The organism is Klebsiella sp. A52 (assembly GCF_018388785.1).
GTDB classification, from domain to species: Bacteria; Pseudomonadota; Gammaproteobacteria; order Enterobacterales; family Enterobacteriaceae; genus Klebsiella; species Klebsiella aerogenes.
This window is the reverse complement of record NZ_CP074437.1, coordinates 285,319-516,004: the sequence shown is the minus strand read 5'-3', so window position 1 is coordinate 516,004 and position 230,686 is coordinate 285,319. Positions and strand designations below refer to the sequence as shown.

Sequence of the window (230,686 nt, the reverse complement as noted above, 5' to 3'; positions counted from 1 at the left end):
CGCTATTTGACCCGGCCGGTGCTGCGCTTTGTTGCCCGTTCCGGCCTGCGCGAAGTGTTCAGCGCCGTGGCCTTGTTCCTGGTCTTCGGCTTCGGATTGCTGCTGGAGGAAGTCGGGCTGTCGATGGCGATGGGCGCGTTTCTTGCCGGGGTGCTTCTGGCTAGTTCTGAATACCGCCATGCGCTGGAGAGCGATATCGAACCGTTTAAAGGGTTGCTGTTGGGGCTGTTCTTTATCGGCGTCGGTATGTCTATCGACTTTGGGACCCTGGTCACCCATCCGCTACGTATCCTGATCCTGCTGGTGGGTTTCCTGGCGATTAAGGCCTTGATGCTATGGTTGATTGCTAAACCACTGGGTGTACCGCGCGCGCAGCGCCGCTGGTTTGCCGTATTATTGGGGCAGGGGAGTGAGTTCGCTTTCGTGGTCTTCGGCGCCGCGCAAATGGCCGATGTGCTGGATAGCGAGTGGGCGAAAGCGCTGACGCTGGCGGTGGCGCTATCGATGGCGGCAACGCCTATCCTGCTGGTGCTGCTGACGCGAATGGAGAAATCCGCCAGTAACCAGGAGCGCGAAGCGGACGAGATTGATGAAGAGCAGCCGCGGGTAATTATCGCCGGTTTTGGCCGCTATGGGCAGATAGCCGGCCGTGTGCTGCTTTCCAGCGGGGTGAAAATGGTTATCCTCGATCACGATCCAGACCACGTTGATACCCTTCGCAAGTTCGATATGAAGGTGTTTTACGGCGATGCCACGCGGGTGGATCTGCTGGAATCGGCGGGGGCGGCTAAGGCGGAAGTGCTGATTAACGCCATCGACGATCCGCAGGCCAGCCTGCAACTGGTGGAGCTGGCGAAAGAACATTTCCCGCATCTGCAGATCATTTCGCGCGCCCGCGATGTCGATCACTACATTCAGCTGCGCCAGGCCGGGGTAGAAGCGCCGGAGCGCGAGACCTTCGAATCGGCGCTGAAAAGCGGCCGCATGACGCTGGAAGCCTTAGGTCTGGGCGCTTATGAGGCCCGCGAGCGCGCCGATCTGTTCCGCCGCTTTAACCAGCAGATGGTGGAAGAGATGGTGGCGATGGCGGAAAATGACGCTGCCTCGCGGGTGGCAGTGTTCAAGCGTACCAGCGATATGCTTACCGGCATCATTAATGAGGACCGTAATCATCTGTCGCTAGTACAGCGTCACGGCTGGCAAGGTACTGAAGAAGGACGGCACACCGGAGACGTCCGCGATGAGCCGGAGAATAAGCCTTCAACCTGAGGTGGTAAGCAAATGTTGCGTTAACTTTACAGCTAACATTTTGTTTTCAATTTAGTTCCTGATCTGGCGGCTCATGAGGCTTACGTGGGCTCGCCAGCAAATCTAAAAATTTTCTTATTCTTTACTCTTCGTTCAGTCGACGAAGTATTACGCTTTCCGTATAGTGGCGGCAATTTTTTGCATTCGGGATATTTTCAATGATTAGTCTGATTGCGGCGTTAGCTGTAGATCGCGTAATTGGCATGGAGAACGCTATGCCATGGGACTTGCCTGCCGATCTCGCCTGGTTTAAACGTAACACCTTAAACAAGCCGGTGGTAATGGGGCGTTTGACCTGGGAATCCATCGGTCGCCCGTTGCCAGGACGTAAAAATATCGTTATCAGCAGCAAGCCAGGCAGCGACGATCGCGTGCAGTGGGTGAAGTCTGTTGATGAAGCGATTGCCGCCTGCGGCGACGCGGAAGAGATTATGGTGATCGGCGGTGGCCGCGTTTACGAGCAGTTCCTGCCAAAAGCGCACAAACTCTACCTGACCCATATTGATGCGGAAGTGGAAGGAGATACCCATTTCCCGGATTACGATCCGGACGAGTGGGAATCGGTGTTCAGTGAGTTCCACGATGCCGACGCGCAAAACTCCCACAGCTACTGCTTCGAGATCCTCGAGCGTCGTTAAGCTAACATAGCGTGGATTGAAAAACCCCGGTCGCGTCAGGCGTGACCGGGGTTTTATTTTATCAGGAATCTCCCGTACCGGAGGTAGCCCGGATAAGGCGCAGCGCGCCGCCATCCGGGATCGACTCAGGAGGCGACCGCTTCGCCTTCGTCGAGGCTTTTCTGGCGGTTGGAACGCTGGGTGAAATACGTTTTATCTTCCCAGCGCAGGCAGGTCAGGTCGCCGCCCCAGCAGCAGCCGGTATCCAGCGCATAGATACCTTCCGGCGTACCGCGGCCTTCCAGCGACGCCCAGTGGCCAAAGGCGATACTGTACTCGCGGGCGACCGGGCCCGGAATGGCAAACCATGGCTTAAGCGGGGCTGGCGCGTCTTCCGGCGCCTCTTTGCTGTACATATCCAACTGGCCGTTCGGGAAGCAATAGCGCATGCGGGTGAAGGCGTTGGTGATAAAGCGCAGGCGCGCCAGGCCGCTGAGCTCATTGCTCCAGTGGTTCGGCATATCGCCATACATCGCGTCGAGGAAGAACGGATAAGAGTCGCTCGCCAGCACGGCTTCGACATCGCGCGCGCACTGTTTGGCGGTTTCCAGATCCCACTGCGGCGTGATGCCGGCATGAGCCATCACCAGCTTTTTCTCTTCATCGACCTGCATCAGCGGCTGGCGACGCAGCCAGTTGAGCAGTTCGTCAGCGTCGGGCGCTTCCAGCAGCGGCGTCAGACGGTCTTTGGGCTTGTTGCGGCTAATGCCGGCAAATACCGCCAGCAGATGCAGGTCATGGTTGCCCAGCACGATGCGCACGCTATCGCCGAGCGTTTTCACGAACCGCAGCACTTCCAGAGAGCCGGGGCCGCGCGCGACCAGGTCGCCGGTGAGCCACAGGGTATCCGTATCAGGATTAAACTCCACCTGCTCCAGCAATGCGATCAGTTCATCGTAGCAACCATGAATGTCGCCAATAAGGTATGTAGCCATTGTTTTTAATGTATAAGCGTTGGAACTGCGAGACGGAAGACAGGGATCTCGATAGTGAACGGTGCGCCGTTGCTATCAATCATCTCATAATGACCCTGCATGGTGCCCAGCGGCGTTTCGATAACCGCGCCGCTGGTGTATTGATACTCTTCGCCGGCAGGGATGTGCGGCTGTTCGCCGACCACCCCTTCACCCTGGACTTCCGTCTCGCGACCGTGTCCATTGGTGATGAGCCAGTAGCGGCCGAGAAGCTGAACCTGACTCCGCCCCAGGTTGCGAATAGTGACGGTGTAAGCGAAGACGTAGCGCTCTTCTTCCGGAGAAGATTGCGATTCGATATAGACGCTTTGCACCTGGACGCAAACACGAGGCGAATTAATCATGGTTAGCTCTCCTTCGAAGGCAGATTGTTGGATAACCAGTTGGCCATCTTACAGTACTGCTCTACAGAAATATTTTCCGCACGTACCGCCGGGTCGACGCCCAGCTCCGTCAGCACCTCAACGCTAAACAGATTGCCGAGACTATTACGGATGGTCTTACGGCGCTGGTTGAAGGCTTCAGTGGTGATACGGCTCAGCACGCGGACATCCTTCACCGGGTACGGCATGGTGCGGTGCGGCACCAGGCGCACGACGGCGGAATCCACTTTTGGCGGCGGCGTAAAGGCGGTCGGCGGGACTTCAAGTACCGGGATCACCTGGCAGTAGTACTGCGCCATTACGCTTAATCGACCATACGCTTTACTATTCGGCCCGGCAACCAGACGATTAACCACTTCCTTCTGCAGCATAAAGTGCATATCGGCAATGGCATCAGTATAGCTGAAGAGGTGGAACATCAACGGCGTTGAGATGTTGTACGGCAGGTTGCCGAAGACGCGCAGCGGCTGGCCCATTTTCTCCGACAGTTCGCCGAAGTTCATGGTCATCGCATCCTGCTGGTAAATGGTCAGCTTAGGGCCGAGGAACGGATGCGTCTGCAGGCGGGCCGCCAGATCGCGGTCCAGCTCGATAACGGTTAACTGGTCGAGGCGTTCGCCGACCGGTTCGGTCAGCGCGGCGAGACCCGGGCCGATTTCGACCATCGCCTGGCCTTTCTGAGGATTGATGGCCGAAACAATGCTGTCGATCACGAACTGATCGTTGAGAAAGTTTTGCCCGAAGCGTTTACGGGCTAAATGGCCCTGATGGACTCGATTATTCATTGGGTATTAACAATCATTTTGATGGCGAGATTAAGCGCCGTGATAAAACTGCCGACGTCCGCTTTCCCCTGACCGGCTAATTCCAGCGCGGTCCCGTGGTCAACGGAGGTACGAATAAAAGGTAAACCGAGCGTAATATTCACGCCGCGGCCAAAGCCCTGGTATTTTAGCACGGGCAGGCCCTGATCGTGGTACATCGCGAGTACTGCATCGGCATTATCGAGATATTTTGGCTGAAAAAGGGTATCCGCAGGCAGCGGACCGCTTAAATTCATGCCCTTTGCCCGCATCTCTTCCAGCACGGGAATAATGGTATCGATCTCTTCCGTTCCCATGTGGCCGCCTTCGCCGGCGTGGGGATTCAGGCCGCAAACCAGCACGTGCGGCTGAGCGATACCGAATTTATGCCGCAGATCGGCATCGAGGATGGTAATTACTTCGCGCAGCAGCTCTGGCGTAATTGCCTCGCTTATTGCTTTTAGCGGCAGATGGGTGGTGGCCAGCGCGACCCGCAGCTCTTCGGTCGCCAGCATCATCACCACTTTGCTGGCGTGAGCGCGTTCTTCAAAGAACTCGGTATGGCCGGTGAAGGAGATACCGGCGTCATTGATGTTGCCTTTGTGCACCGGCCCGGTAATCAGCGCCGCGAATTCTCCCTTAAGGCAGCCATCGCAGGCGCGCGCCAGGGTTTCCACCACATAGTTGCCGTTAGCGACATTAAGCACGCCCGGCTGTACCGGCGCGTTGAGGGCAACGGGAAGTAGCGTGAGCGTGCCCGCCCGCTGCGGCTGTGGAGGAAGGGTTGGATCGTAAGGGAGGAGCGATAAAGGAAGACCGAGCTGGCGGGCTCGGTCAGTTAACAGTGCGCCATCGGCGCAGATAACCAGTTCAACCGGCCAGTCGCGCTGTGCAAGCTCGGCGACAAGATCGGGACCAATCCCCGCGGGCTCGCCGGGAGTGATAACAACACGTTGCATAGAAACGTTCCTTCGGGCCAGGGGGGCCCGGCTGCGCAGTCGACCCCAGCCGTTGCTGGGGCGACCGGTCTACCCTCCCGCTACGCTTTTAAGGCGTGGAGAGGGGAGAACTTTAGTTGCTCAGAATTTTGACGTAAGCGCTGGCGCGCTGTTCCTGCATCCAGGTTGCCGCTTCTTCAGAGAATTTGCGGTTCATCAGCATGCGGTAAGCACGATCTTTCTGCGCGGCGTCGGTTCTGTCGACGTTGCGGGTATCCATCAGTTGGATCAGGTGCCAGCCGAAGGAGGAGTGAACCGGGCCGCTGGTCTGGCCTTTGTTCAGACGCATCAGCGCATCGCGGAACGCGGGATCGAAGATATCCGGCGTCGCCCAGCCTAAGTCGCCGCCCTGATTGGCGGAACCCGGATCCTGGGAAAACTCTTTCGCCGCTTTATCGAAAGTGGTCTTACCGCTCTTAATGTCAGCGGCGATCTGTTCCAGCTTCGCCTGCGCCTGCGCGTCGTTCATGATCGGCGACGGCTTCAGCAGGATGTGGCGGGCATGGACTTCGGTGACGGAGATGTTCTGGCTGCCGCCGCGCATATCGTTAACTTTCAGGATATGGAAGCCGACGCCGGAACGAATCGGACCGACAACATCGCCTTTCTTCGCGGTACTCAGCGCCTGAGCGAAGATACCCGGCAGCTCCTGAATACGCCCCCAGCCCATCTGGCCGCCTTTCAGCGCCTGCTGGTCAGCAGAGTAGGTGATAGCCAGTTTGCCGAAGTTAGCGCCGTTACGGGCCTGTTCAACGACGGACTTCGCCTGCTCTTCCGCAGCCGCAACCTGATCGGAGGTCGGGTTCTCCGGCAGCGCGATGAGGATGTGGCTCAGGTTCAGCTCGGTGCTGGCATCGTTCTGATCGCCAATCTGCTTGGCCAGCGCTTCAACTTCCTGCGGCAGCACGGTGATACGGCGGCGCACTTCGTTGTTACGTACTTCCGAAATCAGCATCTCTTTACGGATCTGGTTACGGTAGGTGTTGTAGTTGATGCCTTCATAGGCCAGACGGCTACGCATCTGATCCATCGACATGTTGTTCTGTTTGGCGATGTTGGCGATGGCCTGGTCAAGCTGATCGTCGCTGACTTTCACGCCCATTTTCTGACCCATTTGCAGAACGATCTGGTCCATGATCAATCTTTCGAGGATCTGATGACGCAGGGTCGCGTCATCCGGCAGCTGCTGTCCCGCCTGACCAGCGTTGAGCTTCACCGACTGCATCAGACCATCGACGTCGCTTTCCAGAACAACGCCATTATTGACGACAGCCGCTACTTTATCGACCACCTGCGGGGCGGCGAAACTGGTATTCGCGATCATGGCGATACCGAGAAGCAGCGTTTTCCAGTTCTTCATACTTTTTCCATTTCAATTAACCGCAAATGCGGATTACGTTTTAAACCAGGCGCCTTACAGCGAGCTCTGGTACGGCAAAATGTTCGAGCGCAGCATCTGCTGGGTGCCAAGACCGTAGTTGGAGCTCAGACCACGCAGTTCGATGTTGATACCGAAGGTGTTGTCGTATTTGCTCTCACCGCCGTTGTTGTTATCCCAGCCGTTGATCTTACGTTCGTAGCCAAGGCGGATAGCGTAGCAGCAAGAGTTATACTGTACCCCTAACATCTGGTTAGCCGCTTTTTTGGTATTGGTATCGAAGTAGTACGCGCCGACCACTGACCAACGATCGACAATCGGCCAGCTGGCGGTCATACCCACCTGAGAAATACCTTCTTTGTACTGCTGAGCGGTGGAATACGAAGGCAGCGTCGCCTGAATATATTCCGGACTCGCGTAACGGTAGTTCAGTTGCACTAAGCGGTTTTCGTCGCGGCGGTATTCAATGGTTCCGTTGCCGGTTGCGACGTTATCCAGACGCGTATCGTACTGGATCCCCCCGCGTAAACCCCAGTTATCGGTGATACGCCAGTAAGTATCGCCGGCCCAGACCAGTGAACCCGTGGTGTCGTTATTCTCCCAGTTGATGTTGTCCGCACCGGTGCGAGACTCGGTGAAATAGTAGATTTGACCAACGGAAATATTAAAACGTTCAACGGCCGCGTCATCATATACGCGAGATGTGACGCCGGTGGTGACCTGGTTGGCTGACGCGATACGGTCAAGGCCGCTGTAGGAGCGGTCGCGGAACAGGCCGCTATAGTCGGACTGCAGCAGGGTCGAGTCGTAGACGCCAATGTGGCTCTGGTCGCGATACGGGATGTACAGGTACTGCATGCGCGGTTCCAGGGTCTGGGTATACCCTTCCTGCATATCGCGTTCGAAGACCATTTTGCCGTCGATTTTGAATTGCGGCATCACGCGGTTAACCGAATCTTTGTAATCGGTACCGTTAGCGGTGTTGTACTGATCGAGATTACTCTGCTGATAGTGGGTCGCCAGCAGCTTCGCCTCGGTATTGATGCTTCCCCAGCCGTTAGACAGCGGCAGGTTGATCGTCGGCTCCATGTGCAGGCGCGTTGCTTCTGGCATATCGCCGTTGGTGTTGACGAAGTGCACCGCCTGCGCATACAGATGAGTATCGAACGGACCGACGTCATTCTGGTAGGCGTTAATATCGAGCTGAGGCTCAGCAGCGTAGGAGTTGCTTGAGCTACGGTCGAAGACCTGGAACTGCTTGGTCGACACGGTGGCGTCAAAGTTCTGGTTAACGTAACCGGCGCTGAATTTCTGCGTCGCGTAGCCGTCGGTACTGGAACCGTACTTAGAGCTAAAGTCGTTAAAGTAATCCGGGTCGCTGACTTTGGTGTAGTCGGCGTTCAGACGCCACACCTGATCGATAACCGCGTTGTGGTTCCAGTAGAACATCCAGCGGCGGCTATTGCTGTCGTTGGAGTGATCGTCTTCGTACACTTTATCGGAAGGCAGGTAATCGAATTCGAATAAACCTGCGCCCGCCTGGGTCAGATAACGGAATTCGTTTTCCCACATTACGCCGCCGCGTTTATTCATATAGTGCGGCGTAATGGTGGCGTCGAAGTTCGGCGCGATATTCCAGTAATAGGGCAGCGAGAACTCAACGCCATTTTTAGTGCTGTATTTGGCGTTGGGGATCAGGAAGCCGGAACGGCGCTTATCGCCGACCGGCAGCTGCAGATACGGGCTATAAAAAATAGGGACGGAACCCAGCTTAAAGCGCGCGTTCCAGATTTCGGCAACCTGCTCTTCGCGGTCATGGATAACTTCGCTGCCGACGACGCTCCAGGTATCAGAACCCGGCAGACAGGAGGTAAAGCTGCCGTTTTCCAGAATGGTATAGCGGTTTTCGCCGCGCTGCTTCATCAGGTCGGCGGTACCGCGCCCCTGACGGCCAACCATCTGATAGTCGCCTTTCCAGACGTTAGTATCTTTGGTGTTCAGGTTTGACCACGCCTTCGGCCCCTTCAGAATGACCTGGTTGTCGTCATAGTGAACGTTGCCAAGCGCATCAACGGTACGCACCGGCTGCGGTTGGCCCGCCGGCTGCTGCTGATGCAACTGCACCTCGTCGGCCTGCAGGCGACTATTCCCCTGATTAATATCAACGTTGCCGGTAAACACGGCATTATCGGGGTAGTTGCCTTTCGCATGATCGGCGTCAATCGTTACCGGTTGATCGTTAGGCTTCCCTTCAACGAGAGGACGATTATAGCTTGGCACGCCAAGCATACATTGCGTGGCGAGATCGGCGGCCATGCCCTGTTGGCTATACAAGGCGCTGGCGATCATGGTGGCCAGGAGGCTGGGGATACGTTTTTTCATACGTTTTATTTGTTGTTCCGTCATCTTGTGGCAGCGGCTTGCAAACGGTCAGAGCCTAACGTACTCATCTTAATCGCGCTAGTCTTAATCCGCTCGTTTCGTTTCTGAGCGTTAGGCACCGTGTAGAATGGCGAGTATGATAAAGCAAATTATAGGCGATGTCCCACATGACCGTGGCGTCAACGCTTGGTAACGTGCGGTCAGATATAGCTTAACTGGTAGCAGAAAGATTGGGGAGTCTATGCAGTATTTGGGTAAAGTGATTGGTGTCGCGGTTGCATTATTGATGGGCGGCGGCTTCTGGGGCGTGGTGCTTGGCTTTTTAGTCGGACATATGTTTGACCGGGCCCGTAGCCGTCGGCTGAATTTATTTGCCAACCAGCAGGAGCGGCAGTCGCTGTTCTTTTCCACCACTTTTGAAGTGATGGGGCATCTGACTAAATCTAAAGGGCGCGTGACGGAAGCCGATATTCATGTGGCGAATGTGCTGATGGATCGTATGAATCTGCACGGCGAGTCGCGTACCGCGGCGCAGCAGGCTTTTCGCGCCGGCAAGGCCGATAATTACCCGCTGCGCGAAAAAATGCGTCAACTGCGCAGCGTCTGTTTTGGTCGCTTCGATTTAATTAGGATGTTTCTGGAAATTCAGCTGCAGGCGGCCTTCGCCGACGGCGAATTACATCCCAATGAACGCGAAGTGTTGTTTGTTATCGCCGACGAGCTTGGTATCTCGCGTGCGCAGTTTGAGCAGTTCTTGCGCATGATGCAGGGCGGCGCGCAGTTCGGCGGCGGCTCGCAGCAGCAATCCTATGGTCAGCGCGGCGGCAATGGCGGCTGGCAGCAGGCACAGCGCGGCCCGACGCTTGAAGACGCTTGTAACGTTCTCGGCGTCAAGCCGACCGATGATGCTACAACCGTCAAGCGCGCTTACCGTAAACTAATGAGCGAACATCACCCGGACAAGCTGGTGGCCAAAGGGCTGCCGCCGGAGATGATGGAAATGGCGAAACAGAAAGCGCAGGAAATCCAGAAAGCCTGGGAGCTCATCAAAGAGCAGCGCGGCTTCTGAATCCCGTAGGGCTTCTCCTTCATGGAGAAGCCTTAGTTCGCGCCCTGCGCGCGGCGATACATCCGCCGCGGGTGGCCAATCTTTCCGTACAGCATTTCCACTTCCAGAAAACTCACTTCTACGCAATGCTCGAGATAACGACGGGCGGTGGTCTTGCTCAGCCCGGTTTCGCTGACCACTTCGTCAACCGAAAAACAGTGCGTTTCGCGGCCATGAAATAAATTTTGTACCAGCGCCAGGGTCTTTTCTTCGATGCCCTTGCTGCCGTTATCGGCGCGAAAATTTTTAGCCTGCAGCTGATACAGGGAATCAACGTTTTGCTGATCGACGATTTTCCATTCCCGCTGCTGATCGTAAAACTGAATAAAGCGCTCCAGCGACTGGCTCAGCCGTTTCCACGAAACCGGCTTGAGAATGTAGTCGAAGGCGCCGTTGCGTATCGCCTGGCTGCAGGTTTCCATATCGCTGGCGGCGGTGATGAAAATGACCGAGCAATTGGCATTGGCCAGAATCGGGTCGGTCATCAGCGTAACGCCTTTGCCGTCCGGCAGATAATTATCCAGCAGGACCAGCTGCGGCGGCCTGGCGTTGAGCATCTGCCGCGCCTGGGAAAGCGAGGCGGCCATTCCCGCCAGCCGCATGCGCGGGTGTTTCTGTATCAGCTCGGCGTGCAGGCGGGCCAGCTCGTTTTCATCTTCGATGATCAGCACATCGACCAGATCATGATGCATCGTTGGCCTCCGGTTGCGGATGGGCTGGCGGGTCGGCGGGAATAAACAGGGTAAATATCGTTCCGCGCGGCGCGTTATCGGCGACTTCAATCGTGCCGCCAGCCTGAGTCACATAATGTTCAATAAGATACAGACCAATACCGTGATCGCCACGGGTTTTTGTCGTCACCCCGCGCTCAAAAATACGTTCGCGGATATCCGGGCGAATTCCGACGCCGCGATCGGCCACCTCAATCATCAGCTCGCGGGCGTTGAGTTGAATCAGTACCTCGACCGGCTCGTGAGGGAGTTCAGCGCGCTGCGTCGCTTCAATGGCGTTATCCAGCAGGTTGCCGATGATCGAGATAAGTTCCGACTCCATCAGCGACGACAGCGGGCGATCGATACGACAGGCCGGATCAAAGCTCAGTTCAACGCCTTTTTCATAAGCGCGGGTGGCTTTACCCAGCAGCAGGCCGCACAGCGTCGGCGAGCGGAAACGCGAGGAGATGAAGTCCAGCAGCTCCTGAGCATGTTCCGATTGCGCCTGTATATAGCGAATAGCTTCGTCGTAGTGGCCCATATGCAGCAGGCCGGAGAGCGTGGTCATGCGGTTGAGCTGCTCGTGGCGCATTATGCGCAGGTTATCGACATAGCGTTTCACCTGGCTGAGCTGGGCGGTGAGGGCGTTAATTTCATCGCGGTCGCGGAAGGTGATCACCCAGCCCTGCAGCGAGTTTTCCAGCATGATGCGCACCCGGCTGGCGAGTACCGTCAGCTGGTTGAAGCGACACAGTTCATCGTGCGTATCGTTCGCCAGCATCGCGCCGCTGGCGAAGAACGGCTGCGGGGCGATCACGCTATCAATCGATTTGCCGCGCAGCAGATGCGCGGGCTGCTTAAGCCCCAGCAGGCTGCGGGCGGCGTGGTTAATCACCTCAATTCGTCGCTGGCTGTCGATAACGATAACCCCTTCGAAAATCGATTCCATCATCGCTTTTTGCTGACGAACCAGCAGGCCAATTTCGCGCGGCTCCAGCGAAAAAATCTGCTTTTTAATACTGCGGGTAAAATACCAGGAGAAGATAAACAGGGCGATCAGCAACAGGATGGCGGCGACAAAAATATTCACTACCTTTTGCACGGTGATGCTGTCGAGATAGCTGGTCAGATAGCCGACGGAGACGATGCCGATCACCCGCCCGTTGTCATCGACAATGGGCGTTTTACTGCGTAGCGAGATGCCCAAACCGCCTTTACGGATGGTAGTGATAGTTTTGCCTTCCAGCACCGCCTGGTTATCGCCGCCCACTAAGCGGGTGCCGACCCATTCCGGGTGCACGGAATGAAACAGATGTACGCCTTTATCATCGCCGATGACGATAAAGCTGGCATCGCTGTGGGCGGCGATTTGCCTCATGAAGGCGCCGATAGCCTGCGGGTCGTGCAGACTGACCTGCTGGCGTAGATTGGGCATCAGCGCAATCTCTTCGGCCTGAATTTTCGCCCTGGAGCTCATTTCCTGATACAGCTGGCGGCTGGCGTCGAGATAATAATAAACGCCAAGCAGAGCGAATAAGATGGAGAAAAAGGCCACCAGGGAGATGAACAGCTTAAATTGAAATGAAACTTTCATAGTTATGCGCACAGTATTTGAGATGCGGCAACGATATCGTCAGCGGCCAGAAGAACAATTTATCTACTGGCGCCTATTTATAAAGGGTAATTATCCGGTTAATAAAAAAACCATAAAAACCACGTTTAGAAATCAGATATGTATCACGCTGATTAATATACCCGTCATACTTCAAGTTGCATGGGCGTTGGCAATAACTCGGCCCATCCCTGGGCCTCGCCCTTACGGGCGCAGTGAACTGCGTTCAAATTCGTTCCTGACGAATTTGTCCTCACTCACCCCAGTCACTTACTGGAGTAAGCTCCCGGGGATTCCCTGCGTCGCCGCCTTCCTGCAACTCGAATTATTTAGGGTATAGAAACCATAAAAACCATAATGACCATTAAAACTTCTTTTTTAATCTGCCTTTTCTCACATTAACGCCGTGCCAGCCCCTCTACCCTGAACAGGAATAATAACTACAGGGCTGAATTTATGAGCACCACAGACAACGCATTCTCTGCAACCCTTGAACCTATTAACAAACCGAAAGCCTCGTTGAAGCAGCGCTGGTGGCACGTGATGGATAGCTGGAAAGTGGGGATTATCCCGCTGCCGCTATTTTTGCTGGCCGGTGGTCTTATCGCGCTGGACTGCCTTGGCGGCAAGCTGCCGAGCGATATCGTGGTGATGGTGGCGACGCTGGCCTTCTTCGGTTTTGCCTGCGGCGAGTTCGGCAAGCGTCTGCCGGTACTCGGTAAGCTTGGCGCGGCGGCGATTTGCGCCACCTTTATTCCTTCAGCGCTGGTCCATTACGGCCTGCTGCCGGATGTGGTGGTTGAATCCACCACCAAATTCTATAAATCGACCAATATTCTTTATCTCTACATCTGCTGCATTATCGTTGGCAGCATTATGAGCATGAACCGCACCACGCTGATTCAGGGGTTCCTTAAGATCTTCCTGCCGATGCTGTGCGGCGAAGTTGTCGGCATGCTGGTAGGCGTCGGCGTGGGTAGCCTGTTGGGAATGGATCCGTTCCAGGTCTTCTTCTTTATCGTGTTGCCGATTATGGCCGGCGGCGTGGGCGAAGGGGCGATCCCGCTGTCGATTGGCTATGCGGCGCTGATGCATATGGATCAGGGAGTTGCGCTGGGACGCGTGCTGCCGATGGTGATGCTGGGCAGCCTGACGGCGATCGTCATTGCCGGCTGTCTGAACCAGCTTGGCAAACGCTTCCCGCATCTGACCGGCGAAGGCCAGCTAATGCCGAACCGCAGTAATGAAACCCGCAGCCTGAGCGAAAGCGAAGGATTTGGCGGTAAAACTGATGTGGCGACGCTGGCCTCTGGCGCGCTGCTGGCGGTGCTGCTGTATATGATGGGCATGCTCGGACATAAATTGATTGGCCTGCCGGCGCCGGTTGGCATGCTGTTCCTCGCGGTGCTGCTGAAGCTGGCGAATGTGGTTTCGCCGCGCCTGCAGGAGGGCTCGCAGGTGGTGTATAAATTCTTCCGCACCGCGGTGACTTATCCGATTCTGTTTGCCGTCGGCGTGGCGATTACCCCGTGGCAGGAGCTGGTAAATGCCTTCACGCTCACCAACCTGCTGGTTATTGTCTGCACCGTCTCGGCGCTGGTGGCCACCGGGTTCTTCGTCGGTAAAAAAATGGGGATGCATCCGGTCGACGTGGCGATTGTCTCCTGTTGCCAGAGCGGGCAGGGCGGTACCGGCGACGTCGCCATCCTGACTTCCGGCAACCGTATGAACCTGATGCCGTTTGCTCAGATAGCTACCCGTATCGGCGGCGCGATTAATGTGTCGTTAGGGCTGCTGTTCTTAAGTCATTTCTTATCGTGATTTAGTTCTGCGCTAACAGCAAAAACTGCCATTTCCCTCCGCAGGACGAAGAAAATTTCTTTGTCCTGCGTCCTAAATTCTGTGCAATTAGCGATACAATAGGCGGCGTTATCCGCGATAGCGACGGCAGCCCCGAGCTGCCTTTTTGATCATTAAAGGAGAGGAAAGAATGTCAGTGCATACTCCCGCCCGGGCGGGCGTCAGCATGGAAAATCTGCTGGCGGCGAAAGAGCAGCGCGCAGCCCGTCAACAAGACTGGCTCAACCATTATCAACAACCGGTTATTTCTCTCACTCTGGTAACGCCAGGGGCGGTAAAAGACAGTATTCGCTATCGCAATATGATGGGTGTTGCGCTGCAGGCCTGTGACCAACTTCTGTGGCAGCAGCGTTGGAAAACGCTCGACCGCCAGGTGTTGTGGCTGCCTACCGGCCCGGAAGCGATGTGGTGCGTTGAGCACTCCGCGGAAGAGATCAAAGCGCTATGCAGCGAGCTGGAACAGAATCATCCGCTGGGACGTCTGTGGGATATCGACGTCATTTGTCCGCAAGCGGGGCTGATTAGCCGCCAGGCGCAGGGCGAAGCGATGCGCCGCTGCCTGCTGTGCGATGAGCCGGCCCACGCCTGCGCGCGCAGCCGTCGTCACGACACCGGGCTGGTGGTCGCTCGCGTTGAGCAGATGATCGATGCGTGGTTCGCCCGCGATTAATCGCGTCTGCGTTAGAGATTTCCCCGGCGGCGTAGCGCGACCGGGGCGTCCGGATAACGACTTAAAAGTCGATCGGCGCGCGGAAGGTCATCGCGTTGCCGTAGGCGGGATGGGTGATAGTTAACGTTTCGGCATGCAGCAGCAGGCGCGGGGCCATCGCCAGCGCCTCCGGCGTGGCGTAAAAGCGGTCGCCGAGGATCGGATGCCCTAACGCCAGCATATGCACGCGAAGCTGATGTGAGCGCCCGGTAATCGGCTTCAGGCGCACGCGGGCGGTGTTGTCCTCCGCGTACTCCAGCACCTCATACTCGGTTTGCGCCGCTTTGCCGGTTTCATAACACACCTTCTGCTTTGGCCGGTTCGGCCAGTCGCAAATCAGCGGTAAATCCACCAGACCTTCCGCAGGCTGCGGATGGCCCCAGACGCGGGCGATGTACTGCTTCTTCGGCTCGCGCTCGCGGAACTGACGCTTCAGTTCACGCTCGGCGGCCTTATTCAGCGCCACCACAATCACGCCGCTGGTGGCCATATCCAGGCGATGCACCGATTCGGCCTGCGGGAAATCGCGCTGGATACGCGTCATCACGCTATCCTTATGCTCTTCCAGCCTGCCGGGCACGGACAACAAGCCGCTCGGCTTGTTGACCACCATAATGTGCTCATCCTGATACAGAATCACCAGCCAGGGATCCTGCGGCGGATTGTAGTTTTCCATCGCCATTTTCGCGTTCCGTTACTGGTGAGTGACGACGATCAGACGCAGCGCGTCCAGACGCCATCCGGCCTGCGCCAGCGCATCCATCACCTGCTGGCGGTTGCTTTCGATCGCCGCCAGTTCGTCGTCACGGATATTCGGGTTCACCGCCTTCAGCGCTTCGAGACGCGACAGTTCCGCCGTCAGTTTATCATCGGCTTCGTTACGCGCCGCGTCGATCAGCGCCTGCGCCGCTTTGGCGATCTGCGCTTCGCCCTGCTGCAGAATCGCGTGAACGTCCTGCTGCACCGCATTGACCAGCTTGCTACCAGTGTGGCGGTTGACCGCGCTCAGCTGGCGGTTGAAGCTTTCGAACTCCACCTGCGCGGCGAGGTTGTTGCCGTTTTTATCCAGCAGCATGCGAACCGGGGTCGCCGGCAGGAAGCGGTTAAGCTGTAATTGCTTCGGCGCCTGCGCTTCGACGACGTAGATAAGCTCCAGCAGCAGCGTGCCGACCGGCAGCGCCTTGTTCTTCAGCAGCGAAATCGTGCTGCTGCCGGTATCGCCGGAGAGGATCAGATCCAGACCGTTGCGAATCAGCGGGTGTTCCCAGGTGATGAACTGCGCGTCTTCACGCGACAGCGCCACGTCACGCTCGAAGGTGATGGTGCAGCCATCTTCCGGCAGGCCCGGGAAATCCGGCACCAGCATATGATCGGACGGGGTCAGGACGATCAGGTTTTCGCCGCGGTCATCCTGGTTGATGCCGACGATATCGAACAGGTTCATCGAGAAGGCGATCAGGCTGGTATCGTCATCCTGCTCTTCGATGCTCTCAGCCAGAGCCTGCGCTTTTTCGCCGCCGTTGGAGTGGATCTCCAGCAGACGGTCGCGGCCCTGTTCCAGCTGCGCTTTCAGCGCTTCATGCTGCTGGCGGCAGGATTTGATCAGATCGTCGAAGCCATCGGTGGATTCCGGCGCGGCAAGGTAGTTAATCAGGTCGTCGTGAACGCTATCGTAGACGGTACGGCCGGTCGGGCAGGTATGTTCGAAGGCGTCGAGGCCTTCGTGATACCAGCGCACCAGCACCGACTGCGCGGTTTTCTCCAGATACGGCACGTGGATCTGGATATCGTGCGCCTGGCCGATACGGTCGAGACGGCCAATACGCTGCTCCAGCAGATCCGGGTTAAACGGCAGGTCGAACATCACCAGGTTGCTGGCGAACTGGAAGTTACGCCCTTCGGAGCCGATTTCGGAACACAGCAGCACCTGCGCGCCGGTGTCTTCTTCGGCAAACCACGCTGCGGCGCGGTCGCGTTCGATAATCGACATGCCTTCATGGAATACCGCGGCGCGAATACCTTCGCGCTCGCGCAGCACCTGCTCCAGCTGCAGCGCGGTGGCGGCTTTGGCGCAAATCACCAGTACCTTCTGCGAGCGATGGCTGGTCAGGTAGCCCATCAGCCATTCGACGCGCGGGTCGAAGTTCCACCAGGTGCCGGTATCGCCTTCAAACTCCTGATAGATCTGCTCCGGATAGAGCATGTCGCGCGCGCGCTCTTCCGCGGTTTTGCGCGCGCCCATAATACCGGAGACCTTGATAGCCGTCTGGTACTGGGTCGGCAGCGGCAGACGAATAGTGTGCAGCTCGCGTTTCGGGAAACCTTTCACGCCGTTACGGGTGTTACGGAACAGCACCCGGCTGGTGCCGTGGCGGTCCATCAGCATTGAAACCAGCTCCTGGCGCGCGGCCTGAGCATCTTCACGATCGCTGTTAGCGGCCTGCAGCAGCGGCTCGATGTCCTGTTCGCCGATCAGATCGCCAAGGGTATTGAGTTCATTATCGTTGAGCTTGTTGCCTGCCAGCAGCAGGGCGACGGCGTCGGCGACCGGGCGATAGTTTTGCTGTTCTTCAACAAACTGTTCAAAATCGTGGAAGCGGTTTGGATCCAGCAGACGCAGGCGCGCAAAGTGGCTCTCCATGCCCAGCTGTTCCGGCGTCGCGGTCAGCAACAGTATCCCCGGCACGCGTTCGGCGAGCTGTTCAATGGCCTGATATTCACGGCTCGGCGCCTCTTCGCTCCACACCAGGTGGTGCGCTTCATCGACCACCATCAGGTCCCATTCGGCGTCGCACAGGTGCTCCAGGCGCTGCTTGCTGCGGCGCACGAAGTCTAAGGAGCAGATAACCAGCTGTTCGGTTTCGAACGGGTTGTAGGCGTCGTGCTGCGCTTCGGCGTAGCGTTCGTCGTCGAACAGCGAGAAACGCAGGTTGAAGCGGCGCAGCATTTCCACCAGCCACTGGTGCTGGAGGGTTTCCGGGACCACGATCAGCACGCGCTCGGCGGCGCCGGAGAGCAGCTGCTGATGGAGGATCATCCCGGCTTCGATGGTTTTACCTAAGCCCACTTCATCGGCCAGCAGAACGCGCGGCGCGTGACGACGGCCCACGTCGTGGGCGATGTTCAACTGATGCGGGATCAGGCTGGTGCGCTGGCCGCGCAGGCCGCTCCACGGCATGCGGTACTGTTCGCTCTGGAACTTACGCGCGCGGTAGCGCAGGGCAAAGCGGTCCATCCGGTCGATTTGCCCGGCGAACAGGCGGTCCTGCGGCTTGCTGAAGGCCAGCTTGCTGTCGAGCAGGACTTCGCGCAGGGTAACATGTTCTTCTTGCGTATCCAGGCGGGTGCCGGTGTAGGACAGCAGCCCATTCTCTTCATTTACTTCGTCAACGTGGAGCTGCCAGCCTTCGTGGCTGGTAATGGTATCGCCCGGGTTAAACATCACGCGGGTGATCGGGGAATCGTTGCGAGAGTACAGACGGTTTTCGCCGATGGCGGGGAAAAGGAGAGTGACCATGCGCGCATCCAGCGCTACCACTGTCCCTAGTCCTAGTTCGCTCTCTGTATCGCTAATCCAGCGTTGACCAAGTGTAAAAGGCATATGTGTTCGGCTCTTTGTTCTTTAATTGCAGGCAATAGTGCATCCTCAGCATAGTTACGCTGAGGAATCAAAATTGGGTCCAGGAATGGAAAGGGCGCTATGGTACTGGATGCCGCGGTGTTAGTCACCTGTCAAAATAGCCCCAGTTGCCCTGTCACTATTGTAGCAAAGTCGTCGTTGACGAAGGGAAGGATTCCTTCCGCCACCGGCTGCAATTGCTTTGACAGATAGTGATCGTAATCGAGCGGCGACTGCTGGTAATCCACCGGCTCCGGGCCGCCGGTAGTCCAGACGTATTTAATGGTGCCGCGCTGCTGATACTGCTGCGCCCGCCCAAGCTTCGCGTTGTGTTCATCGGCAAGCCTCGCGGCGCGCACGTGCGGCGGCACGTTACGCTGGTACTCCGCCAGCGGTCGGCGCAGGCGCTTGCGATAAACCAGCTGCTCGTCGAGCTCGCCGTTCATTAGTCTTGCGATAGTCTCCCGTACATAATCCTGATACGGCTGATGGCGGAAGATGCGCAGATACAGCTCCTGTTGAAACTGCTGGGCCAGCGGCGTCCAGTCGGTGCGTACCGTCTCCAGCCCCTTGAACACCATGCGCTGGGCATCGCCCTCCTGAATCATTCCGGCATAACGCTTTTTACTGCCGGTATCGGCGCCGCGGATCGTCGGCATTAAAAAGCGGCAAAAGTGGGTTTCATATTCCAGCTCCAGCGCGCTGGTCAGCTGGCTTTTGCCCAGTTCCTGCGCCCACCAGTCGTTAACATAGGCAACAAGTTTGCGGCCGATTTCCGCCGCCTGCGCTTCGCTATGCGGGCGTTTGAGCCAGACGAAGGTGGAGTCGGTATCGCCGTAGATAACGTCATAGCCCTGGGCTTCAATCAGCGCTTTGGTCTGGCGCATGATCGCGTGGCCGCGCATGGTGATCGACGACGCCAGCCGTGGATCGAAAAAGCGGCAGGCGCTGGTCCCCAGCACGCCGTAAAAGGCGTTCATGATGATCTTCAGCGCCTGCGACAGCGGCTTATTATGCTGACGCTTAGCTTCATCGCGGCCGTGCCAGATCTGCCCGACGATGCCTGGCAGGCAGTGCTTTTCGCGCGAGAAGCGGGCGCCGAGAAACCCTTCGGTGCTGTGGCGGTCATCGGGCTGTGCCAGCCCTTCAACCAGGCCGACCGGATCGATTAAAAAGGTGCGGATGATCGACGGATACAGGCTTTTGTAGTCCAGCACCAGCACTGAGTCATACAGGCCGGGGCGGGAGTCCATGACGTAGCCGCCGGGACTGGCCTGCGGGGGAACTTCGCCGAGATTCGGCGCCACGTAGCCCAGCCGGTGCATGCGCGGGAAATAGAGATGGCTGAAGGCGGCGACCGATCCGCCGTGGCGATCGGCGGGCAGGCCGTTGACCGTCGCCCGTTCGAGCAGAAACGGCATGATCTCTGTCTTATGAAAGATCCGCGTCACCAGCTCGCAATCCTGTAGGTTATAGGTTGCCAGCGCCGGTTTATCTTCATGGAAACGGCGATCGATTTCGTCCATCCGGTCCCACGGGTTGTCGATAGCTTTACCTTCGCCGAGCAGTTCGCGGGCGACGGCCTCGAGTGAAAATGAGGAGAAGTTCCAGAACGCCGATTTTAGCGCTTCGATGCCGTCGATAATCAGCCGGCCGTTGGCCTGGGCGAAAAAGACGCCGTTCTTAAAACCGTGCTCGCGCCACTCCAGCTCGCTATTGCCGCGGCCGAGCAGCAGCGGGATGCGGTAGCGCTCGGCGTGTTTTTGCAGGACCCGCAGATCGAACTGCACCACGTTCCAGCCGATCAGCACGTCGGGATCGTGTTCGGCAAACCAGGCGTTGAGCTTTTCCAGCAACAGCGGGCGGCTGGCGACATAGACCAGGCTGAAGCCCACATCCGGCGGCGTAGCGGGCTCGGGGCCTAACATGTAGACCACCCGCTGGCCGCAGCCTTCCAGGCCGATGCAGTAGAGCTCGCCGTGGCGGCTGGTTTCGATATCCAACGAGACCCATTTCAGCGGCGGGCGGTAATCCGGATTAGGTTTCATGCGCGCGTTAACCAACTGCGAACCGCGCCTTTCTCCTTCCACCCAGACCGGGGCGGTGATAAAGCGCTCCATCAGGTAGCGCTCCGGCGGGCGGATATCGCCTTCGTAAACGGTGACGCCGTTTTCACGCAGCTTTTTTTCCAGCCGCATCAGCTGGCGATGGGCGCGGCAGTACAGGCCGAAAACCGGCTGGCGGTGGAAATCTTTTAACGCAAGCGGGGCCAGGCGATAGCCGTTTTCACCTTGCAATAGGCTTTCAGCCTGCTGCCGCTGCACTTCGGGGATAAACGCGACGGATTCCTGCGGCGGCAGCGTGACCTGCAGCGGGCCGTTATCGGTCGCCAGCCAGAAGGCCAGTTCCGTTCCCTGCGGGGTATCCCGCCAGTGACGGGTGAGTAAAAATCCTGCTTGCGGCTGCGTCACGCGTGCTCTCAACGATAAAAAACCAGGCCTGATTATAGCCTGGTTTCACGATAGGTGCTGGGGTTTTATACAGGCATTCAGCGCCGCGGTTGCCCCGGATTTCTGCTTGCGCCTCATCCGGGCTACGGTTCGTGCCATTGTGAGCTTAAGGTCTCTACCTTGTACCTGTGGCTACTGAAACTGCCGGTGTTGGTGGCCTCAAAATCGCTGAGACGTTCCCGGAAGGCCGGGGCAGCCCGCATGGATGCGGGCTGAGGGCCGTGATTTGCAAGGACGCTGCCTCGGCCCGACCCGAAGCCTGCAGGGATAAGTCGAAGGCACCACGAAGTGACGATTTTGGTGGCCAGAGCCGGGGAGTACAGAGGGCGGCGGCGACTGGCCGCCCTCTGTGCGCTCCCTGCGCCATGAGAGACATAACGCAGAAAAATTAATCGGGAGCGCAATATGCTCGGAATTAACACAAAACACACGTTTTTCCCGGACCAAAACAGTTGTAAACCGACAACAGTTTCTACAACTTGGCCCAACCAGCGGCCGTTACTGGCCGTAGTAGGCTTTGGCCCCGTGTTTACGCAGATAGTGTTTATCGAGCAGCGTCTGCTGCATATCCGGCAGTTGCGGCGCCAGCTGGCGGCAGAAAATTCCCATATAGGCGATCTCCTCCAGCACGATGGCATTATGCACCGCGTCTTCGGCATTTTTTCCCCAGGCGAACGGGCCGTGGGAATGCACCAGCACGCCGGGCATTTGCGCCGGGTCGATGCCCTGCTGACGGAAGGTTTCGACAATCACGTTGCCGGTTTCCCACTCATATTCGCCGTTGATCTCCGCATCGGTCATCAACCGGGTGCAGGGGACCGGGCCATAAAAATAGTCAGCGTGGGTGGTGCCGGTCGCCGGGATAGATTGCCCGGCCTGCGCCCAGATGGTGGCGTGGCGCGAATGGGTATGCACAATCCCGCCAAGCGTCGGGAATGCCTGATACAGCAGGCGATGGGTCGGCGTATCGGAAGAGGGCTTCTTGTTGCCTTCCACCACTTCACCGGTCTCCAGACTGACGACGACCATGTCGTTAGCGGTCATCACTGCGTAATCCACGCCGGAGGGTTTAATAACCAATACCCCTTTGTCACGATCGACGGCGCTGACGTTGCCCCAGGTTAAGGTCACCAGATTATGCTGCGGTAGCGCTAAGTTGGCCTCCAGCACCTGGCGTTTGAGATCTTCTAACATAGTGTGCTCCGAATAGCAGGTGAGTTGGGTTCCCCTCACCCCGACCCTCTCCCAAAGGGAGAGGGAGTAAGATGACACCGCGCCGGTCGGTTCCTTCTCCCCACTCCTCTCCCAAAGGGAGAGGGAGAAAGATGACACCGCGCCGGTCGGTTCCCTCACCCCGACCCTCTCCCAAAGGGAGAGGGAGAAAGTTGACACCGCGCCGGTCGGTTCCCTCACCCCGACCCTCTCCCAAAGGGAGAGGGAGAAAGATGACACCGCGCCGGTCGGTTCCCTTACCCCGACCCTCTCCCAAAGGGAGAGGGAGAAAGATGACACCGCGCCGGTCGGTTCCCTTACCCCGACCCTCTCCCAAAGGGAGAGGGAGTAAGATGACACCGCGCCGGTCGGTTCCTTCTCCCCACTCCTCTCCCAAAGAGAGAGGGAAAAAGTTGACACCGCGCCGGTCGGTTCCCTCACCCCGACCCTCTCCCAAAGGGAGAGGGAGAAAGTTGACACCGCGAGGGTCGGTTCCCTCGCCCCGACCCTCTCCCAAAGGGAGTGGGATAAAGGCGACACCGCGCTCGGTCGGTTCCCTCTCCCCGCTGGGGAGAGGGTTAGGGTGAGGGGCGGCCTCTTAGCGTTTTGAACCGTAATAGACTTCATTCCAGCGCAGCGCGTCTTTGAACGACGGCAGGCGGGTATCGTTGTCGATGACGGTCAGCTCAATATCCTGCAGCTCGGCAAACTGGCGCATATCGTCGAGGGTTAGCGCATGGCTGAAGACGGTATGGTGCGCGCCGCCGGCGATGATCCAGGCTTCCGACGCGGTACGCAGATCCGGCTGTGCCTGCCACAGCGCGTTGGCCACCGGTAGCTTCGGCAGATCGTGCGGCGTCGCGACGGTTTCGATGGTGTTGACCAGCAGGCGGAAGCGATCGCCTAAATCAATCAGGCTGGCGACGATCGCCGGGCCGGTTTGGGTGTTGAAGATCAGACGCGCCGGATCGGCCTTACCGCCAATTCCCAGCGGCTGGACGTCGAGGATCGGCTTCTCGGCGGTAGCGATAGTCGGGCACACTTCCAGCATGTGCGAGCCCAGCACCAGATCGTTGCCGTTGTCGAAGTGATAGGTGTAATCCTCCATAAAAGAGGTGCCGCCCTGCAGACCGGTCGACATCACTTTCATGATGCGTAGCAGAGCGGCGGTTTTCCAGTCGCCTTCGCCGGCAAAGCCATAACCCTGCTGCATCAGGCGCTGTACGGCGAGACCCGGCAGCTGCTTCAGGCCGTGAAGATCTTCAAAGGTGGTGGTAAAGGCGTGGAAACCGCCTTGCTCAAGGAAGCGCCTCATCCCCAGTTCGATGCGCGCGGCGTCCAGTACGTTCTGGCGTTTATCGCCGTGCACCTGCGCCGCTGGCGTCAGGCGGTAGCTGCTTTCATACTCATCGACCAGCGCGTTGATATCGCCGTCGCTGATGCTATTCACCACCTGCACCAGATCGCCGACCGCCCAGGTGTTGACCGAGAAGCCGAACTTAATCTGCGCCGCCACTTTATCACCATCGGTTACCGCCACTTCGCGCATGTTATCGCCGAAGCGGCACACTTTCAGATGACGGGTATCCTGCTTCGAAACCGCCTGACGCATCCACGCGCCGATGCGCTGGTGCGCTTCTTTATCCTGCCAGTGGCCGGTGACGACGCTGTGCTGCTGGCGCATGCGCGCGCCGATAAAGCCAAATTCGCGGCCGCCGTGCGCGGTCTGGTTGAGGTTCATAAAGTCCATATCAATGCTGTCCCACGGCAGAGAGGCGTTGAACTGGGTATGGAATTGCAGCAGCGGCTTGTTGAGGAGCGTCAGGCCGTTAATCCACATTTTCGCCGGTGAGAAGGTATGCAGCCAGACCACTAATCCGGCGCATTTATCATCGTAGTTGGCGTCGCGGCAAATATGCGTGATTTCATCCGGCGTGGTGCCGAGCGGTTTCAGCACCAGCTTGCACGGCAGTTTTGCTTCCGCATTCAGGCTATTCACCACATGTTCGGCATGTTTCGTCACCTGGCGTAGGGTCTCCTGGCCATACAGGTGCTGGCTGCCAATTACGAACCACACTTCATAGTTATCAAAAATCGTCATTTTCGTATCCTTAATGGGTGAGCGCTGCCGGAGATTGCGGGGCGTTTTCCGCCTTTGCAGCCGAAGGGAGATAGTGTTGTTCCGAGCTAGCCGACCACTGCTGGTAGCGCTGATACAGTTGTTCGAAACGTTGCGCCTGCTGCGCGCGCGGCTGCAGGGTGTTTTCCACCTCGCTTGCCATGTTGCGCTGCGCGGCGGGGATATCCGGATAGACGCCCGCGGCGACGGCGGCGAAGATGGCGGCGCCTAACGCGCAGCACTGATCGGAGGCGACAATCTGCAGCGGGCGGTTCAGGACGTCGCAGCAGGCCTGCATGATGACCTGGTTCTTACGCGCAATGCCGCCGAGCGCCATCACGTTATTGACCGGAATGCCCTGATCGGTGAAGCACTCCATAATGGCGCGGGCGCCGAAGGCGGTGGCGGCAATGAGCCCGCCAAACAGCGCCGGGGCGTCGGTGGCCAGATTTAAATCGGTAATAACGCCTTTCAGCCGCTGGTTGGCGTTCGGCGTGCGGCGGCCGTTGAACCAGTCCAGCACCACCGGCAGGTGATCGAGGGACGGATTATTGGCCCAGGCTTCGGTGAGCGCAGGCAGCAGCTGTTTTTGACTGGCTTTGATTGGCTCGCGCAATTCAGGGTGCTGTTGGGCCAGCTGTTCCAGCGGCCAGCCGAGGATACGGCCAAACCAGGCATAGATATCGCCGAAGGCGGACTGACCGGCCTCCATACCGATGAAATCCGGCACCACGCTGCCGTCCACCTGGCCGCAGATACCTTTCACCGTGCGGTTGCCCACGCTCTGTTTATCGGCGATCAGGATGTCGCAGGTGGAGGTGCCGATAACTTTAACCAATGCGTTAGGCTGTGCGCCGGCGCCGACCGCGCCCATATGGCAATCGAAGGCGCCGCCGGAAATCACCACTGTCTCCGGCAGGCCGAGGCGCTGCGCCCATTCGGCGGTCAGGTTGCCGACGGGGAGATCCGCAGTCCAGGTGTCGCGGAATAGCGGCCAGGCAAGGTGGCGGTTGATAATCGGGTCGAGTTCGTCGAAGAAGCTGGCGGGCGGCAGTCCGCCCCAGCTCTCGTGCCACAACGATTTGTGCCCGGCGCTGCAGCGACCACGGCGGATATCCTGCGGGCGGGTGGTGCCGGAGAGCAGGGCGGGCACCCAGTCACAAAGCTCAATCCACGATGCCGCGGCCTGCGCGACGGCGCTATCTTCGCGAGTGACGTGGAGGATCTTGGCCCAGAACCATTCGCTGGAGTAGATGCCGCCGATATAGCGCGAGTAATCTTCTTTACCCGGCGTGTGGCACAGGCGGGTGATGGCTTCCGCCTCTTCCACCGCGGTATGGTCTTTCCACAGTACGAACATGGCGTTCGGGTTGTCGGCGAACTCTTCGCGCAGCGCCAGCACGTTACCGTCAGCATCAATCGGCGCCGGGGTTGAACCGGTGCTGTCGACGCCGATACCGACCACCATCGCTCGTTGTTCTGCGCTTAATGCCGCCAGGACGCTTTTTAGCGCCGATTCCATCGATTCAATATAATCGCGCGGGTGATGGCGGAAGCGGTTATTCGGCCCATCGCAGAACAGCCCTTCCTGCCAGCGTGGATACCACTCTACGCTCGCGGCCAGCTCCGCGCCGGTAGCGCATTCCACCGCCAGCGCGCGTACTGAGTCACTACCAAAATCGAGGCCAATCGCAATTGCCATCTTGTTACTCCATGCTGAAATCATTCATGCAGCAACAGTAGATATCCCCGGCCAAATCCGTCAGGCCGTATTCGCTAATCTTATGGACTATATTGCTGTCACCTCGCAAAGTGTGACGCCGTGCAAATATTCGATGTGGACTTTCCTGCCGTATTTATAGACACTTTTGTTATGCGCTGGATCAACGCGAAATGCGTGCTGGTAGCGCTTTTTTCGCTCACTGTGCGGGTTTTTGTCTAAATTCCCACCGGTATCGCAGTCGCAACGGCGCGGATGGCGATAAAATGATGAATATGGACAATTGGTGTCAAAAATACCTCGTGGAGAACGACGCTTATGGCCGAAACGCAAAACGATCCGCTGCTTCCGGGCTATTCCTTTAACGCTCATCTGGTCACCGGCCTGACGCCGATTGAGGCGCAGGGTTATCTCGATTTCTTTATCGACCGCCCGCTGGGCATGAAAGGCTATATTCTCAACCTGACGATCCGCGGCGAGGGGGTGATTAACAACCACGGCGAACAGTTCGTTTGTCGCCCCGGCGATATGCTGCTGTTTCCGCCGGGGGAGATTCATCACTATGGCCGCCATCCCGACGCCAGCGAGTGGTATCACCAGTGGGTCTATTTCCGTCCGCGCGCCTACTGGCACGAATGGCTTAACTGGCCGACGATCTTCGCTCAGACCGGTTTCTTCCGCCCGGATGAACAGTGGCAGGCGCGGTTTGGCGAGCTCTTCGGGCAGATTGTCGATGCCGGTCAGGGGGCGGGACGTTATTCCGAACTGCTGGCGATTAACCTGCTGGAACAGTTGCTACTGCGGCGCATGGAGGCGATTAACGAATCGCTGCATCCGCCGCTGGATAACCGGGTGCGCGATGCCTGCCAGTACATCAGCGACCATCTGGCGGACAGCCATTTTGATATCGCCAGCGTCGCTCAACATGTCTGCCTGTCGCCTTCGCGTCTGTCGCACCTGTTTCGCCAGCAGTTGGGGATAAGCGTACTTGGCTGGCGGGAAGATCAGCGAATTAGCCAGGCCAAACTGCTGTTGAGTACCACCCGGATGCCAATTGCCAGCGTCGGCCGCAACGTTGGCTTCGAAGATCAGCTCTATTTTTCGCGGGTCTTTAAAAAATGTACCGGGGCCAGCCCCAGTGAATTTCGCGCAGGATGTGAATAAAAAGTAAAGAAAGTGAAATGATGACCCGCTTAAATGTCACAGCCAGTAAACTATTAAGACAATTGGTGGCTTGACGACGACGTGACGGCTCCGGAGAATCCGGGCTTCGTTTTTTAACCGGGTACATTATGCAGGCATTGCTGGAACACTTTATCACCCAATCCACGGTCTACTCGTTGATAGCCGTGATGCTGGTGGCATTTCTTGAGTCGCTGGCGCTGGTGGGGCTTATTTTACCCGGCACGGTCATGATGGCTGGCCTGGGGGCGCTCATCGGCAGCGGCGAAGTTAACTTCTGGCAGGCGTGGCTGGCGGGGATTGTCGGCTGCCTGTTGGGAGACTGGATCTCATTCTGGCTCGGCTGGCGCTTTAAAAAGCCGTTACACCGCTGGTCGTTTATGAAAAAAAATCGCGCGCTGCTGGAGAAAACCGAACACGCGCTGCACCAGCACAGCATGGTGACGATACTGATCGGCCGCTTTGTCGGGCCGACGCGGCCGCTGGTGCCAATGGTCGCCGGGATGCTCGACCTGCCGGTGGCGAAGTTTGTGCTGCCGAATATTATTGGCTGCCTGCTCTGGCCGCCGCTCTATTTCCTCCCCGGTATTCTGGCGGGGGCGGCGATTGATATTCCTGCCGATGAAAACAGCGCCAGCTTCAAATGGCTGCTGCTGGGCGCGGCGCTGCTGGCGTGGCTGGCGGGCTGGCTGTGCTGGCGACTGTGGCGGAGCGCGAAAACCTCCGGCGATCGTCTGACCCGTTGGCTACCGCGCGGACGCCTGCTGTGGCTGGCGCCGTTGATGGCGGCGCTGGCGGTAGCGGCGCTAACGTTTGTTTTCCGCCATCCCCTGATGCCGGTCTACCTTGAGATCCTGCATAAGGTCATTTCGCGTTAATTCCCAACAGCGCCGAGGCGCTGCTGTTGCCGCTCAACAGATCGTCAGTGGCGCCGTCCCAGGCAATGCGCCCTTCGGCCACTACGATGGAACGAGGCGCAATGCGCGCCGCATCCTCCACGCTGTGCGACACCATCAACAGCGTCAACTGTTGCCGCTGACAGACATCGGCGACCAGCGTCAGCATCTCCTGACGCAGCGCCGGATCGAGCGCCGAGAAGGGTTCATCAAGCAGCAGCACCGGCTGTTGGCGTATCAGACAGCGGGCCAGCGCCGCTCGCTGCCGCTGACCGCCGGAAAGCTCGCCAGGCAAGCGATCCAGCAGCGTATCCATTCCCATCTGCCCGGCTATCGCCGTGACCTGCGCGTGCTGCTCGCGGTTCAGCTTCAGGCCGGGGTGGATGCCTAGGCCAATATTCTGCCGGACGGTGAGATGGTTAAACAGGTTGTTCTCCTGAAACAGCATGGAAACCGGACGCTGCGCCGGCGGCGTGGCGTTATGCTTCTCGCCGTCGATCAGCAGGCTGCCGCTGGCCGGCGGCAGAAAACCGGCGATCAGATTCAGCAGCGTGCTTTTGCCGGCGCCGCTGGGACCGAGCACGGCGATGCGTTCTCCGCGCTCGACGCTGAGCGTAAAGCGCATCGGCAAATGCTGATACAGCCAGGTGACATCATTGAGTTTTAGCATCGCGTCCCGGTAGTTTCTCGATCAAGGTAAAAAGGATAAAGCACAGCAACAGTAGCAGGAGCGCGGTGACCGCGCCGTCCTGGCTGCGGTAGGAGCCTATTTGTTGATACAAATAGAAAGGCAGCGTGCGGAAGGATTCATTGCCGAACAGCGCCACCACGCCGAAGTCGCCGATAGACAGCACGCAGGCGAAAGCCAAAGCCTGCGCCAGCGGCCGTTTCAGCGCCCGTAGCTCCACTACCCGCAGCCGGTTAAAACCTTGTAGCCCCAACGACTGACACAAAGCGCCGTAGCGGGCGGCAATATCGCGCATCGGGTTTTCCAGCACCTTCAGGGCATAGGGGATTGCCATCAGCGCGTTGGTAAAGATGACGATGCCGTCGGCGGATTCCGGCAGGCCGACGCTGTTATTGAGCAGCAGGAAAAATCCGGTTGCCAGCACAATCCCCGGCATGGCGAGGATGAGCATGCCGCTGAGCTCCAGCGTCTGCCCGGCCAGCGGCAGATTGCGGGCCCGCAGTTCGCGGCTGCTCCATAGCAGCATCATGGTCAGGATAACGCTAAGCAGACCGGCGGCGAGGGCGATACGCAGCGAGGTCCACAGCGCCTGCCATAGCGCGGCTTGGCCGAGCACCTTCGGCAGATTGACGTTGAGGCCATCGACGATTACCGCTAACAGCGGCGGCAGCAACAACAATAGAGCAAGCGCGATCAGCGCGCAATCGCACAGGCGGCTATGCAGACGGTCATCGGGGTCGCGCCAGCCCTGCAGTTGGTTGGCGCCGATCGCCACGGCTTTGCTCAGGCGCTGGCTCAGCAGCACCAGCCCAAGACAGCAGACCATTTGAATAATCGCTAATAGCGCCGCCCGCGCCGGGTCGTAATCAAAGCTTAGCGCCTGATAGATAGCCAGCTCAATGGTGGTGGCCCGCGGCCCGCCGCCAAGTGACAGCACGGTGGCGAAGCTTGCGAAGCACAACATAAAAATCAGCGTAGCCACCGGCAGGATCTGCCGACGCAGCCACGGCCATTCCACAAGGCGGAAGAAGACGAAACCGCGCATGCCGAGCTGTGCGGCGATCTGCCGCTGTTCGCCGGGAATGTTTTCCAGCGCCTGCAGCAGCAGGCGGGTCGCCATCGGCATATTAAAAAACACATGGGCCAACAGGATGCCCTGTAAGCCGTATGGTGAGAAATCCCATTGCCAGCCGAGGGCGTGGAACAGCGCGGCGAGCCACCCCTGGCGGCCATAGACGCTGAGGATGCCGAACACCGCCACCAGAACCGGCAGGATCAACGTCATCGCGCACAGGCGCAGCAGCAGCGTGCGCCCCGGAAAGCGGCGGCGATACAGGGCGCGGGCAAGGAATATCGCCGGCACCACCGAAAATAGCGCCGACAAAAAAGCCTGCCAGAAAGAGAAACGAACGACGTGCCAGAGATAGCTATCGCTGAGGATCGTCTGCCAGGGGGCCTGCGGCGCTTCCAGCCACAGCGCCAGAAACGCCGCCAGCGCCACGATGACCAGTAAGCAGGCCGCCGCGGCGCCGGGGATCAGCCAGCCGAAACTTAGCGGCTGACGGCGCGTTGCCATGAACCGATCCAGTTTTGACGTTCAGCGGCGACCTGCTGCGGGGTGAACTGCAGCGTGGTTTGCGGTTTGGTTAGCTTATTGAAGTCGGCCGGCAGCGCGACCTGAGTTACCGGGTACATCCAGTTGCCGGTGGGGATCGCGTTCTGGAAGCCAGGCGAGACCATAAATTTCAGGAACTTCTCCGCCAGTTCCGGCTGCTTGCTGGCGGCGGTACGCGCGGCGACTTCAACCTGCAGATAGTGGCCTTCGGTAAAGTCCGCCGCCGCATAATTATCTTTTTTCTCTTCGATGAGGTGATAAGCCGGCGAGGTGGTATAGCTCAACACCAGGTCGCTTTCGCCTTTCAGGAACAGGCCGTAGGCTTCGCTCCAGCCCTTGGTGACGGTGACGGTTTTGGCCGCCAGCTTCTGCCAGGCTTCCGGCGCCTTATCGCCATACACCTTTTGCATCCACAGCAGCAGGCCGAGCCCCGGCGTACTGGTGCGCGGGTCTTCATAAATCACGCGCCATTTCTGCGGGCTCTCGACCAGCTCTTTCAGGCTTTTCGGCGGGTTTTTCAGCTTGTTTTTGTCATACACGAAGGCGAAGTAGCCGTAGTCGTAAGGCACGAAAGTATCGTTATCCCAGCCGCCGGGTACGGTGACTGCGCTGGCCGGCACGCCGCTTTTGGCAAACAGTTTGCTCTGCGCCGCCGCTGCCAGCAAATTGTTATCAAGGCCAAGCACGACATCGGCTTTGCTGTTTTTGCCTTCCATTCGCAGCCGGTTAAGCAGCGAGACGCCATCTTCGAGGGCGACATATTTCAGTTCGCAGCCGCAATCGGCCTCAAATGCCTTTTTAACCGCCGGGCCAGGACCCCAGTCGGCAGAGAATGAATCGTAGGTGTATACGGTCAGGACCGGTTTAGCAAAGACCGGGGCGGCGACCAGCGCCAGCAGGGGAAGCAGTTTTTTCAACACTTTGCACCTCAGTATATGGGGAGGCAAAGGATTTTGAGTAGGCCTCAAATCCCTTCGCCGGCGTTATCCGGATCAGGTTCGACGGGTATTTTCTCAGCCCATACGCTTCATCCTTCAAGCCGCATCTGCGTTAGCTCCGCGCGTTCACCCCAGTCACATAGTTATCTATGCTCCAGGGGATTCACCCGCTTGCTGCCTTGATGCAACTTGAATGATATTGCGTATGTTTATTAGCACCCCGTTGAGAACGGCGATAGTGTAATGATTTTGTTAGTTGACGCAAAGCATTCAGGGCTCCGGCGGGGCGAACCACGCCGATTTAAAGTCAAACCAGCCGAGAGTGTTCATGCGCACGCCGCGCATGCTGCGCTGGCCCTGAAGCATTAGCCAGTGGTGGATCAGCGGGACAATATGCTGTTTCTCCAGCAGTTGCTGGCTCCAGGTCGCCGGGTTGAACTCGCCTGCGCGCCAGCGGTTGGCGTCTGCCTCCCAGTCGATGGGAATACAGTGATGTATGAGCGGCACTTCATATAAATAGGCGAACAGGGAGAAATCTATTGGCAGCGTAAAGTTGACGCTGTTTAGCCAGATATCGCTCACCGTTTCGCCGCGATGCCAGTCATCGTACTCCAGCTCCTGAATGTTCAGCTTTACCTGATGTTCCGCCAGCAGCGCCCGCATGATCCCGCCAATGACCCGATGTTCCACGTGATCGCGATAGTAGGTGAGGGTAACTGACTCGAGGCCGACTGGTTTTTCACAGGCATGGCTGCGGGCGTGGTGCCAGCGCGGCAGCAGACCGTAGGCCGGAAACCAGTTGCCTTGATAGTGTTCGCCGGCGTGATACAGCAGGTTGGCGGGCTGGAACAGATAACTTAACCAGCGGCGCACGTCATCATTGCCGCCCAGCGGGCTGCGGCTATCAAAGAGCAGGTAATAGCACCCCTCTTCCAGGCGGCTCTCTACGGCTTTTTCGCTTTCGGTATTGCCCTGCAGGGTTAAACCGCCGTTGGGTTCTTCGCTAATTTCCGGCAGCACCCAGACGTTAACCTCATCGATTAGCGCCCGGTAGCCGAAATATTCTTCGAAGGCATGGATTTTCAACTGATTTTGATTATTGCGCGCGACCGCGTAAGGGCCGGTACCGACGGGGAGACTGGAAAAATTATCCATCGTGCGCCATTCCTGCGGCAGCACCATTGCCGGGACCTGCCCTAACAGCCAGGGCAGCCAGCGGTCCGGCTGGCTGAGGTGAATATCCAGCGTCCAGGCGGTCGGCGAGACGATGCGCTCAATATGGGAAAATAGCGGCAGTTCGCTGCTGCGCTGTAGCGAAGAGATAACGTCGGCCATCTCCAGCTCGCGGCCATGATGGAAATGAATGCCGGGACGCAGGAAAAAGCGCCAGTGATTAGGCGAAATTTGTTGCCAGTGGTGGGCAATATCGGCCTCCAGTTCCCCATTTTCCTCATTTACCCGCGTCAAAGCGCTAAAAATTTGCCGCGCGATGTGGGTCTCCGAACGGCGCAACGCGCTGCCGGGCAGCAGATTCTTCATCGGCCGATAGTAGAGCACGCGCAGGATGTGGCGCCCCTGGCGGAAGCTGCGTCCCAGATGGGAGATCAACATTTGCCTGACCGCCGTTTTATCACCTACCAGTTGTACCAGCTGATCGATGCGATCCTGCTCCAGCAGATCTTCGGCGCGCTGCTGCTGTAGCGCCAGACCGGTATAAAGGAAGGTCAACCTGGAGCGCTTGCCACGCCCGGCTTCGGATTCCCAGGCAAGCCAGCCGCGCGCTTCCATCAGATTGAGCAAGGTGCGCATATGGCGGCGCGAACAACTGAGCATTTCCGCCAGTTCGTTGAGGGTGGTCTGTTGCGACCTGCCATCGCAGCATTGCCACAGGCGGATGAACTGTTGTTGCAGACGGCTGGAAGGCATAAAAGAGGAACTCCTGACGAAAACTCAGCAATTTATGAGTTCCTATATTAAGCCAATAATGAACCTCGATGAAGTAAGGAGATGAATATGACGAGGTCAACCACTAAGCAGTTCTATCAACGGTACTTTTCTGCGACGCAGGGCGCGTCCTGGCTGGCCCGCCAGTTAGCAGGAAGGCAGCAGAAAATGCTGGAGGAATTGATGCAGTGGGGAGTTACGTCGCCGACCTCCGATCGTTGACTTGCCGACATCATGTGTGACTGAGTATTGGTGTTATACTCGCCGTCTTTCAGGCTGCAAGCGCATTGGCTGCAACTCGAAATCCACAGAGTATAGAATCACCCGCCAGCAGATTGCTTCTGCTGGCTTTTTTCGTTTACTTCGCGTGTGTTAAGGATATTTCATGCTGTGGTTGATGACGATGGGGCGACGGTTAAACGGCGTCTACGCCGCCTTTATGCTGGTGGCTTTTATGATGGGCGTGGCCGGGGCGCTGCAGGCGCCGACGCTCAGTCTATTTCTTAGTCGTGAAGTCGGCGCGCAGCCGTTCTGGGTCGGCCTGTTTTATACGGTGAATGCGATTGCCGGTATCCTGGTGAGCCTGGCGCTGGCCAAACGATCCGATAGCCGCGGCGATCGTCGGCGGTTAATTATGTTCTGCTGCCTGATGGCGGTGGGTAACGCGCTGCTGTTCGCTTTCAACCGCCATTATCTGACGCTTATCACCTGTGGCGTGATGCTGGCGTCGGTCGCCAATGCGGCAATGCCGCAGCTGTTTGCTCTTGCCCGCGAATACGCTGATAGCTCTGCTCGCGAAGTGGTGATGTTCAGCTCGGTGATGCGCGCCCAGCTGTCGCTGGCGTGGGTCATTGGCCCGCCGCTGGCTTTTATGCTGGCGTTGAATTATGGCTTTACGACCATGTTTTCCATCGCCGCCGGGATTTTTGTCATCAGCCTGGCGCTGATTGCCTTTAAGCTGCCTTCGGTGGCGCGAGTGACGCAACTGCAGGAAGGCAGCAGCCTGCCGGAACTGGAAGGCGGCTGGCGCGATAAAAACGTCCGCATGCTATTTATCGCCTCAACGCTGATGTGGACCTGCAACACCATGTATATCATCGATATGCCGTTGTGGATCAGTAGCGATCTTGGCCTGCCGGATAGCCTGGCGGGGATACTGATGGGCACGGCCGCCGGTCTTGAAATTCCGGCGATGATCCTGGCCGGCTACTACGTTAAGCGTTGGGGTAAACGCAAAATGATGGTGGCGGCAGTCGCCGCCGGCGTGTTGTTCTATGTGGGGCTGATTATGTTCCATGGCCGCACGGCGCTGCTGGCGCTGCAGCTATTCAACGCCATCTTTATTGGTATCATCGCGGGGATCGGCATGTTGTGGTTCCAGGACCTGATGCCGGGGCGCGCCGGGGCGGCGACCACGCTGTTTACCAACAGTATCTCCACCGGGGTTATTCTGGCCGGGGTGATTCAGGGGGCGCTGTCGCAAAGCTATGGTCACGCCAGCGTCTACTGGACAATCGCGGCGATTTCGCTGCTGACGCTGTTTTTGACCAGCCGGGTGAAAGATATTTAAGTCAATCTTCCGCGCCGGCCATGCTGGCCCGGCGCGGAGAGAGCGTTACTTCAGTACGATTCGCTTGATGTCGCCGATGATAAAGATGTAGGCAATCACCCCGATCAGGGCGGTCACTCCAACGTAAATGAGGGCGTAAAAGAAGTTACCGGTGGCTGATATAATCACGCCAATGATGAGTGGCGCGATAATTGATGCCAGGTTGGCGCAGAAATTAAATATACCGCCGGTCAACCCAGCCATATTATCCGGGGCAATATCAGATATTAACGTCCAGCCCAGACCAACCATTCCCTGACCAAAGAAAGCGATCGACATAATAATAATTACCGTCGAATTCGCGCTCACCCAATTGGCGGCGATAATGCAGCTGGAAAGCAATAATCCAGAAATTATTGGAAGTTTTCGGCTTATATTGGCTGAGCCCGTACGCTTAAGTAGCCTATCGGAAAGCCAGCCGCCGAAGATGATGCCAACCGCGGCGGCCAGGAATGGCCAGGTGGCGAAAAAGCCCACGTGAAACCACGGCAAGTGGCGTTCGTTGGCCAGATAAGTAGGGAACCAGGTAAGGAAAAAGACCAGCGTAGTGTTACCAGCAAACTGCCCCAGACTGGCGCCGATAATTTGTCGGCAGCACAGTAGCCGCCTGGCATCACGCCAGTTAAATGGAATGTTTTCACTCTTATTGGCAACCTGGTCGGCGCCAATATAATCCAGTTCTGCTTTATTTGCCGTTTTCGATTCATGCGGCTCATGATAAAAACGCCACCATACGAAGGTGAATAAAATTCCTAGCCCGCCGGTTAGAAAAAATAAGGTGCGCCAGCCATGATGTTCCAGGATTAAAAATAACAATGGCGAGAAGGCGGCTAACCCAATGTATTCGCCTACTGTATAGGTAGCGGTGGCTCTGGCCCGTTCATGCTGGGGGAACCATTTGCTGACGATGCGGCTATTGGCCGGGAAGCAGGGTGCCTCGCTGACGCCTAGCCCCAGACGCAGAAGGAGCAATGATTTCAGCCCCAGCGAGAAGCTTTGCAGCAGGGTAAACAGCGACCAAAAGAAGATGGACAGGGCGTAGGTCAATTTATTACCGAAACGGTCTAAAAACATGCCGCCAGGAATTTGCGCCAGCGCATAAGTCCAGGCAAAAGCGGAAAAAACAATGCCCATCATCGCCGGGTCGATATGGATTTCAGTGGTTAATTTTGGAGCAACGATTCCAAGAATGGTACGATCGAGATAATTAATCATCGTACCCAGCGATAAGAGCGATAAAATAAAAATACGCGTTCTGCTTCTTTTTAGCGCGCCGGGCGATGACGCCAGGCTACCCTGAGAGTCAGGTATACACATATAGATTTCCTTTAAAGTTTAAAATATTTTTGCATGTATTAATGCATGCAGAAATACTCTAATGATTCATAGACTGTGTCTATGAATGACAACGCCTTGTTACGCACAAAAGAAAATATCAAATAATATTTGATGGGAATCTGATATTGGCTCGTTGTAGCGTATTATCCACCTGCCGCATGGTATATTAGGCGCAGTGGTTTTATTCTTATATTATACGGACAAAAATAATGAACCTGAAGCAACTTTATTATTTTAAGCGATTGAGCGAGACGGAACATTACACCGAGGCGGCATCCAGCCTGTTCATCACTCAACCCTCGTTAAGCCACGCCATATCTGAGCTGGAGAAGGAGTTGGGTGTGGCGCTGTTCGCCAGAAAAGGCCGCAACGTCAAAATTACGCAAAGCGGTAAACGTTTTTTACCCTATGTGGAAGATGCGCTCGCTTCTTTAGAGAATGGGCGCCTGACGCTGCAAAACAATGATAGTGAAAAGAAAGAGAATATTCGTATCGCCTTTATTTATACGATGGGTGAATTTGTTGTTCCGCAGTTAATTAATAAATACACTAATTCACCATCCAGTCACAAGGTGACTTTTTCCTTCACGCAAGGCACTTCACTTTCGTTATTACAAGCATTAAAGGCAGGAAAAACCGATCTGGCGATTTGCTCATATATTGCCGATGAACCAGACATCGATTTTATTCCCATCATTCAGCAGGAGCTGGTGGTGGTGACGGCGAAAGATCACCCGCTTGCCCGATTGTATGAAAATGAGGTCGATTTGGTTGAGACGATTCACTATCCCTATATCTACTTCTCAGAAAACAGCGGTCTGCGGCCTTTTATTGATAATGTCTTCATGCAGCAAAAACTGGTGCCGGATATCGCCTGCTACGTCGATGAAGATACCGCGATGGCGGGGTTAGTTAGCATCGATTATGGCATTGCGATTATGCCGAGGATCTCCGCGCTGGCAAATTATAACGTGCACATTCTGAAAATAAAAAATGAGATTCCCCCTCGTTATATCTACCTGGCAACGATGAAGGAAAGGGTACTTTCCTCAGCGATTCAATCATTTAAAAACGTCATTATTAATGATAGCCAGAGAATCAACTGAGTAAGCGCCCGGAGACTGGCTCCGGGCGGCATGGTTATCAGGACAGTATGTCCATCAGCTCACGCAGCTTTGCAATGGCAATCTGGCCCGGCGCGGAGGCCTGGCCGACGGTGCCAAAGGTCATCGCTGAACCGAACAAGCGACCGGTTACCCGGCTCACGCCGCCGGATTTGCCCATCGACATGGTGATCAGCGGGCGCGTCGCATATTTCTCTTTCATGGTCAGCGTGGCGGAAAGCAGAGTGAGTACGTCCTGAGGCGACTGCGGCATCACCGCGATCTTCGGCAGATCGGCACCCAGATCCTGCATTCGACGCAGGCGATAGATAATATCTTCCTGTGCCGGCGTTTTATGGAAATCATGGTTGCTCATGATCACTTTTACGCCGGCCTGATGGGCGTCGTTCACCAGCGCGCGAATTTGCGCTTCATCGTTAAACAGCTCGATGTCGATAACATCGGCGAATCCGCTTAGCGCCGCCTGGCGGTTAAGTTCAAAGTACGCTTCGTCACTGATTTCCGTTTCGCCGCCTTCTTTCTTACTGCGGAAGGTGAACAGCAGCGGCAGAGCTTTCAGCGTATGGCGGATTTCCGCCAGCGCGGCCAGCACCTGGGGGATTTCCCGGACGTGGGTAAAATGGTCAACGCGCCATTCGATAATATCAGCGCCGGCGTCAACCAGGCCCTGAGCATTAGTCAGCAGCTCATCCAGCGTTTTTCCGATCAGCGGTACGCAAATTAAGGTTTCGCCTTCCTTGAAGGTGATGTTCTTTACGGTTACTGCAGTTGTCATCTAGGTATCCATTATTGTTGTCGTTGAACCTCAGGCGGTGACGCTGGTGCGGGACACTCTTTGCGCCGCGCGCGCCTGAAGTTGACGATAGCCGATGTACAGGGCGATCACAAAGCCGATGACGGCGATCAGGAAATCAAACCACATAATGCTGGCAATGCTAATCTGCGAAAGCCTGGCGGTGATAAGCGGGATCGTGAAGCTCGCGATGCTGCCAGCGGTGTAGAAGATCCCCGTCGCCTTGCCTTTGCCATTCGGAAAGCTCATCGCCATGATGGTCGCTCCCAACTGCAGTACCCCGCCGGCAGCGGCAAAGCCGATGACGAAGGCGAAGCCGGTCACCATCACCGGTGTCGGGAACAGGCACACTAACAGCAGCGAGACCATCGACAGACAGGTATAGATGATCATGGCCACCGCTGAGCTGAACACCTCTTTGACAAAGGCGGCGGTCACGAAGACGCAGACCAGCGAACCGACGGTGTAGATGCTCAGCAGCTTGATCGCCGAGGCATAAGGCATGCCGACCACGAACTGACCATATTGCGCCAGCCATTGACTGACCAGGTAAAAGGTTGCCATGCCGATATAGCCGTACAGGGTAAAGACAACCATATCCAGTTTGTTGGCTTGCGGCTTAGCGGAAGCTTCTGTCTGCGCCGTTGGAGTCTCTTCCTTTTTGGCCGCCTGGCTGTCGGGGAACGGCATCTTGAGCAGATAAATTGCGCTCAGTACAAACAGTGCCGCCGCGATCACAAACGACCAGCCGAACCACAGATTCGCCCATATCAGCAGGCTGATAATGAACGGCAGCAGGAACTGCCCTGCGGAAACGAAGGCTTTGATGAGTACGTTAGCGCGGCTGGCGGAGTGCGGGAACGACTCCATCAGCGCCGGATAGGTTCCGGAGTCGAGGAAGCTGTTCGCCAGACCGGCCATGATGCCAAACACGTAGGCCAGATAGATATTTTTGGTCAGCAGAATGCCGACGAAAAAGATCAGGTAGCTGAGGATCCCAAGATAGATAAAGGGCTTACGACCAAAGCGATCCGACAAAAAGCCGGTCACGATCGTCGCCAGCTTACCGATACCTAATGAGGAGATAACGATCGATACGCCAGCGGCGTCTGTTCCCCACTGTTCCTGAAGATGGGCCATGTTGAGGGTGATTAAAAGCACCCCCATGCCGTGGATCAGGTAGTTGAGATACAGCCCTGCCGCAGTAGGGATGTATTTGTTTTTCATCTCTTGCCTCTTAGAACAGAATGCTCTTGACGTAGTCAACCGGCATCTCTTTGCCCGTCCAGATTTCGAACGCGCGCGCGCCTTGCCACAGCATCATTCCCAGGCCGTTGAGGGTCCGGCAGCCTTTTTTCTCCGCCACTTCCAGCAGATGGGTTTTACGCGGGTTATAGACGACGTCGGAGACAATCAGGTCCGGGCGCAGGAAGCTGTCGTTTGGCAGCAGCATCTGGCCTTCGAATGGTTTCATACCGACGCCGGTGGCGTTGGTGAGGATCACGCTGCTGTCGATTTCGGCGCGCAGCTTGTCATGATCGTCGAGATCGAAGAGATGGATCTCGCAGTCGGTGTTGTCGCGGATCTTGGCGACGGTCTGCTCGGCATTGGCGAAGAACTTGTCTTTACGGTTGAAGATCGAGATGGCCTTCACGCCGTCGAGCGCGGCCTGTACGCTGATGGCGGTAGCCGCGCCGCCTGCGCCGAGGATGGTCATCTTCTTGCCAATGATATCGATACCGGCTTCTGACAGCGCGCGCATATAGCCGGTGCCGTCGGTAATGTGGCCGGTTAACACGCCATTATCGTTGACGACGGTATTGACCGCGCCGACCAGCTGCGCCGCCGGCGAAAGCTTGTCGAGATACTGGCAAATTTCGGTTTTATTCGGCATCGAGACGTTGTAACCACGCAGTTTTAGCGCGCGGAAACCCTGCACGACATCTTTTAGCTCCTGGTTATCGACCTCGAACGCCAGGTAGGCGTAATCGAGGCCAAGATGGGCAAAGGCTTCGTTGTGCATGGTCGGCGACATGCTGTGACGAATCGGGGTAGCGATTAGGCCAATCAGTTCGGTATGACCGGTAAGACGTTCTGCCATGATAAATATCCTCAATATGTTAAAAATGGAATCTGTTGCGCTTCGCGATTGCCGAGTACGCCCATGTCTTCGAGTATCTCCAGCACGTTGCGGCCTTCGCGCACGCCGTCGATAATTCTCCGGGCCGACAGGCTGTCGCCGATATTCATGATTTTTACGTTGTTGGCGGCGGCCCACTGGGCGATATCGTCGAGACCTGCGCGGTTGGCGCGCATTCCCAGGCATACAAAGCCATAGTCGAAGGGAATGTCGAACGTGCCGTTGACGGTATTAACGGTGAAATGGTCTGGAGCGACGGCGGTTAATCGGGTCTGCATGTGTTGCTCCACCTGGTGTTCTTCCAGCATGGTCAACATCGCGTTTTTGGTAATAATGTCGAGGTCCTGTCCCGGCGCGTCCTGCATTTCAATCAGCACCGTCTCGGCGCCGCGCGCTGAGAAGTATTCAATGACGTCCAGGCCGACGGCGCCGCCGCCAACCACGACGATGCGTTTACCTGCGGCATCGGCAAAGGCGTCAAGGTGTTCAATCATGCCGGTTATTGAAAACAGGCGGCCACCTTCGGCGTCAATGTTCTCGCGCAGGCCTTCGATAGGCGGCAGCAGAGGAACCGAGCCGGTGGCGTTGACGATGAGCTGTGGATGCAGCGCGGCGACTGAAGCGACATCGGCGCGTTTACCGACCTGCAGCATCAGATTACTGAGCCCGGAAAGGCGGTTTTTCATAAACTGCGGGAAATCGGCGATGCGCTTTTTCTCCGGCAGCAGCGCAATGGTGCTGGCCAGTCCGCCGACGTGGCTTTTCTCTTCCAGCAGCCAGGTGTTACAGCCGACTTCCGCGGCGGTGCAGGCGGCTTCCATTCCTGCAGTGCCGGCGCCGATTACCACAACGTTGGTTTCGCGCGAAACACGCTGCTGCTTGTAAGCGTCGCCGTGGATGATGTCCGGGTTGATCGAGCAGCGCAGCGGACGAGAACGGGCGATGCGGTGATCCGCGCAGCCGATATTGCAGGAGATGCATTTACGCATCAGACGCTCATTGCCGCTTTGTACTTTCTGTACCCATTCAGGCTCGGCAATCAAACCACGACCAATGGCGATCAGATCGGCATCGCCGCTGGCGAGGATATCTTCGGCGATTTTTGGCGAACGAATGTTGCCGGCGATGACCGTCGGCTTATGGAATTTATCGCGTACCGCGCGAGAGAGGTAGCGCTTCCAGCCGTCTTCCAGCGACATCTGGTCGATTTGTAAATTCAGGTTATCGTTCTGCGCGGCAGAGACGTTAATAATGTCGACCTTATCCTGGCACAGCTCGAGGATGCGCAGCGAATCTTCCAGCGTGTTGCCGCCCTTTAAGAAATCGTCGGCGCTGATGCGCAGGCTTATCGGGAAACGTGGTCCAACGCAGGCGCGAACCTTATCGATAATCAGGCTTAATATGCGGGTGCGGTTTTCGATACTGCCGCCGAATTCGTCGGTACGTTTATTAAATAGCGGCGACAAAAACTGGCTAATTAAATAGGAATGGCCGCCATGAATTTCTACGCAGTCAAAACCGGCGCGGCGTACGCGCTCAGCGGCGTCGCCAAATTTGTCTACCGCGTGATAAATTTCCTCGTGAGTCATTGGCCGCGGAATATTACCGTGCTTTTTCGACGGCGTGCTGGATGCCGAAAGCGGCGTCTGCCCATTCAGGCGATAAGCATAAGCCGAAGCGCCCGCGTGATTTAGCTGAATCGCTACGCAAGCGCCGTGTTTATGGAGGGTTTCGGTTAATTTAAACAGGCGCGGAATATATTGATCGTTATCGATACGTAACTGCGTCGTGCCATTGGAGGCGAAGGGAAAATCAATGCAGATATTTTCCACGGTAATGAGCCCGGTGCCGCCTTTCGCCCGCAGTTCGTAGTATTCAAGCTGCTCCTGCGAGACTTCGCCATTCAGGGTGGCCATATTGGTACCCATCGGCGGCATGATAATGCGATTTTTTATGGTCATCCCGTTGATGGTTAGCGGGCTGAATAGATGAGGATAGTGGCTCATTTAGGCTCTCCACAAGAACGGCAGGCGGCCCACGATGTGAGGCAGGCGACGTGACGTATCTAAAGTTAATATTTCTCTGTCAGGAAAGATAACGAGCCGGGGAGGGGAAAAATAATGCTTTTTTTTGTGCTGAGCTATAGGGGTTTTCTATGGAGTTAACCGTTAATTCACATATTGGGCGGTTTGTTTTAAATACTTCTGCTGATTATTTACTTGTCATTGTGGATATAAACAAAAATAGCCCGGTTACGCCGTTATAAATGCACGATAAAGGACGGGAAGAATAAATTTATCTATAAATTATACGTAGTCATGTGCGCCAGAGAGGAGCATAAAGAGAAAGCCCGGCTTGCTCGCCGGGCTTAAAGGTTAGTTCATAAAGGCGGGCTGTTGACGCTCGTAGGCAGAAATCGCTTCTTCATGCTGCAGCGTCAGGCCGATGCTATCCAGACCGTTGAGCATGCAGTGGCGGCGGAAGTCGTCGATTTTAAAGCTGTAGGTTTTATCCCCGGCTTTAACCACCTGCGCTTCAAGATCTACTTCAAAGCTAATGCCCGGGCTCGCCTGTACCAGCTTGAACAGCTCGTCCACCTGCTCATCGCTGAGCGTCACCGGCAGCAGTTGGTTATTAAAGCTGTTGCCGTAAAAGATATCGGCAAAGCTTGGCGCAATCACCACTTTGAAACCGTAATCGGTCAACGCCCACGGCGCGTGCTCGCGCGAGGAGCCGCAGCCGAAGTTTTCACGCGCCAGCAGGATAGACGCCCCTTTATATTGCGGGAAGTTCAGCACGAACTCCGGGTTCGGTTGCTGCCCCTGGTCGTCGAGGAAACGCCAGTCGTTAAACAGGTGCGCGCCAAAGCCGGTACGCGTCACTTTCTGCAGGAACTGCTTAGGAATGATCGCATCGGTATCGACGTTTGCGGCATCCAGCGGAACCACCAGGCCAGTATGTTGGGTAAATTTCTCTGCCATGATGGTCTCCTTATTTCAAGTTACGGATATCGGCGAAATGGCCGGTCACCGCTGCCGCCGCGGCCATCGCCGGGCTGACTAAATGGGTGCGTCCGCCGCGGCCTTGACGGCCTTCAAAGTTACGGTTGCTGGTAGAGGCGCAACGTTCGCCGGGATTCAGGCGGTCGTTGTTCATCGCCAGGCACATGGAGCAGCCCGGTAAGCGCCATTCAAAACCGGCGTCGATGAAAATCTTATCCAGACCTTCGGCTTCCGCCTGCGCTTTCACCGGGCCGGAGCCGGGAACCACCAGCGCCTGTACGCCCGGCGCCACTTTACGCCCTTTGGCGATTTCCGCCGCCGCGCGTAAATCTTCGATTCGCGAGTTAGTGCAGGAACCGATAAAGACTTTATCGATCGCGACCTCGGTCAACGGTACGCCGGATTTCAGCCCCATATAGGCCAGCGCTTTCTCGGCGCTGGCGCGTTCGACCGGATCGCTGAACGATGCCGGATCCGGGATAATATCGGTGACCGAGATGACCTGGCCTGGATTGGTGCCCCAGGTAACCTGCGGCGCAATCTCTTCCGCCTGCAGCGTGACTACGGTATCGAAGGTGGCCTCATCGTCGGTTTTCAGCGTTTTCCAGTATTCCACCGCGTCGGCGAAATCCTGGCCCTTCGGCGCGTGCAGGCGGCCCTGCACATAATTGAAGGTCGTCTCGTCCGGCGCGACCAGACCCGCTTTGGCGCCCATTTCGATTGCCATATTGCACAGAGTCATACGGCCTTCCATGCTCAGGTCGCGAATGGCTTCGCCGCAGAATTCGACCACGTGACCGGTACCGCCGGCGCTACCGGTTTTGCCGATGATCGCCAGCACAATGTCTTTGGCGGTAATGCCCGGCGCCGCTTTGCCACGAACTTCGATTTTCATGGTCTTCGCGCGACCCTGTTTCAGGGTCTGGGTCGCCAGCACATGCTCCACTTCGGAGGTGCCGATACCGAACGCCAGCGCGCCAAACGCGCCGTGTGTGGCGGTATGGGAGTCACCGCAAACAATGGTCATCCCCGGCAGGGTGACGCCCTGTTCCGGGCCCATGACGTGTACGATGCCCTGGAACGGGTGATTTAAGTCATACAGCTCAACGCCAAACTCTTTGCAGTTCTTAATCAGCTCCTGCATCTGAATACGGGCCATTTCGCCGGAGGCGTTGATATCTTTGGTCTGCGTTGAGACGTTGTGATCCATGGTGGCGAACGTTTTGCCCGGCTGGCGTACCGGACGACCGTGCGCGCGCAGGCCGTCAAACGCCTGCGGAGAGGTGACTTCGTGCACCAGATGGCGGTCAATATACAGCAACGGGGTTTCGTTCTGCGCTTCGTATACCACATGCGCATCAAACAATTTTTCGTATAACGTCTTCGCCATGATTACACCCCTTCCGCGACATAGCGGGCAATGATATCGCCCATTTCATCTGTACTGACCGCCGCCGTACCGCGCGCTAAGTCGCCGGTACGAATGCCTTCTTCTAACGCGCGGTTGATAGCGCGTTCAATGGCGCTCGCCGCGTCGCCGGCATCCAGGCTATAGCGCAGCAGCAGCGCCAGCGACAGGATTTGCGCAATCGGGTTGGCGATATTTTTGCCCGCGATGTCCGGCGCCGAGCCGCCCGCTGGTTCATACAGGCCAAAACCTTGCTCGTTGAGGCTGGCGGACGGCAACATGCCCATAGAGCCGGTGATCATCGCGCACTCGTCGGACAGGATGTCGCCAAACAGGTTCGAGCACAGCAGGACGTCGAACTGCGACGGATCTTTGATAAGCTGCATGGTGGCATTATCGATATACATATGCGCCAGCTCGACATCCGGATACTCTTTGCCAATCTCGTTGACGATTTCGCGCCACAAGATAGAAGACTGCAGGACGTTGGCTTTATCGATTGACGTCACTTTATGACGACGCTTGCGCGCTGATTCAAAGGCAATACGCGCGATACGCTCGATTTCAAAGCGGTGGTATACCTCAGTATCGAAAGCTTTTTCATGCTGGCCGCTGCCTTCGCGGCCCTTCGGCTGACCGAAGTAGATGCCGCCGGTCAGTTCGCGCACGCACAGAATGTCGAAGCCGTTGGCGGCGATATCGGCGCGCAGCGGGCAGAACGCTTCCAGCCCCTGATACAGTTTAGCCGGGCGCAGGTTGCTGAATAATTTGAAGTGCTTACGCAGCGGCAGCAGCGCGCCGCGTTCCGGCTGTTCGGCCGGCGGCAGATGTTCCCACTTCGGACCGCCGACGGAACCGAACAGAATCGCGTCTGCCTGCTCGCAGCCATCAACGGTGGCTTGCGGCAGCGGCATGCCCTGACGGTCGATGGCGATGCCGCCAACGTCGTACTGGCTGGTGGTGATACGCATTGAAAAACGGTTACGAACGGCTTCCAGTACTTTCATCGCCTGGTTCATCACTTCCGGGCCAATTCCATCACCCGGCAAAACGGCAATATGATAATTCTTCGACATTACACGGTTTCCTTGTTGTTCTCTTTATTCTGAGCTTGGCGTTGCAATTCTTTTTCGACTTCGGCGGCGCGCCAGATGTTGTTCAGCACGTGTACCATCGCTTTTGCTGACGATTCGACGATATCGGTCGCCAGGCCGACGCCGTGGAAGCGGCGACCGTTGTATTCCACGACGATATCAACCTGACCCAGCGCATCTTTGCCGTGACCTTTGGCGCTTAAGCCATACTTCACTAAGTCGATGTTGTAGTCCGTCACGCGGTTAATAGCCTGGTAGATAGCGTCAACCGGGCCGTTGCCGTTGGCGGCTTCGGTTTTGATGTCATCACCGCAGGCCAGCTTGATAGAGGCGGTAGCGATATCGCTCGAGCCAGACTGGACGCTGAAGTAGTCGAGACGGAAATGCTCTGGCTCTTCCTGCTGCTTATTGATGAACGCCAGCGCTTCCAGGTCGTAGTCGAAGACCTGGCCTTTTTTATCCGCCAGCTTCAGGAACGCGTCATACAGATGATCCAGGTTGTAGTCGCTCTCTTTATAGCCCATCTCTTCCATACGGTGTTTCACCGCCGCGCGACCGGAGCGTGAGGTCAGGTTCAGCTGTACCTGGTTCAGACCGATGGATTCCGGGGTCATGATTTCGTAGTTTTCGCGGTTCTTCAGCACGCCATCCTGATGAATACCGGAAGAGTGGGCGAAGGCGCCGGTGCCGACGATGGCTTTGTTAGCCGGGATAGGCATATTGCAGATTTGGCTGACGGTCTGGCTGGTACGCCAGATTTCGTGGTGATTGATGTTGGTGTGCACGTTCATAATGTCTTTGCGCACTTTGATCGCCATGATCACCTCTTCCAGCGCGCAGTTACCGGCGCGTTCGCCGATACCGTTCATCGCGCCTTCTACCTGACGCGCGCCAGCGTGGACGGCGGCGAGGGCGTTACCGACGGCGATGCCTAAATCATCATGAGTGTGGACTGAAATAATCGCTTTATCAATGTTTGGTACGCGTTCATACAGACCGCTGATGATGTTGGCGTATTCGAACGGCATGGTGTAGCCGACGGTATCCGGGATATTAATGGTCGTGGCGCCGGCGCGGATAGCCGCTTCGACGACGCGAGCCAGATCGTCGATCGGCGTACGACCTGCATCTTCACAGGAAAATTCGACGTCATCGGTATAGTTACGTGCGCGTTTCACCATGTAAATAGCGCGCTCAATGACTTCATCCAGCGTACTGCGCAACTTGGTGGCGATATGCATCGGAGACGTTGCGATGAAGGTGTGGATGCGGAACGCTTCGGCCACTTTTAAGGATTCCGCCGCCACGTCGATATCTTTCTCAACGCAGCGAGCCAGCGCGCACACGCGGCTATTTTTGATGGTGCGAGCGATGGTCTGCACCGATTCAAAATCGCCTGGGGAAGAAACCGGGAAACCGACTTCCATCACATCGACGCCCATACGTTCGAGGGCCATGGCTATCTGCAGCTTCTCTTTCACGCTCAGGCTGGCCTGTAACGCTTGTTCCCCATCACGTAAGGTCGTATCGAAAATAATGACTTTCTGGCTCATGGTTTAGATCCTTAATCTGTTGCCTGGCGCCTTGCTTCGAGCATAAAAAAACCCGCGCAATGGCGCGGGTTTAGTGTCTTGCTGGAAGATGACTTAACGCTGAACGTCGCCCAACAGCCTACCGCGCACAATGGATGCGTTTAGTAGTAGTAGGCTGGTGAAACGAGTGGTGCGAATCATGCGTCATACTCCAGTTGAAATCGATATGCTTTTAGAGTTACTGGATAGCGGTTTTGATGTCAACCCCAGGCAAGATAAAAACTGTTTTTCACCAGCCTGGTGAATTAGCTAATTGTGCTGGATTATCCCTTGTTTTACCGACGATCCTATTTGAGACATTCATCTGCCCCTGGAAAAATAAAACAATTAGAAAAATTTTTTATCATAAAGGGGATGAAAAATATGAGAGAGGGTTCCATTGTTATCTTAATGAAAGATAAGAGATTAATGGCATTCTCATTGCTGATTTTGAGGGGGTTAGACAAAAGAAAGGATAACAAAGTGTTAATTAATCGCAGGGATAAACTAGATAGTTAATTAATACTTAAATTGCAATTAACTATTGGTGGTGTTGTTTATTCCTGTGATCTATGGGTACACTTTATATCATCAAGTAAATGATATGTTTTAGGCGGGTTCCGGTGATATCCAGTGAGGTTTTTCGTCGCTACTCATAACCTTGATATATTCCTAAAATTCCATTTTGCCCTTTTGCAGATTTAATATGCATGATAAATGATATTGTCTTAATTAATTACTGCACTTTGGTAAAAGGAATTTAGCGTGACGGTGGAGTTAGATATGTTAATTGAAAATACTGAATATAAATCAGCCCCGGGACAGGAAGTCGTCAAACCACAACTGCGGATGGTGGATCTCAACCTGCTGACCGTCTTTGATGCGGTGATGCAGGAACAAAATATTACCCGTGCGGCCCATACTCTCGGGATGTCCCAACCGGCGGTGAGTAACGCGGTCTCTCGCCTTAAGGTGATGTTTAATGATGAACTGTTTGTTCGCTATGGGCGCGGCATTCAGCCAACGGCGCGGGCCTATCAGCTGTTCGGCTCGGTACGCCAGGCATTGCAACTGGTGCAAAATGAGCTGCCGGGTTCCGGCTTTGAACCACTGAGCAGCGAGCGCGTATTTAACCTCTGCGTTTGTAGCCCATTGGATAATTACTTAACCTCGCTAATATTTAATAAAGTTGGTGAAATCGCGCCAAATATTCATCTGGTCTTTAAATCAGCGCTACATCAAAACACCGAACATCAGCTGCGTTATCAGGAAATTGAATTTGTTATCGGCTATGAAGAGTTCCGTCGTCCGGAATTCGCCTGCATACCTTTATTCAAAGATGAAATGGTTCTGGTTGCCAGCCGTAAACATCCGCGTATTTCCGGGCCGTTAACGGAAGCGGATATTTATCAGGAAGAGCACGCGGTCGTCGCATTGGATCGTTATGCTTCGTTTAGCCAGCCGTGGTATGACTCCGTGGATAAACAATCCTGTATTGCCTATCAGGGTAATGCCATGGTTAGCGTATTAAACGTGGTTTCGCAAACCCACATGGTGGCGATAGCGCCACGCTGGTTAGCCAATGAATTCGCGGATAAATTAGACCTGCAGATATTACCGCTGCCGCTGAAGGTAAATAGCCGCACCTGCTTCCTTTCATGGCACGAAGCGGCCGGTCGTGATAAAGGCCATCAATGGATGGAAGAGTTACTGGCGAATATCTGCCAGCGCTAATTGTCCTCATCCACAAAGGGGAACGGAAGTTCCAGCTTATCTGAGTAAACATTAAAAAAGCAGAATATTATTCTGTTTATCACCGCGGGTTCTCGCAACCCGACGGTGAAAAATGGATGATTTTCTGCCGTAAGCCATTTTCCCCGAGTATTGGCTGTCTCATTTTTCTATTCCTGAAGCAATCCTCCATATATTTCTCCATATGCTTTCTTTTCTGCTTTTGAGACGCGCTCCAGACGCCGCCAGGCGAATTGCCTGCCTGTTGGCGAGCAGTTATGGTAATGCACAGCAAGTTGTTCACTTCAATGCGCTGCCGATGGCGGCGCATCATACGACGCGCGCGGAAAATGACTTCCGCCGTCGTGAAAACAAAAAGCCTGGAGGCAAACCATGGAGATGTTGTCAGGAGCCGAGATGGTCGTCCAATCGCTTGTCGATCAGGGCGTCAAGCAAGTATTCGGCTATCCCGGAGGCGCGGTCCTCGATATCTACGATGCATTACATACCCTCGGTGGCATAGACCATGTGCTGGTGCGCCATGAGCAGGCGGCGGTGCATATGGCTGACGGGCTGGCGCGCGCGACCGGCGAAGTCGGGGTGGTGTTGGTGACCTCCGGCCCGGGAGCGACTAACGCTATTACCGGTATCGCAACGGCTTACATGGATTCTATTCCGCTGGTCATTCTTTCCGGGCAGGTCGCCACCTCGCTGATTGGCTACGATGCCTTCCAGGAGTGCGATATGGTCGGTATCTCGCGCCCGGTGGTCAAACACAGCTTCCTGGTGAAACAGACTGAAGATATTCCCGGCATTTTAAAGAAAGCGTTCTGGCTGGCGGCCAGCGGCCGACCGGGGCCGGTAGTGGTCGATTTGCCGAAGGATATTCTCAATCCGGCGAAAAAGCTGCCTTACGTTTGGCCGGATGCGGTCAGCATGCGTTCTTACAACCCGACAACCAGCGGGCATAAAGGTCAGATCAAACGTGCGTTGCAAACGCTGGTGGCGGCGAAAAAACCGGTCGTATACGTCGGTGGCGGGGCGATCAATTCGCAGTGCGAAGCACAGCTGCGTCCCTTGGTCGAAAAGCTGAAGTTACCGGTTGTCTCTTCATTAATGGGCTTAGGCGCTTTTCCGGCGACTCATCAGCAGGCGCTTGGCATGTTGGGGATGCACGGCACCTATGAAGCCAACATGACCATGCACCATTCCGACGTTATTTTTGCAGTCGGCGTACGCTTTGACGATCGCACCACCAACAATTTGGCTAAGTATTGCCCGAACGCCACGGTGCTGCATATTGATATCGATCCCACGTCGATCTCCAAGACCGTCCCTGCGGATGTGCCGATCGTTGGCGATGCGCGGCAGGTGCTCGACCAGATGTTTGATCTGCTTGAGCAGGAAGAGAGCCAGCAGCCGCTGGATGAGATCCGCGACTGGTGGCAGCAGATCGAACAGTGGCGTTCCCGTCATTGTCTGCAATACGACACGCAAAGCGGCAAGATTAAACCACAGGCGGTAATCGAGGCTATCTGGCGCCTGACCAACGGTGATGCTTACGTGACCTCCGACGTTGGCCAGCATCAAATGTTCGCCGCGCTCTATTATCCATTCGATAAACCAAGACGTTGGATTAATTCCGGCGGCCTCGGCACGATGGGCTTTGGCCTGCCTGCGGCGCTGGGCGTGAAGATGGCGCTACCGCAAGAAACCGTTATCTGCGTGACCGGCGATGGCAGCATCCAGATGAACATTCAGGAGCTTTCCACCGCCCTGCAGTATGAACTGCCGGTGCTGGTGCTGAACCTGAATAACCGCTACCTCGGAATGGTAAAGCAGTGGCAGGATATGCTCTATTCCGGCCGCCATTCGCAGTCCTACATGGAATCGCTGCCGGACTTCGTGCGCGTCGCCGAGGCGTATGGCCACGTCGGTATTCGCATCAGCGAGCCGCAAGAGCTGGAAGCTAAACTGGCGGAAGCGCTGGAGCAGGTACGTAATAACCGTCTGGTGTTCGTTGATGTTACGGTTGATGGTAGCGAGCATGTTTACCCCATGCAGATCCGCGGCGGCGGCATGGACGAAATGTGGTTGAGCAAAACGGAGAGAACCTGATTATGCGCCGGATATTATCTGTATTACTGGAGAACGAATCGGGGGCATTATCCCGGGTGATCGGCCTCTTTTCGCAGCGCGGCTACAATATTGAAAGCCTGACGGTAGCGCCAACCGACGATCCGACGCTGTCCCGCATGACCATCCAGACGGTGGGCGACGAGAAAGCGATTGAGCAGATCGAAAAGCAGTTACATAAGCTGGTGGATGTGCTGCGGGTCAGCGAACTGGGCCAGGGCTCCCACGTCGAGCGTGAAATCATGCTGGTTAAAGTGCAGGCCAGCGGTTATGGCCGTGAAGAGGTGAAACGCAACACCGAGATATTTCGCGGGCAGATTATTGATGTGACGCCTTCTATCTATACCGTGCAGCTGGCAGGAACCAGCGATAAGCTGGATGCCTTCCTGGCCTCCTTGCGCGACGTCGCGCGCATTGTTGAAGTGGCGCGCTCCGGTGTCGTCGGCCTGTCGCGTGGTGATAAAATTATGCGCTAAACGCTGAAAAAATGACGTAAAAATAGCCCGACACAAACTGTCGGGTTATTTTTTTGCGAATTCCGTAGGAACTGTGGACGAAAGCGGTTGCCGCGCTAACTATTCTGCGTTTAGATGTTATAAAAATGGATCTCTATACTCTAATGAGTATATCTATTTAATGGTTGTTTTTTGTACTTCTTACCCAAGGGGCAATTGTGAAACTGGATGAAATCGCCCGGCTGGCCGGTGTTTCAAGAACCACCGCGAGCTATGTGATTAATGGCAAAGCGAAGCAGTATCGCGTCAGCGATAAAACGGTCGAGAAGGTGATGGCGGTGGTGCGCGAGCATAACTACCACCCGAATGCGGTCGCTGCTGGCCTGCGCGCAGGACGCACGCGTTCAATCGGTCTGGTGATCCCGGATCTCGAAAATACCAGTTATACCCGTATTGCGAACTATCTGGAGCGCCAGGCGCGTCAGCGCGGCTACCAGTTGCTGATCGCCTGCTCGGAAGATCAGCCGGATAACGAAATGCGCTGTATTGAGCATCTGCTGCAGCGTCAGGTGGATGCAATTATCGTTTCGACTTCGCTGCCGCCGGAGCACCCGTTCTATCAGCGCTGGGCGAACGATCCTTTCCCGATTGTCGCGCTCGACCGCGCGCTCGATCGTGAACACTTTACCAGCGTCGTCGGCGCCGATCAGGACGACGCCGAGATGCTTGCCGCCGAGCTGCGCAAATTCCCCGGTGACCGAGTGCTCTATCTGGGAGCGCTGCCGGAGCTGTCGGTGAGTTTCCTGCGTGAGCAGGGGTTCCGTTCGGCGTGGAAGGATGACCCGCGGGAAGTGAACTTCCTGTATGCCAACAGCTACGAACGCGAAGCTGCGGCCCATCTTTTCGAGAAATGGCTGGAAACGCATCCGATGCCGCAACTGCTGTTCACCACCTCTTTCCCGCTGCTGCAGGGTGTGATGGACGTCACGCTGCGCCGTGAAGGCAAACTGCCATCCGAACTCGCCATCGCCACCTTCGGCGATAACGAACTGCTCGATTTCCTGCAGTGTCCGGTGCTGGCGGTCGCGCAGCGTCACCGCGACGTTGCCGAGCGTGTTTTAGAGATTGTACTGGCAAGCCTGGATGAACCGCGTAAGCCAAAACCAGGCTTAAGCCGTATTCGTCGTAACCTTTATCATCGCGGAAGTTTGAATCGCCGCTGATCCATTAGCGAAAAAAGGTTAAGATTCTTCGTAGGTTATTCGCCAGATGGATCAGCATCTGGCGATATTCCATACAATTTACGTAGAGATTCGTAAATCTATTCGCTTTCAGACAAATCCCTAAACTTCTTTACGCCTTATTTTGTTTTATTCCTGAGAAAGATTTTTTTGTATCCAAATGGTGCAAGAAAATGCGCAATACCCCTTGTTAGTATTATTTTGTTACATTCATCGGAATAATTGCTGAATTAACAATCGCTTTATCCTACCTTCATCGCATCTGAGAGCGTCAGGCCGCGGCACAAGTGCTTCTCCGTCCACAACAGGCACTGTTAACGGACATCAGAATGGCCTAAAATGCCGCTCGCGTCGCAAACTGACACTTTATATTTTCCCGCTGAAGATATTTTGTCGCTTTTAACTGTTACGAGTTTGTTGGTTATTTTCTTACACGTATTCATAACGTTAATTTGCCTCGTTTGTTGGTGATTTATTCATCAGGGCTAATATCGGCTGTAAATAATGGGTTTTTGCGCTCCGTTGGCATTAGTGCTGGCTTGACAAGCTTTTCCTCCGCTCCGTAAACTCCTTTAGGTGGGAATTTGTGGGGTAAAGTGGCGAAAAGGGGTGAGGCTGGCATGTTCCGTGGAGCAACGTTAGTCAATCTCGACAGTAAAGGCCGTTTGGCCGTACCGACGCGCTACCGCGACGGGCTGATCGAGGATGCTTCTGGTCAAATGGTGTGCACCATTGACATTCATCACCCGTGCCTGCTGCTTTATCCCTTGCCTGAATGGGAAATCATCGAGCAAAAATTGTCGCGTTTGTCGAGCATGAATCCCGTTGAGCGGCGCGTACAGCGCCTGCTTTTGGGGCATGCCAGCGAATGTCAGATGGATAGCGCCGGACGATTGCTAATCGCGCCGGTGCTGCGGCAACATGCCGGGCTGACAAAAGAAGTGATGCTGGTCGGACAGTTTAATAAATTTGAACTGTGGGATGAAACGACCTGGTATCAACGGGTCAAGGAAGATATCGACGCTGAGCAGTCCGCTACCGGTGAACTGTCGGAGCGCCTGCAGGATTTGTCTTTATAAAATGATGGAAAATTTTAAACACACTACGGTACTTCTGGATGAAGCCGTTAACGGCCTGAATATTCGTCCAAATGGTATCTACATTGATGGAACCTTTGGCCGCGGTGGTCACTCGCGTCTGATCCTCTCCCAACTGGGGGCGGAAGGGCGCCTGCTGGCAATCGATCGCGACCCGACGGCTATTGCCGTTGCGCAAACCATCGATGACCCACGCTTTTCCATCGTACATGGTCCTTTCTCGCAGCTGGCTGACTACGTCGCCGAGCGCAATCTTACCGGCAAGATCGACGGTATTCTTCTCGATCTTGGCGTTTCTTCACCGCAGCTGGACGACGCGGAACGCGGGTTCTCCTTTATGCGCGATGGTCCGCTGGACATGCGCATGGATCCGACTCGCGGTCAGTCCGCCGCCGAATGGTTACAGACCGCCGAAGAAGCCGACATCGCCTGGGTCATCAAAACCTTTGGCGAGGAGCGTTTCGGTAAACGTATCGCGCGCGCGATCGTTGAGCGTAACCGCATTGAGCCGATGACCCGTACCAAAGAGCTGGCGGAAGTTATCGCGGCGGCGACGCCGGTGAAAGATAAGCACAAACATCCCGCGACCCGTACCTTCCAGGCGGTGCGCATTTGGGTGAACAGTGAACTGGAGGAGATAGAGCAGGCGCTAAAAAGCTCGCTCGGCGTGCTGGCCCCCGGTGGTCGGCTGTCGATTATCAGTTTCCATTCGCTGGAAGACCGTATTGTGAAGCGCTTTATGCGTGAGCAAAGCCGCGGTCCGCAGGTTCCAGCAGGGATCCCGATGACTGAAGAGCAGCTCAGGAAACTGGGCGGCCGTCAGTTGCGAGCACTAGGCAAGTTGATGCCGGGCGAAGAAGAGGTGGCAGAGAATCCACGCGCCCGTAGTTCAGTGCTGCGTATCGCAGAGAGGACGAACGCATGATCGGCAGAGTGACAGTAGCCTTAAGCAAAGTTAAAGGATCGTTAGGAAGCAACGAGCGCCATGCCTTGCCTGGCGTCATCGGGGACGATCTTCTGCGGTTTGGGAAGCTGCCACTCTGCCTGTTCATTTGCATCATCATAACGGCAGTGACCGTGGTGACGACGGCGCACCATACCCGTCTGTTAACCGCGCAGCGTGAACAATTAGTTCTGGAGCGTGACGCTCTGGATATTGAATGGCGCAACCTGATCCTCGAAGAGAACGCCCTTGGCGATCACAGTCGGGTTGAACGGATCGCGACAGAGAAGTTGCAGATGCAACACGTTGATCCATCACAAGAAAATATAGTGGTACAGAAATAAGGATTATTGCGACGCATGAAAGCAGCGCCGAAAACGCCAAAAGCAAAACGTCAGGAAGAACAGGCCAACTTTATCAGTTGGCGTTTTGCGTTGCTGTGCGGATGTATTTTAATCGCTCTCGCCTTCCTGCTTGGCCGCGTCGCGTGGCTGCAGGTTGTCAGCCCGGACATGCTGGTGCGTCAGGGGGATATGCGTTCCCTGCGCGTACAGGAAGTCTCCACCGCGCGCGGCATGATTACCGACCGCTCCGGCCGCCCGCTGGCGGTCAGCGTTCCGGTAAAAGCGATTTGGGCCGACCCGAAAGAGCTGCATGATGCGGGCGGTGTGACGCTCGATAACCGCTGGAAAGCGCTAGCCGATGCGCTGAATATGCCGCTGGATCAGCTGGCATCGCGCATCAACAGCAACCCGCGGATGCGTTTTATCTATCTGGCGCGTCAGGTGAACCCTGACATGGCCGACTACATCAGAAAACTGAAGCTGCCGGGGATCCATCTGCGCGAGGAGTCTCGCCGTTATTATCCGTCAGGCGAAGTAACCGCTCACCTCATTGGCTTCACCAACGTCGATAGCCAGGGGATTGAAGGGGTTGAGAAAAGCTTTGATAAATGGCTGACCGGTCAGCCGGGCGAACGTATCGTGCGTAAAGACCGCTATGGCCGCGTGATTGAAGACATTTCTTCCACCGACAGCCAGGCGGCGCATAACCTCGCGTTGAGCATCGACGAGCGCCTGCAGGCGCTGGTATATCGCGAACTGAATAATGCGGTGGCGTTCAACAAAGCGGAATCAGGCACCGCCGTTTTGGTTGACGTCAACACCGGTGAAGTGCTGGCGATGGCGAATAGCCCGTCGTACAACCCAAATAATTTCGCGGGTACCTCCAAAGATACCATGCGTAACCGCGCCATCACCGACGTATTTGAACCGGGTTCAACGGTGAAGCCGATGGTGGTGATGACGGCGCTGCAGCGCGGCATCGTCAATGAAAATACCGTGCTGAATACCATTCCATATCGAATTAACGGCCACGAAATCAAAGACGTGGCGCGCTACAGCGAATTGACCCTGACCGGGGTGCTACAGAAGTCGAGTAACGTCGGCGTTTCTAAGCTGGCGTTAGCGATGCCGTCCTCAGCGTTAGTAGATACTTACTCACGTTTTGGGCTTGGAAAGGCGACCAATTTGGGGTTGGTCGGAGAACGCAGTGGCTTATATCCTCAAAAACAACGGTGGTCTGACATAGAGAGGGCCACCTTTTCTTTCGGCTACGGGCTAATGGTAACTCCGTTACAGTTAGCGCGAGTCTACGCAACGATTGGCAGCTATGGCATCTATCGCCCGCTGTCGATTACCAAAGTTGATCCACCGGTTCCGGGCGAGCGCGTGTTCCCGGACTCGCTCGTTCGTACCGTCGTTCACATGATGGAAAGCGTAGCGCTTCCCGGCGGCGGCGGCGTGAAAGCGGCGATTAAAGGCTATCGCATCGCCATTAAAACCGGTACGGCGAAAAAAGTGGGGCCGGATGGCCGCTACATCAACAAATATATTGCTTACACCGCAGGCGTTGCGCCCGCCAGCCACCCGCGTTTCGCGCTGGTGGTGGTGATCAACGACCCGCAGGCAGGTAAATACTACGGTGGCGCCGTTTCCGCGCCGGTATTCGGTGCCATCATGGGCGGCGTACTGCGCACCATGAACATCGAACCGGATGCGCTGGCAACGGGCGAAAAAAGTGAATTTGTGATTAATCAAGGCGAGGGAACAGGTGGCAGATCGTAATTTGCGCGACCTTCTCGCTCCGTGGGTGCCAAATGCGCCGGAGCGAATTCTGCGAGAGATGACGCTGGACAGCCGCGTGGCGGCGTCCGGCGACCTCTTTGTCGCGGTACAGGGTCATCAGGCGGACGGGCGTCGTTATATCCCGCAGGCGATAGCGCAAGGTGTTGCTGCCATTATTGCTGAGGCGCAGGGCGAGGCCGCAGACGGCGAAGTTCGCGAGATGCACGGCGTGCCGGTCATCTACCTTAGCCAACTGAACGAGCGGTTATCCGCGCTGGCCGGGCGTTTTTATCATCAACCTTCGCAGCAGATGCGCCTGGTGGGCGTTACCGGTACTAACGGTAAAACCACCACGACTCAACTGCTTGCGCAGTGGGCGAAACTGCTCGGCGAAACCAGCGCGGTGATGGGTACCGTCGGTAACGGCCTGCTGGATAAAGTGGTGCCAACCGAAAACACCACCGGCTCTGCGGTTGATGTTCAGCACGTGCTTTCCGGTCTGGTAGGGCAGGGGGCGACTTTCGGCGCGATGGAAGTCTCTTCTCACGGGCTGGTTCAGCACCGCGTGGCGGCGCTGCAGTTTGCCGCCTCGGTGTTTACCAACCTGAGCCGTGACCACCTCGACTACCATGGCGACATGGAACATTACGAAGCGGCGAAATGGCTGCTCTATTCCACCCACCATTGCGGCCAGGCCATCGTCAACGCTGACGATGAAGTGGGGCGTCGCTGGCTGGCGAAACTGCCGGATGCGGTGGCGGTGTCGATGGAAGATCATATCAATCCGAACTGCCACGGCCGCTGGCTGAAGGCGACCGCGGTCAACTATCACGACAGCGGCGCGACCATTCAGTTTGACTCGAGCTGGGGCAAGGGCGAAATCGAAAGCCGCCTGATGGGCGCTTTTAACGTCAGCAACCTGCTGCTGGCGTTGGCGACGCTGCTGGCGCTGGGCTATCCGCTGGCGGACCTGTTGAAAACCTCTTCGCGTTTACAGCCGGTGTGCGGCCGCATGGAAGTGTTCAGCGCGCCGGGCAAACCGACCGTGGTGGTCGATTACGCCCATACGCCTGACGCGCTGGAAAAGGCGCTGCAGGCCGCGCGTCTGCACTGTAGCGGCAAGCTGTGGTGCGTCTTCGGCTGCGGCGGCGACCGCGACAAGGGCAAACGCCCGCTGATGGGCGCTATCGCGGAAGAGTTTGCCGATATCGTGGTCGTTACCGACGATAACCCGCGTACCGAAGAGCCGCGGGCGATTATTAACGACATTCTGGCCGGCATGCTTGATGCCGGGCAGGTGAAGGTGATGGAAGGCCGCGCGGAAGCGGTGACCAGCGCGGTGATGCAGGCGAAAGCGAACGACGTTGTGCTGGTCGCGGGCAAAGGCCACGAAGACTATCAGATAGTCGGCAACCGCCGTCTGGATTACTCCGACCGCGTTACCGTCGCGCGTCTGCTGGGAGCGGTAGCATGATTCGCTTTACATTAAGCCAGCTCGCCGATATCACCCGCGGCGAACTGCAGGGTAGCGATATCGCTATCGATGACGTGACGTCCGATACCCGCAAAGTCACGGCGGGTTGCCTGTTTGTGGCGCTGAAAGGCGAACGTTTCGACGCGCATGATTTTGCCGAACAAGCGAAAGCGGCGGGCGCTGGCGCGCTGCTGGTTAGCCGCCAACTGGCCTGCGATTTACCGCAGGTCGTAGTGAAAGATACCCGCCTGGCTTTTGGCGAGTTAGCGGCCTGGGTGCGTCAGCAGGTGCCGACCCGCGTGGTGGCGCTCACCGGTTCGTCCGGTAAGACCTCGGTCAAAGAGATGACCGCGGCGATCCTCAGCCAGTGCGGTAATACGCTGTATACCGCCGGTAACCTGAATAACGATATCGGGGTACCGATGACGCTGCTGCGTCTGAACAAAGATCACCAGTATGCGGTGATTGAACTTGGCGCCAACCACCAGGGCGAAATCGCCTGGACCGTCAGCCTGACGCGTCCGGAAGCGGCGCTGGTCAACAACCTCGCCGCCGCGCACCTCGAAGGCTTCGGCTCGCTGGCGGGCGTGGCAAAAGCCAAGGGCGAAATCTTCACCGGCCTGCCGCAAAACGGCATCGCGATTTTGAATGCCGACAATAACGACTGGCTGAACTGGCAGAGCGTGATTGGCGATCGCAAAGTGTGGCGCTTCTCGCCGAACGCGGCGAACAGCGACTTCACGGCGACCAATGTTCATATCACCAGTCATGGCACCGAATTTACGCTGCAGACCCCGTTCGGCAACGTCGACGTACTGCTGCCGCTGCCGGGGCGCCATAACATCGCTAACGCGCTGGCGGCAACTTCTCTGGCGATGGCGGTAGGCGCCGATCTGGCCGCGGTGAAAGCTGGGCTGGCGCAGCTGCAAGCGGTGCCGGGACGTCTGTTCCCGATCCAACTGGCGGAAAACCAGCTGCTGCTGGATGACTCCTACAACGCCAACGTCGGTTCGATGACCGCCGCGGTACAGGTGCTGGCGGAAATGCCGGGCTTCCGGGCGATGGTGGTCGGCGATATGGCTGAACTCGGCGCGGAAAGCGCGGCCTGTCATCGCGAAGTGGGCGAAGCGGCGAAAGCGGCGGGCCTGGATTGCGTGCTCAGCGTCGGTTCACTGAGCGCGGATATCAGCAGCGCCAGCGGCGTGGGCGAACATTTTAACGATAAAGCCGCCGTGGTAGCTCGCCTGCGCGAGCTGCTGGCAGAGCATAAAATCATGACCATTTTAGTGAAGGGTTCACGTAGTGCCGCTATGGAAGAGGTAGTACGCGCATTACAGGAGATTGCGACATGTTAGTATGGCTGGCCGAACATCTGGTCAAATATTATTCCGGCTTTAACGTCTTTTCCTATCTGACGTTTCGCGCCATCGTCAGCCTGCTGACCGCGCTGTTCATCTCGTTGTGGATGGGCCCGCGTATGATCGCCCGTCTGCAAAAACTGTCCTTCGGTCAGGTCGTTCGTAACGACGGCCCGGAGTCCCACTTCAGCAAACGCGGGACCCCGACCATGGGCGGGATTATGATCCTCACCGCGATTACCGTTTCCGTCCTGCTGTGGGCTTATCCGTCAAATCCATACGTCTGGTGCGTGCTGACGGTATTAATCGGCTACGGCATCATCGGGTTTGTCGATGATTACCGTAAAGTCGTGCGTAAAGACACCAAGGGCCTGATTGCCCGCTGGAAGTATTTCTGGATGTCGGTAATCGCGCTGGGCGTGGCGTTCGCGCTGTATCTGGCGGGGAAAGACACCCCGGCGACCGAGCTGGTAGTGCCGTTCTTTAAAGATGTGATGCCGCAGCTGGGACTGTTCTACATCCTGCTGGCTTACTTCGTTATCGTCGGTACCGGCAATGCGGTCAACCTCACCGACGGCCTCGACGGCCTGGCGATTATGCCTACCGTCTTCGTCGCCGCCGGCTTTGCGCTGGTAGCGTGGGCCACCGGTAACATGAACTTCGCCAACTACCTGCATATTCCTTATCTGCGTCACGCCGGCGAGCTGGTTATCGTCTGCACGGCGATTGTCGGCGCGGGCCTGGGCTTCTTGTGGTTCAACACCTACCCGGCGCAGGTCTTTATGGGCGACGTCGGTTCACTGGCGCTCGGCGGCGCGCTGGGCATTATCGCCGTACTGCTGCGTCAGGAGTTCCTGCTGGTGATTATGGGCGGCGTTTTCGTCGTGGAAACCTTGTCGGTGATCCTGCAGGTCGGCTCGTTCAAGCTGCGCGGCCAGCGCATCTTCCGTATGGCGCCGATTCACCACCACTATGAACTGAAAGGCTGGCCGGAACCACGCGTTATCGTGCGCTTCTGGATTATTTCGCTGATGCTGGTGCTGATTGGCCTGGCGACGCTGAAGGTACGTTAATCATGGCAGATTATCAGGGTAAAAAAGTCGTCATTATTGGGCTGGGCATGACCGGCCTGTCATGCGTGGACTTTTTCATGGCGCGCGGCGTAATTCCGCGCGTGATGGATACCCGCGTCGCCCCTGCCGGGCTTGATAAGCTGCCGGAAGCCGTTGAGCGCCACGTGGGCGGCCTTAACGACGACTGGCTGCTGGCGGCGGATCTGATTGTCGCAAGCCCGGGGATTGCTCTGGCGCACCCTTCACTGAGCGCGGCGGCGGATGCCGGCGTGGAAATCGTCGGCGATATCGAGCTGTTTTGCCGCGAGGCGCAGGCGCCGATTATCGCCATTACCGGCTCTAACGGAAAAAGCACTGTTACTACCCTGGTGGGCGAGATGGCGAAGGCGGCGGGCGTGAATGTCGGCGTTGGCGGCAATATCGGCCTGCCGGCGCTGATGCTGCTGGATCCGGCGCGCGAACTGTACGTGCTTGAACTTTCCAGCTTCCAGCTGGAGACCACCTCCAGCCTGAAAGCCGTCGCGGCCACCATCCTCAACGTGACTGAGGATCATATGGACCGCTATCCGCTGGGGCTGCAGCAGTACCGCGCGGCGAAACTGCGGGTCTATGAAAATGCTAAAACCTGCGTGGTGAATGCCGATGATGCGCTGACCATGCCGGTACGCGGCGCTGACGAACGCTGCGTCAGCTTCGGCGTCGATGTCGGCGACTATCACCTTAACCGCCAGCAGGGCGAAACCTGGCTGCGGGTGAAGGGTGAGAAAGTGCTGAACGTGAAAGAAATGACCATCAGCGGCCAGCACAACTACAGCAATGCCCTGGCGGCGCTGGCGCTGGCGGATGCCGTGGGCTTGCCGCGCGCCAGTAGCCTGAAGGCGCTGACTACCTTCACCGGCCTGGCGCACCGCTTCCAGCTGGCGCTGGAGCATAACGGCGTGCGTTGGATCAATGACTCCAAGGCGACCAACGTCGGCAGTACCGAGGCGGCGCTGAACGGCCTGCATCTCGACGGTACGCTGTATCTGCTGTTGGGCGGCGACGGTAAATCCGCCGACTTCACGCCGCTGAAGCGCTATCTTGGCGGCGAGAACGTTCGTCTGTACTGCTTCGGCCGCGACGGCGCTCAACTGGCGGCGCTGCGTCCGGAAATCGCGGTACAAACCGAAACCATGGAACAGGCGATGCGGCAAATCGCTTCGCAGGTTAAAACAGGCGATATGGTCTTACTGTCGCCGGCCTGCGCGAGCCTGGACCAGTTTAAAAACTTTGAACAACGGGGTGATGTCTTTACCCGTCTGGCGAAGGAGTTAGGTTGATGCGTTTCTCTCTCCCACGCCTGAGAATGCCACAGCTGGGCCTGCCCCGGTTGAAGCTGCCGCGACTGCCGGGGATGTTTATTTTCGCCTGGCTGTTCGCCGCGCTGAAAGGTTGGGTGATGGGCTCGCGCCCGAAAGATAACGATAGCCTGGTCATGTATGACCGGATGCTGCTGTGGCTGACCTTCGGCCTGGCGGCTATCGGTTTTATCATGGTGACCTCGGCCTCGATGCCGGTCGGACAGCGCCTGGCGAACGATCCGTTCCTGTTTGCTAAGCGTGATGGTTTGTATATTGTGCTGGCTTTCGCGCTGGCGATGATTACGCTCCGTCTGCCGATGGAGTTCTGGCAGCGCCACAGTACCGCGATGCTGATCGCCTCGATTGTGATGCTGCTGATCGTACTGGTGGTGGGGAGCTCGGTTAACGGCGCCTCGCGTTGGATCGCGCTCGGGCCGCTGCGCATTCAGCCAGCGGAGTTTACCAAGCTATCGCTGTTCTGCTACATCGCCAACTATCTGGTGCGTAAAGCGGATGAGGTGCGTAACAACCTGCGCGGCTTCTTAAAACCGATGGGCGTGATTTTCGTACTGGCGATTCTGCTGCTGGCGCAGCCTGACCTCGGTACGGTAGTCGTACTGTTCGTGACCACGCTGGCGATGTTGTTCCTGGCCGGCGCGAAACTCTGGCAGTTCATCGCCATTATCGGCATGGGGATCTCGGCGGTGGTGCTGCTGATCCTCGCCGAACCGTATCGTATTCGCCGCGTCACCTCCTTCTGGAACCCGTGGGAAGACCCGTTTGGCAGCGGCTATCAGCTGACCCAATCGCTGATGGCCTTTGGCCGCGGCGAGATGTGGGGGCAGGGCCTCGGCAACTCGGTGCAGAAACTGGAGTATTTGCCGGAAGCGCACACCGACTTTATCTTCGCCATTATCGGCGAAGAACTCGGTTATATCGGTGTGGTACTCGCGCTTTTAATGGTATTCTTCGTCGCCTTTCGCGCCATGTCGATTGGCCGCAAAGCGCTGGAGATTGACCACCGCTTCTCCGGCTTTTTGGCCTGTGCTATCGGCGTGTGGTTTAGCTTCCAGGCGTTGGTTAACGTCGGGGCGGCGGCGGGAATGCTGCCGACCAAAGGTCTGACCCTGCCATTGATTAGTTATGGTGGGTCCAGTCTGCTGATTATGTCGACGGCCATTATGTTTTTATTGCGAATAGATTATGAAACGCGCCTCGAGAAAGCGCAGGCGTTTACACGGGGTGTTCGATGAGCGGTCAGGAAAAGCGGTTAATGGTGATGGCGGGCGGCACTGGCGGACATGTGTTCCCGGGGCTGGCGGTCGCGCACCATTTAATGGACCAGGGCTGGCAGGTTCGCTGGCTCGGCACCGCCGATCGTATGGAAGCGGATTTAGTGCCGAAACACGGCATTGATATCGATTTTATTCGCATCTCCGGCCTGCGCGGCAAAGGGATAAAAGCGCAACTGTTAGCGCCGGTGCGGATCTTCAACGCCTGGCGGCAGGCGCGGGCGATCATGAAGCGTTTCCAGCCGGATGTGGTGCTGGGCATGGGCGGTTATGTTTCCGGGCCTGGCGGTCTGGCGGCATGGTCGCTCGGGATCCCTGTGGTGCTGCATGAACAAAACGGGATTGCCGGCCTGACCAATAAATGGCTGGCGAAGATTGCGAAGAAAGTGATGCAGGCGTTTCCCGGCGCCTTCCCGCACGCAGATGTCGTGGGGAATCCGGTGCGTACTGACGTTCTCGCGCTACCGCTGCCGGGACAGCGTCTGGTGGGCCGGCAGGGGCCGATTCGCGTGCTGGTGGTCGGCGGCTCTCAGGGCGCGCGCGTGCTGAACCAGACTATGCCGCAGGTGGCCGCGAAGCTCGGCGATGCGGTGACCATCTGGCATCAGAGCGGGAAAGGCGGCATGGATACCGTGCGCCAGGCGTACGCCGCCGCCGGTCAGCCACAGCATAAAGTGACTGAGTTTATTGATGATATGGCGGCAGCCTATGCGTGGGCCGATGTGGTTGTTTGTCGTTCCGGCGCGCTGACGGTCAGCGAAATCGCTGCCGCAGGTTTACCGGCATTGTTCGTCCCGTTCCAGCACAAAGATCGTCAGCAGTACTGGAATGCGCTGCCGCTGGAAAAAGCCGGCGCGGCGAAAATTCTCGAACAACCCGAGTTCACGGCGGATGCCGTGGCGGCCACTCTGGCCGGTTGGGATCGGGAAACCCTGATGGATATGGCGGAACGAGCGCGTGGCGCTTCGATTCCGGATGCTACCGAGCGGGTAGCGGAAGAGGTCAGCGCCGTAGCTTTGGCGCGCTAATCGCGGTGATTTTCACCGCCCGAATAAAGAAGTTGATGGCGTAAAGAATGAATACACAAGATTTGGCAAAACTGCGTTCCATAGTGCCCGAGATGCGTCGCGTCCGGCACATTCACTTTGTCGGCATCGGCGGTGCCGGTATGGGCGGTATTGCCGAAGTGTTGGCGAATGAAGGCTACCAGATTAGCGGCTCCGATCTTGCGCCGAATCCGGTGACTCAGCAGCTGTCGCAGCTTGGCGCCACCATTTATTTCAACCATCGCCCGGAGAACGTGCGCGATGCCAGCGTTGTCGTGGTGTCCAGCGCGATCTCCGCGGATAACCCGGAAATCGTCGCCGCGCACGAAGCGCGCATTCCGGTGATCCGCCGCGCGGAAATGCTGGCGGAACTCATGCGTTTCCGTCACGGGATTGCGATTGCCGGTACTCACGGCAAAACCACCACCACCGCGATGGTATCCAGCATTTACGCCGAGGCCGGCCTCGATCCGACCTTCGTCAACGGCGGGCTGGTGAAGGCGGCGGGCGTGCATGCCCGTCTTGGCCATAGCCGCTATCTGATTGCGGAAGCGGACGAGAGCGATGCGTCGTTCCTGCATCTGCAGCCGATGGTCGCCATTGTGACCAACATCGAAGCTGACCATATGGATACCTATCATGGCGACTTCGAGAACCTGAAGCAGACCTTTATTAACTTCCTGCACAACCTGCCGTTCTACGGGCGCGCGGTGATGTGCGTGGATGACCCGGTGATTCGTGAACTGCTGCCGCGCGTCGGCCGCCAAATCACCACCTATGGTTTTAGCGATGACGCCGACGTACGCATTGAAGAGTATCGTCAGGTCGGCGCGCAGGGCCATTTCCGCCTGGTACGCCAGGACAAAGAGGTCATGCAGGTGACGCTGAACGCGCCGGGTCGCCACAATGCGCTTAACGCTGCCGCGGCCGTTGCCGTCGCGACGGAAGAGGGCATTGAAGACGAGGCGATTCTGCGAGCCTTAGAAAGTTTCCAGGGCACCGGCCGCCGCTTCGACTTCCTTGGCGAATATCCGCTGGCGGAAGTCAACGGCAAGAGCGGTAGCGCGATGCTGATCGACGATTACGGTCATCACCCGACGGAAGTCGACGCCACTATCAAAGCGGCGCGTGCCGGCTGGCCGGATAAAAATCTGGTGATGGTATTCCAGCCGCACCGTTATACCCGTACTCGCGATCTGTACGATGATTTCGCCAACGTGCTGACCCAGGTCGATGCGCTGCTGATGCTGGATGTGTATCCGGCGGGCGAAGCGCCGATCCCAGGCGCCGATAGCCGCTCGCTGTGCCGTACGATCCGCGGTCGCGGCAAAGTTGACCCGATTCTGGTTTCCGATCCGGCGCAGGCCGCGGAGATGCTGGCGTCGGTATTGACCGGCGACGATCTGGTGCTGGTGCAGGGCGCCGGCAACATAGGAAAAATCGCACGTCACCTGGCTGAAATCAAACTGGTACCGCAAAAAACGGAGGAGGACCGCCATGGCTGATAAAATCGCGGTTCTCTTCGGCGGAACCTCCGCTGAACGTGAAGTCTCGCTGAATTCAGGCGCGGCGGTGTTGGCCGGGCTGCGTGAAGGCGGGGTGGATGCCCACCCGGTCGATCCGCGCGACGTTGATATCACCCAGCTAAAAAACATGGGCTTTCAGAAAGCGTTTATTGCCCTGCACGGGCGCGGCGGCGAAGATGGCACGCTGCAAGGCCTTCTTGAGCTCATTCAACTGCCGTACACCGGTAGTGGCGTAATGGCTTCCGCCATTTCGATGGATAAACTGCGCAGCAAATTACTGTGGCAGGGGGCGGGATTACCGGTCGCGCCGTGGGTTGCATTGACCCGCGCCCAGTTCAACGCAGGACTTTCTGCTGGCGTTAGTGAGCAGATTGCGGCGCTGGGGCTGCCGGTTATCATCAAGCCGAGCCGCGAAGGGTCCAGCGTCGGCATGTCGAAAGTTAGCGAAAGTTGTGCAATGCAGGATGCATTGGCGCTGGCTTTTCAGCATGATGATGAAGTTCTGATTGAGAAATGGCTTAGTGGCCCGGAATTTACCGTCGCTATCGTCGGTGAAGAAATTTTACCGTCAATTCGTATCCAGGCGGCTGGAACCTTCTATGATTATGAGGCGAAGTATCTCTCTGATGAGACGCAATATTTCTGCCCTGGTTTTGAGGAACCTGCCCGCGAGACAGAAATCCAGAGCCTGGTGCTTAAAGCCTGGAATGTTCTGGGTTGCAAAGGATGGGGACGTATTGACGTGATGCTGGACAGCGATGGCCAGTTTTATCTGCTGGAAGCGAACACCTCACCGGGGATGACCAGCCATAGTCTGGTGCCGATGGCGGCCCGCCAGGCGGGGATGAGCTTCTCGCAGCTTGTTGTACGAATTCTGGACCTGGCGGGGTGATATGTCGCAGGCGGCGCTGAATACGCGGAACCAGGAAGAAGAGTCGATTGCTTCTTCGCGTCGGAATAATGGAACCCGGCTGGCAGGTATCGTTTTCCTGCTGGCGGTGTTGTGTACCGTGTTGGTCAGCGGATGGATGGTTCTTGGATGGATGGAAGATGCGCAGCGTCTGCCGTTGTCGAAAATGGTCGTCACCGGCGAACGTCACTACACGCGTAACGATGATATCCGTCAGGCTATTCTGGCGTTGGGCTCGCCGGGCACTTTTATGACTCAGGACGTCAATATCATCCAGAGTCAAATTGAGCGCCTGCCGTGGATTAAACAGGCGAGCGTAAGAAAACAATGGCCCGATGAATTGAAGATTCATCTGGTTGAATATGTGCCGATTGCGCGCTGGAATGATCAACATATGGTAGACGTCGAAGGAAATTCTTTCAGCGTGCCGGCGGATCGTACCAGCAAACAGAACTTACCGATGTTATACGGCCCTGAAGGCAGCGAAAATGAAGTGCTGCAGGGATACCGCGACATGGGGCAGGTGCTGGCAAAGAATAAGTTCACGTTGAAAGTGGCGGCAATGACCGCGCGTCGCTCCTGGCAGTTGACGCTTAATAACGATATTAAGCTCAACCTTGGCCGCGGCGACACCATGAAACGGCTTCAGCGCTTTATGGAACTCTACCCGGTTCTTCAGCAGCAGGCACAGACCGACGGCAAACGGATAAGCTACGTTGATTTGCGCTATGACTCGGGTGCGGCGGTAGGTTGGGTACCTGCTCCCGTAGAGGAAAATAATCAACAACAGAATCAGGCACAGGCAGAACAACGATGATCAAGGCGACGGACAGAAAACTGGTAGTTGGACTGGAGATTGGCACCGCGAAGGTTGCCGCTTTAGTAGGGGAAGTTCTGCCCGACGGTATGATTAATATCATTGGCGTGGGCAGTTGCCCATCGCGCGGCATGGATAAAGGCGGGGTGAATGACCTCGAGTCGGTAGTGAAATGCGTACAGCGCGCTATCGACCAGGCTGAACTGATGGCCGATTGCCAGATCTCATCAGTGTATCTGGCGCTTTCAGGCAAGCATATTAGCTGTCAAAATGAGATTGGCATGGTGCCTATCTCCGAAGAAGAGGTGACGCAGGATGACGTGGAAAACGTCGTTCATACCGCGAAATCGGTACGCGTACGCGACGAGCATCGCGTACTGCACGTCATCCCGCAGGAATACGCCATCGACTACCAGGAAGGTATTAAAAACCCGGTAGGGTTATCCGGCGTGCGTATGCAGGCGAAGGTACATCTGATTACCTGCCATAACGATATGGCGAAAAACATTGTTAAAGCGGTTGAACGTTGTGGTCTGAAAGTTGACCAACTTATTTTCGCCGGTTTAGCGGCCAGTTATTCCGTATTAACGGAAGACGAACGTGAGCTGGGTGTCTGCGTAGTGGACATCGGCGGTGGTACAATGGATATCGCCGTGTATACCGGCGGCGCGCTGCGTCACACCAAAGTGATCCCTTACGCGGGCAACGTGGTGACCAGCGACATCGCCTATGCCTTCGGTACGCCGCCGAGCGACGCCGAAGCCATCAAGGTTCGTCACGGTTGCGCATTAGGTTCAATCGTCGGTAAAGACGAAAACGTGGAAGTACCGAGCGTGGGCGGACGTCCGCCGCGTAGCCTGCAGCGTCAGACGCTGGCAGAGGTGATTGAACCGCGTTATACCGAACTGCTCAATCTGGTTAACGAAGAAATCCTGCAGCTGCAGGAACAGCTCCGTCAGCAAGGGGTCAAACACCATCTGGCGGCGGGGATTGTTTTAACCGGCGGCGCCGCGCAAATCGAAGGCCTGGCGGCCTGCGCGCAGCGCGTGTTCCATACGCAGGTACGCATTGGCGCGCCGCTGAACATTACCGGTTTAACGGATTACGCTCAGGAGCCGTATTATTCGACGGCGGTTGGGCTGCTGCACTACGGAAAAGAGTCACATCTCAGTGGTGAAGCAGAAGTCGAAAAACGCGTGACGGCGTCAGTGGGCTCGTGGATTAAGCGACTCAACAGCTGGCTGCGAAAAGAGTTTTAATTTTTTAAGAGAACGCAGACAATTAGCGTTCTCAGGCGACAGGCACAAGACGGAGAGAAACTATGTTTGAACCTATGGAACTGACCAACGACGCGGTGATTAAAGTCATCGGCGTCGGTGGCGGCGGCGGTAATGCCGTTGAACACATGGTGCGCGAGCGCATTGAGGGTGTTGAATTCTTCGCGGTGAACACCGATGCGCAGGCGCTGCGTAAAACGGCTGTTGGCCAGACTATCCAGATCGGTAGCGGTATTACCAAAGGTCTGGGTGCAGGCGCGAACCCGGAAGTTGGCCGCAATGCGGCTGACGAAGACCGTGAAGCGCTGCGCGCTGCGCTTGATGGCGCGGACATGGTCTTTATCGCGGCGGGTATGGGCGGCGGTACCGGTACCGGTGCGGCGCCAGTGGTCGCGGAAGTGGCGAAGGATCTGGGTATCCTGACCGTTGCGGTCGTCACTAAGCCATTTAATTTCGAAGGCAAGAAGCGCATGGCGTTTGCTGAGCAGGGGATCACCGAGCTGTCCAAGCACGTTGACTCACTGATCACCATCCCGAACGACAAGCTGCTGAAAGTACTGGGTCGCGGTATCTCTCTGCTCGACGCTTTCGGCGCGGCGAACGACGTACTGAAAGGCGCGGTGCAGGGTATTGCCGAACTGATTACCCGTCCGGGTCTGATGAACGTCGACTTCGCGGACGTTCGTACCGTGATGTCGGAAATGGGCTACGCAATGATGGGCTCCGGCGTGGCGAGCGGTGAAGACCGTGCGGAAGAAGCGGCTGAAATGGCTATCTCTTCTCCGCTGCTGGAAGATATCGATCTGTCCGGCGCGCGCGGCGTACTGGTCAACATCACCGCTGGCTTCGACCTGCGTCTGGATGAGTTCGAGACCGTCGGTAACACTATCCGCGCCTTTGCTTCGGATAACGCGACCGTGGTTATCGGTACCTCTCTGGACCCGGATATGAACGATGAACTGCGTGTAACCGTTGTTGCCACCGGTATCGGTATGGACAAGCGTCCGGAAATTACCCTGGTGACCAACAAACAGGTACAGCAGCCGGTAATGGATCGCTACCAGCAGCACGGTATGGCTCCATTAACTCAAGAGCAGAAACCGGTCGCGAAAGTGGTGAACGACAATACGCCGCAAACCGCGAAAGAGCCGGATTATCTGGATATTCCAGCTTTCCTGCGTAAGCAAGCCGATTAAGAATTGGCTGGAAGTTGGGCATCTGCGCTCTTTGTGCTAAACTGCCCTGCCGAATGTATAGTACACTTCGGTTGGATAGGTAACTTGGCGAGATTATACGATGATCAAACAAAGGACTCTTAAACGTATTGTTCAGGCGACTGGTGTCGGTTTGCATACCGGCAAGAAAGTCACGCTGACTTTACGCCCTGCGCCGGCAAATACCGGGGTCATCTATCGTCGCACCGACTTGAATCCACCGGTTGATTTTCCGGCTGATGCCAAATCTGTGCGTGATACCATGCTCTGTACTTGCCTGGTGAACGAGCATGACGTGCGGATTTCTACAGTCGAGCACTTAAATGCTGCACTGGCTGGCCTGGGCATCGACAACATTATTGTTGAAGTCGATGCGCCGGAAATCCCGATTATGGACGGTAGCGCCGCTCCGTTCGTTTATCTGTTGCTGGATGCCGGCATCGATGAACTGAACAGCGCCAAGAAATTTGTGCGTATCAAAGAGACGGTTCGCGTTGAAGATGGCGACAAATGGGCTGAGTTTAAGCCGTACAATGGTTTTTCGTTGGACTTTACCATCGACTTTAACCATCCGGCGATTGACTCCAGCACCCAACGCTATGCGCTGAACTTCTCGGCCGATGCGTTCATGCGTCAGATTAGCCGTGCTCGTACTTTCGGTTTCATGCGTGATATCGAATATCTGCAGTCCCGTGGCCTGTGCCTGGGCGGCAGCTTCGATTGTGCCATCGTTGTTGACGATTATCGCGTACTGAACGAAGACGGTCTGCGCTTTGAAGATGAGTTTGTACGCCACAAAATGCTGGATGCGATCGGTGATCTGTTTATGTGTGGTCACAACATTATCGGCGCATTCACGGCGTTCAAATCCGGTCACGCGTTAAATAACAAACTGCTGCAGGCTGTTCTGGCAAAACAGGAAGCCTGGGAGTATGTGACCTTCGAAGACGACGCAAAACTGCCGCTGGCATTCCGCGCACCGTCAATGGTTCTGGCGTAAGCCTGACCATTCAGTAAATTCGACTGGTAACCTGGTACTCTCTCCGTCCAGGGAACCAGTCGTTTTTCTTTTTAGCCTCCCCAAACCGCTTTTCACTGCGTTTCGCTGGCAATAACCTGTGCGCGTTCGCTGCTTTATTAAGCGTTTTACCGCAGCATTAGCGTTCATTCCTGCTGTCTCGGCGCGGTATTAATGTTAGTATTTGGGCGCAAAATTTTTCTCTGGGTTGCTTTATCCTGTCGATTTCAGGCTGTACTGCGAAGACCGCCAATAAAATGGACCGCCTGAAAGGACGCAGGAATACCAACTAAAGGTAAAGAAAGTGAGTGGATTGCTGACGCGTTGGCGACAGTTTGGCAGACGGTATTTTTGGCCGCATCTCCTGTTGGGGATGGTCGCGGCTAGCCTCGGCCTGCCTGCGCTTAACAACAGCCACGAAACCACTACGCCGGCGAAAGCCACGGCCAGCAACCATAACCCGAATAAAGTTAACTTCTCCCAGCTGGCGCTGCTGGAGGCCAACCGTCGGCCGAACTTTACCGTCGATTACTGGCATCAGCATGCGATTCGCACCGTCATTCGCCATCTGTCGTTCGCGATGGCGCCGCAGGCTTTGCCGGTGGCGGAAGAATCGTCGCCGCTTCAGGCTCAGCATCTGGCCCTGCTCGATACGCTCAGCGCGCTGCTGACCCAGGACAGCAGACCGCCAGTGGTTATCCGCCAGGCAGCTTATATCCCTTCCTCTTATTCTGTCTTCCGCGTCAGCGCCTGGATAAGCCAGGTAGCGGGGATCCGCGCAGGGCCTCAACGTCTCAGCTGAAAATAAACACGGACCATCCTATTTTTTTACTCCGCACCGCGGGGCGTTTGAGATTTTATTATGCTAATTAAAATGTTAACTAAGGTGTTCGGTAGCCGTAACGACCGTACGCTGCGTCGTATGCGCAAAGTCGTCAATATCATCAACGGTATGGAACCGGCGATGGAAAAGCTCTCTGATGATGAGCTGAAAGCCAAAACCGGAGAATTCCGCGCGCGTCTGGAGAAAGGTGAAAGCCTGGAAAGCCTGATCCCGGAAGCTTTTGCCGTGGTGCGCGAAGCGAGTAAACGCGTCTTCGGTATGCGCCACTTCGACGTGCAGCTGCTGGGCGGTATGGTACTGAACGACCGCTGCATCGCGGAAATGCGTACTGGTGAAGGTAAAACCCTGACCGCGACCCTGCCTGCCTACCTTAACGCGCTGACCGGTAAAGGCGTTCACGTCGTTACCGTCAACGACTATCTGGCGCAGCGTGACGCCGAAAACAACCGTCCGCTGTTCGAATTCCTCGGTATGAGCGTGGGCATCAATATGTCCGGCCTGCCTGCGCCGGCGAAGCGTGAAGCCTACGCGGCCGACATCACCTACGGTACCAACAACGAATACGGCTTCGATTATCTGCGCGATAACATGGCGTTCAGTCCGGAAGAGCGCGTACAGCGTAAACTGCACTATGCGCTGGTGGATGAGGTGGACTCCATCCTGATCGACGAAGCGCGTACCCCGCTTATCATTTCCGGCCCGGCTGAAGACAGCTCCGAAATGTATCGCAAGGTGAACAAAATTATTCCGCACCTGATCCGCCAGGAAAAGGAAGACTCCGACACCTTTACCGGTGAAGGCCACTTCTCCGTGGATGAGAAAGCTCGCCAGGTTAACCTGACCGAACGCGGTCTGGTACTGATCGAAGAGCTGCTGGTGCAGGAAGGCATCATGGAGGAAGGCGAATCGCTGTATTCTCCGACCAACATTATGCTGATGCACCATGTTACCGCCGCGCTGCGCGCCCACGCGCTGTTTACCCGCGACGTTGACTACATCGTGAAAGATGGCGAAGTCATCATCGTCGATGAACACACCGGCCGTACGATGCAGGGGCGTCGCTGGTCCGATGGCCTCCACCAGGCGGTAGAAGCCAAAGAAGGGGTGGAGATCCAGAATGAGAACCAGACTCTGGCATCCATCACCTTCCAGAACTACTTCCGCCTGTACGAGAAGCTGGCGGGGATGACCGGTACCGCGGATACCGAAGCCTTTGAATTCAGCTCCATCTATAAACTGGATACCGTTGTCGTCCCGACTAACCGTCCGATGATCCGTAAGGATATGGCGGATCTGGTCTACATGACCGAAGCGGAAAAAATTCAGGCGATTATCGAGGATATTAAAGATCGTACCGCTGCCGGTCAGCCGGTGCTGGTCGGTACTATCTCAATCGAAAAATCTGAAGTGGTTTCCCGTGAACTGACGAAAGCCGGCATCAAGCACAACGTCCTGAACGCCAAGTTCCACGCCAGCGAAGCGGATATCGTCGCCCAGGCGGGTTATCCGGCTGCGGTTACCATCGCCACCAACATGGCGGGTCGTGGTACCGATATTATGCTCGGCGGTAGCTGGCAGGCAGAAGTCGCCGCGCTGGAAAATCCAACGCCGGAGCAGATTGAAAAAATCAAAGCTGACTGGCAGGTGCGCCACGATGCGGTCCTGGCCGCAGGCGGTCTGCACATCATCGGTACCGAGCGTCATGAATCCCGTCGTATCGATAACCAGCTGCGTGGCCGTGCTGGCCGTCAGGGTGATGCCGGTTCTTCCCGCTTCTACCTGTCGATGGAAGATGCTCTGATGCGTATCTTCGCCTCCGATCGCGTATCCGGCATGATGCGTAAACTGGGGATGAAGCCGGGCGAAGCTATCGAGCACCCTTGGGTGACCAAAGCGATTGCCAACGCTCAGCGTAAAGTGGAAAGCCGCAACTTCGATATTCGTAAACAGCTGCTGGAATATGATGACGTCGCCAACGATCAGCGTCGCGCTATCTATACCCAGCGTAACGAGCTGTTGGATATCTCCGACGTGAGCGAAACCATCAACAGCATCCGCGAAGATGTCTTCAAAGCCACTATTGATGCGCATATTCCGCCACAGTCGCTGGAAGAGATGTGGGATATTGAAGGCCTGCAGGAACGTCTGAAAAACGACTTCGACCTTGAGCTGCCAATCAAAGAGTGGCTGGATAAAGAGCCGGAGCTGCACGAAGAGACCCTGCGTGAACGTATTCTGCAGAGCGCGGTAGAAACCTACCAGCGTAAAGAAGAAGTGGTCGGCGCCGAAATGATGCGTCACTTCGAGAAAGGCGTCATGCTGCAAACGCTGGATTCCCTGTGGAAAGAGCACCTGGCGGCGATGGACTACCTGCGCCAGGGTATCCATCTGCGCGGCTACGCGCAGAAAGATCCGAAGCAGGAGTACAAGCGCGAATCCTTCTCGATGTTTGCCGCTATGCTCGAATCGCTGAAGTATGAAGTTATCAGCACGCTGAGCAAGGTACAGGTGCGGATGCCGGAAGAAGTCGAAGAGATGGAACAGCAACGTCGCGAAGAGGCGGAGCGTCTCGCGCAGATGCAGCAGCTGAGCCATCAGGATGACGATACACTGGCTGCCGCCTCGCTGGCTGAACAGACCGGCGACCGTAAAGTCGGGCGTAACGATCCGTGCCCGTGCGGTTCCGGTAAAAAATACAAACAGTGCCACGGCCGTCTGAGCTAAGGGCTGATAAAAAGCAAACCAGGGCGCAGATTTCTGCGCCTTTTTTATGGAGCTGATTCAATGAAAAAACTGCAAATCGCCGTCGGGATAATTCGCAATCCGCAAGGCGAAATTTTTATTACCCAGCGTGCCGCAGACGCGCATATGGCTAATAAACTGGAATTCCCCGGCGGCAAAATAGAATCAGGTGAGACGCCGAAACAGGCGCTGGTACGTGAACTGCAGGAAGAAGTCGGGATTACGGTGACGACGTCCACGTTGTTCGACAAACTGGATTATCAGTTCCCTGACCGCCATATCACGCTATGGTTCTTCCTGGTGGAAAACTGGCAAGGCGAGCCGTGGGGCAAAGAAGGGCAACCGGGGCAGTGGATGGCGCAGCAGGCGCTGGATCCGCAGGCATTTCCGCCGGCGAACGAGCCGATTATCAATAAACTTATTACGCTTGCCTGAGCGCCGTGCAACCCGGCGCTGGCCTGAAATGCTAATCCGGATCGTCCCGGATTAGCGATAGGGAAGGTTACTGCTGCGGCTCGCTCCAGTCATCGCTATCAGACAAGTCGCCGGAACTGGGTATACGTTTCTCTTCCGCCGCCCACTCGCCAAGATCGATAAGCTGGCAACGCTTCGAGCAAAACGGGCGAAACGGGCTTTGTTCGCTCCAGACGACGTTTTTACCGCAGGTTGGGCAGTTAACGATAGTCTCTTCTGACATAGTATCTCCTTAGCAACAAGCCAGTTCAAAATCAAAGCGTTCCGGCACGATGCCATGCTCGCTGTCCAGCGGCAGGAAACGGATAGCGAAGCGGCTTTTATGGCCGGAAATTTGCGGATACAGCTGGCTTGCGAGATCCAGGCGCAGGCGCAGCAGATCGGCATCGTCGCCGTTATCCTGATAAAAGCCATTGAGGCTGGTTTGCTTACGGAAAGGCGCAGAGTTACGAATCAAATCAAGGATCAACTCCAGCGACTGCATCAGCGGCGTCAGGCTCGCTAACCATCTCGCCACCTGCTCATCACGATATTCCTGCGGCATATGCAGCCAGATATGTAGCGTTGGTAAATCAAAGCCGCAACAGCCGCCGGGGATGCTCAGACGCTGGCGCACCAGGCCAATCAATCGATCTTCACGAAGAAACTGGCCAATGCGCGGAGCGGAAATCAAGGTGCTGCCGGACTGTTTAAGCTGCTGACGCAGAGCATCAATACGCTGCTGGTCGACACCGGGCACTTCGGCCCAGGTTTGTAATTTCCGCTGTTGTCGCTCCAGCTCTTTCAGCAGATCGGTACGCACTTCACCGCGTTCCAGCACGTCCAGGAGATCGCCGGTATTGCGGAAAAAATGGAGGGCGTCCGCGTAACTGGCGATGGTGGGGCGAGAAGAGAGCTGCTGAAATAAAAATTCAATGCGCAGCCAGGTGCGCATTTTCTCATTGAGCGGATGTTCGAAGAGAACAGGGGTATGCATTACGATTTTTCCTGTGAGGCGGCCTGCGATGCCAGCATTAAATACTTTTCGTGCAGGCGGGCGACGTGGGATGCGACGGCATCCGCGGAGCCCATGTTTTCAATAACATCATCCGCTGCGGCAAGACGCTGTTCGCGCGTCGCCTGGGCGGCAAGAATATGTTCAGCGTGTTCGCGACTGACCCCATCGCGGCGCATGGTGCGCTCGATTTGCGTCTCTTTCGGCACATCGACAACCAGTACGCGATCGGCTTTATCGGTCAGGCGGTTTTCGACCAGCAAGGGTACGACCCAGAGGAGATAAGGCGAGGTTGAGGCCTGCATCTGACGGCGCGTTTCTTGCTGAATCAGCGGATGCAGCAGCGCGTTAAGCCAGGCCTTGTCCTCGCTATGAGCAAAAATACGCTCGCGCAAGCGGCGGCGATTCAGGCAGCCATCGTCGTTGATCATCTGTGGACCAAATCTTTCGGCGATGGCGAGCAGGGCAGGTGTACCGGGTTCTACAACCTGGCGCGCAATAATATCGGCGTCGATAACGGTTACGCCCAGGTGAGCAAATTCGTCGGCAACGGTACTTTTACCGCTACCGATGCCGCCTGTTAACGCTACCGTATACCCCATACACTTCAATCCCGATGTCACATTATTGTTCAAAACCCTGGCGATTCACCACGCCCGTCAGGCGCCGGGGATAGCTTAATCGAGATTTTGCTAAATCGAAAAAGTATCCATAATGTGAATCGTTACTTTCTTTATATATGAAAATCAATTGGTTAAAAATGATGCACTGGTAAGGAAAGCACACGAGCGTGTTTTTCGCTATTCACCAGGTAAATTTAAACGATTGTAGCGTAAAAAAAGTGAAAATCGCAGTCTTGCGCGGCTATGATTCGTGCGTATGATAGCGTCACTGGAGTTGTGCTCTCACATTAATGCAATTAACCCCAGGAATTCGCACATGCGTATTGAAGAAGATCTGAAGCTAGGTTTTAAAGACGTTCTTATCCGCCCGAAGCGCTCTACCCTCAAAAGCCGTTCTGATGTTCAGCTGGAACGTGAATTCACCTTTAAGCATTCAGGCCAGACCTGGTCCGGCGTACCGATTATCGCCGCTAACATGGATACCGTCGGCACCTTCAGCATGGCGAAAGCCCTGTCCGCTTTTGGAATCCTGACCGCCGTGCACAAGCACTACAGCGTTGAAGAATGGCAGGCGTTTGCGCAGAGCGAATCCGCAGAAGTGCTGCAGCATGTGATGGTTTCCACCGGCACCTCTGACGCGGACTTTGAAAAAACTCAGCAGATCCTGACACAGAACCCTCAACTGAATTTCGTATGCATCGACGTGGCTAACGGCTACTCTGAGCACTTTGTTCAGTTCGTGGCGAAAGCCCGCGCCGCCTGGCCGCAAAAAACCATTATTGCCGGCAACGTAGTGACCGGTGAGATGTGTGAGGAACTGATTCTTTCCGGCGCTGATATCGTTAAAGTCGGCATCGGCCCTGGCTCCGTCTGTACTACCCGCGTGAAAACCGGCGTTGGCTACCCGCAGCTGTCTGCGGTGATTGAATGCGCCGATGCCGCGCACGGTCTCGGCGGCCAGATCATCAGCGATGGCGGCTGCACTATGCCGGGCGATGTCGCGAAAGCTTTTGGCGGCGGCGCCGATTTCGTGATGCTCGGCGGGATGCTGGCGGGCCACGAAGAGAGCGGCGGTACCGTGGTTGAAGAGAACGGCGAAAAATTCATGCTGTTTTACGGTATGAGCTCTGAATCGGCGATGACTCGCCACGTCGGCGGCGTCGCGAAGTACCGCGCGGCGGAAGGCAAAACCGTTAAGCTGCCGCTGCGCGGCCCGGTTGATAATACCGCGCGCGACATCCTCGGCGGCCTGCGTTCAGCATGCACCTATGTCGGCGCTTCCCGCCTGAAAGAGCTGACCAAACGCACAACCTTTATCCGCGTCCAGGAACAAGAGAACCGCGTGTTCAACAGCCTGTAAGGACGATGGCTGGCGCTTTAGCGCCAGCCATTAACTTCCCATCCCGCCGAGCGCGTCTCCCAAATGAAAAATGGGGAGATACATCGCTACCACCAGTACGCCAACGATCGTTCCGGTCACCGCCAGCAGTAATGGCTCCAGCAGCGTCGCCAGATTATCCGCCTGTTGATGAGTTTGCTCGCTATGATGGCGCGCCAGGTTATCGAGCATCGTATCCAGCGATCCCGATGCCTCGCCGGTACGAATGAGCTGCAGACACAGTAAGGTGAATCCGCCGCAATTCGTTAGCGCCTGCCAGATTGGTTGGCCGTGGATGATATCTGCGCGCGCCTGTGCAATCCGCTGCCGCCACAGCGGGCACCCCATGGTTTCCTCCACGCTCTCCAGCCCTTGTACAAAGCTGATGCCCGCGCTTTGGGTCAGTGAAAGAATGGTAAATATCTGGCTCAGCTGTTGGCCGTTGATTAGCCGACCGGCAATCGGAATCGCGTGTAGTAACTTTTGCCTTAACAGCAGCCAGCGTGGCCGATGCCGGGCCAGTCGGTTGAGAAATAGCGGAATAGCAAAAAGCGGCGGCAGCAACGGCCAGTAGCGGGCCAATGCATCGCCGATGTGAATGACCATTTGCGTCAGCAAGGGGAGCGGCGTATTGAAGGTCCGATAGATAGCGGTGAATTCCGGCAGCACGAAAAACAACATTGCCATGACCACCGCCAGCGCCAAAGTCAGAATCACCATTGGGTAGCGCAGCGCCTTCTTTACCTTTTCTGTCAGACGCTGCTGTTCCTGCTGCTGTAGCGCGAGCTGAAAGCAGCAACGTTCCAGCTTACCGGTGAGCTCGCCGGTGCGGATCATCGTCAGATAGAGCGGCGGAAAGACCCGCGGCCATTGCGTCAGGGCGCTGGAGAGAGAAACACCCTGCGCCAGTTCCTGCGCCAGCATTCGCAGCAGCGCCTGCCACTGTTTGTACAGCTGTTGTTGGGCCAGCAGCTCCAGCCCTTCGGCCAACGGTAAGCCAGCCTGCAGCAGCGTGGCAAGCTGGCGGATAATCTCGCAGCTATAGCGCGGACGCCACAGTGAACCCTGTACCGTTTGGCGCCGCAGCGCCAGCAGCAGTATCCGCTGCTGTTCCAGTGATGCCAGCGCCTGTGCGCGCGTCTCTTGCCAGAGTGCCCCTTCGCACGGCATTCCTTGCTTATCCATCCCGCGCCACTGCCAAAGCTGCTTAGTCGCCATGTGGGATCCCCAGAACGCGCACGACTTCTTCCAGGCTGGTCAACCCGCGCTCCACCGCTTCACAGCCGCTTTCAAACAGCGTCATCATGCCAGCTTCGCGGGCCAGCGTTTCGATTTCCGCCGCGCTGAGATCGCGATTAATGGCCTCGCGTAGCGCGCTATCCACCGGCAGCAGTTCGAATAAGGCCAGGCGGCCGTAGTAACCGTGGTAGCACTGCGGACAGCCAACCGCCAGCCAGCCGGGCAATGGGCGTGGCCAAAGACTGTGCGGCACTTCGGTAGGGCGGCCGCCATCGCGCCGGCAGTGGGGACACAGTTTTCGCACCAGCCGCTGGGCGACCACCAGCGAAAGCGCTGAGGAGATCATCCAGCGCGCCACGCCCATTTGTTGCAGGCGAATCAGCGTTTCGCTGGTGGAGTTAGTATGTAATGTAGAGAGCACCAGATGCCCGGTTTGTGCGGCCTTAATGGCGATTTCCGCGGTCTCGGCATCGCGAATTTCTCCAACCATGACGATGTCCGGATCCTGACGCAGTAGCGCCCGCAGGACGCTCTGGAAGGTGAGGCCGGATCGCGGATTGATCTGCGTTTGGTTGAGACCGATTAGCGGGATCTCCAGCGGATCTTCCACGCTGCAGATATTAACCTCTTCGCGATTCCGCGCCTGCAGCGCGCTATACAGGGTGACGGTTTTGCCGCTACCTGTCGGCCCGGTAACCAGTAGCAACCCCTGCGGCTGGTTCAATGCGGCGCGGAAAAAAGCAAGCTGACGAGAGGAGAGCCCCAGAGCTTCCAGATCCAGCGCCTGCTCCACCTGGTGTAATAAACGCAGGACGATTTTCTCCCCGCCGCGGCAGGGGAGGGTTGCAATGCGAAAGGAGACCGTGCGCCCGGCCAGCGTCAGAGTGAACTGTCCATCCTGCGGTAGACGATGCTCGGCAATATCGAGGTTGCCCAGCACCTTAAGCCGTGCGGCCATTGGCGCAGCCAGCGCGGCCTCAAGTAACGGCAGGGCATGCAACACGCCATCGACACGCAGGCGTATCCGCAGCTGTTTTTCCGCCGGCTCAATATGAATATCAGAGGCACGCTGGCGCAGCGCCTGCTCCAGAATTTGATTCAGCAGATCGGTTACGCCCCGGGTGTTACCCGTGGCGGACTCTGATGCTGACTGTTGCGCCTCGTGCTGATGCTTATCCATTCGATCCTGGCTCCAGCATTCAATATCGATACGCTTTTGGGTAGCGAAGCGCAGCGCTTCCATCAGTTCTGGCGCCGGCGTATCCACGACGGCGATAACGATGGTCTGCTCATCGCTTTTCAACAAAATGGCGTGATGGCGCTGACAGAGTGAGAGTAGCTGTTCGCTTTTCATGGCTGTCACCTCAGTTAAAGCGGAAGACATCTTCGCAGGCCTGCTTTAGCGCGCTGTCATCGCCGATGGCGCAGACGCGCTGCCAGCCGGTGATGCCGTTGGCATTATCCCAGGAAGGGGTCAGGGTGACGGCCAGTCCGTTCAGACTCTCCTGCCCGGTCAGGGTGACCACGCCCTGGGCGACGCTCATCGCCGATACATAGCGGGTAGTCGACGGCGAGGGAATACCGTTGCTGCCGCCATCGCAGCTGGTTAGTCCGCCGTGGTCCAACGCGCACAGTTCTATTGCCGTACGGTAGGGCACAAAGGTTTGCAGCATATCGGTGAGGGCGGCTTTGCGTAGGTAGTTCTGGTAGGCAGGGATGCCGATGGCGCTGAGGATGGCGATAATGCCGATAACCACCATTAATTCGATCAGGGTAAAACCACGTTGCTTATCCATAAGTCACTCCTTGTTGGTTGTGGGGTGACTTTGGCGCGATTACGTTGCGGCGGCGAGGAGGAAAAATACGCTTAGGATGCAGGCATCCAGCTTTTCGGTAGTGCTTTCAAAGATGCATGCGAAGCGTGCGAGGCGTCTCGCAAAAATAGCCCCGATACCCGGTGGATATCGGGGAGAGAATTAACGAAAACGCATGGACAGGTCGAGCGCCCGCACGTGCTTAGTGAGTGCGCCGACGGAAATATAGTCAACGCCGGTTTCCGCGAATTCGCGAATGGTATCGAAGGTGACGTTGCCGGAGACTTCCAGCGCCGCCTGGCCGTTGGTACGTTTCACCGCCTCGCGCATCAGGTCGGTGGTGAAATTGTCGAGCATGATGATATCAGCGCCGGCTTTTAACGCTTCGTCCAGCTCATCCAGCGTTTCGACTTCGACTTCCACCGGTACGTCCGGGTGCAGCCAGAAGGCTTTTTCCACCGCCTGGCGTACCGAACCGGAGGCGATGATGTGGTTTTCTTTGATCAGGAAGGCGTCAAAGAGGCCAAGACGGTGGTTCGCGCCGCCGCCGCACAGCACCGCATACTTCAGTGCGGTACGCAGGCCTGGTAACGTTTTACGCGTATCAAGCAGCTGCGTTTTGGTGCCTTTGAGCAGGTCGACGTAGCGGCGCACTTCGCTTGCTACCCCAGAGAGGGTCTGCACGAAATTTAGCGCGGTGCGCTCGCCGGTCAGCAGCACCCGCGACGGGCCGTCCAGTTCGAACAGCGGCTGATCGGCTTTAACCGTATCGCCGTCAGCCACGTGCCAGGTGATGCTGACATCGTCGCCGGCAAGCTGAATGAAAACTTCTTCTACCCAACGCTTACCGCAGAATACCCCATCTTCGCGGGTGATGACGACGGCGTGAGAGCGCGCGTCCGACGGCAATAATTGCGCGCTAATATCGTTGTTAGCGTCAACTTCGCCGCCCAGATCTTCGCGTAGTGATTGCGCGACGGCGTCGGTAATATCGAGATTAATACGTTCCAGCAGCGCGTCACGGCGGCGGTCGGGGCTGTAGCGACGAGGCGTCATGATAAAGCTCCAGATAGATAAGATTCAGAAGTGGGAAACATGCTAACCTGAACCACGTTTCTGTACCACACATACCCAATGGATTTCGCGTCGCCTGTGGGGCCGCCGGGATCCACGTTTGCGAAAGGAGATTCCCCATGCAGTTGAATGGCGGATGGCTGGTGGGCGCGCGTCGGGTGCCTTCGCCGCATCACGATTGCCGTCCGGACGATGAAAACCCTTCTTTACTGGTGGTACACAATATCAGCCTGCCGCCGGGGGAGTTTGGTGGCCCGTGGATTGACGCGCTATTTACCGGTACGTTGGATGCCGACGCGCATCCTTACTTCGCCGGGATTGCTCATCTGCGCGTTTCGGCGCATTGTCTGATTCGCCGCGATGGCGAAATAGTCCAATATGTGCCCTTTGATAAGCGCGCATGGCATGCGGGCGTCTCAAGCTATCACGGCCGCGAGCGCTGCAATGATTTTTCGATAGGCATTGAGCTGGAAGGGACGGATACTCAGGCCTACACCGAGGCGCAGTACCAGCAGCTAGCGGCGATTACCCGGGCGCTTATCCAGCGTTATCCTGGTATTGCTGATAATATTACCGGCCATTGCGATATCGCGCCGGTACGCAAAACGGATCCCGGCCCGGCCTTTGATTGGGCAAAATACCGCGGTATGTTGGCCGCATCGTCACATAAGGAGATACCATGACGTTGTTTACTACGCTGCTGGTTCTCATCGCCGAGCGTCTGTTCAAGCTTGGCGAGCACTGGCAGCTCGATCATCGCCTGGAGGTACTGTTCCGCCGCGTGAAGCATTTCTCGCTGTTCGGCACCGTGCTGATGACCGTCGTCGCGGTGGCGGTGGTATATGTTATTCAACGCCTGCTACAAGGGCAGCTATTTAACGTACCGCTGCTGGTGTTCTGGATTTTGCTTGGCCTGCTGTGTATTGGCGCGGGTAAGGTGCGCCTGCATTATCATGCCTATCTGAAGGCGGCGGCGAACAACGATAGCCACGCCTGCGATTCGATGGCCAGCGAGCTAACGCTTATTCACGGCGTGCCGCCGGGCTGCGATCGCCAGGAGTATCTTCGTGAACTGCAGAACGCGCTGCTATGGATCAACTATCGCTACTATCTCGCGCCGCTGTTCTGGCTGGTGGTCGGCGGCCCGTGGGGGTTATTGACGTTGACGGCCTATAGCGTCCTGCGCGCCTGGCAGACCTGGCTTGCGCGCTATCAGACGCCGCGCCATCGTTTACAGTCCGGCATTGACGGTATTCTGCATATTATCGATTGGGTGCCGGTGCGCCTGGTTGGCGTGGTATACGCGCTGCTGGGTCACGGCGAAAAAGCGCTGCCAGCGTGGTTTGCCTCGTTAGGCGACCGTCACTCTTCACAGTATCAGGTATTAACTCGTCTGGCCCAGTTCTCGCTGGCCCGCGAGCCGCACGTCGATGCGGTTGAGACGCCAAAAGCGGCGGTTTCCATGGCGAAGAAAACTTCGCTGGTGGTGGTGGTGATTATGGCGCTGCTGACCATCTACGGGACTTTGATTTAACAGCCCGAAGCCAGGCGCTGACGGGCTTGGCGCACTCATGTCGCCGGATGGCGCTGCGCTAATCCGGCCTACGGTCCGCGGCCCGGTAAGCCAGAAGCGGTAGCCCTGCTAAGCGCAGCGCAAGCAGGGAAAATCCCAGCGGTGGCGTTGGATCCCGGACGGCTTGCTGTTCATTCTCTACAGCGTATCAGCAGGCGGGATGCCGAAATCGGGCATCCCGTTTTCTTGCCAGCGTACCAGCTTTAGCCGGGTGTGACGGTTAGGATCGTACAGCGGGTCGCCTTCGATTTCGGTGTAGTTGCGCGCGTGGTACACCAGCACATCTTCCCCCTCCGGCGTTTGCGTAAAGCTATTATGGCCGGGACCATACTGGCGGTTTTCATAGCTGGTACGAAATACCGGCTGTGGGGATTTATGCCAGTTTTCAGGCATCCGCGGGTCGGCTTCACGGTCGATCCATAATAATCCCATGCAGTAGTTTTCATCGGTCGCGCTGGCGGAATAGCTGATAAACAGCTTATCGCCGTGTACCAGCACCGCAGGTCCCTCATTGACCATAAATCCCCGGCATTCCCAGGCGAACTCCGGCTTGCTCAGCATGAGCGGCGCGCCTTTTAGCGTCCACGGGTTTTCCAGCTCCGCCAGATAGAGATTGGTATTGCCGGCGATCTGCGGGTCTTTCTGCGCCCATAAATACCAGCGTTTCCCTTGATGGCAGAAAGTAGTGGCATCGAGGGCGAAAGTATCGAACGGGGTGACGATTTGTCCTTTTTCCTGCCAGCGGCCGCTGAGCGGATCGCTGTCGGTACACTCAAGGGCGAACATCCGGTGCTGGAACATCCCCTGGGCGTCGAGGTCATGGGTCGGGGCGGCGGCGAAATAGATATACCACTTGCCGTCGATGGGGTGGAGCTCCGGCGCCCAGATCAGCTGGCTCATCGGCCCGCTTTGCGGCTTGCGCCAGACGGTCACCGGCTCGGCTTCACGCAGGCCTTCCAGCGTAGCGGCGCGGCGGATCTCCAGCCGATCGTATTCCGGTACGGAGGCAATAAAATAGTAGTGGTCTTTATGGCGCAGGATAAAAGGGTCCGCGCGTTGTTCAATAAAGGGGTTAGGCCAGTTGTTCATCAGGCTTTCCTTACGTGTTCACTGGTTTTCAATTCCTGGAGTTCATTCAGTTCGCTGTAGTTACTGCGGCGTTTTTCCAGATCGCTCTGGATTTGGCGCATCAGATTGCGGTCAACTTTCAGCAGGCGTACGACGCCTGCGGTAATCAGGTAGCCAACGCCGGGGATCACAGAGAACAGCAGCACGATACCGTTTAGCGCCGAGGCGCTTTGCTGCTTCGCGCCGGCATCGTAGCCGTACCACGACAGCAGGAAACCCACCATGGCCCCGGCGACCGCCAGCCCCACTTTCAGGAAGAACAGATTGCCGGAGAAGCTGATGCCGGTGATCCGTTTACCGGTTTTCCACTCGCCGTAGTCATCAACGTCGGACATCAGCGACCAGTGCAGCGGCGACGGGATTTGATGCAGGATATTGAGCAGGAAGTAGAGTGCCAGAATCAGCGTCGTGGCATGCGGATTAAAGAAGTAGAACGCGCAGGAGAAGACCGCCAGTACAATGTTGGTCCAGAAAAAGACCTGCAGTTTACACCAGCGGTCGGTCAGCACTTTCGCCAGCATGCTGCCGATCATCATGCCGACCACGCCAAGGCTGATAAACAGGGTGGCGAAGTGGGTAGTTTGCCCCATCACCCAGGTGACGTAGTACATGGTGGCGGCCATGCGGATAAAGCCGGGGCAAACGTTGCACAGGGTTAAGAGCAAAATGCGAACCCACTGGTCGTTTTTCCACACGTCTTTGAGATCTTTTTTCAGCTCGTCGTTGGTTTGGACCGCCGGGCGGATGCGCTCGCGTACGGTGGCGAAGCAGAACAAAAACATACACATGCCGATGAATGCCAATACGGTCATCGCCAGTTGATAACCTTTGGCTTTATCAGCGCCGCCGAACCACTCCGCCATAGGCAGCAGAGTCAGAGAGAGCAGAAGCGTCGCGATACCGACCAGCACAAAGCGGTATGACTGGCAGGCGACACGTTCTTGCGGGTCGGATGTCATCACCGTCCCCAAAGAGCAGTAGGGGATGTTAATCGCGGTATAGGTTATCGACAGCAGGAAGTAGGTGACGAAGGCATAGATAACCTTGCTGTTGTAGGTCCATTCCGGGGTGGTGAACATCAGCACGCTGAACAGGGCGTAGGGGAAGGCCATCCACAGCAGCCATGGGCGAAAGCGGCCATATTTACTGCGTGTGCGGTCGGCCATCGCCCCCATGATCGGGTCGGTGACGGCGTCGATGACGCGCACCGAAAGCAGCAACACCCCAACCAGCGCCGGGGCAAGACCAAAAATATCCGTATAAAAATAGTTAACGAACAACATGATGGCGCCAAAGATAATGTTACATCCGGCATCGCCCATCCCGTAGCCAATCTTTTCTTTCAGCGAAAGTTTATTGCCTGTCATCCTGGAACTCTCCATTGCAGTCTGGAGAGAATTATTGGTCTTAGCGTCGGGAATTACGTTGCAGTAATCCGTCATCGATATGGATAAAACTGTTACAGGAAGGAAAGTGTGAAGCAGATAACAATGCGCCGTGCCCGTCGCTAAAGGACGGACACGGCGTGACGAGATGTATTATTGTGCTTTTACGACGCCGGCGCTTTTCTGTTTAAACAGATAGCCAACGCCGAGAACGGCAATCCATACCGGTATCAGCCACACCGAAATCGCCATCCCCGGGGTCATCAGCATGATGGCCAGTACCGCGACCATAAACAGCAGGCATACCCAGTTACCCAAGGGGTAGAACAGCGCCGGGAAACGTGTTTTCACGCCTTCCTGCTGCTTGGCGCGACGGAATTTGATGTGCGCGAGGCTAATCATCGCCCAGTTAATCACTAGCGCGGAGACAACCAGCGCCATCAGCAGTCCGAACGCCGATTCCGGCGCCAGGTAGTTGATCAGCACGCACAGCGCGGTGACTACGGCGGATACCATAATGGTGTTGACTGGTACGCCGCGTTTATCGAGAGTCAGCAGCGCTTTCGGCGCATTACCCTGCTGCGCCAGGCCGAACAGCATACGGCTGTTACAGTATACGCAGCTGTTGTAAACCGAGAGCGCGGCGGTCAGCACCACGATGTTGAGGGCGTTTGCCACCAGCGTGTCGCCGAGTTCGTGGAAGATCAGGACGAACGGGCTGGTATCGGCGGTGACGCGCGTCCACGGCAGCAGTGAGAGCAGCACGGCCAGGGAGCCTACATAGAAAATAAGGATACGGTAGATAACCTGGTTGGTGGCTTTCGGGATGCTCTTTTCCGGGTTGTCCGCTTCCGCCGCGGTGATACCCACCAGTTCCAGGCCACCGAAGGAGAACATAATGATCGCCATCATCATTACCAGCCCGGTGAAGCCGTGCGGCAGGAAACCGCCCTGATCCCACAGGTTACTGACCGTCGCCTGCGGGCCGCCGTTGCCGCTGAACAGCAGCCAGGCGCCGAACAGAATCATGGCCACTACCGCGACGACTTTAATAATCGCGAACCAGAATTCCATTTCGCCGAACACTTTTACGTTGGTCAGGTTAATGGCGTTAATAGCGATGAAGAAGACTGCTGCCGAAGCCCAGGTAGGGATTTCCGGCCACCAGAACTGGATATATTTGCCGACGGCGGTCAGCTCCGCCATGGCGACAAGCACATACAGCACCCAATAGTTCCAGCCGGAGGCAAAGCCTGCAAAGCCGCCCCAGTACTTATACGCAAAATGGCTGAATGAACCGGCTACCGGTTCTTCGACGACCATTTCGCCGAGTTGACGCATGATCAGGAAGGCGATAAACCCGGCGATAGCATAGCCGAGAATAATACCAGGACCTGCAGATTGAATCACTGACGCACTACCCAGGAATAAGCCCGTACCGATAGCGCCTCCTAGCGCAATGAGCTGTATATGGCGGTTCTTCAAGCCGCGCTTGAGTCGATCGCCATGCTGTTGACCTTCCATCATGAAACCTCGTGTATGGTTATTATGTTTATACGCTTCATCCTTCAGGTTGCTGCTTTGCTGTCCGTCTCTGCCAAATAGCATAGTTAGCTAATTTCAAGGCGTTTGAGGCCAGTTTTTACCCGAGTGACGCAACGCACACATTGTTGTGTTTGTGTAATTATGAAATTCCATTTTTGTATTTATTTCTTTACGGAAAGCAAAGCGGAAATTCCCTCAAAGACCTTTCGCCTGATGAAGAATAATGGTAAGGGCGTGCGAATGCACCTGCTTTATGAAGGGATGATGACGGAACGAACAAAAAGACACCGTTTGTCATTTTTTCTTACCACCGCCGCCGCTACCCTTAATTGGTTATCTATTCACTTTATTGGTTTATAAATGCACTTTTTTGCTTCTTGAATCGGTTCAGAAAGCGTAATTTTTCGTTTATATAAAGTTAATGCTACCCCTTGCTGGGTAAATGTAAGTTTTGTGCAAGGTTACATTTCTGAAACGTTATTTCTGTAAGGTTGTTAAAAAAGGCCAGGTTTACTGATTTCAATCAAAACCTGTATGGACAGGAGGTGAATACTTTGTTACTTTAGCGCTACGAACTTTAAATTGGTAAGACCAATTGACTCCGGGCGAATGGCAGAGACAGGGAATATGGCCTACAGCAAGATCCGCCAACCAAAACTTTCTGATGTGATAGAGCAGCAGCTGGAGTTTCTGATTCTTGAGGGGACGTTGCGCCCCGGTGAAAAACTCCCGCCTGAACGCGAACTGGCAAAACAGTTCGACGTTTCCCGTCCCTCGCTCCGTGAGGCGATTCAACGCCTCGAAGCCAAGGGCCTGTTGCTTCGTCGCCAGGGCGGTGGAACCTTTGTACAAAGCAGCCTGTGGCAGAGCTTTAGCGACCCGTTGGTCGAGCTCCTGTCCGACCACCCTGAATCCCAATTCGATTTGCTGGAAACCCGTCACGCGCTGGAAGGCATCGCGGCTTATTACGCGGCGCTGCGCAGCAATGATGAAGATCGCGACCGTATTCGCGAACTGCATCAAGCCATTGAGCGGGCCCAACAGTCCGGCGACCTCGACGCCGAATCCGGCGCTGTCGTCCAGTACCAAATCGCCGTCACCGAAGCGGCGCACAATGTGGTGTTGCTCCATCTGCTAAGGTGTATGGAGCCGATGCTGGCACAGAACGTTCGTCAGAACTTTGAATTGCTGTATGCCCGCCGGGAAATGCTCCCGTTGGTCAGCAACCATCGTACTCGCATTTTCGAGGCGATAATGGCCGGGGAGCCGGAGCAGGCGCGTGAGGCGTCGCACCGTCACCTGGCGTTCATTGAGGAAATTTTGCTGGATCGTAGCCGTGAACAGAGTCGTAGAGAACGTTCATTGCGTCGTTTACAGCAACGAAAGGACGAGAACTCCGGTTCTTAAGCGCCATTTTTTAGAGCGCGGCAACTAAACGCAGAACCTGTCTTATTGAATTTTTGGTTGTTCATCAGAGTGAAACGCTAAAGAGTTCAATGGGACAGGTTCCAGTTAAATCAACGATTAGATAGATAAGGAATACCCCCATGTCAGAACGTTTCCAGAATGACGTGGATCCGATCGAAACTCGCGACTGGCAACAGGCGATCGAATCGGTCATCCGTGAAGAAGGTGTTGAGCGTGCTCAGTATCTGATCGACCAGCTTCTTTCTGAGGCCCGCAAAGGCGGCGTGAAAGTAGCGGCCGGTGCGGCAGCGCATAATTACGTCAACACTATTGCCGTTGAAGATGAACCGGAATACCCGGGCAATCTGGAGCTGGAACGCCGTATTCGTTCAGCGATCCGTTGGAACGCCATCATGACCGTTCTGCGCGCATCGAAGAAAGATCTGGAACTGGGTGGCCACATGGCATCCTACCAGTCTTCCGCTACCTTCTACGAAGTCTGCTTCAACCACTTCTTCCGTGCGCGCACTGAGAAAGACGGCGGCGACCTGGTTTACTTCCAGGGCCACATCTCTCCGGGCGTATATGCACGTGCCTTCCTGGAAGGTCGTCTGACTGAAGAGCAGATGAACAACTTCCGTCAGGAAGTTCACGGTAATGGTCTGTCCTCTTATCCGCACCCGAAACTGATGCCGGAATTCTGGCAGTTCCCGACCGTATCGATGGGTCTGGGGCCGTTGGGCGCTATCTATCAGGCTAAATTCCTGAAATATCTGGAACACCGTGGTCTGAAAGACACCTCTGCGCAAACTGTTTACGCCTTCCTGGGCGATGGCGAGATGGATGAGCCGGAATCTAAAGGCGCTATCACCATCGCGACCCGTGAAAAACTGGATAACCTGGTCTTCGTCATCAACTGCAACCTGCAGCGTCTGGACGGCCCGGTCACCGGTAACGGTAAAATCATTAACGAACTGGAAGGCATCTTCGGTGGTGCTGGCTGGAACGTTATCAAGGTTATCTGGGGCGGTCGTTGGGATGAGCTGCTGCGTAAAGACACCAGCGGTAAGCTGATTCAGCTGATGAACGAAACCGTTGACGGCGACTACCAGACCTTCAAATCCAAAGACGGCGCCTACGTTCGTGAGCACTTCTTCGGTAAATATCCGGAAACCGCCGCACTGGTTGCCGACTGGACTGACGAGCAGATCTGGGCCCTGAACCGTGGCGGTCACGATCCGAAGAAAGTCTACGCTGCACTGAAAAAAGCGCAGGAAACCAAAGGCCAGCCGACCGTGATTCTGGCGCATACCATTAAAGGTTATGGTATGGGCGACACCGCGGAAGGTAAAAACATCGCGCACCAGGTTAAGAAAATGAACATGGACGGCGTTCGCTACGTCCGCGATCGTTTCAACGTGCCGGTGGCTGATGCCGATATCGAAAAACTGCCGTACGTGACCTTCCCGGAAGGTTCCGAAGAGCACACTTACCTGCACGCTCAACGTGAAAAGCTGAACGGCTACCTGCCGACTCGTCAGCCGAAATTCACTGAGAAACTGGAGCTGCCGACCCTGGCCGACTTCAGCGCGCTGCTGGAAGAGCAAAACAAAGAAATCTCTACCACTATCGCTTTCGTTCGCGCCCTGAACGTGATGCTGAAGAACAAGTCGATCAAAGATCGTCTGGTGCCGATCATCGCCGATGAAGCGCGTACTTTCGGTATGGAAGGTCTGTTCCGTCAGATCGGTATCTACAGCCCGAACGGCCAGCAGTACACCCCACAGGACCGTGAGCAGGTTGCATACTACAAAGAAGACGAGAAAGGCCAGATTCTGCAGGAAGGTATTAACGAGCTGGGCGCAGGCGCATCCTGGCTGGCTGCTGCGACCTCCTACAGCACCAACGACCTGCCGATGATTCCGTTCTACATCTACTACTCGATGTTCGGCTTCCAGCGTATCGGCGATCTGTGCTGGGCGGCTGGCGATCAGCAGGCTCGCGGCTTCCTGATCGGCGGGACTTCCGGTCGTACTACGCTTAACGGCGAAGGTCTGCAGCACGAAGATGGTCACAGCCACATTCAGTCGCTGACTATCCCGAACTGCATCTCCTACGACCCGTCTTACGCGTACGAAGTCGCTGTCATCATGCATGACGGTCTGGTTCGTATGTACGGCGAAGCGCAAGAGAACGTTTACTACTACATCACTACGCTGAACGAAAACTACCACATGCCGGCCATGCCGGAAGGCGCCGAGGAAGGTATCCGTAAAGGTATCTACAAACTCGAAACCCTCGAAGGTAGCAAAGGTAAAGTTCAGCTGCTGGGCTCCGGTTCTATCCTGCGTCACGTTCGTGAAGCAGCGCAGATCCTGGCGAAAGACTACGGCGTGGGTTCTGACGTGTATAGCGTCACTTCCTTCACCGAACTGGCGCGTGATGGCCAGGATTGCGAACGCTGGAACATGCTGCACCCGCTGGAAACTCCGCGCGTACCGTACATCGCTCAGGTGATGAACGACGCTCCGGCTGTGGCATCCACTGACTATATGAAACTGTTCGCCGAGCAGGTTCGTACTTACGTACCGGCTGATGACTACCGCGTACTGGGTACCGATGGCTTCGGTCGTTCCGACAGCCGTGAAAACCTGCGTCACCACTTCGAAGTCGATGCTTCCTACGTGGTCGTTGCGGCGCTGGGCGAACTGGCTAAACGTGGTGAAATCGATAAGAAAGTTGTGGCTGACGCCATTGCTAAATTCGACATCGATGCAGAAAAAGTTAACCCGCGTCTGGCGTAAGAGGTAAGAGAATAATGGCTATCGAAATCAAAGTACCGGACATCGGGGCTGATGAAGTTGAAATCACCGAGATCCTGGTCAAAGTTGGCGACAAAGTGGAAGCTGAACAGTCGCTGATCACCGTAGAAGGCGACAAGGCCTCTATGGAAGTTCCGTCTCCGCAGGCTGGCGTCGTGAAAGAGATTAAAGTCTCCGTCGGCGACAAAACCGAGACTGGCAAACTGATCATGATTTTCGATTCCGCCGAGGGTGCAGCAGCCGCTGCACCTGCGCAGGAAGAGAAAGCAGCTGCTCCGGCACCGGCAGCAGCGCCGGCGGCAAGCGCAGCGAAAGAAGTTCACGTACCGGATATCGGCGGCGATGAAGTTGAAGTCACCGAGATCATGGTTAAAGTGGGCGACACCATCGCCGCTGAGCAATCCCTGATCACCGTCGAAGGCGACAAAGCTTCTATGGAAGTTCCGGCGCCGTTCGCGGGTACCGTTAAAGAGATCAAAATCAACACCGGCGACAAAGTGTCCACCGGCTCCTTGATCATGATCTTCGAAGTGGCGGGCGCTGCGCCTGCAGCCGCTCCGGCACAGGCTGCCGCTCCGGCTGCAGCGGCACCGGCTGCTGCGGCTGGCGTGAAAGATGTTAACGTACCGGATATCGGCGGCGACGAAGTTGAAGTCACCGAAGTGATGGTAAAAGTCGGCGATAAAGTTGCCGCTGAGCAGTCACTGATCACCGTCGAAGGCGACAAAGCTTCTATGGAAGTTCCGGCGCCGTTCGCGGGTACCGTTAAAGAGATCAAAATCAGCACCGGTGACAAAGTGTCTACCGGCTCTCTGATCATGGTCTTCGAAGTGGAAGGCGCAGCGCCTGCTGCTGCTCCGGCTCAGGCTGCGGCACCGGCTGCTGCACCTGCACCGGCTCAGAAAGCTGCCGCGCCGGCTGCGAAAGCAGAAGGTAAAACCGAATTCGCTGAAAACGAAGCTTACGTTCACGCGACTCCGCTGATTCGCCGCCTGGCGCGCGAGTTCGGCGTAAACCTGGCGAAAGTGAAAGGGACCGGCCGTAAAGGTCGTATCCTGCGCGAAGACGTTCAGGCTTACGTGAAAGAAGCGGTTAAACGCGCTGAATCCGCACCGGCTGCTGCCGCAGGCGGCGGTCTGCCGGGCATGCTGCCATGGCCGAAAGTTGACTTCAGCAAGTTTGGCGAAATCGAAGAAGTGGAACTGGGTCGTATCCAGAAAATCTCTGGTGCTAACCTGAGCCGTAACTGGGTGATGATCCCGCACGTTACGCACTTCGACAAAACCGATATCACCGATCTGGAAGCGTTCCGTAAGCAGCAGAATGCCGAAGCTGAGAAGCGCAAACTGGACGTGAAATTCACCCCAGTGGTCTTCATCATGAAAGCCGTTGCCGCTGCGCTTGAGCAGATGCCGCGCTTCAACAGCTCGCTGTCCGAAGACGGTCAGCGCCTGACGCTGAAGAAATACATCAACATCGGTGTGGCGGTAGATACTCCGAACGGTCTGGTGGTTCCGGTCTTTAAAGACGTGAACAAGAAGAGCATCACCGAGCTGTCTCGCGAGCTGACCACCATCTCGAAGAAAGCGCGCGATGGCAAGCTGACTGCTGGCGAAATGCAGGGCGGTTGCTTCACCATCTCCAGCATCGGCGGCCTGGGTACTACCCACTTCGCGCCGATTGTTAACGCGCCGGAAGTGGCCATCCTGGGCGTGTCTAAGTCCGCGATGGAGCCGGTATGGAATGGTAAAGAGTTCGTTCCGCGTCTGATGATGCCGATCTCTCTGTCCTTCGACCACCGCGTCATCGACGGTGCTGATGGTGCCCGCTTCATTACCATCATTAACAACACCTTGAGCGACATTCGCCGCCTGGTGATGTAAGCGAAAAAGCCGGCCTGACGGCCGGCTTTTTTCTGATAACCTCAGGCTGTTGGGGATTATCAGCAACAAAGGACAAAATCGTTTGCCGTTTGTTGTTTAAAAATTGTTAACAATTTTGTAAAATACACGCGGATAGAACGTCCCGGTGGACTTGGGCGTAATAATAAAAGCGTCAGACCCGCCGGATATAAATTACAGAGGTCATGATGAGTACTGAAATCAAAACTCAGGTCGTGGTACTTGGGGCAGGTCCTGCAGGCTACTCTGCAGCCTTCCGTTGCGCTGATTTAGGTCTGGAAACCGTCATCGTAGAACGTTACAGCTCGCTGGGCGGCGTTTGCCTGAACGTGGGTTGTATCCCTTCTAAAGCACTGCTGCACGTTGCAAAAGTTATCGAAGAAGCGAAAGCGCTGGCCGAACACGGCATCGTTTTCGGCGAACCGAAAACCGACATTGACAAGATCCGCACCTGGAAAGAAAAAGTCATCACTCAGCTGACCGGTGGTCTGGCTGGCATGGCCAAAGGTCGTAAAGTGAAGGTGGTTAACGGTCTGGGTAAATTCACCGGCGCTAACACCCTGGAAGTTGAAGGCGAAAACGGCAAAACCGTGATTAACTTCGACAACGCGATCATCGCGGCGGGCTCCCGTCCGATTCAGCTGCCGTTTATCCCGCATGAAGATCCGCGCGTTTGGGATTCCACCGACGCTCTGGAACTGAAATCTGTACCGAAACGCATGCTGGTTATGGGCGGCGGTATCATCGGTCTGGAAATGGGTACCGTATACCATGCGCTGGGTTCAGAGATTGACGTGGTTGAAATGTTCGACCAGGTTATCCCGGCTGCCGACAAAGACGTGGTTAAAGTCTTCACCAAGCGTATCAGCAAGAAATTCAACCTGATGCTGGAAACCAAAGTGACTGCCGTTGAAGCAAAAGAAGACGGTATTTACGTTTCCATGGAAGGCAAAAAAGCCCCGGCGGAAGCGCAGCGTTACGACGCGGTGCTGGTAGCTATCGGCCGCGTGCCGAACGGTAAAAACCTCGACGCAGGCAAAGCCGGCGTGGAAGTTGACGATCGCGGCTTCATTCGCGTTGACAAACAAATGCGCACCAACGTGCCGCACATCTTTGCTATCGGCGATATCGTCGGTCAGCCGATGCTGGCGCACAAAGGTGTACACGAAGGTCACGTTGCCGCAGAAGTTATCTCCGGCCTGAAACACTACTTCGATCCGAAAGTGATCCCGTCTATCGCCTACACCGAGCCAGAAGTGGCATGGGTTGGCCTGACTGAGAAAGAAGCGAAAGAGAAAGGCATCAGCTACGAAACCGCCACCTTCCCGTGGGCTGCTTCCGGCCGTGCTATCGCTTCCGACTGCGCAGACGGTATGACCAAACTGATCTTCGACAAAGAGACCCACCGTGTTATCGGCGGCGCGATTGTCGGCACCAACGGCGGCGAGCTGCTGGGTGAAATCGGTCTGGCTATCGAAATGGGCTGCGACGCGGAAGACATCGCGCTGACTATCCACGCTCACCCGACTCTGCACGAGTCCGTTGGCCTGGCGGCAGAAGTCTTCGAAGGTAGCATTACCGACCTGCCAAACGCGAAAGCGAAGAAAAAGTAACTTTTTCTTTCAGCTAAAAATGCGTAAGCGGCTCTAAGAGCCGCTTTTTTTATCGCTAATGTTTAGAACTATGTCCCTGTTCACAAACCGCTACACCTCATACATACTTTGAAAATAGTCACTAAGTAAACTAATAGTCAGTTAATTATGTATCTGAGGTGTGAGATGAAACGCTTATTGACCACGGCGCTGTTAGCCACGACGTTAGTATCCGGTATGGCCTGCGCGGCTGATGCGACAATTCCATGGGCGGCGAACAGCGGCGGTACCGAAAGTACCCATATTGCGGCGATGGGTCAGGATCTGAATGCGCAGCATCAGTTGGTGACGAAGACGAATGAAGGGGTGTGGGCGGCGAATTCCGGGAGCATCAGCTCGGATGAAGCGGCGCTGACCAGTCAGAAACCTGCTTTTGCCGGTTATCCGGAGCTGATGCCGCACCAGGGCTAAGCACCAGAGAGTGCCCGGTTGCTATTGCGCAACCGGGCATTTTTTATTGATTGACCGGCTGCCATCCCGCCGCTGAATCGGGGGCAAAATGCGTAATTGCCTGCGCTTTCGTCGCGCTCTCTTCGCCCAGGTTCGCCTGCCAGACCTTATCGTTCTGATCGATCATAAAGCTCATCACCCCGGTTTCTCCCCACTCTACCGGCCATGCCAGTAAGGCGACGCCTTGGCTATCGCTATCGGCGATAATGCGGAAACGGTAGCCATGATAACCGGCGCCGGGCTCCGTCGGGCTAAAGGCCGGCCCCAGCGGGCTTGGCGTTTCGCCCGGTGAGGTTGGCCAGTACAGACCATCTTTTTTGCCTTCGCTGCTGATGATTTTTTGCGCCCAGCGATGATTCATTTGATAGTAATCCTGCTGGGCATCAACGTAGGCGTGCATGGCGGCAATTGCCGACAGTTCATTGCGGCCGATGGCGCGTGTGAGAATTTCATCTTCCCCGGCCGCCATATCAAATCGCCAGCCCTGTTCATCTTTGACAATCGGAATTGGCAATCGCCACGCTTCACTGCCGACATCAAGCCAGGCGTTATTACCCTGCTGCACAATGACGTGTTTCACCTGCCAGTCACGCTGAAAGCGGTCGACGGCATTGGGATCAATACCATCGGTGGGTAAAAACTGCTGCCAGTTATCGCCGAGCAGATTATTGAGCGCGGCTTTATCACGATGATTGAGCGCATCGGCCAGCGCGCTTGCGGCTTTCTCCGGCGTGGGAAACTGTTGCTGGGCGAAGGCGGCGAGCGGCGACAGCATTAGCGTTAATAGGGCGATCTGTAATGGTTTTCTCATCTGCTCATCCTCAGCGACGACGCAATTCATGGTGTTCGGAAAGGCGCTCTCTGGCGGCGCCGCGCTGTTCGCTACTCAAGCCGGAAATATTACGGCTTTGCAGCCCGCGCGCCTGCTGCGATTGCCAGGAGGGGGAGCGACTTTCGTTGCCGCTTAAGGCATTGGCGCGTGCCGTGCTCACCGCCTGCTGACGCTGGGCCGGCGTCGCGGAGTGAATCTGCTGACGGCGCTGTTGTTGCTGAGGCGTAGGATTTTGCACGTGGCTCTTCACGGCCTCGCGATGCTGTTGCTGCTGCGGCGTTGGGTGTTGCAACTGCGTTTTCGCCGCTTCGCGACGCTGCTGTTTGGCAGGTGTCGGCGTGCTGTCGTAGCCACGGTAGCTGCTGCGCTGGGTGGCCTGCTTCAATTGTTGAGAAGCCGCCTGACGCTGCGCATCGCGCGAGGCGCTAGTGGCAGCCAGCGTGCCTGCGCTGGCTGCTGGCGCGTTGGGATGCTGAAGCTGCGTCATCGCCGCTTGCCGTTGAGCGCTGCGATCGACCGGCGCATGCTGGGTCGCGCTGAGTCCGCCGGGAACATTGGTCTGATGATAGCGCTGGGCGACATTATTATTCGGATAAGGCACGTTGCCGCGATAGGCGGGGTTGTGCTGCCAGTTAACGCGGTTACCCGGTAGGTTCTGACCGGTAATGTGGTTGAAATTATTCACATTAATATTGATGTTATCGCCATTATGCTGGTAACCGCCGTGATGGTAATCGTCATCATGATGATGGTCATCATCATCCCAGTCGATGCTGCTGAAGAGCGCCCAGGTGGTGGCGACGCCAAGGCTGTAGCCAAAACCTTTGACGAAGCTATCGGTGAACTGCTCTCCGGGAGGCGGCGGCAGATAGACCGGGGGATAGGCGCTATTCGGCCAACTGCCGTAGACGGTCGAAGGGTTATAGCTTGGAACGTATACCACTTGCGGGTTGGTCGGTTCAATTTTGATGATCTGCGAAGGCGCTGGCGAAGCCGTTGAGGTTGTCGAGGTTGATACCGCGCTGCTATTCGATGACCTCGAAGAGGCTGGCGCCGCGGCCGTGACGGTCACTTTCTGTTGCGGCGTGGATTTTAATGTCCCGGTTTGCTGGGCAATGGCGCGCAGGCGCTGTACGGAGTCCATGACGTCGTGCGGCTGGGCTAAAAATGCGTCGCCAAGGTTTTCCACCCACGGCGGGTTTTCGCCCATCATTGCCAGCAGGGCGGGAAAGGCGACGAGGGATTTGACGCTCGGATCCCACGGCTGGCTGGCAACGGCCTGAACGGCCGCGTCGCCTTTCATCGACGGGTTATCCTGCGACCACTGTACCGCCTGCATAACGTTGTCCGGATAGGTGGAGGCCATCAGTACCTGCGAGAGTAAACTGTCCGGATAGAGCGCGATTGGCGCGACCCATTGGTCGATTTGCGCCTGTGTGTAGGTGGCTGTGACCGCTTGTCCCGCCGCCGGCGCAGTCGGGGACGCCGGCGCGGGTACCGTTGTGGGCTGTGCCGTCACCGGCGCTTCCGCGATAGTCTCTGGGGTACGACTTTTAACATAGAGCGTTCCTGCCGCTGCGAGTAAGCCTGCGCTGCAGAGCAGGGCGATAATATGGGGTTTGAACGGTAGTGACATGGAAGCTCCTGACACAGAAATGTTACCCATCTCGCTAAAGTATCGGCGAAAACGGTACGTTAGGGGAGTATATGAAGACGATATTGTTTTTTTTGATTTTTGTTGGGATCCTGACATTAAATCTGTAACAGAAATAAATTTATCTACCAGCATTTGAACAGAAAGCCTGCAATATCCTGCCCTTAACGATTCAGCTAAATTTTAATGTTGCTTTTTTGTAAACAGATTAACACCCTTCAAAAATCCTGCTATGCTGCCCTCGCGGTATCGGGCATTTACCCTACAAACTGCTGTCTCACAGGAGCGTGAAGAAAATCGCCTACCGCATTTTACAATGAGAGCGAGGAGAACCGTCGTGCTAGAAGAATACCGTAAGCACGTAGCTGAGCGTGCCGCCATGGGGATTGTTGCCAAACCCTTAGACGCAACCCAAATGGCCGCGCTGGTAGAACTGCTGAAAAACCCGCCAGCGGGTGAAGATGAATTCCTGTTAGATCTGCTTACCAACCGTGTACCGCCGGGCGTCGATGAAGCCGCCTATGTTAAAGCCGGATTCCTTGCCGCTATCGCCAAAGGCGAAGCGACCTCCCCACTGGTTACCCCTGAAAAAGCCGTTGAACTGCTGGGCACCATGCAGGGCGGTTACAATATTCACCCCCTGATTGAAGCGCTGGACGATGCCAAACTGGCGCCGATTGCCGCGAAAGCGCTGTCCCATACCCTGCTGATGTTCGATAACTTCTATGACGTAGAAGAGAAAGCCAAAGCGGGTAATGAGTACGCTAAACAGGTTATGCAATCCTGGGCTGATGCCGAGTGGTTCCTGAACCGTCCGCAACTGGCGGAAAAAATCACCGTTACCGTCTTCAAAGTTACCGGCGAAACCAATACCGATGACTTGTCTCCGGCACCTGATGCCTGGTCCCGTCCGGATATCCCACTGCACGCTCTGGCGATGCTGAAAAACGCTCGCGAAGGAATTGAGCCGGATCAGCCGGGCGCGGTCGGCCCGATTAAACAAATTGAAGCGCTGCAGCAGAAAGGCTTCCCGCTGGCCTACGTTGGCGACGTTGTTGGTACCGGTTCTTCGCGTAAATCCGCCACCAACTCGGTGCTGTGGTTCATGGGCGACGATATCCCGAACGTACCGAACAAGCGCGGCGGCGGCCTGTGCCTGGGCGGCAAAATCGCGCCTATCTTCTTCAATACCATGGAAGATGCGGGCGCGCTGCCTATCGAAGTGGACGTGAGCAACCTCAACATGGGCGACGTCATTGACGTTTACCCGTTCAAAGGTGAAGTGCGTAACCACGAAACCAACGAGCTGTTGGCAAGCTTTGAACTGAAAACCGATGTACTGATCGACGAAGTGCGCGCCGGCGGCCGTATTCCGCTGATCATCGGTCGCGGCCTGACGACCAAAGCGCGCGAAGCGCTGGGGCTGCCGCACAGCGACGTTTTCCGTCATGCGAAAGATGTGGCGGAAAGCAACCGCGGCTTCTCTCTGGCGCAGAAAATGGTTGGCCGCGCCTGCGGCGTTGCCGGTATCCGTCCGGGCGCTTATTGCGAGCCGAAAATGACCTCCGTCGGTTCTCAGGACACCACCGGTCCAATGACCCGCGATGAGCTGAAAGACCTGGCGTGCCTGGGCTTCTCCGCGGACCTGGTGATGCAGTCCTTCTGCCACACCGCGGCTTATCCGAAGCCGGTTGACGTCACCACGCACCACACTCTGCCGGACTTCATCATGAACCGCGGCGGTGTTTCACTGCGTCCGGGCGATGGCGTTATCCACTCCTGGCTGAACCGTATGCTGCTGCCTGATACCGTCGGTACCGGCGGCGACTCCCATACCCGTTTCCCAATCGGTATCTCCTTCCCGGCGGGTTCTGGTCTGGTGGCCTTCGCCGCCGCGACCGGCGTGATGCCGCTGGATATGCCGGAATCAGTACTGGTGCGCTTCAAAGGTAAAATGCAGCCGGGTATTACCCTGCGCGACCTGGTTCACGCCATCCCGCTGTATGCCATTAAGCAGGGCCTGCTGACCGTTGAGAAGAAAGGTAAGAAAAACATCTTCTCTGGCCGCATCCTTGAAATCGAAGGTCTGCCGGATCTGAAAGTCGAGCAGGCATTTGAACTGACCGATGCTTCCGCTGAGCGTTCTGCTGCTGGTTGTACCATCAAGCTGAACAAAGAGCCGATCGTTGAGTATCTGAACTCCAACATCGTCCTGCTGAAGTGGATGATCGCGGAAGGTTACGGCGATCGCCGTACGCTGGAGCGTCGTATCCAGGGCATGGAAAAATGGCTGGCGGATCCGCAACTGCTGGAAGCCGACGCTGATGCGGAATACGCGGCAGTGATCGACATCGATCTGGCGGATATCAAAGAGCCTATTCTGTGCGCGCCGAACGATCCGGACGATGCGCGTCTGCTGTCGGACGTGCAGGGTGAGAAGATCGACGAAGTGTTTATCGGTTCCTGCATGACCAACATTGGCCACTTCCGTGCTGCAGGTAAACTGCTGGACAGCCACAAAGGCCAACTGCCGACTCGCCTGTGGGTGGCGCCGCCAACCCGTATGGATGCCGCGCAGTTGACTGAAGAAGGCTACTACAGCGTGTTTGGTAAGAGCGGCGCGCGTATCGAAATCCCTGGCTGTTCCCTGTGTATGGGCAACCAGGCGCGCGTGGCTGACGGCGCGACCGTCGTGTCGACCTCTACCCGTAACTTCCCGAACCGTTTAGGTACCGGCGCCAACGTTTATCTGGCCTCTGCCGAACTGGCGGCGGTCGCTTCTCTGCTGGGCAAACTGCCGACGCCGGAAGAGTACCAGACCTTCGTCGCTCAGGTTGATAAGACGGCGGAAGATACCTATCGCTATCTGAACTTTAACCAGCTGGATCAGTACACCGAAAAAGCTGACGGCGTGATCTTCCAGACTGCTGTGTAATCCGTTCGGTCAGCCTGGCTGACCGTTTGGCTACAAACTCTCCAATGCCCGCTGAACATTGCATCAGCGGGCATTTTTATTTTTAAACCTCCCACCCGTTGCGCTTTTTTTCTTCCTGTCTGCTGCGATAATTACTCCATGGGTACAGTGCAGCGGTGACGCATTGCCCTTGCAGAGGAAAAGATTATGGATTACGAATTTCTGCGCGATATTACCGGTGTGGTAAAGGTGCGTATGTCGATGGACCACGAGGCGATTGGTCACTGGTTCAACGAAGAGGTGAAAGATAACCTGGCCCTTCTGGATGAAGTGGAGCAGGCAGCGCGCACCGTGAAAGGCAGTGAACGTTCCTGGCAGCGGGCCGGCCATGAATATACGTTGTGGCTGGATGGCGAAGAAGTGATGATCCGCGCCAACCAACTGGAATTTTCCGGCGATGAAATGGAAGAGGGGATGAACTACTACGACGAAGAGAGCCTCTCTCTTTGCGGCGTGGAGGATTTCCTGCAGGTGGTTGCCGCATACCGTGAATTTATGCAGCAGCGTTAATGATTCGTTTTGTGCCGGGCGGCGCGGAACCGTAGGCCCGGCAGGCAAAAGCGCCGCCGGGCATTTCAGATGTTACACCGCAGGTATATTGCGGGCGTAATAAATTTCCCGCATCTCTTTCCACAACAGGTCGGTAATCACCTTGCGCTCTTGTTCGCTTAACTCTTCCGGTTTGGTATGGAACATGTAGTGCTTCAGATCGAACTCTTTCAGCATCATTTTGGTATGGAACATATTTTCCTGATAGACGTTCACGTCCACCATGTCATAGAGCGACTTCATATCTTCTGACATGAAGTTCTGAATAGAGTTGATCTCATGATCGATAAAATGCTTCATGCCGTTGATATCACGAGTGAACCCACGCACGCGATAATCAATGGTTACGATATCGGATTCCAGTTGGTGAATCAGGTAGTTCAGCGCCTTCAGCGGTGAAATCACGCCACAGGTGGAGACTTCAATATCGGCGCGGAAGGTGCACAGGCCGCCTTCCGGATGGCTTTCCGGATAGGTATGTACGCAGATGTGGCTTTTATCGAGATGTGCGACCACGGTCTCAGGCAACGGGCCCGGATGCTCGCTCTGATCGATAAGCTGCGGGTCGATAGGCTCTTCGCTAACCAAAATGGTGACGCTTGCGCCCTGCGGTTCATAATCCTGGCGTGCGATGTTGAGTATGTTGGCGCCAATGATTGAACAGGTCTCGGAAAGGATTTCCGTCAGGCGATTGGCATTATAGAGTTCATCGATATAGGCGATATAGCCATCGCGCTCTTCGGCGGTTTTAGCGTAGCAGATATCGTAAATACAAAAACTCAGGCTTTTAGTCAGGTTGTTGAAGCCGTGCAGCTTAAGCTTTTTCAATTTGGTTCACCTCCTCGTTTCAGGTTAGCTGGCGGTCAGCGCATCCAGCAGGTACTGCGGTAGCGCGAAAGCCGCGGTATGAATTGCCGGATTGTAATAACGGCATTTCAGCCCGGCGCTATGGAAGCGGGCCTGAATAATTTCCGTCGACAAATGACGCAGTGCTTCATTATCGGTCGCCCAGGCAAAGGTCATGATGCCGCCATAGTAGGTCGGGATCGCCGCCTGGTAGAAACTGACATCGGTGAAATAGTGGCTGAGCTTGCGATGGCTGCCGACCGCTTCATCCTGCTGCAGGAAGCTTACGCCGTTCTGGGCAACGAAAATTCCGCCGGGATTCAGGCAACGTTTACAACCGGCATAAAACGCCGAGGTAAACAGGCTCTCACCGGGGCCGATCGGGTCGGTACAGTCGGAGATAATGACATCAAAGGTTTGTGACGTTTGGTTGACGAAGTTCACGCCGTCATCAATCACCAGCGTAAAGCGCGGGTCGTCATAGGCGCCGGCGTTATGGTTTGGTAGATACTGACGGCAGAACGAGACCACCCCGGCGTCGATTTCCACCATGGTAATGGTTTCGATATGTTGGTGGCGGGAGACTTCACGCAGCATCGCGCCATCGCCGCCGCCGATGATCAGCACGTGCTTTGCGTGACCATGCGCCAGCAGCGGAACGTGGGTCATCATTTCATGATAAATAAACTCATCGCGCTCGGTGGTTTGCACCACGCCATCAAGCGCCATCACGCGGCCAAATGCCGCATTTTCGAAGATGATTAAATCCTGATGATCGGTCTTCTCATGGTACAGCACGTTATCAACGGTAAAATATTGACCAAAATGGTCGTGCAGCGTCTCATGCCAGTGATTACTCTCGGCCATGGCTTACTCCTCCTTTGTTAACTTCTGTCGCGCCCGCAACGCGGGCACCACATCATAGCCAACTATAGATAGAGATTGATATGGCGAATAGTAAACCTTCTATTGTTTAGATGAACTCTCGCTTAGCGTGAGGTTTTCGGCGCAGATGCTCTGGATTGTTGGTCGCTGTTGGGTCTGGCGTCAACAATTCGCACGCTATACACCATCGTCGCGCCAGGCGGAATTTTTCCAGGGATTCCTTTGCTGCCGTAGGCCCGCTCCGGCGGAACAACAATAGTGATGGCGCCATGATTACTAAGACGTTTAAGCGGTTCACGGAAGGTTTCGGGATATTGACTTAGCGCCTGGGTCCAGACCTTATCTTCGGCTTCCATATCGTTTATCACGGTACCGTCGATCAAGCTTTCTTTGATAACGACGGTGACGATATCGTTATCAGCGACCTTACCTTTACCGGGGTAGTCTATACGGCTATAAATACCCTCTTTAAGCACTGCGCCTTTCTGCGCGGCGAATTGCTGCTGATACTTTTTACCTTCACGGAGAGTTTGCTGCTCAAGCTTATCAATGTTTTTGTATAACCGCTGTGAGACGTCGAAAAGCGCCTTATTGCGTGCTTTTTCATCCAGCGCCGGCTGACCGGCAAAAACATCGTTAATCCCCTTAAGAACGGTTTCCTGTTGCAGGTTTAACCCTTTCGCTGCCTGACTGGACAGCGTTTTAAGCGCATCTTGCCCTATCGACACGCCAACCGAATATGCCTGCTGCTGTGGAGCGCTGCTGAGGTTTAGCGTGGGTGATTTGGCTGTCGTGGCGGCGGTGGTTTTTACGCCGGTGAGTTCGGCGCTCAGTTTCTGCTGCTCCGCCATTGCCGCAGCCAGCTTATCGCTCAGGGCCTGCTTGTCTCTCTCCAGCGCGTTGAGCTTTACCGTTTGCGCCTGCAGAGCGGCGGCAGAGCGTTTGAGATTATCCGCGCCGTCGGCTTTTTCCTGCTGAACGGTACCGACTTGCTGCACAAGCCGCTTGTTTTCCGTGTCCAAAGCAACGATCCGGCTCTGGAGTTGTGCGATGGTTTTATTCAACGCTGCATTATCTACCGGCGCTGGCATCGTGGCGGGAGGTGGCGATTTCAGCTGTGCCTGCAGTTGGCGGATGATCTTATCTTTGTCGGCGATGAGACTTTTTTGCGCGGCCAGCTTTTTTTGCAGCGCTGCGGTGTTGTTCTCGCGGGCTCTGGAGGGTTTACTGACCTCCGGCGCCGGAGATATCTCTTTCTTCTCTTTTTTCTCCTGCTGCTGGACATAGTTGAGAAATGCAGGCGCATCGTCATCCGCTTGCGCATAAGCAATAAAAAGGGACGCCAGCAAAATGAAGGCCAGCGTCAATATATTAAGGCGATTTATCATGGCGCCTGTCACTTCACCGCATTATCGCCGCGCATGACCAGGCTATCGATCAGCGACTTTTCAATATCGGCGCAAAGCTTAATAGATTTAAATTGATACATAGAATCTATGCCCTGACGGGTGGGATCGGCGACTTTCGTACGCACTGAGTTATATTGCGACGCCGCGCCTATCAGAGCGGTGAATTCACTACCCAGTCTTGAGGCTTCTTTCGGATTGACTTCTTTTAACGAATCCAACGCCTGGCGACAGGCATTAAGTCGCTCCTGCTCAGCGGCCAGTCGCAGCTTTTCATTCTGTTGCGCGTCGGTGGCAATGGCGATTGGTGGCGTTATGGGTGCGTTAGCCTGACGATGCGCCTGGCAGCCAGCTAACATGAGAACAGCGAACGGAAGTAAGCGAAAAACAGGTGAGATATTCAAAATGTCATTCCATTGCAATAAGAGAGGTTGCAGGCGATTTTAATTAGCCAGCAGGTCTTTGCAATAAACGATGAGTTGAATTATTCTCTCCTGAATATGATTTTTTTTGATAAATTAAGCCGTCGTCTAATTAATGAATATAAAGCATATTAGCTGCATGTGAAATAAAAGTATCGCGCAATGAATTCATAGTAAATGAATCACAGGGGAAAAGAATAATATAGCATTCTGCAACCGCATCGCGGCGGCTGCAGATACGTTTACTTCACATAGGCCAGCAGGCTAAGGGAGTCACGCGCCAGAGCTTTGCACTTTTTGGCGGTTGGGATTTTGATACCGCTGAGATCGCGATAGCTGTCCTCACCTAATGCTTTCATATTAAAGCTATCGTAGTTGCTGAGGTCCCATTGGTTTTGCTGGGCAAAAAAGACCAGCGCGCGGCGAATTTGCGTATTTGGCAAATTTTGATAGCCGCAATCATTTTTCAGGAATACAAATACCGCCGTTAAATCAGCCATATCTTCCGCTTCGGACTCGCTTAATGCATAGCTATTGGCGGAGAGGGCGAGCAGGCTGCCAAACAGCATTGTTCTGAAAAACGTCTTCATTTTTTCTACCATTGAAACACGGACAATCAAAGTTAGCATACTTCTTTACACCACGCAGAGCTTTATTCACAAGCTTCTGCTTGACCTTCCCGTTGCGGGAGGGTTTAAGCTTAAATATTCACCAGCAGAATAAAAGGATGTGAAAATGCAACGTCGTGAGTTTATCAAATTAGGCGCCGCGCTTGGCGCGGTCAGCGCCTTACCGCTCTGGAGCCGTGCGGTATTCGCTGCCGGCCGTCCGGCTTTGCCGGTTCCGGATTTATTGACCGCTGACGCGCGCAATCGCATTACGCTGACGATTCAAGCCGGAAAGACGCAGTTTGGCCCGCATCTTGCGACGACCTGGGGCTATAACGGCAACCTCCTCGGGCCCGCGTTGAAGCTGAAGCAAGGTGAAGCGGTGACGGTAGATATTCACAACCGCCTGGCGGAGGAGACCACGGTCCACTGGCACGGGCTGGAAGTGCCAGGCGAAGTCGATGGCGGTCCGCAGGGCGTCATCGCCGCAGGAGCCTCAAGGACGGTGAGTTTTACGCCGACGCAGCGAGCGGCGACCTGCTGGTTCCATCCTCATCAGCATGGTAAAACCGGCCGTCAGGTTGCCATGGGGCTGGCGGGTTTGGTGCTGATTGAAGATGTCGAAAGCGGGCAATTACTGCTTCCGAAGCAGTGGGGAATCGATGATGTTCCGGTGATCGTGCAGGACAAAAGATTCAATGCCAATGGCGAAATAGATTATCAGCTCGATATCATGAGCGCCGCCGTTGGCTGGTTTGGCGATACCCTGTTGACGAACGGCGCGCTGTATCCCGAACACGCTCCGCCGCGCGGTTGGTTACGCCTGCGTCTGCTTAATGGCTGTAATGCCCGCTCGTTGAATTTCGCTACCAGCGATCGCCGCCCAATGTACGTAATAGCAAGCGACGGCGGCCTGTTGGCGGAACCGGTCAAAGTGAGCGAACTGCCGGTGCTGATGGGCGAGCGCTTTGAGGTTTTAATTGATACCCGCGACGGGAAGGCATTTGATCTCCTGACGATGCCGGTGAGCCAAATGGGGATGGCGATTGCGCCATTTGATAAGCCGCAGCCGGTTCTCCGTATACAGCCGCTATTGATCCCGGCCTCCGGTAAGTTACCCGATACTTTGGCCGCGATACCCGCGCTGCCGTCACTGGAGGGGCTGACGCAGCGCACGCTGCAGCTGTCGATGGATCCTATGCTCGACATGATGGGTATGCAGGCGCTAATGAAGAAATATGGCGACCAGGCGATGTCCGGTATGAATCATGGAATGATGGGGCATGGCGACATGAACAATATGGGAAATATGAATCATGGTGAAATGAAGAATATGAACCACGGCGGCGGCATGGGGCATGGCGCTTCATCAGACAAGGGTTTTGATTTCCATAACGCCAACCGCATCAACGGCAAGGCCTTTGATATGAATGTGCCGATGTTTGCCGCGGCCAGGGGGCAGTACGAGCGCTGGCTGATCTCCGGTAAGGGCGACATGATGCTGCATCCTTTCCATATTCATGGCACGCAATTCCGTATTCTGAGTGAAAATGGCCAGGCGCCGGCGGCGCATCGGCGCGGCTGGAAGGATACGGTAAGAGTGGAGGGCGGGGTGAGCGAAGTGCTGGTGAAGTTCGATCATCAGGCGCCAAAGGAGTTCGCCTATATGGCACACTGTCATCTGCTGGAGCATGAAGATACCGGGATGATGTTGGGGTTCACCGTGTAGGACTGTACAGCCTGCCGCCCACTCCCATGGGGAGAGGGGCAAAAAAAACGGCAACTTTCGTTGCCGTTTTGCGTTTTACTTCGCGTCATCCGGTAACGCGTAGGCAACGATGTAGTCGCCCATTTTCGTACCGAACGAGCCATGACCGCCGGCAGAGATGACAACGTACTGCTTGCCATTCACTTCATAGGTCATCGGCGTCGCCTGGCCACCTGCCGGCAGACGCGCCTGCCACAGTTTTTCGCCATTGCTCATGTTGTAAGCGCGCAGATAGTTATCGGCGGTGGCGGCGATAAACAGCACGTTACCGGCGGTTGAGATCGGACCGCCCAGCATCGGCATACCCATATTGAACGGCAGCGGGACAGGCAGCGGGAACGGCAGACTATCCTGCGGCGTACCGATGCGTTTTTTCCACACCACTTCGTTGGTCTTCAGATCCAGCGCCGAGATATAACCCCATGCCGGTTGTTTACACGGCAGGCCAAACGGCGACAGGAACGGGTTCAGCGTAACGCCGAACGGCACGCCATATTGCGGCTGAACGCCGGACTCGGTACCGGAGCCTTTCGCGTCTTTTGGCGGTTCCATCGGGTTGCCCGGGCCGCGTGGGATCAGTTTAGAGACGAACGGCAGCGCCATCGGGTTGGCGATAGCCACCTGACGGTTAGGATCGACGGAGATGCCGCCCCACTCAAACATCCCCAGGTTACCCGGGAATACCAGCGTGCCCTGTTCGGACGGCGGCGTGAAGATACCTTCATAGCGCATCTGATGGAAGATAACGCGGCACACCAGCTGGTCAAACATGGTGGCGCCCCACATATCCGCGCCGGTCAGGTCTTTCTTCGGACGGAAACTCAGCTCGGAGAACGGCTGGGTTTTAGCAACATAGTCGCCTTTCGCCGCACCCTGCGGAACCGGTTTTTCCGGCGCCGGGACCACCAGTTCGCCATTACGACGATCCAGCACGAAGATGTTGCCGGTTTTGGCCGGAGCGTAAATCACCGGTACGGTTTTACCGTTCACATCAATGTCGGCCAATGTCGGCTGCGACGGCATATCCATATCCCACAGATCGTGGTGTACGGTTTGGTAGCTCCACGCCAGTTTACCGGTGGTTGCGTTCAGCGCCACGATAGAGCTGGCGTAACGTTCCTGTTCCGGTGTGCGGTTGCCGCCCCAGATATCCGGCGTGGTAACGCCCATCGGCAGATAGACTAAATCCAGCTTCGCGTCATAGGCGGCAGGCGCCCAGGAGTTAGGTGAATTGAGTGTGAAGTGATGCTCATCGCTCGGGATCGCATTAGGGTCTTTCGCACCCGGGTCGAAGGCCCACAGCAGTTTACCGGTATTCACATCAAAGCCGCGGATCACGCCTGATGGCTCGCGGGTGGAGAAGTTATCGGTTACCGCGCCGGCAATGACGATAGTCTTGTCGGTGATAATCGGCGGCGACGTCGGTTCATACATGCCCGGCGTGGTCACCGGCATGTTGGTCTGCAGGTTGAGAATGCCTTTATTAGCAAAGGTTTCGCACAGCTTACCGTTGTCGGCGTTCACCGCGAACAGACGGCCATCGTTGACCGGCAGAATAATACGGCGCGGGCAGTCGGCGACGACGTCGGCAGGGGCGTTATCCGCTTTCGCTTCATGATAGGAGACGCCACGGCAGGTCACGTGCTGGAACGACGGATCGGCGTTCAGCTGCGGGTCAAAATGCCACTTCTCTTTACCGGTGGCCGCGTCGAGCGCGAACAGACGCTGGTGCGCGGTACACAGATACAGCGTGTCGCCAACTTTAATCGGCGTCACTTCATTAGTGATTTCACCCGGATCGTTCGGCTGCTTCAGGTCGCCGGTGCGGAATACCCAGGCTTCCTTCAGGTTCTTCACGTTGTCAGCGTTAATCTGTTTCAGCGGCGAATAACGCTGGCCTTCCTGGTTACGGCCATAGGCCGGCCAGTCGCTATCGGCGACGGTAGAAATCGGCGCGGCCGGCGTCGCGTCAGCGCTCAACGTACCGTTCACTTCCTGCGGATCGTTGAAACCGGCCCAGGTCAGGATCCCGCCGCTAATCAACAGGGCGATAACCAGACCGCCCACGGCGCCAGCGGAGGGTACCGGCAGGCGACGCCAGACAAATGGCAGAATCAGCCAAATGCCGAAGAAGACCAGGATGTCGCTGCGCGGCGTCAGCGCCCAGAAGTCGAAGCCGACTTCCCATACCCCCCAAATCATGGTTGCCAGCAACAGGGCGGCATACAGCCACAGCGCTGCGCGCTTGCCGCGGAACAGCATGACGGTGACGGCCAGCATCACCAGGCCTGCGATAGGGTAGTACCAGGAACCGCCGATAGCGGCCAGCCATACCCCACCGATTAACAGATACAGGCCACAGAAGGCGGCAAACAGCGCCGTCAGCGTGACAAGTAACCGTGATTGTTGAGATTTTGTTTCTGCCATAGAAAGACACTCTTCAGTTGTTAATTTTTTAACTGCAATTAATTATAGGATTTAACAACTGTGATCGGAATCACAAATATGGCTTTATTATTCACTGCACCGAAGATTTCGTTTTGCTGGTATACTGTATCGCTTGCCGGTCAACGTCGGTGTGAAAGCAGCGGCTTTGAAGATTTATCCTAAGAATCAAATGGTTAGTTTAATGAAACATACTGTAGAAGTGATGATCCCGGAAGCCGAGATCAAAGCGCGTATCGCCGAACTGGGTCGTCAAATTAATGAACGCTACAAAGACAGCGGCAGCGAAATGGTGCTGGTGGGTCTGTTGCGCGGTTCATTTATGTTTATGGCTGACCTGTGCCGTGAGGTTCAGGTGCCGCATGAGGTCGACTTTATGACCGCCTCCAGCTATGGCAGCGGCATGTCCACCACCCGTGATGTCAAAATCCTTAAAGATCTTGATGAAGACATTCGCGGTAAGGACGTATTGATCGTCGAAGACATCATCGATTCCGGCAACACCCTGTCTAAAGTGCGCGAAATCCTCAGCCTGCGCGAGCCGAAATCGCTGGCTATCTGTACGCTGCTGGATAAACCAAGCCGTCGTGAAGTGAACGTCCCGGTTGAGTTTGTCGGTTTTGCCATTCCGGATGAGTTCGTGGTGGGCTACGGCATCGACTACGCTCAGCGCTATCGCCACCTGCCGTACGTCGGTAAAGTGATCCTGCTGGACGAGTAATTATTGTTGCGGTCCCGGATAGGGTGAGCGCCTTATCCGGGGCGGTGAGCGCGGCGGCTATTTATGGTTGGCGTGCTTGCTCTTGAGATTGGAAATCCCGTGGCGATAGCGCTGCTCGAGGGTTTCCCGGCTGACGGCGGTGACATCAAGATCGCGCAGCAGTCCGTCGTGAATACCATAAGCCCAGCCGTGGATCGTCACCTTTTGGCCACGTTTCCACGCCGACTGCATGATCGTCGAGTGTCCCAGGTTGTATACCTGCTCCATCACGTTCAGTTCGCAAAGCGTATCCAGACGCCGATCTTCCGGCATCTCACCGAGCAGCGAGCTGTGTTTAAACCAGATATCGCGAATGTGCAGCAGCCAGTTATCAATGAGCCCCAGTTCCGGGTTCTCGACCGCCGCCTGTACGCCGCCGCAGCCGTAGTGGCCGCAGATAATAATGTGTTCGACTTCCAGCACGTCGACGGCGTATTGCACCACCGACAGGCAGTTCAGGTCGGTATGGATCACCAGATTGGCGACGTTACGGTGTACGAATAACTCACCGGGTTCCAGGCCGGTTAAGCGCTCCGCGGGGACGCGGCTATCGGAGCAGCCAATCCACAGAAAGCGCGGTTTCTGCGCCTGCGACAATTTCGCAAAGAAGCCGGGGTCCTCTTCCACCAGCATTTTTGACCATAGTGCATTATTGCTGATGAGTGTATCTATATCATTCATGGACGTTTACGGCCTGTAACCAAGTAAGTGCGTTGCGCTAATATAGGGTAAGCTCACCTTTTTGAAAACATTACATCACGTGTGATGACACGAGAAGAGATATTTAATGACCATTGCTCTGGAATTAAAACAGCTCAAGAAAACCTATCCCGGCGGGGTTCAGGCGCTGAAAGGCATTGACCTGCAGGTTGAAGCCGGCGACTTTTATGCGCTGCTGGGCCCTAACGGCGCGGGGAAATCCACGACTATCGGCATCATTAGTTCGCTGGTTAATAAAACCTCCGGCCAGGTTAACGTATTTGGCTACGACCTGGAAAAAGATGTGGTGAACGCCAAGCGCCAGTTAGGGCTGGTGCCGCAGGAGTTCAACTTCAACCCATTCGAAACCGTACAGCAGATCGTGGTTAACCAGGCGGGTTACTATGGCGTTGAGCGTAAAGAAGCAATTTTGCGTAGCGAAAAGTATCTGAAACAGCTCGATCTGTGGGAAAAGCGCAATGAACGCGCGCGTATGCTCTCCGGCGGGATGAAGCGCCGCCTGATGATTGCCCGCGCGCTGATGCATGAGCCGAAGCTGCTCATTCTTGATGAACCCACCGCTGGCGTTGATATTGAACTACGTCGCTCGATGTGGGGTTTCCTCAAAGATCTGAACGATAAAGGCACCACCATTATCCTCACGACCCACTATCTGGAAGAGGCGGAAATGCTGTGTCGTAATATCGGTATTATCCAGAGCGGCGAGCTGGTGGAAAACACCTCAATGAAGGCGCTGTTGGCTAAGCTGAAATCGGAAACCTTTATCCTCGATCTAGCGCCGAAAAGCCCGCTGCCAACCCTCGACGGGTATCAGTACCGGCTGGTTGATACCTCGACGCTGGAAGTTGAAGTGTTGCGCGAGCAGGGGATTAACAGCGTTTTCGCCCAGCTAAGCGCCCAGGGCGTGCAGGTATTAAGTATGCGTAACAAGGCCAACCGTCTGGAAGAGTTGTTTGTCACGCTGGTGCACGACAAAAAAGGAGAATCAGCATGATGCAGCTTTACTGGGTCGCGCTGAAAAGCATCTGGACCAAAGAGATCCACCGGTTTATGCGTATCTGGGTTCAGACGCTGGTGCCGCCGGTGATCACCATGACCCTCTATTTCGTCATCTTTGGCAACCTGATCGGCTCGCGGATCGGCGAGATGCACGGTTTTACCTACATGCAGTTTATCGTGCCGGGGCTGATTATGATGGCGGTGATCACCAACGCCTACGCCAACGTCGCCTCGTCATTCTTTAGCGCCAAGTTCCAGCGCAATATTGAGGAACTGCTGGTGGCGCCGGTGCCAACCCACGTGGTGATCGCCGGTTACGTCGGCGGCGGGGTGGCGCGCGGGCTGTGTGTCGGGATTCTGGTGACGGCAATCTCGCTGTTCTTCGTCCCGTTCCAGGTTCATTCCTGGCTGTTTGTCGCCCTGACGCTGATTTTGACGGCAATTCTGTTCTCGCTGGCGGGCCTGCTCAATGCGGTGTTTGCGAAAACCTTCGACGATATCAGCCTGATCCCGACTTTCGTGCTGACGCCGCTGACCTACCTTGGCGGGGTGTTCTATTCGTTGACGCTGCTGCCGCCGTTCTGGCAAGCGCTGTCGCATCTCAACCCCATCGTCTACATGATTAGCGGCTTCCGTTTTGGTTTCCTCGGCATTCATGACGTCCCGCTGGCGACCACCTTTGGCGTACTGGTGGTGTTCATCGTGGTCTTCTATATTCTGTGCTGGTACCTGATCCAGCGCGGGCGCGGCCTGCGTAGCTAATCCTCTCTGTTAGCGCCCCCGCTAATTTCACTTTGCCGGGGCGCTATGCGGTAATTTTTGATACCCATCACCCTACCTCAACGCTTGCCCTGCTAAATTGTTTGCCTGCTAAGGAGGTAGGCGATGTTAGGTTGGGTAATTACCTGCCATGATGAGCTGGCGCAGGAGATGCTGGATCGTCTGGAGAAAAAGTTTGGCCCGCTGGCGCAATGCCGGGCGGTGAATTACTGGCGTAATCTGAGCGTCAATATGCTGAGCCGCATGATGTGCGACGCGCTGCATGCCACAGACTGCGGCGATGGGGTGATTTTTCTCACCGATAAAACCGGTGCCGCGCCGTATCGCGCCGCCGCGCTGATGAGCCACAAGCATACTCACTGTGAAGTGATTTCCGGCATTCGCTATCCATTGCTGGAAGAAATGTATTTACAGCGCTATACCCTCAGCAGCGACGCCTTCCGTAATGCTATTGTTCGCGCTGGAGGCCCCACGGTGAGCAGCCTGTGGCATCAGCAGCAAAAAAATCCGCCTTTTCGTCTCCTGCATGACACGTTCGGAAATTAGGCATTAGCATTGATGCCGCTTTTGTTACAATGGCGGCATTCAGGTTTACCGGTTCGATGCGCATGTTTGCCCGAGTCATAACACTATTCCTTTTGCTGACGTCAGTCAGCGTTTCCGCCAGCCTGCTCAGCCAACAGGGCGTCCCCGCACGCTATATGCAAATCACGGAAGATGCCGATATCTGGGCGCAGGTCGGCAACCATGTAGTGAGCGTCGGCAACGTTCGCGCCGGGCAAATCCTTGCCGTGGTGCCAACCACGGCAGACTATTACGAATTCAATTTTGGTTTCGGTACCGGCTTTATTGATAAAGGGCACCTGGGGCCGGTGCAGGGCGCAAAGCGGGTTGAGGATAACCTGGGCGATTTACACCAGCCATTGAGCAACCAGAACCTGCTGACCTGGAAAGATACGCCGGTTTACGATGCGCCGTCAGCGGGCAGCCCGCCGTTTGGCACATTAGCCAATAACCTGCGCTATCCCATTATCAGCAAGCTGAAAGACCGTCTTAATCAGACCTGGTATCAAATTCGTATCGGCAACCGGCTGGCGTGGGTAAGCAGCCTGGACGCGCAGGAAGATAACGGCATTCCGGTACTGACTTATCACCATATTCTGCGTGATGAAGAAAATAGCCGTTTCCGCCATACCTCGACCACCACCTCGGTGCGCGCTTTCAGTAACCAGATGACCTGGCTGCGTGACCAGGGCTATACCACGCTGACGATGTATCAACTGGAAGGGTATTTACGTAACAAGGTTAATCTGCCTGCGCGCTCGGTGGTGATTACCTTTGATGACGGCCTCAAGTCGGTGAATCGCTACGCTTATCCGATCCTCAAGCAGTACGGATTCCACGCTACGGCATTTATTATCTCATCGCGGATCAAACGTCATCCGCAAAAGTGGGATCCGAAATCGCTGCAGTTTATGAGTATCTCTGAGCTCAGGCAGATTCAGGACGTGTTTGATGTGCAGTCGCATACCCATTTTCTGCACCGGGTCGATGCCGCCCGTCATCCGATATTACTCAGCCGTAATTACCACAACATTCTCTTTGATTTCGAGCGTTCACGGCGGGCGCTGAGCCAGTTTAATCCACACGTGCTGTATCTTTCGTATCCGTTCGGCGGCTATAACGCCACGGCGGTCAAAGCGGCGAACGATGCCGGTTTTCATCTGGCGGTAACGACGGTGAGAGGGAAGGTGAAACCGGGGGATAATCCGTTCTTGCTGAAGCGGTTGTATATCTTACGCACCGATTCGCTGGAGACGATGTCGCGGCTTATCAGCAACCAGCCGCAAGGATAAACCGGCGCTGCGGCTGAGCGCAGCGCCGTAAGAATCAGGCGACCTGCACTGGGATGGCTTTCGCCAGGCGCTTCATTTCGTTATCGCCTTCGAAATAGGCCACTTTCGGCTGCCAGGTGCGGGCTTCTTCGTCAGACATGGTCACGAAGCTGGCGATAATGAGGATATCGCCGACGCTTGCGCAGTGCGCCGCAGCGCCGTTGACGGAGATAATCTTCGAACCACGCTCGGCGGCGATCGCATAAGTCGAGAAACGGTTTCCGTTGGTCACGTTCCACAGATGAATGGCTTCATTTTCCAGAATACCGGCCGCTTCGAGGAAATCCTGGTCAATAGCGCAGGAACCTTCGTAATGCAGGTCAGCCTGCGTGACTTTAACGCGGTGGAGCTTGCCCTGCAGCATATTACGCATCATAACTTCTACCTTCCAACCTTTAAGTAGCAAAGCGGACACGGCATCCGCTTTGAGAAAATAACCCGATTTTTCGTTCCGGACTACTGGCCCAGCTCGACGATTTTGTTATCAATCAGACGCGCCTGGCCCAGCCATGCCGCCATCAGGATCACCGCGCGTTTGCTGGCATCCGTGAGCTCCAGCAGGGTGTCGGCATCGCGGATCTGGATATCGTCGGCGCGAAAACCTGATTCGTTGAGCTCCTGCTCGGCGATGGCGATGATTTCCTCAAGATGACGTTCGCCCGCGGCAAGTTTTTCCGCCACCGAGCTCAGCACTTTATACAGACCCGGGGCGATTTTACGCTGCTCGGCGGTCAGATAACCATTACGCGAACTCAGCGCCAGGCCGTCTTTCGCGCGGATAATCGGCACGCCGACGATCTCGATGTCATAACCCATATCGGCGACCATTTTGCGGATCAGCGCCAACTGCTGGAAATCTTTCTCGCCGAAGCAGGCGACATCCGGCTGCACCAGGTTGAACAGCTTGCTGACAATGGTCGAGACGCCGCGGAAGTGGCCAGGGCGGCTGGCGCCTTCCAGCATGGTCGACAGGCCCGGGACATCAACGAAGGTTTGCCCTTCGGTACCCTGCGGATAAATTTCCGCCGGCGCCGGAGCAAAGACAAAATCGACCTTGCGCTTGTTCAGCTTTTCGCAATCTTCCTGCAGGGTACGCGGATAGCGCGCCAGATCGTCCGGACGGTCAAATTGCATGGGATTCACGAAGATACTGACCACCACGACATCCGCGCAGGCTTTGGCTTCATCAACCAGCTTCATATGACCATCGTGCAGGTTGCCCATGGTGGGAACCAGCGCAATGCGCTTGCCTTCCTGGCGTAAACGACGGATATGCTGGCGCAGCAGCGGCAGGGTTTCAATTATCAGCACAACAAGACTCCTTAATGGAAACTATGTTCTTCGCCCGGATAGGTCCCGGATTCGACTTCGGCAATATACTGCCGTACCGCGGCGCGGATGTCGCCCGCTTCTGCGAGGAAATTTTTCGCGAATTTAGGAATGTGGCCGCCGGTGATCCCGAAAGCGTCATGCATCACCAGAATTTGCCCGTCGGTCACGTTGCCTGCGCCGATGCCGATAACCGGGATCGTCAGCGCTTCGGTAATGCGTTTTGCCAGCTCTACCGGCACGCACTCCAGCACCAGCAGCTGGGCGCCGGCGGCTTCCAGGGCTAATGCGTCATCAAACAGCGCCTGCGCCGCATCGCCGCGACCTTGTACTTTATAGCCGCCGAACACGTTCACCGATTGCGGCGTCAGACCGAGGTGACCGCAAACCGGTACCGCACGCTCCGCCAGCATCCTGACGGTATCAGCCAGCCAGGCGCCGCCTTCGAGCTTGACCATATTGGCGCCGGCGCGCATCACGACGGCGGCATTTTCGAAGGTTTGTTCCGGCGTGGCGTAGGCCATAAACGGCAGGTCGGCGAGCAGCAGACTGTTCGGCGCGCCGCGGCGCACCGCGCGGGTGTGGTAAGCGATATCGTCAACGGTCACCGGTAGCGTGGAGTCGTGGCCCTGTACCGTCATCCCCAGAGAATCGCCCACCAGCAGAACGTTAATGCCTTCGTCGGCAAAAAGCTTAGCGAAACTGTAGTCGTAGGCGGTGATAGTGGCGAAGCGCTTTTTCTCCTGTTTGCATTTCTGCAGCAGGGCAATGGTGGTCGGTTTCATAACGTTTCCTGATGATGAAAGTCATATTAACCGGCATTCTAACAGCAGCATTCAGGGGGGCAATGATTTTGGGCAACCGATTACCACTATCGCCGGAAATGCTAAAAAAGGGAGTAGGGGTTACCAGAGAGCGGGTTTTTCGGCGCCCAGATTTTCCAGCGCGGCGCGAAGGGCGAGGCCATCGGGGAAGTGAAGCTGTGGGGCGATTTCAAACAGCGGCCAGAGCATAAAACCGCGATTTTTCATATCGTAGTGCGGCACCGTCAGACGCTCGCTGTTAATGACCGCATCGCCAAACAACATAATATCGAGGTCCAGCGTTCGCGGTCCCCAGCGTTCGGCTTTCCGCTCCCGTCCCTGCTGCAGTTCGATGCGCTGAGTGTGATCGAGCAGCGCTTCCGGCGCGAGCGCGGTTTCAAGCGCGACGGCGGCATTGAGATAGTCGGGCTGATCCTGCGGCCCCAGCGGCGGCGTACGGTACAGCGAAGACACGCTCGCCACGCGGCTGTCCGGAATGTCGGCCAGCGCGCGGATAGCCGCATTCACCTGCTCGAGCGGCGAGGCGAGATTACTGCCAATGGCGATATAGACCAGGGTCATGCGTTACCCTGACGCGGCGCGCGTTTACGCGGGCGGCGATGGCGGCGGCGCGGAGCCGGATCGTCGCCGAGGTCGTTGAGCATATCTTTCTGTTCCGGCGGCGCGGCTACCTGGAACTCGCCCCACCATTTGGTCAGGCGCTGCAGTTCGTGATTGTTCTCGGCGCCTGCGCGCAGTTCAAGCAGGTCATAGGCGGCGCGGAACTTAGGATGCTCCATGAGTTTCCACGCGCGTTTGCCCTGACGACGGGACATGCGCAACTGCAGCTGCCAGATATCGCGCACCAGGGTGGTGATGCGTTTAGGGATCGCCAGCGTCCGGCAGGCTTCATCCAGCACGTCATTCATTGCCAGCGCGAAGGCGTCGTAATAGGCCAGCCCGCTCTCCTGCGCGATTTTCTGCGCCATTTCCAGCAGCGGATACCAGAACATGACCGCGAACAGGAACGCCGGGTTAACGCGCATGTCGTTATGCAGGCGGTTATCGGTATTCTTCAGCACCTGGATAATGATACGTTCCATCGGGCTATCGCCGCGCTCGGTGAAGTAGCGGGTGATCGTCGGGAACAGCGGCTGGAACAGGCTGTATTCGCGCAGCAGCTGGTAGGTTTCATAACCATAACCCGCCTGCAGCAGTTTCAGCACTTCTTCAAACAGACGCGCCGGGGGGACGTCGTGAAGAAGGGGGGCCAGACGCGGAATTGGCTCGGCACTTTCGGCGCTGATGCGCATATGGAGTTTGGCGGCGAAACGTACCGCGCGCAGCATGCGCACCGGATCTTCACGGTAACGGGTTTCCGGGTCGCCAATCAGGCGAATCACCCCTTCCTGCAGATCGCGCATTCCACCAACGTAGTCGCGTACGGTGAAGTCCGCCACGCTGTAATAAAGGCTATTGATGGTGAAGTCGCGGCGCTGGGCATCTTCTTCGATAGAACCGAAGATGTTATCGCGCAGCAGCATGCCGTTCTGGCCGCGCTGGGAGGTGACGCGGTCGTTGGTGTGGCCTTCGTGATGGCCGCGGAAGGTGGCGACCTCAATGATTTCCGGCCCGAACATCACGTGCGCCAGGCGGAAGCGACGGCCAACCAGGCGGCAGTTGCGGAACAGTTTACGTACCTGGTCCGGGGTCGCGCTGGTGGTGACGTCAAAATCTTTTGGCTTCTTGCCCAGCAGCAGGTCGCGAACGCCGCCGCCAACCAGGTAAGCTTCGTAGCCCGCCTTGTTCAGTCGATAGAGCACCTTGAGCGCGTTTTCACTGATATCTTTGCGGGAAATTGCATGCTGTTCACGCGGGATCACCGTCATATGCGTTTGTTCGACGGCGGCAGCCTCTGCCTCGCGCTCTTCACGGCTTAGCACCTTGCGGCAAAAATTAGCGACTCGGGTAAAAATGGTGCACCTCGTAGTGTCAGACGAACTTCGGATAAAACATTACTCTATGGGCTTCAGGTTGCATTTAAACGGCAAATTCAGGGGCAACCTGAAGGGCGACGAGCAAAAATAGCGGCTAATCATAGCTCAGCGGGAGCCATTTGAGAATGCTGGATTTTTGCAGGCTGCCAGTTGGCTACCGCTTGTTTGAGTAAATCTTCAATACTCAGCGCTTGCCAATCCTCGACGACATCCTGATTCAAAAATGTTAATGCCCGCACAATTTCCGGGCGCGGATCGCCCTCCGGCAGGGCCGGGGCGTGGTTTTGTTTTGAGAGCTTATTACCTTCGGCATTCAGCGCCAGCGGCAGGTGCACGTAGTCTGGCACAGGCCAGCCAAAGTGCTGATACAATGAAATTTGTCGTACCGTTGGCTCGATGAGATCGGCGCCGCGGACGATTTCGCTGACCCCCTGAAAATGGTCGTCAACCACTACCGCCAGGTTATAGGCGAACAGCCCGTCGCGACGATGGATGATGAAATCTTCCCGCGCCAGCGGTTCGTCGGCGACGATGGTTCCGCGCAACTGGTCATAAAATTCCAGTACCGGACGGGTCTGACGCAGGCGCAGCGCGGCGTTTTCGCCGCCAAGGCGCAAATCGCGACAGTGGCCGTCGTAGATCCCGCCGACGCTATGAATGCGCGCGCGGGTGCAGGTGCAGTAGTAGCAGAGATCCCGATCGCGCAGCCAGGCGAGGCGCTCGCGATAGGCTTCGTGCCGCTGGGATTGCCACAGTACCTCGCCGTCCCAGTGCAGACCGTAGCGATCGAGCTGTCGCAAAATAGTGTCGGCGGCGCCGGGAACTTCCCGCGGCGGGTCGATATCTTCAATGCGTACGCGCCAGATACCGCCTTTCGCCCGCGCCTGTAGATAGCTGCCGAGGGCGGCGATTAATGAGCCGAAGTGGAGTTCGCCGGAAGGTGAGGGAGCAAAGCGCCCGATATAGTCTGAGTCGGTCATGTTAAACACAAGGGGAATCAGGCGGGAGAAACTCCCGCCAGAGAGTGAGGTAGCTGGGACTTAACCCGCCATCTGTTTTTCGCGAATTTCCGCCAGCGTCTTGCAGTCGATGCACAGGTCAGCTGTTGGACGCGCTTCCAGACGGCGAATGCCAATCTCCACGCCACAGGATTCGCAGAAGCCGAAGTCTTCGTCTTCGACTTTTTTCAGTGTTTTCTCAATCTTCTTGATGAGTTTACGTTCGCGGTCGCGGTTACGCAGCTCCAGGCTGAACTCTTCTTCCTGCGCGGCACGGTCGACCGGGTCCGGGAAGTTAGCTGCTTCATCCTGCATATGCGTTACGGTGCGATCCACTTCATCCCTGAGTTGATTACGCCATGCTTCAAGAATGCGCTTGAAGTGCGCCAGCTGGGCTTCGTTCATATACTCTTCGCCCGGCTTCTCTTGGTACGGCTCCACCCCAGCGATGGCGAGAATACTCAGGGACGATGTTTTACGGTTTTGCCCTTCTTGCATGTTGCTTCTCCTTAACACGCACTATCGATCCCCATGTGGGGGAAAAATCAGGCCGCTATAAATAGCAGATGCTTTTCCGGATAGCAATTATCTAAACGTTACACTTGACAACGCTGTGAAGAAAAGCGTATTTGCGCTCGCGAACCGGACACAATTTAGCCTTTTAATTACCGGGGGTTAACGCCACGGCAATCGGCTTATTCAGAGTCATCATTTTGGTAGAAAGTTCCGCTTTCCAGGCGAGAATTTCTACCCCCTTTTCCTGCGCCTCTATCAACAGCTGTGCGTATTTGGCATCAATATGATGCGCGGGTGAGAAACGGTCTATCGCCGAATGCAGCACGGCGAATAAAATCACGGCCCGATGGCCCGCGGCCGCGACGCTCATGAGTTCCCGCAGGTGCTTCTGACCGCGTGCGGTAACGGCATCGGGAAAATAACCGTACTCTTTTTCCGCCAACGTAACCGATTTCACTTCAATATAGCAGTTACGGCGGCCTTCTGCCTGTAACATAAGGTCGATTCGGCTATTTTCTTCGCCATATTTTACTTCGCTTTTCAGAATGTTATACCCGGCAAGCTCAGGGATATTTCCGGCGAGTACCGCCTCTTTCGCGAGGGTATTGGCCCGCAGCGTGTTGACGCAGATGACCGCGCCCTGTTGGGTTTCAGTTAATTCCCAGGTATGCGCATATTTACGTTTAGGATTATCGGAAGTGGAATACCAGACGGTATCGCCCGGCGCGGCGCAGCCGGTCATGGCGCCAGTATTCGGGCAGTGCAGCGTCAGCTCCTGGCCCTCCGGCGTGACGACATGGGCCAGAAACCGTTTGTAACGTTTAATTAAAGTGGCGGACTGCAAAGGCGGAGTGAACAGCATCAGAGTTCCCTGGTAAATGGATAACGTTCCAGCACGTTGTAGCGGGTGCGTCCGCGGAGAAAGCTGGACTCATAAAGCACAAATTCGTTGAGCGGCACCTGCCAGCAAAAACCCGGCGGCGGGATTGGCACCGCGTGGCGGGCGTCGCGCAGGAGGGTGATATGCGGATGAAACGGCTGCGGGCTTTGATAGCAGCCGCTGCGCGCTGCCTGAGCGCGCAGCATATTTGCCAGCTGCAGCATGCCGCGCGGCGGCTGGCGGGTACCGAGCCACACTACGCGCGAACGCAGCCACTGGCCGGCGTCGTCGAGCGTCATGGTAAATGGCGGTTGTTGAATGCGTCCGGCCATTGCCGACAGCGCGCGCTGTTTTTCAGCGCTGACGTCGCCGAGAAACGCCAGCGTCAGATGTAGGTTATCGGCGGCGACCGGCCTTCCGGCATCGTCGGCAAAATGGGCGGCGCGCCAGTGAATAATCTGTTTCTGTATCGCTTTCGGCAGTTCAAGAGCGAAAAACAGCCGTTTCGGCTCGGACATGATAGAGACTCGGTAATGAATTACGGGGATGCTACAATGCTTGCCCTCGAATGTTAACCTCCGGAGCCTTTCGTGTCCTCATTGCCGGTTGCCGCAATTCTTCCCGAACTTCTTTCCGCCCTGCAGCAGGCGCCGCAGGTGCTGCTTAACGCGCCTACCGGCGCGGGTAAATCAACCTGGCTGCCGCTACAGATCCTCGCCGATGGCAACATTGATGGCCGGATTATTCTGCTGGAGCCGCGGCGGCTGGCGGCGCGTAACGTCGCTCAGCGTCTGGCGGAGCTGCTGGGAGAAAAACCGGGAGAAACGGTAGGCTACCGGATGCGCGCCGAAAGCTGCGTTGGGCCAAATACCCGTCTGGAAGTGGTCACCGAAGGGATCTTAACCCGTACTTTGCAGCACGATCCGGAACTTTCCGGCGTGGGACTGGTGATCCTCGATGAATTTCATGAACGTAGCCTGCAGGCCGATCTGGCGCTGGCGTTGTTGTTGGACGTTCAGCAGGGGCTGCGTGACGATCTCAAGTTATTGATCATGTCGGCGACCTTGGATAACGATCGTCTGCAGCGCCTGTTGCCGGAAGCGCCGGTGGTAGTTTCCGAAGGGCGTGCATTCCCGGTTGAACGTCGCTTTACGCCGCTGGCGAGCCATCAGCGTTTTGCCGAAGCGGTAGCGATCGCCGCCGCGGATCTGCTGCGTGAGGAGCAGGGCTCGATGCTGTTATTCCTGCCGGGCGTTGGCGAAATTCAGCGCGTACAGGAACAATTAAGCGAGCGTGTGGCCAGCGATGTGCTGTTATGCCCGCTGTACGGCGCGCTGCCGCTGAGCGAACAGCGCAAAGCGATTCTCCCGGCGCCCGCCGGGATGCGCAAAGTGGTGCTGGCGACCAATATCGCTGAAACCAGTTTGACGATCGAAGGCATTCGCCTGGTGGTCGACAGCGCTCAGGAGCGGGTCGCGCGCTTCGATCCGCGCACCGGCCTGACCCGGCTAATCACCCAGCGGATAAGCCAGGCGTCAATGACCCAGCGCGCCGGTCGTGCCGGGCGTCTGGAGCCGGGGATCTGCCTGCATCTGCTGGCGAAAGAGCAGGCGGAGCGCGCGGCGGCGCAGAGCGATCCGGAAATTCTGCAAAGCGATCTATCGGCTCTGCTGCTGGAGTTGTTGCAGTGGGGCTGCCGCGATCCGGCCGAGCTTCGCTGGCTGGACCTACCGCCGGCGATCAATCTGGCGGCGGCGCGGCGTCTGTTGACGGCGCTATCGGCGCTGGAGGGCGAACGCCTTTCGGCTCACGGGCGCCAAATGGCGGCGCTGGGTAACGACCCGCGTCTGGCGGCCATGCTGACGGCGGCCGATTCCGCGGATGACGCGGCGACGGCGGCGAAACTGGCGGCTATTCTTGAGGAGCCGCCGCGCGGCGGCAATAGTGACTTAGGCGCCGCGTTTGCGCGCCAGCAGGGCAACTGGCAGCAGCGAGCGCAGCAGTTATTGAAGCGGTTGGCCAGCCGCGGCGGTCAGCCTGATGCTGAGCGGATGGCGGCGTTGCTGGCCCCAGCGTTTGCCGACCGGATCGCCCGTCGACGCGGCCAGGAAGGGCGCTATCAGTTGGCTAACGGCATGGGGGCGATGCTGGATGCCGATGACGCGCTCGGCCGTCACGAATGGCTAATTGCGCCGCTGCTACTACAGGGCAGTTCGGCGCCCGATGCGCGAATTTTGCTGGCGCTGCCGCTGGATATTGACCAACTGGTGGCGCAGCGTCCTGAGCTGATACAACGCTCCGATACCGTGGAGTGGGATGAAGCGCAGGGGACGCTAAAAGCCTGGCGGCGTAGCTGCATTGGCCAGCTGGTGATAAAAACTCAGCCGTTGGCGAAACCGTCGGAGGCGGAGCTGCACCAGGCGATGCTCAACGGTATCCGCGATAAGGGGCTCGGGGTATTGAACTGGACGCCGGAGGCTGAACAACTGCGCCTGCGGCTGCACTGCGCCGCGCAGTGGCTGCCGGAAGCGGACTGGCCCGCCGTTGATGACGCATCGCTGTTAGCTTCGCTGGAGGCGTGGCTGTTGCCGCAGATGACCGGGGTGCATTCGCTTCGGGCGCTCAAGGCGGTAGACCTGCGACAGGCGTTGCAAAACTGGCTGTCGTGGACGTTACGCCAGAAGCTGGATAGCGAGCTGCCGACCCATTACACGGTGCCGACCGGCAGCCGTATCGCTATTCGCTATCATGAAGATAACCCGCCGGCGCTGGCGGTACGGATGCAGGAGATGTTTGGCGAGGCGACGACGCCGCGCATTGCCGAAGGGCGGGTTCCCCTGGTGCTGGAATTACTTTCGCCGGCGCAGCGACCGTTACAAATTACCCGCGATTTGAGCGCCTTCTGGCAAGGGGCGTACCGCGAGGTGCAAAAAGAGATGAAAGGACGCTATCCGAAACATGTCTGGCCGGATGACCCGGCGAATACCGCGCCGACCCGGCGGACGAAAAAATACTCCTGAGGCGCCGCGCCCTTGCTGTGGGCGCGGTTCTGAAAATCGGCGGCCTGAGTCACACGGCGCAATATTTATGTTATTAAAAAACATCATATTTTACCGTTTATCGCGTTTTGCGGTTGTAAAATGCTGGTTAAGAATGTCGCGGATTAGTGCTATTCTCTGTGGCCTGGACAATTCGTGCTATGTCCGGAGATATTCTTCAGCTTAAACAGATAATTATATGATTTGTTTAATGAATTATTCTTCGAAGATGATATGAAAGACGTCGGCCGCGGCAGCGCGGCGGGTGTTAAATTGAGAGATATCTTCTTCCTCCTTCAAGAGGAAGTATTGAGAATCAGGCCTTTACGCCTGAAAGTTGCGGAGAAAAAGCATGGCGGGAGATGACCGCGAGCCTATCGGACGTAAAGGGAGACCTTCACGCCCGGCAAAACAAAAAGTCACCCGTCGCCGGGTCCGGGAAGAGGACTACGACGATGATTACGATGACGATTATGAGGATGAACGACCGATGCCGAAGAAAGGAAAGGGCAAAGGCAATAAGCCTCGTCGTAAGCGCAGCTGGCTGTGGCTGCTGGTTAAGCTGGGGATTGTCTTTGCGGTAATTATCGCCGCCTATGGCGTCTACCTCGACCAGAAAATTCGCAGCCGCATTGACGGTAAAGTCTGGGAACTGCCGGCGGCAGTGTATGGCCGGATGGTCAACCTTGAGCCGGATATGCAGATCAGCAAAAACGAGATGGTGCGCCTGCTTAATGCGACCCAGTACCGTCAGGTCAGCGCAATGACGCGTCCTGGCGAATACACCGTACAGGCTAACAGCATCGAGATGATCCGTCGTCCGTTCGATTTCCCGGATAGCAAAGAGGGGCAGGTGCGCGCGCGTCTGACCTTCGATGGCGATCATCTGGATACCATCGAGAATATGGATAACAACCGTCAGTTCGGTTTCTTCCGTCTTGATCCGCGCCTGATCACCATGCTGCAGTCGGCGAACGGCGAGCAGCGCCTGTTCGTTAAGCGTAGCGGTTTCCCGGATCTGCTGGTGGATACGCTGCTGGCGACCGAAGACCGCCACTTCTATGAGCATGACGGTATCAGCCTGTACTCAATGGGCCGTGCGGTGCTGGCGAACCTGACGGCGGGGCGTACGGTGCAGGGGGCAAGTACCCTGACCCAGCAGCTGGTGAAGAACCTGTTCCTGTCCAGCGAGCGTTCCTACTGGCGTAAGGCCAACGAAGCCTATATGGCGCTGATCGTTGACGCCCGTTACAGCAAGGATCGTATCCTTGAGCTGTACATGAACGAAGTGTATCTCGGCCAGAGCGGCGACAACGAAATCCGCGGCTTCCCGCTGGCGAGCCTGTACTACTTTGGCCGCCCGGTAGAAGAGCTGAGCCTCGATCAGCAGGCGCTGCTGGTCGGGATGGTCAAAGGGGCGTCAATCTATAACCCGTGGCGTAACCCGAAACTGGCGCTGGAGCGGCGTAACCTGGTGCTGCGTCTGCTGCAGCAGCAGAACATTATCGACCAGGAGCTGTACGATATGCTGAGCGCCCGTCCGCTGGGCGTGCAGCCGCGCGGCGGGGTGATTTCTCCGCAGCCGGCGTTCATGCAGATGGTGCGCCAGGAGCTGCAGGCGAAACTGGGCGATAAAGTAAAAGATCTCTCCGGCGTGAAGATCTTCACCACCTTTGACCCGGTGGCTCAGGATGCGGCGGAAAAAGCGGCCATCGAAGGTATCCCGGCACTGAAGAAACAGCGTAAGCTGCCGGATCTGGAAACCGCCATGGTGGTGGTCGATCGCTTCACCGGCGAAGTCCGGGCGATGGTCGGCGGCGCGGAGCCGCAGTTTGCCGGCTACAACCGCGCGATGCAGGCGCGTCGTTCGATTGGTTCGTTGGCAAAACCGGCCACTTATCTGACCGCGCTGAGCCAGCCGAATCAGTATCGGTTGAATACGTGGATTGCCGATGCGCCGGTGACGATTCGCTTGTCGAACGGCCAGACCTGGTCGCCGCAGAACGACGATCGTCGCTTTAGCGGTCAGGTGATGCTGGTGGATGCCCTGACCCGTTCGATGAACGTGCCGACGGTTAACCTCGGGATGTCGCTGGGTCTGCCGGCGATCACCGATACCTGGCAGAAGCTGGGCGTGCCGAAAGACCAGTTGAATGCGGTTCCTGCGATGATCCTTGGCGCCCTTAACCTGACGCCAATTGAAGTCGCGCAGGCATTCCAGACCATCGCCAGCGGCGGTAACCGCGCAACGCTGTCGGCGCTGCGTTCCGTTATTGCTGAAGATGGTACGGTGCTGTACCAGAGCTACCCGCAGGCGGAACGCGCCGTTCCGGCGCAGGCAGCCTATATGACCCTGTGGACCATGCAGCAGGTGGTGCAGCGCGGTACCGGCCGTCAGCTTGGCGCCAAGTATCCTGGCCTGCATCTGGCGGGTAAAACCGGGACCACCAACAACAATGTGGATACCTGGTTTGCCGGTATCGATGGCAGCCAGGTGACGATTACCTGGGTTGGCCGCGATAACAACCAGCCGACCAAGCTGTACGGGGCCAGCGGCGCGATGTCGATTTATCAGCGCTACCTGGCTAACCAGACCCCGACGCCGCTGGCGCTGACGCCGCCGGAAGACGTCGTGGATATGGGCGTGGACAGCAACGGTTACTTCCAGTGTAGCGGCGGTATGCGTACGCTGCCGGTGTGGACTACCTCGCCGGATGCGCTGTGCCGCCAGGGCGAAGCCCTGCAGCAACAGCAGCAACAGCAGCAGGAAGCCAATAACCCGTTCAACCAGTCCGGGCAGCAGCAGCCTGCTAACCAACCGCAGCAGCAACAGCAGCAGCCTGCGAAGCAGGAAAAGAGCGATGGCGTGGCCGGCTGGATTAAAGATATGTTTGGCGGCAACTAAAACCGTTTAAGCTGAACGTCTGAACAGCCCCTTAATACGAAGGTATTAGGGGGCTTTTTTATTTAGGGTATCTGCTTAACACGGTGATAACTCCTTAATAACCGTCTGGTTATTTATTAATCCCTTGGCGCTTCCTGTTCGGCATAGCGCTTGCCTTGGATTCCGCGTTTCGCCTATTATGTCACCCGTCATAATAATAATTCTCGTTTACGTTATCATTCACTTTCATCAGAGATATACCAATGGCGCGTCTTAAAACTGCTCAGCCAAATCACTCGCTGCGTAAAATCGCAGTCGTAGTAGCCACGGCGGTTAGCGGCATGTCTGTTTATGCACAGGCTGCGGAACAACCGAAAGAAGAAACCCTCGTCGTTACCGCGGCGCCAGCCAGCCAGGAGAGCGCCTGGGGACCGGCACCGACTATCGCCGCGAAGCGTTCCGCCACGGCCACCAAAACCGATACTCCCATTGAAAAAACGCCGCAGTCTATCTCCGTGGTGACCCGCGAAGAGATGGACATGAAGCAGCCGACAACGGTCAAAGAAGCGCTCTCTTACACGCCGAGCGTTTTCTCCACTCGCGGTAGCTCGACCACCTATGATGTGGTCACCATTCGTGGATTCACCACCTCCAGCACGGTGAACACCAACCAGTATCTGGATGGCATGAAGCTGCAGGGTAACAACTACTCTGAAGTCTCGATGGACCCGTATTTCCTGGAACGCGTGGAAGTGATGCGCGGGCCAACCTCGGTACTGTACGGCAACAGCAACCCGGGCGGTATCGTCAGCATGGTCAGCAAGCGTCCGACCACCGAGCCGCTGAAAGAAGTACAGTTTAAAATGGGCACCGATAACCTGTGGCAAACCGGTTTCGACTTCAGCGACGCCATTGATGATGACGGCGTGTGGTCATACCGTCTGACCGGTTTAGGCCGCAGCCAGGATGCGCAGCAGCAGATGGCGAAATCGACCCGTTACGCCGTCGCTCCGTCCTTCAGCTGGCGTCCGGATGATAAAACCGATTTCACCTTCCTGAGCAACTTCCAGAATGACCCGGATGCGGGTTACTACGGCTGGCTGCCGCGCGAAGGCACCGTGGTGCCGTATTACGATGCCAACGGCAAGGCCCACAAGCTGCCAACCGACTTCAACGAAGGCGAGTCCGATAACAAGATGTCGCGTCGCCAGCAGATGGTTGGCTATAGCTTCTCCCATCAGTTCGATGACACCTTTACCGTGCGTCAGAACCTGCGCTATGCCGATGTGCATACGCTGTATCGTTCGGTCTACGGCAATGGTTACCAGGAGCCGGGGAAAATCAATCGTGCCTACGTGCGTTCCGATGAGCACCTGAATACCTTTACCGTTGATACGCAACTGCAGTCTGATTTTGCTACCGGCGCGGTGAACCACACGCTGCTGACCGGCGTGGACTACTCGCGGATGCGTAACGACGTTGATGCGGACTACGGTACAGCCGATGCCATTAGCATGACCAATCCGCAGTACGGCAACCCGAACGTGAACGTCAACTTCCCGTACGCGGTCCTTAACCGTATGGAGCAGACGGGCCTGTACGCGCAGGATCAGATGGAGTGGGACAAATGGGTGATGACCTTAGGCGGCCGCTACGATTACGCCACCACGTCTACCTTCACCCGTTCCACCAGCAGCATGGCGGAAAATCACGACCAGCAGTTCAGCTGGCGCGGCGGGATCAACTATCTGTTCGATAACGGTATCTCCCCGTACTTCAGCTACAGCGAATCGTTCGAACCGGTATCGGGTTCCAATAGCACCGGCAAGCCGTTCGATCCGTCGCGCGGTAAGCAGTATGAAGCCGGCGTGAAATACGTGCCGAAAGATATGCCGGTGGTGGTGACCGCGGCGGTCTATCAGCTGACTAAAGATAAGAACCTGACGGCAGACCCGAACGATCCGACCGGACTGTTCAGCGTACAAACCGGCGAAATCCGCTCCCGCGGCTTTGAGCTGGAGGCGAAGGCGGCGGTCAATGCCAATATCAACCTGACCGCGGCATACAGCTATACCGATGCCGAATACACTCACGACACCGTCTTCGAAGGCAAGCGTCCGGCGGAAGTGCCGCGTAACATGGCGTCACTGTGGGCGGATTACACCTTCCACGAAACCGCGCTTAGCGGGCTGACCATTGGCGCGGGCGCGCGTTATATCGGTTCGACGGTCAGCTACTACAAAAATGACACCAGTACCGGTAAGAAGAATGACTCCTTCAATGTGGCCGGTTATGCGCTGATGGATGCGACGGTGAAATACGATCTGGCGCGCTTTGGCCTGCCGGGGTCCTCGGTCGGCGTCAACGTCAACAACCTGTTTGACCGCGAATATGTCTCCAGCTGCTATAGCGAGTACGCATGCTACTGGGGGGCGGAACGTCAGGTTGTTGCTACCGCAACCTTCCGCTTCTAACTACTCACGGGCGCGGTTCGCCGCGCCCAATATCAGGTTGTTGCTATGCAGGAACAGACTCCGCACTCTGAGACGACGTTTGCGTTAAATCGCGTGACCTTTCGCGTGCCTGGCCGCACGCTGCTTCATCCCCTCTCGTTGACCTTCCCGGCAGGAAAAGTCACTGGCCTGATTGGCCATAACGGTTCCGGCAAATCCACGTTACTCAAAATGCTTGGCCGCCATCAGCCGCCTTCCGAAGGCGATGTGCTGCTGGACGGCCAGCCGCTGGACAGCTGGAGCAGCAAGGCGTTTGCCCGCAAAGTGGCCTATCTGCCGCAACAACTGCCGGCGGCGGAAGGGATGACGGTGCGCGAACTGGTGGCGATTGGCCGCTATCCGTGGCACGGCGCGCTGGGGCGCTTCGGCGTGGCGGATCGCGAAAAAGTAGAAGAGGCCATTGCGCTGGTGGGGCTGAAACCGCTGGCGCATCGGCTGGTGGACAGCCTTTCCGGCGGCGAACGCCAGCGCGCGTGGATCGCCATGCTGGTGGCGCAGGATAGCCGCTGTCTGCTGCTCGATGAACCGACGTCGGCGCTGGATATCGCCCACCAGGTCGATGTGCTGGCGCTGGTGCATCGTCTCAGCCAGCAGCGTGGCCTGACGGTGATCGCGGTCCTGCACGATATTAATATGGCCGCCCGCTATTGCGATTATCTGGTGGCGCTGCGCGGCGGCGAAATGATCGCCCAGGGGACGCCGGCGGAACTGATGCGCAGCGAAACGCTGGAACAAATCTACGGCATCCCGATGGGGATCCTGCCGCATCCGGCGGGCGCAGCGCCGGTAAGTTTTGTCTATTGATGGAAAATTCGAACTTCTTCTCACGCCGACGCCTGTTGACGGCAATGGCGCTGTCGCCGCTGCTGTGGCAGATGCGCGGCGCGCAGGCGGCGAACGTTGACCCGCAGCGCGTCGTCGCGCTGGAGTGGCTACCGGCCGAGCTGCTGCTGGCGCTCGGCGTTACGCCCTACGGCGTAGCCGATATTCCCAACTACAACCTGTGGGTCAATGAGCCGGCGTTACCCGCTTCGGTGATTGATGTCGGCCTGCGCACTGAACCCAATCTTGAATTACTGACGCAGATGAAACCGTCGTTTATCGTCTGGTCGGCAGGCTATGGCCCGTCGCCGGAAAAGCTGGCGCGCATTGCGCCCGGTCGCGGCTTCACCTTCAGCGACGGCAAACGGCCGCTGGCGATGGCCCAGCGTTCGCTGCTGGAAATGGCCGACCTGCTGGGTAAGCAACAGCAGGCGAAGCGTCATCTGGTGGAGTTCGACGCGTTGATGGAAAGCCTGCGTCCGCGATTTGCCGAGCGTGGCGATCGCCCGCTGCTGATGATTTCGCTACTTGATGCTCGCCATGTGCTGGTCTTCGGCGAGAACTGCCTGTTCCAGGAAGTGCTCGATCGTTTTGGCATCAAAAACGCCTGGCGCGGTGAAGCGGCATTCTGGGGCAGTATCACCGTAGGCATCGATCGGCTGGCGGAATTTAAAGAGGCCGATGTTATCTGTTTCGATCACGGCAACGATCGGGAGATGGCCCAGCTGATGGCGACCCCGCTGTGGCAGGCGATGCCTTTCGTGCGCGCCGGGCGTTTCCAGCGCCTTCCGGCGGTATGGTTCTATGGTGCGACGCTGTCGGCGATGCATTTCGCCCGCGTACTGGCCGATGCGCAGGGGAGGGCGGTATGAAGGCGCGTTTCTCGCCGTTAGCCATTATCTTGTTGGTCGTGTTGCTGGTTGCCGCTTTCGCGCTGAGCATCATCAACCTTCAGGTTGCTTTACCTTACGCGCAGTGGCGTCAGGCGCTGTGGCAGCCGGATAGCGATAATATCGCCCAGATGCTGTTCCATTACAGCTTGCTGCCGAGGCTGGCTGTATCGTTGCTGGTCGGTGCCGGACTGGGGCTCGTCGGCGTACTGTTCCAGCAGGTGCTGCGTAACCCGCTGGCGGAGCCGACCACGCTCGGCGTTGCCACCGGCGCGCAGCTCGGAATGACGGTGACGACGCTATGGGCGATTCCCGGCGTGCTGGCGTCGCAGTTTGCCGCGCTGGCAGGCGCTTGTCTGGTCGGCGCGCTGGTGTTCGGCGTCTCGTGGGGCAAACGTCTGTCGCCGGTGACGCTGATCCTGGCCGGTCTGGTGGTGAGTCTCTATTGCGGCGCGGTCAATCAGCTGATGGTGATTTTCCATCACGACCAGCTGCAAAGCATGTTCCTGTGGAGTACCGGGACGTTGACGCAGACCGACTGGAGCGTGGCGCAGCGCCTGTGGCCGCAGCTGCTTGGCGGCGCAATATTGACGCTGCTGTTGCTACGCCCGTTAACGTTGATGGGGCTGGATGATGGCGTGGCGCGAAATCTCGGGCTGGCGCTTTCTCTGGCGCGCCTTGGCGTCTTGACTCTGGCGATAGTAATAAGCGCGCTGCTGGTCAACGCGGTCGGCATTATCGGCTTTATCGGTCTGTTCGCGCCGCTGCTGGCGAAAATGCTCGGCGCCCGCCGCCTGCTATCGCGGCTGGTACTGGCGGCGCTACTTGGCGCGCTGATCCTGTGGCTTTCCGACCAAATTATTCTCTGGCTCAGCCGGGTATGGCGGGAAGTGTCGACCGGGTCAGTCACCGCGCTGATTGGCGCGCCTTTATTACTGTGGCTACTGCCGCGGCTGCGTAGTATCAGCGCGCCGGTGATGAACGGCGGCGATAAGGCGTTGATTGAGCGCCGCAACGTGCAGTGGTTCGCGCTGGGCGGACTGGCGCTGATGTTGTTGGCGGTAACCACCGCGCTGACCTTTGGCCGTGATGCGCAGGGGTGGCAATGGGCCAGCGGCGATCTGCTGGAGCAATTAATGCCATGGCGCTGGCCGCGGGTGCTCTCGGCGCTGTTCGCCGGGGTGATGCTGGCCGTCGCGGGTTGCATTATTCAACGCCTGACCGGTAACCCGATGGCCAGCCCGGAAGTGCTGGGTATCAGCTCTGGCGCGGCGTTCGGCGTGGTGTTGATGCTATTCTTCGTACCGGGCAACGCTTTTGTCTGGCTGCTGCCAGCCGGCAGTCTTGGCGCGGCGGCGACGCTGCTGGTCATCCTGGTCGCCGCCGGGCGCGGGGGGTTCTCGCCGCACCGGATGCTGCTGGCGGGGATGGCGCTGAGCACCGCTTTCACCATGCTATTGATGATGCTACAGGCCAGCGGCGATCCGCGAATGGCGCAAATCCTGACGTGGATGTCCGGTTCGACCTATAGCGCGACGCCGGAGATGGTGCTGCGTAGCGGGGTGGTAATGTTGGCGCTATTGGCGCTGGCGCCGCTCTGTCGCCGCTGGCTGACCATCCTGCCGCTCGGCGGCGAGGCGGCGCGGGCGGTGGGAATGGCATTAACGCCATCGCGTATTGGGTTGCTGCTGCTGGCGGCGAGCCTGACGGCAACGGCGACGCTAACCATTGGGCCGTTAAGTTTCGTTGGTTTAATGGCGCCGCATATTGCGAGGATGATGGGATTCCGCCGGACGATGCCGCATATGGTCATTTCCGGACTAATTGGCGGGATGCTGCTGGTGTTCGCCGACTGGTGCGGGCGAATGATCATGTTCCCCTACCAAATCCCGGCGGGGCTGTTATCGACGTTTATCGGCGCGCCGTACTTTATCTATTTGCTGAGAAAGCAGAGCCGCTAACGATCCCGGATGGCCTCAACATCCCCGGTGGCGCTAGCGCTTACCGGGGCTACAAGGCTGCGCGATTTGCTAGCCCGGACAAGGCGCAATGCGCCGCCTCCGGGAAAATCCCCGGTGGCGCCAGCGCTTACCGGGGCTACAGCGCCGCTCGATTTGCTAGCCCGGATAAGGCGCAATGCGCCGCCTCCGGGAAAATCCCCGGTGGCGCCAGCGCTTACCGGGGCTACAGCGCCGCGCGATTTGGTAGCCCGGACAAGGCGCAATGCGCCGCCTCCGGGAAAATCCCCGGTGGCGCCAGCGCTTACCGGGGCTACAGCGCCGCGCGATTTGGTAGCCCGGACAAGGCGCAATGCGCCGCCTCCGGGAAAATCCCCGGTGGCGCCAGCGCTTACCGGGGCTACAGCGCCGCTCGATTTGCTAGCCCGGACAAGGCGCAATGCGCCGCCTCCGGGAAAATCCCTGGTGGCGCCAGCGCTTACCGGGGCTACAGTGCTGCTCGATTTGCTAGCCCGGACAAGGCGCAATGCGCCGCCTCAGGGAAAATCCCCGGTGGCGCCAGCGCTTACCGGGGCTACAGTGCTGCTCGATTTGGTAGCCCGGACAAGGCGCAGCGCGCCGCCTCCGGGAAAATCCCCGGTGGCGCTAGCGCTTACCGGGGCTACAAGGCTGTGCGATTTGGTAGCCCGGACAAGGCGCAATGCGCCGCCTCCGGGAAAATCCCTGCGCCACCAGGCATTCAAGTACCTTACAGTTTGGCAAACACCCGGCGCGCGGCGTCGATAGTGTTGTTGATATCCTCTTCGCTATGGGCGACGGACATAAAGCCGGCTTCAAACGCCGACGGGGCGAGGTAAACCCCTTCTTCCAGCATCAGGTGGAAGAAACGCTTGAAACGTTCAACATCGCACTTCACCACGTCCTGATAGCAGGTGACGGTTTCGGCATCGGTAAAGAAGATACCGAACATGCCGCCGACATTATTCACCACCAGCGGGATCCCGGTTTCGCGCGCCGCGTTCAGCAGGCCATCCGCCAGTTGATTGGTCAGCTCGGTCAGGGTTTCATGCACGCCCGGCTGCGCCACTTCGCTTAAGCAGGCGAAGCCTGCGGCCATGGCGATAGGGTTGCCTGACAGCGTACCGGCCTGGTACACCGGACCAGTCGGCGCCAGCGCGTCCATGACCTCGCGGCGACCACCGAAAGCGCCCACCGGCATACCGCCGCCGATGATTTTACCCAGACAGGTCAGATCCGGCTCCACGCCGTAATAGGACTGAGCGCCCGCCAGCGCGACGCGGAAGCCGGTCATCACTTCGTCAATAATCAGCAGCGCGCCAAACTCGTCGCACAGCGCGCGCAGGCCCGGCAGGAACTCCGGCTGTGGCGGAATGCAGTTCATATTGCCGGCCACCGGTTCGACGATGATACAGGCGATATCCTGCGGATACTGTTCAAACGCCGCGCGTACCGAGGCAAGATCGTTATAGGTGCAGGTCAGGGTATGCTTCGCGAAATCGGCCGGTACGCCCGGCGAGTTCGGCTGGCCGAGAGTCAGCGCGCCGGAACCGGCTTTCACCAGCAGGCAGTCGGCGTGACCGTGGTAGCATCCTTCGAACTTGATGATTTTGTCGCGGCCGGTGAAGCCGCGCGCCAGGCGAATGGCGCTCATGGTGGCTTCGGTGCCGGAGTTCACCATGCGCACCATATCCATGGTCGGTACCAGTTCAGTAACCAGTTCCGCCATTTTGACTTCCATTTCGGTTGGCGCGCCGAAGCTTAACCCGCGCTCTGCCGCTTCAATCACCGCGTTACGAATGGCCGGATGGTTGTGACCCAGCACCATTGGCCCCCAGGAACCGACATAATCGATATAAGCTTTACCATCGACATCGTACAGGTAGGCGCCATCCGCACGTTCAATAAACAGAGGGGTGCCGCCGACGCCCGTAAAGGCGCGGACCGGCGAGTTGACGCCGCCGGGGATAAGTTCGCGGGCGGCGTTATACAGATTTTCAGATTTGCTCATGGCCAGGATCCTGGTTCGTGAATAAAGTTATCGGGCTATTCTAAGTTATTCCATGAAGGTTATGAAAGTTTTGCCCAATTGAAACATTAAGCAGACGAAACAATTTTTTGACGACGCGCGGCGCGGAGGCGGCTAGAATGCCTCTCTTCTCATTTGTATTACCAATAAATGATAATGGCATGAAATCAGAAACTCCCTCTTTTGAAGCACATCAGTTCGTTCGCGTGCGCCGTAGCGATGCGGTCCGCCGTTTAATTCAACGCGATAAAACGCCGCTGGCGGTATTGTTGATGGCGGCGGTGGTCGGCACGCTGGCCGGGCTGGTGGGCGTGGCGTTTGAAAAGAGCGTGAACTGGGTGCAGAACCAGCGAATTGGCGCCCTGGTGCAGGTGGCGGACCACTGGTATCTCGTCTGGCCGCTGGCCTTCATCCTGTCGGCGCTGCTGGCGATGGTCGGCTATTTTCTGGTGCGCCGCTTTGCGCCGGAAGCCGGCGGTTCCGGGATCCCGGAAATCGAAGGCGCGCTGGAAGAGCTGCGTCCGGTACGCTGGTGGCGCGTGCTGCCGGTAAAATTCATCGGCGGCATGGGGACGCTGGGCGCCGGGATGGTGCTGGGGCGCGAAGGGCCGATGGTACAGCTTGGCGGTAATATCGGGCGCATGGTGGTGGATGTGTTTCGTCTGCGTAGCCCGGAAGCGCGGCATACACTGTTGGCCACCGGTGCGGCATCGGGCCTCTCCGCTGCCTTCAACGCGCCGCTGGCGGGCATTCTGTTTATCATCGAAGAGATGCGCCCGCAGTTCCGCTACAACCTGATTTCGATTAAAGCCGTGTTTACCGGCGTGATCATGTCGAGCATCGTGTTCCGTATTTTTAACGGCGAAGGGGCGATTATCGAAGTCGGCAAGCTGAGCAATGCGCCGGTGAATACCCTGTGGTTGTACCTGGTGCTGGGCATGATTTTCGGCTGTTTCGGGCCATTGTTTAATACCCTGGTGCTGCGGACGCAGGATATGTTCCAGCGCCTCCACGGCGGCAATATCAAAAAATGGGTGTTGATTGGCGGGCTTATCGGCGGGCTGTGCGGCCTGCTGGGTCTGATGCAGCCGACCGCGGTGGGCGGCGGTTTTAACCTTATCCCGATCGCCGCTGCCGGCAACTTCTCGGTTGGGCTGCTGCTGTTCATTTTTATTGCCCGCGTCATCACCACGCTGCTGTGCTTCTCTTCCGGCGCGCCGGGGGGGATTTTTGCCCCGATGCTGGCGCTCGGCACGCTGCTGGGGACGGCATTCGGCATGGCTGCCATTCCGCTGTTTCCGTCCTATCATCTGGATGCCGGTACCTTCGCTATCGCCGGGATGGGGGCGCTGCTGGCGGCTTCGGTGCGCGCGCCGCTCACCGGGATTGTGCTGGTGCTGGAGATGACCGATAACTATCAGCTCATTTTGCCAATGATTATTACCTGCCTTGGGGCAACACTATTGGCACAGTTCCTCGGCGGTAAACCTTTGTATTCGACCATTCTGCAGCGTACCCTGGCAAAGCAGAAGGCCGAAGAGGCGGCGAAAGCGCAGCAGGTACCCCGGGAGAATACTTGAACGATTTACCAGGGTATTAGATAATGGCTCAAAAGGTCCGGTTATTCTTTAATCGGCCGGAAGTATCAATGGGAGCAAAAAATGAGTGATGACGTAGCGTTGCCGCTGGAGTTCACCGAAGCCGCAGCGAACAAAGTAAAACATCTGATTGCGGATGAAGACAATCCGAACCTGAAACTGCGCGTGTACATCACCGGCGGCGGTTGCAGCGGTTTCCAGTATGGCTTCACCTTTGACGATCAGGTCAACGAAGGCGATATGACCATCGAGAAACAGGGCGTCGGCCTGGTGGTTGACCCAATGAGCCTGCAGTATCTGGTTGGCGGCGCCGTCGATTATACCGAAGGCCTGGAAGGGTCACGTTTCATCGTGACTAACCCGAACGCGAAAAGCACCTGCGGCTGCGGCTCCTCGTTCAGCGTTTAACGCAAGCGACTCCAGCCCTCTTCCACAAAGAGAGCGGCAAACACGAAAAACGGTAACCTCAGGGTTACCGTTTTGCTTTTATGACCGTCCGTTATCATCCAACGCAAAGGTAGGCAGCTTCAGGTGCCAGCGAATCGCCGCCAGGCGTATCCCCAGCGTCACCACCATGCCTAACATCGCCGAGTTTTCCAGCGACAGCTGAAAGGTGTAGTGCGCCGTTGCGTGCACGATACCGCCGACAATGCAGGCGGTGGCGTAGATTTCGGTGCGCAGAATCATCGGTACTTCTCGCGCCAGCACGTCGCGGATAATCCCGCCGCCGACGCCGGTGACCACGCCCATGCAAATAGCCACCAGCGGGCCGGTATGGGCAATAAAGGCTTTATTCACGCCGATGCCGACAAACACCGCCAGGCCGACGGCATCCAGTACCGGCAGTACCCATTTCGGCATGCGCCGCGGTTGGCGGACCAGCAGAATCGTTAACATACTGGTGACCATCGCCACGACCAAATCGGTAGGGTCCTTAACCCAGAACACCGGGCCGTTGGCCAGCGCCATATCGCGAATCGTCCCGCCGCCCACGGCGGTCACTACGCCTAATACCAGCACGCCGAAAGGGTCCATGCGTAATTTCCCCGCCAGCAATACGCCGGAGATAGCAAATACGGCTGTGCCAATAATATCCAGCCAATAGACAAGCATCGTCAGTTCCCGCTAAAAGCCTGCTGCCAGGCGGTTATTTTACCTGCTCAAGCGCAGTACAGAGTTGTTTTGCGGCAAGGATAATACGTGGGCCCGCGCGTTCAAACCAGTCGCTATGTAAGGCGATGAGCGAAATTGTGAGCTGATTTTGCCAATAGCGGTCCACGGCGGGAATTTTATCCGGATCGCCGGTGATGACGATTGCCTGCGGATGCCGTGACAGCACCTGTTCGCGGCTAACCTGCGGCCAGGGAACGCGGCTGGCGGCAAAAATATTCTCTCCGCCGCACAGGCGTAATACTTGATTCTGGATCGAGGCGCTGTTGCTGGTGAACAGCGGGTTGGCGCCAAACTGCAGAAATACGCGTTTTTTTGGCGCGTTGGCATAGCGGGCTTTTAGCGCCTCGTAATCGTCTTGCATCGCCTGCGCAGCCTGCCGGGCTGTTTCCGGCTGCGGGCTCCACGGCGCAAGCATCTGCAAAGCATGGATGATTTGCTCAATCGAACCGGTTTCAACCCAGATAACCTTGATTCCCAGCGAGCTGAGCTGATTCACCTGGCGTTCGGCATTGCCGCCGCGCCACGCCAGTACCAGATCGGGTTTCAGGGCGACGATACGTTCAAGATTCATTCCCTGCCAGCTGGCGACTTGTTCGATTTTAGCCGCGGCGGGAGGGTAATCGGAATAACTGCTGACGCCGACCGGCGTAATGCCGGCAGCAAAGGCCAATTCAGTGTTGGCCGGGGAGAGCGTCACCACCCGCGGCGCGGCGAAAAGCCACGCCGGGGCGAGCAACAGCAGGGCGGTTAACGCCTTCTGTAACGACTTAGCCACGCGCCAGGTTCTGCACCAGATTTTCCACCATCAGGGTGGACTGCTTGGCGGCGACGGCGAGGAACTCGTCGAAGCTGAGATGCGACTGCTGGTCAGCGACGTCAGAGATTGCGCGCACCACCACAAAAGGAATGCTGAAGTTATGGCAGACGTGGGCGATGGCGGTGGCTTCCATTTCAACGGCAACGGCCTGCGGGAAGTTATGGCGAATTTTCGCCAGCCCTACCGAGCCGTTGATGAAAGCGTCGCCGCTGACGATCAGGCCGCGAACGGCGTTGAGGTTCAGCGCTTTGATGCAGGTTTCCGCCGCGGCAATCAGTTTGTCGTCAGCTTTGAAACCGGCCGGACAGCCCGGCAGTTGGCCGTATTCGTAGCCAAACGCGGTGACGTCGGCATCGTGGTAGCGCGCTTCGTCAGAGACCACGATGTCGCCAACTTTCAGCGTCGGCGCCAGCCCGCCGGCGGAACCGGTATTGATAATCACATCCGGCTTGCAGCGCTCCAGCAACAGGGTGGCGCCCATGGCGGCGGCCACTTTACCAATGCCGGATTTCAGCAGAGCAACCTCGGTACCGTGAAGTTGGCCGGTATAGATTTCGCTACCGCCGATAGAGATAGTCTGGCGGTTCTCGATTTTGTCGCGCAGAAGGGTAACTTCTTCTTCCATGGCGCCAATAATGCCAATTTTCATAGATTTACTCGCGATGTGTCAGGATTAGCTGCATAGTCTATCATGCGCTTAAGGGGAAGCGTATTGCTCGCGCGGGAGAGGCTATGGCAAATATTGATTTTCGCAACAAGATTCACTGGCGTCGGCGCTACCGTTCGCCGCAGGGGGTAGAGACGGAACGCGAGATCCTGCGGGTGTTTGAAAGCGATCGCGGACGCATTATCAATTCACCGGCCATCCGCCGCCTGCAGCAAAAAACCCAGGTCTTTCCACTTGAGCGCAATGCGGCGGTCCGCACCCGGCTCACCCATTCGCTCGAAGTCCAGCAGGTCGGGCGCTACATCGCCAAAGAGGTGTTAAGCCGTCTAAAGGAGCAAAAGCTGCTGGAACGCTACGGACTGGATGAACTGAGCGGCCCGTTTGAAAGCGTCGTGGAGATGGCCTGCCTGATGCACGATATCGGCAATCCGCCATTTGGCCATTTTGGCGAAGCGGCAATTAACGATTGGTTCAGCAAACGGCTGGCGCCGAAAGATGCCGCCAGCCAGCCGTTAAGTCAGGATCGCTGCCAGGTTGACGCGCTGCGTCTGCACGATGGCGAAGGGTTGCTCAACGAACTGCGGCGTAAAGTGCGTCAGGATTTGTGCTGCTTTGAAGGCAATGCGCAGGGGATCCGTCTGGTGCACACGCTGATGCGTATGAACCTGACCTGGACCCAGGTCGGCTGCATTCTGAAATATACGCGACCGGCGTGGTGGCGGGGAGAGACGCCAGCCAGCCATAGCTATTTAATGAAAAAGCCTGGTTATTATTTAGCCGAAGAAGAGTATATCGCGCGGCTGCGTAAAGAATTGGATCTGGCGCCTTACAATCGCTTTCCATTAACGTGGATTATGGAAGCTGCCGATGATATCTCATATTGCGTTGCTGACCTCGAAGATGCGGTAGAAAAACGGATATTCAGCGCGGAACAATTGTATCAGCATCTGTATGACGCATGGGGCGCTCATGAAAAAGGATCGTTGTTCGCTCAAGTCGTAGAAAATGCCTGGGAGAAATCGCGCGCTAATTCACTCAGCCGCAGCACTGAAGATCAGTTCTTTATGTATTTACGGGTCAATACGCTGAATAAACTGGTGCCTTATGCGGCGCATCGATTTATCGAAAACTTACCGGCCATTTTTAGCGGCGACTTTAATCACGCGCTGTTAGAGGATGATAGCGATTGTAGTCAGCTACTTGAACTTTATAAAAACGTCGCCATAAAACAGGTGTTTAGCCATCCTGATGTTGAACAGCTGGAATTGCAGGGTTACCGCGTTATCAGCGGGCTGCTTGATATCTACGAGCCGCTACTGAAATTATCGCTGGAGGAGTTCAGCCAATTGGTGGAACAAGAGCGGGTACGCAGTTTACCTATTGCCTCGAGGTTGTTCCAGAAACTCTCGACCCGACATCGGTTGGCCTATGTGGAGGCGGTAAATAAGCTTTCGCGCAATACCGAAGAATATCCCGTGCTGGAGTATTATTACCGTTGTCGATTGATTCAGGACTATATCAGCGGAATGACGGATTTGTATGCGTGGGATGAATATCGTCGTCTGATGGCGGTGGAATAAGTCTGAGTTTTGTAAAGACGGACAATAAATTTTTACTTTTACCGAAACTTAACTCTGGAACTTCGCGCTATAAAATGACTCTGAGAGTGCGTACACAGCAACTTTTTCGTTATCCGAAATTTGAAATTGAGATTGAAACCTATGAAAAAAACCACGTTAGCAATGAGTGCTCTGGCTCTGAGTTTAGGTCTGGCGTTGTCCCCGCTCTCTGCGAGCGCGGCTGAAACGGCTTCCTCGGCGACCACTGCGCAGCAGATGCCGAGCCTGGCGCCGATGCTGGAAAAAGTGATGCCGTCGGTGGTGAGCATCAACGTTGAAGGCAGCACGACTGTTAACACGCCGCGGATGCCGCGTAACTTCCAGCAGTTCTTCGGTGACAACTCGCCGTTCTGCCAGGACGGTTCGCCATTCCAGAGCTCCCCATTCTGTCAGGGCGGCGGCCAGGGCGCGCCTGGCGATAATGCGCAGCAGCAGAAATTTATGGCGCTCGGTTCCGGGGTCATCATTGATGCGGCCAAAGGCTACGTAGTGACCAACAACCACGTGGTCGATAATGCCACCACGATTAAAGTTCAACTGAGCGATGGTCGTAAGTTTGACGCGAAAGTCGTAGGTAAAGATCCGCGCTCCGATATCGCGCTGATTCAAATTCAGGATCCGAAAAACCTGACGGCGATTAAGCTTGCCGACTCTGACGCGCTGCGCGTCGGCGACTATACCGTGGCGATCGGTAACCCGTTCGGCCTCGGCGAAACCGTGACTTCTGGTATCGTCTCCGCATTGGGCCGCAGCGGCCTGAACGTGGAAAACTATGAAAACTTTATCCAGACCGATGCGGCTATTAACCGCGGTAACTCCGGCGGCGCGCTGGTGAATCTCAACGGTGAGTTGATCGGTATCAACACCGCGATCCTTGCTCCGGACGGCGGCAACATCGGTATCGGTTTTGCTATTCCGAGCAACATGGTGAAAAACCTGACCGAGCAGATGGTCAAGTTCGGCCAGGTGAAACGCGGCGAACTGGGGATCATGGGTACCGAGCTGAACTCCGAGCTGGCGAAGGCGATGAAAGTCGATGCCCAGCGCGGCGCGTTCGTAAGCCAGGTGATGCCGGGCTCGGCGGCGGCGAAAGCGGGTATTAAAGCCGGCGACGTGATTACTACCCTCAACGGTAAGGCGATCAGTAGCTTTGCGGCGCTGCGTGCGCAGGTTGGTACGATGCCTATCGGCAGCAAAGTCGAGCTGGGACTGCTGCGCGACGGCAAGCCGGTTAACGTTACCGTTGAACTACAGCAGAGCAACCAGAACCAGGTTGACTCCAGCAGCATCTTTAACGGTATTGAAGGCGCGGAAATGAGCAATAAAGGCCAGGATAAAGGCGTCGTGGTGAGCAACGTGAAAGCGGGCACCCCGGCGGCGCAAATTGGTCTGAAGAAAGGCGACATTATTGTCGGCGCTAACCAGCAGCCGGTGAAAAATATCGCCGACCTGCGCAAAATCTTCGACGCGAAACCGTCCGTGCTGGCGCTGAATATTCAGCGTGGTGATACTTCTATCTATCTGCTGATGCAGTAACTGATACTAGCGTGAATGCCCCTTTCCCGGTAAGGGAAGGGGGCTTTTTTATTCTGCCCGCCGGTTCTGTGATTCCCGCCACAACTCCATACTTCTTTGTCATGCTTTGTGCATATGCACAGTGCGTCCTCTTCGTCACTCTTTTATGCTGATGCCCTGCTCAGGGGAGGGGTTTATGGCTGGCTGGCATCTTGATACCAAAATGGCGCAGGATATCGTGGCGCGTACGATGCGCATCATTGATACCAATATTAATGTAATGGATGCCCGCGGGCGCATTATCGGCAGCGGCGATCGTGAGCGTATTGGTGAATTGCACGAAGGCGCGCTGCTGGTGCTGTCGCAGGGACGGGTGGTTGATATCGATGATGCGGTTGCTCGCCATCTGCACGGCGTGCGCCAGGGGATCAACCTGCCGCTGCGTCTCGAAGGGGAAATCGTCGGCGTAATCGGGTTAACCGGCGAGCCCGAATCGCTGCGCAAGTACGGTGAGCTGGTGTGTATGACCGCTGAGATGATGCTCGAGCAGTCGCGGCTGATGCATTTGCTGGCCCAGGATAGCCGCCTGCGTGAAGAACTGGTTATGAACCTGATTCAGGCGGAAGAGAATACCCCGGCGCTGAACGAATGGGCGCAGCGACTGGGTATCGATCTCAATCAACCGCGGGTGGTGGCGATGATTGAGGTCGATAGCGGTCAGCTCGGCGTCGATAGCGCGATGGCGGAGCTGCAGCAGCTGCAGACGGCGCTGACCACGCCGGATCGCAACAACCTGGTGGCGATTGTCTCGTTGACCGAAATGGTGGTGCTGAAACCGGCGTTAAACGCCTTTGGTCGCTGGGATGCCGATGACCACTGCAGACGCGTTGAGCAACTGATTGCCCGTATGAAAGAGAATGGCCAACTGCAGTTCCGCGTTGCGTTAGGCAATTTCTTCACCGGCCCCGGCAGTATTGCGCGTTCTTACCGGACCGCGCGTACGACAATGATGGTTGGTAAGCAGCGGATGCCGGAGAGCCGCTGCTATTTTTATCAGGATCTGATGCTGCCTGTGCTGCTGGATAGTCTACGGGGCGGCTGGCAGGCTAACGAGCTGGCGCGCCCGCTGACGCGGCTAAAGGCGATGGATAACAATGGTCTGCTACGGCGTACTCTGCAGGCGTGGTTTCGCCATAACGTGCAGCCGCTGGCGACCTCAAAGGCGTTGTTTATTCATCGTAATACGCTGGAGTATCGGCTCAATCGGATTTCGGAACTGACCGGGTTAGACCTCGGTAGTTTTGACGACCGCTTGTTGCTGTACATTGCGCTGCAGCTGGATGAGCAACGCTAAAACTCCCGCCGCAGGCGGCGGGAGAGGAAATGGCGGGCTACAGGCGCTGTAGTCCGCGAGCGGTCACTTGCCAGGTAACAGTATTGGGCTGGTGCCAGCTATTGCCATTGAGCGGATTAATAATGACGGAGCGATTCCCCGCTTCGGCATGGAAGACTTCAATGGTATAGCCCTCATCCAGGATAGCGGTATCAATATAGTCGCCAAGCTGCGACGATCCTTTAATCGACTGGCGATACACCACCGAACCACGCGTATTGTAGACATTGACCGTGGCGTAAGTGGTCGTGAAGTGCTTGTTCGGCACCACTGGACTCGCGGTAAAGGTCAACGCGCCGCTGCCAATATCCATCTCCATCGTGGCAAAGCGAACATCACCATCGCCAAGCAGTTGCCAACTGAAGCTATCGCCATACAGTGCGGTGGCCTCCTGAGTGTCCTCTTCTGTATCAGCGGCTTCCTCATCCGGTTCATCAGGCGCGAGCGCAAAGGCTTCGAGGCCCGTTTTCACCACGCGCCAGCGGTTGTGCTGCTTAAGGGGAACGGCGTTTTGGCTCGTGCCATTCGTGGCGCTGGAGCGGAATGGTTCATCATGGAAGATATCGATGATCATTCCCTCTGCGAGGGCGATAGTTTCACTGTTTGCCAGATTGCTGGTGGCGCCGGCGTAGCTGCGTTGATAAACAACCGTATCGTCCGCGCCGGTAACCATAATGCTGGCGTAGGTATGGGAGGTGTAATACGAGTGCGGCGTGCCGGCGCGCGTGGCGACCGTCATCGCACGTTGTTGATTATCAATAACGATCTGGCAAAACTCGTTATTGCCCTGACCGCGGAGATTGAGGGTTACGCTCTTGCCCGTCAACTCCCCCGGATCGCTATTATCCTGAGGCAGGACATCGGCATAGGTTTTCAGCAAGCTGCTGCGTTGGGCTTCTTCAATATGGGGGAGCATCAGCCAGAGGTCGTTTTTACAGACGCACTCTTCCTGCGCGAGCAGCGAGGGCTGGTTACGGATCGCCTGAGCGTTATGCTCGAAAATAGCCTGTAAATCAGCCGCCGGATTATTATTGAGGATAAAGTTATACACGCCATTATCATCAATGCGTATCAGCTGGTATTTCTCGCGAGCGACTAACGTTAAATATCCGAGAGAGGCTTTCAGCCGGCCAGGCTCCACGTGAGTGATGTATAGGTGATAGTGGGGGCTGAATGGAATGACCACTTTTCCGGTAGCGCAATTGGTGCCGGTCATTTTGCGTTCAAATACTTTTTCCCCACTGGCGGAAAGTACGTTTACTGCGGCATACAACGCGCCTGGGTAGTAGGTGTGCGGCGTGGCGCTGGTGACATTAAGAATAAGCTGCTGATTTTCGTAGTCGATATCAAGGCGCGCGAAAGGCGCATCATTCAGCCCTAAAAAGGTGATCGTCACGTTACGTTCGCTGGTATCGTTTTGCCGAGCGTAGTTAACGGCAACCGCATTGGCGCCTTCTTTTACGGTGATATAGTTGATATCCGGGCGATATTTTTGCGAACGACCTTTAGGCAGTACGAGCTGGTATACACCCATTGGCATGTTATTCAGGACAAAAGTGTCACCATCAACAATCAGTGAATAATGCGTACCGCAATTATCCTGAATAGTCAGCGTTTGTCCGTAAATTTGTTGCAGCTGGTCGATATTCAACGTCAGGGTCAGGTTACCCGTTTTGTTCAATTTCGCCAGTTCGCTGTTATCCACCAGCCAGAAGAAGGAATCCAGCCCTAACTGCTGGCGCGCGCTATCCCATTCGCTTTGTGGCAGAAAACGATACAGTGGATAGAGTGGTTTTGTCGTCAGCGAGACGATATTTTCCCGGGTGGCATGTTTCAGCGTTAAGCCGCAGAGCTCGATAAACGGCGTGACGTCATATCCCGCAGAGGTAGCAATAGCGGTTGCCAGCATATCGGCAAGCTGATGATCGGTCGGCTGGAAGCCCTCGCTATTGGCGAGTTGGCGATAATTCTGGTTAAAGACGCGGAAGGATGCGACACCAGCTTTCAATAACATCAGCATCAGGAATTGCAGGCGAGGACGTAAACCCCAGCTGGTGACCGGCGTCTGCTCGGTAATGTAGTTTACCAGCTGTGCTTCCTGGGCGGCCAGCTTGCCATAGTTGTATAACCAGCCATCGGTATACAGATGATTATCCTGGCTTAGCGTGAGCTGCTGATAGAAAGAGGCGTAGATATTGTTCCACACTTCGCTGACGGACAGGGTGGAGTCCTGCATAAATTTACCCTGATAACCGTGGCCAATTTCATGCAGGATAACCCACTGCGTGGCAACGTTATCCAGCCAGCCTTCGCCAACCGTGGCGGCAGTTTGCGCGCACCAGGTGCTATTGTAATAAGCTGATCCGACGCCATGTTTATCCGGCCGTAGAAAATAACGGTTTGCAACATTCTGATTCCATTGCGAATCTGAATTATCGCTTAATCCGGCCCAATCGTTATAGCAGGTGAAAAGGTGGTTATAAAAACGGTGTAACGACGCTAATCCCGCTTTCATCGCATTGTCGTGGTCGGCATAAGGCAGCAGCAGGTTGATAACATCCAGATCCACCAGTGCGAACGACGATTTATTATTCTCCCAGTCGAGGAAAAACGTTTCTTCAGACTGTCCTGATTTCCAGCAGGGGAGCGGTTTCGTCGCCGCAGGTTGTTGGTAAATCACGGAGAACTCGCAGGGGCTGTCGGTAAACAACGTATCGACAAACGGCACAGAATCGACGGTGGTGCTAATCGTTGTCCAGGAGGTGGTCAGAGCGCTGGTTTTCTCCAGAGCGCTATCATCACACATCAGGCGCAGGGTCGAGATGCCGTTACTGAGGTCCGTTTGCCGAATTTTCAGCACCGTGTTGGCGGGCAGAATAAAGCCAAGCGCCTGACGATCGTGTTTTCGTCCTTTTTCAAAGCCTGCGTTATCCAGCCAGGTTGCGGATTGCAGGGTATAACATTTTTGTTCAATTTCCTGTGTCATAGAGCTATCTCCTTTTTCGCGGAAACTGAACATAAACGAAATAAAATAGTAAGTAATTCATATGGATAGGGTTGTGATGTGAAATGATATCAGTGAGGGATAACTGAGGTTTGCTGATGGCGAAGATGATCTATGGCTGAGGAAATAGAGGTTGGGGCAGGGGAAGAGGGCCAGTAGCTGGCCCGTAGCAGTCTGGGTTATTTACGCGTCAGTTTTTCCAGATCGGCTTCAATTTCGCTGATCTTATTGGTGACGACGCTTTCCAGATGGCGTAAATCGTCAAGGATCTTACGCTTGAGGTCGATTTCGGTACGGTCGCGCTGGCAGAGCTGGTCCAGCTCGTCGATCACATAGCGCAGGTTTGGGCTTATCTCCTGCACTTCTTTGTAACCCTGACCGACGCCGTCGGCGACCACGGTTTTACGCTGGCGTGGGTATTTAAACTTCACGCTTTTGGCGAAGAACTCGCCCTTATCTTTCTGGAAATAGATCTTCAGGATGTCGTTGTTAGCTTCCTGGCGCAGGCTATAGCGATCGATTTCATCAGGATTGGTAATGCCAAGACTTTTCAGATTATCGTACATAACGGTACCTTTGATATCATCATAACCATTGAATAATTAACGAAAAAATCCATCTTCGCCAGCGTCAGATATAAAAAAAGCGGGATATCTCCCGCTTTTTGTTCTGCTTAGTCGATGGTACGCAGCAGTTCGTTGATGCCGACCTTACCGCGGGTCTTCGCATCAACCTTTTTCACGATCACCGCACAGTACAGGCTGTATTTGCCATCTTTCGACGGCAGGTTGCCGGAAACGACAACCGAGCCCGCCGGCACGCGGCCGTAATGGACTTCGCCGGTTTCGCGATCGTAAATTTTGGTGCTCTGGCCGATGTACACGCCCATGGAGATCACCGCGCCTTCTTCAACGATAACGCCTTCAACGATTTCAGAGCGCGCGCCGATGAAGCAGTTATCTTCGATGATGGTCGGGTTAGCCTGCAGCGGTTCGAGAACGCCGCCGATGCCGACGCCGCCGGACAGGTGAACGTTTTTACCGATCTGCGCGCAAGAACCGACGGTGGCCCAGGTATCAACCATGGTGCCTTCATCAACGTAAGCGCCGATGTTGACGTAGGACGGCATCAGCACGGTATTGCGCGCGATGAACGCGCCCTGGCGAACGGCCGCCGGCGGCACTACGCGGAAGCCTTCTTTCTGGAAGCGCGCTTCGTCGTAGTCGGCGAATTTCATCGGAACTTTATCGAAGTAGCGGCTTTCCGCACCATCGATAACCTGGTTATCGTTAATACGGAAAGAGAGCAGTACCGCTTTCTTCAGCCATTGATGCGTCACCCATTGACCATCGATCTTCTCAGCGACGCGCAGCGCGCCGGAATCCAGCAGGGCAATAACCTGGTTCACCGCTTCGCGGGTGACGGTATCCACATTTGCCGGCGTGATGTCGGCGCGACGCTCAAAGGCGGACTCAATAACGTTCTGTAACTGCTGCATTGTTTCTTTCCATTCACTTAAAAAAAATACGTTACCCTTTATCGTTTGGATTGAGGGCCTCTGTCAACCGTTGTTGCACTTCTTGTTGCAGCTCATTATTAAGGGCACGCCGGTCGGCGGTGGCGATTATAAATAAATCTTCTACTCGCTCACCAATTGTCGTAATTCGCGCTCCGTGAAGCGATATTCCGAGGTCGGCGAACACCTGACCGACGCGGGCGAGCAGCCCCGGCTGATCGAGCGCAATGAGCTCAAGAAATGATTTCCGGTCGGTGTGGGTCGGCAGGAAATTCACCTCAGTAGCGACAGAAAAGTGACGCAGTTTCGCCGCCTGACGACGCGGGGCCGGCGGCTCCCAGCTGCGCTGCGTTATCGTCTGCTCCAGACCGTGGCGAATAGCCTCGTGGCGATCGGCGGAAAGCGGGCTGCCGTCGGGTTCAAGGACGATAAAGGTATCCATCGCCATGCCGTCGCGGGTAGTAAATATCTGCGCATCATGAACGCTGAGGTTGCGGCGGTCCAGTTCGCCGCAGACGGCGGCGAACAGGTAAGGGCGGTCGGGGCTCCAGATGAAGATCTCGGTACCGCCGCGGGTGGCCCGCGAACTCAGCAGGATCATCGGCTTACTGAGATCGTGCTTCAGCAGGTTGCGGGCGTGCCAGGCGAGCTGATTCGGCGTATGCCGCACAAAGTAGTTCGCCCGGCAGCGGTTCCAGATCTGATGCAGCGCCTCTTCATTGATATTGTCCATGCGCAACAGCGCCAGCGCCTGCAGCTGATGGTGGCGTACGCGTTCGCGCATATCCGGCGTGCTCTGCATACCGCGACGCAGCTGTTTTTCGGTGGCGAAATAGAGCTCGCGTAGCAGGCTTTGCTTCCAGCTATTCCACAGCGTTTCGTTGGTGGCGCAGATATCGGCGACGGTCAGGCATACCAGATAGCGCAGGCGATTTTCCGTCTGTACCTCTTCGGCGAACTGCTTAATGACCTCCGGGTCCTGAATGTCGCGGCGCTGGGCGGTTACCGACATCAATAGATGCTGGCGTACCAGCCAGGCGACCAGCTGCGTCTCACGCGAATTGAGCCCGTGGAGCTCGGCGAATTTCAGCACGTCTTCGGCGCCGAGAATCGAATGGTCGCCGCCGCGGCCTTTAGCGATATCGTGAAACAAGGCGGCGATGAGGATAAGTTCAGGATGGGCCAGCCGCGGCCACAGCTCAACGCACAGCGGATGGCGGCTGCGGGTCTCTTCTTTCGCGAAGCTTTCCAGTTTTAACAAGACCCGTATGGTGTGTTCGTCGACGGTATAGGCGTGAAACAGGTCGAACTGCATCTGACCGACAATATGCGACCACTGCGGCATATAGGCCCACAGTACGCTGTGGCGATGCATCGGCAGCAGACCACGACTCACCGCGCCCTGATGACGGAGCATGCTGAGGAAGAGGGTTCGTGCCTCCGGGATATAGCACAGCGGCTGCGTCAGGTGGCGGCGCGCGTGGCGCAGGTGGCGCAGGGTGGTGGAGTAAATACCGGTGATGCTGCTGTTACGCACCATGATAAAGAACATCCGCAGAATCGCCTGCGGCTCGCGAATAAACAGGGTGTCGTCGCGCAGGTCTATCAGAGTACCGCGCAGTTGGAAATCATCATCAATAGGCCGCGGCTTTTCATTCTCGGTGAGAGCGAGGATCGCCTCATCAAACAGCTGCAGCAGCATATTGTTGAGTTCGCTTACCCGACGGGTAACGCGGAAGAAATCCTTCATCATATGTTCGATCGGCTGATTGCCTTCGCCTTCATAGCCGAGGCGATGGGCGACATTCAGCTGACGATCGAAAAGCAGGCGGTTATCGTAGCGATTCACTTCAAGATGCAGGGCAAAACGGATGCGCCAGAGCTGGTGCAGGCACTCGTTAAGCTCGTTGCGCTCGGCTTCGGTGAGGAAGCCGAAACCGACCATTTCATCAAGCGAGGTTGCGCCGAAGTGGCGGCGAGCCACCCACTGCAGGGTATGTATATCGCGCAGGCCGCCGGGGCTGCTTTTGACGTCCGGCTCCAGGTTGTAACTGGTGCCGTGGTAGCGCTGGTGGCGGACATTCTGCTCTTCAACCTTGGCGGCGAAGAACTTCTCCGACGGCCAGAAGCCGTCGCTAAAAATATGTTTTTGCAGTTCAAGGAACAGCGCGACGTCGCCGATCAGCAGGCGGGATTCGATTAAGTTGGTGGCGACGGTGAGATCCGAAAGCCCTTCTAGCAGACACTCTTCGAGGGTGCGCACGCTATGGCCCACCTCCAGCTTGACGTCCCACAATAGCGTCAGCAGTTCGCCGACCTTTTGCGCCTGCTCGTCCGGCAGCTTTTTACGGCTCAGAATCAGCAGGTCGACGTCGGAGAGCGGGTGCAGCTCGCCGCGCCCATAGCCGCCGACGGCTACCAGCGCCATATCGCTCTGCGCGCCAAAACCGTAGTCGACCCACAGCCGCTGCAGCAACTGGTCGATAAACTCGGTGCGTGCTGCTATCAGCCGTTCCGCGGCGATACCGCGATCGAAAGCCTCGCCCAGCCAGTGTTGGAAGGTATCGAGATGCGTCTTGATGGCGGCACAGTTCAGATCGCCCTGCGGCCAGCTCACGGGATGTTCCGGCGGGATGGGCAGAAGAGGGGAGGCTGTGTCAGGTAAAGAGTTGCTCATCGCGTCACCATAAGAAAAAACTATCTAATAAAAAAGCCGGCGGGCGCCGGCTTTTCATTATGCTTCGTGCGAGATTATCGCCGGGATGGTGTCATCCTTGCGTAGCGTCAGAATTTCGCAGCCGTTATCAGTTACCACAATAGTATGCTCATACTGCGCAGACAAGCTACGGTCTTTGGTTTTCACCGTCCAGCCGTCCTTCATGCTGCGGATCTCTTTCTTACCGGCGTTGACCATCGGTTCGATAGTGAAGGTCATACCCGGCTTGAGCACCACGTCGGTTTCCGGCGAATCATAGTGCAGTACCTGTGGTTCCTCGTGGAAGCCGCGGCCGATACCGTGGCCACAGTATTCACGTACCACGGAGAAACCTTCCGCTTCGACGAATTTCTGGATCGCCGCGCCGATCGCACGCAGGTTAATCCCCGGCTTGACCATCTTCAGCGCCAGATAGAGGCTTTCCTGGGTGATGCGGCACAGGCGCTCGCCGAGGATAGTCGGTTTGCCGACGATGAACATTTTTGAGGTATCGCCGTGGAATTCATCTTTAATCACGGTCACGTCGATATTGACGATGTCGCCGTCTTTCAGCAGTTTGCCGTCATCCGGGATGCCGTGGCACACCACTTCATTAATAGAGATACAGACCGATTTCGGGAAGCCGTGATAGCCGAGGCAGGCGGAGACCGCTTTCTGTTCATTAACAATGTAGTCGTTGCAGATGCGATCCAGTTCGCCGGTGCTGACGCCCGGTTTAACGTAGGGTTCGATCATTTCCAGCACTTCGGCGGCCAGGCGGCCGGCAACGCGCATTTTTTCGATGTCTTCAGATGTCTTGATAGAGATAGCCATGGAATATGTCCAGCAGTGTCGATTTTTTCGACAATAATAGATTAAGTCCTGTCAATGGTAACAGTCCGGGTACGCTGGTGCCAAATTGAGAATCATTAACAGCACGCGACGTCAACAAGAGTTGGTGTCTGGCCAGGTTTTGTGGTATAAAGCGCGCCGGACTTCCGTTCCATCTCAGATACACAAGGATGGACGTAAGCGACATACTCATATTGTGTAAATAACACACACGTATCGGCACATATTCCGGGGTGCCCTTTGGGGTCGGTAATATGGGATACGTGGAGGCATAACCCCAATTTAATCTATAGAGGTTTTAAACATGGCAACTGTTTCCATGCGCGACATGCTCAAGGCTGGTGTTCACTTCGGTCACCAGACCCGTTACTGGAACCCGAAAATGAAGCCTTTCATCTTCGGCGCGCGTAACAAAGTTCACATCATCAACCTTGAGAAAACTGTACCGATGTTCAACGAAGCTCTGGCTGAGCTGAACAAAATCTCTGCCCGTAAAGGCAAGATCCTGTTCGTTGGTACTAAGCGCGCTGCAAGCGAAGCGGTAAAAGAAGCTGCTAACAGCTGCGACCAGTTCTTTGTGAACCATCGCTGGCTGGGCGGTATGCTGACTAACTGGAAAACCGTTCGTCAGTCCATCAAACGTCTGAAAGACCTGGAAACTCAGTCCCAGGACGGTACTTTCGAGAAGCTGACCAAGAAAGAAGCGCTGATGCGCACTCGTGAGCTGGACAAGCTGGAAAACAGCCTGGGCGGTATCAAAGACATGGGCGGCCTGCCGGACGCACTGTTCGTTATCGACGCTGACCACGAGCACATCGCTATCAAAGAAGCAAACAACCTGGGTATCCCGGTATTTGCTATCGTTGATACCAACTCTGATCCGGACGGCGTAGACTTCGTTATCCCGGGTAACGACGATGCAATCCGCGCAGTTAGCCTGTACCTGGGCGCTGTTGCTGCTACCGTTCGTGAAGGTCGCTCTCAGGACCTGGCTTCTCAGGCGGAAGAAAGCTTCGTAGAAGCTGAATAATAAGGTTTAAGCCCTTATTAGTACCGTGTATGAATAGGGGCCAATTTTAGGCCCCTTTTTTCAATTTATGCTGTTTGGCCGCAGGCCGGGCAGTTTCCACATCTCCCGAGGATTTTAGAATGGCTGAAATTACCGCTTCCCTGGTAAAAGAGCTGCGCGAACGTACTGGCGCAGGCATGATGGATTGCAAAAAAGCACTGACTGAAGCTAATGGCGACATCGAGCTGGCAATCGAAAACATGCGTAAATCCGGCGCGATCAAAGCGGCGAAAAAAGCAGGCAACGTTGCTGCTGACGGCGTGATCAAAACCAAAATCGACGGCAACTACGGTTACATTCTGGAAGTTAACTGCCAGACTGACTTCGTTGCTAAAGATGGTGGTTTCCAGGCATTTGCTGACAAAGTACTGGACGCCGCTGTTGCTGGTAAAATCTCCGACGTTGAAGTTCTGAAAGCGCAGTTCGAAGAAGAACGTGTTGCCCTGGTTGCTAAAATCGGCGAGAACATCAACATCCGTCGTATCGCTATCCTGGAAGGCGACGTTCTGGGCAGCTACCAGCACGGTGCTCGCATCGGCGTTCTGGTTGCCGCTAAAGGCGCTGACGAAGAGCTGGTTAAGCAGCTGGCAATGCACGTTGCTGCAAGCAAGCCGGAATTCGTTAAGCCGGAAGACGTTTCTGCTGAAGTAGTAGAAAAAGAGTACCAGGTTCAGCTGGACATCGCGATGCAGTCCGGTAAGCCGAAAGAAATCGCAGAGAAAATGGTTGAAGGCCGCATGAAGAAATTCACCGGCGAAGTTTCTCTGACTGGTCAGCCTTTCGTTATGGAACCGAGCAAATCTGTTGGTCAGCTGCTGAAAGAGCACAACGCCGACGTTACTGGCTTCATCCGCTTTGAAGTGGGCGAAGGCATTGAGAAAGTTGAGACTGACTTTGCAGCAGAAGTTGCTGCGATGTCCAAGCAGTCTTAATTTTTAAAAAAAGGAGCCGCCTGAGGGCGGCTTCTTTTTGCGCCTCTCTTGTAAAATCAGCCAATCGCTTATAGTGACTGCGCTGAACGATGACATACAATGTCGTCAGAATTAACTCATCTCAATCGTTGACAGTCTCAGGAAAGAAACATGGCTACCAATGCAAAACCCGTCTACAAACGTATTCTGCTGAAGTTAAGTGGCGAAGCTCTGCAGGGTTCAGAAGGCTTCGGTATTGATGCAAGCATACTTGACCGTATGGCTCAGGAAATCAAAGAACTGGTTGAACTGGGTATTCAGGTTGGCGTAGTGATTGGTGGCGGTAACCTGTTCCGTGGTGCTGGTCTGGCGAAAGCGGGTATGAACCGCGTTGTGGGCGACCACATGGGCATGCTGGCAACGGTCATGAACGGCCTGGCAATGCGTGATGCGCTCCATCGCGCCTATGTGAACGCTCGCCTGATGTCCGCAATCCCGCTGAACGGCGTGTGCGACAACTACAGCTGGGCGGAGGCGATTAGCCTGCTGCGTAACAATCGCGTGGTGATCCTCTCCGCGGGTACCGGCAACCCATTCTTTACCACCGACTCCGCAGCCTGCCTGCGCGGTATTGAAATCGAAGCCGACGTGGTACTGAAAGCGACCAAGGTTGACGGTGTGTTTACCGCTGACCCGGCGAAAGATCCTTCCGCTACCATGTACGATCAGCTCACCTACAGCGAAGTGCTGGATAAAGAGCTGAAAGTGATGGATCTTGCCGCCTTTACCCTGGCGCGCGACCACAAACTGCCGATTCGCGTATTTAACATGAACAAGCCAGGCGCGCTGCGTCGCGTGGTCATGGGCGAAAAAGAAGGCACATTGATTACGGAATAATTCCCGTCGGCGCTAATTCCGGGTAATATTCCGCTTTACTTTAGCGGGGAAGTTGCCCGGTTAATAGAATTAATCCGGACTATACTTAGCTCACTTTTGCAGTGGGCGACCGTGTGGTCTGTCTGAGACAAGTTTTCAAGGATTCGTAACGTGATTAGCGATATCAGAAAAGATGCTGAAGTACGCATGGAAAAATGCGTAGAAGCATTCAAAAACCAAATCAGCAAAATTCGCACGGGCCGTGCTTCTCCAAGCCTGCTGGATGGCATCATCGTGGAATACTACGGCACGCCGACCCCGCTGCGCCAGCTGGCAAGCGTTACGGTAGAAGATTCCCGTACGCTGAAAATCAACGTCTTCGACCGCTCCATGAGCCCGGCCGTTGAAAAAGCGATTATGGCGTCTGACCTGGGTCTGAACCCGAGCTCTGCGGGTAGCGATATCCGCGTTCCGCTGCCGCCGCTGACTGAAGAACGTCGTAAAGATCTGACTAAGATCGTGCGTGGCGAAGCTGAGCAGGCGCGTGTTGCCGTGCGTAACGTTCGTCGTGACGCGAACGACAAAGTTAAAGCTCTGCTCAAAGAGAAAGAGATCAGCGAAGATGACGATCGCCGTTCTCAGGACGACGTGCAGAAAATGACTGACGCCGCCATTAAGAAAGTTGATGCGGCGCTGGCAGAGAAAGAAGCGGAACTGATGCAGTTCTGATTTTCTGCCGCTACGCAGGCCCGGGGCATTCGGGGCTGCGTAAAGTCTGAAACGCTGTACAGAAGACCGTACGCTCAATATTTGGGATTGCGTTAAAATAGCTGGCCTTGTAGCCTTCAGGTTTATACCGAAGGTCATTCGCCGCCGTTTTAGCCCCGAGAATTGATGCGTAAAGGGCTTGCTGGCGGCGTTTTGCTTTTTATCCTGTCACAATTCTTCTGGACGTCTCATGAAGCAATTAACCGTTCTCGGTTCGACCGGTTCAATCGGCTGCAGCACGCTGGACGTGGTGCGCCATAATCCCGAAAGCTTTTCCGTCGCCGCGCTGGTCGCGGGGAAAAATGTCGACCGTATGGTTGAACAATGTCTGGAATTTTCCCCCCGATTCGCGGTGATGGATGACGCGCAAAGCGCTGAGCGTTTACGTACGCTGCTGCGCGAACAGGGCTGCCGCACGGAAGTGCTGAGCGGCAAGCAGGCGGCGGCCGACGTCGCGGCGCTGGATGAGGTCGATCAGGTGATGGCGGCCATCGTTGGCGCGGCAGGCCTGGCGCCGACGCTGGCGGCAATTCGCGCCGGCAAAACGGTATTGCTGGCGAACAAAGAGTCTCTGGTGACCTGCGGCCGCCTGTTTATGGATGCGGTTCAGCAGTATGGCGCTCGCCTGTTGCCGGTTGATAGCGAACATAACGCGATTTTTCAGAGTATGCCGGAAACAATTCAAAATCATCTGGGATACGCTGACCTGACGCAGAACGGCGTCTCGTCGATTCTGCTGACCGGTTCCGGTGGTCCTTTCCGGGAAACGGCGATTTCTGAGCTGGCGGCAATGACGCCGGATCAGGCTTGCCGCCATCCGAACTGGTCAATGGGACGCAAAATTTCCGTTGATTCCGCCACGATGATGAATAAAGGGCTGGAGTATATCGAAGCCCGCTGGCTGTTTAATGCTTCTGCTCGGCAGATGGAAGTCATAATTCATCCGCAATCGGTGATTCACTCCATGGTTCGCTATCAAGACGGCAGCGTGCTGGCGCAATTGGGCGAGCCGGATATGCGCACGCCGATCGCCCATACCATGGGCTGGCCGCAGCGCCTGAACTCTGGCGTTAAACCGCTGGATTTCTGCCAGTTGAGCAACCTGAGCTTCTCGGCGCCGGATTACGACCGCTATCCGTGCCTCAAGCTGGCGATGGACGCTTTTGATGTCGGCCAGGCGGCGACGACGGCGTTGAATGCCGCTAACGAAGTCTCAGTGGCGGCGTTTCTGAATAGTGAAATCCGCTTTACCGATATTGCGGCGGTGAACCAGGCAGTGCTGGATAGTATGGCGCTCAATGAACCGCAAAGTATTGATGAAGTGGTTGCAATTGATGCCGAAGCGCGCGTCGCCGCACAGCGACAACTTCGATAACACATGGCGCAGGGGAGCCCCTACAACGCGTTGTGATATTTGTGGGCGCTGGGCTTCAGTGATATAGTCTGCGCCACCCGATCGTTGCATTTTGTTGTGAAAGATTACGGTGGCCGTGGCAAGACACGGCTTTTTTGCGTAAAGCTTTTGGTTGTTCTCTGCGATTGGCTGTAGCTCCGGCGCCGGATAAAAATGCGTATTCAGCGCTGCCCGGCGGCGTGTGTGATGTGGCTTAGCTAATCCTTATTATGGACTTAAAACGCGTTATGTTGTCTGCTAATCAAACTGTCAGCAAAATGTCGCCTGCACATGGTTGTCGCCATGTCGCCATTATCATGGACGGCAACGGTCGTTGGGCGAAACAACAAGGTAAAATTCGCGCCTTTGGCCATAAAGCTGGAGCGAAATCTGTTCGTCGCGCGGTCTCCTTCGCGGCGAATAATGGTATTGAAGCATTAACGCTTTACGCATTCAGTAGTGAAAACTGGAACCGTCCGGCGCAGGAAGTGAGCGCGCTGATGGAACTGTTTGTCTGGGCGCTGGATAGCGAAGTCAAAAGCCTGCATCGTCACAATGTCCGCCTGCGGATTATCGGCGAGACGACGCGCTTTAATGCTCGGCTGCAGGAGCGTATCCGTAAGGCGGAAGCGCTAACGGCAAACAATACCGGGTTAACGCTGAATATCGCCGCTAATTACGGCGGCCGCTGGGATATTGTCCAGGGCGCGCGTCAACTGGCCGAACAGGTACAAAACGGGTTGTTAAAACCTGAAGAGATCACGGAAGAGATGCTTAGCCAGCGGGTGTGTATGCATGAACTGGCTCCCGTTGATTTAGTTATTAGGACCGGGGGAGAGCACCGAATAAGTAACTTTTTGATTTGGCAAATTGCCTATGCCGAACTTTACTTTACGGATGTTCTTTGGCCCGATTTTGCTGAACAGGACTTTGAAGGTGCACTCCATGCATTCGTTAGTCGAGAGCGTCGTTTTGGCGGCACAGAAGAGCCGGGTGGCAGTCATGCCTGATGGGGGTCACTTTTGCTGAAGTATCGCCTGATTTCCGCTTTCGTTTTAATTCCCGTCGTTATTGCGGCGCTTTTTCTATTGCCGCCCGCGGGTTTTGCCATCGTCACCCTGGTCGTTTGTATGCTCGCCGCGTGGGAGTGGGGGCAATTAAGCGGTTTTACCTCAACGACGCAGCGCGTGTGGCTTGCGGTGCTTTGCGGCCTGCTGCTGGCGCTGATGCTCTTTATGTTGCCTGAATACCACTATGACGCGCATCAACCGATGGTTGAAGGATCGTTATGGGCCTCATTTGGCTGGTGGATTGTCGCGCTGTTGCTGGTGCTCTCTTATCCGGCCTCGGCGGCGCTGTGGCGTCATTCCAAAGCGTTACGTCTGATCTTCGGCCTGCTGACTATCGTCCCGTTTTTCTGGGGCATGCTGGCGCTGCGCGCATGGCATTATGCCGATAACCACTACAGCGGCGCGGTGTGGCTGCTGTACGTCATGATTCTGGTGTGGGGCGCGGATTCCGGCGCCTACATGTTTGGTAAAATGTTCGGTAAGCATAAGCTGGCGCCGAAGGTTTCTCCGGGTAAAACCTGGCAGGGTTTCTTCGGCGGCCTGTTGACGGCAGCTGTTATCTCCTGGGCTTATGGCGTGTGGGCTCATCTTGATGTCACCCCAACCGTGTTGCTGATCTGCTCGGTGGTGGCGGCGCTGGCTTCAGTGCTGGGTGATTTGACGGAAAGTATGTTTAAGCGTGAAGCCGGCATCAAGGATAGCGGGCATCTGATCCCTGGACATGGCGGTATTTTAGACCGTATCGACAGCCTGACGGCTGCGGTACCGGTGTTCGCTTGTCTGCTGTTGTTAGTCTTCAGGACGATTTGACGGAAGGTTTTATGCTGAGCGTTCTCTGGAATTTGGCCGCTTTTATTATTGCGCTTGGCGTACTGATCACCGTGCACGAGTTCGGCCATTTCTGGGTGGCTCGTCGCTGCGGCGTGCGCGTTGAACGATTCTCCATTGGTTTTGGTAAAGCGCTGTGGCGCCGCGTGGATAAGCAGGGGACCGAGTTTGTTATCGCGCTGATCCCGCTCGGCGGTTATGTGAAGATGCTCGACGAACGCGTCGAACCGGTGGCGCCGGAAATGCGTCACTACGCTTTCAATAATAAAACCGTCGGTCAGCGCGCGGCCATCATCGCCGCAGGCCCTATTGCCAACTTCATTTTTGCCATCTTTGCCTACTGGCTGGTGTTTATCATCGGCGTCCCTGGCGTGCGTCCGGTTGTTGATGAAATATCGCCCAATTCCATCGCTGCGCAAGCACAAATTGCAAAAGGAATGGAACTTAAAGCGATAGATGGCATCGAAACGCCTGATTGGGATGCAGTACGTATGGCGTTAGTCGCGAAGATTGGCGACCAACAAACAATACTTACCGTCGCCCCTTTCGGGACGAACCAACGTCAGGATAAAATCCTCGATCTGCGGCACTGGGCGTTTGAGCCGGATAAGCAAGATCCGGTGGCCTCGTTAGGCATCAAGCCGCGTAGCGCGCAGATTGATACCGCGCTGGCTGAGGTTCAATCTCAGTCGGCCGCGCAGAAAGCAGGTTTGCAAGCGGGAGACAGGATCGTTAAAGTCGATGGTCAACCGTTAACGCAGTGGATGACGTTTGTTAATCTGGTGCGTGATAATCCGGGCAAGGCGCTGGCTCTGGAGGTCGACAGACAAGGTACGCCGCTGTCGTTGACCCTGACTCCGGATACGAAGTCGGTGAAAGGCAAGGCTGAAGGGTTTGCAGGGGTAGTGCCAAAAGTTATCCCGCTACCTGATGAATACAAGACAGTGCGTCAGTACGGGCCGTTTGCCGCCATCGCCGAAGCCACGGATAAAACCTGGCAACTGATGTCGTTAACGGTCAGGATGCTGGGCAAATTGATAACCGGTGATGTCAAACTGAACAACCTCAGTGGGCCGATTTCTATCGCTCAGGGGGCTGGAATGTCAGCGGAATTTGGGTTGATTTACTATCTGATGTTCCTTGCGCTGATTAGCGTGAACCTTGGAATAATCAACTTGTTCCCGTTACCCGTCCTCGACGGGGGGCATCTGCTGTTTTTGGCGATTGAAAAGCTGAAGGGCGGGCCGGTATCCGAGCGAGTTCAAGACTTTAGTTATCGCATTGGCTCAATACTGCTGGTGCTGTTAATGGGGCTTGCACTTTTCAATGATTTCTCTCGGTTGTAAGAGAGTTTGTTAGGAAGAACGCATAATAACGATGGCGATGAAAAAGTTGCTCATAGCGTCGCTGCTGTTTAGCAGCGCGACTGTATACGGTGCTGAAGGGTTCGTGGTGAAGGACATTCATTTCGAAGGCTTGCAGCGTGTCGCTGTTGGTGCGGCCCTCCTCAGCATGCCAGTGCGTCCTGGCGATACGGTGACCGATGATGATATCAGTAACACCATTCGCGCTCTGTTTGCCACTGGCAACTTTGAGGACGTCCGCGTCCTGCGCGATGGTGATACCCTGCTGGTGCAGGTGAAAGAGCGCCCAACAATTGCGAGCATTACCTTCTCCGGCAACAAGTCGGTGAAGGATGACATGCTCAAGCAAAACCTTGAGGCATCCGGCGTTCGCGTTGGGGAATCTCTCGATCGCACCAAGCTTGCCGATATCGAAAAAGGGCTGGAAGATTTCTACTACAGCGTCGGTAAATATAGCGCCAGCGTAAAAGCTGTCGTGACGCCGCTGCCGCGGAACCGCGTCGACCTGAAACTGGTGTTCCAGGAAGGCGTCTCGGCGAAAATCCAGCAGATTAACATTGTCGGTAACCACGCGTTCACCACTGACGAACTGATCTCTCACTTCCAACTGCGCGATGAAGTGCCGTGGTGGAACGTGGTCGGCGATCGCAAATACCAGAAACAGAAACTGGCGGGCGACCTTGAAACCCTGCGCAGCTACTATCTGGATCGCGGTTACGCGCGTTTCAACATCGATTCGACGCAGGTTAGCCTGACGCCGGACAAGAAAGGCATCTACATCACCGTTAACATCACCGAAGGCGAGCAGTACAAGCTCTCCGGCGTGCAGATAACGGGCGATTTGGCGGGCCATTCTGCGGAAATCGAATCGCTGACCAAAATTGAGCCGGGCGAGCTGTATAACGGCACCAAAGTGACCAAAATGGAGAATGACATTAAGAAACTCCTCGGTCGCTATGGTTACGCTTATCCACGCGTCCAGTCGCAGCCGGAAATCAACGACACGGATAAAACCGTGAAGCTGCACATTAACGTTGATGCTGGTAACCGTTACTACGTGCGTAAAATTCGCTTCGAAGGTAACGACACCTCCAAAGATTCCGTTCTGCGCCGCGAAATGCGCCAGATGGAAGGGGCGTGGCTGGGCAGCGACCTGGTTGACCAGGGTAAAGACCGTCTTAACCGTTTAGGTTATTTCGAAACCGTCGATACCGATACCCAGCGCGTGCCGGGTAGCCCGGATCAGGTCGATGTCGTTTACAAGGTGAAAGAGCGTAACACCGGTAGCCTGAACTTCGGTATCGGTTACGGTACCGAAAGCGGCGTCAGCTTCCAGGCGGGCGTACAGCAGGATAACTGGTTAGGTACCGGCTACTCCGTCGGCATCAACGGGACCAAAAACGACTACCAGACCTACGCTGAACTGTCGGTCACCAACCCGTACTTCACCGTAGACGGCGTGAGCCTCGGCGGCCGCCTCTTCTATAACGACTTTGATGCGAATGACGCGGATCTGTCTGACTATACCAACAAAAGCTATGGTACAGACGTCACCCTCGGCTTCCCGATCAACGAATACAACTCGCTGCGCGCAGGCTTAGGTTACGTTCATAACTCCCTGTCCAACATGCAGCCGCAGGTGGCGATGGATCGTTACCTTGACTCTGTAGGTTCAGACAGCACCGGCAGCTTTACCGCGAATGACTTCACCTTTAACTACGGCTGGACCTATAACAAGCTGGACCGTGGTTACTTCCCGACGGAAGGTTCGCGCGTCAACCTGAACGGCAAAGTGACCATTCCGGGGTCTGACAACGAATACTACAAAGCGACGTTGGATACCGCGACGTACGTGCCGATCGATGACGATCACCAGTGGGTTGTGCTGGGACGTACCCGACTGGGTTATGGCGATGGTATCGGCAGCAAAGAGATGCCGTTCTATGAGAACTTCTACGCCGGTGGTTCAAGTACCGTGCGTGGCTTCCAGTCGAACACCATCGGTCCGAAAGCGGTCTATAAATCCGGGGCTTATGCCGGAGATAATAACGACTACGAAGAATGTTCCAACTCTGACGGTTCATACTGTAAATCAGACGATGCGGTCGGCGGTAACGCCATGGCGGTCGCCAGTCTTGAGCTGATTACCCCGACGCCGTTTATCAGTGATAAATACGCGAACTCGGTACGTACCTCCATTTTCTGGGATATGGGTACCGTATGGGATACAAACTGGGAAAATACTGCGGCGACTCGAGCAGCAGGCGTGCCTGACTACAGCGATCCGAACAACATTCGTATGTCTGCGGGTATCGCGGTACAGTGGATGTCGCCGTTGGGGCCGTTGGTCTTCTCCTACGCCCAACCGTTTAAAAAGTACGATGGAGACAAAGCCGAGCAGTTCCAGTTTAACATTGGTAAAACCTGGTAATTGTTGGCAACAACGGAATGTAAGTGCAGTATAGCGCTGACTGTAGGCGATAGCGGATGCTATCGCCTGGCCACGCAAATAACGGTACCCCTGGGTACTCATGGGATGGTAAGGAGTCAATTGTGAAAAAGTGGTTATTAGCTGCAGGTCTGGGTTTAGCAATGGTAACTTCCGCTCAGGCGGCAGATAAAATTGCAATGGTTAACATGAACAACCTGTTCCAACAGGTAGCCCAGAAAACTGGCGTTTCCAACACGCTGGAAAACGAGTTCAAAGGCCGCGCTAGCGAACTGCAGCGTATGGAAGGCGATCTGCAGTCCAAAATGCAGCGTCTGCAGTCTATGAAACCGGGCGCAGATCGTAGCAAGCTGGAAAAAGACGTGATGTCTCAGCGTCAGTCCTTCGCGCAGAAAGCACAGGCTTTTGAGCAGGATCGCGCACGTCGTTCCAACGAAGAACGTGGCAAACTGGTTACCCGTATCCAGACCGCCGTTCAGAGCGTAGCGAAAGATCAGAGCATCGATCTGGTTGTTGACTCTAATGCCGTGGCATACAACAGCAGCGATGTTAAAGACATTACCGCTGATGTACTGAAACAGGTTAAATAAGTAATGCCTTCAATTCGACTGGCTGACTTAGCACAGCAGTTGGATGCAGAGTTACACGGTGATGGCGATATCGTCATCACCGGCGTTGCGTCCATGCAGAGCGCTAAAGCAGGCCAAATTACTTTCATGGTAAATCCTAAATACCGTGAACACCTGGCCGCTTGCCAGGCCTCCGCCGTTGTGATGACGCCGGACGATTTACCCTTTGCCCATAGCGCCGCGCTGGTAGTGCGTAATCCCTACCTGACCTACGCGCGCATGGCTCAAATTTTAGATACCACGCCGCAGCCGGCGAAAGACATCGCGCCAAGCGCGGTGATCGATCCCACGGCGAAGCTGGGTAACAACGTCTCCGTTGGCGCGAACGCCGTTATCGAATCCGGCGTGGTGCTGGGCGATAACGTGGTTATCGGCGCGGGCTGCTTCGTTGGCAAAAATAGTAAAATCGGCGCCGGCTCGCGTTTGTGGGCTAACGTTGCCGTTTACCATGAGATTGAGATCGGTGAAAATTGCCTGATCCAGTCCAGTACGGTGATCGGCGCGGACGGTTTCGGTTACGCTAACGATCGCGGTAACTGGGTGAAGATCCCGCAGCTTGGTCGCGTTATTATTGGCGATCACGTGGAGATCGGCGCCTGTACCACTATCGATCGCGGCGCGCTGGACGATACCGTGATCGGTAACGGCGTTATCATTGATAACCAGTGTCAGATTGCGCATAACGTGGTGATTGGCGACAATACCGCCGTCGCTGGCGGCGTGATTATGGCCGGCAGCCTGAAAATTGGCCGTTACTGCATGATTGGCGGCGCCAGCGTGATTAACGGCCATATGGAAATCTGCGATAAAGTCACCGTTACCGGGATGGGGATGGTTATGCGTCCTATCTCTGAACCTGGCGTCTATTCCTCAGGTATTCCGCTACAGCCGAACAAGGCGTGGCGTAAAACCGCGGCGCTGGTGATGAATATTGACGAGATGAGCAAGCGCCTGAAAGCCGTTGAGCGCAAGGTTAATCAACAAGACTAATTTCTCATTTGGTCACGTACATTCCCGGCCTGTTGCATTCGTTAATAAGATTGCCGCAGGCCGTGTTATTATTGCCTTTTAGTATATTTAGACAGGAAGAGTATTTTGACTACTGACACTCATACTCTGCACATTGAAGAGATTCTGGAACTTCTGCCTCACCGTTACCCGTTCCTGCTGGTAGACCGCGTGCTGGATTTTGAAGAAGGTCGTTTTCTGCGCGCAGTAAAAAATGTTTCCGTAAACGAGCCGTTTTTCCAGGGGCATTTCCCTGGTAAGCCGATTTTACCTGGCGTTCTGATTCTGGAAGCGATGGCGCAGGCCACCGGTATTCTGGCATTTAAAAGCGTTGGAAAACTTGAGCCGGGCGAGTTGTACTACTTCGCGGGTATCGATGAAGCGCGTTTCAAACGTCCGGTAGTACCAGGCGATCAGATGATTATGGAAGTCACTTTCGAGAAAACCCGCCGCGGCCTGACCCGTTTCAAAGGCGTTGCGCTGGTTGACGGTAAAGTGGTTTGCGAAGCGACGATGATGTGTGCGCGTAGCCGGGAGGCCTGATACGTGATTGATAAAACCGCCTTTATTCATCCTACCGCCATTGTAGAAGAAGGCGCCGTTATTGGCGCTAACGTTCACATTGGTCCGTTTTGTATCGTGGGCGCCAACGTCGAAATTGGCGAGGGCACCGTACTGAAGTCTCATGTCGTTGTGAATGGCCACACTAAAATTGGTCGCGACAATGAGATCTATCAGTTCGCTTCTATCGGCGAAGTCAACCAGGATCTGAAATATGCTGGCGAGCCGACCCGAGTGGAAATTGGCGATCGCAACCGCATTCGCGAAAGCGTGACCATTCATCGCGGTACAGTACAGGGCGGTGGATTAACGAAGGTGGGCAGCGATAACCTGCTGATGATCAACGCCCACGTGGCGCATGATTGCACGCTTGGCGACCGCTGTATTCTGGCCAACAACGCGACGCTGGCCGGTCACGTATCTCTGGATGATTTCGTCATCATCGGCGGCATGACTGCAGTACATCAGTTCTGCATCATCGGCGCGCACGTAATGGTTGGCGGCTGCTCCGGCGTCGCTCAGGACGTTCCGCCGTTCGTGATTGCCCAGGGCAACCACGCCACGCCGTTTGGCGTCAACATCGAAGGGCTGAAACGCCGCGGCTTTAGCCGTGAAGCGATTACCGCGATTCGTAACGCCTATAAACTGCTGTACCGCAGCGGCAAAACGCTGGACGAAGCCAAACCGGAAATTGCCGAACTGGCGGCTCAGCACCCTGAAGTTCAGCCGTTTGTCGATTTCTTCGCCCGTTCAACTCGCGGCTTGATTCGTTAATGGCCGAACAGCGTCCCCTGACGATTGCCCTGGTCGCCGGAGAAACTTCCGGCGATATTCTTGGCGCTGGTCTCATTCGCGCCCTCAAAGCTCGCATCCCTGATGCGCGCTTTGTCGGCGTGGCGGGGCCGCTGATGCAGGCGGAAGGATGTGAAGCCTGGTACGAAATGGAAGAGCTGGCGGTGATGGGCATTGTTGAAGTGCTTGGTCGCCTGCGCCGCTTACTGCATATTCGCGCCGATTTAACGCGCCGCTTCGGCGAGCTGCGTCCCGATGTCTTCGTTGGCATCGACGCCCCTGATTTCAATATTACCCTCGAAGGTAATCTGAAAAAGCAGGGCATCAAAACCATTCATTACGTCAGCCCGTCCGTTTGGGCATGGCGACAAAAACGCGTTTTCAAAATTGGCAGATCCACCGATCTGGTTCTGGCATTCCTGCCTTTCGAAAAAGCGTTTTACGACAGATTTAACGTCCCCTGCCGCTTTATCGGCCATACCATGGCGGATGCGATGCCGCTGGATCCTGATAAAGGCGCGGCGCGCGATCGTCTGGGCATCCCGCATGACGTTCACTGTCTGGCTTTACTGCCCGGTAGCCGCGGCGCGGAGGTCGAAATGCTCAGCGCCGACTTCCTGAAAACCGCGCAGCTTCTGCGTAACACCTATCCCGACCTGCAGGTCGTGGTGCCGCTGGTCAACGCCAAACGGCGGGAACAGTTTGAGCGAATTAAAGCTGAAACGGCGCCCGACATGACGGTGCATATGCTGGATGGTCAGGCGCGCGATGCGATGATCGCCAGCGATGCCGCGCTGCTGGCCTCGGGGACGGCGGCGCTGGAGTGCATGCTGGCGAAATGCCCGATGGTCGTTGGCTACCGCATGAAGCCGTTTACCTTCTGGCTGGCGAAGCGGCTGGTGAAAACCGATTATGTCTCCTTGCCAAATCTGCTGGCCGGGCGCGAGCTGGTGAAAGAGCTGCTGCAGGATGAATGCGAGCCGCAGGCGCTGGCCGCCGCGTTGAAGCCGCTGCTGGCCGACGGCAAAACCAGCCACGATATGCATGATACTTTCCGCGCGCTGCATCAGCAGATCCGCTGCAACGCGGATGAGCAGGCGGCGGACGCAGTACTGGAGTTAGCAAAATGATGGAGTTCGTCTATCCACATACCCATCTGGTCGCCGGCGTCGATGAGGTTGGCCGTGGGCCGCTGGTCGGCGCAGTGGTCACTGCGGCGGTGATCCTTGATCCGCGCAAGCCGATTGTTGGGCTGAATGACTCAAAGAAATTGAGCGAAAAGCGCCGCCTGGCGCTGTTCGATGAAATCAAAGACAAAGCGCTATGCTGGAGCCTGGGCCGCGCCGAGCCGCATGAAATTGACGAGCTGAACATCCTGCATGCCACGATGCTGGCAATGCAGCGCGCCGTCGCTGGCCTGAGTATTACCCCCGAGTTCGTGCTTATCGATGGCAATCGCTGTCCATCGCTACCGATGCCGTCGCAGGCGGTGGTGAAAGGTGATAGCCGGGTGGAGGAAATCAGCGCAGCGTCTATTCTGGCTAAAGTCACACGCGACGCCGAAATGGCTACGCTGGATATCGCATTTCCGCAATACGGCTTTGCCCAGCACAAAGGCTATCCTACCGTTGTACATCTGCAAAAGCTGCAGGAACACGGCGCAACAGAGCACCACCGGCGTAGCTTCGGCCCGGTGAAACGCGCGCTGGGTCTGGCGTCCAACTAAGTCACTGGGATCTAAAGATGTCTGAACCACGTTTCGTACACCTGCGGGTGCACAGCGACTATTCCATGATCGATGGGCTGGCGAAAACCGGGCCGCTGGTGAAAAAGGCGGCCGCTTTGGGCATGCCTGCGCTGGCGATCACCGATTTTACCAACCTCTGCGGTCTGGTTAAGTTCTACGGAACGGGCCATGGCGCCGGGATTAAGCCCATTGTCGGCGCTGACTTCCATGTTCAGTGCGATCTGCTGGGCGATGAATTCACCGAACTGACGGTTTTAGCGGCCAACAATACCGGCTATCAGAATCTGACTCTGCTCATTTCTCGCGCCTATCAGCGCGGCTATGGCGCGCTGGGGCCGTGGATCGATCGCGACTGGCTGGTTGAGCATCAGGAAGGGCTGATTCTGCTGTCCGGCGGCCGTAAAGGCGATGTTGGCGTCAGCCTGATCCGCGGAAATATGCCGCTGGTGGAGCAGTGTCTCGCCTTCTATGAACAACATTTCCCGGATCGCTACTATCTGGAGCTGATCCGTACTGGTCGTCAGGACGAAGAAAGCTATCTTCACGCCGCGGTTCAACTGGCGGAGGAGCATGGTTTGCCGGTAGTGGCGACCAACGATGTGCGTTTCCTGGAAACCGGCGACTTCGACGCCCATGAAATTCGCGTCGCCATTCACGATGGCTTCACCCTCGACGATCCGAAGCGACCGCGCAACTACTCGCCGCAGCAATATATGCGTAGCGAAGAGGAGATGTGCGAGCTATTTGCCGATATCCCGGAAGCGCTGGAAAACACCGTTGAGATCGCCAAACGCTGCAACGTTACCGTGCGCCTTGGCGAATACTTCCTGCCGCAGTTCCCGACTGGCGACATGACCACCGAAGACTTCCTGGTAATGAAGTCGAAAGAGGGGCTGGAGGAACGTCTCGAATTCCTGTTCCCGGATCCCGAAGAGCGCGCTAAGCGTCGCCCGGAATATGACCAACGTCTGGATGTCGAACTGCAGGTTATCAACCAGATGGGGTTCCCGGGCTACTTCCTGATCGTCATGGAATTTATCCAGTGGTCGAAGGATAACGGCGTGCCGGTAGGGCCGGGACGTGGTTCCGGCGCCGGCTCGCTGGTGGCCTACGCGCTGAAAATTACCGACCTTGACCCGCTGGAGTTTGACCTGCTGTTCGAACGTTTCCTTAACCCGGAACGTGTGTCGATGCCCGACTTCGACGTCGACTTCTGCATGGAGAAACGCGACCAGGTTATTGAGCACGTTGCGGATATGTATGGCCGCGACGCGGTATCGCAGATCATCACCTTCGGTACCATGGCGGCGAAGGCGGTTATTCGCGACGTGGGCCGCGTGCTGGGTCACCCGTACGGCTTTGTTGACCGTATCTCCAAGCTGGTGCCGCCGGATCCTGGCATGACGCTGGCGAAAGCCTTTGAAGCGGAACCACAGCTGCCGGAAATCTACGAAGCGGACGAAGAAGTTAAAGCGCTGATTGATATGGCGCGTAAGCTGGAAGGCGTGACGCGTAACGCCGGTAAGCATGCGGGCGGCGTGGTTATCGCGCCGACCAAAATCACCGATTTCGCGCCGCTGTACTGCGATGAGCAGGGGCTACACCCGGTTACCCAGTTTGATAAGAACGACGTCGAATACGCCGGGCTGGTAAAATTCGACTTCCTCGGCCTGCGTACGCTGACCATCATCAACTGGGCGCTGGAGATGATCAACAAGCGGCGGGCGAAGAACGGCGAAGGGCCGCTGGACATCGCCGCGATCCCGCTGGATGACAAGAAAAGCTTCGACATGCTGCAGCGCTCGGAAACCACCGCGGTCTTCCAGCTTGAATCGCGCGGCATGAAAGATCTGATTAAGCGTCTGCAGCCTGACTGCTTCGAAGATATGATCGCGCTGGTGGCGCTGTTCCGTCCGGGCCCGCTGCAGTCGGGGATGGTAGATAACTTTATCGACCGTAAGCACGGCCGTGAAGAGATTTCCTACCCGGACGTCCAGTGGCAGCATGAATGTCTGAAACCTGTACTGGAGCCGACTTACGGCATCATCCTGTACCAGGAACAGGTCATGCAGATAGCCCAGGAGCTCTCCGGTTATACCCTCGGCGGCGCGGATATGCTGCGTCGTGCGATGGGTAAGAAAAAGCCGGAAGAGATGGCCAAGCAGCGCGGCACCTTCGAAGAAGGGGCGAAAAAGCGCGGCGTTGACGGCGAACTGGCGATGAAAATCTTTGACCTGGTGGAAAAATTCGCCGGTTACGGATTTAACAAGTCTCACTCCGCCGCCTATGCGCTGGTCTCCTACCAGACGCTGTGGCTGAAGGCGCACTATCCGGCCGAGTTTATGGCGGCGGTGATGACCGCCGATATGGACAACACCGAGAAGGTGGTGGGTCTGGTTGATGAATGCTGGCGGATGGGCCTGAAAATCCTGCCGCCGGACATTAACTCCGGCCTGTATCATTTCCACGTCAATGATGACGGGGAAATCGTGTATGGTATTGGCGCCATTAAAGGCGTCGGCGAAGGCCCGATTGAAGCGATCATTGAAGCGCGTAACAATGGCGGCTATTTCCGCGAGCTGTTTGATCTGTGCGCCCGTACCGATATTAAAAAACTCAATCGCCGGGTACTGGAAAAGCTGATTATGTCCGGGGCGTTCGACCGCCTCGGCCCGCATCGCGCGGCGCTGATGAACTCGCTCAACGATGCGCTGAAAGCCGCCGATCAGCACGCCAAAGCCGAAGCCATCGGCCAGGCGGATATGTTCGGCGTGCTGGCGGAAGAGCCGGAACAAATTGAGCAATCCTACGCCAGCTGCCAGCCGTGGCCGGAGCAGGTGGTGCTGGATGGTGAAAGGGAAACGCTGGGGCTGTATCTGACCGGCCACCCGATTAACCAATACCTGAAAGAGATCGAACGCTACGTTGGCGGCGTGAGACTCAAAGACATGCACCCGACCGATCGTGGTAAAGTGACCACGGCGGCGGGTCTGGTTATTGCTGCGCGGGTAATGGTCACCAAGCGCGGCAATCGTATCGGCATCTGTACGCTGGATGACCGTTCCGGGCGTCTGGAGGTGATGTTATTCACCGACGCGCTGGATAAATACCAGCAGTTGCTGGAAAAAGACCGCATACTTATCGTCAGCGGACAGGTCAGCTTTGATGACTTCAGCGGGGGCCTTAAAATGACCGCCCGTGAAGTCATGGATATTGACGAAGCCCGGGAAAAATATGCTCGCGGGCTTGCTATCTCGCTGACGGACAGGCAAATTGATGACCAGCTTTTAAACCGACTCCGTCAGTCTCTGGAACCCCACCGTTCGGGAACCATTCCAGTACACCTCTATTATCAGAGGGCGGATGCGCGCGCGCGGTTGCGTTTTGGCGCAACATGGCGCGTCTCTCCGAGCGATCGTTTACTCAACGATCTGCGTGGCCTTATCGGCTCGGAGCAGGTGGAACTGGAGTTTGACTAATACAGGAATACTATGAGTCTGAATTTCCTAGATTTTGAACAGCCTATCGCAGAGCTGGAAGCGAAAATCGATTCCCTGACTGCAGTAAGCCGTCAGGATGAGAAACTGGATATTAACATCGATGAAGAAGTGCATCGTCTGCGCGAAAAAAGCGTAGAGCTGACGCGCAAAATCTTCGCCGATCTTGGCGCATGGCAGGTAGCCCAGTTGGCGCGCCATCCACGTCGTCCCTATACCCTGGATTATGTCCGCCTGGCTTTCGACGAGTTTGACGAGCTGGCAGGCGATCGCGCCTACGCTGACGATAAAGCTATCGTTGGCGGTATTGCGCGTCTTGATGGTCGCCCGGTGATGATCATCGGCCATCAGAAAGGCCGTGAGACCAAAGAGAAGATCCGTCGTAACTTTGGTATGCCGGCACCGGAAGGCTACCGCAAAGCGCTGCGTCTGATGGAAATGGCTGAGCGTTTCAAAATGCCGATCATTACCTTCATCGACACCCCTGGCGCCTATCCGGGCGTTGGCGCGGAAGAGCGCGGCCAGTCGGAAGCGATTGCCCGCAACCTGCGTGAAATGTCGCGTCTGAGCGTGCCGGTTATCTGCACCGTCATCGGCGAAGGCGGCTCCGGCGGCGCGCTGGCGATTGGCGTAGGTGATAAGGTCAACATGCTGCAGTACAGCACCTATTCGGTTATCTCGCCGGAAGGCTGCGCATCTATTCTGTGGAAAAGCGCGGATAAAGCGCCGCTGGCCGCGGAAGCGATGGGTATCGTTGCGCCGCGCCTCAAAGAGCTGAAGCTGATTGATTCCATCATTCCGGAACCGCTGGGCGGCGCCCACCGTAACCCGGAAGCGATGGCGGCGAGCCTGAAGGCACAACTGTTGGCCGACCTGGCTGACCTGGATACTCTCAGCGAAGAAGAGCTGCGTAACCGCCGCTATCAGCGTCTGATGAGCTACGGCTACGCCTGATTATTCAGCATCATATTTTCTCTAAGGGGCCGGATTTCCGGCCCCTTTTTTTATCATTTTTTTACTGAGGCAAGATGATGCGCCAATGAGGTGATGTGATTAGCCGATGATGTCCTTCTCCCGCGACACTGCGCTAACTGCCGGGGACAACGCCTGGGCAGACCGTTCACAAGGAAAAGGAGAATAATATTATGGCAATTCATAAAACTGTCGCCTTGAGCGCCGTGGCCGCAGGGATCATGTTAAGTCTGAGCGCCGCACAGGCCGCGCCACTGCTCAGCGCTACTGAAGCCACCACCATGACAGCCAGCGAGCTGGCGGCGAAAGAAAAAGCATTAACCGATTTTCCGTTAATGGATGCGGTGAAGTCTTCCATTCGTACCCTTGATAACGATTCAGTCGAAAAGATTGAGCCTGGCAGGGCGGCTAACCCGGAAAACGTTAAACGCGTCGAAGGCATGCTCAGCGAGCAGGATTGGGATTATCTGTTCCCGATGCGCGCGCCGGAATATACCTACAGCAACTTCCTGAAGGCGATCGGTAAATTCCCGGCGGTCTGCGGCACCTACACCGATGGCCGTGACAGCGATGCTATCTGTCGTAAATCGCTGGCCACCATGTTTGCCCACTTCGCCCAGGAAACCGGCGGCCACGAAAGCTGGCGCGATATCCCGGAATGGCGGCAGGCGCTGGTCTATCTGCGCGAAGTTGGCTGGACCGAAGGACAAAAAGGCGGCTATAACGGCGAATGTAACCCGGATGTCTGGCAGGGACAGACCTGGCCTTGCGGTAAAGATGCCGATGGTGATTTCCTCAGCTACTTTGGCCGAGGGGCTAAACAGCTCTCCTATAACTACAACTACGGCCCGTTCTCCGAGGCAATGTATGGCGACGTCCGCCCGTTGCTGGATAAACCTGAGCTGGTGGCGGACTCATGGATGAACCTCGCCAGCGCGGTCTTTTTCTTTGTTTATCCGCAGCCGCCGAAACCTTCCATGCTGCACGTCATTGACGGCACCTGGCAGCCGAACGATCGTGATAAGAGCAATGGCCTGGTGCCGGGGTTTGGCGTGAGCATCCAGATCATCAACGGCGGCGTCGAGTGCGGCGGCGCAACGGAAAACGCCCAGTCGCTTAACCGTATTGCCTATTACAAAGAGTTCGCCAACTACCTCAAAGTGCCTATTGCCGATGATGAAGTGCTGGGTTGTAAGAACATGAAGCAGTTTGATGAAGGCGGAGCCGGCGCGCTGCCCATCTACTGGGAACAGGATTGGGGATGGGATCCGAACAGCGCAGACGGCAAAACCAATGCCTGCCAGCTGGTGAGCTATCAGACACCGTACAGCGCGTTCAAAGAGGGGGATTACAGCAAATGCGTTCAGCATTACTTCAACGTGACCGTGGTTGATGATGCGGGCAGCGATGGCGCATCTGATAAGACAGATGACACGACACCAGCGCCTCAAGTGAACGTCGCGCCGGTAGCGCGTATTGCCGGCCCGGTGGGCTCTGTTGAAGCTGGCAGCCTGGTGTCGCTGAGCGGGGAAGGGTCTACCGATGCTAACGGCGACAAGCTGAACTATCGCTGGATGTCGCAGGATGGACAGACGTTAAGCGGCGCGGATAAAGCGGTGATCAATTTCAGCGCCCCACAGAGCGATAAAGATGCCCAGTATGTGGTTAGCCTGACCGTTAGCGATGGCAGTTTATCCAGTACGGCCACCTATACTCTCAATGTGAAGGCGAAGGCGGCGGATGAAGCGAAGGATGAGCCGGCTGGCGACAGCGGCGCCATCAGTTATCCGGCATGGAGCGCCAGCCAGAGCTGGAAACCGGGTGATATCGTCAATAACCACGGCGCGCTTTTCCAGTGTAAACCGCTGCCGGAAGGGGCCTGGTGCAACGTGGCGCCAACCTACTACGAACCGGGCGCAGGTCTGGCCTGGGGAGATGCGTGGAAGGCGCTGTAATTATCGTTTTACTCTGATTCAGGACTAAGATAAATCCGCCAGTGCTAAGCACTGGCGCGATTGATATTATGCTTACCTTAGGTAAATCCAGGAGGAAAGCGTGAATATCATCGCCATCATGGGGCCCCACGGCGTCTACCATAAAGACGAACCGATCAAAGAGCTGGAAGCCGCTCTGCGGAAGCAAGGATTCCAGACTATCTGGCCGCAAAACAGCGCCGACCTGCTGCAGTTTATCGAACACAATCCGCGCATCTGCGGCGTTATCTTCGATTGGGATGAGTACAGCGTTGATTTATGTAGCGATATCAATCGTCTGAACGAATACCTGCCGCTGTATGCTTTTATTAATACGCACTCGACGATGGACGTCAGCAGCCAGGACCTGCGTATGGCGCTATGGTTCTTTGAATATGCGCTGGGGCTGGCGGAAGATATCGCTACTCGTATTCGTCAGTATACCAACGAGTATCTGGACAACATCACGCCGCCATTTACCAAAGCGTTATTTAACTATGTGCAGGAGGGGAAATATACCTTTTGCACTCCCGGACACATGGCGGGAACCGCCTACCAGAAAAGCCCGGTCGGCTGCCTGTTTTATGATTTCTTCGGCGGTAATACGCTGAAGGCCGATGTTTCTATCTCCGTTACCGAACTGGGATCGCTACTGGACCATACCGGCCCGCATCTGGAAGCGGAAGAGTATATTGCCCGCGCCTTTGGCGCCGAGCAGAGCTACATGGTGACCAACGGTACCTCGACTTCAAATAAAATTGTCGGCATGTATTCGGCGCCTGCCGGCAGTACGCTGCTTATCGATCGTAACTGTCATAAATCGCTGGCGCATCTGCTGATGATGAGCGATATCGTGCCGCTATGGCTAAAACCGACGCGTAACGCGCTGGGGATCCTCGGCGGCATTCCGAAACGGGAATTTACCCGCGACAGCGTCCAGCGCAAAGTAGAGACAACTCGCGGCGCGCAGTGGCCGGTGCATGCGGTGATCACCAACTCCACCTATGACGGCCTGTTGTATAACACCACCTGGATTAAACAGACTCTCGACGTGCCGTCGATCCACTTTGATTCCGCCTGGGTGCCTTATACCCACTTCCACCCGATTTATCAGGGCAAAAGCGGCATGAGCGGCGACCGCGTACCGGGGAAAGTGATCTTCGAAACCCAGTCGACGCATAAAATGCTGGCGGCGCTGTCGCAGGCGTCGCTTATCCATATTAAAGGCAGCTACGATGAAGATACCTTCAACGAGGCCTTTATGATGCATACCTCTACCTCGCCAAGCTATCCGATCGTCGCCTCGATAGAAACCGCGGCGGCGATGCTGCGCGGTAACTCCGGAAAACGCCTGATTCAGCGCTCCATCGAGCGTGCGCTGCACTTCCGTAAGGAGGTACAGCGCCTGCGTGAAGAGGCCGACGGCTGGTTCTTTGATATCTGGCAGCCGGAAGAGGTCGAGGAGGCGCAGTGCTGGCCGGTTTCGCCGGGTGAAACGTGGCACGGTTTCCAGGACGCCGATGCCGACCATATGTTCCTCGATCCGGTCAAAGTTACCATTCTTACGCCGGGGATGGACGAGCAGGGCAATATGGCGGAAGAGGGGATCCCGGCGGCGCTGGTGGCGAAATTCCTCGACGAGCGCGGCGTAGTGGTGGAGAAAACCGGGCCGTACAATCTGCTGTTCTTGTTCAGTATCGGTATCGATAAAACCCGGGCGATGGGCCTGCTGCGCGGCCTGACCGAGTTTAAACGCGCCTACGATCTCAACCTGCGGGTGAAAAATATGTTGCCGGATCTCTATGCTGAGGATCCGGACTTCTACCGCAATATGCGCATCCAGGATCTGGCGCAGGGGATCCACCGCCTGATCCGCCAGCATCAGCTCTCACAGCTGATGCTACGGGCCTTTGACGTGCTGCCGGAGATGAAAATGACTCCGCATCAGGCCTGGCAGCGACAGATTAAGGGCGAAGTCGAAACCATCGAACTGGAGAATCTGGTGGGGCGTATTTCGGCAAACATGATCCTGCCGTATCCGCCTGGCGTGCCGCTGCTGATGCCGGGGGAGATGATCACCGAAGAGAGCCGCGCGGTGCTCGACTTCCTGTTGATGCTCTGTTCGATCGGTCGCCACTACCCAGGTTTTGAAACCGATATCCACGGGGCCAAACGCGACGAAGACGGCGTCTACCGTGTACGAGTCTTAAAAAATAATTAGGGGCTTGCGCGGCGGCGGGCGGCGCGAGTAACGTGTTGGGCTTCAACAGGAGGAGAGCAACCATGCTGGGTTTAAAACGAGTTCACCATATTGCCATCATCGCGACAGACTACGCGAAGAGCAAAGCGTTCTATTGCGACATCCTCGGGTTTACGCTGCAGAGCGAGTTCTACCGCGCCGAGCGTGATTCGTGGAAGGGCGACCTGGCGCTGAACGGCGAGTATGTCATCGAGCTGTTTTCGTTCCCGTTCCCTCCTGCGCGCCCCAGCCGTCCGGAGGCCTGTGGTCTGCGCCACCTGGCGTTTAGCGTCGACGATATTGATGCCGCGGTTGCGCATCTGCAGGCGCACGGCGTCGCCTGCGAGGCTATCCGCATCGATCCGTTTACCGATAAGCGCTTCACCTTCTTCAACGATCCCGACGGCCTGCCGCTGGAGATTTACCAACAGTAATACTTGCCAGAACCAGCCCTGGCGCGTAACGTGCCGGGCTATCTCTTCTTAGCTGCGTACGCACGATCATGATGCCGGATATTGCCTCATCGCTTCGACCACATCGTCAGTTTCTGCTGGCCTTCAGCGGCGGCCTGGACTCAACCGTCCTACTGCACCGACTGGTACGCTGGCGCCAGCGCGAGCCAGCGATTCAGCTGCGCGCGATTCACATTCACCACGGCCTGAGTGCCAACGCTGACCATTGGGTTGAGCATTGCGAACAGATTTGCCAGCAATGGCAGGTACCGTTACAGGTGGTGCGCGTGACGCTGGCGGATGAGGGGTTGGGGATCGAAGCGCATGCTCGCCAGGCGCGCTATCAGGCTTTCCGTGAGGCGCTGCTGCCAGGCGAGGCGTTATTGACGGCACAACATCTCGACGACCAATGCGAGACCTTCCTGCTGGCGCTTAAGCGCGGTAGCGGCCCGACCGGCTTGTCGGCGATGGCCGCCAGTAGCGAGTTCGCTGGCGGAAAATTGCTGCGTCCGCTGCTCAGTGAGAGCCGTGAATCCCTGCATCAATGGGCGCTGACTCATCAACTGCGGTGGATTGAAGACGAAAGTAATCAGGACGATGCGTACGATCGTAACTTTCTGCGTCTGCGGGTGGTACCGCTGCTGAGCGAGCGCTGGCCGCATTTTGCCGAGGCTGTCGCCCGCAGTGCCAGCTTATGTGGCGAACAGGAACAGTTGCTCGATGAAATGCTGTCGGCAGAACTTGCCGCGCTGGTTGATGAGCGTGGTTCTCTGGCGATAGAACCGCTGAGCGCGATGAGCGCGCCGCGTCGTGCGGCGTTGCTGCGCCGCTGGCTGGCATCCCAACAGGCGCCGATGCCGTCGCGCGAAATGCCGGAGCGCATCTGGCAGGAAGTGGCGCTGGCGCGTGAAGACGCCGCGCCTTGCCTGCGGTTAGGCGGTTTTGCCGTCCGGCGCTACCAGCAGCGCCTGTTTTGGGTAAAGCATCTGGCAAGCCTGGCGGAACGGGAAATACCTTGGGGCGATGCGACTAAAGCGCTGACGCTACCGGAAGCGCTGGGAGAACTGGCATTGCAGTCCGGCGGGCCGCTACGCGCGCCACGCGCGGATGAGTCGGTATCGATACGTTTTCGCGCCAGCGGTAATCTGCACATTGTTGGGCGTCAGGGTGGCCGTAAGCTTAAGAAAATCTGGCAGGAAATGGCGGTCGCGCCCTGGCGTCGCGACGCCACGCCGCTTCTGTTTTATGGCGAAACCTTGATTGCCGCAGCCGATGGGCTGTTTGTCACCAGAGAGGGGCAAGTACAGGAAGGCGAAGGGTTACAGCTGATATGGCGAAAAACGGGCGGCTAAGCCGCCCGGTGGGCTTCAGGATTCGCTGACCACCACGGTGCCGATTTCCGGGTGGCTGAAACTGGCGATTTTATCCAGGCGCAGCTCGCGGACGTTACCGGCAAGTTCTACCACCAGATACTCGACATTTTTACGCGAGATAAGATCGCTCGCTTTGGCCTGTAGCTGTTCACCATCTTTCAGGGCCAGCGCCAGCACCAGGTGATGCTGGCAGGCAAGTTCGAGGTTGTCATAATCATCGCAGTTAATGGGTTGATAAGTATCATTCATTGACATAATCGCTCACCAATAAGTTTGCCGCCGCATAAGCGGCCTTTTCCCTGACTGACTCCGAAAGGGCCTGATCCGCCGCAACCTCATTTAATACTTTCAACACGCAGCCCAGCGCATCCGGGATATACCCTAAGTCTCCGCTGGCTATTTCCGCATACCGCTTGCGTATTAACTCACAATATTGATCCACATGCCCTCCTGTCAGCGTTCTGACTTAACCGTGGGATGCAAGTTTAAGCCTACGAAGATAAACTCTGTTTAGCAAGGTGACTATACCATAGTCATCTAAGCAATATCAGCAGGATGAAAGGAGTACCTGCGATTGCCGACAGCCTTTTGTCGCCAGTTTCGCTACAATGTACGCCATTTTTTTCAGGAGTTTATTCATGGCGCTGAAAGCGACGATTTATAAAGCTGTGGTTAATGTTGCCGATTTAGATCGCAACCAGTTTCTGGATGCTAACCTGACGCTGGCGCAACATCCCTCAGAAACCCAGGAGCGTATGATGCTGCGTCTGCTGGCGTGGATTAAATATGCCAACGAACGTCTGCAGTTTACCCGCGGGTTGTCCTCGGATGATGAACCGGAGCTGTGGCAGTTGAACGACCATTTGGGTGTTGATCTGTGGATTGAGCTGGGGCTGCCGGACGAGAAGCGCCTCAAGAAAGCCTGCTCGCGGGCGCAGGAGGTGGCGCTGTTTGCCTATAATAGCCGGGCGGCTGAAATCTGGTGGCAGCAAAATCAGAACAAGCTTGCGGCGTATCCGAAGCTGACTATCTGGTATCTTGATGATACGCAGCTGGCGCAGCTAAGCGCTTTTGCCGATCGCACTATGACGCTGCAGGCAACCCTGCAGGACGGCGGTATCTGGTTATCTGACGATCGGAATAATCTGGAAATTCATTTAACGGCCTGGCAGCAGCCGGCATGATAACGATTAGCCGCAGCGTTTCCATCCCGGATGAGGAGATCTCGCTTACCGGGGTCCGCGCACAGGGGGCGGGCGGTCAGCATGTGAATAAGGCCTCGACGGCGATTCACTTACGTTTTGATATTAAAGCATCGAGCCTGCCTGAGTTTTATAAAGAACGCCTGCTCGCCGCCAGTCACCACTTAATTTCTGCTGACGGTGTGGTTATCATTAAGGCTCAGGAATATCGTAGCCAGGAGATGAACCGCGAAGCGGCGATCTCGCGGCTGGTTACGCTGATAAAAGAATTAACCGCAGTGCAAAAAAGCCGCCGGGAGACGCGACCGACTCGGGCGTCAAAAGAGCGACGACTTGCCTCCAAGGCGCAAAAGTCCTCAGTCAAAGCGCTGCGTGGGAAGGTTCGCCATTGAGCGGCGTGGCGGACGGGTGGAATGGATTATAAGGAATTCACAGTGAAGAAAATTGTATTTTCGCTCGCAGCGGCCTGTTCGCTCTTTGCGCTGTTTGGCTGCAATCATCGCGCTGAGATGGAGACGGTTCAGCCGGCGGCGATGGAAGAGCTGAAACCGATGCAGCAAAGCTGGCGCGGTATTTTGCCTTGCGCGGATTGCGAAGGGATTGAGACCTCTTTGTTCCTTGAGAAAGATGGCACCTGGGTTATGAACGAACGTTATCAGGGCGTTAGCCGCGAGCCGTCATCTTTCGCTTCATATGGTACCTGGGCGCGTACCGCCGATAAACTGGTATTGACCAACAGCAAAGGCGAGAAATCTTACTATCGGGCGAAAGGCGACAAGCTGGAAATGCTCGATCGCGACGGCAATCCGATTAAATCAACGCTAAATTATACGCTTGAGCCTGTGAAGGCCAGCCTGCCGACGACGCCAATGGCGATGCGCGGGATGTATTTCTATATGGCGGATGCGGCAACCTTTACCGATTGCGTGACCGGTAAAACGATCGCGGTCGCGAATAACGCCCAGCTTGAGCGCGATTATGCCGCCGCGCGCGGGACCGATACTCGTCCGGTGCTGCTGGTGGTAGAAGGGCACTTCACTCTCGAAGCAAACCCGGATACCGGCGAGATGATGAAAACGCTAATGACGGATAAAGACAGTAAATTTATTCCGGGTAAAGACTGCGGTAATTAATTCTTGCAGTTGCTATAAAAAAGGCCTCGCTATTGCGAGGCCTTTTAGCTTTTAAGGGGAAATTAACCCTTAATCTGCTGCACCAGGTAATTCACGATATCCCCGGTCTTAATCAGCTGCTTCTCGCCGTTGCGACGATGTTTGTATTCGATATCATCGTTGTCGAGGTTACGGTCGCCGAGCACGATGGTGTGAGGAATACCGATCAGCTCCATATCGGCGAACATCACGCCCGGACGCTCTTTACGGTCGTCCATCAGCACGTCGATGCCATGCGCACGCAGCTCGGCGTACAGCTTCTCGGCCAGCTCCTGCACGCGATAGGACTTGTGCATGTTCATCGGCAGAATAGCGACCTGGAACGGCGCGATGGCGTCCGGCCAGATAATCCCGCGATCGTCAAAGTTCTGCTCAATGGCTGCGGCCACTACGCGGGTCACCCCAATACCGTAGCAACCCATGGTCAGAATCTGGTTACGGCCATCTTCGCCCTGCACCGCGGCATTCATTGCCTGAGAGTACTTGGTGCCCAGCTGGAAGATGTGGCCGACTTCGATACCGCGTTTGATAAGCAGGGTACCTTTGCCGTCCGGGCTCGGGTCGCCGGCAACGACATTACGAATATCAGCAACTTCCGGAGTCGCGACGTCGCGATCCCAGTTAATGCCGAAATAGTGTTTGCCATCGATGTTAGCGCCGGCGGCGAAATCGCTCATGGCCGCGACGGTACGGTCGATAACCACCGGAATCGGCATGTTAACCGGACCGAGAGAACCAGGTCCCGCGTTAACGATAGCGCGGATCTCTTCTTCGCTGGCGAAGGTCAGCGGGCTCGCGACCTGCGGCAGTTTTTCCGCTTTCACTTCGTTGAGCTCGTGATCGCCGCGTACCAGCAGGGCGACCAGCGGGTAGCTGCTATCTTCCACCGCTTTCACCAGCAGGGTCTTCACGGTTTTTTCGATTGGCAGATTGAACTGCTCAACCAGCTCGGCGATGGTTTTTGCGTTCGGCGTGTCTACCAGCGTCATTTCTTGCGTCGCGGCGGCGCGCGGCTCTTTAGGCGCGACGGCTTCGGCAAACTCAATGTTCGCCGCGTAGTCGGAGCTGTCAGAGAAGATCACGTCATCTTCGCCGCTCTGCGCCAGCACCTGGAACTCATGGGAAGCGCTACCGCCGATCGAACCGGTGTCAGCCTGTACCGCGCGGAAATCCAGCCCCATACGGCTGAAGATTTTGCTGTAAGCGGTATACATCGCGTCGTAGGTTTCCTGCAGCGATTCCTGAGAGGTATGGAAAGAGTAAGCATCTTTCATCAGGAACTCACGGGAGCGCATCACGCCGAAACGCGGGCGGACTTCATCGCGGAACTTGGTCTGAATCTGATAGAAGTTCAGCGGCAGCTGTTTATAAGAGTTCAGCTCGTTGCGAATCAGGTCGGTAATGACCTCTTCGTGAGTCGGGCCGAGAACGAACGGGCGATCGCCACGATCGGCAATGCGCAGCAGCTCAGGGCCATATTGCTCCCAGCGACCGCTCTCCTGCCACAGTTCAGAAGGCTGAACTACCGGCATTAACACCTCGATAGCACCGGCGTTGTTCATCTCTTCACGCACGATGTTCTCGACTTTTTTCAGAACGCGCACGCCGGTCGGCAGCCAGGTGTACAACCCTGAGGCCAGCTTGCGGATCATCCCGGCGCGCAGCATCAGCTGATGGCTGATGACTTCGGCGTCGGCAGGTGTCTCCTTTAGAGTGGAGAGCAGATATTGGCTAGTACGCATGTTGTTACGGTTCCATTTGGACGATCGGAACAGGCTGGAGAGCCAGCCTGAAACAAAAAAAGTGGTTTAGTTTACCAGTGTGGCAAAGATGCCAAAAGAGAGGAAAATAAAATTAGCGCGGTTCGAGAGAAAAGACTTCAAAACCGTAGGGGATTACCCGCCAGCGCACGTTGAAATCGAGCAGCCAGACGGCGTAGTTTTTCCCTGCTTCTTCCTCTTTACGATAAGCCGGACGCGGATCCTGCGCCAGTACTTCACGGATAAACGCTTTGATATGCGGGTAGCGTTTTTCCAGAGTCAGTAACTGTGCTTCTATTTCCGGCGTAAAGCTGACATTCATGCCAGCCAGCGGCGCCTGCTGCGCATAACTGGCGCTGGCGTCCGGCAGGGCTTCGGCAAAGGGAAGATAAGGTTTGATATCAACCACCGGCGTACCGTCTACGAGATCGAGGCTGCCAAGTTCCAGTATCACCTGATCCTTCTGGCAGCGAACGCCTTTTAGTTCAACCAGCGACATGCCGATAGGGTTGGGGCGAAACGTCGAGCGGGTTGCAAAGACGCCCATGCGCGCGTTGCCCCCAAGGCGGGGAGGGCGCACAGTCGGGCGCCAGCCGCCAGCCATGGTCTGATGAAAGACAAACAGGACCCACAGATGGCTGAAGTTTTCCAGCCCACGCACGGCGTCAGCCTGGTTATAAGGCGCGAGCAGATGCAGCTCTCCGCCGCCGTGTTCAACCAGGCCTGGCTGGCGAGGAACGGCAAACTTCTCTTTATACGGCGAGCGGATGACGCCTATCTGCGCGAACTGAAATGCACTCATTGTGCCGAGACGTTAAGCGCTGAACCCAGGCAAACGGCCTGACGGTAGCAGCCTGGCGTACCGCTGGTCACTTCGCAGCTGTGCAGCAGCACGGCGTTGGCCTTCATTTTGGCCGCGTTGATTTGCATGCGTTTACGGGCGGTCGGGATATTCGGCGGGGAGTCCTGGTTTGAAGCCTGACATGATTCGCCGCTCACTTCACCCAGATCGCGGAAGGGTTTGCCTACCAGCGCGGCGGCATCGGTATAGATTCTGACCGGCGCGGGACGTGAGACTTTTGGTTTAGCCGTTTCCGTCTGGACTGGCGTGGTTGCGGTGCTTTTAACAGGCTCAACGGGGGATCTGCTTAGCATAGAACAACCGCTTAACATGAGTGCTAACAAACAGACCGGTAAAGCACGCATAGTATTTCCTCAATGAATTATAAACAGGGCGCTATTGAATCAGGTGCTTGCATAAATGACAAGACGGGCATAAAGCCCGTCCTGAATGATATTACGCTGAAAGCAGATTACCAGCCTTTCACTGCGCCGCCGTTAAAGATTTTGTTAGCGGCTTCGTAAACTTCATCGCTCTGGTAAGCCTGAACAAATTTCTTAACATTTTCCGCGTCTTTATTATCTTCGCGGGCGACGATCAGGTTTACGTAAGGCGAGTTTTTGTCTTCAACGAAGATACCGTCTTTCGCCGGGGTCAGGCCAATCTGGCTGGCGTAGGTTGTGTTGATGACCGCCAGAGCGATCTGCGCGTCGTCCAGAGAACGCGGCAGCTGCGGCGCTTCCAGCTCAACGATCTTCAGGTTTTTCGGGTTCTCAACCACGTCCAGAGACGTCGGCAGCAGACCTACGCCTTCTTTCAGTTTAATCAGGCCCACTTGCTGCAGCAGCAGCAGAGAACGGCCGAGGTTGGTCGGATCGTTCGGAACGGCAATCTGTGAGCCCGGCTGCAGTTCGTCCAGAGATTTGATTTTCTTCGAGTAGCCAGCGATCGGATAGACGAAGGTGTTGCCGACGGAAACCAGTTTATAACCGCGGTCTTTAATCTGCTGATCGAGATACGGTTTGTGCTGGAAGGCGTTAACGTCGATGTCGCCTTTGCTCAGCGCTTCGTTCGGCAACACGTAGTCGTTGAAGGTCACCAGCTCAACGTCGAGGCCATACTTCTCTTTTGCCACTTTCTGTGCGACTTCAGCAACCTGCTGTTCCGCACCGACGATCACGCCGACTTTAATATGGTTAGGATCTTTTTCATCCTGACCGCAACCCACCAGAGCCAGAGAACCGATTAATGCGCCAACTGCCGCAAAGGTTTTGAAATTAAAGGCCATGTTATTTCCTTCCTGTAAGAATTAGTGTTGTGTGTCAATAACGTTATTTGTGAGTCACAGCCCGGACGATACGATCGCCTGAGAATTGAATTAAATAAACCAGAATAACCAGCAATACCAGCACGGTATTCATTACCGTCGCGTTATAGCCGATGTAGCCGTACTGATAGCCAATCTGACCCAGACCACCGGCACCCACCGCACCGCCCATCGCAGAATAGCCCACGAGGGTAATAAGCGTGATGGTAGCGGCGTTCACCAGACCCGGTAATGCTTCAGGTAGCAGGACCTTACGGACGATCTGCAGCGGCGTTGCGCCCATCGCGCGTGAGGCTTCGATAAGCCCGGTCGGGATCTCGAGCAGCGCGTTTTCCACCATACGTGCGATAAACGGCGCGGCGCCGACCGTTAACGGCACAATCGCTGCCTGCAGGCCGATTGAGGTACCGACGATCACGCGGGTAAACGGAATCATCCATACCAGCAGAATAATGAATGGAATCGAGCGGAAGATATTAACCAGCGCCGATAGCGTACGATACAGTCGGGCGTTGGCGGCAATCTGCCCCGGACGGGTAACGTACAGCAGTACCCCGACCGGCAAGCCGAGCACAAAGCCAAAGAAGCCGGAGACAAACGTCATAGCCAGCGTTTCCCACACGCCGCGAACCAGCAGCCAGATCATTGGTTCAGACATATCCCAGTACCTCTACTTTTACATGATGTTCCTGCAGCCAGGCGATCGCCGCCTGAGTATCTTCCGGTGTGCCGTGCATTTCGGTCAGCATGATGCCGAACTTCACTCCGCCGGCGTAATCCATCTGCGCGCTAATAATGTTGTTATTCACATTAAAGCGGCGGGCGGTTTCCGACAGCAGCGGCGCATCGACGGAATGGCCGGTGAACTCCATACGCAACATCGGCACGCTGTCAGGCAGCGGGGTGGGCTTCAGGCGTGCCTGATAGTCGTCCGGAATATCCAGATGCAGGGTAGACTGAATGAACTGCTGAGCCAGCGGCGTCTTAGGATGCGAGAAGACTTCGCTCACGGTGTCCTGCTCGATCAGTTGACCATTACTAATGACCGCCACGCAGTCGCAGATACGTTTAACCACGTCCATTTCATGGGTGATCAACAGAATGGTCAGCCCCAGACGACGGTTGATGTCTTTTAACAGTTCGAGGATCGAACGGGTCGTTGCCGGGTCGAGCGCGCTGGTGGCTTCATCGCACAGCAGCACTTTTGGGTTACTGGCCAGCGCGCGGGCAATCGCCACGCGCTGTTTCTGGCCACCGGAGAGGTTTGCCGGATAGCTGTCGTGCTTATCGCCAAGACCAACCAGGTCCAGCAGTTCATTAACGCGGCGTTTGATTTCCGCCGGCGGCGTGTTGTCCAGCTCAAGCGGCAGCGCCACGTTGCCGAAAACGGTACGTGAAGCAAGCAAGTTAAAGTGCTGGAAGATCATGCCAATCTGACGGCGCGCGCGAGTCAGTTCTTTTTCAGTCAGCGCGGTGAGTTCCTGGTTATCAACCTGCACGCTGCCTTCGGTTGGGCGTTCCAGCAGGTTAACGCAGCGAATCAGCGTACTTTTACCTGCGCCGGAAGCGCCGATCACGCCGTAAATTTGCCCGGCAGGGACATGCAGGCTGACATTGTTCAGCGCCTGTATGGTGCGGTTCCCCTGCTGGAACACTTTGGTAATATTCGAAAGTTTAATCATCAGTTATTTATTATCGTTTAGCCGTTTGCCGTGGCATTTTCTTCTGCCGTGTGCAGGCGATGCCTGTCAATGAAATGGATGTTAAGGCATCCAGACGTCTAAATCAATCTGACTCTTTATAATGAGCACTTTCTTGCATGGCGAAACATGCGATACTAACGGCATTAGCCTTTATCAGGAGCAAACCGGTGGCAAAGTCTGTACCCGCAATTTTTCTCGACCGTGACGGCACGATTAATATCGATCATGGTTACGTCCACGAAATCGACAACTTTGAGTTTATCGACGGCGTCATTGATGCCATGCGTGAACTAAAAGCGATGGGATTTGCGTTAGTGCTGGTGACCAACCAGTCAGGCATCGCGCGCGGTAAATTCACGGAAGCGCAATTTGAGACCCTCACCGAATGGATGGACTGGTCGCTGGCAGACCGCGGCGTGGATCTCGACGGTATCTATTATTGTCCGCATCACCCGCAGGGGAGCGTTGAAGAGTTCCGCCAGACCTGCGATTGCCGTAAGCCGCATCCGGGGATGCTCATTTCCGCACGCGATTTCCTGCATATTGATATGGCTGCTTCTTATATGGTGGGCGATAAACTCGAAGACATGCAGGCGGCTGCGGCGGCGAATGTCGGAACGAAAGTGCTGGTGCGTACCGGTAAGCCGGTTACCGCAGAAGCGGAAAGCGCCGCGGATTGGGTGCTAAATAGCCTGGCGGACCTGCCTGCGGCTATCAAAAAGCAGCAAAAATAAGCGTTACGTATAAAAGATGAGCGGTTGAAATAAAAATGTATTTTTCCGCTTGTCATTCCCGGCGGGCTCCCTATAATGCGCCTCCATCGACACGGCGGATGTGAATCACTTCACACAAACAGCCGGTTCGGTTGAAGAGAAAAATTCTGAAATTCAGGGTTGACTCTGAAAGAGGAAAGCGTAATATACGCCACCTCGCGACAGAGCGCTAAAGCGCGTCGCAACTGCTCTTTAACAATTTATCAGACAATCTGTGTGGGCACTCAAAGTGACATGGATTCTTAACGTCCTCGGACGAAAAATGAATACCAAGTCTCTGAGTGAACATGCGTAATTCATTACGAAGTTTAATTCACGAGCATCAAACTTAAATTGAAGAGTTTGATCATGGCTCAGATTGAACGCTGGCGGCAGGCCTAACACATGCAAGTCGAGCGGTAGCACAGAGAGCTTGCTCTCGGGTGACGAGCGGCGGACGGGTGAGTAATGTCTGGGAAACTGCCTGATGGAGGGGGATAACTACTGGAAACGGTAGCTAATACCGCATAACGTCGCAAGACCAAAGTGGGGGACCTTAGGGCCTCATGCCATCAGATGTGCCCAGATGGGATTAGCTAGTAGGTGGGGTAATGGCTCACCTAGGCGACGATCCCTAGCTGGTCTGAGAGGATGACCAGCCACACTGGAACTGAGACACGGTCCAGACTCCTACGGGAGGCAGCAGTGGGGAATATTGCACAATGGGCGCAAGCCTGATGCAGCCATGCCGCGTGTATGAAGAAGGCCTTCGGGTTGTAAAGTACTTTCAGCGAGGAGGAAGGCGCTAAGGTTAATAACCTTAGCGATTGACGTTACTCGCAGAAGAAGCACCGGCTAACTCCGTGCCAGCAGCCGCGGTAATACGGAGGGTGCAAGCGTTAATCGGAATTACTGGGCGTAAAGCGCACGCAGGCGGTCTGTCAAGTCGGATGTGAAATCCCCGGGCTCAACCTGGGAACTGCATTCGAAACTGGCAGGCTAGAGTCTTGTAGAGGGGGGTAGAATTCCAGGTGTAGCGGTGAAATGCGTAGAGATCTGGAGGAATACCGGTGGCGAAGGCGGCCCCCTGGACAAAGACTGACGCTCAGGTGCGAAAGCGTGGGGAGCAAACAGGATTAGATACCCTGGTAGTCCACGCCGTAAACGATGTCGACTTGGAGGTTGTGCCCTTGAGGCGTGGCTTCCGGAGCTAACGCGTTAAGTCGACCGCCTGGGGAGTACGGCCGCAAGGTTAAAACTCAAATGAATTGACGGGGGCCCGCACAAGCGGTGGAGCATGTGGTTTAATTCGATGCAACGCGAAGAACCTTACCTACTCTTGACATCCAGAGAACTTAGCAGAGATGCTTTGGTGCCTTCGGGAACTCTGAGACAGGTGCTGCATGGCTGTCGTCAGCTCGTGTTGTGAAATGTTGGGTTAAGTCCCGCAACGAGCGCAACCCTTATCCTTTGTTGCCAGCGGTCCGGCCGGGAACTCAAAGGAGACTGCCAGTGATAAACTGGAGGAAGGTGGGGATGACGTCAAGTCATCATGGCCCTTACGAGTAGGGCTACACACGTGCTACAATGGCATATACAAAGAGAAGCGACCTCGCGAGAGCAAGCGGACCTCATAAAGTATGTCGTAGTCCGGATTGGAGTCTGCAACTCGACTCCATGAAGTCGGAATCGCTAGTAATCGTAGATCAGAATGCTACGGTGAATACGTTCCCGGGCCTTGTACACACCGCCCGTCACACCATGGGAGTGGGTTGCAAAAGAAGTAGGTAGCTTAACCTTCGGGAGGGCGCTTACCACTTTGTGATTCATGACTGGGGTGAAGTCGTAACAAGGTAACCGTAGGGGAACCTGCGGTTGGATCACCTCCTTACCTTAAAGAACCTGCCTTTGTAGTGCTCACACAGATTGTCTGATGAAAATACAGCAGTAAGTAATCTCTGCAGGCTTGTAGCTCAGGTGGTTAGAGCGCACCCCTGATAAGGGTGAGGTCGGTGGTTCAAGTCCACTCAGGCCTACCAAATTTTCCCTGAATACTGCGTTGTGGCAAAGCTCGCATACTTCAGTATGCTTCGCTTCACCACGCCTTGTCTCAGGAAAAATTACCGGTAAAGAGATAACTACGATGGGGCTATAGCTCAGCTGGGAGAGCGCCTGCTTTGCACGCAGGAGGTCTGCGGTTCGATCCCGCATAGCTCCACCATTATTACTGCAAAAAACAAGAAAACTTCAGAGTGTACCTGAAAAGGTTCACTGCGAAGTTTTGCTCTTTAAAAATCTGGATCAAGCTGAAAATTGAAACGACACACAGTCAATGTGTGTTCGAGTCTCTCAAATTTTCGCAATCAGAAGATGACACTGTAAAAGGTGACGTGAGCAAAGTGAAGCCAAGGCGTACCGCACGCAGCGAGCGGAGTGGACTATATGTCCATGAGCATCGCGAGTACGGAACAACGCAGGATTCACGATGCGCAACGAACCGGACAGAATGAAACATCTTCGGGTTGTGAGGTTAAGCGACTAAGCGTACACGGTGGATGCCCTGGCAGTCAGAGGCGATGAAGGACGTGCTAATCTGCGAAAAGCGTCGGTAAGGTGATATGAACCGTTATAGCCGGCGATGTCCGAATGGGGAAACCCAGTGCAATTCGTTGCACTATCGTTAACTGAATACATAGGTTAACGAGGCGAACCGGGGGAACTGAAACATCTAAGTACCCCGAGGAAAAGAAATCAACCGAGATTCCCCCAGTAGCGGCGAGCGAACGGGGAGCAGCCCAGAGTCTGAATCAGCTTGTGTGTTAGTGGAACGGTCTGGAAAGTCCGACGGTACAGGGTGATAGTCCCGTACACCAAAATGCACAGGTTGTGAACTCGAAGAGTAGGGCGGGACACGTGGTATCCTGTCTGAATATGGGGGGACCATCCTCCAAGGCTAAATACTCCTGACTGACCGATAGTGAACCAGTACCGTGAGGGAAAGGCGAAAAGAACCCCGGCGAGGGGAGTGAAAAAGAACCTGAAACCGTGTACGTACAAGCAGTGGGAGCACCTTTATGGTGTGACTGCGTACCTTTTGTATAATGGGTCAGCGACTTATATTCTGTAGCAAGGTTAACCGTATAGGGGAGCCGCAGGGAAACCGAGTCTTAACTGGGCGTTAAGTTGCAGGGTATAGACCCGAAACCCGGTGATCTAGCCATGGGCAGGTTGAAGGTTGGGTAACACTAACTGGAGGACCGAACCGACTAATGTTGAAAAATTAGCGGATGACTTGTGGCTGGGGGTGAAAGGCCAATCAAACCGGGAGATAGCTGGTTCTCCCCGAAAGCTATTTAGGTAGCGCCTCGTGAATTCATCTTCGGGGGTAGAGCACTGTTTCGGCTAGGGGGTCATCCCGACTTACCAACCCGATGCAAACTACGAATACCGAAGAATGTTATCACGGGAGACACACGGCGGGTGCTAACGTCCGTCGTGAAGAGGGAAACAACCCAGACCGCCAGCTAAGGTCCCAAAGTCACAGTTAAGTGGGAAACGATGTGGGAAGGCACAGACAGCCAGGATGTTGGCTTAGAAGCAGCCATCATTTAAAGAAAGCGTAATAGCTCACTGGTCGAGTCGGCCTGCGCGGAAGATGTAACGGGGCTAAACTGTGCACCGAAGCTGCGGCAGCGACACTATGTGTTGTTGGGTAGGGGAGCGTTCTGTAAGCCTGCGAAGGTGGCCTGTGAGGGTTGCTGGAGGTATCAGAAGTGCGAATGCTGACATAAGTAACGATAATGCGGGTGAAAAGCCCGCACGCCGGAAGACCAAGGGTTCCTGTCCAACGTTAATCGGGGCAGGGTGAGTCGACCCCTAAGGCGAGGCCGAAAGGCGTAGTCGATGGGAAACAGGTTAATATTCCTGTACTTGGTGTTACTGCGAAGGGGGGACGGAGAAGGCTATGTTAGCCGGGCGACGGTTGTCCCGGTTTAAGCATGTAGGCGGAGGTTCCAGGTAAATCCGGTACCTTATTAACGCTGAGGTGTGATGACGAGGCACTACGGTGCTGAAGTAACAAATGCCCTGCTTCCAGGAAAAGCCTCTAAGCATCAGGTAACATCAAATCGTACCCCAAACCGACACAGGTGGTCAGGTAGAGAATACCAAGGCGCTTGAGAGAACTCGGGTGAAGGAACTAGGCAAAATGGTGCCGTAACTTCGGGAGAAGGCACGCTGATATGTAGGTGAAGCCCCTGCGGGTGGAGCTGAAATCAGTCGAAGATACCAGCTGGCTGCAACTGTTTATTAAAAACACAGCACTGTGCAAACACGAAAGTGGACGTATACGGTGTGACGCCTGCCCGGTGCCGGAAGGTTAATTGATGGGGTTATCCGTAAGGAGAAGCTCTTGATCGAAGCCCCGGTAAACGGCGGCCGTAACTATAACGGTCCTAAGGTAGCGAAATTCCTTGTCGGGTAAGTTCCGACCTGCACGAATGGCGTAATGATGGCCAGGCTGTCTCCACCCGAGACTCAGTGAAATTGAACTCGCTGTGAAGATGCAGTGTACCCGCGGCAAGACGGAAAGACCCCGTGAACCTTTACTATAGCTTGACACTGAACATTGAGCCTTGATGTGTAGGATAGGTGGGAGGCTTTGAAGCGTGGACGCCAGTCTGCGTGGAGCCAACCTTGAAATACCACCCTTTAATGTTTGATGTTCTAACGTTGGCCCCTAATCGGGGTTGCGGACAGTGTCTGGTGGGTAGTTTGACTGGGGCGGTCTCCTCCCAAAGAGTAACGGAGGAGCACGAAGGTTAGCTAATCCTGGTCGGACATCAGGAGGTTAGTGCAATGGCATAAGCTAGCTTGACTGCGAGCGTGACGGCGCGAGCAGGTGCGAAAGCAGGTCATAGTGATCCGGTGGTTCTGAATGGAAGGGCCATCGCTCAACGGATAAAAGGTACTCCGGGGATAACAGGCTGATACCGCCCAAGAGTTCATATCGACGGCGGTGTTTGGCACCTCGATGTCGGCTCATCACATCCTGGGGCTGAAGTAGGTCCCAAGGGTATGGCTGTTCGCCATTTAAAGTGGTACGCGAGCTGGGTTTAGAACGTCGTGAGACAGTTCGGTCCCTATCTGCCGTGGGCGCTGGAGAATTGAGGGGGGCTGCTCCTAGTACGAGAGGACCGGAGTGGACGCATCACTGGTGTTCGGGTTGTCATGCCAATGGCATTGCCCGGTAGCTAAATGCGGAAGAGATAAGTGCTGAAAGCATCTAAGCACGAAACTTGCCCCGAGATGAGTTCTCCCTGAGACTTTAAGTCTCCTGAAGGAACGTTAAAGACGATGACGTTGATAGGTCGGGTGTGTAAGCGTAGCGATACGTTGAGCTAACCGATACTAATGAACCGTGAGGCTTAACCTTACAACGCCGAAGGTGTTTTGGCGGATTTGAGATGATTTTCAGCGTGATACAGATTAATCAGTGCGTCGTATGACGGGCTGATAAAACAGAATTTGCCTGGCGGCGATAGCGCGGTGGTCCCACCTGACCCCATGCCGAACTCAGAAGTGAAACGCCGTAGCGCCGATGGTAGTGTGGGGTCTCCCCATGTGAGAGTAGGGAACTGCCAGGCATCAAATTTGCAGTAAAACCGGGGCATTAAACCGGTAGATGTAGAAAAAATTCGGTGGAGCGGTAGTTCAGTCGGTTAGAATACCTGCCTGTCACGCAGGGGGTCGCGGGTTCGAGTCCCGTCCGTTCCGCCACTTATTAAAAGCCCTGAGCATTTGCTCAGGGCTTTTTTGTTTCTTCATCTCCAATTATTGCTAAATCAGCAAAAATCCTCTGCATTTATCGATCTTTTTCCCAACCCAACCTTCAACCATAATGGCCTCAGTTAAGCGAAACGAATAATTAACGAGGAACATCTATCATGGCAATCCCTGCATTTGGTCTTGGCACTTTCCGTCTGCAAGACGACGTAGTCATCAACTCTGTAAAAATGGCGCTGGAGCTGGGCTATCGTACTATCGATACCGCACAGATCTATGAAAACGAAGCCGCTGTTGGTCAGGCTATCGCGGAAAGCGGCGTGCCGCGTGATGAACTGTTCATCACCACCAAAATCTGGATCGAAAACCTGAGCAAAGACAAGCTGATCGCCAGCCTTAAAGAAAGTCTGCAGAAGCTGCGCACCGATTATGTTGATCTGACGCTGATTCACTGGCCGTCGCCGAACGATGCGGTTGCTGTCGAAGAGTTTATGGCTGCGCTGATGGAAGCGAAGAAACTGGGTCTGACCCGTCAGATCGGTATCTCTAACTTCACCATTCCGCTGATGGAGCGTGCGATCGCCGCCGTTGGCGCTGAAAATATCGCGACTAATCAGGTTGAACTGTCTCCGTACCTGCAGAACCGTAAAGTGGTAGATTGGGCGCGTGAACACGGTATCCACATCACCTCTTATATGACGCTGGCCTACGGTAAGGCGCTGAAAGATGAAGTGATTGCCCGTATCGCGGCGAAACATAATGCGACCCCGGCACAGGTTATCCTGGCGTGGGCGATGGGCGAAGGTTATGCGGTTATTCCATCTTCCACCAAGCGTGAAAATCTGGCGAGCAACCTGAAAGCGCTGGATCTGAAGCTGGATGATGAAGATCGTAAAGCGATTGCCGCACTGGATTGCAATGACCGTCTGGTAAGTCCGGAAGGTCTGGCGCCGAAGTGGGATTAATCCACCGATTCCGGCAGGCGGTTGATGCCGCTGCCGGACGATAGTTATTTTACAGCTCCTTCGGGAGCTGTTTGACGTGCTCACTAAGAAAGTCAATAAATGCCCTGATGCGCGTGCTGACGGCTCTGTCGCTGTAATACACCGCACTGAAAGGCATCTCCACCGGCAAGCGCTTGTCGGCAAGTAGCTCCACAAACTCCCCGCTGGCAATCTCTTTATCCACCATATAATCCGATAGGCAGGCAATACCATTGCCGCTAAGACAGAGCTGTTTTAGCGTTTCGCCACTGTTAGAGGTAAGTTCACAACCGACTTCCAGTAATTGGCCATCGCTGGCGGCGATAGGCCAGGTATTTAACGAGACGGGTTCGGTGAACCCCAGACAGAGGTGATCCGCAAGATCTTCCACATTCACCGGCGTGCCGTAGCGGGCGATATAATCAGGTGAGGCGATGATCTTGCGATAACTATTGAATAGCGGGCGGGCGCGCAGGCTGGAATCGGTTAGGGTACCCGCGCGGATCGCGACGTCGACTTTACGCTCTATAAGATTAATGAAGGTTTCCGAGGAAACCAGCGAGAGCGTCATTTCCGGATAACGTTCACGAAACGGTTTTACCAGCGGCATTAAAAAATGCAGCATCACCGGCGTAGCGGCATCCACGCGGAGTAAGCCGCGAGGGGTGGTACGGGTCTCTAAAAGCTCATTTTCAGCAGCCGCCATCTCCTGCAACACCACCTGCATGCGGCGGAAATAACGCTCGCCTTCTTCTGTCAGGCTCAGCTGGCGCGTGGTCCGGTTTAATAAACTAACGCCTAGCTTTGATTCCAGCTTTTTGACTGCCCGGCTGACGGCAGAGTTTGCCTGCCCGAGCTGCTCGGCCGCCCGGCTAAAACTGCCGCTTTCCACTACGGCGACGAAGATAGCGATCTCTTCTGACGTGGCTCTCATTGTTGCACCTATAGCAAAATTCTATTGAGATTTTGATGGTTTTTGTTATTTAAACATCCCTGCATACTACGTGTCATCTTAATCCTGATGCTACGGAGTAAATTATGCCACTGGCGCTACTTGCATTAACCATCGGTGCCTTTGCTATTGGCACTACCGAATTTGTGATCGTCGGCCTGGTACCGACCATCGCTGAACAACTGGCTATCTCGCTGCCGTCTGCGGGCCTGCTGGTTTCCATCTATGCACTGGGTGTGGCCGTTGGCGCGCCGGTACTGACTGCCCTGACCGGCCGTATGCCGCGTAAGCAACTCCTGCTGGCGCTAATGGTGTTGTTTACCGCCGGCAACCTGTTGGCGTGGCAGGCACCGGGTTATGGCACTTTAATTGTGGCCCGCCTGCTGACCGGCCTGGCGCACGGCGTGTTTTTCTCAATCGGCTCGACGATCGCCACTAGCCTGGTGCCAAAAGAGAAAGCCGCCTCGGCCATTGCTATCATGTTCGGCGGCCTGACGGTCGCGCTGGTAACCGGGGTGCCTTTCGGGACTTTCATCGGTCAGCATTTTGGCTGGCGGGAAACGTTCCTCGCGGTATCGATTCTTGGCGTCATTGCGCTTATCAGCAGCTTGATTCTGGTGCCAAATAATATTCCGGGCCGCGCCGGCGCCAGCCTTCGCGATCAGCTGAAAGTCTTGACCCATCCACGCCTGTTGATGATCTACGCGATTACCGCGCTGGGCTATGGCGGCGTGTTTACCGCATTTACTTTCCTTGCGCCGATGATGCAGGAGTTGGCTGGTTTTAGCCCGTCGGCGGTCAGTTGGATCCTGCTGGGTTACGGTATCTCCGTCGCTATCGGTAACGTATGGGGCGGTAAACTGGCTGATAAACATGGCGCTGTCGCCGCGTTGAAATTCATCTTTGCCGCATTAGTCGTGCTGCTGCTGATCTTCCAGCTCACCGCCAGCCTGCACTACGCTGCTTTGGCAACGGTGCTGGTGATGGGGATTTTCGCCTTCGGCAACGTTCCGGGTCTGCAGGTCTATGTGGTGCAAAAGGCAGAACAGTACACGCCGGGCGCCGTTGATGTCGCCTCTGGGTTGAATATCGCCGCCTTCAATATCGGTATTGCCCTTGGGTCGGTCATTGGTGGACAGGCGGTTGAATGGTATGGTCTGGCCCAGACGCCGTGGATCGGCGCGGTAATTGTGTTGGTCGCATTGCTGCTGGTCGTACTGAGCGGTCGTTTAGATAAATCTCCACGCCGTTCGGCAGCCGTTTCTCTCGAAGGATAAGGCTTTCTCGCAAATTGCATTGAAAGTGTATGGGAAAATCCCTATAACAGAAGAACCAGCCGCAGTCGGGCTGGTTTCCTGTTATCGAGGTTCAATGCCCAAATTGCGAAAGAATACCTATGCCATGCGCTATGTCGCCGGACAACCTGCGGAGAGAATCTTGCCTCCGGGGGCGTTTGCGGGCGTCAGTCCGGTTTATCCCGCCGGCGCGCCGTTAAGCAGCGATGAGAAAATTCGCGTGCTGGTGTGGAATATTTTTAAGCAGCAGCGTGCTGAATGGCAGTCGGTACTCAAAAATTTCGGCAAAGACGCGCATCTGGTCCTGTTGCAAGAGGCGCAAACTACCCCGGAACTGGTCAGGTTCGCGACTTCAAACTATCTGGCCGCCGATCAGGTGCCGGCCCTGGTATTGCCGCAGCATCCTTCCGGCGTGATGACGCTGGCCTCCGCTCACCCCATCTATTGCTGTCCGTTGCGCGAGCGCGAACCTATTTTACGTTTGCCTAAATCGGCGTTAGTGACCGTTTATCCGCTGCCCGATGCGCGGCTGTTGATGGTGGTGAATATTCACGCGGTTAATTTTAGTCTCGGCGTCGATGTTTACAGTAAACAGCTGCTGCCAATTGGCGATCAGATTGCCCATCACAGCGGGCCGGTAATCATGGCTGGTGATTTCAACGCCTGGAGCCGCCCGCGGATGAACGCGCTGTACCGCTTTGCGCGTGAGATGTCGTTACGCGAAGTTCGTTTCTCTGACGATCAGCGCCGCCGCGCGTTTGGTCGCCCGCTCGATTTTGTGTTCTACCGTGGATTAAGCGTGCACGATGCTTCCGTGCTGGTGACCCGCGCCTCCGATCACAACCCGCTACTAGTCGAATTCAGTCCCGGCAAGCCTGATTAATTAAGGTATGTCAGGCCTGCCATCGGGCAGGCCTGCGTTCAGCACGATGCTGCCCTTTATTACTCAAACCACCGAAGGACAACACAATGACAACACGCTCTCATCATGACAACGTCGAAAAGCAGTTTGGCTCACAGGCAAGCGCCTATCTGACCAGCGCCGTGCACGCCTCCGGGCGCGATCTGCAGCGTCTGGCGGAACGGCTGGCGGATTTCCCGCAGGCAACGTTGCTGGATATGGGATGCGGGGCAGGGCACGCCAGCTTTACCGCTGCCGGCCAGGTAGCGCAGGTTACCGCGTATGATTTATCGAGCCAGATGCTGGAGGTTGTCGCTCAGGCGGCAAAAGACAAAGGCTTTACCAACATTGTGACTCAGCAGGGGTATGCTGAAACGTTGCCGTTCGCCGATGCCAGTTTTGATGTGGTGATTAGCCGCTACTCCGCTCACCATTGGCATGATGTCGGCCAGGCGCTGCGCGAGGTGAAACGCGTGCTGAAGCCGGGCGGGGTGATGATCATCATGGACGTGATGTCTCCGGGGCATCCGGTACGTGATGTCTGGCTGCAAACCGTAGAAGCCCTGCGCGACACTTCACACGTGCGTAATTACTCCAGCGGCGAGTGGCTGGCGCTGGCCAACGACGCAGGTCTGGCGATTAATCATTTATTGACCGACCGTCTGCCGCTGGAGTTTAGCTCCTGGGTCGCGCGGATGCGCACGCCCGAGGCGCTGGCGGAGGCGATTCGCTTATATCAGCAGAGCGCATCGGCGGAGGTTAAAGCCTACTTCGAATTACAGCAGGACGGATCGTTTACCAGCGATACCATCATGTTTGAAGCGCATAAAGCAGTGTAACGCTGGCAATAAAAAAGGCACCGGGGAATCGGTGCCTTTCTCATTATCCTGAAATCAGGATTCAGGTCTGTCGTTGTTCTTCACAAACAACGTCAGCTGATCCCCTGGCTTCAGGTTATCTGTATCGCTGTTCCAGCGCATAACGTCGCGGATATTGACGCCGTGGCGTTTTGCGATGCTCGACAGCGAGTCGCCCTTACGAACAAGATAGGTGATGCTATCGCTGTTGTTCGCCAGACGTTGCGCGCTGCTGCCTGCGCCGACAACCAGATTTTGCCCGACTTTAAGCCCAGAACCGCGCAGGTTGTTCCACTGCTGTAGATCCCTGGTGGTGACGCCGAGACGCGAAGCAATCCCGGAAATCGTATCGCCAGAACGTACCTTATAGCTACGGCTGGTCAGCGGCGTATTGTCAGCAAGCAGCGTCGGCTGTACGGCGGCAATGTCGCCAGAGGCCAGAGATTCACGCAGTTGAGCTGCGTGCTTCTGAGGCACCATGACGTACTTTGGCCCGCTAGCGCCAAGCGTTGACCCCTTTACCCCAGCGTTGAAGGTTTTCAGCTTGCTAACCGGCATTCCTGCCATGTCCGCGAGTTGAGAAATATCAACCGGACTATCGAGGCGAACGCGCGCCAGCGCCCGGCTTTCATCAGCCGTTGGCAGCTTCACGCCGTAACGCTTGCTGTTTTTGAGAATATCGCTCAAAGCCAGCATTTTTGGTACGTAGACCTTGGTTTCATGCGGCAGCGAGAGCGACCAGAAATCGGTGGATTTACCACGCGAACGGTTCGCCTTCACGGCCTTCATCACCCGGCCTTCGCCGCTGTTATAGGCTGCGACGGTCAGTAACCAGTCGCCGTCGAACATTTTGTTCAGACGTTGCATCATGTCCAGCGCCGCGGTAGTAGACGCGACGACATCACGACGCGCATCGTAACTGCGGGTCTGTTTTAAACCATAATTGCGCCCTGTGCTCGGAATGATCTGCCAAATGCCTGCGGCATTGGCGCCAGACGTCGCGTGTGGGTCAAAAGCGCTCTCCACTATGGGTAGTAATACCAGTTCCATTGGCATGTTACGTTTCTTAACTTGCCCGGCTATCCAGTACATATACGGTTCAGCCCGTAAAGTTACATCGTGGAGATAGCTCTTATTACGTAAGTACTTCTGTTTCTGTTCGCGAATCCGGGGGTTTTCCGGAATTCCCATCTTTAGCTCGTCGCTTATGGAAGTCCACAGATCCTGGTCTTGCGCGTAGAGGGTTCCATCATCTAACCATCGCGCCTGACTTGTGAACTTGCCTGCTTCCCCTTGACCAGCTGCAGAAAGGCTCTGTGCTCGCTGTTCTACGGTGCCGTCGTGCTTCGACGCCTGGCACCCTACCAGCAGGACAGAGGCGAGTAATATCGCTCGTGCCTTCATGTGTGTGTCAATAGTTGCTTAAAAGACGAGCAAGGATAACGGTGAAGGCCGAGGATGACAAGCGTTAAATCTCAGAAGTCATCTTTCTTTGACCTTAACCATGCAAATCTCTGCGCAGAGTGTTGCAAATTTGTTTCTTTGGCTATTTCTTTAATTAAATCATTGTCATCCGTACGTAAAAATAAATTTATACGGCGTTCATTTTTCAGAGTAACGGGTAGTGTCTTTTGGTTTTTTGCGCGTAACTCATTAACTTTATGGTAGTAATCCTTTATATCCATATCATCTGGCAGGATACTCAATGCAAACTTCATGTTTGCTAAAGTGTACTCATGTGCGCAACAAATTAGTGTGTCAGCGGGAAGGGCGTTTATTTTCATAAATGATTGATACATTTGGTCTGCTGTACCTTCGAACAGTCTGCCACAGCCTCCGGAAAACATTGTATCGCCACAAAATAGATAAGGTTCGCTGTAGAAACAGATATGTCCTAATGTGTGACCAGGAGTGGAGAAAATAGAAAATTCGCGGCCCAAAACAGTAATGCTATCGCCATCAGATACAATATCCGTGCTTCCCTTATCCTGGGTTTCTGCCGGCCCGTAAACCACAAGTTGCGGGAACTTTTGCCGCAGTTCTTTCACGCCGCCAACATGATCGTGGTGGTGGTGGGTTAACAAAATCGCTTCTGGCTGCCAGTTGTTTTCTTCAATGGCCGCGAGTACCGGCGCGGCTTCGCCCGGGTCGACTATCACACAACGATGGCTATCGTCGCTAAGAACCCAGATGTAGTTGTCCTGAAATGCAGGAATACTGATAAGATTCATAAATTACCTCTCAAAGCGTTGCGGAAGGTTGCGATGAAGCCGGCAAGGATACCTCATACAATTACAGCTCCAGAGCATTGGTCCAGTATGCCGTGGGGTGAGTACTATCGCGAGTCGCTGGAACGGCATATGAAACCGTGGCTGGCTAAATTATATGGCTTTCATCTACTTAAGATTGGCAATCTGAGCGCGGAAATCAATACCGAAGCCTGCGCGATCTCCCATCAGGTGAACGTTTCGCTGGGGGGGAGTCCTATCCAGGTCAAAGCCGACCCGCTGTATCTTCCTTTCGCCGCCAAATCTGTGGATGCCTGTTTACTGGCGCATACTTTGCCATGGTGCAGCGATCCGCACCGGCTGTTGCGGGAAGCTGACCGCGTGCTGATTGACGATGGCTGGATGATTTTGACCGCCTTTAATCCGATGAGCCTCGTCGGATTGCGCAAGGTGACGCCGATTCTGCGAAAAACTATCCCCTATAACAGCCGCATGTTTACCATGACGCGACAGCTTGACTGGCTGGCGCTGCTCAATTTTGAAGTGCTGCACTACGGTCGCTATCAGGTGCTGCCCTGGTCGAAGCTGGGGGGAAAAATGTTAAGTACACATCTGCCGGCTTTGGGGTGTTTGCAGATGATCGTCGCGCGGAAAAGAACCATTCCGCTGACGCTAAATCCGATGAAGTCCGGGAAGGCGAAGACGCAGCTGCGTCCGGCCGTTGGCGCCACCAGGCAGTGGCGCGACGGGGGAAATTAGCTTTCCGGCTGGTAGCCGACGTCGTCCAGCGTGGGGTTAGACGCCGCAGCGCGCGCGAGTTCGTCACAGCGTTCGTTTTCCGGGTGCCCGGCATGGCCTTTGACCCATTCCCACTTAATTTGATGCTGGCCGAGAGCGGCATCAAGACGTTTCCACAGATCGACATTTTTAACCGGCTTTTTGTCCGCGGTTTTCCAGCCGCGTTTTTTCCAGTTATGGATCCACTGGGTTATCCCCTGGCGGACGTACTGGCTATCGGTGCTTAGCACCACTTCGCAATGCTCTTTAAGCGCTTCGAGAGCGACGATGGCAGCCATCAGTTCCATGCGGTTGTTAGTCGTCAGGCGGTAGCCCGCGCTGTAGGTTTTTTCATGCTGGCGATAGCGCATAATAGCGCCGTAGCCGCCAGGCCCTGGATTCCCCAGGCAAGAACCATCGGTGAAAATTTCTACCTGTTTGAGCATCTCTGGTAGACTTCCTGTAATTGAAATCGATATGTAAACGACAAGTCTGACATAAATGACCGCTATGAGCACTGCAATTACACGACAGATTGTTCTCGATACCGAAACCACCGGTATGAACCAGATCGGCGCCCATTATGAAGGGCATAAGATCATCGAGATCGGCGCCGTAGAGGTGATCAACCGTCGCCTCACCGGTAATAACTTCCATGTTTACCTGAAGCCCGATCGGCTGGTGGACCCTGAGGCCTTCGGCGTTCACGGTATTGCCGATGAGTTCCTCATGGATAAGCCGACATTTGCCGACGTTGCCGATGAGTTCATGGAGTATATCCGCGGCGCGGAGCTGGTCATCCATAACGCATCGTTCGATATCGGCTTTATGGATTATGAATTCAAAAAGCTGAACCGCGGCATTGAGAAAACGGAAACCTTTTGTAAGGTCACCGATAGCCTGGCGCTGGCACGTAAGATGTTCCCCGGCAAGCGTAACAGCCTCGATGCGCTCTGTTCACGTTATGAAATAGACAACAGCAAGCGTACGCTGCACGGGGCGTTGCTCGATGCCCAGATTCTGGCTGACGTCTATCTGATGATGACCGGCGGGCAGACCAGCATGGCGTTTTCGATGGAAGGGGAAGGCCAACAGCAGGCCGGCGATATTGGAATACAGCGCGTTGTCCGCGCCGCCAGTAAATTACGCGTGGTTTATGCTTCTGACAGCGAGCTGGCGGACCATGAATCGCGTCTCGATCTGGTGCAGAAGAAGGGCGGAAGCTGCCTGTGGCGCGCCTGATTGCCGACAATATGCGCTAAAAATAGGCGGGTGGGCTAATTTTGCAGCAAACGATTCAAAAGTGAAGAAAAAGCGTTGACGACGATGTAGGGAAACCGTAATATTCGCCTCGTTCCCAACGGAACAACAACGCGGAGCGGTAGTTCAGTCGGTTAGAATACCTGCCTGTCACGCAGGGGGTCGCGGGTTCGAGTCCCGTCCGTTCCGCCACTATTCGAGGCCATGCTATTCATTAGCATGGTCTTTTTGCTTTCTAACGCTTTCTAATATGGCCTCCAGCAGAGCATTCAGTGTATCGACCCGCTTTAGCTGTTTAAGATAGGCCGCCTCATCTGAAAGCCGTTAATCACAACGTTCCCATTTTCATAGCACTTGCTTTACCTGATTTATGGAAGTGACCAGGTTGATATTTACCGGTCGCTTCAGAAGTGACGACCTGTCGATATATTCATTCTGTTCATGCCCCTTCATTTCGGCTCTGTCCCGAATATATTCCGTTTTCAATAACCCGTTTTTATTTTTATTAAGAATAGTTCTGAGAAAAGACTGCAATATACTGAAAATAGTACAAGTTTGCGCTCTTGCTGTTTTATTCATCCGCCATTGGGTGTAATGTGACCAGAAATGTAAGTTAATGTCACAAAATACAATCATAACGTAAATAACAAAGGCATACAGGAACAGGGATGAAGGTTTTATATCTGGCAGGGATATTGCTGGTTCTGAGTCAGCCAGTTTTCGCAGCCCCGTTATCGCCAGCAGACCGCAACAGCATCGAACAGCAGCAGCAGCAATTGCTTCTTCAGAACCAACAGCAGCGTGAATCGCTGGAGCGCACAGCGCCGCTGGCTCGCCCCTCTACGGCTGAACCGCCTGTGCCAGCATCCGGGCCATGTTTCACCATCAATCGCATTGTGTTGGAAGGGACCACCCTTATTGATGATCGCAGGCAGCGAAAACTCCTTGCGCCCTGGGTGAACCAATGCCTGAATATGGCCCGTATTAATCAGCTTACTAATACAGTTTCGGACTGGTATATCAGCCGCGGATATATAACCAGCCGTGCTTTTCTGACGGAACAGAATTTACGTTCTGGTGAGCTGCATCTGGCTATTCTGGAAGGTCGGCTGGAGAAAATACACATGGATGGCGCGCCCGAGCGTGAGCTGAAAATGACCTTTCCAGGGCTGGAAGGGCGTATTCTAAATCTGCGTGATATTGAACAGGGTATGGAGCAAATTAACCGCACCCGTACCACGCCGGTGCAGATTGAAATATTACCGGGCGATAAGCAGGGATGGTCGATTGTTCATTTGACCGCCACGCCAGAATTTCCTCTTTCCGGCTCAGCCAGTTTTGATAATAGCGGCCAGAAGAATACGGGCGTCGGGCAAATTAACGCAGGGCTGAGCGGTAACAACCTGTTAGGTCTGGCCGATAACTGGTTTGTTTACGGTGGACGCAGCAGCGCGTTTTCGAATACAAAAGATGCACAAAATTTTGCTGCGGGCGTCAGCGTGCCCTACGGCTACAGCCTGCTGGACTATAGCTACAGCTGGAACAACTATCTCAGCACCATCGATAACAACGGCTACCGCTGGCGTTCGACCGGCGATACCGAAACACACCGGGTGAATCTGTCACACGTGCTGTTCCGCAACGGTAATATCAAGACGGGTATCTCCCTGGGCCTGAGCCATCGCATCAATCATAATTATCTGGACGATGTCCTGTTGCAAAGCAGCAGTCGCAAACTGACCAGCCTGCTGTTTGGCCTGAACCATACTCAGAAAATATTTGGTGGCGTAGCCACGTTTAACCCTACCTTCAGCCGCGGTATGCCATGGCTGGATGCCGACAGCGACGGCAGTAAAAATGGTGATTTACCGAAAGCGCAGTTCCGTAAATGGAGCCTGAACGCCAGCTTCCAGCGCCCGCTAGCTGAAAACTTGTGGTGGCTGGCGAGCGCCTACGGGCAGTGGTCACCGGACCGCCTCTACGGTAGCGAACGCATGACCATCGGCGGCGAAAGCTCGGTGCGCGGGTTTAAAGAACAAAGTATCTCCGGCGATAACGGCGCGTACTGGCGAAATGAGCTCAACTACACCCTGTTCATACTGCCGGTGATAGGCCAGGTCAGCGCGCTGGCTGCTGTTGATGGCGGCTGGCTGCATTCCGACAAGCTGGATCGCTATTCAGCTGGCACTCTGTGGGGCACGGCTGTTGGGCTCAATACCGCCAATGGCCACGTTTCCACCGCGTTTACCGTCGGACTGCCCCTTGTTTACCCGGACTGGCTTGGCCCGGATCACGTCAATATTTACTATCGCGTTGCCGTCGCGTTTTAAGGGATTATCGTCATGAAACAGCCTCCCGTCCGCTTTGCCTACCGCGTGCTCAGCTATGTATTAAGCGTCCTGCTCGCCGGACAACCTTTGCTACCTGCGATTTCCGCCACGCTGACGCCAACGGGCAATACCTCCACGGATAAAGCGGCGAATGGCGTGCCGGTCGTGAATATTGCCACACCGAACGGGGCCGGAATTTCGCACAACCGGTTTAAGGATTACAACGTCGGCAAAGAGGGACTGATCCTCAATAACGCCACGGGTAAGCTCAATCAGACGCAGCTTGGCGGGTTGATTAACGGTAACGCCAACCTGCAAGCGGGCAAAGAAGCAAAGGGCATCATCAACGAAGTGACCGGCGGCAACCGCTCACATCTGCAGGGGTATACGGAAGTCGCGGGCAAAGCGGCGAATGTCATGGTCGCTAACCCGTATGGCATCACCTGTAATGGCTGCGGGTTTATCAATACCCCCCAGGCAACGCTGACCACGGGAAAACCTGTTTTTGACGCCAGCGGCAATTTACAGGCGCTGGACGTGAAAAAAGGCAGCATTACCATTGAGGGGCAGGGGCTTGATGCCAGCGGCAGCGATGCGTTGTCGATCATTTCACGCGCAACCGAAGTGAATGCCGCCATTCACGCTAAGGATTTAAACGTGGTGGCCGGGGCCAACCGCGTTGGTACAGACGGCAGCGTACAGGCGCAGCAGGGAGAAGGTAAAGCGCCATCGGTGGCGGTCGATACCGGCGCACTCGGCGGTATGTACGCCAATCGCATCCGGATGGTGTCGAGTGAGAAAGGTGTCGGGGTTAACCTCGGCAATCTTAACGCGCGCCAGGGCGATATCACCCTGGATGCCAGCGGCAGTCTCAGCGTACACCAAAGCCTCACCGGCGGTGCGCTGTCCGCTAAAGGTGAAAACCTGACCCTGACGGGCGATCACAAAGCCAGCGGCAATATATCGCTGAGCAGCCAGGGCGACATTGCCCTGAGCAACGGTTCACTCAATAGCGACGGCGACCTGGTACTGAATGCCAATGGCGCGATTTCAAACGCTAATGAAAAGCTGACTGCCGGACGCGATACGACGCTTACCGCGAAAAATATTAGCCTGGATACCTCCAGCCAGATTAACGCCGCCCGCCATATCGAGGCTAAAGCCAGCGATACGCTGAAAACGCAAGGGCAGATGATAGCCGGGCAAAACCTGACGGTAAGCAGCAACACCCTGACGGTAGGGGGCAAGCTGCTGGCGCGTAACAGCGCTCAGCTGAATGCCAGCGCGCTGAATAATAGCGGTTCCGTTCAGGGCGCTTCCCTAAGCGTGGGCAGCTCTACGCTCAGCAATGCCGGTTCGCTGCTGAGCGGTAGCGACCTGACCGTCAATACTCACGATTTTACCCAAAGCGGCAGTATCGGCGCGAAGGGAAAAGCGGACATCACCGCCAGCGGGAAGCTTATCAACACGGGCTCGCTGGTGAGCGATGCGGTGCTGGCATTGAAGGCGCAGGATGTGACGCAGAACGGCGTGCTGTCCGGTGCCCAGGGGCTGACGATCGCTACGCAGAATCTGACCTCCGGCAAAAATTCGCTGATCCATAGCGATGCCGCCATGACGCTGAATACCGCCACGGCGACGTTGGACGGTGAAACCAGCGCCGGAAGCGATCTTCTGCTGCAGGGCGACAGGCTTGCTACCGTGGCGGGCGGGCAACTTCAAAGCGGTAATAATCTCAGCCTCAGCGCGCGGGAAATGGTGCTTTCGGGCACGCAGGCGGCACAAAAAACCATGACGGTGAATGCCCGCGAAAAGCTCAACCACAGCGGCAAAAGCAGCGCGGCCGAAATCAACCTGAATGCGCCTGCGCTGACCAATAGCGGCGTACTCGTTGCTTCCAGCATGAACACGCAGTCGCAAACCCTGACCAACAGCGGGCTGATCCAGGGCGCCAGCGCACTGCTGATTAACACGCAAGCGCTGGACAACCAGCTGAACGGCACGCTGTACAGCGCGGCAAACCTGGCGCTGTCTGTGCCGGATATTCGCAACAGCGGGCTTATTAGCAGTGACAGCGGTCTGATAATGACGGCGGACGTGCTAAGTCATTCAGGCAAAATCATCGCTGACACGCTGGATATTCAGGCGACCACGCTGAGCAGTGACGGCCTGCTTCAGGGCCGTCACGCACTGACCCTTTCCGGCGACAGCCTTTCGCAGGGGGCAAACGGACGCTGGCTGACGGCGGGTCATTTATCCCTTGATGCCAACACGCTGGTCACCGGCGGGATAACCCAGGGCAGGGATGTCTCGGTTGATGCAGACCGCTGGATCCACAGCGGATCGGCGTTGGCAACGGGCGAACTTGAAGGCACGCTCACCGCTTCCTTGAACAATAACGGCGACCTGATGAGTCAGGGGCGTTTCGCCCTGACTGCGCCGGCGCTGACGAACCATGGTCGCCTGCTTGCATCCGGCGACATGGCGCTTAGCGGTAACCAGATCAGCAGCAATGGTACGCTTCAGGGGAAAACCCTGAGCCTGACCCAGGACGATATCAGTAACCAGGGGACCATTATCGGGCTGAACGCGCTGACGCTGAACAGCGCTGGCGCATTCGCTAATACTGGCGATTTACTGAGTCAAGGTGAGCTGACTCTCTCCGCCGGCGATATCACCAACGGCGGACGAATACAGGGGCAGAACATCCTTCTTGATGGCGCCCGGCTGACTAACCACGGGGCCATCCAGAGCGCGATCGATTTAGCGCTGACCTTGAGCGATGACATCACTGCCGTTACCGGCAGTAAAATCACCGCCCTGGGCGATGCTCGCCTGACCGGTAAGGCGCTGAGTAACCAGGGATTAATCAATGCGAAAACGCTGGAGGTGGAAGGGGATTCGCTCAGCAACGACGGTGAAATCAGCGGTGTTAACGGCCTGAGCGTCACGCTGCATAGCGGCCTGCAGCAGCAGGGCAAACTGCTGACTGGCGGTAAGCTGGCGCTGAAAGCCGGTAACATCAGCAACAGCGGGCAGCTTCAGGGGGCTGATATCCAACTCAGCGCCAGTACACTGATCAACAGCGGTCGCATTCAGGGCGATAGCGCTCTGACGCTCACTCTGCTGAACGCACTCACCAACCAGACGAACGGCGTTATCCTCAGCCAGGATGCGCTCAGCATCACTGCGCCATCGCTCATGAATGACGGCACGATTCAGGGCAACGGTAAAACCACGCTCAGCGCGGCAACGCAGGCCCGCAACGACGGCAAAATTCTCTCCGGCGGTGGCCTGGTATTCACCACGCCGGACTACAGCGGCAGCGGCTGGCTACAGGCCACGAACCTGGTGCTGAACGTGGCGAAGTTTGCCAGCAGCGGTACCGTGCTGGCGGCGAACCAGGCGACGCTCACAGGTGACAGTTTGACCAACAGCGGTACCTTCCAGGCCGCACAGCTGAACGTAAACGCGCAATTCGTCAACAACGGCGGCACGCTGCTGGGTAATCAGGGGCTGAGCATCAACGCCAGCACCATCAATAATGAGAATGGCAAATTATTCAGCGGCGGTGACCTGCTGGCCGAAACGGTCTCCCTCAGCGGCGCGGGCCAGATTGTGGCGCTCGGTAACCTGGCGCTGAAGCTGGTCAACAGCTGGACGTCACAGGGGGTTGTGGCCTCGAACAAACAGCTTTCTGTCAGTACCCGGGGGGATATCACCAACAATGCCACCCTGCAGGGTGACGGCATTACCCTGGACGCGGCGGGTAAGCTGACGAATAACGGCCAGCTTACGGCAGGCGGTGGTACCGCTTCGCTTTCCGGCAGCCAGATTGCCATGAACGCCAGCGGCACTCTGCAGGCGGGCGGGGACGTCAGCCTGGCCAGCCGGGGCAGTATCATCCTCGACGGTTTTACCGGCACGGCGGGCAATCTGCTCCTGAACGCGACAGGTGCGATCGTCAACACCGCCCTGCTGTATGCGGGTAATAATCTCGCCCTTTACGCCAACAGCATCCAGAACCTGCATGGCGATATGCTGGCAGGCAATAACCTGGTGATGCAGAAAGACGCCAGCGGCGCGGCGAATGCCGAAGTGATTAATAGCTCCGGTAATATTGAGACTATTAACGGTGATATCACCATCAAGACCGGGCATTTGCTGAATACGCGGGATGGGCTAACGACAAAAACAACGCATATCGATGGTGGACAGAGTATTCCGGGGATGGGGAATTCGATGATTAACGTCGATATCAGCCAGCTTGCCGACGGTACTTATGGAATGACCAGCCGGGTGGCAGAAAGACAGGTGGGGCCATGTAACGGCCATGGAGCCTGTAACTATGTCCACTGGAATCAGTTTTACTATGCAATGTATGCCGGTTCGGCAGAGCAAAAGTTCATCAGTAGTCAGACGCGAACTGACGTTACCAGCAACGGCGGAGCATCCAGAATTGGCTCCGGCAAAAATCTCACGATCGATGCAGGCTCACTGGAGAATTTTGCCAGTAATATTTTGGCGAATAGTAATGTCAGTCTGACCGGGGGCACCCTTAATAATCAGAGTTGGCAGTCAGGTACAGTTACTGACTGGTTCGTCTATCAGTACGATTCACGCCGATATGGATACGCAGTCGAGCCGGGGGGGCGTTATCCGACGGACGGAAATAAGTATCATGATGTTATGCCTGAAAGCACGTCCATTGCGTTTACGCTTAAAGGACATGATTCAAGTACAGAGCTCGGCGAAATTTACCGCGCGGTTATTCAGGCGGGCGGCAACGTCTCAGCCAACTTCAACAGTGACATCAGCAATACCAATACGATGTCTAATGCCGACAAGATCAGCAACACCATCGTTGCCCCAAACCTGAATACGCCTTCAGCGCAAAGCATCGGTAGCGACGCGAGCCAGCAGGCGCTTGTGGAGGCTGCAACCCCGGCTATCACCGCTCCAGACTGGAAAGACAGTACCGCCAGCCAAACTATCGGCGAAGGTACCGTACTCGCCCCCGGCGGCATGGATAGCAACTACCCACTGCCTTCCGGTAATAATGGCTACTTTGTGCCGTCGACCGATCCGGACAGCCCGTATCTCATCACCGTTAACCCAAAACTCGACGGTCTGGGTCAGCTCGATCCGTCGTTGTTTGGCGACCTGTACAACCTGCTCGGCATGAACCCGGGCACGGCCCCACGTGAGACGGGTAGCCAGTATACCGATGTCAGTCAGTTCCTCGGTTCTTCGTACATGCTTGGCCGCCTCAACCTGAATCCGGACAAGGATTACCGCTTCCTTGGCGACGCGGCGTTTGATACCCGCTATGCGTCAAACTATGTACTGAACCAGACCGGGCAGCGCTACATCAATGGGCTGGGGTCAGACCTCGACCAGATGCGTTACCTGATGGACAACGCCGCCAGCGCGCAACGCGCGCTCGGTCTGACGTTTGGCGTGGCGTTGACCGCCGACCAGGTGGCGGCGCTCGACCACAGTATTCTCTGGTATGAAAGCGCCACGATTAACGGACAGACGGTGATGGTGCCAAAAGTCTATCTGTCGCCAAAAGATGTGACGGTGCAGAGCGGTAGCGTGATTAGCGGCAATAACGTGCAGTTAGCGGGCGGTAACGTTACCAACAGCGGCAGTGCTCTGCTGGCGCAGAATGGCCTTACCATCGACAGCAGCAACAGCATTAACAACCTCAACGCGGGTCTCATCCGGGCTGGCGGCGGGCTGGACCTGAGCGCGCTGGCCGATATTAACAATATCGGCTCCGTCATCAGCGGTAAGACGGTGCAGCTGGAAAGCACCGATGGCAGCATCAACAACATCACCCGTACGCAGCTGTGGAGCGTGGGCGGTGACAGCCGTCGCGAAAGTGTCCACATAAGTGGCACCGATGTCGGACAAACCGCCTCCATCAGCGCCAGCGATGGTCTTTATATGGCAGCGGCGAACGACATCAATATCACCGGCGCGAAAGTAAACGCGGGCGGCGACCTCGCCATGGATGCCGGCAATAGCATCAATATCGCCGCTAACCAGATAACCGACAGCAGCAGCCGATCAGGTGTTTGGGGCCAGAAAAACACCAGTACATCCTCCACCTCAAATCAGGGCAGCAGCATTACGGCGGGCGGTAACGCGGTAATGCAGGCGGGCAACGATCTGAACGTGACGGCGAGCGCTATCAATGCGGGTAAAACCGCGCAGCTGGTGGCGGAAAATGATCTGAACCTGAACGCGGCGGACAGCGGGCAGACCAGCCGCACGGGCGGCAGTGAAAGTCATCAGGGCAGCGCCGACAGAACAACGATTTCAGCGGGCGACAACGTAACGCTGGTTGTCGGACGGGACGTGACCAGCCAGGCGGCAGGCCTCGCGGCGGAAGGGAATGTCGGGATCCAGGCCGGGCGCGACGTTAATCTGCTGGCGGAAGAGTCTGTGACCGGCAGCAGCTCACACTCGAAAAAGAAAACCGTTATCGATGAATCCGTGCGCCAGCAGGGGACCGAAATCGCCAGCTCCGGCAACACCACCATCGTCGCCGGACGCGACGTCAACGCCGAAGCGGCGCAGGTGACCGCCAGCGGGGATATCGGCGTGGCGGCAGGCCGCGATGTGAACCTGACCACGGCGACGGAAAGTGATTACCACTACAGGGAAGAGACAAAGACCAAAAAAGGGTTCCTTAGCAAGAAAACGACTCACACCATCGAGGAAGACAGTGCGACCCGTGAAGCAGGTACCTTGCTTTCCGGCGACAGCGTCACCGTGCAGGCGGGCAACAACCTGCTGGTGAAAGGCTCCTCCGTAGTGGGCGATAACAGCGTGGCGCTCGATGCAGGTAATAACGTCGATATCGTGGCCGCGACCAACACGGATACCTCCTGGCGCTTTAAGGAAGAGAAAAAATCCGGCCTGATGGGCACCGGGGGTATCGGGATCAGTATCGGCAGTAGCAAGACTACCCACGATTTACGCGAGGCGGGCACCACGCAAAGCCAGAGCTTCAGCACCGTCGGATCTACGGGCGGTAACGTGGTTATCGCTGCCGGAAACCAGGCGCACATCGGCGGCGCAGACCTGATTGCCGGGAAGGACATGAGTCTCAGCGGCAGTAGCGTCATCATCGACCCGGGCCACGACAAACGTACCCGCGATGAAACTTTCGAGCAGAAGAAAAGTGGGCTGACGCTGGCGCTTTCGGGCACTGTCGGCAGCGCGATTAATAATGCGGTTACGGCGGCACAGGATACCAAAGAGGAAAGTGACGGACGGCTCAAAGCGCTTCAGGCCACTAAAACTGTGCTCTCCGGTGTGCAGGCCGGACAGGCGGCTGAGGCGGCTGACCTGACGGCCGACCCGAACGCGATGGGCGTCAGCCTCTCGCTGACCACGCAGAAATCCAAATCGCAGCAGCACGCTGAGAGCGATACGATAACGGGCAGCACGCTGAATGCAGGCAACAATCTCTCCATTACCGCGAATGGAAAAGGTAAGGGCCCGAACAGCGGCGATATCGTTATTGCCGGAAGCCAGGTGAAAGCGGGCGGCGACACGCTGCTGGACGCCAAGCATGACGTCATTCTCAGTGGGGCTGCTAACACTCAACAGTCCAGCGGCAAGAACAGCAGCAGCGGAGGCGGTGTCGGCGTAAGTATTGGTGCAGGCAAAGGCGCCGGTATCAGCGTGTTTGCCAATGTCAACGCAGCCAATGGCAAAGATAAAGGTAACGGTACCGACTGGACTGAAACCACTATCGACAGCGGCAAGACCGTCACCATTAAGAGCGAGAATGACACCGTGCTCAATGGGGCACAGGTTAGCGGCAATAAAATTGTCGCCAATGTGGGGCACGACCTGCTGATGAGCAGCCAGCAGGACAGCAACAAATACGACAGCAAGCAGAGCAGCGTGGCGGCGGGCGGCAGCTTCACCTTCGGCAGCATGACGGGCTCCGGCTATATCTCTGCCTCCCAGGACAAGATGAAGAGCCGCTTTGACTCTGTTGCCGAACAAACCGGGATGTTCGCCGGTGATGGCGGCTTTGATATCACCGCGGGCAACCATACCCAACTGGATGGCGCAGTGATTGCCTCCACGGCCACGGCGGACAAAAACAGCCTCGATACCGGTACGCTGGGCTTCAGCGACCTGCACAACGAAGCGGACTTCAAAACCCAGCACTCAGGCATCAGCATCAGCGGCGCGGGCAGCTTCGGCGACCAGTTCAAGGGCAATATGCCGGGTGGGATGATTGCGGCGGCGGGCAACAGTGGGCATGCCGAAGGCACGACTCAGGCCGCTGTGGCTGACGGCACCATCATCATTCGCGACAAGGATAATCAGAAGCAGGATGTGGCGAACCTGAGCCGCGACACCAAACATGCCAACGACAGCATCAGCCCGATCTTCGACAAGGAGAAGGAGCAGAACCGTCTGAAGGAAATCGGGATGATCAGCGATATCGGCGGTCAGGTGGCGGATATCGCGCGGACGCAGGGTGAGCTGAGTGCGCTGAAGGCTGCGCAGGATAAATACGGGCCTGTTCCTGCGGATGCGACGGAAGAACAGCGGCAGGCATATCTGGCAAAACTGCGTGATACGCCGGAATACAAAAAGGAACAGGAAAAGTATGGCACCGGCAGCGACATTCAGCGCGGCATCCAGGCAGCAACTGCAGCGCTTCAGGGGCTCGCGGGCGGTAATTTAGCGGGTGCACTGGCGGGGGCTTCGGCTCCGGAACTGGCGCATCTGCTGAAATCGACAGAAGATAACCCTGCTGTCAATGCCATAGCACACGCGATCCTTGGTGGCGCGGTTGCTGCGCTTCAGGGAAATAGTGCGGCAGCGGGCGCGATTGGTGCAGGGGGCGGAGAGCTGGCGGCACGTGCTATTGCCAATATGCTCTACCCTAATGTAGATAAACTTTCTGAAGAACAGAAGCAGACAGTCAGTGCGCTGGCAAGCATATCTGCGGGTATGGCTGGAGGGATCGCTACAGGGAATACAGTTGGGGCCGCGACGGGTGCCGGTGCCGGGAAGAATGCGGTTGAGAATAACTATCTGAGCCGTGATGAGGCCGCCGAGAAGGCTTCGCTGGAATACAAGCTGAAAAATGGCTTGCTATCCGGCGATGATAAAACTAAAGCTGAAGCGCGGCTTGGCCAGCTTGATGAAACAGATAAAGCGCGTGATGCAGCGATAGCGGCGGCATGTCCGCCGGGAAGCAAGAGCAGTGGTGCCTGTGGCGCACTAGTTGGCCCGGCGCAAAAAGCGCTGGCCGAGTATGGCGAAAACGTTACTTACTCGTTGTTGTATAAAGACCTGTATCCGCAGGATACGAAGAACCTGGAAACGGTGCTTCAGGGACTGGATGCCGGCAGTATCACCCGCGATCAGGCTATCACCGAGATAGCGAAAGCGTCAGGGGTAAGCTGGGAAACAGCGGCAGAACGTTATGATACGGCGCTACAAACACAGGCTATTGTCGGAGCGATTGCAGGGTTCAAAGGGATTGGTTCAGTAAGTAAAACTGTTGTCGTTGAAGTAGCCTCTGGTGAAAAAGTCAGTATGGCAACGAAAGGGAAAGTTACTGAAGTGACTTATCCCGATGGACTCAGCTTTAAAATTGAACAGCCTGAACATCTGTCTCAACTTGCAGGCTACTCACAGAAAAAAGGGATCACAGGTGCACATAATGCGGACGCTTTTTATTCAACTGTAAGTGAAAAAGGAGTAAAAATCGTAGGTGAATCTCAAACTGGTGTGAAGGGAATAACAGAAATTCAGTATCAGATACCTGCGTATGATCGTGCTGGTAACGTGATTGGTTATAAAGAAAAACCACTCACTAAAACTATCTATGATCCCAAAGTATTTTCGGAGCAGAAAATTCTTGATTTAGGTCAGCAGGCGGCTGCTAATGGGTACAAAGCAGCTCTGGCCTCAGGGGCAAGAGAATACACGGCAAATGCTGGCGGAGTGAATTTTAGAGTCTATCTTGACCCTAAAACAGGAACAATAGAGAATTTCTTCCCGGTGACAGTAAAATGAATGAATATATTTTTACACATATAGACTATGACAACGATCCAGAATGGGCTATTAAGGATTTTTTTAACTCAATAAATCTTTATGGAAAATTTATATTTGGAATTCAATATGTTGTAAATAAAATTGGTTTTGTAATCGACGAAACTTATTGCACTTTTCCTGATTGGGAAGATCCAGATCCTGAATGTCATTTTAAAGGGATAATATTTGGTGTCTGGGGAGGAGAAATTATTGTTCCTGAGCCAATAGGATTTAAATATGTTCGTCTGGCCTGTGAAAAATATCTTCAGTTACACCCTGAAGATACTGAAAAAGTAAACGAGTTACTGGCTAAAATCCCATCCTGAGTAAAGATCCCGGCCCCAGCGCCGGGATCGTTTTATTAGCCATCAGCCTTACCCAAAATGCCCGTTCCCGCGCTTGATCAGCGGCACATCTCCGGTGTCGTTCAGCGCCCCGGAGATGCCTTGAACCACTGGGTTAATTTGGGTCGGTTGACGCTGGCAACGCTTAAGCCCTCGGCGCAGCCGTACAGCTCGCGAGTGTTCTGGGTGGTGATAACGATGCAGTCGGGCATAACCTCACCCCCACCTCACCCCCACCTCACCCCTACTGCACTGGCTGCGCGCGGCTCGCAGCCGCAGTGCTCCTTGCTCGTTCCCGTGCTCGCCATCTCCGCCCCGTGCGGCCCCGCCGAGGGCCTCCCTGCTTAAACCTTTGCATGCGAACCCGGTCCAGTAAGGAAACAGGTAATGGCAGAAGCTGACGCCGCTGCTATGATGCGGGAGTTACAGGTACAGACACCACGGCGGGGCGGTAGCGTGTCGTGGGGCAAAAACGCGTACCCTAATGTAGATAAACTTTCTGAAGAACAGAAGCAGACAGTCAGTGCGCTGGCGAGCATATCTGCGGGTATGGCTGGAGGGATCGCTACAGGGAATACAGCTGGAGCAGCGACGGGTGCCGGTGCCGGGAAGAATGCGGTGGAGAATAACTTTTTGAGTGATAAGGACATCACGACTTTCACCGAAAAGTATGCGAATGCGAAAACGGATGCTGAGAGAGAGCAGCTTCTGTCTGACCTGAAAAAACTGGATGCAGATAAGCAAAAACAAGCCCTTGCTACAGCTATTCCGGTTAACGAGCAGAAAGCAGAGCTGGAAAAACTGAAAGTACTGCAAGCTTCACCTGACTGTAATGCTCAATGCCAGCAACTGGTTGCTTATTCAATCTCTGAACTGGAGCCAGTAGCGAATAATACAGAACTGCATAAAAACAACCTGAGCAAAGCGGTTCTTGCGTCGGTGATTGTGGCGTTTACACTAGATAAACCATCATCAGGAAACGGAAAGGCTTCTCAGGGAACAGCAGCTACGGGTAAGTCTGGTACGTCAGCTATTGATAGTATTGTTAAGGGAGGTGAACAGGCGGGGAAAAATCTTGCTAAAAGCGAAACTGCACTTCTTAATGATGCCAGCAAGCAATTAGATAAATATGTAAATTCTTTTGCGGGTAGCAAGTACAAACCAGCGACAGCAATTGGTGCCGTTGATCCTCTAACAGGAAAAATAGTGACGACATCTAATGGCGCTGTACCTACCGTAGTTGCTCCAGAGTTGCAGGCCTATGCTGATAAGTTAGGCGGGTTGGGAGTAAAAACTGTGTGTGGAAAAACATTAGGCCGTTGTGCGGAGTTTAGAGCAGCAAATGAGCTTTTATTGTCAAATCCAAGTTTAAAACTTAAAGATATTCAGTTCACTCCTGCGATTCGACCAAGAACCGGAGAAGTGGTTCCTCGTTGTGAAAACTGTAAAAACATCTTTGGTGCTGAATAATGATGTATATGGATGATGATTTTTTAGAAAATGATTTGGACTGGTTTTTATCCGGTCAGGATGGCTTTTTAGCTCACTTTGCAACTGGTGGGAAAGGCCCAGTTCCAGATAAAATTAAAGAATCTATTGATAATTATGAATTAATTTATGATTACTTCTATTCTCTGGAGCCTTTATCTGACGTCGAGGTTATTGAATACAATCTTCCTGATTTTTCAGATGAGGAACAGCGCTCTCGCTATTTGAAGTCATTCATAGAAATGTCACGTAAAGGATTATTTAGTTATGACTATAGGAATGGCGAGTATAAGTTAATATCAAAACCTCTATACCCGTTGAGATATAGTGTATTACCAGATGATATAAAAGGAGTTATTTATATCTCACCTGAAAATATCTCATGAGTGGAATAAGCTGGCTATATAACATGACGATCCCGGCCCCAGCGCCGGGATCGTGTTATCAGCGGCTATGCTCCCGAAAAATGTCCCTTGCCACGCTTGATCACCGGCAGATCGCCGGTGTCGTTAAGCGCGCCGGGGAAGGTCTTCAGCCACTGAAGCATCTTTGCCCGGTTGACGCCCGCGACGCTTAAGCCTTCGGCGCAGCCGTACAGCTCGCGGGTGTTCTGGGCGGTAATGATGATGCAGTCCGGCGTCACCCGGGTCCGGAGCGGCATCCCGTCAGTAAATCCCGCCTGCGGTATCCACTCGCCGCGCAAAAATATCGCGTTATGCACGGCCCGGCTGTCCTGGGAATCCAGGAAAAACCGTCTTTCCTCAAAGCTGGTCAGCAGACAAGGTTGTCCATGTTGTGGGCGACATAGCTACTTCACCCGATACTCAATGGTTTGCCCAGACAGGAACTGGCGGAGCGTATACAAACGCAGGAAGACCGGCAAGATGGGTTGCTTGGGAAGAACGAGGTGGTGTTAGAGTTCGTGTGGTATACGAGCCAGCTAGTGGTAAAATAGTAACGGCGTTCCCGGATAGTAATCCGACTCCTCCAACTTTAAAACCTATTTAGAAATAGTGTGGGTGTAATGGATATTAATGACAAAATTAGATCATTAGGTGAAGGATTAAAGGATCGGCTGGAACCTTCGTTAGTTGACTTTGCTCTTGATTATATTGGGTTCTCAGAGAATGTATTAGCGTTCGAAACGCTATGTGATCACATCGCTGATCATGATGTTGTGATCAGTAAAGATGAGTACACACAGGTGCTTAAAATAGCGAATGATCTTGGTCTGGAAATAGATAGTAGGTATACATATATAAATCCAGAAAAATAATAACCTTAAATCTATAAATAATCCCGGCCACCACGCCGGGATCTTTTTACCCGTCAGCCCCTGACTGGCTCGATCACCAGTCGTCCCTGTTCCATGCTGACCATCACCGGCGTATCGGTGCTGAATCCCGCTTCTGCCAGCTAGTTGCCGTTCAGGCGCCGGCTGGGGCTAAGGAAGAGAAAAAATCCGGTCTGATGGGCACCGGCGGTATCGGGATCAGTATCGGCAGTAGCAAAGCTACCCACGATTTACGCGAGGCGGGCACCACGCAGAGCCAGAGCTTCAGCACCATCGGATCTACGGGCGGTAACGTGGTTATCGCTGCCGGAAACCAGGCGCACATCGGCGGCGCAGACCTGATTGCCTCCACGGCCACGGCGGACAAAAACAGCCTCGATACCGGTACGCTGGGCTTCAGCGACCTGCACAACGAAGCGGACTTCAAAACCCAGCACTCAGGCATCAGTATCAGCGGCGCGGGCAGCTTCGGTGACCAGTTCAAGGGCAATATGCCGGGCGGGATGATTGCGGCGGCGGGCAACAGTGGGCATGCCGAAGGCACGACTCAGGCCGCTGTGGCTGACGGCACCATCATCATTCGCGACAAGGATAATCAGAAGCAGGATGTGGCGAACCTGAGCCGCGACACCGAACATGCCAACGACAGCATCAGCCCGATCTTCGACAAGGAGAAGGAGCAGAACCGTCTGAAGGAAATCGGGATGATCAGCGATATCGGCGGTCAGGTGGCGGATATCGCGCGGACGCAGGGGGAGCTGAGTGCGCTGAAGGCTGCGCAGGATAAATACGGGCCTGTTCCTGCGGATGCGACGGAAGAACAGCGGCAGGCATATCTGGCAAAACTGCGTGATACGCCGGAATACAAAAAGGAACAGGAAAAGTATGGCACCGGCAGCGACATTCAGCGCGGCATCCAGGCAGCAACTGCAGCGCTTCAGGGGCTCGCGGGCGGTAATTTAGCGGGTGCACTGGCGGGGGCTTCGGCTCCGGAACTGGCAAACTTCATAGGGCACAATGCTGGAATTAATGATAACGATGCAGCGAAAGCCATTGCTCATGCCATTCTCGGCGGCGTGACTGCGGCTCTTCAGGGGAATAATACCGCAGCAGGTGCCGTCGGTGCTGTGAGCGGTGAACTTATCGCAGGTGCAATCGCGAAGGTTTTATATCCGGATGTGAAAGACCTGTCGAAGCTGACCGAGGACCAGAAGCAGACGCTAAGTACGCTGGCAAGTATCTCAGCAGGCATGGCGGGTGGTATTGCAGGTGGGAATACTGCGGGTGTGGCTACCGGAGCGGCTGCCGGGAAGAATGCTGTTGAGAATAATCTTCTGGGTGGTAACGAAGATACCCAGACGAAGTTCGTGCAGGAACATAGTAAGAATATAGCGTCCTGTAGAACGGATCCGGGTTCAGCATCCTGCCAGAAAGGTCTGGCGATGAATGATGCGCTGATGGTGGCGCTTCCGGCGGGTCTTGGCGGTGGAGTACTGGCAGCAGCAACGCCGGAAATAGCGGCGGCAGCGAGAGCAGTAATAGCGGCCTGCACAAGTAATGCCGTCCTGTGCCTGAATAATGCCGGGATAATGGCCTCGGAAGCGATAGTGCCGGGCGGTGTGGGGGCAGGCGGTGCGATAGGTATCGGCAAGACAGTTGCTGAAGTGACAACGGCGAAGGCAATAGCCAGTACGATTAAGGATAATGTTGCAGCCAGTCAGGCGGCCAGAGCATCATCGAATTTTGGGCAATACAGCAAAGCTGAAGGGACAGTTCAGGAAAGCTTGGGTATTTGGCCGCCTAATCGTGGAGCTTATGGTCCAATAGAGAATGTAACGTTGCCAACAGGAACAATGATTGATCGATATGGATATCCTGGAGGTAGTTTTGTATCTCCATTAGGAGTTCCTTTTGAACAAAGAGCTCTTCCATCTTCATATGAAACTACAAAGCCATATTTTCAATATGAGATTCTGAAGCCTATAGATGATGTCTCTCAGGGGAAAATCTTGCCTTGGTTTGGGCAGAAAGGGCAAGGTACGCAGTATGAGTTACCAAAACCTGTTCAATGGTATTTGGATAACGACTATATGAAAAAGGCAGATAAATGACTAAAAAAGAACTTGAAAACCAATTGGATATTCTTGGTGTCCATCCTAATAGTTACTCATTGGGAACGTTGAAAAATAGCGATTGTTTATGTGTTATTCACGAAGATACACAATGGAATGTTTATTACGTTGAAAGGGATCAGCCATCACTTATTTCTTCGTTTCTATTGGAAGAAAAAGCCTACGATTTTGTGTTAGAGCAATTTAAAAAGTGGCTTTCATAAGCGTATAGTAAAAATTTCGTCCGTAGTTGGGCAGAATTTTTACTTTTATCAGCCATTTAGTCGCAGGACGGATCACCAGTTGCCCGTGTTCAACAGGCACACTAACCAACGAATCGGTGCAAAATCCGGCTTCTGCCAGCCACTTATCGTTCAGGCGTAGTCGTTGTCTGAGGCCGCGGGAATAGTAGGTAATCTTGTAAGACAGGCTCTTTAACAGTTTTGGAGAAAAGTGGCTTACGGGGAGCAAAACCGCGTATCGGGGCGTTGCGTCCGGTTCAACGGAATGCACCGGAAAAATGTGTTGTAACCTGCTGAGAGTACAGGGGAAATGCTGTTGCGGCGGCAGACTTCGCAACGGACAAAGTTGTTGTTGAGAATAACTCGCTGAGCAAGGATAAGATCTTTGACATAAACCCGATGCTGAAAGTCGGGATTGAAGGTGCAGATGGCGATCCACTGAAAGTCGGTGGTGGGATTGTAAGCACATCTGTTTAACTTCCACGCGCTTTTTTAGGTTTCCGATTTTTCAGCTATTAGCCGGTACCCTTCTATCCAGGTGCAGTTCAGGCATAGGATAGCGCTGCAGGACAGCGACCACTACGACAGTACGCAGAACAGCGTCAGCAGTGGTCTGACTTGCAGCTAACTTGCTGATATCTTTTTTACTCATGATATTACTTTCAGAAAATCCCGGTCATCGTGCCAGCATTTTACTTTATACACCCGTCAGTTACTGCTCTATCGCTGTGGCCTGTTGTTCCGCTTGATAATACCTCCTCAACACACTGCATAAATACCCGCATTGCCGGGCTGACCACTTTACCGGCGTGATGGGCGCATATCGCGTTAATAGTGAGTGGAATATCGCTGAACGGGAGTTCAACCAGCGTACCGCGCTTAAGCTCTTCCTCAACGGTGAAACGTGGCAGATAGCTGACGCCAAGATTGCTCGCCACGCACTGCTTAATACTTTCGATACTCCAGAGCTCAATGGTATTTTCCAGGGTAATAGCGCGCTGGCGCAGCGTGCTTTCAAAAATTTGCCGAAATACGCACTGTGACTCATTGATAACAAAGCTCAGCGGAATATGTTGCCCGCAGTGGGTAAAATCGACCGCCGGATGCTGCGGCGAGGCGACCAGCGTCAGCGACTGCTGGCCAAAGCTTTTCATGGTTAACGCGTCATCGTTGCCAACCCGATAAAACACGCCCAAATCGGCGCTATCGTTGAGTAGTGCGTCGCGGATGACATAACAGTTGAGCGACTGCAGCGATAAGCGTACCTGCGGGGCCCGTTGTTTAAAGCGCTGTAGCACCTGCGGCATTTTATAGGCCAGCAGGGTTTCCCCACAGGCAACGCGCAGCTCGCCAGCCGGTTCTCCATCTTCACGAGCCGCCTCACGAATAGTTTCCATCACCCTCGCCAGTTCATGGACGTGCGGCAGCACCTTTTTACCGGATTCGGTCAGGCACATGCGGCGGCCAATTTTTTCAAACAGCTGAACGGCAAGCTCTTGCTCAAGCTGTTGAATATGAAAGGTCACCGTGGATTGCGTACAGCATAGCTTTTGCGCCGCGCGTAAAAACGAGCCTTCTTCCACTACCGTTTTGAGAGTAATAAAACGCCGCAGATCCATATCGCCACCAACTATCGAAAACATCGAATTCAGAATCAAAAAACATTCATTTTTTTAAATGAATGGCATCGGGTACTGTCTGCCAAAACGAAGGAGAAGACAAGTGACCCCAGCTTTGATTAGTGCTTTTTTGACTTATACCCTGATAACCGCGCTGACTCCCGGCCCTAATAATATTCTTGCCCTCAGCAGCGTCACCTCCCATGGCTTACGCCGCAGCCTGCGGGTGCTGGCGGGGATGAGCGTCGGTTTTATTATCACCATGCTGATTTGCGCGGCGTTAACCTTTTCGCTGGTGGAACTCGACTCGCGATTTACCCGGATATTGGGATGGATTGGCGCGGCGTATATCCTGTGGCTGGCCTGGCAGATAGCCAAAAGCAAACCGGGGGCAGGCGCGCTGAGTACAGAGCCGGTGGGGTTCTGGGCGAGCCTGGGGCTGCAGTTCGTCAACGTAAAAATTATTCTGTATGGCATCACCGCGCTCTCTACCTTTGTCCTGCCCGTTACCCGCGAGCCGGTTTGGCTCATCAGCGTGAGTCTGCTGCTGGCGGCGATTGGCGCGCTGGGAAACCTGTGCTGGGCGCTGGCGGGGCATCTGTTTCAGCGCCTGTTTTTGCTGTACGGGCGCCAACTGAACTGGGGGCTGGCAGCGTTATTGGTCTACTGCGCTTTGCGGATCGTGGTGGAATAAAAAGGGAGCGCAGCGGCTCCCGAAAAGTGTTTAGCCGATCGTGAAAGGATCGGCATCCTGCCAGGCCGGAAATTTCTCGCGATACTCCTGCAGCGCGGCCAACGACAGATCGGCATCGAGCCGCGTCGCCTGATGCGGTTCGGCGGTAGCAATAATCTCTCCCTGCGGGCTGATGATACGGCTATCGCCCCGATAGTGATGGCCGTTTCCATCAGTGCCGACGCGGTTGCAGCCGGCGACGTAGGCCTGGTTTTCAATTGCTCTGGCGACCAGCAGCGATTGCCAGTGCAGCGAACGCGGGGCAGGCCAGTTAGCAACATACAGCGCCAGGTCGTAATCGTTGTGGTTACGCGACCATACCGGGAAGCGCAGGTCATAGCACACCAGTGGCAGAATCCGCCAGCCGCGCCATTCAAAGACCACTCGTTCAGTACCTGCCTCATAATGGTGGTGCTCATCCGCCATGCGGAACAGGTGACGCTTATCGTAAAAGTGCGTTTTACCGCCGGGCTCTACCAGCAGAAAACGGTTCACCGGGCCGCGTTCGGTCTGCAAGGCCGCGCTACCGGCAATCAGCGCGTTGGTCTGCTCCGCTTTCGCCAGCATCCACTCAACGACCTCTCCCTGCGGCATCGATTGTTTCGCCGCTTCCATGGCAAATCCGGTAGTAAACATCTCAGGCAGCACAATAATGTCGCGCCCGCTCACTTCTTCCAGTTGACGATCGAAATGGCGCAGGTTGGCGGGACCATCCATCCACACCAGCGGTTGCTGCAACAGCGTAATTTTCAAGCCAGGCACAGTGGTGAACTCCATTATGAAGAGGGCATTAAGCTAATTTTAATACCATATCAGCAGCCGGAGGCGGCATGGAATATTTTGTTAAAAAAATGCTATCTACGGCGAGTAACGGCAAAAGAAAAGGCGGGGAAATTCCCCGCCTTTGTCGTGATGTGCAGTATTGCTTTTATTATGCCGCTTCAATCTTGCGGATTTTTTCCGGCAGCTTTACCGGTTTGGTCGCCAGTTCATCCGCCGCGAAATCATCAACGTTAATACTGCGCAGACGGCTGGTTTCCGCACGGGTCAGGATTGCGGCTTCTTCCTGATTAATTAACCCTTTCGCCAGCGCATTAGTGGCCAGCTCATCCAGGCGGGTGAACGGCAGATTTTTACCCAGCTCTTTGCAGATGCGCTGGTGGATTGGATCCGCCGCCATCACATCCAGCAGCGCCTCTTCCAGCAGGCCAACCGGGTTATGTTCGCTTGGCGTCAGGTACTGACCGCGACCGATACGAGAGCGGGTCGCGCTCGGAACCTGCAGGATTTTCGCCACTTTATGATCCAGCTTATCGGACGGCGCATTGTAGTGACGGCCGGTCGGGAAGATGGCGAGACGCAGCGCGCCGGCGACAAAGCGGTTCGGGAAGTTCTTCAGCAGGTCATCGATAGCCTGCTCCGCCTGATACAGCGCATCCTGCACGCCCCAATGGACCAGCGGCAGATCCGCTTCATTACGGCCTTCATCGTCATAACGTTTCAGCACCGCCGATGCCAGGTAAAGCTGGCTCAGCACGTCGCCGAGACGCGCGGAGATACGTTCGCGACGCTTCAGGCTGCCGCCCAGTACCGCCATTGATACATCCGACAGCAGGGCCAGGTTGGCGCTCAGGCGGTTCATGTGCTGATAGTAGCGGCGCGTGGTGTCACGGGTCGGCGCGCTGCTGGTGCGGCCGCGAGTCAGGCCCAGCCAGAAGCTGCGTACTTTGTTGCTACCAACGTGGCCGATATGTTTAAACAGCAGCTTGTCGAAGGCGTTAACGTCATTGTTCTGTGCGGCGGCCATTTCATCCAGGACATACGGATGGCAGCGAATCGCCCCCTGACCAAAGATCATCATGCTGCGGGTGAGGATATTCGCCCCTTCAACGGTAATGGCGATCGGCGCACCCTGATAAGCGCGGGCAAGGAAGTTGCCTTCGCCCAGCATGATGCCTTTACCGCCGGTAATATCCATAGCGTCAATGATTGAACGCTGGCCGCGGTGGGTACAATGATATTTAACGATTGCCGACAGCACCGCCGGCTTCTCACCAAGCATAATACCGTAGGTAATCAGCGAAGCGGCGGCGTCCATTACGTAGGCGTTGCCTGCGATACGCGCCAGCGGCTCTTCGATACCTTCCATTTTACCAATCGAGATTTTGAACTGACGGCGAATGTGGGCGTAGGCGCCGGTCGCCATAGCGACGGATTTCAGGCCGCCGGTGGCGTTGGACGGCAGAGTAATACCGCGACCCACGGACAGGCACTCAACCAGCATGCGCCAGCCCTGGCCGGCCATGCTTGGGCCGCCGATGATGTAATCGATCGGTACGAAAATATCTTTACCGCGAGTGGGGCCGTTCTGGAACGGTACGTTCAGCGGGAAGTGACGACGGCCAATTTCCACGCCCGGCGTTGAGGTGGGGATCAGCGCGCAGGTGATACCGAGCTCTTCCTCGCCGCCCAGCAGACGGTCCGGGTCAGAGAGTTTGAAAGCCAGGCCCAGCACGGTGGCGATTGGCGCGAGGGTGATATAGCGCTTGTTCCAGGTCAGGCGCATCCCCAGCACCTGCTGACCCTGCCAGTCGCCCATACAGACTACGCCGGTATCCGGGATCGCGCCGGCGTCGGAGCCCGCTTCCGGGCTGGTCAACGCGAAGCATGGGATCTCCTGACCACGCGCCAGGCGCGGCAGGTAGTGATTTTTCTGCTCTTCAGTACCGTAATGTTGCAGCAGTTCGCCCGGCCCTAACGAGTTAGGCACGCCGACGGTGATCGCCAGGATCCCGGAAACGCCGGACAGCTTTTGCAGCACGCGAGACTGGGCATAGGCGGAAAACTCCAGCCCGCCGTACTCTTTCTTAATGATCATCGCGAAGAAGCGATGCTCTTTCAGGTACGCCCACAGCTCCGGCGGCAGATCCGCCATCTCATGGGTAATTTCGAAGTCGTTCGCCATGCGGCAGGCTTCTTCTACCGGGCCGTCGATGAAAGCCTGCTCTTCGGCGGTGAGGCGCGGCTGCGGATAGTTATGCAGCTTGTGCCAGTCCGGATTGCCGCGGAACAGATCGCCTTCCCACCAGGTGGTACCGGCATCAATGGCTTCTTTCTCCGTACGCGACATCGGCGGCATGACTTTACGGAAAGCGCGGAACGCCGGGGCGGAGAAAAGCGATTTACGCATCGGCGCAAAGTTGAACGGCAGCAGGATAATCGCCAGCGGCAGCAGCAGCCAGATATTCCATAGCCCCGCCACGCTGAGCGCCGCGGTCCAGGCGAGCAAAATCACGCTGCTGAGAAGCAGGCTGACTCGGTGATAGAAGAGCACGCCGAGTAACACTACGGTTGCAACAATACTCAAAATCATCATAGAGAAATGCTCCCTTATCTTGTAGGAGGTCTGACCACTTGTGATGTATTGGTTGTAGTGGATGTAATTTGTTTTAGCAATGTGTTTACAAAATAATTACAACCTTGCTCACATTGTTGGCTGGAAAAGCGGCACGTAAAATCAAAAGGACGGGGGATAACGTCGCCTGCTGCTTCTCGCTTCGGCGGCTATCCGGTACACTGCCAGGGTTATTCCAACCAATACTGAAGGATTATCCTCATGTACCAGGATCTTATTCGTAACGAACTGAACGAAGCCGCGGAAACGCTGGCCAACTTTCTGCAGGACGAGGCCAACATTCATGCTATCCAGCGCGCGGCGGTACTGCTGGCGGATAGCTTCAAAGCTGGCGGTAAAGTGCTTTCCTGCGGCAACGGCGGTTCTCATTGCGATGCGATGCATTTTGCGGAAGAGCTGACCGGGCGTTATCGCGAGAACCGCCCTGGTTATCCGGCGATCGCTATCTCTGACGTCAGCCATCTGTCCTGCGTGAGTAATGATTTTGGCTATGAGTATGTCTTCTCACGTTACGTTGAATCGGTTGGCCGCGCAGGCGATGTTCTGCTGGGGATCTCCACCTCCGGCAACTCCGGCAACGTGATCAAAGCGATTGAAGCCGCTCGCGCGCAGGGAATGAAAGTGATCACCCTGACCGGTAAAGACGGCGGCAAAATGGCGGGTTCCGCCGATGTGGAAATCCGCGTACCGCATTTCGGTTACGCCGATCGCATTCAGGAGATTCACATTAAGGTGATTCATATTCTGATTATGTTGATCGAAAAAGAGATGGTTAAAGCTTAAAAGGCTATTTTGTTAGCCATTTTGAACCCGGCCAGTGCTCAGACAAAACTCACCGAGTTTTGAACGCCCTTCAGGGCGGCCCGAAGGGGGAGCGTAGCGAATCATCCTCACGTACATGAAGTACGCTCCGGTTTTTGCGCGCTGGCCGTGTCCAAACTGACTGCACCAATAACGCCTTTTATGTTTCAGTAAGTTGTATGAGGTGATCTATGTGCGAATTGCTCGGGATGAGCGCCAATGTGCCGACCGATATCTGTTTTAGCTTCTCCGGGCTGGTTCAGCGCGGGGGCGGCACCGGGCCGCATAAAGACGGCTGGGGCATTACCTTTTACGAAGGGAAAGGGTGTCGCACATTTAAAGATCCGCAGCCGAGCTTTCAGTCGCCGATAGCCAAACTGGTACAGGATTATCCCATCAAATCCTGTTCCGTCATTGCCCATATCCGTCAGGCCAACCGCGGCGAGGTGGCGCTGGAGAACACCCATCCGTTCACCCGCGAACTGTGGGGCCGTCACTGGACCTACGCCCATAACGGCCAGCTCAAAGGCTATAAATCGCTGAAGACCGGAAATTTCCGCCCGGTGGGCGAGACCGACAGCGAAACGGCTTTCTGCTGGCTGCTGCACCGTTTAACCGAGCGCTATCCGCGCACGCCTGGCAATATGGTCGGCGTGTTTAAGTACATCGCGACGCTGGCGGGCGAAATGCGCGAGAAGGGCGTGTTTAATATGCTGTTATCGGACGGGCGCTATGTAATGGCGTACTGTTCAACCAACCTGTACTGGATCACCCGTCGGGCGCCGTTTGGCGTGGCGAAGCTGCTGGATCAGGATGTGGAAATTGATTTTCAACGTGAGACCACACCAAATGATGTGGTCTCCGTTATCGCCACTCAGCCGCTGACCGGCAATGAGGCCTGGAATAAAATCATGCCAGGCGAGTGGGCGTTATTTTGCCTCGGGGAGCGTATAGTTTGAGGCCAGCTGCGGCTGGATAACCTCGTGGCTGAGCGGCTTGCTGACGATATAGCGGCCATCCATCACCGAAACCACCGGCGGTTTGTGGGTCTGCTGGAAGTAGTCATAGCCTGGCTTCAGCTGCTTCCAGAAATCCGCATAGTACGAGAACTTATGTCGCGCCATGTTGGCATCGGTCATGCGGAACGGATAGATGCTGACCTGCACGCTTGGCTGGCCAAATACCAGCGCGCCGGTGACAAACTGGAAGATCTCGTCAATGCCGGTATCGGTCATCGCGTAGCAGCCGACGGAAACGCAGGCGCCGTGGATCATCAGGTATTTACCTTCATAGCCGTGCGCGCGATCGTAGGCATTCGGGAAGCCGATATTGATCGCTTTATAAAAGCGGCTGTCTGGTTTTAGCTGACTGCGCGAGACGTTATAAAATCCTTCCGGACTTTTGAAATCGCCCTGGCGTTGCTTCGGCCCGAGGCCGCCGGAGTAGTTACAGATCCGGTAGCTATCGAGAAGCTGGTAGGTTTCGCCCATTTTGACGTAGAGATCGAGCATCCGCTCTTCTTTGAAGATCTCAATATAAACGGGGGAGCCCATTAACTGCTGTTTATATTCTTTGCTAACCGGCGTTGTCGGGCTGTTACTGCTGAGTAACCCAGCAAATGACACGCACGGCAACAGAAGCATCGCAATAAAGAATGCGATTTTGCGCATACTGCTTGTTCCTTGATAAAACAAAAAACCACATGCCAGGACGGCAAGAGATACCCGAAATCAGAGTTTTCTGGATTTAGAGCGCTCACATTAGCATCACGGCAGTTTTTCGCAAGCACGGTGTGGCTGCGTTTACAATTTAATGTTCCTTTATAGCGAATATTGCCGCAAAGCGCAGTGAGAACTTTGCGCAATAGCTCGCATTTTAGAAGCACTTATTGGCGCTTTTCCTACTTCTGCCACTCACAAAATGTTACACTCCCGCCGTTTATGACCAGGGTAAGAAAGGATGCTTCTCTCCCGTCTTGTGCCCCCGTGGCACCGCTATTCCTTTCTTATTCTGATATTCCATCAATAATGCTGGCCTCGGCTTGAGCCGGGGTTTAGGTTACGGATACCTGCTAACGATATGATTAAAATCACGAAAGGGCTGGATTTGCCCATAGCTGGCATGCCATTACAGCAGATCTCGCCCCGGCCTGCGGTGAAACGCGTCGCGCTGCTCGGCGAGGAGTACGTCGGCATGCGCCCCTCGATGGCCGTGAGCGAAGGCGATCGGGTGCAAAAAGGCCAGGTGCTGTTCGAAGATAAAAAGAACGCCGGGGTACGTTTTACCGCGCCAGCCAGTGGGGTGGTCAGCGCCATTCATCGCGGCGAGCGCCGGGTGCTGCAATCGGTGGTGATTGATATCGACGGCAGCAATGAGGCGGTGTCGTTTACCCGCTATGCATTAGAAGATCTTAATGATTTGCCACGGGAAGCGGTGCAGCAACAGCTGCTGGAATCCGGGCAGTGGACGGCGTTTCGTACCCGTCCTTTCAGCAAAATTCCCGCGCCGGGTAGCGTTCCGGCGGCTATTTTCGTCACTGCTATCGATACCAACCCGCTGGCGGCTGAACCGCAGCCGATTATCCTGGCCCAGCGTGAAGCCTTCGACGCCGGTCTGACGGTGCTGACGCGCCTGACGGATGGTAAAGTCCACGTCTGTCAGGCCAGCGGCGGCAAGCTGGGCGGCCATCCCGCCGGGCAGGTGACATTCAACCAGTTTAGTGGCCCGCATCCGGCAGGGCTTGCCGGTACGCACATTCACTTCCTTGAGCCGGTCAGCCTGACCAAACAGGTCTGGCATCTCAACTATCAGGAGGTCATCGCCATCGGCAGACTGTTCCTCG

The 230,686-nt window shown here is 55.7% G+C and carries 188 protein-coding genes, 4 tRNA genes, 3 rRNA genes, 3 pseudogenes and 1 riboswitch (2 of these 199 running past the window's edge); of the genes and pseudogenes, 113 read left to right on the top strand and 85 right to left on the bottom strand.

Going from position 1 to position 230,686, the window contains the following annotated elements:
- Both kefC and folA read left to right on the top strand, forming a co-directional pair.
- Window positions 1–1,269: the 3' portion of a glutathione-regulated potassium-efflux system protein KefC gene (kefC, locus tag KGA69_RS02360; RefSeq protein WP_032715999.1), read on the top strand. 597 nt of this gene lie to the left of the window's left edge; the window shows 1,269 of its 1,866 coding nt (coding positions 598–1,866); the start codon falls outside the window, past its left edge; it ends in the stop codon at window positions 1,267–1,269.
- A gap of 197 nt (window positions 1,270–1,466) precedes the next feature.
- Window positions 1,467–1,946 carry a type 3 dihydrofolate reductase gene (gene folA / locus KGA69_RS02355; protein ID WP_015368294.1) on the top strand — a complete coding sequence of 160 codons (480 nt, stop codon included), beginning with the start codon at window positions 1,467–1,469 and terminating at the stop codon, window positions 1,944–1,946.
- A gap of 125 nt (window positions 1,947–2,071) precedes the next feature.
- Here folA and apaH read toward each other — a convergent pair whose 3' ends face one another.
- The 6 genes from apaH to lptD all read right to left on the bottom strand — a co-directional run bounded on the left by apaH (window position 2,072) and on the right by lptD (window position 8,903).
- Window positions 2,072–2,920 carry a bis(5'-nucleosyl)-tetraphosphatase (symmetrical) ApaH gene (gene apaH / locus KGA69_RS02350; RefSeq protein ID WP_045397283.1) on the bottom strand — a complete coding sequence of 283 codons (849 nt, stop codon included), beginning with the start codon at window positions 2,918–2,920 and terminating at the stop codon, window positions 2,072–2,074.
- Window positions 2,921–2,925: 5 nt separating this feature from the next.
- Entirely contained in the window at window positions 2,926–3,303 is a 378-nt protein-coding gene (apaG, locus tag KGA69_RS02345) for a Co2+/Mg2+ efflux protein ApaG (protein WP_045397284.1), read from the bottom strand.
- Window positions 3,304–3,305: 2 nt separating this feature from the next.
- A complete protein-coding gene (gene rsmA, locus KGA69_RS02340) occupies window positions 3,306–4,127 on the bottom strand; it encodes a 16S rRNA (adenine(1518)-N(6)/adenine(1519)-N(6))-dimethyltransferase RsmA (protein ID WP_015368291.1) in 822 nt (273 codons plus the stop codon).
- Complete coding sequence (gene pdxA / locus KGA69_RS02335) at window positions 4,124–5,104, bottom strand: 4-hydroxythreonine-4-phosphate dehydrogenase PdxA (RefSeq protein ID WP_049061338.1); 981 nt, start codon at window positions 5,102–5,104, stop codon at window positions 4,124–4,126. Before pdxA ends, rsmA begins: the two co-directional genes overlap by 4 nt.
- Window positions 5,105–5,216: 112 nt before the next feature.
- Window positions 5,217–6,503, bottom strand: coding sequence for a peptidylprolyl isomerase SurA (gene surA, locus KGA69_RS02330; RefSeq protein WP_045397288.1), 1,287 nt, complete (start codon window positions 6,501–6,503; stop codon window positions 5,217–5,219).
- A gap of 54 nt (window positions 6,504–6,557) precedes the next feature.
- A complete protein-coding gene (gene lptD / locus KGA69_RS02325; protein WP_032713339.1) occupies window positions 6,558–8,903 on the bottom strand; it encodes an LPS assembly protein LptD in 2,346 nt (781 codons plus the stop codon).
- A 241-nt stretch (window positions 8,904–9,144) separates the two neighbouring features.
- On the opposite strand from lptD, the gene djlA reads away from it, so the two are divergent.
- Window positions 9,145–9,972 carry a co-chaperone DjlA gene (gene djlA / locus KGA69_RS02320; protein WP_015704375.1) on the top strand — a complete coding sequence of 276 codons (828 nt, stop codon included), beginning with the start codon at window positions 9,145–9,147 and terminating at the stop codon, window positions 9,970–9,972.
- Between the two features lie 32 nt (window positions 9,973–10,004).
- Here the strand turns inward: djlA and KGA69_RS02315 are convergent, their stop codons facing one another.
- Window positions 10,005–10,703 carry a response regulator gene (locus KGA69_RS02315; protein ID WP_045397296.1) on the bottom strand — a complete coding sequence of 233 codons (699 nt, stop codon included), beginning with the start codon at window positions 10,701–10,703 and terminating at the stop codon, window positions 10,005–10,007.
- Window positions 10,693–12,318 carry an ATP-binding protein gene (locus tag KGA69_RS02310; protein WP_049059783.1) on the bottom strand — a complete coding sequence of 542 codons (1,626 nt, stop codon included), beginning with the start codon at window positions 12,316–12,318 and terminating at the stop codon, window positions 10,693–10,695. The genes KGA69_RS02315 and KGA69_RS02310 overlap by 11 nt, the downstream gene beginning before the upstream one ends.
- Before the next feature lie 474 nt (window positions 12,319–12,792).
- Here KGA69_RS02310 and KGA69_RS02305 point away from each other — a divergent pair, with 474 nt between their 5' ends.
- Both KGA69_RS02305 and citX read left to right on the top strand, forming a co-directional pair.
- Window positions 12,793–14,157 carry a 2-hydroxycarboxylate transporter family protein gene (locus KGA69_RS02305; protein ID WP_015368284.1) on the top strand — a complete coding sequence of 455 codons (1,365 nt, stop codon included), beginning with the start codon at window positions 12,793–12,795 and terminating at the stop codon, window positions 14,155–14,157.
- Between the two features lie 169 nt (window positions 14,158–14,326).
- The gene (gene citX, locus KGA69_RS02300; protein ID WP_015368283.1) at window positions 14,327–14,866 is read left to right on the top strand and encodes a citrate lyase holo-[acyl-carrier protein] synthase; all 540 of its coding nucleotides are present in this window, start codon (window positions 14,327–14,329) and stop codon (window positions 14,864–14,866) included.
- A gap of 61 nt (window positions 14,867–14,927) precedes the next feature.
- On the opposite strand, the gene rluA is transcribed toward citX, so the two are convergent.
- From rluA to araB, 6 genes are all read right to left on the bottom strand, one after another.
- Entirely contained in the window at window positions 14,928–15,587 is a 660-nt protein-coding gene (rluA, locus tag KGA69_RS02295) for a bifunctional tRNA pseudouridine(32) synthase/23S rRNA pseudouridine(746) synthase RluA (RefSeq protein ID WP_063413970.1), read from the bottom strand.
- A gap of 12 nt (window positions 15,588–15,599) precedes the next feature.
- On the bottom strand, window positions 15,600–18,506 hold the full coding sequence (gene rapA, locus KGA69_RS02290; RefSeq protein WP_045376408.1) for an RNA polymerase-associated protein RapA: 2,907 nt from the start codon (window positions 18,504–18,506) through the stop codon (window positions 15,600–15,602).
- A 131-nt stretch (window positions 18,507–18,637) separates the two neighbouring features.
- Entirely contained in the window at window positions 18,638–20,995 is a 2,358-nt protein-coding gene (gene polB / locus KGA69_RS02285) for a DNA polymerase II (protein ID WP_049059867.1), read from the bottom strand.
- A 537-nt stretch (window positions 20,996–21,532) separates the two neighbouring features.
- Window positions 21,533–22,228: an L-ribulose-5-phosphate 4-epimerase gene (araD, locus tag KGA69_RS02280; protein ID WP_045389962.1), complete on the bottom strand. Its 696-nt coding sequence runs from the start codon at window positions 22,226–22,228 to the stop codon at window positions 21,533–21,535.
- 616 nt (window positions 22,229–22,844) lie between these two features.
- The gene (gene araA, locus KGA69_RS02275; RefSeq protein WP_063447207.1) at window positions 22,845–24,347 is read right to left on the bottom strand and encodes an L-arabinose isomerase; all 1,503 of its coding nucleotides are present in this window, start codon (window positions 24,345–24,347) and stop codon (window positions 22,845–22,847) included.
- Between the two features lie 10 nt (window positions 24,348–24,357).
- On the bottom strand, window positions 24,358–26,067 hold the full coding sequence (araB, locus tag KGA69_RS02270; RefSeq protein WP_045389964.1) for a ribulokinase: 1,710 nt from the start codon (window positions 26,065–26,067) through the stop codon (window positions 24,358–24,360).
- Between the two features lie 336 nt (window positions 26,068–26,403).
- Between araB and araC the strand changes: the two genes are divergently transcribed.
- A complete protein-coding gene (gene araC / locus KGA69_RS02265) occupies window positions 26,404–27,249 on the top strand; it encodes an arabinose operon transcriptional regulator AraC (protein ID WP_045389966.1) in 846 nt (281 codons plus the stop codon).
- Window positions 27,250–27,377: 128 nt separating this feature from the next.
- Window positions 27,378–28,145, top strand: a complete 768-nt coding sequence (locus KGA69_RS02260) for a DedA family protein (protein WP_047042724.1) — start codon at window positions 27,378–27,380, stop codon at window positions 28,143–28,145.
- Here KGA69_RS02260 and thiQ read toward each other — a convergent pair.
- The 4 genes from thiQ to sgrR all read right to left on the bottom strand — a co-directional run bounded on the left by thiQ (window position 28,132) and on the right by sgrR (window position 33,330).
- Entirely contained in the window at window positions 28,132–28,833 is a 702-nt protein-coding gene (thiQ, locus tag KGA69_RS02255; RefSeq protein WP_045389969.1) for a thiamine ABC transporter ATP-binding protein ThiQ, read from the bottom strand. The two genes, KGA69_RS02260 and thiQ, sit on opposite strands and share 14 nt — an antisense overlap.
- Entirely contained in the window at window positions 28,817–30,427 is a 1,611-nt protein-coding gene (thiP, locus tag KGA69_RS02250) for a thiamine/thiamine pyrophosphate ABC transporter permease ThiP (protein ID WP_047042718.1), read from the bottom strand. Before thiP ends, thiQ begins: the two co-directional genes overlap by 17 nt.
- Entirely contained in the window at window positions 30,403–31,386 is a 984-nt protein-coding gene (gene thiB, locus KGA69_RS02245) for a thiamine ABC transporter substrate binding subunit (RefSeq protein WP_063447204.1), read from the bottom strand. The genes thiP and thiB overlap by 25 nt, the downstream gene beginning before the upstream one ends.
- A 31-nt stretch (window positions 31,387–31,417) precedes the next feature.
- Window positions 31,418–31,637, bottom strand: a riboswitch (TPP riboswitch).
- A gap of 37 nt (window positions 31,638–31,674) precedes the next feature.
- Window positions 31,675–33,330 carry an HTH-type transcriptional regulator SgrR gene (gene sgrR / locus KGA69_RS02240; RefSeq protein WP_213292772.1) on the bottom strand — a complete coding sequence of 552 codons (1,656 nt, stop codon included), beginning with the start codon at window positions 33,328–33,330 and terminating at the stop codon, window positions 31,675–31,677.
- 87 nt (window positions 33,331–33,417) lie between these two features.
- Here sgrR and sgrT point away from each other — a divergent pair, with 87 nt between their 5' ends.
- The gene (sgrT, locus tag KGA69_RS02235; RefSeq protein WP_015704385.1) at window positions 33,418–33,570 is read left to right on the top strand and encodes a glucose uptake inhibitor SgrT; all 153 of its coding nucleotides are present in this window, start codon (window positions 33,418–33,420) and stop codon (window positions 33,568–33,570) included.
- A gap of 163 nt (window positions 33,571–33,733) precedes the next feature.
- The gene (locus tag KGA69_RS02230; protein ID WP_045389979.1) at window positions 33,734–34,918 is read left to right on the top strand and encodes a sugar efflux transporter; all 1,185 of its coding nucleotides are present in this window, start codon (window positions 33,734–33,736) and stop codon (window positions 34,916–34,918) included.
- A gap of 45 nt (window positions 34,919–34,963) precedes the next feature.
- Here the strand turns inward: KGA69_RS02230 and KGA69_RS02225 are convergent, their stop codons facing one another.
- Window positions 34,964–36,274, bottom strand: a complete 1,311-nt coding sequence (locus KGA69_RS02225) for an MFS transporter (RefSeq protein ID WP_213292771.1) — start codon at window positions 36,272–36,274, stop codon at window positions 34,964–34,966.
- 230 nt (window positions 36,275–36,504) lie between these two features.
- Between KGA69_RS02225 and KGA69_RS02220 the strand changes: the two genes are divergently transcribed.
- Window positions 36,505–37,401, top strand: a complete 897-nt coding sequence (locus tag KGA69_RS02220) for a LysR family transcriptional regulator (protein WP_045389984.1) — start codon at window positions 36,505–36,507, stop codon at window positions 37,399–37,401.
- A 37-nt stretch (window positions 37,402–37,438) separates the two neighbouring features.
- Here KGA69_RS02220 and aroD read toward each other — a convergent pair whose 3' ends face one another.
- The 9 genes from aroD to leuL form a co-directional block, all read right to left on the bottom strand.
- On the bottom strand, window positions 37,439–38,194 hold the full coding sequence (gene aroD / locus KGA69_RS02215) for a type I 3-dehydroquinate dehydratase (RefSeq protein ID WP_045389987.1): 756 nt from the start codon (window positions 38,192–38,194) through the stop codon (window positions 37,439–37,441).
- Window positions 38,195–38,224: 30 nt separating this feature from the next.
- Window positions 38,225–39,439 carry an MFS transporter gene (locus KGA69_RS02210; RefSeq protein ID WP_045389990.1) on the bottom strand — a complete coding sequence of 405 codons (1,215 nt, stop codon included), beginning with the start codon at window positions 39,437–39,439 and terminating at the stop codon, window positions 38,225–38,227.
- A 10-nt stretch (window positions 39,440–39,449) separates the two neighbouring features.
- Window positions 39,450–40,313, bottom strand: a complete 864-nt coding sequence (locus tag KGA69_RS02205) for a shikimate dehydrogenase (RefSeq protein WP_045376448.1) — start codon at window positions 40,311–40,313, stop codon at window positions 39,450–39,452.
- Window positions 40,314–40,324: 11 nt separating this feature from the next.
- Window positions 40,325–42,358 carry an oxidoreductase gene (locus KGA69_RS02200; RefSeq protein WP_063413976.1) on the bottom strand — a complete coding sequence of 678 codons (2,034 nt, stop codon included), beginning with the start codon at window positions 42,356–42,358 and terminating at the stop codon, window positions 40,325–40,327.
- Window positions 42,359–42,727: 369 nt separating this feature from the next.
- Entirely contained in the window at window positions 42,728–43,333 is a 606-nt protein-coding gene (gene leuD / locus KGA69_RS02195) for a 3-isopropylmalate dehydratase small subunit (protein WP_045389996.1), read from the bottom strand.
- A gap of 10 nt (window positions 43,334–43,343) precedes the next feature.
- Window positions 43,344–44,744, bottom strand: coding sequence for a 3-isopropylmalate dehydratase large subunit (leuC, locus tag KGA69_RS02190; RefSeq protein ID WP_045389997.1), 1,401 nt, complete (start codon window positions 44,742–44,744; stop codon window positions 43,344–43,346).
- A 2-nt stretch (window positions 44,745–44,746) separates the two neighbouring features.
- Window positions 44,747–45,838 (bottom strand): 3-isopropylmalate dehydrogenase, encoded by a 1,092-nt coding sequence (gene leuB / locus KGA69_RS02185; RefSeq protein ID WP_015368262.1) that lies wholly within the window; start codon window positions 45,836–45,838, stop codon window positions 44,747–44,749.
- Window positions 45,838–47,409, bottom strand: coding sequence for a 2-isopropylmalate synthase (gene leuA / locus KGA69_RS02180; protein ID WP_213292770.1), 1,572 nt, complete (start codon window positions 47,407–47,409; stop codon window positions 45,838–45,840). Before leuA ends, leuB begins: the two co-directional genes overlap by 1 nt.
- Window positions 47,410–47,502: 93 nt before the next feature.
- Window positions 47,503–47,589 (bottom strand): leu operon leader peptide, encoded by an 87-nt coding sequence (gene leuL / locus KGA69_RS02175; protein ID WP_020079614.1) that lies wholly within the window; start codon window positions 47,587–47,589, stop codon window positions 47,503–47,505.
- A 603-nt stretch (window positions 47,590–48,192) separates the two neighbouring features.
- On the opposite strand from leuL, the gene leuO reads away from it, so the two are divergent.
- The 23 genes from leuO (at window position 48,193) to mutT (ending at window position 75,522) form a co-directional block, all read left to right on the top strand.
- A complete protein-coding gene (leuO, locus tag KGA69_RS02170) occupies window positions 48,193–49,161 on the top strand; it encodes a transcriptional regulator LeuO (protein WP_015368259.1) in 969 nt (322 codons plus the stop codon).
- Window positions 49,162–49,551: 390 nt separating this feature from the next.
- Window positions 49,552–51,276, top strand: coding sequence for an acetolactate synthase 3 large subunit (ilvI, locus tag KGA69_RS02165; protein WP_213292769.1), 1,725 nt, complete (start codon window positions 49,552–49,554; stop codon window positions 51,274–51,276).
- A 2-nt stretch (window positions 51,277–51,278) separates the two neighbouring features.
- Window positions 51,279–51,770: an acetolactate synthase small subunit gene (gene ilvN, locus KGA69_RS02160; protein WP_015368257.1), complete on the top strand. Its 492-nt coding sequence runs from the start codon at window positions 51,279–51,281 to the stop codon at window positions 51,768–51,770.
- A 197-nt stretch (window positions 51,771–51,967) separates the two neighbouring features.
- Window positions 51,968–52,972, top strand: coding sequence for a catabolite repressor/activator (gene cra, locus KGA69_RS02155; RefSeq protein ID WP_101705621.1), 1,005 nt, complete (start codon window positions 51,968–51,970; stop codon window positions 52,970–52,972).
- 638 nt (window positions 52,973–53,610) lie between these two features.
- Window positions 53,611–54,069 (top strand): division/cell wall cluster transcriptional repressor MraZ, encoded by a 459-nt coding sequence (gene mraZ, locus KGA69_RS02150; protein ID WP_015368255.1) that lies wholly within the window; start codon window positions 53,611–53,613, stop codon window positions 54,067–54,069.
- 1 nt (window position 54,070) lies between these two features.
- On the top strand, window positions 54,071–55,012 hold the full coding sequence (gene rsmH / locus KGA69_RS02145) for a 16S rRNA (cytosine(1402)-N(4))-methyltransferase RsmH (RefSeq protein ID WP_015368254.1): 942 nt from the start codon (window positions 54,071–54,073) through the stop codon (window positions 55,010–55,012).
- Window positions 55,009–55,374 carry a cell division protein FtsL gene (ftsL, locus tag KGA69_RS02140; RefSeq protein WP_015704398.1) on the top strand — a complete coding sequence of 122 codons (366 nt, stop codon included), beginning with the start codon at window positions 55,009–55,011 and terminating at the stop codon, window positions 55,372–55,374. The genes rsmH and ftsL overlap by 4 nt, the downstream gene beginning before the upstream one ends.
- 15 nt (window positions 55,375–55,389) lie before the next feature.
- On the top strand, window positions 55,390–57,156 hold the full coding sequence (locus tag KGA69_RS02135; protein WP_045390005.1) for a peptidoglycan glycosyltransferase FtsI: 1,767 nt from the start codon (window positions 55,390–55,392) through the stop codon (window positions 57,154–57,156).
- Window positions 57,143–58,630, top strand: coding sequence for a UDP-N-acetylmuramoyl-L-alanyl-D-glutamate--2,6-diaminopimelate ligase (murE, locus tag KGA69_RS02130; RefSeq protein ID WP_045376465.1), 1,488 nt, complete (start codon window positions 57,143–57,145; stop codon window positions 58,628–58,630). The genes KGA69_RS02135 and murE overlap by 14 nt, the downstream gene beginning before the upstream one ends.
- Window positions 58,627–59,985 (top strand): UDP-N-acetylmuramoyl-tripeptide--D-alanyl-D-alanine ligase, encoded by a 1,359-nt coding sequence (gene murF, locus KGA69_RS02125; RefSeq protein ID WP_045390007.1) that lies wholly within the window; start codon window positions 58,627–58,629, stop codon window positions 59,983–59,985. The genes murE and murF overlap by 4 nt, the downstream gene beginning before the upstream one ends.
- Window positions 59,979–61,061 carry a phospho-N-acetylmuramoyl-pentapeptide-transferase gene (mraY, locus tag KGA69_RS02120; RefSeq protein WP_004204335.1) on the top strand — a complete coding sequence of 361 codons (1,083 nt, stop codon included), beginning with the start codon at window positions 59,979–59,981 and terminating at the stop codon, window positions 61,059–61,061. The genes murF and mraY overlap by 7 nt, the downstream gene beginning before the upstream one ends.
- A gap of 2 nt (window positions 61,062–61,063) precedes the next feature.
- Window positions 61,064–62,380, top strand: a complete 1,317-nt coding sequence (gene murD, locus KGA69_RS02115) for a UDP-N-acetylmuramoyl-L-alanine--D-glutamate ligase (protein WP_213292768.1) — start codon at window positions 61,064–61,066, stop codon at window positions 62,378–62,380.
- Window positions 62,380–63,654, top strand: coding sequence for a cell division protein FtsW (gene ftsW, locus KGA69_RS02110; protein ID WP_045390013.1), 1,275 nt, complete (start codon window positions 62,380–62,382; stop codon window positions 63,652–63,654). Before murD ends, ftsW begins: the two co-directional genes overlap by 1 nt.
- A complete protein-coding gene (gene murG / locus KGA69_RS02105; RefSeq protein ID WP_047065207.1) occupies window positions 63,651–64,721 on the top strand; it encodes an undecaprenyldiphospho-muramoylpentapeptide beta-N-acetylglucosaminyltransferase in 1,071 nt (356 codons plus the stop codon). The genes ftsW and murG overlap by 4 nt, the downstream gene beginning before the upstream one ends.
- A 47-nt stretch (window positions 64,722–64,768) precedes the next feature.
- Window positions 64,769–66,244, top strand: a complete 1,476-nt coding sequence (gene murC / locus KGA69_RS02100; protein ID WP_020079611.1) for a UDP-N-acetylmuramate--L-alanine ligase — start codon at window positions 64,769–64,771, stop codon at window positions 66,242–66,244.
- Window positions 66,237–67,157, top strand: a complete 921-nt coding sequence (locus KGA69_RS02095; RefSeq protein WP_045390016.1) for a D-alanine--D-alanine ligase — start codon at window positions 66,237–66,239, stop codon at window positions 67,155–67,157. The genes murC and KGA69_RS02095 overlap by 8 nt, the downstream gene beginning before the upstream one ends.
- Window position 67,158: 1 nt before the next feature.
- Entirely contained in the window at window positions 67,159–67,992 is an 834-nt protein-coding gene (ftsQ, locus tag KGA69_RS02090) for a cell division protein FtsQ (RefSeq protein ID WP_015368242.1), read from the top strand.
- Complete coding sequence (gene ftsA / locus KGA69_RS02085) at window positions 67,989–69,251, top strand: cell division protein FtsA (RefSeq protein WP_002888625.1); 1,263 nt, start codon at window positions 67,989–67,991, stop codon at window positions 69,249–69,251. Before ftsQ ends, ftsA begins: the two co-directional genes overlap by 4 nt.
- 62 nt (window positions 69,252–69,313) lie before the next feature.
- Entirely contained in the window at window positions 69,314–70,465 is a 1,152-nt protein-coding gene (ftsZ, locus tag KGA69_RS02080; RefSeq protein WP_004857884.1) for a cell division protein FtsZ, read from the top strand.
- A gap of 100 nt (window positions 70,466–70,565) precedes the next feature.
- Entirely contained in the window at window positions 70,566–71,483 is a 918-nt protein-coding gene (gene lpxC, locus KGA69_RS02075; RefSeq protein ID WP_015368241.1) for a UDP-3-O-acyl-N-acetylglucosamine deacetylase, read from the top strand.
- 322 nt (window positions 71,484–71,805) lie between these two features.
- Window positions 71,806–72,303, top strand: coding sequence for a secA translation cis-regulator SecM (gene secM / locus KGA69_RS02070; protein WP_020079609.1), 498 nt, complete (start codon window positions 71,806–71,808; stop codon window positions 72,301–72,303).
- Between the two features lie 60 nt (window positions 72,304–72,363).
- A complete protein-coding gene (gene secA / locus KGA69_RS02065) occupies window positions 72,364–75,069 on the top strand; it encodes a preprotein translocase subunit SecA (protein WP_015368239.1) in 2,706 nt (901 codons plus the stop codon).
- 60 nt (window positions 75,070–75,129) lie between these two features.
- Complete coding sequence (gene mutT / locus KGA69_RS02060) at window positions 75,130–75,522, top strand: 8-oxo-dGTP diphosphatase MutT (protein WP_213292767.1); 393 nt, start codon at window positions 75,130–75,132, stop codon at window positions 75,520–75,522.
- Window positions 75,523–75,589: 67 nt separating this feature from the next.
- On the opposite strand, the gene yacG is transcribed toward mutT, so the two are convergent.
- The 3 genes from yacG to coaE are packed head-to-tail and all read right to left on the bottom strand — an operon-like array spanning window position 75,590 to window position 77,157.
- Window positions 75,590–75,784, bottom strand: coding sequence for a DNA gyrase inhibitor YacG (yacG, locus tag KGA69_RS02055; RefSeq protein ID WP_015368237.1), 195 nt, complete (start codon window positions 75,782–75,784; stop codon window positions 75,590–75,592).
- A 9-nt stretch (window positions 75,785–75,793) separates the two neighbouring features.
- The gene (zapD, locus tag KGA69_RS02050; RefSeq protein ID WP_032709885.1) at window positions 75,794–76,537 is read right to left on the bottom strand and encodes a cell division protein ZapD; all 744 of its coding nucleotides are present in this window, start codon (window positions 76,535–76,537) and stop codon (window positions 75,794–75,796) included.
- Window positions 76,537–77,157 (bottom strand): dephospho-CoA kinase, encoded by a 621-nt coding sequence (coaE, locus tag KGA69_RS02045; protein WP_045390022.1) that lies wholly within the window; start codon window positions 77,155–77,157, stop codon window positions 76,537–76,539. The genes zapD and coaE overlap by 1 nt, the downstream gene beginning before the upstream one ends.
- A 337-nt stretch (window positions 77,158–77,494) precedes the next feature.
- Here coaE and KGA69_RS02040 point away from each other — a divergent pair, with 337 nt between their 5' ends.
- Window positions 77,495–78,538: a GMP reductase gene (locus tag KGA69_RS02040; protein ID WP_045390025.1), complete on the top strand. Its 1,044-nt coding sequence runs from the start codon at window positions 77,495–77,497 to the stop codon at window positions 78,536–78,538.
- A gap of 30 nt (window positions 78,539–78,568) precedes the next feature.
- Here KGA69_RS02040 and hofC read toward each other — a convergent pair whose 3' ends face one another.
- The 4 genes from hofC to nadC all read right to left on the bottom strand — a co-directional run bounded on the left by hofC (window position 78,569) and on the right by nadC (window position 82,665).
- The gene (gene hofC / locus KGA69_RS02035) at window positions 78,569–79,774 is read right to left on the bottom strand and encodes a protein transport protein HofC (RefSeq protein ID WP_213292766.1); all 1,206 of its coding nucleotides are present in this window, start codon (window positions 79,772–79,774) and stop codon (window positions 78,569–78,571) included.
- Window positions 79,764–81,149 (bottom strand): type II secretion system protein GspE, encoded by a 1,386-nt coding sequence (gene gspE / locus KGA69_RS02030; RefSeq protein ID WP_213292765.1) that lies wholly within the window; start codon window positions 81,147–81,149, stop codon window positions 79,764–79,766. The genes hofC and gspE overlap by 11 nt, the downstream gene beginning before the upstream one ends.
- 10 nt (window positions 81,150–81,159) lie before the next feature.
- Window positions 81,160–81,591 carry a prepilin peptidase-dependent pilin gene (ppdD, locus tag KGA69_RS02025; protein WP_020079603.1) on the bottom strand — a complete coding sequence of 144 codons (432 nt, stop codon included), beginning with the start codon at window positions 81,589–81,591 and terminating at the stop codon, window positions 81,160–81,162.
- Window positions 81,592–81,771: 180 nt separating this feature from the next.
- Window positions 81,772–82,665, bottom strand: coding sequence for a carboxylating nicotinate-nucleotide diphosphorylase (nadC, locus tag KGA69_RS02020; protein ID WP_015368230.1), 894 nt, complete (start codon window positions 82,663–82,665; stop codon window positions 81,772–81,774).
- A 137-nt stretch (window positions 82,666–82,802) separates the two neighbouring features.
- On the opposite strand from nadC, the gene ampD reads away from it, so the two are divergent.
- Window positions 82,803–83,366, top strand: a complete 564-nt coding sequence (ampD, locus tag KGA69_RS02015; protein ID WP_047042669.1) for a 1,6-anhydro-N-acetylmuramyl-L-alanine amidase AmpD — start codon at window positions 82,803–82,805, stop codon at window positions 83,364–83,366.
- Entirely contained in the window at window positions 83,363–84,217 is an 855-nt protein-coding gene (gene ampE / locus KGA69_RS02010) for a beta-lactamase regulator AmpE (RefSeq protein WP_047050168.1), read from the top strand. Before ampD ends, ampE begins: the two co-directional genes overlap by 4 nt.
- 177 nt (window positions 84,218–84,394) lie before the next feature.
- Here the strand turns inward: ampE and KGA69_RS02005 are convergent, their stop codons facing one another.
- The 3 genes from KGA69_RS02005 to aroP form a co-directional block, all read right to left on the bottom strand.
- Window positions 84,395–85,345, bottom strand: coding sequence for a glycoside hydrolase family 43 protein (locus KGA69_RS02005; protein WP_213292764.1), 951 nt, complete (start codon window positions 85,343–85,345; stop codon window positions 84,395–84,397).
- Complete coding sequence (locus tag KGA69_RS02000; protein ID WP_045390044.1) at window positions 85,345–86,751, bottom strand: glycoside-pentoside-hexuronide (GPH):cation symporter; 1,407 nt, start codon at window positions 86,749–86,751, stop codon at window positions 85,345–85,347. Before KGA69_RS02000 ends, KGA69_RS02005 begins: the two co-directional genes overlap by 1 nt.
- Window positions 86,752–86,922: 171 nt before the next feature.
- The gene (gene aroP / locus KGA69_RS01995; protein WP_161801884.1) at window positions 86,923–88,296 is read right to left on the bottom strand and encodes an aromatic amino acid transporter AroP; all 1,374 of its coding nucleotides are present in this window, start codon (window positions 88,294–88,296) and stop codon (window positions 86,923–86,925) included.
- A gap of 645 nt (window positions 88,297–88,941) precedes the next feature.
- On the opposite strand from aroP, the gene pdhR reads away from it, so the two are divergent.
- The 5 genes from pdhR (at window position 88,942) to KGA69_RS01970 (ending at window position 96,507) form a co-directional block, all read left to right on the top strand.
- On the top strand, window positions 88,942–89,721 hold the full coding sequence (pdhR, locus tag KGA69_RS01990) for a pyruvate dehydrogenase complex transcriptional repressor PdhR (RefSeq protein ID WP_015368223.1): 780 nt from the start codon (window positions 88,942–88,944) through the stop codon (window positions 89,719–89,721).
- A 140-nt stretch (window positions 89,722–89,861) separates the two neighbouring features.
- Window positions 89,862–92,525: a pyruvate dehydrogenase (acetyl-transferring), homodimeric type gene (aceE, locus tag KGA69_RS01985; protein ID WP_015368222.1), complete on the top strand. Its 2,664-nt coding sequence runs from the start codon at window positions 89,862–89,864 to the stop codon at window positions 92,523–92,525.
- Window positions 92,526–92,539: 14 nt separating this feature from the next.
- Window positions 92,540–94,426: a pyruvate dehydrogenase complex dihydrolipoyllysine-residue acetyltransferase gene (aceF, locus tag KGA69_RS01980; RefSeq protein ID WP_047050165.1), complete on the top strand. Its 1,887-nt coding sequence runs from the start codon at window positions 92,540–92,542 to the stop codon at window positions 94,424–94,426.
- A gap of 206 nt (window positions 94,427–94,632) precedes the next feature.
- Window positions 94,633–96,057: a dihydrolipoyl dehydrogenase gene (gene lpdA, locus KGA69_RS01975; RefSeq protein WP_015368220.1), complete on the top strand. Its 1,425-nt coding sequence runs from the start codon at window positions 94,633–94,635 to the stop codon at window positions 96,055–96,057.
- A 165-nt stretch (window positions 96,058–96,222) separates the two neighbouring features.
- A complete protein-coding gene (locus tag KGA69_RS01970; RefSeq protein ID WP_045390053.1) occupies window positions 96,223–96,507 on the top strand; it encodes a hypothetical protein in 285 nt (94 codons plus the stop codon).
- Between the two features lie 43 nt (window positions 96,508–96,550).
- On the opposite strand, the gene KGA69_RS01965 is transcribed toward KGA69_RS01970, so the two are convergent.
- Window positions 96,551–97,357: a DUF2950 family protein gene (locus tag KGA69_RS01965; protein ID WP_049061128.1), complete on the bottom strand. Its 807-nt coding sequence runs from the start codon at window positions 97,355–97,357 to the stop codon at window positions 96,551–96,553.
- Window positions 97,358–97,367: 10 nt separating this feature from the next.
- Window positions 97,368–99,014: a DUF3300 domain-containing protein gene (locus KGA69_RS01960; RefSeq protein ID WP_049061129.1), complete on the bottom strand. Its 1,647-nt coding sequence runs from the start codon at window positions 99,012–99,014 to the stop codon at window positions 97,368–97,370.
- 355 nt (window positions 99,015–99,369) lie between these two features.
- Between KGA69_RS01960 and acnB the strand changes: the two genes are divergently transcribed.
- Together acnB and yacL are read left to right on the top strand one after the other, a co-directional pair.
- A complete protein-coding gene (gene acnB / locus KGA69_RS01955; RefSeq protein ID WP_072201386.1) occupies window positions 99,370–101,967 on the top strand; it encodes a bifunctional aconitate hydratase 2/2-methylisocitrate dehydratase in 2,598 nt (865 codons plus the stop codon).
- Window positions 101,968–102,153: 186 nt separating this feature from the next.
- Window positions 102,154–102,516, top strand: a complete 363-nt coding sequence (gene yacL, locus KGA69_RS01950; protein WP_015368214.1) for a protein YacL — start codon at window positions 102,154–102,156, stop codon at window positions 102,514–102,516.
- A 72-nt stretch (window positions 102,517–102,588) separates the two neighbouring features.
- Here yacL and speD read toward each other — a convergent pair whose 3' ends face one another.
- From speD to KGA69_RS01925, 5 genes are all read right to left on the bottom strand, one after another.
- Window positions 102,589–103,383: an adenosylmethionine decarboxylase gene (gene speD, locus KGA69_RS01945; protein WP_015368213.1), complete on the bottom strand. Its 795-nt coding sequence runs from the start codon at window positions 103,381–103,383 to the stop codon at window positions 102,589–102,591.
- A gap of 24 nt (window positions 103,384–103,407) precedes the next feature.
- Entirely contained in the window at window positions 103,408–104,268 is an 861-nt protein-coding gene (gene speE, locus KGA69_RS01940) for a polyamine aminopropyltransferase (protein WP_045390062.1), read from the bottom strand.
- A 122-nt stretch (window positions 104,269–104,390) separates the two neighbouring features.
- Window positions 104,391–105,674, bottom strand: a complete 1,284-nt coding sequence (locus KGA69_RS01935) for an FKBP-type peptidyl-prolyl cis-trans isomerase (protein WP_045390065.1) — start codon at window positions 105,672–105,674, stop codon at window positions 104,391–104,393.
- An 8-nt stretch (window positions 105,675–105,682) separates the two neighbouring features.
- Complete coding sequence (locus tag KGA69_RS01930) at window positions 105,683–106,096, bottom strand: hypothetical protein (RefSeq protein ID WP_045390068.1); 414 nt, start codon at window positions 106,094–106,096, stop codon at window positions 105,683–105,685.
- Window positions 106,097–106,356: 260 nt separating this feature from the next.
- On the bottom strand, window positions 106,357–106,704 hold the full coding sequence (locus KGA69_RS01925) for a YacC family pilotin-like protein (protein ID WP_015704423.1): 348 nt from the start codon (window positions 106,702–106,704) through the stop codon (window positions 106,357–106,359).
- Window positions 106,705–106,849: 145 nt separating this feature from the next.
- On the opposite strand from KGA69_RS01925, the gene cueO reads away from it, so the two are divergent.
- Window positions 106,850–108,451, top strand: coding sequence for a multicopper oxidase CueO (cueO, locus tag KGA69_RS01920; protein WP_045390071.1), 1,602 nt, complete (start codon window positions 106,850–106,852; stop codon window positions 108,449–108,451).
- Window positions 108,452–108,526: 75 nt separating this feature from the next.
- Here the strand turns inward: cueO and KGA69_RS01915 are convergent, their stop codons facing one another.
- Window positions 108,527–110,917, bottom strand: coding sequence for a glucose/quinate/shikimate family membrane-bound PQQ-dependent dehydrogenase (locus tag KGA69_RS01915; RefSeq protein ID WP_045390074.1), 2,391 nt, complete (start codon window positions 110,915–110,917; stop codon window positions 108,527–108,529).
- A gap of 78 nt (window positions 110,918–110,995) precedes the next feature.
- Here KGA69_RS01915 and KGA69_RS01910 point away from each other — a divergent pair, with 78 nt between their 5' ends.
- Window positions 110,996–111,100, top strand: coding sequence for a hypothetical protein (locus KGA69_RS01910; RefSeq protein ID WP_161801955.1), 105 nt, complete (start codon window positions 110,996–110,998; stop codon window positions 111,098–111,100).
- A gap of 19 nt (window positions 111,101–111,119) precedes the next feature.
- A complete protein-coding gene (gene hpt, locus KGA69_RS01905) occupies window positions 111,120–111,656 on the top strand; it encodes a hypoxanthine phosphoribosyltransferase (protein WP_015368206.1) in 537 nt (178 codons plus the stop codon).
- 57 nt (window positions 111,657–111,713) lie between these two features.
- On the opposite strand, the gene can is transcribed toward hpt, so the two are convergent.
- Entirely contained in the window at window positions 111,714–112,376 is a 663-nt protein-coding gene (gene can / locus KGA69_RS01900) for a carbonate dehydratase (RefSeq protein WP_045390077.1), read from the bottom strand.
- Between the two features lie 106 nt (window positions 112,377–112,482).
- Between can and KGA69_RS01895 the strand changes: the two genes are divergently transcribed.
- The 4 genes from KGA69_RS01895 (at window position 112,483) to KGA69_RS01880 (ending at window position 116,050) form a co-directional block, all read left to right on the top strand.
- On the top strand, window positions 112,483–113,409 hold the full coding sequence (locus tag KGA69_RS01895; protein ID WP_015368204.1) for an ABC transporter ATP-binding protein: 927 nt from the start codon (window positions 112,483–112,485) through the stop codon (window positions 113,407–113,409).
- Entirely contained in the window at window positions 113,406–114,176 is a 771-nt protein-coding gene (locus tag KGA69_RS01890; RefSeq protein ID WP_045390083.1) for an ABC transporter permease, read from the top strand. Before KGA69_RS01895 ends, KGA69_RS01890 begins: the two co-directional genes overlap by 4 nt.
- A gap of 123 nt (window positions 114,177–114,299) precedes the next feature.
- Window positions 114,300–114,740 (top strand): PTS sugar transporter subunit IIA, encoded by a 441-nt coding sequence (locus KGA69_RS01885; protein ID WP_047050160.1) that lies wholly within the window; start codon window positions 114,300–114,302, stop codon window positions 114,738–114,740.
- A 56-nt stretch (window positions 114,741–114,796) separates the two neighbouring features.
- Window positions 114,797–116,050 (top strand): polysaccharide deacetylase family protein, encoded by a 1,254-nt coding sequence (locus tag KGA69_RS01880; protein WP_045390088.1) that lies wholly within the window; start codon window positions 114,797–114,799, stop codon window positions 116,048–116,050.
- Between the two features lie 34 nt (window positions 116,051–116,084).
- Here KGA69_RS01880 and panD read toward each other — a convergent pair whose 3' ends face one another.
- The 9 genes from panD to thpR all read right to left on the bottom strand — a co-directional run bounded on the left by panD (window position 116,085) and on the right by thpR (window position 123,130).
- A complete protein-coding gene (gene panD, locus KGA69_RS01875) occupies window positions 116,085–116,465 on the bottom strand; it encodes an aspartate 1-decarboxylase (protein WP_049061440.1) in 381 nt (126 codons plus the stop codon).
- 80 nt (window positions 116,466–116,545) lie between these two features.
- Window positions 116,546–117,400 carry a pantoate--beta-alanine ligase gene (gene panC / locus KGA69_RS01870; RefSeq protein WP_045390090.1) on the bottom strand — a complete coding sequence of 285 codons (855 nt, stop codon included), beginning with the start codon at window positions 117,398–117,400 and terminating at the stop codon, window positions 116,546–116,548.
- 11 nt (window positions 117,401–117,411) lie between these two features.
- Entirely contained in the window at window positions 117,412–118,203 is a 792-nt protein-coding gene (panB, locus tag KGA69_RS01865; protein ID WP_047042642.1) for a 3-methyl-2-oxobutanoate hydroxymethyltransferase, read from the bottom strand.
- Between the two features lie 120 nt (window positions 118,204–118,323).
- On the bottom strand, window positions 118,324–118,803 hold the full coding sequence (gene folK, locus KGA69_RS01860; protein WP_045390092.1) for a 2-amino-4-hydroxy-6-hydroxymethyldihydropteridine diphosphokinase: 480 nt from the start codon (window positions 118,801–118,803) through the stop codon (window positions 118,324–118,326).
- Window positions 118,800–120,197, bottom strand: coding sequence for a polynucleotide adenylyltransferase PcnB (gene pcnB / locus KGA69_RS01855; RefSeq protein WP_072047944.1), 1,398 nt, complete (start codon window positions 120,195–120,197; stop codon window positions 118,800–118,802). The genes folK and pcnB overlap by 4 nt, the downstream gene beginning before the upstream one ends.
- Before the next feature lie 119 nt (window positions 120,198–120,316).
- Window positions 120,317–121,198 carry a tRNA glutamyl-Q(34) synthetase GluQRS gene (gene gluQRS / locus KGA69_RS01850; RefSeq protein WP_047050158.1) on the bottom strand — a complete coding sequence of 294 codons (882 nt, stop codon included), beginning with the start codon at window positions 121,196–121,198 and terminating at the stop codon, window positions 120,317–120,319.
- 60 nt (window positions 121,199–121,258) lie between these two features.
- Window positions 121,259–121,714: an RNA polymerase-binding protein DksA gene (gene dksA / locus KGA69_RS01845; RefSeq protein ID WP_007373199.1), complete on the bottom strand. Its 456-nt coding sequence runs from the start codon at window positions 121,712–121,714 to the stop codon at window positions 121,259–121,261.
- A gap of 163 nt (window positions 121,715–121,877) precedes the next feature.
- Complete coding sequence (gene sfsA / locus KGA69_RS01840; RefSeq protein ID WP_213292763.1) at window positions 121,878–122,594, bottom strand: DNA/RNA nuclease SfsA; 717 nt, start codon at window positions 122,592–122,594, stop codon at window positions 121,878–121,880.
- Window positions 122,594–123,130: an RNA 2',3'-cyclic phosphodiesterase gene (gene thpR, locus KGA69_RS01835; RefSeq protein WP_049061441.1), complete on the bottom strand. Its 537-nt coding sequence runs from the start codon at window positions 123,128–123,130 to the stop codon at window positions 122,594–122,596. Before thpR ends, sfsA begins: the two co-directional genes overlap by 1 nt.
- Before the next feature lie 72 nt (window positions 123,131–123,202).
- On the opposite strand from thpR, the gene hrpB reads away from it, so the two are divergent.
- From hrpB to fhuB, 6 genes are all read left to right on the top strand, one after another.
- Window positions 123,203–125,632 (top strand): ATP-dependent helicase HrpB, encoded by a 2,430-nt coding sequence (gene hrpB, locus KGA69_RS01830; protein ID WP_045390103.1) that lies wholly within the window; start codon window positions 123,203–123,205, stop codon window positions 125,630–125,632.
- A 370-nt stretch (window positions 125,633–126,002) separates the two neighbouring features.
- A complete protein-coding gene (mrcB, locus tag KGA69_RS01825) occupies window positions 126,003–128,555 on the top strand; it encodes a bifunctional glycosyl transferase/transpeptidase (protein ID WP_045390106.1) in 2,553 nt (850 codons plus the stop codon).
- 242 nt (window positions 128,556–128,797) lie between these two features.
- Complete coding sequence (gene fhuA, locus KGA69_RS01820; RefSeq protein ID WP_045390109.1) at window positions 128,798–131,008, top strand: ferrichrome porin FhuA; 2,211 nt, start codon at window positions 128,798–128,800, stop codon at window positions 131,006–131,008.
- Window positions 131,009–131,053: 45 nt separating this feature from the next.
- Window positions 131,054–131,851 (top strand): Fe3+-hydroxamate ABC transporter ATP-binding protein FhuC, encoded by a 798-nt coding sequence (gene fhuC / locus KGA69_RS01815; protein ID WP_045390112.1) that lies wholly within the window; start codon window positions 131,054–131,056, stop codon window positions 131,849–131,851.
- The gene (gene fhuD, locus KGA69_RS01810; protein WP_213292762.1) at window positions 131,851–132,741 is read left to right on the top strand and encodes a Fe(3+)-hydroxamate ABC transporter substrate-binding protein FhuD; all 891 of its coding nucleotides are present in this window, start codon (window positions 131,851–131,853) and stop codon (window positions 132,739–132,741) included. The genes fhuC and fhuD overlap by 1 nt, the downstream gene beginning before the upstream one ends.
- A complete protein-coding gene (gene fhuB / locus KGA69_RS01805) occupies window positions 132,738–134,720 on the top strand; it encodes a Fe(3+)-hydroxamate ABC transporter permease FhuB (protein ID WP_213292761.1) in 1,983 nt (660 codons plus the stop codon). The genes fhuD and fhuB overlap by 4 nt, the downstream gene beginning before the upstream one ends.
- Window positions 134,721–135,465: 745 nt before the next feature.
- Here the strand turns inward: fhuB and hemL are convergent.
- Window positions 135,466–136,746, bottom strand: coding sequence for a glutamate-1-semialdehyde 2,1-aminomutase (gene hemL, locus KGA69_RS01800; protein ID WP_045376565.1), 1,281 nt, complete (start codon window positions 136,744–136,746; stop codon window positions 135,466–135,468).
- Between the two features lie 179 nt (window positions 136,747–136,925).
- Here hemL and clcA point away from each other — a divergent pair, with 179 nt between their 5' ends.
- Window positions 136,926–138,344, top strand: coding sequence for a H(+)/Cl(-) exchange transporter ClcA (gene clcA, locus KGA69_RS01795; protein WP_072251481.1), 1,419 nt, complete (start codon window positions 136,926–136,928; stop codon window positions 138,342–138,344).
- 81 nt (window positions 138,345–138,425) lie between these two features.
- The gene (gene erpA, locus KGA69_RS01790) at window positions 138,426–138,770 is read left to right on the top strand and encodes an iron-sulfur cluster insertion protein ErpA (protein ID WP_008807363.1); all 345 of its coding nucleotides are present in this window, start codon (window positions 138,426–138,428) and stop codon (window positions 138,768–138,770) included.
- Window positions 138,771–138,848: 78 nt separating this feature from the next.
- Here the strand turns inward: erpA and KGA69_RS01785 are convergent, their stop codons facing one another.
- Genes KGA69_RS01785 through mtnN form a run of 3 tightly spaced genes read right to left on the bottom strand, consistent with a single transcriptional unit; the run spans window position 138,849 to window position 141,001 of the window.
- Window positions 138,849–139,475 (bottom strand): TRIC cation channel family protein, encoded by a 627-nt coding sequence (locus KGA69_RS01785; RefSeq protein WP_032709911.1) that lies wholly within the window; start codon window positions 139,473–139,475, stop codon window positions 138,849–138,851.
- A 34-nt stretch (window positions 139,476–139,509) separates the two neighbouring features.
- Window positions 139,510–140,310 (bottom strand): vitamin B12 ABC transporter substrate-binding protein BtuF, encoded by an 801-nt coding sequence (gene btuF / locus KGA69_RS01780; RefSeq protein WP_045390123.1) that lies wholly within the window; start codon window positions 140,308–140,310, stop codon window positions 139,510–139,512.
- Window positions 140,303–141,001, bottom strand: coding sequence for a 5'-methylthioadenosine/S-adenosylhomocysteine nucleosidase (gene mtnN, locus KGA69_RS01775; RefSeq protein WP_015704439.1), 699 nt, complete (start codon window positions 140,999–141,001; stop codon window positions 140,303–140,305). The genes btuF and mtnN overlap by 8 nt, the downstream gene beginning before the upstream one ends.
- A gap of 83 nt (window positions 141,002–141,084) precedes the next feature.
- Between mtnN and dgt the strand changes: the two genes are divergently transcribed.
- The 3 genes from dgt (at window position 141,085) to KGA69_RS01760 (ending at window position 145,507) form a co-directional block, all read left to right on the top strand.
- The gene (gene dgt / locus KGA69_RS01770; protein ID WP_063447727.1) at window positions 141,085–142,599 is read left to right on the top strand and encodes a dGTPase; all 1,515 of its coding nucleotides are present in this window, start codon (window positions 141,085–141,087) and stop codon (window positions 142,597–142,599) included.
- A gap of 141 nt (window positions 142,600–142,740) precedes the next feature.
- On the top strand, window positions 142,741–144,174 hold the full coding sequence (gene degP, locus KGA69_RS01765; protein ID WP_045390127.1) for a serine endoprotease DegP: 1,434 nt from the start codon (window positions 142,741–142,743) through the stop codon (window positions 144,172–144,174).
- A gap of 175 nt (window positions 144,175–144,349) precedes the next feature.
- Window positions 144,350–145,507 (top strand): CdaR family transcriptional regulator, encoded by a 1,158-nt coding sequence (locus KGA69_RS01760; RefSeq protein ID WP_045390129.1) that lies wholly within the window; start codon window positions 144,350–144,352, stop codon window positions 145,505–145,507.
- Between the two features lie 37 nt (window positions 145,508–145,544).
- On the opposite strand, the gene KGA69_RS01755 is transcribed toward KGA69_RS01760, so the two are convergent.
- From KGA69_RS01755 to map, 5 genes are all read right to left on the bottom strand, one after another.
- Window positions 145,545–148,532, bottom strand: a complete 2,988-nt coding sequence (locus tag KGA69_RS01755; RefSeq protein WP_213292760.1) for a putative mucin/carbohydrate-binding domain-containing protein — start codon at window positions 148,530–148,532, stop codon at window positions 145,545–145,547.
- Between the two features lie 197 nt (window positions 148,533–148,729).
- Window positions 148,730–149,116: a DUF3461 family protein gene (locus KGA69_RS01750; protein WP_015368173.1), complete on the bottom strand. Its 387-nt coding sequence runs from the start codon at window positions 149,114–149,116 to the stop codon at window positions 148,730–148,732.
- Between the two features lie 107 nt (window positions 149,117–149,223).
- Window positions 149,224–150,048, bottom strand: coding sequence for a 2,3,4,5-tetrahydropyridine-2,6-dicarboxylate N-succinyltransferase (dapD, locus tag KGA69_RS01745; RefSeq protein ID WP_015368172.1), 825 nt, complete (start codon window positions 150,046–150,048; stop codon window positions 149,224–149,226).
- Between the two features lie 31 nt (window positions 150,049–150,079).
- A complete protein-coding gene (glnD, locus tag KGA69_RS01740; RefSeq protein ID WP_045390133.1) occupies window positions 150,080–152,743 on the bottom strand; it encodes a bifunctional uridylyltransferase/uridylyl-removing protein GlnD in 2,664 nt (887 codons plus the stop codon).
- Window positions 152,744–152,800: 57 nt separating this feature from the next.
- The gene (gene map / locus KGA69_RS01735; protein WP_045390135.1) at window positions 152,801–153,595 is read right to left on the bottom strand and encodes a type I methionyl aminopeptidase; all 795 of its coding nucleotides are present in this window, start codon (window positions 153,593–153,595) and stop codon (window positions 152,801–152,803) included.
- A gap of 322 nt (window positions 153,596–153,917) precedes the next feature.
- On the opposite strand from map, the gene rpsB reads away from it, so the two are divergent.
- From rpsB to tilS, 21 genes are all read left to right on the top strand, one after another.
- The gene (gene rpsB / locus KGA69_RS01730; RefSeq protein ID WP_004858107.1) at window positions 153,918–154,643 is read left to right on the top strand and encodes a 30S ribosomal protein S2; all 726 of its coding nucleotides are present in this window, start codon (window positions 153,918–153,920) and stop codon (window positions 154,641–154,643) included.
- A gap of 119 nt (window positions 154,644–154,762) precedes the next feature.
- Window positions 154,763–155,614 (top strand): translation elongation factor Ts, encoded by an 852-nt coding sequence (gene tsf / locus KGA69_RS01725; protein WP_015368168.1) that lies wholly within the window; start codon window positions 154,763–154,765, stop codon window positions 155,612–155,614.
- Between the two features lie 150 nt (window positions 155,615–155,764).
- Window positions 155,765–156,490 (top strand): UMP kinase, encoded by a 726-nt coding sequence (gene pyrH, locus KGA69_RS01720; protein WP_004098747.1) that lies wholly within the window; start codon window positions 155,765–155,767, stop codon window positions 156,488–156,490.
- A gap of 150 nt (window positions 156,491–156,640) precedes the next feature.
- The gene (frr, locus tag KGA69_RS01715; protein WP_015368165.1) at window positions 156,641–157,198 is read left to right on the top strand and encodes a ribosome recycling factor; all 558 of its coding nucleotides are present in this window, start codon (window positions 156,641–156,643) and stop codon (window positions 157,196–157,198) included.
- A 229-nt stretch (window positions 157,199–157,427) separates the two neighbouring features.
- Window positions 157,428–158,612, top strand: a complete 1,185-nt coding sequence (ispC, locus tag KGA69_RS01710; protein ID WP_045390136.1) for a 1-deoxy-D-xylulose-5-phosphate reductoisomerase — start codon at window positions 157,428–157,430, stop codon at window positions 158,610–158,612.
- 266 nt (window positions 158,613–158,878) lie between these two features.
- Window positions 158,879–159,640: a (2E,6E)-farnesyl-diphosphate-specific ditrans,polycis-undecaprenyl-diphosphate synthase gene (gene ispU / locus KGA69_RS01705; protein WP_045390181.1), complete on the top strand. Its 762-nt coding sequence runs from the start codon at window positions 158,879–158,881 to the stop codon at window positions 159,638–159,640.
- A 12-nt stretch (window positions 159,641–159,652) separates the two neighbouring features.
- A complete protein-coding gene (gene cdsA, locus KGA69_RS01700; protein ID WP_045390139.1) occupies window positions 159,653–160,510 on the top strand; it encodes a phosphatidate cytidylyltransferase in 858 nt (285 codons plus the stop codon).
- A gap of 11 nt (window positions 160,511–160,521) precedes the next feature.
- On the top strand, window positions 160,522–161,874 hold the full coding sequence (gene rseP / locus KGA69_RS01695) for a sigma E protease regulator RseP (protein ID WP_045390141.1): 1,353 nt from the start codon (window positions 160,522–160,524) through the stop codon (window positions 161,872–161,874).
- A 31-nt stretch (window positions 161,875–161,905) separates the two neighbouring features.
- The gene (bamA, locus tag KGA69_RS01690) at window positions 161,906–164,323 is read left to right on the top strand and encodes an outer membrane protein assembly factor BamA (RefSeq protein WP_045390143.1); all 2,418 of its coding nucleotides are present in this window, start codon (window positions 161,906–161,908) and stop codon (window positions 164,321–164,323) included.
- A gap of 122 nt (window positions 164,324–164,445) precedes the next feature.
- Complete coding sequence (gene skp / locus KGA69_RS01685; protein WP_045390145.1) at window positions 164,446–164,931, top strand: molecular chaperone Skp; 486 nt, start codon at window positions 164,446–164,448, stop codon at window positions 164,929–164,931.
- A gap of 3 nt (window positions 164,932–164,934) precedes the next feature.
- Window positions 164,935–165,960, top strand: coding sequence for a UDP-3-O-(3-hydroxymyristoyl)glucosamine N-acyltransferase (lpxD, locus tag KGA69_RS01680; RefSeq protein WP_213292759.1), 1,026 nt, complete (start codon window positions 164,935–164,937; stop codon window positions 165,958–165,960).
- Window positions 165,961–166,065: 105 nt separating this feature from the next.
- The gene (gene fabZ, locus KGA69_RS01675; protein ID WP_004145858.1) at window positions 166,066–166,521 is read left to right on the top strand and encodes a 3-hydroxyacyl-ACP dehydratase FabZ; all 456 of its coding nucleotides are present in this window, start codon (window positions 166,066–166,068) and stop codon (window positions 166,519–166,521) included.
- 3 nt (window positions 166,522–166,524) lie between these two features.
- Window positions 166,525–167,313 (top strand): acyl-ACP--UDP-N-acetylglucosamine O-acyltransferase, encoded by a 789-nt coding sequence (gene lpxA, locus KGA69_RS01670; protein WP_015368155.1) that lies wholly within the window; start codon window positions 166,525–166,527, stop codon window positions 167,311–167,313.
- Window positions 167,313–168,461 carry a lipid-A-disaccharide synthase gene (lpxB, locus tag KGA69_RS01665; RefSeq protein ID WP_045390149.1) on the top strand — a complete coding sequence of 383 codons (1,149 nt, stop codon included), beginning with the start codon at window positions 167,313–167,315 and terminating at the stop codon, window positions 168,459–168,461. Before lpxA ends, lpxB begins: the two co-directional genes overlap by 1 nt.
- On the top strand, window positions 168,458–169,057 hold the full coding sequence (gene rnhB, locus KGA69_RS01660; protein WP_213292758.1) for a ribonuclease HII: 600 nt from the start codon (window positions 168,458–168,460) through the stop codon (window positions 169,055–169,057). Before lpxB ends, rnhB begins: the two co-directional genes overlap by 4 nt.
- Before the next feature lie 17 nt (window positions 169,058–169,074).
- Window positions 169,075–172,557, top strand: coding sequence for a DNA polymerase III subunit alpha (gene dnaE / locus KGA69_RS01655; protein ID WP_045390151.1), 3,483 nt, complete (start codon window positions 169,075–169,077; stop codon window positions 172,555–172,557).
- Window positions 172,558–172,569: 12 nt separating this feature from the next.
- The gene (gene accA, locus KGA69_RS01650; RefSeq protein WP_045390153.1) at window positions 172,570–173,529 is read left to right on the top strand and encodes an acetyl-CoA carboxylase carboxyl transferase subunit alpha; all 960 of its coding nucleotides are present in this window, start codon (window positions 172,570–172,572) and stop codon (window positions 173,527–173,529) included.
- Window positions 173,530–173,720: 191 nt separating this feature from the next.
- Window positions 173,721–175,502: a chitinase gene (locus KGA69_RS01645; RefSeq protein WP_213292757.1), complete on the top strand. Its 1,782-nt coding sequence runs from the start codon at window positions 173,721–173,723 to the stop codon at window positions 175,500–175,502.
- A gap of 100 nt (window positions 175,503–175,602) precedes the next feature.
- Window positions 175,603–177,741, top strand: coding sequence for a lysine decarboxylase LdcC (locus tag KGA69_RS01640; protein ID WP_063447728.1), 2,139 nt, complete (start codon window positions 175,603–175,605; stop codon window positions 177,739–177,741).
- 62 nt (window positions 177,742–177,803) lie between these two features.
- Complete coding sequence (locus KGA69_RS01635) at window positions 177,804–178,193, top strand: VOC family protein (RefSeq protein WP_015704453.1); 390 nt, start codon at window positions 177,804–177,806, stop codon at window positions 178,191–178,193.
- A gap of 68 nt (window positions 178,194–178,261) precedes the next feature.
- The gene (gene tilS, locus KGA69_RS01630; protein WP_213292756.1) at window positions 178,262–179,563 is read left to right on the top strand and encodes a tRNA lysidine(34) synthetase TilS; all 1,302 of its coding nucleotides are present in this window, start codon (window positions 178,262–178,264) and stop codon (window positions 179,561–179,563) included.
- A gap of 15 nt (window positions 179,564–179,578) precedes the next feature.
- On the opposite strand, the gene rof is transcribed toward tilS, so the two are convergent.
- Together rof and KGA69_RS01620 are read right to left on the bottom strand one after the other, a co-directional pair.
- Entirely contained in the window at window positions 179,579–179,839 is a 261-nt protein-coding gene (gene rof / locus KGA69_RS01625; RefSeq protein ID WP_045390162.1) for a Rho-binding antiterminator, read from the bottom strand.
- Window positions 179,826–180,026 (bottom strand): YaeP family protein, encoded by a 201-nt coding sequence (locus KGA69_RS01620; RefSeq protein WP_015368145.1) that lies wholly within the window; start codon window positions 180,024–180,026, stop codon window positions 179,826–179,828. Before KGA69_RS01620 ends, rof begins: the two co-directional genes overlap by 14 nt.
- A gap of 196 nt (window positions 180,027–180,222) precedes the next feature.
- On the opposite strand from KGA69_RS01620, the gene KGA69_RS01615 reads away from it, so the two are divergent.
- The 3 genes from KGA69_RS01615 to nlpE are packed head-to-tail and all read left to right on the top strand — an operon-like array spanning window position 180,223 to window position 181,919.
- Window positions 180,223–180,768: a YaeQ family protein gene (locus KGA69_RS01615; RefSeq protein ID WP_045390165.1), complete on the top strand. Its 546-nt coding sequence runs from the start codon at window positions 180,223–180,225 to the stop codon at window positions 180,766–180,768.
- On the top strand, window positions 180,765–181,178 hold the full coding sequence (gene arfB / locus KGA69_RS01610; RefSeq protein ID WP_045390167.1) for an alternative ribosome rescue aminoacyl-tRNA hydrolase ArfB: 414 nt from the start codon (window positions 180,765–180,767) through the stop codon (window positions 181,176–181,178). The genes KGA69_RS01615 and arfB overlap by 4 nt, the downstream gene beginning before the upstream one ends.
- Before the next feature lie 42 nt (window positions 181,179–181,220).
- Window positions 181,221–181,919 (top strand): envelope stress response activation lipoprotein NlpE, encoded by a 699-nt coding sequence (nlpE, locus tag KGA69_RS01605; RefSeq protein WP_213292755.1) that lies wholly within the window; start codon window positions 181,221–181,223, stop codon window positions 181,917–181,919.
- A 62-nt stretch (window positions 181,920–181,981) separates the two neighbouring features.
- Here the strand turns inward: nlpE and proS are convergent, their stop codons facing one another.
- From proS to metN, 6 genes are all read right to left on the bottom strand, one after another.
- On the bottom strand, window positions 181,982–183,700 hold the full coding sequence (gene proS, locus KGA69_RS01600; protein ID WP_047065175.1) for a proline--tRNA ligase: 1,719 nt from the start codon (window positions 183,698–183,700) through the stop codon (window positions 181,982–181,984).
- Window positions 183,701–183,812: 112 nt separating this feature from the next.
- A complete protein-coding gene (gene tsaA, locus KGA69_RS01595; protein ID WP_045390175.1) occupies window positions 183,813–184,520 on the bottom strand; it encodes a tRNA (N6-threonylcarbamoyladenosine(37)-N6)-methyltransferase TrmO in 708 nt (235 codons plus the stop codon).
- Window positions 184,517–184,924, bottom strand: coding sequence for an Rcs stress response system protein RcsF (rcsF, locus tag KGA69_RS01590; protein WP_015704458.1), 408 nt, complete (start codon window positions 184,922–184,924; stop codon window positions 184,517–184,519). Before rcsF ends, tsaA begins: the two co-directional genes overlap by 4 nt.
- A gap of 107 nt (window positions 184,925–185,031) precedes the next feature.
- Window positions 185,032–185,847: a methionine ABC transporter substrate-binding lipoprotein MetQ gene (gene metQ / locus KGA69_RS01585; protein ID WP_015368138.1), complete on the bottom strand. Its 816-nt coding sequence runs from the start codon at window positions 185,845–185,847 to the stop codon at window positions 185,032–185,034.
- Window positions 185,848–185,890: 43 nt separating this feature from the next.
- Window positions 185,891–186,544 carry a methionine ABC transporter permease MetI gene (locus KGA69_RS01580; protein WP_045390177.1) on the bottom strand — a complete coding sequence of 218 codons (654 nt, stop codon included), beginning with the start codon at window positions 186,542–186,544 and terminating at the stop codon, window positions 185,891–185,893.
- Entirely contained in the window at window positions 186,537–187,568 is a 1,032-nt protein-coding gene (gene metN, locus KGA69_RS01575) for a methionine ABC transporter ATP-binding protein MetN (protein WP_045390179.1), read from the bottom strand. Before metN ends, KGA69_RS01580 begins: the two co-directional genes overlap by 8 nt.
- Window positions 187,569–187,756: 188 nt before the next feature.
- Here metN and gmhB point away from each other — a divergent pair, with 188 nt between their 5' ends.
- The 8 genes from gmhB to dkgB all read left to right on the top strand — a co-directional run bounded on the left by gmhB (window position 187,757) and on the right by dkgB (window position 195,090).
- Window positions 187,757–188,323: a D-glycero-beta-D-manno-heptose 1,7-bisphosphate 7-phosphatase gene (gene gmhB, locus KGA69_RS01570; RefSeq protein WP_045376647.1), complete on the top strand. Its 567-nt coding sequence runs from the start codon at window positions 187,757–187,759 to the stop codon at window positions 188,321–188,323.
- 369 nt (window positions 188,324–188,692) lie between these two features.
- Window positions 188,693–190,232: ribosomal RNA gene (locus KGA69_RS01565) — 16S ribosomal RNA — on the top strand.
- Between the two features lie 71 nt (window positions 190,233–190,303).
- Window positions 190,304–190,380: transfer RNA gene (locus tag KGA69_RS01560), tRNA-Ile, on the top strand.
- A 106-nt stretch (window positions 190,381–190,486) separates the two neighbouring features.
- Window positions 190,487–190,562: transfer RNA gene (locus KGA69_RS01555), tRNA-Ala, on the top strand.
- Window positions 190,563–190,869: 307 nt separating this feature from the next.
- A 23S ribosomal RNA gene (locus tag KGA69_RS01550) occupies window positions 190,870–193,775 on the top strand.
- A gap of 95 nt (window positions 193,776–193,870) precedes the next feature.
- Window positions 193,871–193,986, top strand: a 5S ribosomal RNA gene (gene rrf, locus KGA69_RS01545).
- The 16S, 23S and 5S rRNA genes sit together here with 3 tRNA genes alongside, the layout of an rRNA operon.
- Before the next feature lie 56 nt (window positions 193,987–194,042).
- A tRNA-Asp gene (locus KGA69_RS01540) sits at window positions 194,043–194,119 on the top strand.
- A gap of 167 nt (window positions 194,120–194,286) precedes the next feature.
- Window positions 194,287–195,090 (top strand): 2,5-didehydrogluconate reductase DkgB, encoded by an 804-nt coding sequence (dkgB, locus tag KGA69_RS01535; RefSeq protein ID WP_049061038.1) that lies wholly within the window; start codon window positions 194,287–194,289, stop codon window positions 195,088–195,090.
- A 49-nt stretch (window positions 195,091–195,139) separates the two neighbouring features.
- Here dkgB and yafC read toward each other — a convergent pair whose 3' ends face one another.
- Complete coding sequence (yafC, locus tag KGA69_RS01530; RefSeq protein ID WP_047047173.1) at window positions 195,140–196,042, bottom strand: DNA-binding transcriptional regulator YafC; 903 nt, start codon at window positions 196,040–196,042, stop codon at window positions 195,140–195,142.
- Between the two features lie 104 nt (window positions 196,043–196,146).
- On the opposite strand from yafC, the gene KGA69_RS01525 reads away from it, so the two are divergent.
- From KGA69_RS01525 to KGA69_RS01515, 3 genes are all read left to right on the top strand, one after another.
- Entirely contained in the window at window positions 196,147–197,337 is a 1,191-nt protein-coding gene (locus KGA69_RS01525; protein ID WP_045397923.1) for an MFS transporter, read from the top strand.
- Between the two features lie 103 nt (window positions 197,338–197,440).
- On the top strand, window positions 197,441–198,238 hold the full coding sequence (locus tag KGA69_RS01520; protein ID WP_015704463.1) for an endonuclease/exonuclease/phosphatase family protein: 798 nt from the start codon (window positions 197,441–197,443) through the stop codon (window positions 198,236–198,238).
- Window positions 198,239–198,324: 86 nt separating this feature from the next.
- Entirely contained in the window at window positions 198,325–199,095 is a 771-nt protein-coding gene (locus KGA69_RS01515; RefSeq protein WP_047067942.1) for a class I SAM-dependent methyltransferase, read from the top strand.
- A 54-nt stretch (window positions 199,096–199,149) separates the two neighbouring features.
- Here the strand turns inward: KGA69_RS01515 and mltD are convergent, their stop codons facing one another.
- Together mltD and gloB are read right to left on the bottom strand one after the other, a co-directional pair.
- Window positions 199,150–200,517 (bottom strand): murein transglycosylase D, encoded by a 1,368-nt coding sequence (mltD, locus tag KGA69_RS01510; protein WP_213292754.1) that lies wholly within the window; start codon window positions 200,515–200,517, stop codon window positions 199,150–199,152.
- 71 nt (window positions 200,518–200,588) lie between these two features.
- A complete protein-coding gene (gene gloB, locus KGA69_RS01505) occupies window positions 200,589–201,344 on the bottom strand; it encodes a hydroxyacylglutathione hydrolase (RefSeq protein WP_045397916.1) in 756 nt (251 codons plus the stop codon).
- 33 nt (window positions 201,345–201,377) lie between these two features.
- On the opposite strand from gloB, the gene KGA69_RS01500 reads away from it, so the two are divergent.
- Window positions 201,378–202,100 (top strand): class I SAM-dependent methyltransferase, encoded by a 723-nt coding sequence (locus KGA69_RS01500; RefSeq protein WP_045397913.1) that lies wholly within the window; start codon window positions 201,378–201,380, stop codon window positions 202,098–202,100.
- Here the strand turns inward: KGA69_RS01500 and rnhA are convergent.
- Entirely contained in the window at window positions 202,097–202,564 is a 468-nt protein-coding gene (rnhA, locus tag KGA69_RS01495) for a ribonuclease HI (protein ID WP_015368126.1), read from the bottom strand. The genes KGA69_RS01500 and rnhA overlap by 4 nt on opposite strands.
- A 64-nt stretch (window positions 202,565–202,628) precedes the next feature.
- Between rnhA and dnaQ the strand changes: the two genes are divergently transcribed.
- From dnaQ to cdiI, 5 genes are all read left to right on the top strand, one after another.
- Window positions 202,629–203,360 carry a DNA polymerase III subunit epsilon gene (dnaQ, locus tag KGA69_RS01490; RefSeq protein ID WP_015368125.1) on the top strand — a complete coding sequence of 244 codons (732 nt, stop codon included), beginning with the start codon at window positions 202,629–202,631 and terminating at the stop codon, window positions 203,358–203,360.
- Between the two features lie 133 nt (window positions 203,361–203,493).
- Window positions 203,494–203,570, top strand: a tRNA-Asp gene (locus KGA69_RS01485).
- A gap of 476 nt (window positions 203,571–204,046) precedes the next feature.
- Window positions 204,047–205,708 carry a ShlB/FhaC/HecB family hemolysin secretion/activation protein gene (locus KGA69_RS01480; protein WP_045397901.1) on the top strand — a complete coding sequence of 554 codons (1,662 nt, stop codon included), beginning with the start codon at window positions 204,047–204,049 and terminating at the stop codon, window positions 205,706–205,708.
- Between the two features lie 12 nt (window positions 205,709–205,720).
- Window positions 205,721–215,776 carry a hemagglutinin repeat-containing protein gene (locus KGA69_RS01475; RefSeq protein WP_223683744.1) on the top strand — a complete coding sequence of 3,352 codons (10,056 nt, stop codon included), beginning with the start codon at window positions 205,721–205,723 and terminating at the stop codon, window positions 215,774–215,776.
- Window positions 215,773–216,123 carry a ribonuclease toxin immunity protein CdiI gene (cdiI, locus tag KGA69_RS01470; RefSeq protein ID WP_045398321.1) on the top strand — a complete coding sequence of 117 codons (351 nt, stop codon included), beginning with the start codon at window positions 215,773–215,775 and terminating at the stop codon, window positions 216,121–216,123. Before KGA69_RS01475 ends, cdiI begins: the two co-directional genes overlap by 4 nt.
- 101 nt (window positions 216,124–216,224) lie before the next feature.
- Here the strand turns inward: cdiI and KGA69_RS24205 are convergent, their stop codons facing one another.
- On the bottom strand, window positions 216,225–216,353 hold the full coding sequence (locus KGA69_RS24205) for a hypothetical protein (protein ID WP_263303199.1): 129 nt from the start codon (window positions 216,351–216,353) through the stop codon (window positions 216,225–216,227).
- 256 nt (window positions 216,354–216,609) lie between these two features.
- Here KGA69_RS24205 and KGA69_RS24290 point away from each other — a divergent pair.
- Both KGA69_RS24290 and KGA69_RS01455 read left to right on the top strand, forming a co-directional pair.
- A pseudogene (locus KGA69_RS24290) lies at window positions 216,610–216,780 on the top strand (VENN motif pre-toxin domain-containing protein); the annotation flags it as partial.
- 839 nt (window positions 216,781–217,619) lie between these two features.
- On the top strand, window positions 217,620–218,015 hold the full coding sequence (locus KGA69_RS01455) for a hypothetical protein (protein ID WP_072251447.1): 396 nt from the start codon (window positions 217,620–217,622) through the stop codon (window positions 218,013–218,015).
- A 65-nt stretch (window positions 218,016–218,080) separates the two neighbouring features.
- Here KGA69_RS01455 and KGA69_RS01450 read toward each other — a convergent pair.
- Window positions 218,081–218,338, bottom strand: a pseudogene (locus tag KGA69_RS01450) (SymE family type I addiction module toxin); the annotation flags it as partial.
- On the opposite strand from KGA69_RS01450, the gene KGA69_RS01445 reads away from it, so the two are divergent.
- Both KGA69_RS01445 and KGA69_RS01440 read left to right on the top strand, forming a co-directional pair.
- On the top strand, window positions 218,302–218,637 hold the full coding sequence (locus KGA69_RS01445; RefSeq protein ID WP_080941210.1) for an EndoU domain-containing protein: 336 nt from the start codon (window positions 218,302–218,304) through the stop codon (window positions 218,635–218,637). The pseudogene KGA69_RS01450 and the gene KGA69_RS01445 overlap by 37 nt on opposite strands.
- A gap of 16 nt (window positions 218,638–218,653) precedes the next feature.
- Window positions 218,654–218,905, top strand: coding sequence for a MafI family immunity protein (locus KGA69_RS01440; RefSeq protein ID WP_045398312.1), 252 nt, complete (start codon window positions 218,654–218,656; stop codon window positions 218,903–218,905).
- Between the two features lie 53 nt (window positions 218,906–218,958).
- Here the strand turns inward: KGA69_RS01440 and KGA69_RS24200 are convergent, their stop codons facing one another.
- Complete coding sequence (locus KGA69_RS24200) at window positions 218,959–219,012, bottom strand: hypothetical protein (RefSeq protein ID WP_323129990.1); 54 nt, start codon at window positions 219,010–219,012, stop codon at window positions 218,959–218,961.
- A gap of 249 nt (window positions 219,013–219,261) precedes the next feature.
- On the opposite strand from KGA69_RS24200, the pseudogene KGA69_RS24085 reads away from it, so the two are divergent.
- From KGA69_RS24085 to KGA69_RS01425, 3 genes and pseudogenes are all read left to right on the top strand, one after another.
- A pseudogene (locus KGA69_RS24085) lies at window positions 219,262–220,260 on the top strand (VENN motif pre-toxin domain-containing protein); the annotation flags it as partial.
- A gap of 105 nt (window positions 220,261–220,365) precedes the next feature.
- Complete coding sequence (locus KGA69_RS24265) at window positions 220,366–221,034, top strand: TNT domain-containing protein (RefSeq protein ID WP_317852634.1); 669 nt, start codon at window positions 220,366–220,368, stop codon at window positions 221,032–221,034.
- A complete protein-coding gene (locus tag KGA69_RS01425; protein ID WP_045391157.1) occupies window positions 221,031–221,258 on the top strand; it encodes a hypothetical protein in 228 nt (75 codons plus the stop codon). The genes KGA69_RS24265 and KGA69_RS01425 overlap by 4 nt, the downstream gene beginning before the upstream one ends.
- On the opposite strand, the gene KGA69_RS01420 is transcribed toward KGA69_RS01425, so the two are convergent.
- The gene (locus tag KGA69_RS01420; RefSeq protein ID WP_080941145.1) at window positions 221,239–221,745 is read right to left on the bottom strand and encodes a SymE family type I addiction module toxin; all 507 of its coding nucleotides are present in this window, start codon (window positions 221,743–221,745) and stop codon (window positions 221,239–221,241) included. The two genes, KGA69_RS01425 and KGA69_RS01420, sit on opposite strands and share 20 nt — an antisense overlap.
- A gap of 223 nt (window positions 221,746–221,968) precedes the next feature.
- Window positions 221,969–222,895, bottom strand: a complete 927-nt coding sequence (locus KGA69_RS01415) for a LysR family transcriptional regulator (protein ID WP_045391175.1) — start codon at window positions 222,893–222,895, stop codon at window positions 221,969–221,971.
- A 103-nt stretch (window positions 222,896–222,998) separates the two neighbouring features.
- Here KGA69_RS01415 and eamB point away from each other — a divergent pair, with 103 nt between their 5' ends.
- Complete coding sequence (gene eamB, locus KGA69_RS01410; RefSeq protein WP_045391154.1) at window positions 222,999–223,589, top strand: cysteine/O-acetylserine transporter; 591 nt, start codon at window positions 222,999–223,001, stop codon at window positions 223,587–223,589.
- A gap of 30 nt (window positions 223,590–223,619) precedes the next feature.
- Here the strand turns inward: eamB and KGA69_RS01405 are convergent, their stop codons facing one another.
- Window positions 223,620–224,390: an amidohydrolase gene (locus tag KGA69_RS01405; RefSeq protein WP_045391172.1), complete on the bottom strand. Its 771-nt coding sequence runs from the start codon at window positions 224,388–224,390 to the stop codon at window positions 223,620–223,622.
- 169 nt (window positions 224,391–224,559) lie between these two features.
- Window positions 224,560–227,004, bottom strand: a complete 2,445-nt coding sequence (gene fadE, locus KGA69_RS01400; RefSeq protein WP_045391151.1) for an acyl-CoA dehydrogenase FadE — start codon at window positions 227,002–227,004, stop codon at window positions 224,560–224,562.
- 240 nt (window positions 227,005–227,244) lie between these two features.
- Between fadE and lpcA the strand changes: the two genes are divergently transcribed.
- Complete coding sequence (gene lpcA, locus KGA69_RS01395; protein ID WP_004099149.1) at window positions 227,245–227,826, top strand: D-sedoheptulose 7-phosphate isomerase; 582 nt, start codon at window positions 227,245–227,247, stop codon at window positions 227,824–227,826.
- A 209-nt stretch (window positions 227,827–228,035) separates the two neighbouring features.
- Complete coding sequence (locus tag KGA69_RS01390; RefSeq protein ID WP_015368120.1) at window positions 228,036–228,803, top strand: class II glutamine amidotransferase; 768 nt, start codon at window positions 228,036–228,038, stop codon at window positions 228,801–228,803.
- Here KGA69_RS01390 and dpaA read toward each other — a convergent pair.
- Complete coding sequence (gene dpaA / locus KGA69_RS01385) at window positions 228,774–229,514, bottom strand: peptidoglycan meso-diaminopimelic acid protein amidase (protein ID WP_015704469.1); 741 nt, start codon at window positions 229,512–229,514, stop codon at window positions 228,774–228,776. The genes KGA69_RS01390 and dpaA overlap by 30 nt on opposite strands.
- Before the next feature lie 409 nt (window positions 229,515–229,923).
- Between dpaA and KGA69_RS01380 the strand changes: the two genes are divergently transcribed.
- Window positions 229,924–230,686 carry the 5' portion of a Na(+)-translocating NADH-quinone reductase subunit A gene (locus tag KGA69_RS01380; protein ID WP_015704470.1) on the top strand. It continues 584 nt past the right edge of the window, so the window shows 763 of its 1,347 coding nt (coding positions 1–763); it begins with the start codon at window positions 229,924–229,926; the stop codon falls past the right edge of the window.

Bases quoted from the DNA above. Each gene is read 5' to 3' on its own strand.
- folA (WP_015368294.1), top strand. From the start codon at position 1,467: ATGATTAGTCTGATTGCGGCGTTAGCTGTAGATCGCGTAATTGGCATG.
- apaH (WP_045397283.1), bottom strand. From the start codon at position 2,920: ATGGCTACATACCTTATTGGCGACATTCATGGTTGCTACGATGAACTG.
- apaG (WP_045397284.1), bottom strand. From the start codon at position 3,303: ATGATTAATTCGCCTCGTGTTTGCGTCCAGGTGCAAAGCGTCTATATC.
- rsmA (WP_015368291.1), bottom strand. From the start codon at position 4,127: ATGAATAATCGAGTCCATCAGGGCCATTTAGCCCGTAAACGCTTCGGG.
- pdxA (WP_049061338.1), bottom strand. From the start codon at position 5,104: ATGCAACGTGTTGTTATCACTCCCGGCGAGCCCGCGGGGATTGGTCCC.
- surA (WP_045397288.1), bottom strand. From the start codon at position 6,503: ATGAAGAACTGGAAAACGCTGCTTCTCGGTATCGCCATGATCGCGAAT.
- lptD (WP_032713339.1), bottom strand. From the start codon at position 8,903: ATGAAAAAACGTATCCCCAGCCTCCTGGCCACCATGATCGCCAGCGCC.
- djlA (WP_015704375.1), top strand. From the start codon at position 9,145: ATGCAGTATTTGGGTAAAGTGATTGGTGTCGCGGTTGCATTATTGATG.
- KGA69_RS02315 (WP_045397296.1), bottom strand. From the start codon at position 10,703: ATGCATCATGATCTGGTCGATGTGCTGATCATCGAAGATGAAAACGAG.
- KGA69_RS02310 (WP_049059783.1), bottom strand. From the start codon at position 12,318: ATGAAAGTTTCATTTCAATTTAAGCTGTTCATCTCCCTGGTGGCCTTT.
- KGA69_RS02305 (WP_015368284.1), top strand. From the start codon at position 12,793: ATGAGCACCACAGACAACGCATTCTCTGCAACCCTTGAACCTATTAAC.
- citX (WP_015368283.1), top strand. From the start codon at position 14,327: ATGTCAGTGCATACTCCCGCCCGGGCGGGCGTCAGCATGGAAAATCTG.
- rluA (WP_063413970.1), bottom strand. From the start codon at position 15,587: ATGGCGATGGAAAACTACAATCCGCCGCAGGATCCCTGGCTGGTGATT.
- rapA (WP_045376408.1), bottom strand. From the start codon at position 18,506: ATGCCTTTTACACTTGGTCAACGCTGGATTAGCGATACAGAGAGCGAA.
- araD (WP_045389962.1), bottom strand. From the start codon at position 22,228: ATGTTAGAAGATCTCAAACGCCAGGTGCTGGAGGCCAACTTAGCGCTA.
- araA (WP_063447207.1), bottom strand. From the start codon at position 24,347: ATGACGATTTTTGATAACTATGAAGTGTGGTTCGTAATTGGCAGCCAG.
- araB (WP_045389964.1), bottom strand. From the start codon at position 26,067: ATGGCAATTGCGATTGGCCTCGATTTTGGTAGTGACTCAGTACGCGCG.
- araC (WP_045389966.1), top strand. From the start codon at position 26,404: ATGGCCGAAACGCAAAACGATCCGCTGCTTCCGGGCTATTCCTTTAAC.
- KGA69_RS02260 (WP_047042724.1), top strand. From the start codon at position 27,378: ATGCAGGCATTGCTGGAACACTTTATCACCCAATCCACGGTCTACTCG.
- thiQ (WP_045389969.1), bottom strand. From the start codon at position 28,833: ATGCTAAAACTCAATGATGTCACCTGGCTGTATCAGCATTTGCCGATG.
- thiP (WP_047042718.1), bottom strand. From the start codon at position 30,427: ATGGCAACGCGCCGTCAGCCGCTAAGTTTCGGCTGGCTGATCCCCGGC.
- sgrR (WP_213292772.1), bottom strand. From the start codon at position 33,330: ATGCCTTCCAGCCGTCTGCAACAACAGTTCATCCGCCTGTGGCAATGC.
- sgrT (WP_015704385.1), top strand. From the start codon at position 33,418: ATGACGAGGTCAACCACTAAGCAGTTCTATCAACGGTACTTTTCTGCG.
- KGA69_RS02230 (WP_045389979.1), top strand. From the start codon at position 33,734: ATGCTGTGGTTGATGACGATGGGGCGACGGTTAAACGGCGTCTACGCC.
- KGA69_RS02225 (WP_213292771.1), bottom strand. From the start codon at position 36,274: ATGTGTATACCTGACTCTCAGGGTAGCCTGGCGTCATCGCCCGGCGCG.
- KGA69_RS02220 (WP_045389984.1), top strand. From the start codon at position 36,505: ATGAACCTGAAGCAACTTTATTATTTTAAGCGATTGAGCGAGACGGAA.
- aroD (WP_045389987.1), bottom strand. From the start codon at position 38,194: ATGACAACTGCAGTAACCGTAAAGAACATCACCTTCAAGGAAGGCGAA.
- KGA69_RS02210 (WP_045389990.1), bottom strand. From the start codon at position 39,439: ATGAAAAACAAATACATCCCTACTGCGGCAGGGCTGTATCTCAACTAC.
- KGA69_RS02205 (WP_045376448.1), bottom strand. From the start codon at position 40,313: ATGGCAGAACGTCTTACCGGTCATACCGAACTGATTGGCCTAATCGCT.
- KGA69_RS02200 (WP_063413976.1), bottom strand. From the start codon at position 42,358: ATGAGCCACTATCCTCATCTATTCAGCCCGCTAACCATCAACGGGATG.
- leuD (WP_045389996.1), bottom strand. From the start codon at position 43,333: ATGGCAGAGAAATTTACCCAACATACTGGCCTGGTGGTTCCGCTGGAT.
- leuC (WP_045389997.1), bottom strand. From the start codon at position 44,744: ATGGCGAAGACGTTATACGAAAAATTGTTTGATGCGCATGTGGTATAC.
- leuB (WP_015368262.1), bottom strand. From the start codon at position 45,838: ATGTCGAAGAATTATCATATTGCCGTTTTGCCGGGTGATGGAATTGGC.
- leuA (WP_213292770.1), bottom strand. From the start codon at position 47,409: ATGAGCCAGAAAGTCATTATTTTCGATACGACCTTACGTGATGGGGAA.
- leuL (WP_020079614.1), bottom strand. From the start codon at position 47,589: ATGATTCGCACCACTCGTTTCACCAGCCTACTACTACTAAACGCATCC.
- ilvI (WP_213292769.1), top strand. From the start codon at position 49,552: ATGGAGATGTTGTCAGGAGCCGAGATGGTCGTCCAATCGCTTGTCGAT.
- ilvN (WP_015368257.1), top strand. From the start codon at position 51,279: ATGCGCCGGATATTATCTGTATTACTGGAGAACGAATCGGGGGCATTA.
- mraZ (WP_015368255.1), top strand. From the start codon at position 53,611: ATGTTCCGTGGAGCAACGTTAGTCAATCTCGACAGTAAAGGCCGTTTG.
- rsmH (WP_015368254.1), top strand. From the start codon at position 54,071: ATGATGGAAAATTTTAAACACACTACGGTACTTCTGGATGAAGCCGTT.
- ftsL (WP_015704398.1), top strand. From the start codon at position 55,009: ATGATCGGCAGAGTGACAGTAGCCTTAAGCAAAGTTAAAGGATCGTTA.
- KGA69_RS02135 (WP_045390005.1), top strand. From the start codon at position 55,390: ATGAAAGCAGCGCCGAAAACGCCAAAAGCAAAACGTCAGGAAGAACAG.
- murF (WP_045390007.1), top strand. From the start codon at position 58,627: ATGATTCGCTTTACATTAAGCCAGCTCGCCGATATCACCCGCGGCGAA.
- mraY (WP_004204335.1), top strand. From the start codon at position 59,979: ATGTTAGTATGGCTGGCCGAACATCTGGTCAAATATTATTCCGGCTTT.
- murD (WP_213292768.1), top strand. From the start codon at position 61,064: ATGGCAGATTATCAGGGTAAAAAAGTCGTCATTATTGGGCTGGGCATG.
- ftsW (WP_045390013.1), top strand. From the start codon at position 62,380: ATGCGTTTCTCTCTCCCACGCCTGAGAATGCCACAGCTGGGCCTGCCC.
- murG (WP_047065207.1), top strand. From the start codon at position 63,651: ATGAGCGGTCAGGAAAAGCGGTTAATGGTGATGGCGGGCGGCACTGGC.
- murC (WP_020079611.1), top strand. From the start codon at position 64,769: ATGAATACACAAGATTTGGCAAAACTGCGTTCCATAGTGCCCGAGATG.
- KGA69_RS02095 (WP_045390016.1), top strand. From the start codon at position 66,237: ATGGCTGATAAAATCGCGGTTCTCTTCGGCGGAACCTCCGCTGAACGT.
- ftsQ (WP_015368242.1), top strand. From the start codon at position 67,159: ATGTCGCAGGCGGCGCTGAATACGCGGAACCAGGAAGAAGAGTCGATT.
- ftsA (WP_002888625.1), top strand. From the start codon at position 67,989: ATGATCAAGGCGACGGACAGAAAACTGGTAGTTGGACTGGAGATTGGC.
- ftsZ (WP_004857884.1), top strand. From the start codon at position 69,314: ATGTTTGAACCTATGGAACTGACCAACGACGCGGTGATTAAAGTCATC.
- lpxC (WP_015368241.1), top strand. From the start codon at position 70,566: ATGATCAAACAAAGGACTCTTAAACGTATTGTTCAGGCGACTGGTGTC.
- secA (WP_015368239.1), top strand. From the start codon at position 72,364: ATGCTAATTAAAATGTTAACTAAGGTGTTCGGTAGCCGTAACGACCGT.
- mutT (WP_213292767.1), top strand. From the start codon at position 75,130: ATGAAAAAACTGCAAATCGCCGTCGGGATAATTCGCAATCCGCAAGGC.
- yacG (WP_015368237.1), bottom strand. From the start codon at position 75,784: ATGTCAGAAGAGACTATCGTTAACTGCCCAACCTGCGGTAAAAACGTC.
- zapD (WP_032709885.1), bottom strand. From the start codon at position 76,537: ATGCATACCCCTGTTCTCTTCGAACATCCGCTCAATGAGAAAATGCGC.
- coaE (WP_045390022.1), bottom strand. From the start codon at position 77,157: ATGGGGTATACGGTAGCGTTAACAGGCGGCATCGGTAGCGGTAAAAGT.
- KGA69_RS02040 (WP_045390025.1), top strand. From the start codon at position 77,495: ATGCGTATTGAAGAAGATCTGAAGCTAGGTTTTAAAGACGTTCTTATC.
- hofC (WP_213292766.1), bottom strand. From the start codon at position 79,774: ATGGCGACTAAGCAGCTTTGGCAGTGGCGCGGGATGGATAAGCAAGGA.
- gspE (WP_213292765.1), bottom strand. From the start codon at position 81,149: ATGAAAAGCGAACAGCTACTCTCACTCTGTCAGCGCCATCACGCCATT.
- ppdD (WP_020079603.1), bottom strand. From the start codon at position 81,591: ATGGATAAGCAACGTGGTTTTACCCTGATCGAATTAATGGTGGTTATC.
- nadC (WP_015368230.1), bottom strand. From the start codon at position 82,665: ATGACGCCTCGTCGCTACAGCCCCGACCGCCGCCGTGACGCGCTGCTG.
- ampD (WP_047042669.1), top strand. From the start codon at position 82,803: ATGCAGTTGAATGGCGGATGGCTGGTGGGCGCGCGTCGGGTGCCTTCG.
- ampE (WP_047050168.1), top strand. From the start codon at position 83,363: ATGACGTTGTTTACTACGCTGCTGGTTCTCATCGCCGAGCGTCTGTTC.
- KGA69_RS02005 (WP_213292764.1), bottom strand. From the start codon at position 85,345: ATGAACAACTGGCCTAACCCCTTTATTGAACAACGCGCGGACCCTTTT.
- KGA69_RS02000 (WP_045390044.1), bottom strand. From the start codon at position 86,751: ATGACAGGCAATAAACTTTCGCTGAAAGAAAAGATTGGCTACGGGATG.
- aroP (WP_161801884.1), bottom strand. From the start codon at position 88,296: ATGATGGAAGGTCAACAGCATGGCGATCGACTCAAGCGCGGCTTGAAG.
- pdhR (WP_015368223.1), top strand. From the start codon at position 88,942: ATGGCCTACAGCAAGATCCGCCAACCAAAACTTTCTGATGTGATAGAG.
- aceE (WP_015368222.1), top strand. From the start codon at position 89,862: ATGTCAGAACGTTTCCAGAATGACGTGGATCCGATCGAAACTCGCGAC.
- aceF (WP_047050165.1), top strand. From the start codon at position 92,540: ATGGCTATCGAAATCAAAGTACCGGACATCGGGGCTGATGAAGTTGAA.
- lpdA (WP_015368220.1), top strand. From the start codon at position 94,633: ATGAGTACTGAAATCAAAACTCAGGTCGTGGTACTTGGGGCAGGTCCT.
- KGA69_RS01970 (WP_045390053.1), top strand. From the start codon at position 96,223: ATGAAACGCTTATTGACCACGGCGCTGTTAGCCACGACGTTAGTATCC.
- KGA69_RS01965 (WP_049061128.1), bottom strand. From the start codon at position 97,357: ATGAGAAAACCATTACAGATCGCCCTATTAACGCTAATGCTGTCGCCG.
- KGA69_RS01960 (WP_049061129.1), bottom strand. From the start codon at position 99,014: ATGTCACTACCGTTCAAACCCCATATTATCGCCCTGCTCTGCAGCGCA.
- yacL (WP_015368214.1), top strand. From the start codon at position 102,154: ATGGATTACGAATTTCTGCGCGATATTACCGGTGTGGTAAAGGTGCGT.
- speE (WP_045390062.1), bottom strand. From the start codon at position 104,268: ATGGCCGAGAGTAATCACTGGCATGAGACGCTGCACGACCATTTTGGT.
- KGA69_RS01935 (WP_045390065.1), bottom strand. From the start codon at position 105,674: ATGATAAATCGCCTTAATATATTGACGCTGGCCTTCATTTTGCTGGCG.
- KGA69_RS01925 (WP_015704423.1), bottom strand. From the start codon at position 106,704: ATGAAGACGTTTTTCAGAACAATGCTGTTTGGCAGCCTGCTCGCCCTC.
- cueO (WP_045390071.1), top strand. From the start codon at position 106,850: ATGCAACGTCGTGAGTTTATCAAATTAGGCGCCGCGCTTGGCGCGGTC.
- KGA69_RS01915 (WP_045390074.1), bottom strand. From the start codon at position 110,917: ATGGCAGAAACAAAATCTCAACAATCACGGTTACTTGTCACGCTGACG.
- KGA69_RS01910 (WP_161801955.1), top strand. From the start codon at position 110,996: ATGGCTTTATTATTCACTGCACCGAAGATTTCGTTTTGCTGGTATACT.
- hpt (WP_015368206.1), top strand. From the start codon at position 111,120: ATGAAACATACTGTAGAAGTGATGATCCCGGAAGCCGAGATCAAAGCG.
- can (WP_045390077.1), bottom strand. From the start codon at position 112,376: ATGAATGATATAGATACACTCATCAGCAATAATGCACTATGGTCAAAA.
- KGA69_RS01895 (WP_015368204.1), top strand. From the start codon at position 112,483: ATGACCATTGCTCTGGAATTAAAACAGCTCAAGAAAACCTATCCCGGC.
- KGA69_RS01890 (WP_045390083.1), top strand. From the start codon at position 113,406: ATGATGCAGCTTTACTGGGTCGCGCTGAAAAGCATCTGGACCAAAGAG.
- KGA69_RS01885 (WP_047050160.1), top strand. From the start codon at position 114,300: ATGTTAGGTTGGGTAATTACCTGCCATGATGAGCTGGCGCAGGAGATG.
- KGA69_RS01880 (WP_045390088.1), top strand. From the start codon at position 114,797: ATGCGCATGTTTGCCCGAGTCATAACACTATTCCTTTTGCTGACGTCA.
- panD (WP_049061440.1), bottom strand. From the start codon at position 116,465: ATGATGCGTAATATGCTGCAGGGCAAGCTCCACCGCGTTAAAGTCACG.
- panB (WP_047042642.1), bottom strand. From the start codon at position 118,203: ATGAAACCGACCACCATTGCCCTGCTGCAGAAATGCAAACAGGAGAAA.
- folK (WP_045390092.1), bottom strand. From the start codon at position 118,803: ATGACCCTGGTCTATATCGCCATTGGCAGTAATCTCGCCTCGCCGCTC.
- gluQRS (WP_047050158.1), bottom strand. From the start codon at position 121,198: ATGACCGACTCAGACTATATCGGGCGCTTTGCTCCCTCACCTTCCGGC.
- dksA (WP_007373199.1), bottom strand. From the start codon at position 121,714: ATGCAAGAAGGGCAAAACCGTAAAACATCGTCCCTGAGTATTCTCGCC.
- sfsA (WP_213292763.1), bottom strand. From the start codon at position 122,594: ATGCTGTTCACTCCGCCTTTGCAGTCCGCCACTTTAATTAAACGTTAC.
- thpR (WP_049061441.1), bottom strand. From the start codon at position 123,130: ATGTCCGAGCCGAAACGGCTGTTTTTCGCTCTTGAACTGCCGAAAGCG.
- mrcB (WP_045390106.1), top strand. From the start codon at position 126,003: ATGGCGGGAGATGACCGCGAGCCTATCGGACGTAAAGGGAGACCTTCA.
- fhuA (WP_045390109.1), top strand. From the start codon at position 128,798: ATGGCGCGTCTTAAAACTGCTCAGCCAAATCACTCGCTGCGTAAAATC.
- fhuC (WP_045390112.1), top strand. From the start codon at position 131,054: ATGCAGGAACAGACTCCGCACTCTGAGACGACGTTTGCGTTAAATCGC.
- fhuD (WP_213292762.1), top strand. From the start codon at position 131,851: ATGGAAAATTCGAACTTCTTCTCACGCCGACGCCTGTTGACGGCAATG.
- fhuB (WP_213292761.1), top strand. From the start codon at position 132,738: ATGAAGGCGCGTTTCTCGCCGTTAGCCATTATCTTGTTGGTCGTGTTG.
- hemL (WP_045376565.1), bottom strand. From the start codon at position 136,746: ATGAGCAAATCTGAAAATCTGTATAACGCCGCCCGCGAACTTATCCCC.
- clcA (WP_072251481.1), top strand. From the start codon at position 136,926: ATGAAATCAGAAACTCCCTCTTTTGAAGCACATCAGTTCGTTCGCGTG.
- erpA (WP_008807363.1), top strand. From the start codon at position 138,426: ATGAGTGATGACGTAGCGTTGCCGCTGGAGTTCACCGAAGCCGCAGCG.
- KGA69_RS01785 (WP_032709911.1), bottom strand. From the start codon at position 139,475: ATGCTTGTCTATTGGCTGGATATTATTGGCACAGCCGTATTTGCTATC.
- mtnN (WP_015704439.1), bottom strand. From the start codon at position 141,001: ATGAAAATTGGCATTATTGGCGCCATGGAAGAAGAAGTTACCCTTCTG.
- dgt (WP_063447727.1), top strand. From the start codon at position 141,085: ATGGCAAATATTGATTTTCGCAACAAGATTCACTGGCGTCGGCGCTAC.
- degP (WP_045390127.1), top strand. From the start codon at position 142,741: ATGAAAAAAACCACGTTAGCAATGAGTGCTCTGGCTCTGAGTTTAGGT.
- KGA69_RS01760 (WP_045390129.1), top strand. From the start codon at position 144,350: ATGGCTGGCTGGCATCTTGATACCAAAATGGCGCAGGATATCGTGGCG.
- KGA69_RS01755 (WP_213292760.1), bottom strand. From the start codon at position 148,532: ATGACACAGGAAATTGAACAAAAATGTTATACCCTGCAATCCGCAACC.
- KGA69_RS01750 (WP_015368173.1), bottom strand. From the start codon at position 149,116: ATGTACGATAATCTGAAAAGTCTTGGCATTACCAATCCTGATGAAATC.
- dapD (WP_015368172.1), bottom strand. From the start codon at position 150,048: ATGCAGCAGTTACAGAACGTTATTGAGTCCGCCTTTGAGCGTCGCGCC.
- glnD (WP_045390133.1), bottom strand. From the start codon at position 152,743: ATGAGCAACTCTTTACCTGACACAGCCTCCCCTCTTCTGCCCATCCCG.
- map (WP_045390135.1), bottom strand. From the start codon at position 153,595: ATGGCTATCTCTATCAAGACATCTGAAGACATCGAAAAAATGCGCGTT.
- rpsB (WP_004858107.1), top strand. From the start codon at position 153,918: ATGGCAACTGTTTCCATGCGCGACATGCTCAAGGCTGGTGTTCACTTC.
- tsf (WP_015368168.1), top strand. From the start codon at position 154,763: ATGGCTGAAATTACCGCTTCCCTGGTAAAAGAGCTGCGCGAACGTACT.
- pyrH (WP_004098747.1), top strand. From the start codon at position 155,765: ATGGCTACCAATGCAAAACCCGTCTACAAACGTATTCTGCTGAAGTTA.
- ispC (WP_045390136.1), top strand. From the start codon at position 157,428: ATGAAGCAATTAACCGTTCTCGGTTCGACCGGTTCAATCGGCTGCAGC.
- ispU (WP_045390181.1), top strand. From the start codon at position 158,879: ATGTTGTCTGCTAATCAAACTGTCAGCAAAATGTCGCCTGCACATGGT.
- rseP (WP_045390141.1), top strand. From the start codon at position 160,522: ATGCTGAGCGTTCTCTGGAATTTGGCCGCTTTTATTATTGCGCTTGGC.
- bamA (WP_045390143.1), top strand. From the start codon at position 161,906: ATGGCGATGAAAAAGTTGCTCATAGCGTCGCTGCTGTTTAGCAGCGCG.
- lpxD (WP_213292759.1), top strand. From the start codon at position 164,935: ATGCCTTCAATTCGACTGGCTGACTTAGCACAGCAGTTGGATGCAGAG.
- lpxB (WP_045390149.1), top strand. From the start codon at position 167,313: ATGGCCGAACAGCGTCCCCTGACGATTGCCCTGGTCGCCGGAGAAACT.
- rnhB (WP_213292758.1), top strand. From the start codon at position 168,458: ATGATGGAGTTCGTCTATCCACATACCCATCTGGTCGCCGGCGTCGAT.
- dnaE (WP_045390151.1), top strand. From the start codon at position 169,075: ATGTCTGAACCACGTTTCGTACACCTGCGGGTGCACAGCGACTATTCC.
- accA (WP_045390153.1), top strand. From the start codon at position 172,570: ATGAGTCTGAATTTCCTAGATTTTGAACAGCCTATCGCAGAGCTGGAA.
- KGA69_RS01645 (WP_213292757.1), top strand. From the start codon at position 173,721: ATGGCAATTCATAAAACTGTCGCCTTGAGCGCCGTGGCCGCAGGGATC.
- KGA69_RS01635 (WP_015704453.1), top strand. From the start codon at position 177,804: ATGCTGGGTTTAAAACGAGTTCACCATATTGCCATCATCGCGACAGAC.
- tilS (WP_213292756.1), top strand. From the start codon at position 178,262: ATGATGCCGGATATTGCCTCATCGCTTCGACCACATCGTCAGTTTCTG.
- rof (WP_045390162.1), bottom strand. From the start codon at position 179,839: ATGTCAATGAATGATACTTATCAACCCATTAACTGCGATGATTATGAC.
- KGA69_RS01615 (WP_045390165.1), top strand. From the start codon at position 180,223: ATGGCGCTGAAAGCGACGATTTATAAAGCTGTGGTTAATGTTGCCGAT.
- arfB (WP_045390167.1), top strand. From the start codon at position 180,765: ATGATAACGATTAGCCGCAGCGTTTCCATCCCGGATGAGGAGATCTCG.
- proS (WP_047065175.1), bottom strand. From the start codon at position 183,700: ATGCGTACTAGCCAATATCTGCTCTCCACTCTAAAGGAGACACCTGCC.
- tsaA (WP_045390175.1), bottom strand. From the start codon at position 184,520: ATGAGTGCATTTCAGTTCGCGCAGATAGGCGTCATCCGCTCGCCGTAT.
- rcsF (WP_015704458.1), bottom strand. From the start codon at position 184,924: ATGCGTGCTTTACCGGTCTGTTTGTTAGCACTCATGTTAAGCGGTTGT.
- metQ (WP_015368138.1), bottom strand. From the start codon at position 185,847: ATGGCCTTTAATTTCAAAACCTTTGCGGCAGTTGGCGCATTAATCGGT.
- KGA69_RS01580 (WP_045390177.1), bottom strand. From the start codon at position 186,544: ATGTCTGAACCAATGATCTGGCTGCTGGTTCGCGGCGTGTGGGAAACG.
- metN (WP_045390179.1), bottom strand. From the start codon at position 187,568: ATGATTAAACTTTCGAATATTACCAAAGTGTTCCAGCAGGGGAACCGC.
- dkgB (WP_049061038.1), top strand. From the start codon at position 194,287: ATGGCAATCCCTGCATTTGGTCTTGGCACTTTCCGTCTGCAAGACGAC.
- yafC (WP_047047173.1), bottom strand. From the start codon at position 196,042: ATGAGAGCCACGTCAGAAGAGATCGCTATCTTCGTCGCCGTAGTGGAA.
- KGA69_RS01525 (WP_045397923.1), top strand. From the start codon at position 196,147: ATGCCACTGGCGCTACTTGCATTAACCATCGGTGCCTTTGCTATTGGC.
- KGA69_RS01515 (WP_047067942.1), top strand. From the start codon at position 198,325: ATGACAACACGCTCTCATCATGACAACGTCGAAAAGCAGTTTGGCTCA.
- mltD (WP_213292754.1), bottom strand. From the start codon at position 200,517: ATGAAGGCACGAGCGATATTACTCGCCTCTGTCCTGCTGGTAGGGTGC.
- gloB (WP_045397916.1), bottom strand. From the start codon at position 201,344: ATGAATCTTATCAGTATTCCTGCATTTCAGGACAACTACATCTGGGTT.
- KGA69_RS01500 (WP_045397913.1), top strand. From the start codon at position 201,378: ATGAAGCCGGCAAGGATACCTCATACAATTACAGCTCCAGAGCATTGG.
- rnhA (WP_015368126.1), bottom strand. From the start codon at position 202,564: ATGCTCAAACAGGTAGAAATTTTCACCGATGGTTCTTGCCTGGGGAAT.
- dnaQ (WP_015368125.1), top strand. From the start codon at position 202,629: ATGAGCACTGCAATTACACGACAGATTGTTCTCGATACCGAAACCACC.
- KGA69_RS01480 (WP_045397901.1), top strand. From the start codon at position 204,047: ATGAAGGTTTTATATCTGGCAGGGATATTGCTGGTTCTGAGTCAGCCA.
- KGA69_RS01475 (WP_223683744.1), top strand. From the start codon at position 205,721: ATGAAACAGCCTCCCGTCCGCTTTGCCTACCGCGTGCTCAGCTATGTA.
- cdiI (WP_045398321.1), top strand. From the start codon at position 215,773: ATGAATGAATATATTTTTACACATATAGACTATGACAACGATCCAGAA.
- KGA69_RS24205 (WP_263303199.1), bottom strand. From the start codon at position 216,353: ATGCCCGACTGCATCGTTATCACCACCCAGAACACTCGCGAGCTGTAC.
- KGA69_RS01455 (WP_072251447.1), top strand. From the start codon at position 217,620: ATGGATGATGATTTTTTAGAAAATGATTTGGACTGGTTTTTATCCGGT.
- KGA69_RS01440 (WP_045398312.1), top strand. From the start codon at position 218,654: ATGGATATTAATGACAAAATTAGATCATTAGGTGAAGGATTAAAGGAT.
- KGA69_RS24265 (WP_317852634.1), top strand. From the start codon at position 220,366: ATGAATGATGCGCTGATGGTGGCGCTTCCGGCGGGTCTTGGCGGTGGA.
- KGA69_RS01425 (WP_045391157.1), top strand. From the start codon at position 221,031: ATGACTAAAAAAGAACTTGAAAACCAATTGGATATTCTTGGTGTCCAT.
- KGA69_RS01420 (WP_080941145.1), bottom strand. From the start codon at position 221,745: ATGTGCTTACAATCCCACCACCGACTTTCAGTGGATCGCCATCTGCAC.
- KGA69_RS01415 (WP_045391175.1), bottom strand. From the start codon at position 222,895: ATGGATCTGCGGCGTTTTATTACTCTCAAAACGGTAGTGGAAGAAGGC.
- fadE (WP_045391151.1), bottom strand. From the start codon at position 227,004: ATGATGATTTTGAGTATTGTTGCAACCGTAGTGTTACTCGGCGTGCTC.
- lpcA (WP_004099149.1), top strand. From the start codon at position 227,245: ATGTACCAGGATCTTATTCGTAACGAACTGAACGAAGCCGCGGAAACG.
- KGA69_RS01390 (WP_015368120.1), top strand. From the start codon at position 228,036: ATGTGCGAATTGCTCGGGATGAGCGCCAATGTGCCGACCGATATCTGT.
- dpaA (WP_015704469.1), bottom strand. From the start codon at position 229,514: ATGCGCAAAATCGCATTCTTTATTGCGATGCTTCTGTTGCCGTGCGTG.